At 47.0% G+C, this 230,686-nt stretch carries 231 protein-coding genes, 4 tRNA genes and 1 riboswitch (1 of these 236 only partly in view); of the genes, 91 read left to right on the top strand and 144 right to left on the bottom strand.

The genetic code is table 11. The features are described 5' to 3' along the window. Positions 1 to 21 carry the 3' portion of a hypothetical protein gene (locus OL444_RS19735; RefSeq protein ID WP_264730391.1) on the top strand. The gene continues 183 nt to the left of window position 1, outside the view, so the window shows 21 of its 204 coding nt (coding positions 184-204); its start codon lies beyond the left edge, outside the window; the stop codon is at positions 19 to 21. 55 nt (positions 22 to 76) lie between these two features. On the opposite strand, the gene OL444_RS19730 is transcribed toward OL444_RS19735, so the two are convergent. From OL444_RS19730 to OL444_RS19720, 3 genes are all read right to left on the bottom strand, one after another. Beyond that, positions 77 to 265 carry a hypothetical protein gene (locus OL444_RS19730; RefSeq protein WP_264730392.1) on the bottom strand — a complete coding sequence of 63 codons (189 nt, stop codon included), beginning with the start codon at positions 263 to 265 and terminating at the stop codon, positions 77 to 79. Beyond that, a complete protein-coding gene (locus tag OL444_RS19725; protein WP_264730394.1) occupies positions 262 to 1,431 on the bottom strand; it encodes a PepSY-associated TM helix domain-containing protein in 1,170 nt (389 codons plus the stop codon). The genes OL444_RS19730 and OL444_RS19725 overlap by 4 nt, the downstream gene beginning before the upstream one ends. A 271-nt stretch (positions 1,432 to 1,702) precedes the next feature. After that, on the bottom strand, positions 1,703 to 2,428 hold the full coding sequence (locus OL444_RS19720; RefSeq protein WP_264730396.1) for a hypothetical protein: 726 nt from the start codon (positions 2,426 to 2,428) through the stop codon (positions 1,703 to 1,705). A 1,086-nt stretch (positions 2,429 to 3,514) separates the two neighbouring features. Here OL444_RS19720 and OL444_RS19715 point away from each other — a divergent pair. Further along, positions 3,515 to 5,335 (top strand): M57 family metalloprotease, encoded by a 1,821-nt coding sequence (locus tag OL444_RS19715; RefSeq protein ID WP_264730399.1) that lies wholly within the window; start codon positions 3,515 to 3,517, stop codon positions 5,333 to 5,335. A 67-nt stretch (positions 5,336 to 5,402) separates the two neighbouring features. Here OL444_RS19715 and OL444_RS19710 read toward each other — a convergent pair whose 3' ends face one another. The 16 genes from OL444_RS19710 to OL444_RS19635 all read right to left on the bottom strand — a co-directional run bounded on the left by OL444_RS19710 (position 5,403) and on the right by OL444_RS19635 (position 25,424). After that, a complete protein-coding gene (locus OL444_RS19710) occupies positions 5,403 to 7,091 on the bottom strand; it encodes a peptidase domain-containing ABC transporter (protein ID WP_264730401.1) in 1,689 nt (562 codons plus the stop codon). A gap of 197 nt (positions 7,092 to 7,288) precedes the next feature. After that, complete coding sequence (locus OL444_RS19705; protein WP_264730403.1) at positions 7,289 to 7,603, bottom strand: cysteine peptidase family C39 domain-containing protein; 315 nt, start codon at positions 7,601 to 7,603, stop codon at positions 7,289 to 7,291. A gap of 192 nt (positions 7,604 to 7,795) precedes the next feature. Then, entirely contained in the window at positions 7,796 to 9,076 is a 1,281-nt protein-coding gene (locus OL444_RS19700; RefSeq protein ID WP_264730405.1) for a hypothetical protein, read from the bottom strand. 295 nt (positions 9,077 to 9,371) lie between these two features. Then, positions 9,372 to 9,521: a hypothetical protein gene (locus tag OL444_RS19695; protein ID WP_264730407.1), complete on the bottom strand. Its 150-nt coding sequence runs from the start codon at positions 9,519 to 9,521 to the stop codon at positions 9,372 to 9,374. 269 nt (positions 9,522 to 9,790) lie between these two features. Further along, on the bottom strand, positions 9,791 to 12,181 hold the full coding sequence (locus tag OL444_RS19690; protein ID WP_264730409.1) for a TonB-dependent receptor domain-containing protein: 2,391 nt from the start codon (positions 12,179 to 12,181) through the stop codon (positions 9,791 to 9,793). 102 nt (positions 12,182 to 12,283) lie between these two features. Continuing rightward, positions 12,284 to 12,802, bottom strand: coding sequence for a UpxY family transcription antiterminator (locus OL444_RS19685; RefSeq protein ID WP_264730410.1), 519 nt, complete (start codon positions 12,800 to 12,802; stop codon positions 12,284 to 12,286). 768 nt (positions 12,803 to 13,570) lie between these two features. After that, on the bottom strand, positions 13,571 to 13,789 hold the full coding sequence (locus OL444_RS19680) for a hypothetical protein (protein WP_264730411.1): 219 nt from the start codon (positions 13,787 to 13,789) through the stop codon (positions 13,571 to 13,573). A 144-nt stretch (positions 13,790 to 13,933) separates the two neighbouring features. Further along, positions 13,934 to 14,215: a hypothetical protein gene (locus OL444_RS19675; protein WP_264730412.1), complete on the bottom strand. Its 282-nt coding sequence runs from the start codon at positions 14,213 to 14,215 to the stop codon at positions 13,934 to 13,936. Between the two features lie 36 nt (positions 14,216 to 14,251). Beyond that, a complete protein-coding gene (locus tag OL444_RS19670) occupies positions 14,252 to 14,581 on the bottom strand; it encodes a hypothetical protein (protein WP_264730414.1) in 330 nt (109 codons plus the stop codon). Positions 14,582 to 14,659: 78 nt separating this feature from the next. Continuing rightward, the gene (locus tag OL444_RS19665) at positions 14,660 to 14,875 is read right to left on the bottom strand and encodes a hypothetical protein (protein ID WP_264730415.1); all 216 of its coding nucleotides are present in this window, start codon (positions 14,873 to 14,875) and stop codon (positions 14,660 to 14,662) included. A gap of 51 nt (positions 14,876 to 14,926) precedes the next feature. Continuing rightward, positions 14,927 to 16,411, bottom strand: coding sequence for a M6 family metalloprotease domain-containing protein (locus tag OL444_RS19660; protein WP_264730416.1), 1,485 nt, complete (start codon positions 16,409 to 16,411; stop codon positions 14,927 to 14,929). 347 nt (positions 16,412 to 16,758) lie between these two features. Further along, positions 16,759 to 18,423 (bottom strand): amidohydrolase family protein, encoded by a 1,665-nt coding sequence (locus OL444_RS19655; protein ID WP_264730417.1) that lies wholly within the window; start codon positions 18,421 to 18,423, stop codon positions 16,759 to 16,761. A gap of 10 nt (positions 18,424 to 18,433) precedes the next feature. Further along, positions 18,434 to 21,256, bottom strand: a complete 2,823-nt coding sequence (locus OL444_RS19650; protein WP_264730418.1) for a S8 family serine peptidase — start codon at positions 21,254 to 21,256, stop codon at positions 18,434 to 18,436. Between the two features lie 155 nt (positions 21,257 to 21,411). Continuing rightward, positions 21,412 to 23,007, bottom strand: a complete 1,596-nt coding sequence (locus tag OL444_RS19645; protein ID WP_264730419.1) for an MFS transporter — start codon at positions 23,005 to 23,007, stop codon at positions 21,412 to 21,414. Positions 23,008 to 23,009: 2 nt separating this feature from the next. Further along, complete coding sequence (locus OL444_RS19640; RefSeq protein ID WP_264730420.1) at positions 23,010 to 24,083, bottom strand: HlyD family secretion protein; 1,074 nt, start codon at positions 24,081 to 24,083, stop codon at positions 23,010 to 23,012. A 6-nt stretch (positions 24,084 to 24,089) separates the two neighbouring features. Next, a complete protein-coding gene (locus tag OL444_RS19635) occupies positions 24,090 to 25,424 on the bottom strand; it encodes a TolC family protein (protein ID WP_264730421.1) in 1,335 nt (444 codons plus the stop codon). An 86-nt stretch (positions 25,425 to 25,510) separates the two neighbouring features. Between OL444_RS19635 and OL444_RS19630 the strand changes: the two genes are divergently transcribed. Further along, entirely contained in the window at positions 25,511 to 26,305 is a 795-nt protein-coding gene (locus OL444_RS19630; protein WP_264730423.1) for a helix-turn-helix transcriptional regulator, read from the top strand. 88 nt (positions 26,306 to 26,393) lie between these two features. Further along, positions 26,394 to 27,947: a S10 family peptidase gene (locus OL444_RS19625; protein WP_264730425.1), complete on the top strand. Its 1,554-nt coding sequence runs from the start codon at positions 26,394 to 26,396 to the stop codon at positions 27,945 to 27,947. A 75-nt stretch (positions 27,948 to 28,022) separates the two neighbouring features. Here OL444_RS19625 and OL444_RS19620 read toward each other — a convergent pair whose 3' ends face one another. Beyond that, entirely contained in the window at positions 28,023 to 28,796 is a 774-nt protein-coding gene (locus OL444_RS19620) for a porin family protein (protein ID WP_264730427.1), read from the bottom strand. An 18-nt stretch (positions 28,797 to 28,814) separates the two neighbouring features. After that, on the bottom strand, positions 28,815 to 29,879 hold the full coding sequence (locus OL444_RS19615; protein WP_264730429.1) for a PCMD domain-containing protein: 1,065 nt from the start codon (positions 29,877 to 29,879) through the stop codon (positions 28,815 to 28,817). 96 nt (positions 29,880 to 29,975) lie between these two features. On the opposite strand from OL444_RS19615, the gene OL444_RS19610 reads away from it, so the two are divergent. Continuing rightward, a complete protein-coding gene (locus OL444_RS19610; RefSeq protein WP_264730431.1) occupies positions 29,976 to 30,491 on the top strand; it encodes an FUSC family protein in 516 nt (171 codons plus the stop codon). Between the two features lie 51 nt (positions 30,492 to 30,542). Then, complete coding sequence (locus tag OL444_RS19605) at positions 30,543 to 31,373, top strand: phosphatase PAP2 family protein (RefSeq protein ID WP_264730433.1); 831 nt, start codon at positions 30,543 to 30,545, stop codon at positions 31,371 to 31,373. A gap of 379 nt (positions 31,374 to 31,752) precedes the next feature. Here the strand turns inward: OL444_RS19605 and OL444_RS19600 are convergent, their stop codons facing one another. Beyond that, positions 31,753 to 33,246, bottom strand: a complete 1,494-nt coding sequence (locus OL444_RS19600) for a hypothetical protein (RefSeq protein WP_264730435.1) — start codon at positions 33,244 to 33,246, stop codon at positions 31,753 to 31,755. 595 nt (positions 33,247 to 33,841) lie between these two features. On the opposite strand from OL444_RS19600, the gene OL444_RS19595 reads away from it, so the two are divergent. After that, positions 33,842 to 34,246 (top strand): hypothetical protein, encoded by a 405-nt coding sequence (locus tag OL444_RS19595; protein WP_264730437.1) that lies wholly within the window; start codon positions 33,842 to 33,844, stop codon positions 34,244 to 34,246. A gap of 12 nt (positions 34,247 to 34,258) precedes the next feature. After that, on the top strand, positions 34,259 to 34,777 hold the full coding sequence (locus OL444_RS19590; RefSeq protein ID WP_264730439.1) for a hypothetical protein: 519 nt from the start codon (positions 34,259 to 34,261) through the stop codon (positions 34,775 to 34,777). Positions 34,778 to 34,779: 2 nt separating this feature from the next. On the opposite strand, the gene OL444_RS19585 is transcribed toward OL444_RS19590, so the two are convergent. From OL444_RS19585 to OL444_RS19575, 3 genes are read right to left on the bottom strand one after another with little or no spacing between them, the layout of a single operon-like run. Next, a complete protein-coding gene (locus OL444_RS19585; RefSeq protein WP_264730441.1) occupies positions 34,780 to 35,448 on the bottom strand; it encodes a phosphatase PAP2 family protein in 669 nt (222 codons plus the stop codon). Positions 35,449 to 35,452: 4 nt separating this feature from the next. After that, positions 35,453 to 35,899 (bottom strand): DinB family protein, encoded by a 447-nt coding sequence (locus tag OL444_RS19580; protein WP_264730443.1) that lies wholly within the window; start codon positions 35,897 to 35,899, stop codon positions 35,453 to 35,455. A gap of 27 nt (positions 35,900 to 35,926) precedes the next feature. Then, positions 35,927 to 36,379: a MarR family winged helix-turn-helix transcriptional regulator gene (locus OL444_RS19575; RefSeq protein WP_264730445.1), complete on the bottom strand. Its 453-nt coding sequence runs from the start codon at positions 36,377 to 36,379 to the stop codon at positions 35,927 to 35,929. Between the two features lie 141 nt (positions 36,380 to 36,520). On the opposite strand from OL444_RS19575, the gene OL444_RS19570 reads away from it, so the two are divergent. Together OL444_RS19570 and pncB are read left to right on the top strand one after the other, a co-directional pair. After that, the gene (locus tag OL444_RS19570; RefSeq protein WP_264730447.1) at positions 36,521 to 37,351 is read left to right on the top strand and encodes an ion transporter; all 831 of its coding nucleotides are present in this window, start codon (positions 36,521 to 36,523) and stop codon (positions 37,349 to 37,351) included. A gap of 66 nt (positions 37,352 to 37,417) precedes the next feature. Beyond that, complete coding sequence (gene pncB, locus OL444_RS19565) at positions 37,418 to 38,584, top strand: nicotinate phosphoribosyltransferase (RefSeq protein WP_264730449.1); 1,167 nt, start codon at positions 37,418 to 37,420, stop codon at positions 38,582 to 38,584. Positions 38,585 to 38,638: 54 nt separating this feature from the next. Here pncB and ypfJ read toward each other — a convergent pair whose 3' ends face one another. Next, positions 38,639 to 39,505 carry a KPN_02809 family neutral zinc metallopeptidase gene (gene ypfJ, locus OL444_RS19560; RefSeq protein ID WP_264730451.1) on the bottom strand — a complete coding sequence of 289 codons (867 nt, stop codon included), beginning with the start codon at positions 39,503 to 39,505 and terminating at the stop codon, positions 38,639 to 38,641. 157 nt (positions 39,506 to 39,662) lie between these two features. Here ypfJ and OL444_RS19555 point away from each other — a divergent pair, with 157 nt between their 5' ends. Genes OL444_RS19555 through OL444_RS19540 form a run of 4 tightly spaced genes read left to right on the top strand, consistent with a single transcriptional unit; the run spans position 39,663 to position 44,406 of the window. Then, positions 39,663 to 40,673 carry an NADP-dependent oxidoreductase gene (locus OL444_RS19555; protein WP_264730453.1) on the top strand — a complete coding sequence of 337 codons (1,011 nt, stop codon included), beginning with the start codon at positions 39,663 to 39,665 and terminating at the stop codon, positions 40,671 to 40,673. 8 nt (positions 40,674 to 40,681) lie between these two features. Continuing rightward, positions 40,682 to 41,509, top strand: a complete 828-nt coding sequence (gene fdhD, locus OL444_RS19550) for a formate dehydrogenase accessory sulfurtransferase FdhD (RefSeq protein ID WP_264730455.1) — start codon at positions 40,682 to 40,684, stop codon at positions 41,507 to 41,509. 47 nt (positions 41,510 to 41,556) lie between these two features. Further along, positions 41,557 to 43,851, top strand: a complete 2,295-nt coding sequence (locus OL444_RS19545) for an FdhF/YdeP family oxidoreductase (RefSeq protein WP_264730457.1) — start codon at positions 41,557 to 41,559, stop codon at positions 43,849 to 43,851. Between the two features lie 3 nt (positions 43,852 to 43,854). Beyond that, positions 43,855 to 44,406, top strand: coding sequence for a putative glycolipid-binding domain-containing protein (locus OL444_RS19540; protein ID WP_264730459.1), 552 nt, complete (start codon positions 43,855 to 43,857; stop codon positions 44,404 to 44,406). A 78-nt stretch (positions 44,407 to 44,484) separates the two neighbouring features. Here OL444_RS19540 and OL444_RS19535 read toward each other — a convergent pair whose 3' ends face one another. Beyond that, positions 44,485 to 45,552 carry an NAD(P)H-dependent flavin oxidoreductase gene (locus OL444_RS19535; protein ID WP_264730461.1) on the bottom strand — a complete coding sequence of 356 codons (1,068 nt, stop codon included), beginning with the start codon at positions 45,550 to 45,552 and terminating at the stop codon, positions 44,485 to 44,487. A gap of 45 nt (positions 45,553 to 45,597) precedes the next feature. Then, positions 45,598 to 47,454 (bottom strand): BamA/TamA family outer membrane protein, encoded by a 1,857-nt coding sequence (locus OL444_RS19530; protein WP_264730463.1) that lies wholly within the window; start codon positions 47,452 to 47,454, stop codon positions 45,598 to 45,600. A gap of 218 nt (positions 47,455 to 47,672) precedes the next feature. Here OL444_RS19530 and OL444_RS19525 point away from each other — a divergent pair, with 218 nt between their 5' ends. Continuing rightward, positions 47,673 to 47,834 (top strand): DUF1328 domain-containing protein, encoded by a 162-nt coding sequence (locus OL444_RS19525; RefSeq protein WP_264730466.1) that lies wholly within the window; start codon positions 47,673 to 47,675, stop codon positions 47,832 to 47,834. 187 nt (positions 47,835 to 48,021) lie between these two features. Here the strand turns inward: OL444_RS19525 and OL444_RS19520 are convergent, their stop codons facing one another. Then, a complete protein-coding gene (locus tag OL444_RS19520; RefSeq protein ID WP_264730469.1) occupies positions 48,022 to 48,780 on the bottom strand; it encodes a DUF695 domain-containing protein in 759 nt (252 codons plus the stop codon). Between the two features lie 350 nt (positions 48,781 to 49,130). Between OL444_RS19520 and OL444_RS19515 the strand changes: the two genes are divergently transcribed. After that, positions 49,131 to 51,614 carry a TonB-dependent receptor gene (locus tag OL444_RS19515; protein WP_264730471.1) on the top strand — a complete coding sequence of 828 codons (2,484 nt, stop codon included), beginning with the start codon at positions 49,131 to 49,133 and terminating at the stop codon, positions 51,612 to 51,614. A gap of 42 nt (positions 51,615 to 51,656) precedes the next feature. After that, a complete protein-coding gene (locus tag OL444_RS19510) occupies positions 51,657 to 52,130 on the top strand; it encodes an acyl-CoA thioesterase (protein WP_264730473.1) in 474 nt (157 codons plus the stop codon). A gap of 102 nt (positions 52,131 to 52,232) precedes the next feature. On the opposite strand, the gene OL444_RS19505 is transcribed toward OL444_RS19510, so the two are convergent. From OL444_RS19505 to OL444_RS19495, 3 genes are all read right to left on the bottom strand, one after another. Next, a complete protein-coding gene (locus tag OL444_RS19505; RefSeq protein ID WP_264730475.1) occupies positions 52,233 to 53,924 on the bottom strand; it encodes an ABC transporter ATP-binding protein in 1,692 nt (563 codons plus the stop codon). Positions 53,925 to 54,177: 253 nt separating this feature from the next. Further along, positions 54,178 to 54,405: a hypothetical protein gene (locus OL444_RS19500; protein WP_264730476.1), complete on the bottom strand. Its 228-nt coding sequence runs from the start codon at positions 54,403 to 54,405 to the stop codon at positions 54,178 to 54,180. Between the two features lie 84 nt (positions 54,406 to 54,489). After that, entirely contained in the window at positions 54,490 to 54,678 is a 189-nt protein-coding gene (locus tag OL444_RS19495; protein ID WP_264730477.1) for a hypothetical protein, read from the bottom strand. Positions 54,679 to 54,781: 103 nt separating this feature from the next. On the opposite strand from OL444_RS19495, the gene OL444_RS19490 reads away from it, so the two are divergent. From OL444_RS19490 to nfi, 3 genes are read left to right on the top strand one after another with little or no spacing between them, the layout of a single operon-like run. Continuing rightward, entirely contained in the window at positions 54,782 to 55,447 is a 666-nt protein-coding gene (locus OL444_RS19490; RefSeq protein WP_264730479.1) for an MgtC/SapB family protein, read from the top strand. A gap of 3 nt (positions 55,448 to 55,450) precedes the next feature. Continuing rightward, positions 55,451 to 56,650, top strand: coding sequence for a DUF763 domain-containing protein (locus tag OL444_RS19485; protein ID WP_264730480.1), 1,200 nt, complete (start codon positions 55,451 to 55,453; stop codon positions 56,648 to 56,650). Positions 56,651 to 56,671: 21 nt separating this feature from the next. Beyond that, positions 56,672 to 57,367, top strand: coding sequence for a deoxyribonuclease V (gene nfi / locus OL444_RS19480; RefSeq protein WP_264730483.1), 696 nt, complete (start codon positions 56,672 to 56,674; stop codon positions 57,365 to 57,367). Here the strand turns inward: nfi and OL444_RS19475 are convergent. The 5 genes from OL444_RS19475 to OL444_RS19455 form a co-directional block, all read right to left on the bottom strand. Then, positions 57,364 to 58,992: a hypothetical protein gene (locus tag OL444_RS19475; protein WP_264730484.1), complete on the bottom strand. Its 1,629-nt coding sequence runs from the start codon at positions 58,990 to 58,992 to the stop codon at positions 57,364 to 57,366. The genes nfi and OL444_RS19475 overlap by 4 nt on opposite strands. 53 nt (positions 58,993 to 59,045) lie before the next feature. Continuing rightward, positions 59,046 to 60,230, bottom strand: a complete 1,185-nt coding sequence (locus OL444_RS19470) for an efflux RND transporter periplasmic adaptor subunit (RefSeq protein ID WP_264730486.1) — start codon at positions 60,228 to 60,230, stop codon at positions 59,046 to 59,048. Between the two features lie 10 nt (positions 60,231 to 60,240). After that, positions 60,241 to 61,470, bottom strand: coding sequence for a TolC family protein (locus OL444_RS19465; RefSeq protein WP_264730488.1), 1,230 nt, complete (start codon positions 61,468 to 61,470; stop codon positions 60,241 to 60,243). Beyond that, entirely contained in the window at positions 61,467 to 64,598 is a 3,132-nt protein-coding gene (locus OL444_RS19460; protein ID WP_264730490.1) for an efflux RND transporter permease subunit, read from the bottom strand. Before OL444_RS19460 ends, OL444_RS19465 begins: the two co-directional genes overlap by 4 nt. A gap of 99 nt (positions 64,599 to 64,697) precedes the next feature. Beyond that, the gene (locus OL444_RS19455; protein WP_264730492.1) at positions 64,698 to 65,012 is read right to left on the bottom strand and encodes a DUF6660 family protein; all 315 of its coding nucleotides are present in this window, start codon (positions 65,010 to 65,012) and stop codon (positions 64,698 to 64,700) included. Between the two features lie 101 nt (positions 65,013 to 65,113). On the opposite strand from OL444_RS19455, the gene OL444_RS19450 reads away from it, so the two are divergent. From OL444_RS19450 to OL444_RS19435, 4 genes are all read left to right on the top strand, one after another. Further along, a complete protein-coding gene (locus OL444_RS19450; RefSeq protein WP_264730493.1) occupies positions 65,114 to 65,809 on the top strand; it encodes a LytR/AlgR family response regulator transcription factor in 696 nt (231 codons plus the stop codon). Between the two features lie 129 nt (positions 65,810 to 65,938). Further along, on the top strand, positions 65,939 to 66,148 hold the full coding sequence (locus tag OL444_RS19445; RefSeq protein WP_264730495.1) for a hypothetical protein: 210 nt from the start codon (positions 65,939 to 65,941) through the stop codon (positions 66,146 to 66,148). 108 nt (positions 66,149 to 66,256) lie between these two features. Next, on the top strand, positions 66,257 to 68,458 hold the full coding sequence (locus tag OL444_RS19440) for a response regulator (RefSeq protein ID WP_264730496.1): 2,202 nt from the start codon (positions 66,257 to 66,259) through the stop codon (positions 68,456 to 68,458). A 168-nt stretch (positions 68,459 to 68,626) separates the two neighbouring features. After that, positions 68,627 to 68,818 carry a hypothetical protein gene (locus tag OL444_RS19435; protein WP_264730497.1) on the top strand — a complete coding sequence of 64 codons (192 nt, stop codon included), beginning with the start codon at positions 68,627 to 68,629 and terminating at the stop codon, positions 68,816 to 68,818. 495 nt (positions 68,819 to 69,313) lie between these two features. Here the strand turns inward: OL444_RS19435 and OL444_RS19430 are convergent, their stop codons facing one another. Beyond that, positions 69,314 to 70,567, bottom strand: coding sequence for a tetratricopeptide repeat protein (locus OL444_RS19430; RefSeq protein ID WP_264730499.1), 1,254 nt, complete (start codon positions 70,565 to 70,567; stop codon positions 69,314 to 69,316). 156 nt (positions 70,568 to 70,723) lie between these two features. After that, positions 70,724 to 73,333 carry a DNA gyrase subunit A gene (gene gyrA, locus OL444_RS19425; RefSeq protein WP_264730501.1) on the bottom strand — a complete coding sequence of 870 codons (2,610 nt, stop codon included), beginning with the start codon at positions 73,331 to 73,333 and terminating at the stop codon, positions 70,724 to 70,726. A gap of 425 nt (positions 73,334 to 73,758) precedes the next feature. On the opposite strand from gyrA, the gene OL444_RS19420 reads away from it, so the two are divergent. Then, positions 73,759 to 75,084 (top strand): saccharopine dehydrogenase C-terminal domain-containing protein, encoded by a 1,326-nt coding sequence (locus OL444_RS19420; RefSeq protein WP_264730502.1) that lies wholly within the window; start codon positions 73,759 to 73,761, stop codon positions 75,082 to 75,084. 90 nt (positions 75,085 to 75,174) lie between these two features. Here the strand turns inward: OL444_RS19420 and OL444_RS19415 are convergent, their stop codons facing one another. The 6 genes from OL444_RS19415 to pdhA form a co-directional block, all read right to left on the bottom strand. Next, complete coding sequence (locus OL444_RS19415) at positions 75,175 to 75,858, bottom strand: SIR2 family NAD-dependent protein deacylase (protein ID WP_264730503.1); 684 nt, start codon at positions 75,856 to 75,858, stop codon at positions 75,175 to 75,177. 134 nt (positions 75,859 to 75,992) lie between these two features. Continuing rightward, positions 75,993 to 76,403: an EVE domain-containing protein gene (locus OL444_RS19410; protein ID WP_264730504.1), complete on the bottom strand. Its 411-nt coding sequence runs from the start codon at positions 76,401 to 76,403 to the stop codon at positions 75,993 to 75,995. A gap of 91 nt (positions 76,404 to 76,494) precedes the next feature. Continuing rightward, positions 76,495 to 77,214: a (Fe-S)-binding protein gene (locus tag OL444_RS19405; protein WP_264730505.1), complete on the bottom strand. Its 720-nt coding sequence runs from the start codon at positions 77,212 to 77,214 to the stop codon at positions 76,495 to 76,497. Positions 77,215 to 77,327: 113 nt separating this feature from the next. Beyond that, positions 77,328 to 77,828, bottom strand: coding sequence for a 6,7-dimethyl-8-ribityllumazine synthase (gene ribH, locus OL444_RS19400; protein WP_264730506.1), 501 nt, complete (start codon positions 77,826 to 77,828; stop codon positions 77,328 to 77,330). Between the two features lie 93 nt (positions 77,829 to 77,921). After that, complete coding sequence (locus OL444_RS19395) at positions 77,922 to 78,620, bottom strand: tetratricopeptide repeat protein (RefSeq protein WP_264730508.1); 699 nt, start codon at positions 78,618 to 78,620, stop codon at positions 77,922 to 77,924. Positions 78,621 to 78,751: 131 nt separating this feature from the next. After that, positions 78,752 to 79,744, bottom strand: a complete 993-nt coding sequence (pdhA, locus tag OL444_RS19390) for a pyruvate dehydrogenase (acetyl-transferring) E1 component subunit alpha (RefSeq protein ID WP_264730509.1) — start codon at positions 79,742 to 79,744, stop codon at positions 78,752 to 78,754. A 228-nt stretch (positions 79,745 to 79,972) separates the two neighbouring features. Here pdhA and recF point away from each other — a divergent pair, with 228 nt between their 5' ends. Next, the gene (recF, locus tag OL444_RS19385; protein ID WP_264730511.1) at positions 79,973 to 81,052 is read left to right on the top strand and encodes a DNA replication/repair protein RecF; all 1,080 of its coding nucleotides are present in this window, start codon (positions 79,973 to 79,975) and stop codon (positions 81,050 to 81,052) included. 72 nt (positions 81,053 to 81,124) lie between these two features. Further along, positions 81,125 to 81,412 (top strand): DciA family protein, encoded by a 288-nt coding sequence (locus OL444_RS19380; protein WP_264730513.1) that lies wholly within the window; start codon positions 81,125 to 81,127, stop codon positions 81,410 to 81,412. A gap of 4 nt (positions 81,413 to 81,416) precedes the next feature. Here the strand turns inward: OL444_RS19380 and OL444_RS19375 are convergent, their stop codons facing one another. From OL444_RS19375 to OL444_RS19345, 7 genes are all read right to left on the bottom strand, one after another. Continuing rightward, complete coding sequence (locus tag OL444_RS19375) at positions 81,417 to 81,932, bottom strand: DUF4252 domain-containing protein (RefSeq protein ID WP_264730516.1); 516 nt, start codon at positions 81,930 to 81,932, stop codon at positions 81,417 to 81,419. Between the two features lie 36 nt (positions 81,933 to 81,968). Next, a complete protein-coding gene (locus tag OL444_RS19370) occupies positions 81,969 to 82,490 on the bottom strand; it encodes a DUF4252 domain-containing protein (RefSeq protein WP_264730518.1) in 522 nt (173 codons plus the stop codon). A 39-nt stretch (positions 82,491 to 82,529) separates the two neighbouring features. Beyond that, complete coding sequence (locus tag OL444_RS19365; protein ID WP_264730519.1) at positions 82,530 to 83,000, bottom strand: PG0215 family putative anti-sigma factor; 471 nt, start codon at positions 82,998 to 83,000, stop codon at positions 82,530 to 82,532. Continuing rightward, a complete protein-coding gene (locus tag OL444_RS19360) occupies positions 82,990 to 83,505 on the bottom strand; it encodes a GFO_1088 family ECF-type sigma factor (protein WP_264730521.1) in 516 nt (171 codons plus the stop codon). Before OL444_RS19360 ends, OL444_RS19365 begins: the two co-directional genes overlap by 11 nt. A gap of 101 nt (positions 83,506 to 83,606) precedes the next feature. After that, positions 83,607 to 84,662: an ABC transporter permease gene (locus tag OL444_RS19355; RefSeq protein WP_264730522.1), complete on the bottom strand. Its 1,056-nt coding sequence runs from the start codon at positions 84,660 to 84,662 to the stop codon at positions 83,607 to 83,609. 39 nt (positions 84,663 to 84,701) lie between these two features. Further along, a complete protein-coding gene (locus tag OL444_RS19350; protein ID WP_264730523.1) occupies positions 84,702 to 85,784 on the bottom strand; it encodes a BT_3928 family protein in 1,083 nt (360 codons plus the stop codon). A 49-nt stretch (positions 85,785 to 85,833) separates the two neighbouring features. Further along, positions 85,834 to 86,373 carry a DUF1599 domain-containing protein gene (locus OL444_RS19345; RefSeq protein WP_264730525.1) on the bottom strand — a complete coding sequence of 180 codons (540 nt, stop codon included), beginning with the start codon at positions 86,371 to 86,373 and terminating at the stop codon, positions 85,834 to 85,836. A 150-nt stretch (positions 86,374 to 86,523) separates the two neighbouring features. On the opposite strand from OL444_RS19345, the gene folP reads away from it, so the two are divergent. Genes folP through OL444_RS19330 form a run of 3 tightly spaced genes read left to right on the top strand, consistent with a single transcriptional unit; the run spans position 86,524 to position 88,642 of the window. Next, positions 86,524 to 87,387, top strand: coding sequence for a dihydropteroate synthase (gene folP, locus OL444_RS19340; protein WP_264730527.1), 864 nt, complete (start codon positions 86,524 to 86,526; stop codon positions 87,385 to 87,387). 20 nt (positions 87,388 to 87,407) lie between these two features. Continuing rightward, complete coding sequence (locus OL444_RS19335; protein WP_264730529.1) at positions 87,408 to 88,220, top strand: diadenylate cyclase; 813 nt, start codon at positions 87,408 to 87,410, stop codon at positions 88,218 to 88,220. Positions 88,221 to 88,243: 23 nt separating this feature from the next. After that, complete coding sequence (locus OL444_RS19330) at positions 88,244 to 88,642, top strand: thiol-disulfide oxidoreductase DCC family protein (RefSeq protein WP_264730530.1); 399 nt, start codon at positions 88,244 to 88,246, stop codon at positions 88,640 to 88,642. A gap of 495 nt (positions 88,643 to 89,137) precedes the next feature. Here OL444_RS19330 and OL444_RS19325 read toward each other — a convergent pair whose 3' ends face one another. After that, the gene (locus OL444_RS19325) at positions 89,138 to 90,016 is read right to left on the bottom strand and encodes an FKBP-type peptidyl-prolyl cis-trans isomerase (protein ID WP_264730531.1); all 879 of its coding nucleotides are present in this window, start codon (positions 90,014 to 90,016) and stop codon (positions 89,138 to 89,140) included. A gap of 31 nt (positions 90,017 to 90,047) precedes the next feature. After that, positions 90,048 to 91,052, bottom strand: coding sequence for a DHH family phosphoesterase (locus tag OL444_RS19320; protein ID WP_264730533.1), 1,005 nt, complete (start codon positions 91,050 to 91,052; stop codon positions 90,048 to 90,050). 165 nt (positions 91,053 to 91,217) lie between these two features. On the opposite strand from OL444_RS19320, the gene OL444_RS19315 reads away from it, so the two are divergent. Further along, on the top strand, positions 91,218 to 91,634 hold the full coding sequence (locus OL444_RS19315; protein WP_264730534.1) for a nucleoside-diphosphate kinase: 417 nt from the start codon (positions 91,218 to 91,220) through the stop codon (positions 91,632 to 91,634). A 335-nt stretch (positions 91,635 to 91,969) separates the two neighbouring features. On the opposite strand, the gene OL444_RS19310 is transcribed toward OL444_RS19315, so the two are convergent. Next, the gene (locus OL444_RS19310; protein WP_264730536.1) at positions 91,970 to 95,434 is read right to left on the bottom strand and encodes a pyruvate carboxylase; all 3,465 of its coding nucleotides are present in this window, start codon (positions 95,432 to 95,434) and stop codon (positions 91,970 to 91,972) included. Positions 95,435 to 95,485: 51 nt separating this feature from the next. Between OL444_RS19310 and xerD the strand changes: the two genes are divergently transcribed. Then, on the top strand, positions 95,486 to 96,385 hold the full coding sequence (gene xerD / locus OL444_RS19305) for a site-specific tyrosine recombinase XerD (protein WP_264730538.1): 900 nt from the start codon (positions 95,486 to 95,488) through the stop codon (positions 96,383 to 96,385). A 60-nt stretch (positions 96,386 to 96,445) separates the two neighbouring features. Here xerD and OL444_RS19300 read toward each other — a convergent pair whose 3' ends face one another. Further along, positions 96,446 to 97,357, bottom strand: a complete 912-nt coding sequence (locus OL444_RS19300) for a hypothetical protein (protein ID WP_264730540.1) — start codon at positions 97,355 to 97,357, stop codon at positions 96,446 to 96,448. A 424-nt stretch (positions 97,358 to 97,781) separates the two neighbouring features. Between OL444_RS19300 and OL444_RS19295 the strand changes: the two genes are divergently transcribed. From OL444_RS19295 to OL444_RS19275, 5 genes are all read left to right on the top strand, one after another. Continuing rightward, positions 97,782 to 98,198, top strand: a complete 417-nt coding sequence (locus OL444_RS19295) for a hypothetical protein (RefSeq protein WP_264730542.1) — start codon at positions 97,782 to 97,784, stop codon at positions 98,196 to 98,198. A 199-nt stretch (positions 98,199 to 98,397) separates the two neighbouring features. Further along, positions 98,398 to 98,898 (top strand): hypothetical protein, encoded by a 501-nt coding sequence (locus OL444_RS19290; RefSeq protein WP_264730544.1) that lies wholly within the window; start codon positions 98,398 to 98,400, stop codon positions 98,896 to 98,898. Then, positions 98,885 to 99,694, top strand: a complete 810-nt coding sequence (locus tag OL444_RS19285; protein ID WP_264730546.1) for a sensor histidine kinase — start codon at positions 98,885 to 98,887, stop codon at positions 99,692 to 99,694. The genes OL444_RS19290 and OL444_RS19285 overlap by 14 nt, the downstream gene beginning before the upstream one ends. A gap of 121 nt (positions 99,695 to 99,815) precedes the next feature. Further along, positions 99,816 to 100,472, top strand: coding sequence for a response regulator transcription factor (locus OL444_RS19280; protein WP_264730548.1), 657 nt, complete (start codon positions 99,816 to 99,818; stop codon positions 100,470 to 100,472). A gap of 123 nt (positions 100,473 to 100,595) precedes the next feature. Beyond that, positions 100,596 to 101,444: a DUF2911 domain-containing protein gene (locus tag OL444_RS19275; RefSeq protein ID WP_264730550.1), complete on the top strand. Its 849-nt coding sequence runs from the start codon at positions 100,596 to 100,598 to the stop codon at positions 101,442 to 101,444. Between the two features lie 61 nt (positions 101,445 to 101,505). Here OL444_RS19275 and OL444_RS19270 read toward each other — a convergent pair whose 3' ends face one another. From OL444_RS19270 to OL444_RS19225, 10 genes are all read right to left on the bottom strand, one after another. Beyond that, entirely contained in the window at positions 101,506 to 103,209 is a 1,704-nt protein-coding gene (locus tag OL444_RS19270; RefSeq protein ID WP_264730552.1) for a sodium:solute symporter family protein, read from the bottom strand. Continuing rightward, positions 103,206 to 103,337: a hypothetical protein gene (locus OL444_RS19265; RefSeq protein WP_264730554.1), complete on the bottom strand. Its 132-nt coding sequence runs from the start codon at positions 103,335 to 103,337 to the stop codon at positions 103,206 to 103,208. Before OL444_RS19265 ends, OL444_RS19270 begins: the two co-directional genes overlap by 4 nt. An 87-nt stretch (positions 103,338 to 103,424) precedes the next feature. Beyond that, positions 103,425 to 103,601: a hypothetical protein gene (locus OL444_RS19260; protein WP_264730556.1), complete on the bottom strand. Its 177-nt coding sequence runs from the start codon at positions 103,599 to 103,601 to the stop codon at positions 103,425 to 103,427. 9 nt (positions 103,602 to 103,610) lie between these two features. Then, positions 103,611 to 106,094, bottom strand: coding sequence for a PIG-L family deacetylase (locus OL444_RS19255; protein ID WP_264730557.1), 2,484 nt, complete (start codon positions 106,092 to 106,094; stop codon positions 103,611 to 103,613). Between the two features lie 228 nt (positions 106,095 to 106,322). Continuing rightward, positions 106,323 to 107,768, bottom strand: a complete 1,446-nt coding sequence (locus tag OL444_RS19250) for a RagB/SusD family nutrient uptake outer membrane protein (RefSeq protein ID WP_264730559.1) — start codon at positions 107,766 to 107,768, stop codon at positions 106,323 to 106,325. Between the two features lie 7 nt (positions 107,769 to 107,775). Then, positions 107,776 to 111,009: a SusC/RagA family TonB-linked outer membrane protein gene (locus OL444_RS19245; RefSeq protein WP_264730561.1), complete on the bottom strand. Its 3,234-nt coding sequence runs from the start codon at positions 111,007 to 111,009 to the stop codon at positions 107,776 to 107,778. 191 nt (positions 111,010 to 111,200) lie between these two features. Next, entirely contained in the window at positions 111,201 to 112,271 is a 1,071-nt protein-coding gene (locus tag OL444_RS19240; protein ID WP_264730563.1) for a FecR family protein, read from the bottom strand. A gap of 79 nt (positions 112,272 to 112,350) precedes the next feature. Next, positions 112,351 to 112,917, bottom strand: coding sequence for an RNA polymerase sigma factor (locus tag OL444_RS19235; protein ID WP_264730565.1), 567 nt, complete (start codon positions 112,915 to 112,917; stop codon positions 112,351 to 112,353). A gap of 95 nt (positions 112,918 to 113,012) precedes the next feature. Continuing rightward, positions 113,013 to 113,342 carry a DMT family protein gene (locus tag OL444_RS19230; protein ID WP_264730567.1) on the bottom strand — a complete coding sequence of 110 codons (330 nt, stop codon included), beginning with the start codon at positions 113,340 to 113,342 and terminating at the stop codon, positions 113,013 to 113,015. 151 nt (positions 113,343 to 113,493) lie between these two features. Continuing rightward, entirely contained in the window at positions 113,494 to 114,078 is a 585-nt protein-coding gene (locus tag OL444_RS19225; protein ID WP_264730569.1) for a peptidase associated/transthyretin-like domain-containing protein, read from the bottom strand. 290 nt (positions 114,079 to 114,368) lie between these two features. On the opposite strand from OL444_RS19225, the gene OL444_RS19220 reads away from it, so the two are divergent. The 3 genes from OL444_RS19220 to OL444_RS19210 all read left to right on the top strand — a co-directional run bounded on the left by OL444_RS19220 (position 114,369) and on the right by OL444_RS19210 (position 119,387). Continuing rightward, positions 114,369 to 114,917: an RNA polymerase sigma-70 factor gene (locus OL444_RS19220; RefSeq protein WP_264730571.1), complete on the top strand. Its 549-nt coding sequence runs from the start codon at positions 114,369 to 114,371 to the stop codon at positions 114,915 to 114,917. Between the two features lie 71 nt (positions 114,918 to 114,988). Next, the gene (locus OL444_RS19215; RefSeq protein ID WP_264730573.1) at positions 114,989 to 115,975 is read left to right on the top strand and encodes a FecR family protein; all 987 of its coding nucleotides are present in this window, start codon (positions 114,989 to 114,991) and stop codon (positions 115,973 to 115,975) included. 73 nt (positions 115,976 to 116,048) lie between these two features. After that, positions 116,049 to 119,387, top strand: coding sequence for a SusC/RagA family TonB-linked outer membrane protein (locus tag OL444_RS19210; protein ID WP_264730574.1), 3,339 nt, complete (start codon positions 116,049 to 116,051; stop codon positions 119,385 to 119,387). Positions 119,388 to 119,811: 424 nt separating this feature from the next. On the opposite strand, the gene OL444_RS19205 is transcribed toward OL444_RS19210, so the two are convergent. Both OL444_RS19205 and pyrR read right to left on the bottom strand, forming a co-directional pair. Then, on the bottom strand, positions 119,812 to 120,744 hold the full coding sequence (locus tag OL444_RS19205) for an aspartate carbamoyltransferase catalytic subunit (RefSeq protein ID WP_264730575.1): 933 nt from the start codon (positions 120,742 to 120,744) through the stop codon (positions 119,812 to 119,814). 50 nt (positions 120,745 to 120,794) lie between these two features. Continuing rightward, a complete protein-coding gene (gene pyrR, locus OL444_RS19200; RefSeq protein ID WP_264730576.1) occupies positions 120,795 to 121,325 on the bottom strand; it encodes a bifunctional pyr operon transcriptional regulator/uracil phosphoribosyltransferase PyrR in 531 nt (176 codons plus the stop codon). 149 nt (positions 121,326 to 121,474) lie between these two features. Between pyrR and OL444_RS19195 the strand changes: the two genes are divergently transcribed. After that, positions 121,475 to 122,098: an outer membrane beta-barrel protein gene (locus tag OL444_RS19195; RefSeq protein ID WP_264730577.1), complete on the top strand. Its 624-nt coding sequence runs from the start codon at positions 121,475 to 121,477 to the stop codon at positions 122,096 to 122,098. Between the two features lie 113 nt (positions 122,099 to 122,211). After that, positions 122,212 to 122,730, top strand: coding sequence for a peroxiredoxin (locus OL444_RS19190; protein WP_264730578.1), 519 nt, complete (start codon positions 122,212 to 122,214; stop codon positions 122,728 to 122,730). A gap of 96 nt (positions 122,731 to 122,826) precedes the next feature. Here the strand turns inward: OL444_RS19190 and OL444_RS19185 are convergent, their stop codons facing one another. The 3 genes from OL444_RS19185 to prfB all read right to left on the bottom strand — a co-directional run bounded on the left by OL444_RS19185 (position 122,827) and on the right by prfB (position 126,159). Beyond that, the gene (locus OL444_RS19185) at positions 122,827 to 123,198 is read right to left on the bottom strand and encodes a hypothetical protein (RefSeq protein WP_264730579.1); all 372 of its coding nucleotides are present in this window, start codon (positions 123,196 to 123,198) and stop codon (positions 122,827 to 122,829) included. Between the two features lie 120 nt (positions 123,199 to 123,318). Next, a complete protein-coding gene (gene pruA / locus OL444_RS19180; RefSeq protein ID WP_264730580.1) occupies positions 123,319 to 124,950 on the bottom strand; it encodes an L-glutamate gamma-semialdehyde dehydrogenase in 1,632 nt (543 codons plus the stop codon). 113 nt (positions 124,951 to 125,063) lie between these two features. Further along, positions 125,064 to 126,159, bottom strand: a protein-coding gene (gene prfB, locus OL444_RS19175) for a peptide chain release factor 2 (RefSeq protein WP_264730581.1) whose coding sequence is annotated in 2 segments (ribosomal slippage) — positions 125,064 to 126,098 and positions 126,100 to 126,159 — 1,095 coding nt in all. Because the reading frame shifts where the segments join, the coding sequence is not laid out codon by codon here. A 151-nt stretch (positions 126,160 to 126,310) separates the two neighbouring features. On the opposite strand from prfB, the gene OL444_RS19170 reads away from it, so the two are divergent. From OL444_RS19170 to OL444_RS19155, 5 genes are all read left to right on the top strand, one after another. Then, positions 126,311 to 127,117: a TspO-related membrane protein gene (locus tag OL444_RS19170; protein ID WP_264730582.1), complete on the top strand. Its 807-nt coding sequence runs from the start codon at positions 126,311 to 126,313 to the stop codon at positions 127,115 to 127,117. Between the two features lie 42 nt (positions 127,118 to 127,159). Then, a complete protein-coding gene (pgi, locus tag OL444_RS19165; RefSeq protein ID WP_264730583.1) occupies positions 127,160 to 128,812 on the top strand; it encodes a glucose-6-phosphate isomerase in 1,653 nt (550 codons plus the stop codon). Positions 128,813 to 129,309: 497 nt separating this feature from the next. Then, a complete protein-coding gene (locus tag OL444_RS32000) occupies positions 129,310 to 129,480 on the top strand; it encodes a class I lanthipeptide (RefSeq protein WP_371878120.1) in 171 nt (56 codons plus the stop codon). A 120-nt stretch (positions 129,481 to 129,600) separates the two neighbouring features. Next, the gene (locus tag OL444_RS19160; RefSeq protein WP_264730584.1) at positions 129,601 to 129,780 is read left to right on the top strand and encodes a class I lanthipeptide; all 180 of its coding nucleotides are present in this window, start codon (positions 129,601 to 129,603) and stop codon (positions 129,778 to 129,780) included. Between the two features lie 136 nt (positions 129,781 to 129,916). Then, on the top strand, positions 129,917 to 130,099 hold the full coding sequence (locus tag OL444_RS19155; protein WP_264730585.1) for a class I lanthipeptide: 183 nt from the start codon (positions 129,917 to 129,919) through the stop codon (positions 130,097 to 130,099). 65 nt (positions 130,100 to 130,164) lie between these two features. On the opposite strand, the gene OL444_RS19150 is transcribed toward OL444_RS19155, so the two are convergent. The 29 genes from OL444_RS19150 to OL444_RS19015 form a co-directional block, all read right to left on the bottom strand. After that, the gene (locus OL444_RS19150) at positions 130,165 to 131,517 is read right to left on the bottom strand and encodes an HlyD family secretion protein (protein ID WP_264730586.1); all 1,353 of its coding nucleotides are present in this window, start codon (positions 131,515 to 131,517) and stop codon (positions 130,165 to 130,167) included. Between the two features lie 6 nt (positions 131,518 to 131,523). After that, on the bottom strand, positions 131,524 to 133,719 hold the full coding sequence (locus OL444_RS19145; protein ID WP_264730587.1) for a peptidase domain-containing ABC transporter: 2,196 nt from the start codon (positions 133,717 to 133,719) through the stop codon (positions 131,524 to 131,526). Further along, positions 133,719 to 136,865 (bottom strand): lantibiotic dehydratase, encoded by a 3,147-nt coding sequence (locus OL444_RS19140; RefSeq protein WP_264730588.1) that lies wholly within the window; start codon positions 136,863 to 136,865, stop codon positions 133,719 to 133,721. The genes OL444_RS19145 and OL444_RS19140 overlap by 1 nt, the downstream gene beginning before the upstream one ends. Before the next feature lie 105 nt (positions 136,866 to 136,970). Beyond that, entirely contained in the window at positions 136,971 to 138,173 is a 1,203-nt protein-coding gene (locus OL444_RS19135) for a lanthionine synthetase LanC family protein (RefSeq protein ID WP_264730590.1), read from the bottom strand. 189 nt (positions 138,174 to 138,362) lie between these two features. Then, positions 138,363 to 138,557, bottom strand: coding sequence for a class I lanthipeptide (locus tag OL444_RS19130; protein ID WP_264730591.1), 195 nt, complete (start codon positions 138,555 to 138,557; stop codon positions 138,363 to 138,365). 70 nt (positions 138,558 to 138,627) lie between these two features. Continuing rightward, the gene (locus OL444_RS19125; protein ID WP_264730592.1) at positions 138,628 to 138,750 is read right to left on the bottom strand and encodes a class I lanthipeptide; all 123 of its coding nucleotides are present in this window, start codon (positions 138,748 to 138,750) and stop codon (positions 138,628 to 138,630) included. A 177-nt stretch (positions 138,751 to 138,927) separates the two neighbouring features. Next, on the bottom strand, positions 138,928 to 139,110 hold the full coding sequence (locus OL444_RS19120; RefSeq protein WP_264730593.1) for a class I lanthipeptide: 183 nt from the start codon (positions 139,108 to 139,110) through the stop codon (positions 138,928 to 138,930). A gap of 244 nt (positions 139,111 to 139,354) precedes the next feature. Beyond that, positions 139,355 to 139,564: a class I lanthipeptide gene (locus OL444_RS19115; protein WP_264730594.1), complete on the bottom strand. Its 210-nt coding sequence runs from the start codon at positions 139,562 to 139,564 to the stop codon at positions 139,355 to 139,357. 84 nt (positions 139,565 to 139,648) lie between these two features. Further along, positions 139,649 to 139,864, bottom strand: coding sequence for a class I lanthipeptide (locus OL444_RS19110; RefSeq protein WP_264730595.1), 216 nt, complete (start codon positions 139,862 to 139,864; stop codon positions 139,649 to 139,651). A 123-nt stretch (positions 139,865 to 139,987) separates the two neighbouring features. After that, on the bottom strand, positions 139,988 to 140,185 hold the full coding sequence (locus OL444_RS19105; protein ID WP_264730596.1) for a hypothetical protein: 198 nt from the start codon (positions 140,183 to 140,185) through the stop codon (positions 139,988 to 139,990). Positions 140,186 to 140,271: 86 nt separating this feature from the next. After that, positions 140,272 to 140,466: a class I lanthipeptide gene (locus OL444_RS19100; protein WP_264730597.1), complete on the bottom strand. Its 195-nt coding sequence runs from the start codon at positions 140,464 to 140,466 to the stop codon at positions 140,272 to 140,274. 234 nt (positions 140,467 to 140,700) lie between these two features. Further along, positions 140,701 to 140,919: a class I lanthipeptide gene (locus tag OL444_RS19095; RefSeq protein ID WP_264730598.1), complete on the bottom strand. Its 219-nt coding sequence runs from the start codon at positions 140,917 to 140,919 to the stop codon at positions 140,701 to 140,703. A gap of 218 nt (positions 140,920 to 141,137) precedes the next feature. Next, the gene (locus tag OL444_RS19090; protein WP_264730599.1) at positions 141,138 to 141,344 is read right to left on the bottom strand and encodes a class I lanthipeptide; all 207 of its coding nucleotides are present in this window, start codon (positions 141,342 to 141,344) and stop codon (positions 141,138 to 141,140) included. A 233-nt stretch (positions 141,345 to 141,577) separates the two neighbouring features. After that, positions 141,578 to 141,787 (bottom strand): class I lanthipeptide, encoded by a 210-nt coding sequence (locus tag OL444_RS19085; RefSeq protein ID WP_264730600.1) that lies wholly within the window; start codon positions 141,785 to 141,787, stop codon positions 141,578 to 141,580. A 218-nt stretch (positions 141,788 to 142,005) separates the two neighbouring features. Then, on the bottom strand, positions 142,006 to 142,197 hold the full coding sequence (locus tag OL444_RS19080; RefSeq protein ID WP_264730601.1) for a class I lanthipeptide: 192 nt from the start codon (positions 142,195 to 142,197) through the stop codon (positions 142,006 to 142,008). Between the two features lie 107 nt (positions 142,198 to 142,304). After that, the gene (locus OL444_RS19075; protein ID WP_264730603.1) at positions 142,305 to 142,502 is read right to left on the bottom strand and encodes a class I lanthipeptide; all 198 of its coding nucleotides are present in this window, start codon (positions 142,500 to 142,502) and stop codon (positions 142,305 to 142,307) included. A gap of 91 nt (positions 142,503 to 142,593) precedes the next feature. Continuing rightward, on the bottom strand, positions 142,594 to 142,797 hold the full coding sequence (locus tag OL444_RS19070) for a class I lanthipeptide (RefSeq protein ID WP_264730604.1): 204 nt from the start codon (positions 142,795 to 142,797) through the stop codon (positions 142,594 to 142,596). Positions 142,798 to 142,828: 31 nt separating this feature from the next. Continuing rightward, on the bottom strand, positions 142,829 to 143,038 hold the full coding sequence (locus OL444_RS19065; RefSeq protein ID WP_264730606.1) for a class I lanthipeptide: 210 nt from the start codon (positions 143,036 to 143,038) through the stop codon (positions 142,829 to 142,831). 20 nt (positions 143,039 to 143,058) lie between these two features. Continuing rightward, positions 143,059 to 143,268 carry a class I lanthipeptide gene (locus OL444_RS19060; protein WP_264730608.1) on the bottom strand — a complete coding sequence of 70 codons (210 nt, stop codon included), beginning with the start codon at positions 143,266 to 143,268 and terminating at the stop codon, positions 143,059 to 143,061. 858 nt (positions 143,269 to 144,126) lie between these two features. After that, the gene (locus tag OL444_RS31995; protein WP_371878121.1) at positions 144,127 to 144,336 is read right to left on the bottom strand and encodes a class I lanthipeptide; all 210 of its coding nucleotides are present in this window, start codon (positions 144,334 to 144,336) and stop codon (positions 144,127 to 144,129) included. 173 nt (positions 144,337 to 144,509) lie between these two features. Continuing rightward, positions 144,510 to 144,683, bottom strand: a complete 174-nt coding sequence (locus OL444_RS19055) for a class I lanthipeptide (protein ID WP_264730610.1) — start codon at positions 144,681 to 144,683, stop codon at positions 144,510 to 144,512. Between the two features lie 9 nt (positions 144,684 to 144,692). Next, complete coding sequence (locus tag OL444_RS19050; protein ID WP_264730611.1) at positions 144,693 to 144,956, bottom strand: class I lanthipeptide; 264 nt, start codon at positions 144,954 to 144,956, stop codon at positions 144,693 to 144,695. A gap of 39 nt (positions 144,957 to 144,995) precedes the next feature. Then, entirely contained in the window at positions 144,996 to 145,226 is a 231-nt protein-coding gene (locus OL444_RS19045) for a class I lanthipeptide (RefSeq protein WP_264730612.1), read from the bottom strand. 47 nt (positions 145,227 to 145,273) lie between these two features. Continuing rightward, complete coding sequence (locus OL444_RS19040; RefSeq protein ID WP_264730614.1) at positions 145,274 to 145,465, bottom strand: class I lanthipeptide; 192 nt, start codon at positions 145,463 to 145,465, stop codon at positions 145,274 to 145,276. 25 nt (positions 145,466 to 145,490) lie between these two features. After that, positions 145,491 to 145,751 carry a class I lanthipeptide gene (locus OL444_RS19035; protein ID WP_264730615.1) on the bottom strand — a complete coding sequence of 87 codons (261 nt, stop codon included), beginning with the start codon at positions 145,749 to 145,751 and terminating at the stop codon, positions 145,491 to 145,493. A 27-nt stretch (positions 145,752 to 145,778) separates the two neighbouring features. After that, positions 145,779 to 146,030: a class I lanthipeptide gene (locus tag OL444_RS19030; RefSeq protein ID WP_264730617.1), complete on the bottom strand. Its 252-nt coding sequence runs from the start codon at positions 146,028 to 146,030 to the stop codon at positions 145,779 to 145,781. Positions 146,031 to 146,101: 71 nt separating this feature from the next. After that, on the bottom strand, positions 146,102 to 146,338 hold the full coding sequence (locus OL444_RS19025) for a class I lanthipeptide (protein ID WP_264730619.1): 237 nt from the start codon (positions 146,336 to 146,338) through the stop codon (positions 146,102 to 146,104). Positions 146,339 to 146,408: 70 nt separating this feature from the next. After that, positions 146,409 to 146,645, bottom strand: coding sequence for a class I lanthipeptide (locus OL444_RS19020; RefSeq protein WP_264730621.1), 237 nt, complete (start codon positions 146,643 to 146,645; stop codon positions 146,409 to 146,411). 48 nt (positions 146,646 to 146,693) lie between these two features. After that, positions 146,694 to 146,897: a class I lanthipeptide gene (locus tag OL444_RS19015; RefSeq protein WP_264730622.1), complete on the bottom strand. Its 204-nt coding sequence runs from the start codon at positions 146,895 to 146,897 to the stop codon at positions 146,694 to 146,696. A gap of 492 nt (positions 146,898 to 147,389) precedes the next feature. Between OL444_RS19015 and OL444_RS19010 the strand changes: the two genes are divergently transcribed. Together OL444_RS19010 and OL444_RS19005 are read left to right on the top strand one after the other, a co-directional pair. Next, positions 147,390 to 148,181: a LytR/AlgR family response regulator transcription factor gene (locus tag OL444_RS19010; protein WP_264730623.1), complete on the top strand. Its 792-nt coding sequence runs from the start codon at positions 147,390 to 147,392 to the stop codon at positions 148,179 to 148,181. Further along, the gene (locus OL444_RS19005) at positions 148,174 to 151,143 is read left to right on the top strand and encodes a sensor histidine kinase (protein WP_264730624.1); all 2,970 of its coding nucleotides are present in this window, start codon (positions 148,174 to 148,176) and stop codon (positions 151,141 to 151,143) included. The genes OL444_RS19010 and OL444_RS19005 overlap by 8 nt, the downstream gene beginning before the upstream one ends. Before the next feature lie 89 nt (positions 151,144 to 151,232). On the opposite strand, the gene OL444_RS19000 is transcribed toward OL444_RS19005, so the two are convergent. The 5 genes from OL444_RS19000 to OL444_RS18980 all read right to left on the bottom strand — a co-directional run bounded on the left by OL444_RS19000 (position 151,233) and on the right by OL444_RS18980 (position 156,742). Beyond that, on the bottom strand, positions 151,233 to 151,661 hold the full coding sequence (locus OL444_RS19000; protein ID WP_264730626.1) for a DUF3276 family protein: 429 nt from the start codon (positions 151,659 to 151,661) through the stop codon (positions 151,233 to 151,235). Between the two features lie 157 nt (positions 151,662 to 151,818). Beyond that, positions 151,819 to 153,615: an ABC transporter ATP-binding protein gene (locus OL444_RS18995; RefSeq protein WP_264730627.1), complete on the bottom strand. Its 1,797-nt coding sequence runs from the start codon at positions 153,613 to 153,615 to the stop codon at positions 151,819 to 151,821. 72 nt (positions 153,616 to 153,687) lie between these two features. After that, positions 153,688 to 154,257 carry a DcrB-related protein gene (locus OL444_RS18990; RefSeq protein ID WP_264730629.1) on the bottom strand — a complete coding sequence of 190 codons (570 nt, stop codon included), beginning with the start codon at positions 154,255 to 154,257 and terminating at the stop codon, positions 153,688 to 153,690. 62 nt (positions 154,258 to 154,319) lie between these two features. After that, a complete protein-coding gene (locus tag OL444_RS18985; RefSeq protein WP_264730631.1) occupies positions 154,320 to 155,249 on the bottom strand; it encodes a phosphoribosylaminoimidazolesuccinocarboxamide synthase in 930 nt (309 codons plus the stop codon). A gap of 113 nt (positions 155,250 to 155,362) precedes the next feature. Continuing rightward, positions 155,363 to 156,742 (bottom strand): exonuclease domain-containing protein, encoded by a 1,380-nt coding sequence (locus OL444_RS18980; RefSeq protein ID WP_264730633.1) that lies wholly within the window; start codon positions 156,740 to 156,742, stop codon positions 155,363 to 155,365. A 689-nt stretch (positions 156,743 to 157,431) separates the two neighbouring features. Here OL444_RS18980 and OL444_RS18975 point away from each other — a divergent pair. From OL444_RS18975 to OL444_RS18935, 9 genes are all read left to right on the top strand, one after another. Continuing rightward, positions 157,432 to 157,965 carry a YceI family protein gene (locus OL444_RS18975; RefSeq protein WP_264730635.1) on the top strand — a complete coding sequence of 178 codons (534 nt, stop codon included), beginning with the start codon at positions 157,432 to 157,434 and terminating at the stop codon, positions 157,963 to 157,965. A gap of 80 nt (positions 157,966 to 158,045) precedes the next feature. Next, complete coding sequence (locus OL444_RS18970; protein WP_264730637.1) at positions 158,046 to 158,978, top strand: ring-cleaving dioxygenase; 933 nt, start codon at positions 158,046 to 158,048, stop codon at positions 158,976 to 158,978. A 1-nt stretch (position 158,979) separates the two neighbouring features. After that, positions 158,980 to 159,606 (top strand): alpha/beta hydrolase, encoded by a 627-nt coding sequence (locus tag OL444_RS18965; RefSeq protein ID WP_264730639.1) that lies wholly within the window; start codon positions 158,980 to 158,982, stop codon positions 159,604 to 159,606. Between the two features lie 20 nt (positions 159,607 to 159,626). Continuing rightward, positions 159,627 to 160,028, top strand: coding sequence for an OsmC family protein (locus OL444_RS18960; protein WP_264730641.1), 402 nt, complete (start codon positions 159,627 to 159,629; stop codon positions 160,026 to 160,028). A gap of 1 nt (position 160,029) precedes the next feature. Next, on the top strand, positions 160,030 to 160,473 hold the full coding sequence (locus OL444_RS18955; protein ID WP_264730643.1) for a (4Fe-4S)-binding protein: 444 nt from the start codon (positions 160,030 to 160,032) through the stop codon (positions 160,471 to 160,473). 10 nt (positions 160,474 to 160,483) lie between these two features. Beyond that, positions 160,484 to 160,759, top strand: a complete 276-nt coding sequence (locus tag OL444_RS18950; protein WP_264730645.1) for a GNAT family N-acetyltransferase — start codon at positions 160,484 to 160,486, stop codon at positions 160,757 to 160,759. Between the two features lie 109 nt (positions 160,760 to 160,868). Beyond that, on the top strand, positions 160,869 to 161,432 hold the full coding sequence (locus tag OL444_RS18945) for a YeeE/YedE family protein (protein ID WP_264730647.1): 564 nt from the start codon (positions 160,869 to 160,871) through the stop codon (positions 161,430 to 161,432). A gap of 1 nt (position 161,433) precedes the next feature. Continuing rightward, entirely contained in the window at positions 161,434 to 161,844 is a 411-nt protein-coding gene (locus OL444_RS18940) for a DUF6691 family protein (protein ID WP_264730648.1), read from the top strand. Positions 161,845 to 161,906: 62 nt separating this feature from the next. Continuing rightward, complete coding sequence (locus OL444_RS18935; protein WP_264730650.1) at positions 161,907 to 162,317, top strand: DUF6691 family protein; 411 nt, start codon at positions 161,907 to 161,909, stop codon at positions 162,315 to 162,317. A 372-nt stretch (positions 162,318 to 162,689) separates the two neighbouring features. Here the strand turns inward: OL444_RS18935 and OL444_RS18930 are convergent, their stop codons facing one another. From OL444_RS18930 to OL444_RS18910, 5 genes are all read right to left on the bottom strand, one after another. Beyond that, complete coding sequence (locus OL444_RS18930; RefSeq protein ID WP_264730652.1) at positions 162,690 to 163,811, bottom strand: zinc finger domain-containing protein; 1,122 nt, start codon at positions 163,809 to 163,811, stop codon at positions 162,690 to 162,692. Between the two features lie 66 nt (positions 163,812 to 163,877). Beyond that, the gene (locus OL444_RS18925) at positions 163,878 to 164,993 is read right to left on the bottom strand and encodes an SPFH domain-containing protein (protein WP_264730654.1); all 1,116 of its coding nucleotides are present in this window, start codon (positions 164,991 to 164,993) and stop codon (positions 163,878 to 163,880) included. Between the two features lie 39 nt (positions 164,994 to 165,032). Then, on the bottom strand, positions 165,033 to 165,956 hold the full coding sequence (locus tag OL444_RS18920; RefSeq protein WP_264730656.1) for an alpha/beta hydrolase: 924 nt from the start codon (positions 165,954 to 165,956) through the stop codon (positions 165,033 to 165,035). 7 nt (positions 165,957 to 165,963) lie between these two features. Further along, complete coding sequence (locus OL444_RS18915; RefSeq protein WP_264730658.1) at positions 165,964 to 166,719, bottom strand: SGNH/GDSL hydrolase family protein; 756 nt, start codon at positions 166,717 to 166,719, stop codon at positions 165,964 to 165,966. Positions 166,720 to 166,803: 84 nt separating this feature from the next. Then, positions 166,804 to 168,162, bottom strand: coding sequence for an acyl-CoA dehydrogenase family protein (locus tag OL444_RS18910; RefSeq protein WP_264730660.1), 1,359 nt, complete (start codon positions 168,160 to 168,162; stop codon positions 166,804 to 166,806). 416 nt (positions 168,163 to 168,578) lie between these two features. Between OL444_RS18910 and OL444_RS18905 the strand changes: the two genes are divergently transcribed. Genes OL444_RS18905 through OL444_RS18890 form a run of 4 tightly spaced genes read left to right on the top strand, consistent with a single transcriptional unit; the run spans position 168,579 to position 173,843 of the window. Beyond that, positions 168,579 to 169,142 (top strand): RNA polymerase sigma-70 factor, encoded by a 564-nt coding sequence (locus OL444_RS18905; protein ID WP_264730663.1) that lies wholly within the window; start codon positions 168,579 to 168,581, stop codon positions 169,140 to 169,142. A gap of 51 nt (positions 169,143 to 169,193) precedes the next feature. After that, a complete protein-coding gene (locus tag OL444_RS18900) occupies positions 169,194 to 170,183 on the top strand; it encodes a FecR family protein (protein ID WP_264730665.1) in 990 nt (329 codons plus the stop codon). A 55-nt stretch (positions 170,184 to 170,238) separates the two neighbouring features. Beyond that, the gene (locus tag OL444_RS18895; protein ID WP_264730667.1) at positions 170,239 to 172,812 is read left to right on the top strand and encodes a TonB-dependent receptor; all 2,574 of its coding nucleotides are present in this window, start codon (positions 170,239 to 170,241) and stop codon (positions 172,810 to 172,812) included. A gap of 2 nt (positions 172,813 to 172,814) precedes the next feature. After that, positions 172,815 to 173,843 carry a DUF4249 family protein gene (locus OL444_RS18890; RefSeq protein ID WP_264730669.1) on the top strand — a complete coding sequence of 343 codons (1,029 nt, stop codon included), beginning with the start codon at positions 172,815 to 172,817 and terminating at the stop codon, positions 173,841 to 173,843. Positions 173,844 to 173,918: 75 nt separating this feature from the next. On the opposite strand, the gene OL444_RS18885 is transcribed toward OL444_RS18890, so the two are convergent. The 3 genes from OL444_RS18885 to OL444_RS18875 are packed head-to-tail and all read right to left on the bottom strand — an operon-like array spanning position 173,919 to position 176,814. After that, a complete protein-coding gene (locus OL444_RS18885) occupies positions 173,919 to 175,781 on the bottom strand; it encodes a M1 family metallopeptidase (RefSeq protein ID WP_264730671.1) in 1,863 nt (620 codons plus the stop codon). Positions 175,782 to 175,803: 22 nt separating this feature from the next. Further along, a complete protein-coding gene (locus tag OL444_RS18880) occupies positions 175,804 to 176,427 on the bottom strand; it encodes a class I SAM-dependent methyltransferase (protein ID WP_264730672.1) in 624 nt (207 codons plus the stop codon). A 39-nt stretch (positions 176,428 to 176,466) separates the two neighbouring features. Further along, complete coding sequence (locus OL444_RS18875) at positions 176,467 to 176,814, bottom strand: hypothetical protein (protein ID WP_264730674.1); 348 nt, start codon at positions 176,812 to 176,814, stop codon at positions 176,467 to 176,469. A gap of 277 nt (positions 176,815 to 177,091) precedes the next feature. On the opposite strand from OL444_RS18875, the gene OL444_RS18870 reads away from it, so the two are divergent. Then, positions 177,092 to 178,171 (top strand): ParM/StbA family protein, encoded by a 1,080-nt coding sequence (locus tag OL444_RS18870; RefSeq protein WP_264730676.1) that lies wholly within the window; start codon positions 177,092 to 177,094, stop codon positions 178,169 to 178,171. 9 nt (positions 178,172 to 178,180) lie between these two features. Further along, positions 178,181 to 178,663 (top strand): bactofilin family protein, encoded by a 483-nt coding sequence (locus tag OL444_RS18865; protein ID WP_264730677.1) that lies wholly within the window; start codon positions 178,181 to 178,183, stop codon positions 178,661 to 178,663. A gap of 80 nt (positions 178,664 to 178,743) precedes the next feature. Here the strand turns inward: OL444_RS18865 and OL444_RS18860 are convergent, their stop codons facing one another. Then, positions 178,744 to 178,968 (bottom strand): DUF3820 family protein, encoded by a 225-nt coding sequence (locus tag OL444_RS18860; protein ID WP_264730679.1) that lies wholly within the window; start codon positions 178,966 to 178,968, stop codon positions 178,744 to 178,746. Between the two features lie 100 nt (positions 178,969 to 179,068). Between OL444_RS18860 and OL444_RS18855 the strand changes: the two genes are divergently transcribed. Then, complete coding sequence (locus tag OL444_RS18855) at positions 179,069 to 179,503, top strand: nuclear transport factor 2 family protein (protein ID WP_264730681.1); 435 nt, start codon at positions 179,069 to 179,071, stop codon at positions 179,501 to 179,503. Between the two features lie 11 nt (positions 179,504 to 179,514). Here the strand turns inward: OL444_RS18855 and OL444_RS18850 are convergent, their stop codons facing one another. Continuing rightward, on the bottom strand, positions 179,515 to 180,180 hold the full coding sequence (locus OL444_RS18850; RefSeq protein WP_264730683.1) for a hypothetical protein: 666 nt from the start codon (positions 180,178 to 180,180) through the stop codon (positions 179,515 to 179,517). 293 nt (positions 180,181 to 180,473) lie between these two features. Between OL444_RS18850 and OL444_RS18845 the strand changes: the two genes are divergently transcribed. Next, on the top strand, positions 180,474 to 180,956 hold the full coding sequence (locus OL444_RS18845; protein WP_264730685.1) for an SRPBCC family protein: 483 nt from the start codon (positions 180,474 to 180,476) through the stop codon (positions 180,954 to 180,956). Here OL444_RS18845 and OL444_RS18840 read toward each other — a convergent pair. Further along, complete coding sequence (locus OL444_RS18840; RefSeq protein WP_264730687.1) at positions 180,953 to 181,825, bottom strand: class I SAM-dependent methyltransferase; 873 nt, start codon at positions 181,823 to 181,825, stop codon at positions 180,953 to 180,955. The two genes, OL444_RS18845 and OL444_RS18840, sit on opposite strands and share 4 nt — an antisense overlap. Positions 181,826 to 182,101: 276 nt before the next feature. On the opposite strand from OL444_RS18840, the gene OL444_RS18835 reads away from it, so the two are divergent. Next, entirely contained in the window at positions 182,102 to 182,575 is a 474-nt protein-coding gene (locus OL444_RS18835) for an Lrp/AsnC ligand binding domain-containing protein (RefSeq protein WP_264730688.1), read from the top strand. Between the two features lie 74 nt (positions 182,576 to 182,649). On the opposite strand, the gene OL444_RS18830 is transcribed toward OL444_RS18835, so the two are convergent. The 4 genes from OL444_RS18830 to OL444_RS18815 all read right to left on the bottom strand — a co-directional run bounded on the left by OL444_RS18830 (position 182,650) and on the right by OL444_RS18815 (position 185,533). After that, a complete protein-coding gene (locus OL444_RS18830) occupies positions 182,650 to 182,994 on the bottom strand; it encodes an MmcQ/YjbR family DNA-binding protein (protein WP_264730690.1) in 345 nt (114 codons plus the stop codon). Positions 182,995 to 183,027: 33 nt separating this feature from the next. After that, complete coding sequence (locus OL444_RS18825; protein ID WP_264730692.1) at positions 183,028 to 184,197, bottom strand: THUMP domain-containing class I SAM-dependent RNA methyltransferase; 1,170 nt, start codon at positions 184,195 to 184,197, stop codon at positions 183,028 to 183,030. Positions 184,198 to 184,257: 60 nt separating this feature from the next. Further along, a complete protein-coding gene (map, locus tag OL444_RS18820; protein WP_264730693.1) occupies positions 184,258 to 185,022 on the bottom strand; it encodes a type I methionyl aminopeptidase in 765 nt (254 codons plus the stop codon). 79 nt (positions 185,023 to 185,101) lie between these two features. Next, a complete protein-coding gene (locus OL444_RS18815; protein WP_264730696.1) occupies positions 185,102 to 185,533 on the bottom strand; it encodes a preQ(1) synthase in 432 nt (143 codons plus the stop codon). Between the two features lie 128 nt (positions 185,534 to 185,661). Between OL444_RS18815 and OL444_RS18810 the strand changes: the two genes are divergently transcribed. Beyond that, positions 185,662 to 186,195 (top strand): molybdopterin-dependent oxidoreductase, encoded by a 534-nt coding sequence (locus tag OL444_RS18810; RefSeq protein WP_264730698.1) that lies wholly within the window; start codon positions 185,662 to 185,664, stop codon positions 186,193 to 186,195. Positions 186,196 to 186,208: 13 nt separating this feature from the next. Here OL444_RS18810 and OL444_RS18805 read toward each other — a convergent pair whose 3' ends face one another. From OL444_RS18805 to OL444_RS18795, 3 genes are read right to left on the bottom strand one after another with little or no spacing between them, the layout of a single operon-like run. Beyond that, positions 186,209 to 186,748 (bottom strand): RNA 2'-phosphotransferase, encoded by a 540-nt coding sequence (locus tag OL444_RS18805; RefSeq protein ID WP_264730699.1) that lies wholly within the window; start codon positions 186,746 to 186,748, stop codon positions 186,209 to 186,211. A gap of 1 nt (position 186,749) precedes the next feature. Beyond that, positions 186,750 to 187,310: a riboflavin biosynthesis intermediates N-glycosidase gene (gene ybiA, locus OL444_RS18800; protein WP_264730701.1), complete on the bottom strand. Its 561-nt coding sequence runs from the start codon at positions 187,308 to 187,310 to the stop codon at positions 186,750 to 186,752. Continuing rightward, positions 187,297 to 188,148, bottom strand: coding sequence for a TIGR02452 family protein (locus OL444_RS18795; RefSeq protein ID WP_264730703.1), 852 nt, complete (start codon positions 188,146 to 188,148; stop codon positions 187,297 to 187,299). The genes ybiA and OL444_RS18795 overlap by 14 nt, the downstream gene beginning before the upstream one ends. A gap of 229 nt (positions 188,149 to 188,377) precedes the next feature. On the opposite strand from OL444_RS18795, the gene OL444_RS18790 reads away from it, so the two are divergent. From OL444_RS18790 to OL444_RS18780, 3 genes are all read left to right on the top strand, one after another. Next, complete coding sequence (locus OL444_RS18790) at positions 188,378 to 189,913, top strand: M60 family metallopeptidase (RefSeq protein WP_264730704.1); 1,536 nt, start codon at positions 188,378 to 188,380, stop codon at positions 189,911 to 189,913. Positions 189,914 to 190,183: 270 nt separating this feature from the next. Next, entirely contained in the window at positions 190,184 to 190,609 is a 426-nt protein-coding gene (locus OL444_RS18785; RefSeq protein ID WP_264730706.1) for an organic hydroperoxide resistance protein, read from the top strand. A gap of 116 nt (positions 190,610 to 190,725) precedes the next feature. After that, on the top strand, positions 190,726 to 191,151 hold the full coding sequence (locus OL444_RS18780) for a MarR family winged helix-turn-helix transcriptional regulator (protein ID WP_264730708.1): 426 nt from the start codon (positions 190,726 to 190,728) through the stop codon (positions 191,149 to 191,151). Between the two features lie 98 nt (positions 191,152 to 191,249). Here the strand turns inward: OL444_RS18780 and OL444_RS18775 are convergent, their stop codons facing one another. Beyond that, positions 191,250 to 193,427, bottom strand: a complete 2,178-nt coding sequence (locus tag OL444_RS18775) for a S9 family peptidase (RefSeq protein ID WP_264730710.1) — start codon at positions 193,425 to 193,427, stop codon at positions 191,250 to 191,252. A 283-nt stretch (positions 193,428 to 193,710) separates the two neighbouring features. Here OL444_RS18775 and OL444_RS18770 point away from each other — a divergent pair, with 283 nt between their 5' ends. The 3 genes from OL444_RS18770 to OL444_RS18760 all read left to right on the top strand — a co-directional run bounded on the left by OL444_RS18770 (position 193,711) and on the right by OL444_RS18760 (position 195,337). Next, positions 193,711 to 193,968, top strand: coding sequence for a hypothetical protein (locus OL444_RS18770; RefSeq protein ID WP_264730712.1), 258 nt, complete (start codon positions 193,711 to 193,713; stop codon positions 193,966 to 193,968). A gap of 72 nt (positions 193,969 to 194,040) precedes the next feature. Further along, a complete protein-coding gene (locus OL444_RS18765; RefSeq protein ID WP_264730714.1) occupies positions 194,041 to 194,652 on the top strand; it encodes a trimeric intracellular cation channel family protein in 612 nt (203 codons plus the stop codon). 40 nt (positions 194,653 to 194,692) lie between these two features. Continuing rightward, a complete protein-coding gene (locus OL444_RS18760) occupies positions 194,693 to 195,337 on the top strand; it encodes a MarC family protein (RefSeq protein ID WP_264730716.1) in 645 nt (214 codons plus the stop codon). 621 nt (positions 195,338 to 195,958) lie between these two features. Here OL444_RS18760 and OL444_RS18755 read toward each other — a convergent pair. Beyond that, entirely contained in the window at positions 195,959 to 196,777 is an 819-nt protein-coding gene (locus tag OL444_RS18755; RefSeq protein ID WP_264730717.1) for a DUF6630 family protein, read from the bottom strand. Positions 196,778 to 196,856: 79 nt separating this feature from the next. Here OL444_RS18755 and OL444_RS18750 point away from each other — a divergent pair, with 79 nt between their 5' ends. Then, positions 196,857 to 197,813, top strand: a complete 957-nt coding sequence (locus OL444_RS18750) for an aldo/keto reductase (protein ID WP_264730719.1) — start codon at positions 196,857 to 196,859, stop codon at positions 197,811 to 197,813. Positions 197,814 to 197,892: 79 nt separating this feature from the next. Here OL444_RS18750 and OL444_RS18745 read toward each other — a convergent pair whose 3' ends face one another. The 3 genes from OL444_RS18745 to OL444_RS18735 form a co-directional block, all read right to left on the bottom strand. Beyond that, positions 197,893 to 198,912, bottom strand: a complete 1,020-nt coding sequence (locus OL444_RS18745; protein ID WP_264730721.1) for an outer membrane beta-barrel protein — start codon at positions 198,910 to 198,912, stop codon at positions 197,893 to 197,895. A gap of 87 nt (positions 198,913 to 198,999) precedes the next feature. Then, on the bottom strand, positions 199,000 to 200,187 hold the full coding sequence (locus OL444_RS18740; RefSeq protein ID WP_264730723.1) for a BamA/TamA family outer membrane protein: 1,188 nt from the start codon (positions 200,185 to 200,187) through the stop codon (positions 199,000 to 199,002). Between the two features lie 75 nt (positions 200,188 to 200,262). Then, on the bottom strand, positions 200,263 to 200,541 hold the full coding sequence (locus OL444_RS18735; protein WP_264730724.1) for an Rdx family protein: 279 nt from the start codon (positions 200,539 to 200,541) through the stop codon (positions 200,263 to 200,265). A gap of 653 nt (positions 200,542 to 201,194) precedes the next feature. Here OL444_RS18735 and OL444_RS18730 point away from each other — a divergent pair. Continuing rightward, on the top strand, positions 201,195 to 203,063 hold the full coding sequence (locus tag OL444_RS18730) for an ATP-binding protein (protein ID WP_264730725.1): 1,869 nt from the start codon (positions 201,195 to 201,197) through the stop codon (positions 203,061 to 203,063). Here the strand turns inward: OL444_RS18730 and OL444_RS18725 are convergent, their stop codons facing one another. Then, positions 203,064 to 203,528: an Lrp/AsnC family transcriptional regulator gene (locus OL444_RS18725; protein WP_264730727.1), complete on the bottom strand. Its 465-nt coding sequence runs from the start codon at positions 203,526 to 203,528 to the stop codon at positions 203,064 to 203,066. It lies immediately after the preceding gene. A gap of 245 nt (positions 203,529 to 203,773) precedes the next feature. Between OL444_RS18725 and OL444_RS18720 the strand changes: the two genes are divergently transcribed. Beyond that, positions 203,774 to 204,919: a histidine decarboxylase gene (locus OL444_RS18720; RefSeq protein ID WP_264730729.1), complete on the top strand. Its 1,146-nt coding sequence runs from the start codon at positions 203,774 to 203,776 to the stop codon at positions 204,917 to 204,919. A gap of 59 nt (positions 204,920 to 204,978) precedes the next feature. Here OL444_RS18720 and OL444_RS18715 read toward each other — a convergent pair whose 3' ends face one another. The 3 genes from OL444_RS18715 to OL444_RS18705 form a co-directional block, all read right to left on the bottom strand. Further along, complete coding sequence (locus OL444_RS18715; RefSeq protein ID WP_264730731.1) at positions 204,979 to 205,854, bottom strand: mechanosensitive ion channel family protein; 876 nt, start codon at positions 205,852 to 205,854, stop codon at positions 204,979 to 204,981. A 123-nt stretch (positions 205,855 to 205,977) separates the two neighbouring features. Continuing rightward, positions 205,978 to 206,235 (bottom strand): hypothetical protein, encoded by a 258-nt coding sequence (locus OL444_RS18710; protein ID WP_264730733.1) that lies wholly within the window; start codon positions 206,233 to 206,235, stop codon positions 205,978 to 205,980. 99 nt (positions 206,236 to 206,334) lie between these two features. Further along, the gene (locus tag OL444_RS18705) at positions 206,335 to 206,724 is read right to left on the bottom strand and encodes a DUF6496 domain-containing protein (RefSeq protein WP_264730735.1); all 390 of its coding nucleotides are present in this window, start codon (positions 206,722 to 206,724) and stop codon (positions 206,335 to 206,337) included. Positions 206,725 to 207,039: 315 nt separating this feature from the next. Between OL444_RS18705 and OL444_RS18700 the strand changes: the two genes are divergently transcribed. Beyond that, complete coding sequence (locus OL444_RS18700) at positions 207,040 to 207,372, top strand: KGG domain-containing protein (RefSeq protein ID WP_264730737.1); 333 nt, start codon at positions 207,040 to 207,042, stop codon at positions 207,370 to 207,372. A 39-nt stretch (positions 207,373 to 207,411) separates the two neighbouring features. Here the strand turns inward: OL444_RS18700 and OL444_RS18695 are convergent, their stop codons facing one another. After that, a complete protein-coding gene (locus tag OL444_RS18695) occupies positions 207,412 to 207,753 on the bottom strand; it encodes a winged helix-turn-helix transcriptional regulator (RefSeq protein WP_264730739.1) in 342 nt (113 codons plus the stop codon). Positions 207,754 to 207,849: 96 nt separating this feature from the next. Here OL444_RS18695 and OL444_RS18690 point away from each other — a divergent pair, with 96 nt between their 5' ends. From OL444_RS18690 to OL444_RS18670, 5 genes are all read left to right on the top strand, one after another. Then, positions 207,850 to 208,194 carry a DoxX family protein gene (locus tag OL444_RS18690; RefSeq protein WP_264730740.1) on the top strand — a complete coding sequence of 115 codons (345 nt, stop codon included), beginning with the start codon at positions 207,850 to 207,852 and terminating at the stop codon, positions 208,192 to 208,194. 79 nt (positions 208,195 to 208,273) lie between these two features. Then, positions 208,274 to 208,669: a ribosomal maturation YjgA family protein gene (locus tag OL444_RS18685; RefSeq protein WP_264730742.1), complete on the top strand. Its 396-nt coding sequence runs from the start codon at positions 208,274 to 208,276 to the stop codon at positions 208,667 to 208,669. Between the two features lie 526 nt (positions 208,670 to 209,195). Then, positions 209,196 to 211,604, top strand: a complete 2,409-nt coding sequence (locus OL444_RS18680; protein WP_264730744.1) for a TonB-dependent receptor — start codon at positions 209,196 to 209,198, stop codon at positions 211,602 to 211,604. Positions 211,605 to 211,930: 326 nt separating this feature from the next. Continuing rightward, on the top strand, positions 211,931 to 212,431 hold the full coding sequence (locus OL444_RS18675) for a hypothetical protein (protein ID WP_264730746.1): 501 nt from the start codon (positions 211,931 to 211,933) through the stop codon (positions 212,429 to 212,431). 37 nt (positions 212,432 to 212,468) lie between these two features. Beyond that, entirely contained in the window at positions 212,469 to 212,882 is a 414-nt protein-coding gene (locus OL444_RS18670) for a hypothetical protein (RefSeq protein WP_264730748.1), read from the top strand. Between the two features lie 78 nt (positions 212,883 to 212,960). Here the strand turns inward: OL444_RS18670 and OL444_RS18665 are convergent, their stop codons facing one another. The 3 genes from OL444_RS18665 to OL444_RS18655 form a co-directional block, all read right to left on the bottom strand. Continuing rightward, entirely contained in the window at positions 212,961 to 213,275 is a 315-nt protein-coding gene (locus OL444_RS18665) for a hypothetical protein (protein WP_264730750.1), read from the bottom strand. 224 nt (positions 213,276 to 213,499) lie between these two features. Next, on the bottom strand, positions 213,500 to 214,843 hold the full coding sequence (locus OL444_RS18660) for a DUF5074 domain-containing protein (RefSeq protein WP_264730752.1): 1,344 nt from the start codon (positions 214,841 to 214,843) through the stop codon (positions 213,500 to 213,502). A gap of 335 nt (positions 214,844 to 215,178) precedes the next feature. Next, positions 215,179 to 215,403, bottom strand: a riboswitch (cobalamin riboswitch). A 282-nt stretch (positions 215,404 to 215,685) separates the two neighbouring features. After that, complete coding sequence (locus tag OL444_RS18655) at positions 215,686 to 216,042, bottom strand: winged helix-turn-helix transcriptional regulator (protein ID WP_264730754.1); 357 nt, start codon at positions 216,040 to 216,042, stop codon at positions 215,686 to 215,688. A gap of 131 nt (positions 216,043 to 216,173) precedes the next feature. Here OL444_RS18655 and OL444_RS18650 point away from each other — a divergent pair, with 131 nt between their 5' ends. Beyond that, positions 216,174 to 216,542: a DoxX family protein gene (locus OL444_RS18650; protein ID WP_264730756.1), complete on the top strand. Its 369-nt coding sequence runs from the start codon at positions 216,174 to 216,176 to the stop codon at positions 216,540 to 216,542. 228 nt (positions 216,543 to 216,770) lie between these two features. Here OL444_RS18650 and OL444_RS18645 read toward each other — a convergent pair. The 4 genes from OL444_RS18645 to OL444_RS18630 all read right to left on the bottom strand — a co-directional run bounded on the left by OL444_RS18645 (position 216,771) and on the right by OL444_RS18630 (position 218,188). Then, a tRNA-Arg gene (locus OL444_RS18645) sits at positions 216,771 to 216,844 on the bottom strand. A gap of 152 nt (positions 216,845 to 216,996) precedes the next feature. Further along, positions 216,997 to 217,070 (bottom strand) — tRNA-Arg (locus OL444_RS18640). A gap of 144 nt (positions 217,071 to 217,214) precedes the next feature. Further along, positions 217,215 to 217,288: transfer RNA gene (locus OL444_RS18635), tRNA-Arg, on the bottom strand. A gap of 826 nt (positions 217,289 to 218,114) precedes the next feature. Continuing rightward, positions 218,115 to 218,188, bottom strand: a tRNA-Arg gene (locus tag OL444_RS18630). A 125-nt stretch (positions 218,189 to 218,313) separates the two neighbouring features. Between OL444_RS18630 and OL444_RS18625 the strand changes: the two genes are divergently transcribed. Next, complete coding sequence (locus OL444_RS18625) at positions 218,314 to 218,787, top strand: 23S rRNA (pseudouridine(1915)-N(3))-methyltransferase RlmH (protein ID WP_264730758.1); 474 nt, start codon at positions 218,314 to 218,316, stop codon at positions 218,785 to 218,787. A gap of 29 nt (positions 218,788 to 218,816) precedes the next feature. Continuing rightward, the gene (locus tag OL444_RS18620) at positions 218,817 to 219,434 is read left to right on the top strand and encodes a rhomboid family intramembrane serine protease (protein WP_264730761.1); all 618 of its coding nucleotides are present in this window, start codon (positions 218,817 to 218,819) and stop codon (positions 219,432 to 219,434) included. A gap of 355 nt (positions 219,435 to 219,789) precedes the next feature. Here OL444_RS18620 and tilS read toward each other — a convergent pair whose 3' ends face one another. Together tilS and OL444_RS18610 are read right to left on the bottom strand one after the other, a co-directional pair. Further along, positions 219,790 to 221,127, bottom strand: coding sequence for a tRNA lysidine(34) synthetase TilS (gene tilS, locus OL444_RS18615; protein ID WP_264730763.1), 1,338 nt, complete (start codon positions 221,125 to 221,127; stop codon positions 219,790 to 219,792). Positions 221,128 to 221,151: 24 nt separating this feature from the next. Further along, positions 221,152 to 221,463, bottom strand: coding sequence for a tetratricopeptide repeat protein (locus OL444_RS18610; protein ID WP_264730765.1), 312 nt, complete (start codon positions 221,461 to 221,463; stop codon positions 221,152 to 221,154). A 134-nt stretch (positions 221,464 to 221,597) separates the two neighbouring features. Here OL444_RS18610 and OL444_RS18605 point away from each other — a divergent pair, with 134 nt between their 5' ends. The 4 genes from OL444_RS18605 to ispE all read left to right on the top strand — a co-directional run bounded on the left by OL444_RS18605 (position 221,598) and on the right by ispE (position 225,033). Further along, complete coding sequence (locus OL444_RS18605; RefSeq protein WP_264730767.1) at positions 221,598 to 222,338, top strand: electron transfer flavoprotein subunit beta/FixA family protein; 741 nt, start codon at positions 221,598 to 221,600, stop codon at positions 222,336 to 222,338. Positions 222,339 to 222,374: 36 nt separating this feature from the next. Next, complete coding sequence (locus tag OL444_RS18600) at positions 222,375 to 223,346, top strand: electron transfer flavoprotein subunit alpha/FixB family protein (RefSeq protein ID WP_264730768.1); 972 nt, start codon at positions 222,375 to 222,377, stop codon at positions 223,344 to 223,346. A 196-nt stretch (positions 223,347 to 223,542) separates the two neighbouring features. Next, positions 223,543 to 224,142, top strand: a complete 600-nt coding sequence (locus OL444_RS18595; protein WP_264730769.1) for a bifunctional nuclease family protein — start codon at positions 223,543 to 223,545, stop codon at positions 224,140 to 224,142. A gap of 81 nt (positions 224,143 to 224,223) precedes the next feature. Beyond that, complete coding sequence (ispE, locus tag OL444_RS18590; protein ID WP_264730771.1) at positions 224,224 to 225,033, top strand: 4-(cytidine 5'-diphospho)-2-C-methyl-D-erythritol kinase; 810 nt, start codon at positions 224,224 to 224,226, stop codon at positions 225,031 to 225,033. 3 nt (positions 225,034 to 225,036) lie between these two features. On the opposite strand, the gene rplT is transcribed toward ispE, so the two are convergent. Both rplT and rpmI read right to left on the bottom strand, forming a co-directional pair. Next, on the bottom strand, positions 225,037 to 225,381 hold the full coding sequence (gene rplT / locus OL444_RS18585) for a 50S ribosomal protein L20 (RefSeq protein ID WP_078673350.1): 345 nt from the start codon (positions 225,379 to 225,381) through the stop codon (positions 225,037 to 225,039). A 49-nt stretch (positions 225,382 to 225,430) separates the two neighbouring features. Next, on the bottom strand, positions 225,431 to 225,628 hold the full coding sequence (gene rpmI / locus OL444_RS18580; protein WP_264730782.1) for a 50S ribosomal protein L35: 198 nt from the start codon (positions 225,626 to 225,628) through the stop codon (positions 225,431 to 225,433). Between the two features lie 430 nt (positions 225,629 to 226,058). On the opposite strand from rpmI, the gene OL444_RS18575 reads away from it, so the two are divergent. After that, on the top strand, positions 226,059 to 230,686 hold a 4,628-nt coding region (locus OL444_RS18575; protein ID WP_264752032.1), incomplete at its 3' end, for a DUF8696 domain-containing protein.

Below are 230,686 nucleotides of genomic sequence, written 5' to 3'. Positions count from 1 at the left end.
TACGCCTGTAGCTCCCGTTAATGCTTTTTGTATTTATAGCAAACAAGGACGTCATGTCCTTGTTTGCTATAAATGATTATTTTTTGGCGGGTGTTTCCTTTTTAAACAAATACCAACCCAATACCACCAACGGCACACATAACGCTGCCCACGACAACCAATGCCATATACCCGTTCCCGTTAGTGCGGCAATCAATCCGAAAAGAATCAGTACGCCCAGTAATAACGGCATGCCCCACAGGGTTAAAAAATCAGGTGCTTTCATATTTCCGTTTCTTTTATACTTGCCTGTAACAATGCTTCGCTTTGAATCCGGTCGATCCGGGCGGCGGTAGCTTTTCGCCGGGCCAGCCATAGATACAGCCCTGAAATCAGTATAACAATAGTGGCCACATCAAAGAGCGCCCAGATGATTTTCAATGGTATACCCCCATAATCCCCGAAATGCAGCGGCTGAGAAATAAACAGCGCATTCACATACCATGGCATGGATCGCGTATCTGTCAGCTTACCGGTTTGCGCATCCACCAATACAGGCTTAATCAGTTTAGATGTTAAGGGTGTAGCGCCCCGCATAAACACCGCATAATGATGCTTACTGGAAAACATCGTACCTGGAAAGGCAACCACCGAAGGTTTCATATCCGGCGCCACAGCAGTTGCCACTTGCACCGCCTCCTGGAGTGAACTCAGTTTTCCAGTGATGGCGGGCTTATTTTCATAGGGCGCTGCCATCTCTTTCAGCTGACCAGATTGCCATAAAAACACCACTACATCCGACAAGGTATTAATGACCCCTGTAAATCCTACCACCAATGTCCAGGACAGTACTACGATTCCCAGCAGGTTATGCATGTCGAGCCATTTGAGGCGGGTAGATTTATCCCGGCGAATCATGCCGAAATTAAACCGGCGCATGATGGGCCCATATAACATCACACCGGAAACGATGGCCACCAGGAAACACATCCCCATCAATCCCAGAAACAATTTGCCCAGGATACCTGCGAACATGTCCACGTGTAATTTCAGCATCACGTACATAAAACCTTCCTGTAGCTCCGGCTCATGCAATAATTGGGCGGTCCGCTCATCCAGCACCACGAGGTTACTGACTTCCGGCGCCGACTGCAACGAGTCTGCCATACTCAGTATGACCTGGTTGGGTGTTTCCTCATTCCAGAAAACATATCGAATCACTTCATTGGGACGTTGCTGCTGCCCTTGTTCCACTATTTTATCCAGACTAATCTTTGGGGTACCTGCCGGCATTTCCGGTGCGGCGGGCATCTTCCCTTCCCATTCCGCAATTTCTTCGTGGAAAATCAATGGCAGCCCCGTCAGGCACAACATTAATAAAAAGACGGTACATACCAGGCTGGTCCACTTATGTATCAGGAACCAACGTTTTACATTCTTTACGTTTGACATATATACATTTTGCTAAATCAGGAAACCACCGCTACGTGGATGAGTTACGGATCGTACGATTTATACTACAAAACTGTGCAGGTATTTGCCTGGCTGTTTACGCAATAGGGAATAATATTTATGAGAAACGGAATTTTTCGGGAAGGAGCTGCTCCCCTGCCACTTTCTATGGCCTGCAGGCATAAAAAATCCGGGAGGCGGATGCCCCCCGGCTGCTATAATAGGTCTACGGGATAGGATAGGTTACAGTGTGTCAGACTCAGATAGTTATTTATTTTCTGATAATGGCATAATCAAAATACAGGGCCTGTACATCGCTGCTAACCTCTCTTAACAATAAGGCAAAGCTGCTGGTACCCAAATCCCGTACGCTCCAGATCACATCATTATCATTGTTCCAGTTAGGACCGGCACTGCGCAATGAACCAGCTACCAGATATGGGCTGAAAATGTACTGTCCCAGGTTGACTGTGTAATAACCATCAGATCCACCCTGATCGCCGATCCAGAAAGATCCGCTTATGGCCACGGTGGTATCTTTGGTAGGTGGCGTTGCCTGACCGATAACAGACAGCTGTGATTGCAGGCTGGTACTGAAAGAGGACAGGTTGTTGTTCAGGTTAATCAGATCCTGTTTCAGGTTGGCTGCCTGGTCCAGTCTTACCAGTTCAGAAAAAGGCGTACCACCTGCACCAAATCTTGCATAACGGTTGTTATACACGGTACGTACTTTTACTTCGTCAAATACTTCGGTGCCATTTCCTTCCACCACCAGGTAACTGTTTTGTTTGGGTCCACCGGCAAAAGGCAACAGTTCTCCGTTATGGAGGATCCAGCCGTCTGTTACAGATGTACCATTGTCGATTACACCGGAAATAATTACCTTATCGCCGCTTACTCTTGCCAGATCAGCGATTGCACTACGATAAGAAGCCTGCAGGAAAGCATATGCTTCCTGTGTCAAAGGGAGTCCACCAGGATTAGTTTTGATACTCATGTTAATGAAATTTTAGATTGGTTATTGTTTTCGATTTAAAACAGATATTATCGATAATAACAGATTCGTTATCCGGCGACGGTGTACCAGCCAAGCCATAGTTTCCCCGACCGGGCATCTTTCCCGGAAAAATTATAGGGAATACATAGGTTTATACAGCCTTTTATGACGGCATGCCGACAGACAATATCATTATAACGTAAATGGTTAAACGGTATATGTACGTATAGTCAGTTACGTTACTGGTAAAGTCATGGAGATCAAACCAGCATACCATATGCAGCCAAAGGTCTCCTTGAAGAAACATGGGTATTCCATTCGCCTTGAGGCATTTATATAAATGTGTTCTACTTTATTATGATGTGGCCACGCTGCTCCATTTGCAATGGCCTGCTGAGCGTTGTAGAAAATTACTCAGTATGTCAGCAATGATCTCCCCTGCGCGTAAATACAGGGTACTGTTTCCGGAAACAGGCTTGCTGTCGGGTTAACGGGGTTTTCTACTTATTTTTTCAGTTAAAGTTTCATGGTTAAGATTACGTACAACAATCTGTTATTCAGTAGGCTCCAGGTCGGGTTTACAAAGCTTAGTTCCGCATATTGTAAAGGATGCAAAGATGTTGTTTCGGTTCTCATAATCGATCAATATATCAGCATGCCTTATACACCAAACAACCTTTATATATCTGTTATATCAATGCTCATTATAAAATTATAAAAGGCTACTGCTTTTGAACGGCGTATAAAATTTCTCTCCTAAAAATGTGATTTCCGTGACACCCCTGCCCTATTTTATGCCAAAATACTTTTCCGTCCTTATCTGACTTTAAGCGATAGCAAAATCACGTGATACTAACATCTTCTAATCAGTACTTTATACCGCCTCTTTCCCGATCTACTTTATGCATGCTATACCAGTGCATTTTCAGTGCTTAGATTGTAAAGCCGCTCCTGTATTTGGGGTTAGCCGGCTTTTATTAACATGTATCGCCTATGCCAACAATGTTTCCCGGTATTTCGCCCCCATGGCTTTATGATGCGCTCTCCTTTTTATTATCACATTTTACTTACCTCCAAAATCTGATTATGAAATTTCAGTTAAAGCACCTATTTCCTTGTTTATGCTGCTGTAGCCTGTTACTACTGTCCTGTAAAAAGGAAAACACACCTGCTGCCACCAGCCACTCAACAGATCTCCTGCAACAGATCAAGGCTGCAGGCTTTAGTACCAACGGCATTATCAAAACAGCAGAAGGCTATATTGTGGAAGGAGATATACTCCTCACTGAAAAAGACCTACAGACAAAACCGGTATCTCCGAATCTCCTGATTGCTAAAACAGAACAATACCGGACCAACAACCTGATTGCTATTTCCGGCAGCCGGGAAATCACTATTTCTGTATCAGGCTTACCGGCAGCCTATATTACGGCAGCCGATGCCGCTATTGCACGGTATAACGCGCTGCAACTCCGGCTTACCTTCCGGCGCGTCGCCTCCGGTAGTAATGTAGATATTCAGAATGCCAGTCTGCCAGCCGGTGTACTGGGCGTATCTGCCGGCTTCCCGGATGCCCAGGGAAACCCACCCAGTCCGATAAAACTCAATGCCGGTTACATAGGCAGTAGTCCGTCTATCGGGTTTCTCACCACGCTCATTGCGCATGAAATAGGACATACGATTGGATTCCGGCATACGGACTACTTCAACAGAAATTATAGTTGCGGATTCTCTAATCCAAGCAATGAAGGAGATGCTGGTGTAGGCGCCATTAATATTCCGGGCACACCTACGGCAGAAGATCCTAACAGCTGGATGCTGGCCTGTACCAGTACCCAGACTGACCGGCCTTTTAATGCCAATGACCAGATTGCACTGAAAAGCCTCTATGGTCCCTTACCCATTGTAGGTATTGGTGGATATGATGTATTATCTGATGCCGATCTTTCTTTTGCCTTTGACTACAACAGCACTGGTAAAGAAGATCACCTCGTATTATACCGCGCCGGCTCTGGTGTACTGTTTGTAGTAAAAAATACGAATGGCAATTTTACGCCGGCGTTTCAAACCTTCCAGGGACTTGCCGGATACAATCTCCTGTCTCCCTTAGACCGGGTAATTCCTTTTGACTATAATAGCAGCGGTAAAAAAGATCACCTCGTCATTTACCGCCCCGGCTCCGGCGTACTGTTTATCCTGAAAAATACGAACGGGAATTTTACACAGGTATTTCAAACTTTTCAGGGACTGGGTGACTATAACCTGCTTTCCCAAAATGATAAGGTATTTGCCTTTGATTACAACAGCACCGGTAAAGCAGACCACCTGGCTATCTACCGCCCCGGTTCACAAGTCTTGTTTATCCTGAAAAATACCAACGGAAATTTCACTCAGGTATTTCAAACCTTTCAGGGGCTGGGTGGCTATGACTTGCTTTCCTCCAAAGACCTGGCCTTCCCGTTTGATTACAACAGCAACGGCAAAGAAGATCACCTGGTAATTTACCGCCCCGGTGAAGGTGTGCTGTACGTCCTGAGAAATACGAATGGAAATTTCTCACCGGTCTTCCAAACCCATCAGGGATTGGGAGGTTATAACCTGCTTTCTGATAAAGACCGCATAGAAACCTTCGACTTTACCGGCAATGGCAAGAAAGATCACCTGGCCATTTACCGCCCCGGTGACGGCATCATCTACTTTATCAGCAATACGAATGGCAGCTTCAGTAATGTCTGGAGCTCCCATCAGGGAATTGGTGGCTACAACCTGGCCTCTCCCAAGGATAAAGTATTTGCCTTTGACTATACCAGCAGCGGAAAATCTGACCACCTGGCCTTGTACAGACCTGGCGACGGGGTATTTTATATTCTGAGCAACAGCAACGGTGCGTTTAACAGGATTTATTAATCATTACCTGTTCTGCATAAAAAAAGAGCCGCTGTGGAGCGGCTCTTTTTTTATGCAGAACGTCAGGCTATACACCCAACTCCAGCTGATTTTTAATGAGGTTAAAATATTCTCCTTTATGCTGTACCAGTTGCTGGTGATATCCTTGTTCTACTACCCGACCATTTTTCAGGACAATCACCTGGTCGGCATTTTTCACGGTAGACAGCCTGTGGGCGATGATCACCACGGTTTTGCCCTGAAAGAATCCCGTGAGGTTATCGTGGATGACTCTTTCATTTTCAGCATCCAATGCACTGGTAGCTTCATCTAAAAATACGTAGTCCGGATTTTTGTATACGGCTCTTGCAATGAGGATCCTTTGCTTTTGTCCGCCGGAGATATTATTACCTGCCGCACCTATTTTGGTTTTTTCTTTTAGTGGTAAAGACTGTATAAACTCTTTTACATTCGCCATCCGGACAGCATTCGCAAAGCGTTGTGCATCCGGCTTTTCATCAGCGGTGACAATGTTTCGTTCTATGGTATCGGAATAAATGAAACCATCCTGCATCACCACACCGCAATGATCCCGGAGGCTGGCAGATTCAATATCCTGCAGATTACAATGGTTGATATGGATATTTCCTTTTACCGGCGCATAGAACTTCAGCAATAATTTCAGCAGGGTTGTTTTTCCACTGCCGCTGGCGCCTACAATGGCGGTTACTTTCCCTTCCGGTATAAAGAGGTTAATATCTTTCAAGACCAAAGGCGATGCGGCACTACCATAACGGAAGCTGAGATCAGACAGGTAAATGCCTCTCTCTTCTTCCGGCAATACTGCTTCATAGGTATGTTCCATACCTATCTGATCCGGCTGCCACTCTTCCGGATGCTGTTCCACTTCCGCCAGTCTTTCCAGGCTCAGTTTAGCATCCTGCAGGGAGCGGAAAAAGGTAATCAGCTGGCTCACCGGCGCATTCATCTGACCAATGATAAACGATACACTCAGCAATTCTCCCAGTGTCATGGCTCCTTTTACCGTATAAATTGCGGCGAGAAAAGTAGCCAGTACATTTTTCAGGTGGTTGAGCATATCAAACACCGAGGATTGCAACTGATCCTGTTTCAATATCCGCATATTGATCTGAAAGAGTTTCTCCTGCAGTTGCTCCCATCTTCTGCGTTTAAAGTTTTCGAAGCCATTCAGTTTCATTTCCGTGACCCCGCTGAGCATTTCAAGTACGGCCTCCTGGTTCTCGCTGCGGCGTTGAAACCGATAGTAGTTCAGGATTCTCCGTTTTCTTAAAAAATAGTAGGACCAGCCCACCGACATCATCGTTAGCAGCACATATACCAACAAGATGGTGAAATCGTAATAACACAGTACCACCAGAAAGGCGGAGAAAGTAAGGATGGAAAAAACGGTGAGGAGACTTTGGGAAGTGAGGAACGATTCTATTCTTTCGTGATCCTGGATACGCTGATTAAAATCTCCCATCATTTTGGTTTCAAAAAACCTGACCGGTAATTGCAACACTTTTTTCAGGTAATCTGAAATGATGGTAATATTTATTCTGGCGCCCACCCGCAATGTGAGCCAGTTACGAATGATGCCAATGACCACAGTACCCAGGAATAGCCCCAGCTGTGCCAGCAGTAACAGACTGATAAGCGACAGATTTTTAGCTGAGACGCCTTTATCTATCAGATTTTTCGTCAGAAAGGGTAACCCCAGCGAGATACAGCTGCCCATCAGCAACAACAGGAACATGACGAACAGCTGTTTACGATAAGGATGCAGGTATCTCGTCAGGTAACGGGTTGTCAGTTTAAATTCCGCTGGCGGATACTGTTGGTAGAATGCATCCAGCGGTTCCAGAATCAGTGCAATGCCGCCGTCATCACCGGCAATCCACGATTTTTTAAAATCTTCTTCATTCAGGGAGATAAGACCATAGCCCGGATCTGCTATCTTATATATTTTTCGACCCGACGAGGCTTTTTTTTTATTTCATACAAAACCACAAAATGGTTCTGATTCCAGTGCAGAATACATGGTAATGGCATACCGGCGAAATCTTCCACCGGCATTTTAACAGAAAGTGCTTCCAGCCCTATCTTTTGCGCAGCTTCGCTGATCCCGCTCAAGGTTACCCCCTCACGTGTCAGGAAAGAATGATCCCTTAAATACTGCAGTGAATACTTTTTACCATACGCGCCGGCTACCATCGCTAAACAGGCCGGGCCACAGTCCATCTGGTCGTGTTGGGGAATAAAATTCATGCGGCTCTTAATTGACTATGCTTATTCCATTGCGGTTATACATCAGGTTCAACAAGTATCATATGATAAGGAAGGGTGGCATCTGATCCGGTAACACTGTATAGCAGGTACCCTGCGCATCATATTTGAAATGATGATACAATATACGGGAAAATCTGTCCACGTCCCTCCTGTTTGCTGTAAATTTAAATATCAATTGGCCTTCCTGATACCATGTCTTTCATGAATCAGTCCCAGGATATATAATCCGATCTGCGCGTCCCAATCTTCCGGTAGTATTGTCAGCAATTCACTGACGGTTTTAGGTTCTCCTTCATTCAGCACATCTACCAGCTGTTTGATATTTTCAAAGTTGTTTAACTCCAGTTTTACCCCTCTCACATATACATGCAGTTTTTCTTTGTCCAGGGATTCTTTATACAATATTTTGAAGGGTTGCTCCAGTTCAATGACATCTTCCGGCTCAAAAGCTATCTTCTCTTTTTTTCCGAAGGCACTGGTCCGGTAGCCACCATTGCTATGGATAGAATATCTTACGTCCCTGTATGCTTCACGCAGCAGGTCAATATAATTCAGTTTTGCCAGTTCGTCCGGAATTGTGAGTATACTCAGGCTATCGTCCAGCCCACTGGTATCGTCCAGGTCATTACGGTCGGGGGTTAATACGACTTCCGACTTTTGTACGAACTGGGTATGGATGGCATCTTCCAGTTTCTTAATCAGTTTTTCCTTGGTGTGGTTGTATTGCCAGAAAGTAATAGCCAGTGAGAGGCCGGTTTGTTTACCGATATGATATTCACCTTCCGGCATAAAATACATATCTCCTTCTTCAAAGGAAAACTCTTCAGAATAAGGTATCAATAAATCCAGGTCTTCCCGTTTCCATTTGTTGTCGCGCAGCAACGCCGGGAATTCTTTCGGTCCCCAGGTATACATTGTTTTACCGCCGGGTCCGAGGTGGAAGTGGATTACATTTTGTCCGGTGGGATCCTGATGAATACCCAGCGGGGTTTTGTCATAATTTCCTACGAATAACGTGAAGTTTACGCCGTCTCTGGGAAATCCTATTTTCTCAAATAACGGAGCCACCTTTAAAGCGATACTCTGGGACAGGGATAAATTGAATTTTTCTCCCAGATTGATGATCATACCGAATTTCTTTTCCCCATAAAGGCGGGTGACCCAGTCCTCCAGTGTTTCTCCTTCCAGAGGTGGTGTATCGTATACCTTCTTCATGTCATGGAAATCCAACTGCTTTCCTTCAATAAAAACCCTGTAACCAAATCTGTTCGTTCTTAATGCAGCCAGTTCCCGGATGATCTGAAGAATATATTCCCTGAAGAGGGCCGTTTCTTCTCTCGAGATGCAATCTTTTAATACGGTAGTACGGGTCTGGTTAGCTGTTGCTTCAAGAAAGTGGTCCCACCACCTGGCACTAAAAGGTTTTAGTGTAGTACTAGTCAATGTTTCCATACAGGATCATGTTTACATTTTTAACAATGGAAAAGAAAGGGGCTGACTAAAAATATCAGCCCCTTGATATTATAACCGATGGACATATCAGTGAACTATCAAGGCATAGGTATCCCATACGAACAGCATGTATAGCCGTTCCGATCAGTGGTCACCCCGCGGGCCTGAACCCGCAGGCTGTGCAACAATAATCATGTAAGGGAATGTATTTGCATTAACAGCACCGCTGTATATGATGCAACCGGATATCACAAACGAATCATCATCCTACCTGGTGTGATTCGTGGTGTGACTCTCATCCAACGTGGTGAGATTCGTGGTGAGATTCGTGGTGCTCAGGCTCTACAGCGATAGCGGTACCACCAACTACTTGATTTTCTTCCAATGGGGTCAGAACTTTTACGCCCAGGAAATCTGTTGCTTTCTGGATGGATTCTTGTTTCATCTTAATTGATTTTGAGTTAATAAAATAAGTACACTTTTTTTACGGCATCAGTGTTTATCCTGTTTTGTATTTTTTCTTTGGGTTACAATTCCCGCATTCTTGCGCAAGAAATATCCTGTATCGTTCCCGGAGGAACCATTCAAGTACCTATCAATAAATATGTCGGATACTGCCGGGTAAAGGATTTCCCGTTGTGCAGCCCCATGATTCAGCCCGGGTTAGTGAGCTGGGTTCCTTTCTTCTTTATTAGTCCATACAGCACTGATGGGTTACTGGGCCCTTTTCTTCTCTTCTTCATTACCAAACTTCCGGTTCTTCACGGCTATTTTCTTATTACCCAGTTTATACGTCACCGTTATTCTTACCTGTCGGTTATCAAAGTAGCTATAGTAACGTTGTTCCACATTTCCGGTATAGGTAGTAGCCGTACGTTCATCTGTTCTGAGTACATCCTGGGCAATGAGCGCCAGCAGCAGGTTGTTTTTCAGCAACTGGTATTTTAGCGCCAGGTCCAGGCTGGCCCGGCCTTTATTGGTGTACAACAGATCATTTCGCGGACTTCTGTACCAAAAGTTTACGGATCCTTTCAACGTTCCGTTACTATTCAGCAGAAAAGTGTTGGCGGTTGAAAACATACACCCCCACGTGGTTGTATTATCCAGTTTCACGGCTTTCGTAAACCGGGAAGCAGCATAGAAGACATCCACCCTGTGATCATTTTCCCACCACCGTACTCCCGGGATGCTGAATGCTTCTGAAAGACCGGCTGAATTATAGGTAAAGTAATTCAGCTGGGTAAAGTATTGCATTTGGGTTTTGTCATCTACAAAAGGTACTTCTCCAAATCCATTTGTTTCATTGAGGAAGAATAAGGTAGTGTACAGATATTCTTTAAATGCGTGTTTTATTTCGATGTTGTTGGCGTATTGTGGCGCCAGCGCCGGGTTTCCCTCCGAATAGTTATACGGGCTGGAATAAAACCGGAACGGATTCAGGCTGGCATATCCGGGCCGTTCGATCCGGCGGCCATAGCTCGCTGAAAAGGAATGGACCTTATTCGGCGTATATGCCAGGTAGAAAGTCGGAAACAATTGCAGATAATTGTTTGTGTTCACCTGGTTATAGGTCACAGAAACACCTTCTATCCGGGTATTCTCCATCCGCAATCCTGCCTGTGCTTCCCATATCCGGCTAAATTTCCGGTTACCTGAAATATAGAGGGCTTCTGTCTGCTCTTTATAGTTAAATACGTTACTTTTCCCAGGGTCCAGTATGGATACGCCAGTAGTAGTATTGTAAAAACTCAGGTCGTTGTGGCTTTCGATCCGGGACAGCTTTCCCCCGTATGACAGCTTTATCCATTTCAACGGCATGTCTATATCTGCTCTCGCTGCATAGTTCTTGATATCCTGTTGGCCTGTGTTGTTGGTGGATACAAAGCTACCTTCTATCGGTTTCCCGTTGGGCCAGGTGTTTTGCGTACTGAAAGTTCTGTCCACATTATTGTTATAACCAAAGTAGTCTACGTTTAACAACAGTTTACTACCGGTACGTGACAGGACAATATCCGAATGCCAGTTCAAAGAAGCAGCATTGATCACCCGTTTACTCGCTGCGGCCGTATTGATCAATGAGTCGGTTTTTCCGGTATGCCGATTGGTGAGTATCCCTTCATCTTCTTCGGTGACACCTGGTCTGCTAAAGCTGCCCAGGTACTGTGCGCCCATAGACCAGCGTTTCGTCAGCTGATAGTCGATACCGGCATTGATGCCCGTAGCACGGGTGAATACGGTCTTATGAAAGTCGGTATTCCAGGACTGATCCGGATAATTGATCCGGTCTTTTTCTGTTCTGTCCCGGTTCCCTTCTTTGTAATCTATATTCGCGGTAAAGGACAATTTATTTTTCTGGTAGCTGAAACTGCCGGCGCCTCCGCCTGTTCCGTAGGTAGCCTGGGTATAGGTACCTGTGAGGGCTGCATTCCAACTGTTTACAGCTGCCTTTTTGAGTTTGATGTTTACCAGACCGCTGTTACCCTGCGCATCATATCTGGCAGGCGGATTACTGATGACTTCAATACTTTGTATATTATCACTTTTGATGGTAGCGAGAAAATTACTCAGCTCTTCTCCGGACAACTGAATGATACGGTCGTTGATCATTACTTTTACCCGTCCTTTTCCGACCATCGATATCTGGTCATTTTGGACCTGTATGCCAGGTGTTATTTTCAGGGCGTCGAGGGCATCTCCTCCGGAAGCTGCTACCGCATTTTCCACATTAAACACCAGCCGGTCAATCTTCCTTTCAATGATCGGTTTGGCGCCTGCCACCACTACTTCCTTCAGCTGCTTTGCTTTATAGGGCAATCTTATCGTGATAACCGTATCTGCTGTTAGCTGAACAGATAATTGCTGCGGATCACAGTCATACCGATGAAACGTCAGCTGGTAGAGCGCTGCTGGCAAGCCGGTTGTTTTAAAGTGCCCGGCACTGTCAGATAATAAGGTAGCTATTATTGCGGCGTCTTTTTTAATCACAATATTCACAAACTCCAGGGATTTCCCTTTGTCATCTGCTATCTTACCAGTCACGATATACTGACCTTTTACGGGTAGCACAAACGAAAATAACAACAGGGTCCATATGACGGATTTCATGGGCAATACAATTCTGATGTAATGGGTATTAAGGGTCGTACCCGATGGCTGTATATGCAAATAAATATAAAATGATGATATCAGCCAATTGTTTGTCCTATCTCAGGCAATAATTACCGTATCACAGGATACTTCCACCGATACCGTACGGTGCAGGGCCTGAATCTGCAACGTCAACCTGCTGGTTCCTTTATATTTCTCCAGTATTCCTTCCACACCAGCCAAAGGACCTTCGATAATTTTTACCGGTGTTCCCGGATGATGACGAAAAGTTTCCACTGTCACTTCGTAGCCCATCACCATTTTAAGGGAATTGACCAGGCTTTCCTTCACCGTCACTGCTTCCCCATCAAATGTTACGAAACTCACCAGCTCCCGGAATCGCAGCAATTCACTCAACCGGCTTAAAGTGGTATAAATAAAGATATAATTCGGGAAGAGCGGAACGGACATCACTTTCTTTCTGTCGCTCCAGACTCTTACTACTTTATGTAATGGTAAAAAGCAAGTCACGTCCATTGCTTGTAGTTTTTCAGCAGCTTTATGTTCTGCTTTCGGGAAAGTATAGGCAATAAACCACCTCATTTCAGTATTGCGGGAATGTCTTTCCTTTATATGCATAAGCTCATACTTGTAATTAAAGATTCACGATCAGGCATAAAATCTCCTGTAGCTAAGCGTATTGCTCAGACATAATGGCTTCGCCAACGTAAGTCCCATTTGCCTACGGTAATTAAATTCACGGATTTGAGCGGATACGACAGAGAAAGGTCATGAGATTTCCAGAAGCTGAGTATATGTGCTCAGATACAAAGGCTTCGCCCACGTAAATCCCATTTTAACGTTTGTCCTTAAAAAATTCAATAAAATAAATGGTGTAAGAATCCTCATCCATCTGACTCCAAACAGGCCGGTCAAAGGTGGTTATTAATATGTAAGGAGAACAATCACTAAAAGTATTTCATTCGTAAATAGCTCCAATTGCTGGTGGGTTTCTATTAATCCAAAAAGCTATCTAAAATATTTACTGTCAGCATTGTGTATTATAGCGTTCAGATTTCATAGATAAAGCTGTGTCAGTTATTTATTTGTACGTTGCTCAACTATACTATGAACGGGTGTAACCAGGAATAAGAATTTTATTTGTTAACAAAACTATTGTAGATACGGGTAACTTCGATTAATAAACTCTTCGATATGACGATAATGAATAAACCGTTATCGTGTTTACGAAAATAGAAAAAAATAATTATAAACCAAAAAAATTAATCGCGCTAGATTATTTAACACTAATGTGTGACAACACGGAAATAACAAGTCTTATAACTGGTGTTATCTCCGTGTTGCACTTTATAGATACTTCCCCATCAAAACGTATATACGTCCGGGTTACCCCAACCGGTATTGCATCAGGATCAGGATATCTGCTGTTTCTTCGGGCGACAATCCGTGCTGGTTATTTTCCCCGAATTGCCATTTTATTTTCTTCACCGGATTGTAATTATCAGTAACGGGAACGGTTGTACGTTTTATAGCGGTACCAAACAGCGCTACCCGTTCTCCCGCTGCATACCGGAAAAGTGCTGGCAGCGGTATCCAGTATGCCAAACAGTATTACCCTTTCACAGGGGCAGCTGGAAAAAATTTGAAGAGAATGCTTTGTAACGATATAACGATTCCACATACTGTAAAAAGTAACAGCCAATCGCCATTGCTTTTTTCACAGCATGTGGAATGCGTTTATACTACCTTTCAATCAGCTGGCTGAATATCACTCAGCTGATATTGCTGGGTAAAAGGATCTCCCATAAAAGCTACCAACGCACGGATGGTAGCTCCCTGCTGAATCCCTTCCGGCAAGTGAAAGGTAAAACCTTGTATTTGCCGGCCCTTTGCAAAGAAGGTATTTTCTTTTGCACCTGCATCAGCGGCCAGTATTTCTCCTGAAACAAAATACTTTCCAGGGGTGGCGGTATCTTCCCGGAGTTCCTTCAGGAGCAGGGTGCAGATCCAGGAAACAGGCGCTGACATCATAGCGGGTGTTGTTGGTGAGGAAATATACTTTTCGGTTTATGCTTTTGGTTCCTGTGAGGGTGCCGGCACGGCGTCAGCACCTTTACCGGCGCCGGCAGCAGCTTCCTTCGGCGCGGGTGCTTCCGCTGCTGCGGCAGCATCTCCGGGCTGTTGGGAAGGTGCAGGCGGTGCACTATCTGCCAGTGAAGCAGACGCGGATCTTTCATCCGGAGCAGGTGCCTGGTTACCGGCAGCCGCAGCACTGTTGCTGCCAAACTGTTCTTCCGGAGCGGGTCCGAGGCCTCCTCCTGCACCGGCGGCCTGCTGTTGGTTACCGGCAGCCTGTTGCTGTTGCGCATCACTGGTATAAATATTTATGATAGCCATTGACGTAAGTTTTAGGATGTGAGCAGCAGCAGATGCGGGTGGCTGAAACAAATACGGCATCTGCTGCCAGGTAATCAATTATAAATAAAGCACGGTGATTTCGTTGCTGGCGTTTAAAGTACCACTCACCACAATACCGCTGGTTCTGGCAGCTACCAGTAAAACAAACATATTTGTACTACCATCTGTTGACAATGGCTGTACTTTTCTCCATCCGATTGTATTAATATAAGCCCAAACATTCTGTGAGTGAGGGGTAGCATATACCTGCAGAATTTTCTGTGTGAAGTTCATGATCTGAGATTTTAGGAGTTAAACAATTCACCAATAAAAGAGGAAGGGATGTTAGTAATACAGGGTAAATATCTTACCACTGTCTGCTTCAACGGTTACTGCACTACCGGCGATTCTTGCCTGGCAAAGTGCATCAAACATACTCGTAACGCCATTCGTAGACAATTCATTGATTTTACGCCAGCCGGTAGCTTCCAGGTATACCCATGCATTCATACTGTGCGGGGTAGCGTATACCTGTACGGCTTTTTTAGTAATCCAGCCCAGGGCCGCTGCTCCGCCCACATTCACTTTGGCGGTGATATTATCGCCCGAACGGGTAATGGCCGTTACAGACACTTTGGAGTCGCTGCCGCTATAAGCTTTACTGTTAGGCGTACTGGATACCGTAAACTGGTTATTGCTGGCTGTTGGGAACGGATCATTGGCATCACCGCTGTTGGCATTGGTATTCAGTTGCCGCAGCCCGTCTGCCTGTTCCACATCTACCAGGTAGTGATTTTCATCTGTGTTACCGGTTTTGTTTTCATCGATGTGCTCAATGATAAGCCCATCTCCCGGCAGATTGACATCAAAGCCGTTTTTCCGGCGATTGGAGAGCAGGAAATACTCTTTGCTGTCAACAGCACCCACCGGTAGTTTGAAGATGTCTTTAAAGTCCTTATACGGGCGAACCGTAATGGTTTGTTCTGAATTAAAGATCACGGTAGGATTTACCCATCCGGCTTTTACTTTACACCAGGCAGTAGGATGCGCGGGTTTGTTACCACCGCCGTTCCAGCTACCACCTGCCATCAGGTCCCAGTTACCGGTACCACGGGAAGAATAATCGGTATCATACAGGTCTGGTAATCCCAGCAGCAGATGTCCCAGTTCATGGGCCATCACGCCTACCCGGCCGTCTTCCGGCGCCATAAAATACCGGTCTATTTTTACACCGTCTACGGTTTTGGTGGTAATGTTCCATTTGTGTGACCAGATGTCGTTTACATTACCTGTTTGTTCTCCGCCGGAACCGGCGCAGATGATAATCACGGCCTCCACAAAGCCATCACCGTCATTGTCATAGGAAGAAAAATTCACAAACGGATTGGCCAGGTCAATGACATCCTCTGCGAGTTTCTGCGCATTTTTAGGATAGGCATTGAAACCAAAGTTGCCATCTGTGTAATAGGATTTTGGCTTGGGAGCGCGGAACCAACCTGCGGTAGGGCCACCAGAACCTGCTACCTGACCGGTAACATCCAGCTGGCCATAAGAGGCTTCCTTGTAAAAATCGCGCATACTTCCGGTAGCGTAGCTACCTACTGAAAACAGCAGGTCGTTGTAGTGTGCCTGGCCCGTTGCTGCTGCTTTGTCTGAAAAATCAACCAGCAATACAATAGCCTTCCGGTTGCCTACAATAGGCGCCGCTTCCGCAGCATCGCCTACAAATTCGTGGGCTCTCGTTTTCCGGGGGCGGGAGGAAATCAGGGTGAATGTCCGCAGGTCCATAATATCGATATCATCGATACCAGTCAGATTTGCTTCACGCAAAATAGCCTGTTTGGTGCGAACAATCTTTTCCTCCAATTCCGGCGATGGTGGCATAACGCACAGACCGCCGCAACAAGACGAATGATTAGTCATGGTGCTTCTTTTGGGGATTAATTAATAAATAGACAATAAATAGCTCTGCAGATTTTTTTACGTCATTTGGGGAACTACTCGACAATACAGAAAACGAAAATTACAGTCCAGGGATCTTAATTTGAGGTTGCTATTAGTATACAAACATTCCTATGCGATATAAAAATATCACAAACGCTTTTAAACAAAAAAATTATTTATGCAATAAAAAAGTTACATTAATTATTGCGCGTGACAACACCGGTGAAACCTCCTTACCGCCAGTTACTCAGAAAACGTGCTGTGAAAGAAACGCCATTCCCATATAAAAACTGATCTGTCACCTGTTCCAGATAAGCATTATCCAGTGTACCATCTGCATGATAACGCAACGCACGCTGCTGCGGCTGTTCAGTGAGGTACTTGTCGGCCACCGGCAGATACCGGAGCAACCCATCCCGCAGGCCTTCAACGCGATTGATATTATCCAGCCGGTTGATGGGATTGATCAGTCCATCGAAGTCGGAACCAATACAGATATGCTGCCAGGGTGAGGTATCAGGCAGCCAGGTCAGACTGGCATACCCCACGCGTACCGCATATACGATATGCATGCAGAGCAACATGATATGCCGCTCTGCCCGGGATGGGGCAATATCTTTCTGCCCCAGACCTTCCGGTCCCGGCAACTGCCCGTCGCGGAATAGTTTCTCCCACTCTTCCCGCGCTACATATTCTCCGTCGAAATATTGTCCGCGGTTGCTGTCGATTATTTTTTCTGCCCCCAGGATACGCTGATCCAGACTGATACCAATCATACCTTTGCTTTCCAGAATAGTCGTGATTTCTTCTTCAAACAGGTTAATGCTCCACGGATTGCTGAACAACCCACTGTTGATTAAATCGTCCGTACGTCCGATCTTTTTGTTCTCCGGTTCCACCACACATACTGTGGTCCCGTTTTCTGTACCTACAGCTGAACGGAATTTTTTCTGCTGCAGATAGTTTTGTATACTGCTGAAAGTAAAACCGGTATGGGAAGAAATGATCGGCAATCTCTCTACAGCCGGATCTTCATTGATCAGCTGTTCGCGGAAACGATAATAATGCAAACGGGTATACACACTCATGTGCTTTACATCTATCAGCACCGGCCGTGTGGGATGTGTCAGTGCCTGGCGGATTACTTTCTTGCCCAGTTCTGTCAACCCCAATCCCGCTTTCGGCATAAAGTCCTCACTGCTGAAAGCTATCTGTGCCTGCTTGTTCAACCCCTGTGCAAAACCGCCCAGCGGCTGTTCGGGAATATAACTCAGGTGACACAGATTCATACAGAGGAAATCCACATCTGTACGTTCCTGCAATTGCAACAGGTTCAACTCCGGCGTACGCGACATAGCCGTACCACGCACGGGTACATCCGATAAATTATGGCCGCCTTCAATGGAAAACACGAGGTATCTTTTGGTATTTTCGTTCAGCAGCAGCTGCGCTATCTCCGCACTGGTCTTATCTTTCCAGGCAGGATCCTGCCGGCCCGTATAATGGATATGAAAGGGAGCTGCCGTTAATACCGGCTGCTGATCCAGGTAAAACTGCAGCTGTGTTTTAAACTCCGTAAAATAGTCTGTCAGTCCATCACGGGTACGTTCAAACAGCGCGGTATCCAGCGGCAGGATACCGGAGAAATCAATACCCAGTAAGTGCAACACCCTTCTTGCAAAGGCGTGTTCGAGGCTGATAATGGACGTAACACCCAGAAACAGCTGGCTGTCTTTCACCTGTGCCGGCGAAGACTGGCTGTCGAACGGGCCGCCTAAAATATCATTCAGTAATTTAGCCACCCCGCCGGTACGGAATTCGGTGGTCACATCTTTGTTCAGGGTGATGTAGTGTTTGAACAACAGATGAAAATGGAAATCAAAGATCTTGTTAGCCATAGGGATTCAGTTATTTAGCTGCGCGCTCAACAATAGATTGAAGGGTATTAAATCTTTCCAGGATAGCTGGCAAATCGGTTGCAGGTACAGATTCATAGGGACTACCCGTGGTATGGAAAATGGCTTGCTCCAGCACCTGCGAAGCGGCCGACAACTCCTGTGCCGCCAGCGGCAGCGACTCCTGACCACCGCGATGTACGCCGAAAATGCAGCTGTGCAGTTTGTTCCAATAGGTTTTTATCAGCTCCCCATAACCTTGTACGGCATCCAGGAAAGGGCTGTCCGACCAGCCGTCGTAACTGTTTTTTAATGCATCGGCGGCAAGAGGTGGCGTATCCAGCAAGGCGGCAACATCCAGCATGCCGCTGCCAAAACCTTTACGAGGCAGCTGATTGTCACGTCTGGCAGCAGTCTGCAAGGCCGTACGAAAAGCTTCTACCCTTCTCCAACCCGCATAGGCCGGCGCTTTCAGGACGTCCTGGTATTTTGCCAGCCAATAGGCTGCCGCAGCAGCAATATGTGGAGTGGCATAGCTGGTCCCGTCGCCATACGCGAAACCTTCGGGATGCAAAGCACCTTCCTGCCAGATAGGTACATAAACATCCTGTCCGGGAGCGGTGATGTCTACCATGGTACCACGGGAAGAACCGGACCAGTCTCTATCCAAAGGATTGGAGGCCGCAACGGCAATGGTACCCGGATATACAGCCGGTGCTACTACCGCCTGTACACTGTTGCCCGCAGCACAACACCAGATAATACCGCTTTCATAGGCTCTTCTGGCCAGTTGGGCTGTTGTGATGGTGGGTGGTAGTCCCATACTCATGGTAATCACATCAAACCCCTGTGCAATAGCAGTATCCAATGCGGCAGCCAGTTGTTGCTGCCGGTTGATGATAACCACTGTTTCGGCTATACGAAATGGTACCAGCCGGCTACCGGATGGGGTCAGCAATCCGCAGTTGCCATTACCGGCAGCAGGAGAATATACATTGCCAATCAGCAGGCTGCCGGTACGTGTGCCATGACCCGGTTGTTTGCCAATAGCAACGGTACGCGGATCCAGCGCATCGGTAGATTGATTGAGAAAATTGTAATCCTGATCGGTATCAAATCCATTCAGTACTTTAGAATGGTTGGTATATCCTGTGTCAAACTGCACTACCTGTATCCCTTTGTCTTTGGGAGATACCAGCGTAGTATCCGTTAATATTTTATCGAAGCCGGTGGCATACCAGTTCCATTTGCGGAATTGTTCGGGCTGACCTGCGGTTACATACGGACTTTTATTTTTCTGCGTATAGGTTTCGAGGAATGCGTCTTCATTAGGCTTCCCGTATCCGTCGTCAAAAAGAAAACCTGACTCCGTAGCAGTACCCGGGGCAGACGTCCTGATAAAAGAAGTGTCGGCATTCAGGTATAAAGGCACATCCGCTTCTGCATAATAAATACCCGGAATGCGGGCCAGTTCGCTGGCTGCTTCATGCGGATTTCCGCTGACGGCTACCGCAAAGGAAAACAGCTCTTCCCGCCCGGGCCGGGCACTTGCCGGCAACAGCAGGGCTATCTGTACCCGCGGCGGATAACGCACCGACAGGATTTTTTCTATCGCCTGTATATTCTCCGGTGTATATAACAGGGCAATGATAAAGGACGTGATATTACCGGCATTCGCGGCTGATATACGCTGGTCCATGTTGGTTTCTTTTGCGGGTGATGGAATACCTGGTAATGCCGGCACCGCAGGTGTTGCCTTACCTGTTACCAGGTTATCGATAACAGTTTGTACTTCTTTTTGGTCCGGCATGGCTTGTTGTAGTATCGGGGCTACTTCCCGGGTTTGCTGCAGCAGATCGTTGCGGCATTTTTCCATGGCTGGCGGCAACGTGGCTTCTTTCACGGCATTGATGATCACACTGATCTTAATGCCTTCATTGCCGATCCAGTCTATCTGTTCGTCGGGTGTATCTGCAGTAGCCAGCTGGCCGTCTTTGGTCAGCACCCTGTTCTGGTCATCGGTGCGGGACAATCCGGAATGATGCAAGGCAATCAGGCTGCAGGTGCCTAACGCAAACACCGGTGCGCCGGAAGATCCCGGCAACGTATCCGTTTCATACACCAACCGCGTACCTGTTTCGGAAAAGAATTTCGTATCCTTCAATACTACTTTCTTCGGCAAACCATTGGGATGCTGCACAATGATGCAGGATTCTCCTTTGATGATCTTGCCCATATTGCCATCCATGCGAATCGGTGGAAACTGGGACAACGCTTCTCCGGAAGTACCGGTAACGGTTACACCGATCAGGGTAAAATCCAGGCCGGTATTGAGGGTTTGCTTACTGACCTTTAAGCTGGATGTCAGGAAAAACTTAGCAGCATCCAGGCGGAATACCGCTGATTTTTTCAGCAACCGGGTCGTACAATCCAACTCATAGTTAAACTCGGCTACCATGTCTATTGCATCTGCAGCCGATTCTATAACATGATGGTTGGTTAGCAGGATATCCGGTGTAACGAGAAATCCGGTTCCTACAGGGGCGCCGCATTTCAGCAACCGGCATACGCCGCAGCTCAGCTCTGCCAGCTTGTCCAGGATGTATTTATCGTGAAAATCAACGGTACCGGTTATTCGCTCCAGGGCCTGCGCCAGCACGGGCGTATTTTCCCGGGCAATACGGCAATGGACACGTTCCTCGTCATCTTCCAGTTGTATGAGGGGAATTTTTTCCTGCTGATAGGCGTTCAGTTTTTTGTTGGCTGTTTCAAACTGTTCCTGGCGCCCGCCAAAACGATTGGCAACTTCTGCTATAACCTGCCAGTGAGTGATCATAGGTCATATCTTTAGGGGGTTCAACTAAACAAATATTCGGGTCAACATAGGCAATATGAATATAACAAAATTCCGGTAGATTTCCATAAAAAAATACGGACTACAGGCGGCAAGTTTACCTGTAATCCGTATAGTCATCACTATGAAAAAAACTGCTAAAAAGTAGCAGCAGCCGGTTGTTTCGTCTTTACATTGATAATGGTCCGGTTAATAAACGGCGCCATGATAATCAACAGCATGATGAAGAGAATCAGAATGGCCATCATCTCATAATAATCCATCGCAAATTTTAAAAATGCCTGTTTCTGCATGGTTTTATCCAACAGTGCGGTAGCTGCCCGGGAAGCTTCTACCGGCAACATACCTCGTCCCTGCAAGGCCGTCTGGTAGGTATGCAACCGCTCTCCTACGCCATTATCCGCACGTGATACACGGTCGCTCAGCCGCATGCTGTGGGTATGTCCGAAAAACAGGGAAAAGAAATTAATCAGGGCCGTACTTAATCCGAAGAAGGTATACCGGATAAATACGCCTACCGCGGAAGCGGATTGTCCCATCTCTTCCGGTACAGAAGAAATGATAAACAGGATGATGGGCGTCATCAGCATACCGGCGCCTAAACCTTGTATCATCAAGGGTACAATGAAGGTAGACATATCCGCTTCTGCCGCGAATAAAAAATACATCACACTGTGAAATATCAGCAGCAGAAAGAATCCGGCCAGCCAGATAAATTGCAAAGGTCTTCTTTTGATGACCAGCCTGGCGGCAAACACCACCCCAATGATAATACCCACCAGATTGTATATCAGCAGCTCGTACATATGAATGGGATCCATACCCAGCACGGTAGAGAAATAACTGGTCGTTACATTAAAGGCGCCCCGGATGATATACAAACATCCCAGCAGCAGTAAACCAAACAGCACGGCTTTATACCGGAATACCTGCAGGTGTATCAGCGGCCGCTTACGGCTGAATTGCCGGAGGGCAAAACAACCTGCCAGCAGTATGGCAGCCACGAGGCTCCATACAATGCGGTTGTCTTGCAGCCAGTAGTACTGCTGGCCGTAAATCAGCACGTAGCCCAGCAATACCAGCATCACGCTATACAGGATGAAGCTGGCCCAGTCCAGCTGATACAAGGGTGTTTTTTTGGTCAGATGCACTTTGTTCATCAGGAGCAACAACAGGATGGCCCCTGGTACAAACGTATAAATGATCATCTTGTACAACATGTTGTATTCGTAGTTGTCTACCAACGGCGCTGTTACCAGCGAGGTTAATGAGGCAGAACAGAGGATCATGGCATACAGTACCGCATAGCCGGTTTCACGCGCATGTTCTGATTTCAGCCGGCCAAACAACAAAGTCAGACAAATACTGGTAACGCCGCAGTTGACCATCCCCTGCAGGAAGCGGCAGAAAAATAATACCGGCAGTTCCCGGGTATGATAACACCAATAGGAAATCAATACCTGTAGCACCAGGCAGATCAGAAAATATTCCTTCGTGGCGATGCGGCTGAAGAAGCGTCTTTCCAGCGGTGTAAAAGCCGCCAGGGATGCATAATAAAGCAGCATGGAGAACTGTATATCAGCAGGTTCAGCTCCATAGAATCCGGTAGCGGCATTTACATTGGCAGTAGACAATGCAAACAACATCACAGTAGGCAGCAACACCAGCAAAATGGTGAGGCGGATCAGCCACTCCGGAATCCATGATCTGAAAATTTGTTTCGGATGACTCATGATCAGGGACGTGCTTTAGCAACAGAAACATTCACACTCATACCGGCAGACAAAGGCTTCAGCGCGGTGGCCGATCCGTCGAGGCGTATACGTACCGGAATACGCTGTGCGATTTTTACAAAGTTACCGGTGGCATTATCCGGTGGCAGCAAGGAAAACCGGCTGCCGGTGGCGCCGGACAGGGATTCAATTTTACCGGTAAATACCTGACCGGGGAAAGCATCTACTTCAATAGACGCGGTTTCTCCTACATACATGTGCCGGATCTGTGTTTCCTTAAAGTTGGCCACTACCCATTTACCCGCTTCCCAGTCTACAATATAGGCCAGTACCTGACCTGCCTGTACCAGCTGTTTCGGCTGAATGGTGCGGCGGCCCATCTTACCGTCGTAAGGCGCCGTGATAATGGTATAGGAAACGTTGAGATCATTTTTGGTGACCACTGCCGCTCTTCTTTTGATTTCTGCATCCAGTGATTGTTGCTGTACGCGCGCATCATTGATTTTCGCCAGGGAGGCATCGTAGGCGCCCAATGCGGTATTGTAATCAGAACGGGCTACTTCCAGCGCCGCTTCCACCCGCTCCAGTTGTTGTTTGGTAGCGGATTCCACGTCGTACAGTTTTTTGTAGCGGTCGTATTCCTGTTCCTGGTTTTTCAGCCTGGCACGGGCAGCCGCAATCTGTGCCGCATATACTTTGGCCTGTTGCCCGGAAGTGTTGACATTACTTTCCAGTACGGTAATCTGTGCTTTGGCATTCAGCAACGCCGCTTCCGCTTCGTCCTGTTGTGCTGCATACTCACTGTTATCAATGATCACCAGGGTATCTCCTTTTTTTACCTCCTGGTTTTCTTCATAGCGGATCTCTTCCACATAACCGGTCACCTTGGCGACTACCGGATTAATGTATTCATCTATCTGTGCATCATTGGTTGCTTCGTTCTTCCATTGATAAAGCAACGTGCGGATTCCCCAGATGGCAAGCCCTACGACTACAATAGAAGCTACTATCGTAGTGATCCTGGAGATGAGTCTGTCGGTTTTGTTGGTGGTCGTATTGGTATTCGTGCTTTTCATATAATATTAAAGGTTGCCTGTTGCTTTCAGTAATTCGTAGTATTGTAATTGTGCGGTTACCTGTGCTGTGGTAAGATCAAATTTTGATTGTAACAGCTGGGTTTCTGCATCCAGCAGATCTGTTAACAAAGACAGCTGATTGAAATAAGTGTTATTCACGATGCGGAAGTTTTCTTTCGCCTGTGCAATATTATCCTGCGCCACCTGTATGCGGGTCAGCGCTTCGGTATAACGTACATAGGCCGCTTTTACTTCCTGTCGTACCCGGTCCTGCGTATCGGCATGTTCCATTTCCTGCCATTCCAGCCCGATCTTCGCTTCTTCTTTTTTATGCCTGTTCTGATAAAAGGCGGAAATGGGGATGCCGGCTTTTACGCCTACCTGCCCCAATCCGTAGGGAGCAATGGCATAGGGATAAAACTGGATCTGCGGATAACTATAACCGTATTCCGCAAACAAACCTATTTTAGGCAGTACGTTGGACTTTACATCTTTAAGCCGTAAAGCACTCAGCTGGGTTTCCTTTTCGGATATTTTGAAAGCAAAGGAATGTTCATAGGCATCTGCCAGGTAATCTTCGTAGGCACGTACCCGTATGTTTTTCAGCGCCAGTGTATCCATGGTTACCAGATTCTCCGTACTATCCGGCTGACCAATCATGATGTTGAGGCGCTGGTTCGCAATAACCAGGCTGTTACGGATTTCCAGCAGCGTCATTTTTTGTTTGGACAATTTCAGTTCGGCGCGCAGCAGATCACTTTTCAGGACAACGCCGTTTTTGTTTAACTGCCGGATTTCTTCCAGCTCTTTTTCTCTTTCGTGGATATCCTGTAACAATACCACTTCGTATATACTATACCGGTAGATATCCAGGTAATGCGCGGCAGCCTTGTATTTGATTTCCGTAACAGAAAGATTCTTCTGTTCTCTGGCCAGTTCGCTTTCTGTCTGCCGTACAACGATTTCACGCGATGTTTTACCACCGTTGTATACATTCAGATAAGCATCGCCACTTACTTTGTAGAGCGTATGCACCACCGGAAACTGGGTGGGAGCATGGAACAGGCCTTCTTCATACATGGCCAGATTGGATACACGCGCATATACGCCGTCGAATTTTATCTCCGGTAAGCGTTCGTCTTTTGCTGCTTTTGTTTTTTCCTCCATACGCTGTATGTGCAGGTATTGCAGCTGCAGCTGTTTGTTGTAGGATTCTGCCTTTTTCCATGCTGCTGTGAGGGTGAGGGTACTTTGCTCAGGATGCTGACTCTTGGCCGTTTTTGTGTTTAATAGCGTCAATAGCGTCAGGCCGGCGAGCCATTTACTGGTAATTGTAGACATGTTGTTTGTGATGAAGTTGCAAAGTTCCACACAGGCCGGTTAATTTTTTTTCTATAAATTGCCATAAATTTGTTAGATCCGGCCAAATGAAGGAAAATAAACCAGAACTGATACTGGCGGATGTGGATGCGAACCCGGACTCCGCCTATATATGGCATTGGAAAACGGAACACCACTTCCCGTTCCATACCCATCAAAAGGGGCAACTGACCTACGTAGAAGGGGGCGCAGCCTTTCTGTATACCCGGGATAAAACCTACTTCCTGCCGGCACGGCATTATATGTGGGTACCTGCAGGCGTAGAGCATTATTTTCAGCACCGCTACCCGGCCAATTTTGTGCGTACCATCTACTTTTTCATGGATGAAGATGATCAGAACGATCCTTTCTATACCCAGACGGGCATTTACCCGGTAGGCAACCTCCTGCTGGAGATGATTCTGTATACAGAAAAATGGGATGGCGGCCATGTGTACCCCGGCTCCAAAGGTTATCGCTTTGTAAAGGCCATTAAGAACATCCTGCCGGACATCAGCTCCGTGCCGCTACCCATTACCCTGCCTACGACAGAAAATCCCCGTATGCAGCCTGTATTGCGATATATACAGGAGAATCTGTCGGAGCCGCTGACCCTGGAAAGCGTGGGGCATGCCTTCAACTACAGTGAACGCACCCTCACCCGCCTGTTCCGGGCTACCATGGATATTTCCTTTTTCCAGTACCTGAAACTGGCCCGCATGATAAAAGCCATGGGCTATCTGCTGGAAACGGAAAAGACCATCAGTGAAATAGCGTGGGACACAGGCTACAACAGCGTTTCGGCTTTCAGCAACACTTTTTATAAACTGGTCGGAAAACGGCCCACCGATTTCCAGCCCTGATAAAGTATTCTTGTAAACCGTTTATCCTAATTGATTTGAAATTATCAGCCTTTTGCTTAATCTTTAAATTCAATCAAGATCTATTTACATGAAAGCATTTTATTCGCGCCTGACCTTTTCCTGGTTGCTGGCAGGCGTTATTGGGTTACAACAACTACCTGTGCAGGCACAATCGAAAAGCACTAAACCACCCATCGCTCCCCTGCCCGAAAAAACCGGCGTTTTATCTGTTACACTGAATCCGGACACTACTGTTACCAGTTCCCATGAAGTAACGGTGAAAGGACAACGCATTCCGTACAAAGCCATTGCCGGCACCCAACCTGTATGGGATGCAGAAGGCAAAGCTATTGCCGGCCTTTTTTACACGTATTATGAAAGAACCGACGTCAAAGACCGCAGCACCCGGCCACTCGTTATTTCATTCAACGGCGGCCCCGGCACGCCTTCTGTATGGATGCAGATTGCCTATACCGGGCCAAGGCTCCTGAACATCGATGATGAAGGTTATCCGGTACAACCTTATGGCATCCGCGAAAATCCACAATCGATTCTCGACATTGCCGATATTCTCTATGTAGATCCGGCCAATACCGGCTTCTCCAGACTCACCGGCAAAGACGTACCCCGGGAGAAATTTTTTGGGGTAAATGCGGATGTGAAATACCTCGCAGAATGGATCAACACCTTCGTGACCCGTCATAACCGGTGGGCATCTCCCAAATACCTGATTGGCGAAAGCTACGGCACTACCCGTGTTTCCGGACTCGCCCTGGAATTGCAAAATGCCCAATGGATGTACCTGAACGGGGTGATTCTCGTTTCGCCGACTGAGCTGGGGATTAAACGCAACGGCCCCGTATCTGCCGCCCTGCGCCTGCCCTATTTCACGGCTACGGCCTGGTACCACAAGGCACTGCCACCAGCCCTGCAGCAAAAAGACCTGAACGACATATTACCGGAGGTAGAAAACTTTACTATACAGGAATTGATCCCGGCTATCAGTATGGGCGGATTCCTGGATGAGCAGAAACGGAAAAGTATTGCCGCAAAAATGGCGTACTATTCGGGGCTGTCTGAAAAAGTTATCCAGCAACATAACCTGACTGTGTCTACCGGATTTTTCTGGAAAGAATTGCTGCGCGACAAAGGTTATACTGTTGGCCGCCTGGATTCCCGTTACCGCGGTATCGACAAGGAAGATGCCGGCGACTATCCGGATTACAATGCCGAACTCACTTCCTGGCTGCATGCCTTTACACCCGCTATCAACATCTATCTGCGCGAAGAGTTGCAGTTCCGTACGGATCTGAAATACCTGATGTTTGGCCCGGTACATCCGTGGAATAATGAAAATGACCATACCGGGGAGAACCTTCGGGATGCGATGGCCTCCAATCCTTATCTGCATGTGATGATCCAGTCCGGCTACTACGACGGCGCCTGCGATTATTTCAATGCCAAATACAGTATGTGGCAGCTGGACCCCGGCGGCAGGTTGAAAGACCGGCTTTCCTGGCGCGGCTACCGCAGCGGACATATGATGTATCTGCGTAAAGATGATCTGACTACCGGCAACGATGACATCCGCGCCTTTATCCGGGCTTCTGTTCCTAAAGCAGGACAACCCGCCAAATATTAATATCAATAAACAAAAGAGCCGGTAAAGCGCTTTCACACGCTTTTACCGGCTCTTTCTATAAAGCAGTATATACTACTATATCTTATACGCGACACCCAGCGTCAGGTAAATATTGTACATCGGGAAATCCATCCCTTTGAAATCACTGTTAAATACCGGACGTAAACCCCAGGCGAGGTTGCCATTCACACTCAGGTTGCGGCCTACGCGATACGCAGCACCACCCTGTAAACCACAATCAAAGGTGCGCATCTCTTTGCCAAAATCAAACGTCGCTTTGTCAACGTTAATCTTTGCACCGGTAGATCCACCTTCCCGGATATAACCATTGGTTACATCACCATAGAAATTGGAGCTGAACAACCAGGCTACATAGCCACCCAGGTTGAAGCGCCAGTTGTCATTCGGCGTAAATACCGCACTCACGGGGAAAGACACGTAAGCATTACGTACCGTGGTTTTGTTTTCACCGGTAAAATCGCCGGCAAAACTACCACCATCATTCATCGTAATAATAGTAGGGAAATATTGTACATTATCTTTCACCCCCATTCCTTTGTAATCCAGCTTTACACCAACGGCAGCACCCCATTTGCTGGTAGCGCGGTAAGACAGTTCATAACCCAGGGAAGGGCAGAATTCCGGCCAGTAGCTATTGATTTTACGGATGGTATTCGGTAAGCTAACCGGCGCTGTCGCACCAAAGTTAAAACCTGCCAGTATACGATGTTCCAGTACCGGTTTAAATGCCTCTTTTTTCGTTTGCGCCTGACCGTTATTGTCCTGTGCAAATAACTGTGTGGTAGTAAAAACCATACCCAGCAACAGTCCTTTCGTTTTTATATTCATCTGATTAATGCTGATCTTTTATTCGTGAATAATTTCCAGGTTGTCTACTAACAACCGGCTGTCGGGTGCGCCCAGGTAATGATCTCCTTCTTTGCTGGAAGATAATACAATCGCCATCATCATCGGTTCATTGCGGGAAGCCGTGCGTCTGAAAGTAAAAGGAACTTCGAAGCGGGTCCAGTCTGCTTTAGCCGTACCATCTTGCAGGATTGCTGTTGCGATAACTCTGTCGGAAGTGAGGATATTCGTCGCATCCAGTCTGTCTTTACCGGAATAAAGTACCGCATACATAGAACACTGATCCAGCTTACCTGCTACCGGTTTACCATCCTTGTCCTGGAATACCGGACCGGGTTGATATTTATAGTAACCGGTAAAGGTGGTCGGTATTTCTTTATAAGGCTGGCCGAACTGTGTAGCCTTCAGCGGATTTTCCAGCGCAGCGAACAAATCAAAATTGCCCAGGAACAAAGAACCGGCAAACAAATGAATGTCCATGCTGGCAGAAAAGTCATTGCCCGCGCGTGTTCTCAACTCAGCAGATGTTTTACCAAAGTAGGCATCTGTACTGGGGATCAACGGAAAATCTGCTTTATTCGTCACACCGGTCAGTCTTACACCCAGGTTACCGGAAGACCAGATTTCCGAGCCATCGGCTTCAATAGGGTGAAAGAAGCCATAGTTCTGGCTTTCCTTCCAGTTTTCGAAATCAAATTTCCAGCTGTCGATGTTTACTACCTGTACCGTATAAACTTTGGTATTGGCGCCGCTGGCAGAAGTAACGGTATAGGTACGTTTACCGGTAACATCAAATTTCAGCGAATCTCCGGAGGCCGGCGTAACACGCGCACCTGCAGATACAGTTATCTCCGGCTTAATTCCTTTTTTAAAGGCTTCATCTGTCAGATACAGCCTGATACTACCTCCAGATTGCTCAATAAATACATTTGCAGTCAGCGATTCCTTGTCCACGCTAAACGTCTCAATGTCTGCCTCCGGGTTTTGAGGCGCATCTTTGATGCAGCTTTGCAATAAGCCTATAGTAGCCACAGCAAAGCATAGTTGTCTTACATTCATTCTCATGTCAGTTAGTTAATCGCCGCAAAGGTAAGAAAGATGCATCTGGAATTGGTAATATTAAATTAATATTGAAATCGTGAAAATGCATAACATTGTAAAATGATAGATCAACAACGTACAAAACGACTGCTGATATATGCTGCCAAATGTGTTTCCGGCGTACTGGCAGTAATGGGACTTTCCTGGTTACTCAACTATCAGGATGTAATATGGGTACTGATTTCCGTCATGCTGGTGCTGTCGCCGGATGGTTCGGATGCCGTAACGTTGGCGGTTACACGTATTAAAGCCAATGCTGTGGGCGCCGCCTCCGGATTTTTATTGTTGCTGATTCATCCGAACATGATCTTTATGATGTGTATTGCGGTGATGATTACCGTGGTACTCTGTAATATATTATATCTCGAACCAGCTACCCGCACAGCGCTGGCAGCGACGATTATTGTCATGACCCACGAAGCCGGCGAACACCTGTGGGACACAGCCGTGGCAAGAGTGCTTTCAGTATTGGCAGGTTGTTTGCTGGGTTTGCTGATCACGTTTATTTTCCACAACAAGTATGCGCGTCAGACGGCAGAAATCATCCTGCCTAAGCCGGATAAAGGTGGAGAATAAAACCCCGTATATAATTGTTTATTTCACCTCAAAATACAGTACCTACGACGGATGATAAGAAAGATATATGCCGCAGGCCTGACCCTATTGCTGCTGACAGGCGTTTATAACCTGAAAGCACAAACGAAAAACCCATTGGCAGATACAATCCCCCTGACCATTGTACCCGCAAAGCCAGCAACTTCCCGATATACATTCGGGCAACCCGCTCCTTTCCGCAGCACCATTGCCGGCTGGGCAGTACCCACTGCTATGATCGGCTATGGATTCCTGGCCCTGCACACGCCCGCTCTTCGCGAGTTGAATGAAACTACCCGCGATAACTGGAAAATAAAAGACGAGCGACATAAAATAAAAATAGACGACTATATTCAATACACCCCTTTCGCTGCTGTGTATCTGCTGAATGCCGTGGGTATTCATGGCAAACACAATCTGCGCGACCGGACCATGATCCTGGGCATTTCTGCCCTTATTACAGCCGGTACCATACAGGGGCTTAAAAGAATCACCGACGAAGAAAGACCTGATGGCACCAACCGGATGTCTTTCCCGTCCGGACATACTGCCACCGCTTTTGCTGCCGCAGAATATCTGCGTCAGGAATACAGAGACGTATCGCCCTGGTATGGCATAGGTGGTTATGCCGTGGCAACTGCCACCGGCGCCTTACGCATCTACAACAACCGCCACTGGCTGAGCGACGTGGTAGCTGGCGCCGGCATTGGCATACTCAGTACCAAAGCCGCCTACTGGATGTATCCATGGGTACAGCGCAAGCTGTTTAAACCGAACAGTCACGCTGCTACTACCCTGCTGATGCCGTATTACAATGCGGAGTTCCGCAGTGCGGGCCTTAGTCTGGTTATTTACCCCCGTTAAAAAGACCTCCCCTGATGATCAACCGCCACAATCGGGCACAGTTCATCATCAGGGGAGCATCTCCCGGATACCGGAAGAAGAAAAAAACTATTTAATCGTTGTTTTATTTGCGCTGATCGATTTTAGGGATCATCGTGCGGGATAATTTTCCACCTTTATATCCGAAAAGCAGGTAACACTATACCTGCACCGGCTATACGCCGTTTATGCATGGCGCTTTTTACCTTATTTTATATAGGCCTGGTTTTGTCCTTTAATGTGTCATACTTTCTTTTCATGTCCTGTAAAAGATAGTGGCCGCGCTTACTGCGGCCACGCTGTTTTTTGCCCATGCATGCATGGAACAGGTCAAACCGCTTGCCCTGCCCCATTTCCCGCTTTAATTTCCTTCAAATATCTTTTCATGCTTGTCGAGGAATGCCAGTAGCATACCACCAACAGCCAGACATACAATCATGGGAAACACCTGGTACCGGAATACGATCGGAGAAGCCAGGATGCTGAAGCCCATATTTACCAGCCACAGGAACCCACTTGCCAGCAGCAGCAGATTGAAGGAACGTTCCGCTTTCTGCCAGCCTTTTTTCACGACGAAATACACCAGGGCGCCGGCAAAAACTACATTCAGGATCAGGAATAAAGTGGGGAAAAAGAAAAGCAACCTACCCTGAAAAGTAGGACTCACAGCCGCTTTCACTTCGTTACTTTTATATTCAAACCATTCTTTCGCCGGACTCCATACTTCACTGCTGTTCATATTATATACTTCCAGCTTTTCCAGTGGAGGTAAGATATATACCCGGGCATTCTGCAGAATAAAATACCGGAAGTAGCTAACCGGATGAGATTTGATCAGCCAGGTGCCATAGGCAGCAAATACGGGTGCTACACTCCCCCATTGCCGCAGCCCATCTTCTATTTTATGGGCCTGGGCATTTTGTACGAGATAGCTTTTCAGGGGAGCACTGGGATATTTGATATAAAAGGCCCCATCCACCGGCGTCACTTTTTTATATTCTTCCGGTGCTGTCTCAAAATATTGCCTGACCTGCCGGTCAAAGGCCTCACAGCCTGGCGGGATGGCGGTAGCATCTACGGTGATATATGGATACATATACAAGGCATTATTAGCCAGTTGCCAGCCGCTGAAAACAGAGAACTGCCGGGCGCCGGTATGTTTGTAATTCTGCTGGCTGGTAAAATTGATAAAGAGATAAATCAGGCATACCGGCAATCCGATACCTGCCAGCTTCGCCCATACCGGGTAACGCGACAACAACAATATAGCGGCGGTCACCAACGGATAATACATGGCATTATAACGAACCGTAAAGGCGATAGCCAGCAATACACCATGCGTCAGCAGCCGGAACAAGGCAGGTCGGTTCAGCATCCAGAGCAACTGGGTAAACCAAAGCAGGCTTAATGCCAGGAAAACCGGGTCGCTGGTGATATAGTTACTGAGATATAACATCAGGGGGTTAAAGAACAGGAATATATACAGCGTATACAACACCGGTTTGGCCGGCCGGTAAAAATAGAGCAGCGTAAAAAAGAAATACAGCCCCGTCAACACGATGAAAAAATATTGACTGGCTACAACAGCGGTATCTGACCGGGTGAAAAGGTGAAAGCCCTGTAATACACGGGCATATCCTACCGGCCATATATTCACACTCATATCATAGCTCGCCGATTCGATGTAATTATAGGAATCCGAAAAATAATCCGCAAAGGGATATATCCATTTAAAGAGCATCAATTGTACAATGGCGCCCGCAATAGCTCCCAGCAATAAGTTACGGTGAAGGGCATGCTGGCGGATGAAAGCAGGGAACGACAAGTCGGTAGTGGAATACGGCGATGCAGACATAGGTAGCTTTTTGACTATATACAAGATAAGGCTATTGGGTGCACCCACTGCCGCAGTCGACAACAACGGGTGCACGGGCAGGAAATACAGGCCTTCCGCCACCTCATGCAGCGCAGCCTGCAGTTAACCAACAATTTTCATTTCCCCCGGGCAACACACTTCCCCGGCCGTTGTGCCATACAACACAAGGAGGGGCCGTACGTGTTGGTACAGCATCTATGCTTACATACAGTATGATAGCATTTTTGGGGGAACTCGACTGTTATAGCAGTATAAAGGGATAAGGTTGATGCTGCAGGGCCCTACATCATTGAATGTATTGATATTCAATATGATTATGTCTGTAAGGCTCGGTACGGGGAGTAATAAACCAAAGACAGCAAAGATTATAAACACCTCTTTTTTCGTGATGCAAAGTTGTGGCTTTCTGTTGGTATATTTTGTGATTCAATTGTTAATAAGGAAAATAGGATTACCGTCGTGATAAATATGATTTGCTAAACACTTTCCGTATTCAATTCCACAATCTTTAACATCCGGTTCACAGTTCAAAGAAATGAGGAGCTTATTTTAGGATGATCAAAATGATACGTAGATGTACATCACCCTCTGGATAACTTTATATGTTTTGTTCCTCCTGGGTATTTCTTCTATCGGGCTGATAACAGTAAGAAAAAATGGTGCCCGCGACCCGGCGTTTGATGGCTCACTAAAAGATCTCAGAATTATTGCTGGCCGTAAAAACCCAAAAGACCCACAGGAAAAATTGGAATACCTCTGTAACAAAGGCTTTTACCCCATCAAAGCAGTCATACAACAGAAAAAGCATTGGGGTAATCAGGCCTGGTACAACTATATGCATTTCCGTATTATCAACCCCGGAGAAAGTATTCCCCTTGGCTATTCCTGTACGAAAGTAGTCGGCAGTATGGAACTAAGGGTCACCCACCTGATCATATCTGCCACCTACATCGCTGCCCCTGTTTATAATAATGCCTGAAAGCACCTGTCTATGTATATTCCATTTATTCTTTTCTTCGTATTTCTTTTTTGGTATGGTATGTTCCGTTTTCGCAGCTTCCGCAAAGGTGCCTCCGGAAAACGTCATCATCCGCCGGCAAATGGAGAAGATGCCAGTGGCGTAGCTAAAATTACAGGTGTAGCCAACAGCGTTTTCAGTGTATCCAAATACCTGCGCTGTATCCGCAACACATCGCCAGAGCGCTTTATCACGGTAGCCGTAGATCAGGTCATTACCACCAGTATGGGCACTTCGCATAAATCGCGGCTCTTCGAACACCTCGCGCCCGGTGAAGAACGCCGGTTAGGCCATGCTGATCATGTACGGGAAGGGAAACACCGGATTTATATTGGCTATGAAATACTATGGGCACAATACAGCGCTACACCAGCCTGGTATACCCGTCAAACCAACGACACCACTTCGGCGGCTGCCATCTACAGCGACATGATGAAACATCATCAGTCATTGCTGCAGGAGATGGAAGACACGCAGGATGAACTGTGGTAATGTCAGGACAGCTGCCCCGTGGTACCTGCCGCATACCCCTTACCCTGTATAAACGCCAGCCACAACATGCTCAGCGCAATACCTTCTGTAGCACCGGCTATCACATCTTCAAAAAAATGCTGACTCATATACATACGGGAATAAGCTACCAGTATCGCCAGCAGCAGATACAATATCGGTAAATACCTGTTTTTACTATAGTACGCCAATACGGTAGCTGCGGTAAAAGCACATACGCTGTGCCCCGAAGGGAAGCTCCGGAAATTATCCAATACTTCTACCCCCGGTACAAAATAAATATCATGCAACCGCTCCACGAAATAACGGCGCGGCCGCGGAAAGGCTACCAGAAATTTCAGGGCGAAGTTTACCAGCGCCGTAAAACAATAGGCAGTAGCCAATACAAATGCCTGCCGCCGGTTAAAAAAAGCCAGCAATACCACCAGTATTACAGCAGCTCCTGTACTCCCAAGATGTGTAATATAGGGAAACAGCACATCTCCTGCGTTGGTATGTAAACGGTTGATATAAAAATAAATCTCTTCCCGGCTATACAAAAAACGCAACGGCAACAAAACAGCCAGTAAGACAATAAATGGCCATACAAAATACCGGAGTTGCCGGTATACCTGTATCCATCGTTGAGAAAAAGCAGCCCGTTTCGGTTTCATCCGGTTATGATTGGGTAAGACGACGATGATAATTGATCTGCCCCAAATGATAATTCAGGTGTGTACTCAGGTGTACCAGGAAATGACCTACCGTCAGATCGCCGGACAACACTTTCTCCGGATAGGGTTTTTCCATTTCTTCCGGGGTAAGTCCTACTATAACGGTGAGTAATATACGCCGGGTGGTACCGATCTGTGTCAGCATATCCTGCCGGGGTACATTTTTGGCGCTGAACTCCAGCTCCCGGTTACGTACATAATCTGTTTTTCCCAATACGGCTCCTACGAAATGCTGCAGGTTACCACACAGATGCAGGCATAAATTGCCGGCTGAATTATGAATACCAGCCGGTACCCGCCAGATGGCGGCTTCTGTTTCATACGCGGCTATTTCTTCTTCCAGGCGGCTCATGTCCCGCTCAAATAAGTTGATCAATATACTGCTTAACATGTACTAAAGATAAGGAACAGTTCCTGATCATCTCTTTACATTCTGATGAATTTTTTCCAGGATGGACTGTGCCAGCAGAATATCCTGCCGGGAAATGCCCTGTTCCGCCAATTCCATGACAGCTAACGCCAACGGGTATACTTTTTCTTTCAGGGCACGGCCGGTGCTGGTAAGCCACACCCGCTTGCTTCTGCCATCCAGGTCGTCCGGGCGGCGGTGTACCAGTGCCCTTTTCTCCAGGTTATCCAATAATTTTGTGAGGCTGGCCTTATCTTTGTCAGTCTTGTCTGCCAGCTCCTGTTGCCGGCAGCCATCCTGCTCTCCCCACAGGCAGCGCAGGATAAAATACATGTCGGGCGTAATGTCGATGTTTGCTTCCATAAAAACGCTCAGTAACCGCAGGCGGTAAGCGGTATGCGCTTTCATGACGGCTCTGCTGATATGCGTGTGCAGCCGGTTGGTAATATCAGGTTTTTGCATAGTATGGTTAAATATTAAACGCAGATTCACAGCCTGATCAGGCACCCACCTGTTGAACAGGCAACTATTTTCCGGGCAACTGATCAGACTGTAAACATAAATGAGCAACGATTTGTTTAAATGTAAGATAACCGAGCAGGGATGAATAATCAATCACACAGGCAACTCAGCCCGTTCCAACAGAAATGGCACAATATCATATTTGAAGCAGATACGCCCGCAGGAAAGGCTTTCGACATTATACTGCTCATCGCTATCATCATCAGCGTGCTGGTAGTCATGCTGGAAAGTGTAGCCTCCCTCCAGGCGAAACTGGAAGCATGGTTTACCCTGCTGGAGTGGATATTCACCATCCTGTTCACGATTGAGTATCTGTTCCGTATCTGGTGCAGCTATCGACCCAAGGCCTATATCTGGAGTTTTTACGGGCTGATAGATCTCTTATGTATTTTGCCTACCTATGCAGAAGTCTTTTTTGGCGGCGCCCATTTTCTGCTTACCATCCGTATTTTGCGCCTGATGCGGATTTTCAGGATTTTCAAACTGGTACCTTTTCTGAACGAAAGCCGGCAGTTGTCTTTGGCCCTGCAGCAAAGTAAAAGGAAGATCATGGTATTCCTGTTTTTTATCGGGTTGCTCACCATGGTACTGGGCGCCATCATGTATGTCATTGAATGCAACCACAACTCTGGCTTTACCAGCATTCCGGTTAGTGTATACTGGGCCGTGGTAACCCTTACCACAGTGGGTTATGGCGACATTGCGCCGGTAACGCCCATCGGACAGGCTTTTTCCGCCGTGATTATGATCATGGGTTACGCCATTATTGCCGTGCCTACCGGCATTGTTACTGTGGAAATGAGCCGCATCCGTCACCGTGATGAAGTAGACCAACGGGTATGCCCGCATTGTATGCGGGAAGGACACGAAACCGATGCGGTCTATTGCAAATTCTGTGGCAGTAAACTATAACCAACACTATTTTTTATCCATACGGAGCACCCGCACAGGTGATTTCTTTCCGCTAAATAATCAGTAATGATATTAACGTCTATTCTTGACAATGACTTTTACAAATTTACCATGCAGCATTGTGTGGTTAAATTATTCCCGAAGGCGCGTGCCCGTTATACATTTATCAACCGCGGCCAGCATGCCTTTCCGCCCGGATTCGCCACTGCACTGCAACAAGCTGTAAACGACCTGCAACACCTGCAACTCACGACGGAAGAAAAGGATTTCCTGGCTGTCACCTGTCCTTACCTGGACCCCACCTACCTGGATTTCCTGCAAGGCTACCGTTATAACCCGGCAGAAGTACAGATCTCCCAACAGGGCGACCAGCTGGAAGTACATGTGAGCGGCTATTGGTACCGGACCATTTTGTGGGAAGTCCCGCTGATGTCGCTCATCTGTGAACTATATTACCAGCTCACTGGCCAGGAACGCGTACCGGATGAGGAAGTGGTGCGTATCACCCGGGAAAAGATCGAAAAATACCGCGAACTGCAGATCACGATTGCCGACTTTGGCAGCAGGCGCCGGCATTCCATCGCTGTACACCGGCTGGTCGTAAAAGCTTTACAGGAGTATGGCGCCGGATGTTTTATCGGCACCAGCAATGTACACCTGGCCATGAGCCAGGGCGTGAAGCCCGTAGGTACCCATGCGCATGAATGGTTTATGTTTCATGGCGCCAAATATGGTTTCAAGATGGCTAATATGCTGGGCCTGGAACATTGGGTACAGGTATACCGGGGCGATCTGGGAATTGCCTTATCAGATACCTATACTACGCCTGTATTCTTTGAACAGTTCGATAAAAAATTCGCCAAGCTGTTCGACGGTGTACGCCACGACAGCGGGGATCCGATTCTCTTTGCCGATCGTACCATTGCACACTACAAAGGCAAAGGCATTGATCCGCTCAGCAAAACCATCATCTTTTCCGACGGTCTTGATTACGAAAAGGTAGCTGCCATTGCAGCTTACTGCCGCGGCAAGATCGGGATGTCGTTTGGTATTGGTACCAACTTCACCAATGATGTGGGGTTAAAAGCGTTGAATATTGTGGTGAAGATGTATGAAGCCCTTCCGGAAGATGCGCCCAGGTGGACGCCTGTAGTGAAGTTATCGGATATCAGCGGAAAATATACCGGTGATGAAAAAATGATTGCACTCGCCAAAGAGATCCTCGATATTTAAGCGACCCTGCTGCTGTACCTTGTCAGATACAGCAGCAGGATCCCTCCTATTATTTTAACGGCCGCCTAAACCAATACCTGTATCGCCCTGGCGGAAATCGCCCGTCTCATAGCCTTTTTTAAACCAGAACATTCGCTGTTCGGAAGTACCATGTGTAAAGGCATCCGGTACTACACGGCCGGTGCCGGCTTCCTGCAGCTTATCATCGCCTACCGCGCTGGCAGCATTCAGGCCGGACTGGATATCGCCGGGCACAATTATGTTACGCGTTTTTTCTGCGTGATTGGCCCACAATCCGGCGAGGAAGTCAGCCTGCAGCTCCAGCTTTACCGACAGTTTGTTGTATTCCGTCTCACTCAGACGGCCCCGCATGGATTGTACCTTTCTGCTGATCCCCAGCAGATTTTGTACGTGGTGGCCTACTTCATGCGCAATCACATACGCCCGGGCAAATTCTCCTTTTACACCGAAACGCTGTTCCAGCTCATTAAAGAAAGATACATCGAGGTATACCCGCGCATCTGCCGGGCAATAAAAAGGTCCCATGGCAGATTCCGCGGCGCCGCAACCGGAGGTGGTGGCATCCGTAAACAATACCATTTTGGGTTTTTCGTAATTCAGCTGTAGCCGTTCAAACTCCTGTTTCCATACATCTTCCGTACTCGCAAGAATTTTGGAAGAAAAAATTTCGATGGCGGATGCATTTTCTTTGGTCACCTGTGATACGGATTCTTCACCGCCACCGGGGCCCTGTACCTGTTGTACGGCCTGCATTACCTGTTGCGGGTCCTGCTTAAAGAGCAATGCCAGCACAATGATAATGACGCCACCGATACCGCCGCCAATACCAATTTTACGCATACCGCCGCCGCCAGAGCGGCGTTCTACGTTGTCGCTCATTCTTTCGTCATCCAAACGCATAGTAGAGATAGAATTTAGTAGTTAGTTACTTACCCGAAATTACATTTTTACGCGATATTACTGCACATTTAGCCAGTTAAACTTATTATTAAACAATAGATACGCCGGACCGGTTATTTTATTCGTTAAATTAGTTCTTTATAAATAATCATTCGTTATGAAGGTAAAACAGATCTTGTTCGTTTCCCGCCCCAAGGGCCTGCCAACCATGGAGAATTTCACGACCACCGAAACAACACTGCCGGAAATCGCTGCTGGCGAAGTATTACTTAAACCTGTTTATTTTTCAGTTGATCCGTATATGCGTGGCCGTATGAATGATGAGAAGTCCTACATTCCCCCCTTTCAGACCGGCCAGCCTATGGAAGGTGCTGGGGTGGCGGAAGTGGTGGAAAGTAAGGACCCGGACTACAAAGCCGGCGATCTGGTGATGCCTGGCAGTACCCGTCCTTTTCTGCCCTGGGCTACCGGTGTCATCTTTTCCGGGAAAGACCTCCGGAAACTGGATACCAGCATTCCTGCCAGCTATTACCTGGGCATATTGGGCATCACCGGCCTTACCGCCTACTTTGGCCTGATGGATATCGGCAAACCCAAACCGGGGGAGACAGTCGTTGTTTCCGGCGCAGCCGGTGCGGTTGGCCTGGTGGTGGGCCAGCTGGCCAAACTACAGGGATGCCGCGTCGTAGGTATCGCCGGCGGTCCCGAAAAAGTGAAAATGCTGACGGATACTTTCAACTTTGATGTGGCCATCGATTATAAAAACAATCATAAACTGGCTACTTCCATTGCTTCGGCCTGCCCCAATGGCGTAGATATTTATTTCGACAATGTGGGTGGTGAGATCTCAGATGCTGTCATAAAACACCTGAACTTCTTTGCCCGGGTACCTTTATGTGGCCAGATCGCTTTATATAATAGTACCGAAGAGCCGGTAGGACCACGGATACAACCTTATCTGCTCACGCGCAGCATTCTGATGCAGGGATTCACCATGGTCAATTACACGGCACGGCTGGGTGAAGGCATACAATATATTGCTCCCCTCGTGAAAGCCGGCAAGCTGAAATCCCAGGAAACCGTGGTAGAAGGATTTGACCATTTACCCACCGCTTTACTGGGATTATTTTCCGGTAAAAATAATGGGAAGATGGTGGTGAAAGTGTAAATTTGATTATGCTACATTCCGTTGTCCATACCCATATTAAAAAGGTGGCTGCTGCCGGTATTACTGATACCAGCGATATACTGGCAACAGAAGAACCACTGGAAATAAGGCTGGTATATGGTCCGCAATCGGATCGCCGGCAGCAAGGCATTTCCGTGACCATGCGTACACCTGGTCATGATGAAGAGCTGGCTGCCGGCTTTCTTTTTACAGAAGGGGTACTGACTTCCGGCCAGGCCATACAGGATGTTATATGCACCAGCAGCGAAGATGGCGCCATAGCAACGGTGCATCTCCATGAACACATACAACCCCGGCTGGAAAAGGTAGAACGCAACTTCCAGGCGACGGCCGCCTGCGGCGTATGTGGAAAATCATCGCTGGCTGCTATTCATACAGCCGTTACCGTTAGTCAGCAAAATAATTTCACCATTCCGGCTACCACTTTGTACCAACTCCCCGACCTGCTACGCAGGGAGCAGGCGGTATTTGCAGGTACCGGCGGGCTGCATGCAGCAGCCCTCTTCGATAGCACCGGCAAACTACTGCTGCTGCGGGAAGATATCGGCCGCCATAACGCCGTGGATAAAGTCATCGGCGCCCGGCTGGCTACCGATCAGCTGCCCATCGATCACTACTTGTTATTATTGAGCGGACGCGCAGGTTTTGAATTGATACAGAAAGCAGCCATGGCAGGCATTCCGGCCATCGCTGCCATCGGTGCCCCTTCCAGCATGGCCGTAAAAATGGCCGAAGCCTGGAACATCACCCTGGTAGGCTTTCTGCGGGAACAACGTTTCAATATTTATTCGGTGCCCGACAGGATCATCCTGTAATCACCGCACCTTTCTTGCTATACATACGGTTATCTAAATGTATTCATATGGACAGTGCAGAAAATCCTGTAAAATTCACAGGCATTAAGCTCAGCCAGCCTAAAACAGTAGCCGCCGGCATCCCCGCAGTGATATCCAGTATGCGGCACATACTGGAAGAAATGAATGCCTTCCGTGGCATGAAAGCATTGCTGGAACTGAACCAGAAAGATGGATTCGACTGCCCCGGCTGCGCCTGGCCCGACCCCGATGATGAAAGGTCCGGCATTGCAGAATACTGTGAAAACGGGGCCAAAGCGGTAGCAGAAGAAGCCACTACCAAAAAAGTGACGCCGGAATTTTTTGCACAGCACAGCATTGAAGCACTTGGTCAGCTCACCGATTACGAGATCGGTAAAAAAGGCAGGATTGCCCACCCGATGTACCTGGCTCCCGGCGCGACCCATTATGCTCCTATCTCCTGGGAAGATGCCTTTCAGCGCATCGCCGCCCACCTGAAAAAATTAGCTTCTCCCAACGAAGCCGTCTTTTATACTTCCGGCAGAACCAGCAATGAAGCCGCTTTCCTCTATCAATTACTGGTAAGGGAATATGGTACCAACAACCTGCCGGATTGTTCCAATATGTGCCACGAGTCCAGCGGCGTAGCCTTGGGTGAATCCCTGGGCATCGGCAAAGGGTCGGTTACCCTGGAAGATATGTACGCCGCGGAAGTGATCATCATCCTCGGGCAGAACCCCGGCACCAATCACCCCCGTATGCTGTCTGCCCTGCAGAAAGCAAAAATGAACGGCGCCACCATCATTGCAGTAAACCCCTTGCCGGAAACCGGATTGCTGAACTTCCTCAATCCGCAAACCGTCAAAGGCGTCCTGAATATCAAAACACCCCTGACCGATATTTTCCTGCAGGTAAAGATCAATGGCGACATGGCCCTCTTAAAAGCCATCGCCCTCCTCCTGCTGGCAGCAGAAGATGAAAACCCCGGCCATGTTTTTGACCAGGACTTTATCCGGGATCAGACGGCCGGCTACACAGCCTATATCCAGCACCTGCGGGAACAACACCTGGAAGAACTGGTGGCCGACAGCGGCGTGCCCCTGGAAAACATACAGGCTGCCGCACAGGCCCTGTTGCATAAAAATAAAATTATTACCTGCTGGGCAATGGGGCTTACCCAACATAGAAATGCCGTAGCTACTATTCAGGAAGTGGTAAACCTCCTGCTCCTGAAAGGCAGCATCGGCAAACCCGGTGCGGGTACCTGTCCGGTACGTGGCCATAGCAATGTACAGGGCGATCGTACCATGGGTATCTACGAACAACCTTCCGTGGCCTTTCTGAACAGGCTGCAGGCATTATACGGTTTTACGCCGCCGCAGGAACATGGTTATGATGTGGTACATGCGATCCATGCCATGCATCGGGGCGATGCAAAAGTATTTATTGCGATGGGTGGTAACTTCCTCTCTGCTACCCCCGATACGCTGTATACTGCCGCCGCCCTGCGTAATTGCGACCTCACCGTTCATGTTTCTACTAAATTAAACCGGAGCCATGTCGTACATGGTAAAGAAGCCATTATACTTCCCTGCCTGGGCCGCAGTGATAAAGATATACAACAGGGCATCGCGCAGTTTGTTACCTGCGAAAATTCCATGGGCGTTATTCAGATGTCTAAAGGCAACCTGACACCGGTTTCTGATGACCTGAAAAGCGAACCCGCCATCATTTGCGGGCTGGCAACTGCCCTCATGGGTGCTGCTTCCGCCGTGCCCTGGCAACATTACGCACAACACTATGATCATATCCGCAATGATATTGAGAAGGTGATTCCCGGTTTCGACAACTACAACCAGCGGGTACGCCACCCCGGCGGATTTTACCTGCCGAACTGTACACGGGAAGGCCGGTTCGACACGCCCACCGGCAAAGCACATTTCAGTGTGGCGCCGGTAATACGTACACCGCTGGCCAACGATGAATATATGATGATGACCATCCGCAGTCACGACCAGTTTAATACAACCATCTATGGGCTGGATGATCGTTACCGTGGCGTATACCATGAACGCAGGGTCATCTTCATGAATCCCGCAGACATTGCTGCTGCCGGCTTTCAGCCCGGTGACGTGGTAGACCTGTATAACAACTACGACCATACGGAGCGCGTAGCGTATGGGTTTATTATCGTATCTTTCCGCATTCCGGAAAAATGTACAGCTACTTATTTTCCGGAAACAAATGTGCTGGTACCTGTTAACAGTGTGGCTGAGAAAAGCAATACGCCGACTTCAAAACTGGTGATCATCAAAATAAAATCATCTCAAATAAAACAATAGTACATGCAACCTATTATCTGGCAGGCTACCCGTTGGCCTGCTATTGAATACTGTACGTTAAAGGAGCAGGGGCATCATCATGTAGCTACCGGACGTATTACCGGCGTATCAGATCAGGAACCTTTCGCAATTCTGTATGAAGTGGAAATAACCAATGACTGGCGGGTATCTTCTTTTCATATCAGAAAAGAAGGACTGACTACAGGAGAATTAAAACTGACCAGCGACCTGCATGGGCATTGGTTCGATAAAGACGGGAACCATATCGGCGCCTTCGACGATTGTATCGATATCGATATCTCCCTCTCCCCTTTCACCAATACCTTACCTGTAAAAAGGCTGCATTTTGATACCGGAGAAAAAAAGATATTAAACATGCTGTACATTAAACTCCCGGAATTTGAATTGCAGAAAGTACAGCAACATTATACCAAACTGGATAACCACACCTACCGGTATGAAAATGTAACGACCGATTTCAAGGCAGACATTCCTTTTGATGAACAAGGCATCGTGCTGGACTATCCGGGTATTTTCACCCGTATTCATTACTGATCTTTATTATAACACCTCCGCCTGTACGAAAACAGGATGACCGGTTGCTGTACAGGCGGACGTATTGAAAATATAGTATCATCCTCCCAGCAGCGCAGCTGCCTCTTCCAGCATCTCCTGAAATATTACTGCCGCCGGCAACGCTTTGGCTTTACCCGCCGCCTGACCGGCCCACATGGCTATAAATGCCGGATTATCCTGCTCCTTCGCAATCCGCCGCACCGGCTGTGTTAAAGCATCCTGGATGGGATACGGATTGATCGCCAGCGCTGCAATGTCTACTTCATTGATCAGGGTATTAGGTACCCCTCTTGCCCAGCGGCCGGACATGGCACGCGTTAAACGTGTAGTCGTATCCGTTATTCCGGCCAAAGCCCTTTTATGTGCCGGTGTAGCAGCGCTTTCATCCGAACGCAGGTACACACTGCCGCTTTGCATACCGGCAGCGCCCAACATACGGGCAGCTGCAATACCGCGGCCATCCATGATGCCGCCGGCAGCAATTACCGGAACGCCTACACGATCTACGACCTGCGGCACTAATGCCAGCGTACCTGTCTGTGGCAATGTATCTGTCAGGAAAGAACCCCGGTGTCCGCCGGCCTCTATTCCCTGTACGACTATTACATTTACACCGGCAGCTTCCAGCGCTACCGCTTCGGCCACACTGGTAGCGGTCCCCGTCAGCAGGATCTGATGTGATTGCAGCAACGCTATCGCAGCCGCATCTGGTATACCGAAGGTAAAACTCACCTGCTGTACCCCTTCTTCCAGCAGTACCGGCAACTGATCCCGGTAACTATAAAACTGTAATTCGTTCAGGGCAACCGGGCTGGCCATGATCTGATGCGCCCCGTACAGGAACTGCAGGAATGCCTGCATCTGGTCAAAAGCAACAGGATCCTTATCTGATGGCAACTCATAAGTAAACAGGTTCACTGCAAAAGGCGCCTTTGTTAACGCTTTCACTTCCCGGATGAGGGAAGCTACTTTCGCAGGCGGCAACCCACCCACAGGCAGGGAGCCCAAACCGCCACTATTACTAATAGCCGCTACCATGGCGGGAGTGGTAATACCCAACATTGGCGCCTGTACCAAAGGATAGCGGATGCCTAACATACGTGTCAATTCATTCTGCCATTGCATAGTCCTCTATTTAGCTAATAAATTTACGGTATCGCTGATGAAATATCAACGGAAGTTTAAGAAGCCAGGCGCTCTCAGCGCAGACACGTCAAAGCGGAAATCCACGATGGTAGTGATTTCCAGGATAGCCTGCTTCATAGGATCCGGTGCATTGGGATAATAGTAGCCGGATACTTTAATCGTATTCAGGGAGAGGTTTTCATTACGTATCCGGAAACCGCCACCCAATCCGAGATACACGGGATTCTTCAACAGGTCGTCTTTCTCTGCCGTGATCATAGAGCCTTGTACGGAGGCGAAGAAGTTAAATTTAAATCCAAGGAATTTAAGCGGACTATAATACACCGTTTCTCCGCTGACATTCAGCCGCTGATAGCCATTCAGCCTGGTGTTCCGGAATCCCCAGATACCATATTCCATATTAATGTTCAGCGGCTTATAGAAAAACGGATTGGGATTATTCAGGTAGTCGATGGAAAAGAATTGCCGGAAACGGGACTTCCGGAAATTCAGCAACCGGCTGTAATACTCCAGCCGTGCGTGCATCACAGCATCTTCCGCCGACTTAGCCAGCCAGAAGCTGCTAATGCCTATGGTGGTATTAAAAAGTCCCATGCGCCGGGTAGTCCAGTATTTCTGCGCCTCAAAGCCGGTATACATCCGACGCCGGTCTTTCCAGCTTTCCCAGCCACTGGTGATATTGAGGTTATATCCCAGCGGGATATCCTCTGTTCGGCCAAACCCAAAAAAGTAGTGGGCTTTAAAATAGTCGAGCCGGTAGGCTTGTAATTGCAGCAGGTAATAGCGGTGGTTATTATATACCGGATCATCGGCAAACCGGGTCTGTTCGGGCCTGCGCTGGAACGACAGGTTATAGTGCCGGGCCAGCAGGGCGAAATTGGGCCGGCTGCCAATCGTACCTTTATGATTGTAGTTATTGATAAAATTGTATCCTACCCAGCCATCCAATACCGTATAGTTGTACTCCCGGAAAAGGCTGTCTTCTTCCTGAGGTGCAGCTCCTCTGATATTGATAGACCAGCTTTTGGAATAGGCAAACCCACCTACCCATTTGGCCGCATTGCGGTACAGGGGTCTGTTCAGGCTCACGTAAATCGTACCCTCGTATACGTTGGTATCCAGGGGTTGGTAGTTATTGAGTGTGGTATAGCCTACATTCACATCTATAAAAGTACCGGCCAGATTGTATTTGGTATACCGGGCTTCCGAATTCCAGGTAGGACTATAGTCAGACCGCCACTGGAGGCCTACTTTCACGCCCTGGCCGGCGCCGAATAAATTGTTGTTGGAAACGCCCGCACGGATATCCTTTGCACTGAACTGCGATAAGTCTGCACCATATTCAAATACATCTTTGGTCACTACCTCTACATCTATGGAATCTGTTGCCGGATCGGCATTACGTACATAGATACGGGCATCCTGAATAAAAGGGCGGTTACGCAGGTAACGTTCATTGTCCGCCATTTCAAAAGGGTCCAGCCGCTGGTCTTCCCGGAAAAACAGGGTTTGCCGGATCACCCAGGCCCGGGAGTCGTAATGCAACCGGTTAGCCAGGTGAATTAATTTCATGCTGGTGGTGAAAGTGGTATCATTAATATTGCGGGGACCAAACACCTTTACCTTCCGATAGTAGATATTCCTGATCACTTTGCCCGCAAAAGGGGTAAAATATGCCTCACTTTTAGTGATAATGCTATCGTTGTCGATGTCGGGAGTGGTGACATCCTGCTTCGTTATCCGCTTAATAAGGGTTTGCCGGTATTCTTTATGCCGGATAGAATCCCGGTATTCTCCTATTTTTTTGAAGATGCTATTATTTTTATGCGGAACCGTATCGCGGGAAAGCGAAGACTGTTGGCCTTCTCCGAAGGCAAACACACTGCAATGCAGGAAAGTTATCCAGCAAATAACAGTTATAGCAGTTAATATTTTGATGTATCTACTCAATCTAAGCAGCAGGCAACAATTATATTAAAAAAAAACCGAACCACCATTAATCCAATTATTGTGCAGAAGGAACGATAATTGTAAGATTTCCTGCAAACAGATCAGATAAAGTATTAAAATCTTTTCGTTCACCATAAAACCGTCAAGTTATGTTACGTTGGGCTTTAATATTTTTTATCATTGCTATCATTGCAGCCGTATTCGGGTTTGGTGGTATTGCGGCAGGCGCAGTGTCTATAGCAAAAATTCTCTTCTTTATTTTTCTGGTACTCTTTGTCGTTTCCCTGCTTGCAGGACTGCTGAGGAAATAAATACCAGGTATAATTATTACAGCCTTACCGGAAATAAGCTGGTAACGGCAGCTGTAAAATGAATGAGCGAAGATAAAAGCAGCGATGCGTGATCCTGCTTTTGTCTTCGCTCATGAATAATATAAAAAATAAAAAAAACGCTGCTATACTCCTGCACTATTTAGCCGTTACCGTTATACCCGGCCGGTTACTTCATAATGCTGGTTTCCCAACCGTCATACTCCGCATTCAGTTGCTGGGCCAGTTCCCACAGACTCATCACCACACTGTCGATGGTAGCCTCGTTGGCATTATCAGAACGGGCAATACATAACCGGAAAGGAAACTCCGGATTATCTACCTGCTGATCATGTACCAGGGTAAAGGCACTATCTTTTACATGTTCCCAGTAAGTCGTTTTATCTTCGGCTGTTCTGAAATGAATCCAATGTTCTATCGGACGCTCTATCTCAGATACATCTCCATGCTGCCGTAACATACGTAATACTTTCCTGTTCTGTATACGTTGAAACTCGTATACATCAGGAAACAGGAAATCGAAATACAATTCCCAGTTATTATCGTCTTTTACACCATAGTCATACCGGTAGTCCGGGAAGTTGATCATTGCATCCGCAATAAATTTATCATGCAATAATGTCGTGCCAGTATAAAAGTAGAAATCACGTACCCCGTTTGAAAAGGTTCTTCCTACGAAATGCGCATCCAGTTTGGTTTGTAGCTGTTCCACCAACCGGTCTTCTATTTCACCCATGATGGCAAACTCATCATTTTGTGGAAATCCGTCTTCACGTGGATTATTCAGATATACTGTTATATATATGGCATTCGGCTTTTCCTTCAGCGGTGCAAATCGTCTCAGATCCAGGTCAAGGCCTATAACTGCCGGACTTTCTTCAATATGACATGTGTAAATATCCCAATCCGGTCTGTAGTCCTTATGCATATAAAAAAATTAAAATAACGCAACAGCTGGCTGTAAAGATACGTAGCTCTATTTAACTATTGAAAAGATAAACTTATTCCGTCCTATTTTTTATCCACAAAATTTAACGTATGATCTGCAGGCCCTGAATACCATTACCAATCAGGCTTAACACTAATTAACAGTTGGGGAAAATGCACCCCTTACATACCAGATCGGCCACCAATCAACATTACAACCAGACACAAAGATGAAACTGACCACTGTAAAGGGTTCCATGCTGCCTTTTATCCCAAAAAACAACGATTCTTCGGGCAATAGAATTATTTTTATGACTTGATATAAATTGTTGGAAGCTAGTAAACGTAAACATGAGAAAAATTGTTTTGTCACTGACAGGATGGATGTTATTATTTCACCTCCCTCTCCTGGCGCAACATCCGCATGAAAAAAATGCAGATGCCACCGGCGCCTTATACGGGAAACTATTGGATGCTCAGACCAATAAGCCAGTGGAATATGCCTCTGTGGCCCTCCTGCGTGCTGATTCATCTGTGCTGACAGGTATGTTGTCTAAACCTAACGGAGATTTTAATTTCGAGCATGTCGCATTAGGTAAGTATCTCCTTAAAATTAATTTTATCGGTTATGAAACCACGTTCAAATCCGTGGCGCTTACACCTGCCAGCAACACCCTGGATGTAGGCAATATCCGGTTAAAAGCAAATGTAAAATCGCTGGCTGCCGTGAATGTGGTAGGCGAAAAACCGGCGTTCACCATGGCCATTGATAAACGCGTATTCAATGTAGATAAAAACCTCGCCAGCATTGGTGGTACTGCTACAGACGTACTGAAACAGGTACCTTCCGTGAGCGTGGATATAGATGGTAATGTAACGGTCCGCAACGGTACCCCTACCATCTTCATTGATGGCCGTCCTTCTACCCTCACCCTCGACCAGATTCCGGCAGACGCCATTGCCAATATTGAAGTAGTCACCAACCCATCTGCCAAGTATGATGCAGAAGGCATGAGTGGTATCCTCAACATTGTGCTCAAGAAAAACAAGAAAGCCGGTATCAACGGATTGATCAACCTGGGAGGCAGCTCACTCGGCAGCGCCAATGCAGGCATTGATTTCAACCTGCGGCAGCAACAGTTTAATTTCTTCCTGAGCTATAATATCCGTAACCGTGTGTCGCCTACAACCGGCCGCCTGTTCCGGAAAAACATGAACAAAGACACCTCTTTCCTGGAGCAATTACAGGAAGGCGATTTTTACCGCAAATTCCAAAATGGCCGTATCGGTTTCGATTGGTTCATCGACAACCGCAACACCCTCACGGTATCCCAGTCGCTGACCGGCGGTAACTTCAACCGGTATAACAATCAGACGTTGCATGAAATGGATGCCCGCCAGCAGCCACTTCGCTATGGTACGGGGGTAGACAATACCAGAAATGGTTTCCGTAATTATACCACCCAGCTGGGCTATAAGCATACTTTTGCCAAAGAAGGAGAAGAACTGACGGCCGACTTTACCTATAACCGCGCCACCGGAGATAACTCTTCTGAATACAGCCTGCAGTACTATAACCTGAACGGAGATCCTATTTACGATCCCAAAAGGCCGGAAGAACGCTATGGCGAAGGTAAAGGGACGACCACTTACCTCACCGGCCAGGTAGATTATGTAAAACCATTTACGCCCACCAGTAAAATAGAAGCCGGACTACGTACCAATAACCGTCGGTTCGACAACTATACCAATACCATGGGTAAACAATACCCGGGCGGTAACTTCCTGCTGGACTCCGCACTCTCCAATAACTATCATTATCAGGAGCAGATCAATGCCGCCTATGTGAGCTACACCGGCGCCAAAAATGATTTCGGCTATCAGGTAGGGTTAAGAGCAGAGCAATCCAATTACAGCGGAGAAACCAGACTGGGCACCAAAGAATCGTACAAAATCAATTATCCGGTGAGCCTGTTCCCCAGCTTATTCCTCTCCCAGAAACTGAAAGGGGATCATGAGCTCCAACTCAACTATAGCCGCCGTATCCGCCGGCCCTGGTTCAGGGATCTGTTGCCGACTATTGAATACAGCGGACAAAGTGCCAGCCGTGGTAATCCGGAACTGAAACCGGAATTCACCAACTCATTTGAGTTGTCGTACCTGAAAGATATCGCGCATAAACACAATATCCTCGTGTCTTTATACTACCGTAATACCAATAATGCCATTACGGATTTTTATGTAGATACTACCCTTAACCTGAACGGACAAACGCAGCGGGTGCTGCTCTCCTATCCGATCAATGCCAATACCCGTAATTCCTATGGCGCAGAAATTACGCTGAGAAGTCAGCTGACCAGCTACTGGGACCTGACCACCAACGTGAACCTGGCGCAGACAAAAATCAACGCATCCGGTAATGGCGACAACTTGTCCAATCAGGGTTTTATCTGGTTCGGTAAAGTCAACAGCAATACCAAACTGCCGTGGAACCTTACCCTGCAGATAGCCGGTGAATATGAGTCCAGGCAAATCCTCCCACAGGGACAACGGGAACCTTCCTGGTCTATTGATGCTGCCATCAAGAAAGACCTGCTGAAAAATAAAGCCTTGTCCATTTCTTTAGGCATCAATGATATTTTCAACAGTGACCGTAACCTGAGCTATACCAATACCGCCTTTTCCGAACAGGAGAATTATCGCAAGCGGCTCACCCGTGAGCTACGGCTCAATGCTACCTGGCGCTTTGGTAAACTGGATACCCATCTCTTCAAACGCAAGAGCAACAAATCCAAGGAAGGTAATATGGAAATGAATAACGGAGAAGGTAATTAATTCGTACTTTACAGCGCATTAGTTTCTCCTTATTATTATTTTATGGACTCGATTTATCATACAATTACTTTACGTTTCCTGGCAGAACCTTCCGATGTAAATTTCGGGGGCAAGGTACATGGTGGCTCTGTAATGAAATGGATAGACCAGGCCGGCTATACCTGTGCTGCCAACTGGAGCGGCCAATATGCCGTTACGGTGTATGTGGGTGGTATTCGTTTTTTCAAACCTATTTCCATCGGCGACCTGGTAGAAATCAACGCCTCTATCATCTACACCGGTAATACCAGCATGCACATCTCCATCGATGTATTTGCGGGTAATCCCCGGCAGCAAAAGAAAGCCAAGACCACTCACTGTGTAATGGTATTTGCAGCGGTAGACGACAATGGCAAAACCGTACCTGTACCGAAGTGGACACCCAGAACTGTCAATGAAACCAACATGGAGTCCTACGCTAAAAAGCTGATGGACCTGCGGAAAGATATTGATGAAGAAATGAAGCCATATATGTAATCCGGTATTTCAACGGGGCATCCCGATACCATAAAGCGCGAAGCGGAAAACAATCCTTTGTTTTCCGCTTCGCGTTTTTATATAATAAGTTAAGTAAGATCATCAGCTGGCAAACTGCATATCACTGAGCATGCGATACAAACCACTGTCCAGGCCTATCAGTTCAGCGTGGGTACCTTCTTCCACAATACGTCCTTTGTCCAGTACAATGATCTTGTCGGCCTTGCGCACCGTAGCCAGGCGATGGGCAATCACAATGGAAGTACGTCCTTCCATCAGCTTGTCCAGCGCATCCTGTACCAGTTTTTCGGATTCAGAATCCAGGGCGGATGTTGCCTCATCGAGGATTAAGATACGTGGGTTTTTCAGTACTGCCCGTGCAATGGCAATACGTTGCCGCTGCCCGCCGGAGAGCTGTATACCCCGTTCTCCCACTACCGTATTCAGACCTAACGGGAACCGTTGTATGAATTCCCACGCATTGGCTTTACGCGCCGCTTCCTCCATTTCTTCCGGGGTAGCATCCGGCTTGCCATAGGCCAGGTTTTCTGCAATGGTGCCACCAAACAGGAATACATCCTGGGGTACCACGGCCATCTGTGTCCGCAGTTCTGATAAGGGAATGGTGCGGTTGTCGCGGCCGTCGAACAGGATTTCTCCGCCTACGCCATCATACAGGCGCAGCAAAAGGGACACGATGGTACTTTTACCGGCGCCGCTGGGGCCTACCAGGGCTACTTTCTGATCGGCATACACCTCAAAGGAAACATCCTGCAGGATCTGCAGATCAGGACGGGAAGGATAATGGAAAGACAGGTTGCGGAAGCTGATCTGTCCGTCCAGCTGGTTTTCCGGAGCAATCGTATGCACCTCGGTAATATCTTCTTCCGGTTCATCCAGTATTTCCAGTAAGTGTTCTGTTGCGCCGATGCTACGCTGTAAGTTGGTATATACTTCTGCCAGCCCCGCTACAGAACCGCCAATAAAAACAGAATAGAGCACAAAGGAAATCAGCGAGGGCGTTGTCATGCCAATGGCCACGCCTCTCCAGATAACTGCTACCAGCGCTCCGAAGATACCCAGGATAATAAAGGAAGAAAAAGCACCGCGGAATTTACCCCCTTTCATACCAATGCGGGCCGCTGCGTTGGTACGCACACGGTAACGGGCAATTTCAAAATATTCGTTGGCAAACGCCTTTACATTCAGGATACCTTGCAGGGTTTCCTCTACCACTGTATTGGAGGCCGCCACTTCCTCCTGTACTTCTTTCGAGAACTCGCGGATGAATTTCCCGAAGAATACCGCGATCACCATCATTATCGGAAAAATGGCCAGCATAAAGGCTGTGAGCTGCCAGGAAGTAATCAACAATATAATAATACCACCTATTACCAGAATTATCTGCCGGATAAATTCGGCCAGTGTGGTGGTAAATGTTTCCTGTAAGAGAGAGATATCTGACGATATGCGACTGCTCAGTTCTCCGACTCTCCGCTCGAGGAAAAATTTCATCGGCAGTTTGATCAGATGGCTGTAGATGGTTTGCCGCAAAGCTGCCAGGGTTTTCTCCGTAACATTCACAAATAAAACAATACGGAAAAAGGAGAAAATGGATTGCCCTACCAGTACTGCTACCAGCAATAATCCGGCGCGATTCATTCCCTGGAAAAGGACATCGTGGTTTTTGGGATCTACCAGATCTCCCAATAACTGCGGAAACGCTAAACCTGCAGAACTGGATACCAGCAGGAACAGCATGCCCAGGGTAAATTCTGCCCAAAAAGGCTTCACGTATTTAAAGAGTCGGAATGTTTTCTTCAGCGCCGCAAGCTTTATCTTTTGTTTTGGTGCCGGGGTGTTGCTTTCGTTTTGCATCAGGATAAAGTTCTTTGTTTGAGGGGAGACGAACAGGCGCCAAATATATTGTAAAATGCTCCAAAATAAAAAAACAGCCTTACCAAATAAGCATACGCATGCCATAAAAGAGAACGGTTGCGTGATAGCGGTTCTCTTTTATAACATGCGTAATACCGGTAATACTCACTTAATTTTTCCGGGAAGAATCTCCTCCGGGCGAGCCGGGTGGCGGTGTTCTGTCTAATGGCACGGTGTCGGGCAAAATGGCCGCCGTATCCACGTTTTCATTGTTAATACCGGCAGAATCAGTAGCTACCGAATTGTTTCTGTCTCCTTCTCCGTTACCACATGCCGTCAGCAACAGGGCTGAAATACCCGCTGCCAGCAGCATGGCGGATAATGTTGATCCTTTCATAATAATACCAGATTAAGGGTGAAGTAATTTGCTTTGAGGTGGTTAACATCTCCTTCTTCCTTCGTACTGGTATTAGCCGACTGTTTATCTGATACTGTCGGTACGGTGTTGGGTACTGTCTGTTTTCAGGGTACTTTCTACCTTAGGCAGTGTAGTCGCTGCGGAGTCAGCCTCTTTGCTCACTTCCTTCGCTCCGTTACAGGCGAATAGCAACAAACTTAAAATACCCGCTACACAGATGACCATACAAAATTTATATACTAGCAGTTTCATAAAACGGTATATAGTTAGTAGTGATAGATGATTATCATTACATGAGAGGAAAGAATTATGCCAACCCTTACATTTGTATCAAATATTTCAATATTTCCCGCACATGAAACATTTAATGCAGATCATACAGGAAGATCAGTTGCTGAAAGTACTGATCGCTTTATTGATGGGCGCTATACTGGGCCTGGAGAGGGAATATAAGCGCAAAGCCGCCGGTATGCGTACCATGACGCTGATTTGTGTGAGCTGTACTGTTTTCACCATCCTGTCTGCTGAAATGGGCTATCCTGCCAGTGCCGATCGTATTGCCTCCAACATCCTTACCGGCGTGGGTTTCATTGGTGCAGGCGTTATATTTAAAGGAGATTATGCCATTGATGGCATCACCACCGCTGCTACCATCTGGGTGGCGGCAGCTATCGGTATGGCGGTGGGCATGAGTCAGTACCTACTGGCAGGCTCCACGCTGGTAGCAGGCATTGTAGTACTTATAGGAATGGAATACCTGGAATTTAGGGTGGCCATCATTAATGATAAAAAACTCTACACTATTTTCTATTATGAAGAAAAATTTCCACAGGACGATCTGGAAACTGTGCTGCAGCAATACAAATTAAAATACAAGCGCATGCTGATCATGCGAAAAGAGGATATCATAGAAGTCAACTATGCGGTACGCGGTCACCGGGATCAGCTCAGACAACTGGACAGCTATTTGCTGCAGAACAAGAACATTTTTGAATATAAAGTACAAACGAATCCGATATAAACCATGCCCTCCCACGCAGATCTGCCTTTACATTACGGCCATGTGCCCCCCTGGCTGGCCAAACGAATGAGCCTACTGGGCGGCGCCATCATAGAAGCGATATTGGTGGATTACGGCAAATCAGCTGTTATACAGCGGCTCAGTGATCCTTGCTGGTTTCAGGCCCTGGGATGTGTGCTGGGCATGGACTGGCACTCTTCCGGCATTACCACCAGCGTCATGGGGGCGTTGAAGAAAGCCCTTAATCCGCGGGCGAAAGAACTGGGTATTTACATCTGTGGCGGAAAAGGCCGCCATAGCAAGCAAACACCCGCAGAGCTGCAGGCCTTCGCCGAAAAGACCGGCCTGCCCGGCGAACAGCTGATCTACAGCAGCAAGCTAACCGCTAAAGTAGACAATACGGCTATCCAGGATGGCTTTCAGCTGTACCTGCATTCTTTTATTGTATCAGACGAAGGAGAATGGGCAGTGGTACAACAAGGCATGAATGACGCCAGCAGTATGGCCCGCCGCTATCACTGGCATTCCGCTGCTTTCCGTTCTTTTACGGAAGCGCCGCATACCTTCATTTATGGCCGCAATCAGGGCCAGATCCTGAATCTGACGGACCTCCTGGCCGGCGATACCAAAGCAGGCATTCTGCAACTGACAAGGGAGAAACCGGCCCACCTGCTGCCGGAGATACGCCACCTGATTATGCCCACGCACCACGAAGTACGGGCAGAAAATGTAAACCTGAAAAGATTGGGTAGTGTACTGGCGCTGGCACATGAAACCCGGCCGGCAGATTTTACTTCCCTGCTGATGCTGGAAGGTCTCGGCCCCAGAACGCTGCAGTCGCTGACACTGGTCAGTGAAGTAATACACGGCACTCCTTCCCGCTTTGAAGACCCTGCGCGCTTTTCGTTTGCTCACGGTGGTAAAGACGGGCATCCTTTTCCGGTACCCGTAAAGATCTACGATGAAACCATCGATACGCTGAAAGACGCCCTGCAGAAAGCTAAAATTGGCCACTCGGATAAACAGGAAGCTATCCGTAAATTATCCGTGCTGGCCCAGCAGATAGAACAAGACTTTGAACCGAACACCAATTTTGAAAAACTCATGGCGCAGGAACGACAACAATCCTGGCAATACGGGGGCAGAACCGTTTTCGGGAAAGCTGCCAAACCGAAAGACGGAGAACAGTTAACGCTCTTTTAAATCACCACCATATCCGCTATTATGATTGACTACGACGTATTAAGCGTACCGGAAGCTACGGCCATACAAAAAAACCTGCAGGACCAGACCATCCTCACTCCTTTTAACGGACCAATCAACTATATCGGCGGCGCTGATATTTCTTTCAATAAATTCAGTACAACGGTCTATGCAGGTATCGTAATACTCCAATATCCTTCCCTGATTCCGGTGGGTTACAGCCTCGTGAAAAAAGAGGTACACTTTCCCTATGTACCTGGTTTTCTGGCGTTCCGGGAAGTGCCGGCCCTGCTGGATGCCTGGCAGCAACTACCCGTCAAGCCCGATATCCTGGTGGTAGACGGGCATGGTATTGCCCATCCGCGACAAATGGGTATTGCCACGCATTTCGGCGTATTAACCAATCAGCCTACCATTGGCAGTGCCAAAAAGAAACTGTACGGACAATTTGAAGAACCCGGGCCTAACCGGGGCGACTATACGCCATTAACCGGCAGGCAAGGAATGTTGCTGGGTCATGTACTGCGCAGCAAGCCCAATGTGAAACCTGTTTTTGTTTCACCGGGGCATCGAACAGGTATGACAGACAGCTTGCAACTGATTATTTCCTGCCTCCGCAAACATCGCCTGCCGGAACCTACGCGGCTGGCTCATAACGCCGTTAATCAGTTCCGGCTGGGTCAACTGCCGGAAGGCTGGACAGCACTGGCTGTCTAAAACTGTATCCAGGCGATATTGGCCTTTTTCTCGGATCCCTGCCGGGAAATGATAACGGTAGCGTATACACGATTATCAGCATTGTAATCTGCGGCGCCCATCATACCCGCATAACCTTTGGTTACTTCCGGCGCACCAAACAGAAACAGTCTTTCCATTTTTCCGGCATAAAAACGATAGCAGACGAAATTGGCATCTGCCGCATACTTCAATGGTTTGCGCGTTTTCTCCTGTCCGCCGCTGTCGAGGTATTGCAGATAATCATTAAACAGTACAAAGGAGGCATCCGGAATACTGATATAGTCGTAGGATAGATAGGTATTGGTATTCAGGGCGGCAATCTTGTTCCGGAAAACCCATTCACTTTTATTGCGACGGTGCTGGAGGAATGGTTCACAGATGCCCATAATTACCTGCGACTTGGAAACCGCCATGGTAGTAATTTCCCGACCATCGTTATCCAGTTCGGCGATACCGGCATCGCCCATATTGGTATGTAGTTTATTGATCTGCGCATTCCCCTGTTTAAAGGAATAGATGTTTTCCAGCAGTAAGGTACTGCTGCCGTCATCTCGCTGCAGGAGACGCTGTGGCACGCCTTTATAGCCATCTTTGTATCCCAGGTTCATGCGCACGTTGCGGGATAATTCCGGGAATGACAGCATGGTATGTTTACGCAGCTTGCCGGTAAAAGGAGATAATATATTCAGGAAGGTGCCACTGCCGCCATCTGACTGCTGCGACGGTACCTGTAATAATAACCGTACCTGTTGCAGCCTGGGCAGCGGGAACAGTTCTCCGGTAACATCACCGTAATTGGCCGTATAGGCGAGTACGTTACTCTCAAAAGATGATGAGTCCGGAGACAGCATAGAAAACACCACCGACGACCAGGGTTCGCTGCCCTTACGCTTTGTATTGAACCCGGCAGTAGCCAGGTATACTTTTTCGCGCCCCTGCACAGCCATGCTGATATAACTGAAATAGTTATACGCCGTATCCTGTAAATACAACCAGCCTTTATTGATCAGGGTATGTTCCGGAGAGAAATGCAGTACCTGGATGCGTTCCCGGATACTATCCGTTCGCTGGATGGCAGCGCCGGAGAAAAACGCCACGGCATAATGATCGCTGTGGCGGTCCTTTTCCACGTAGCAGTCGTGCGAAGCCAGGTTATCCTGCGTATACACGCTGCGGTGACGGATGGAGGGCAAGGCACCCAGTTTGTCTTCCTGTCGCAGCTTGCCGGTTTCCCCGTCCAGGATGAGGCGATACAACACGGGACTATCCTTCACAATCTGCTGCAGAAATACGACCGGCTGGCCTTTGATTTCAAAGATGCCGTCTATTTCCGTGGATTCCAGATCTGCGGCATTCCACAGCTGCGAACGCACAGTATCTGTTGCCGCCAGCTCCCGTTTGGGATTATATACATTGACGGTCAGTCCTTCTTTCCTGGCAAAATGGAGATAGATGGTATTCCCGTTTTTTAGTTGCAACAGTTTATCCCATCCATCTCCCGGTTCAGCGAAAGCAGGTCCCAGTGTTGCCACCGGTACCTGCCCCCAGGCAGTAGCGGCCCATAACAATATTCCACTTAACACCTGCCATTTTAAATATCTCATCTGTTTATCAATTAATAATTTCAAATATATGAAATTATTTAAACCTGATAAACTTAGTGTCCTTCTTCTTCCCCGCTGTTTTTCATCTTGGCCAGCAGGTCATAGGCGCCTTTTACCACAATTTCCTGATCGGGTGTTTTAGCCGGGAAAGTGACTTCGGTGTATCCCTGTTCATTATTGCCTTTCTTCACCTCCAACATGGTAAAATGATACGTACTGTCGTTGGCGTTACCTGGCGCCTTCATGAATACATACGCTTTGTTTTCAAAGTTCACCAAAGCGGCATCCGGTAAAGCGGGTACATTGGCAGCCCCGGTTTCAATCATCGCCTGCAGATAAGTACCCGGCAACAACTGGGTGTCTTCCGCATCCAGGTGGCAATGTACCCTTACGGTACGTTCCGGGCTGATTTCACGTCCTATCAGGTGCACGGTAGCTGTACGCTGCGCCGTTTCATTAGCCAGGGTAAAACGTACCAGCTGCCCTATTTTCAACCGGGGAATATCTTTTTCAAATACGGTCAGTTCCGCGTGCAGATGCTCCGTATTTACAATCCGGAAAAGGATATCCGCCGGATTGACAAACTGTCCCAGGTTGACATTCACCTGTGTCACATACCCGCTGATAGGCGCATACACATTAATGGTACGCTGGATATTCCCTTTCTCCAGCGCCGGCATATTGATATTGAGCAGCGCCAGTTTCTGTTTCATCCCACTCTCCTTTGCCTGCAACGACTGATAGGCAGCTTTGGCCTGTTGCAGCGTTTTCAGCGCATTTACATTTTCCACCGCCAGTTCCTGCTGCCGCTTGTATTCCACGGTTGCATATTCCAGCTGACTTTTGATATCCAGGTAGTCCTGCTGCAACTGAATGTAATCCAGGTTTTCCAATACCGCAATCACCTGCCCTTTTTTAACCGGCATCCCCTGCAGCAAGGTGGTTTGTTTGATAAAACCACCCATGGGCACCGAAATGCTGACCAGCTGCTGTGGCGGCACATCCAGGAAACCATTCACTTTCACCGCACCGCTGATCTGCCGGTTTTCCGGTTTACCATAGGTAATACCGGCGGTTTTAAACTGTGCGGCCGTCAGTTCCACCGTATTGGGGGCTTCTTCATGGTCATGTGTATCTCCTTCTTTTTTGTCGGCGGACTTATTGCCACAGGCCGTAAGAAAAAGGATCGTACTACACGTTATAACGGAGAGGTATATATGTTTTTTAAGTATTTGCATGGTAGACTTTTTAAAGTTGATGAGCCGCCAGATAAGCGATGTATAATTCAGCCTGTTTGGCATCGTTCCTGGTTTTCAGGTATCCCTCCCGCACAGTCAGCGCCTGCTCCAGGTTCAGGAAATACTCCGGATAACCGATATCTCCGCTGGAATAGGATTTGGCTGATTGCTGCAACAACAGGGCAGCATTCGGCAGTGCCGTTGTCTGATAATAATCCAGGCTGTTACGTTGTTTGATGAACTGTTGTACCGCCTGTCCGTATTGACTTTGCAGCGTTATCATGCTGTTGTCGTACTGCAAGGCAGCTGCCTGTTGCTGCTTTTCTTCCGCCCGTACCTTTGCTTTCAAAGGCCCCATCCACAAGGGCAACGCCAGGCCTACCTGAAATCCCTGGAAACGGGTACCAGAAGTAGCGAGCGCACCGGCGGCATTAGCCGGCGTACCTACCAGCGACTGGTTAAAATAACCCACCGTGATATCCGGCAGTATGGAAGCACGGAACAACTGCTTTTGTTTTTCTGCGAGCAGCACCTGTTGCCGTAAATACTGCAGCTGCGGATTCGCCGCCACGGCTGCCGTATCATTCAACGCCGGTATCGTTACCGCCGGTATCCCGGAAGCGGCCAGGCTCACCGGTTCAGTGGTGCCCAGCAATGCCTGCAACCGCGACAGATAAATCTGTTCATCGGCCTCATTCTGGCGCAACAGGTTCCGGATTTCATTCATCCGGCCTTCTGCCGCCGTCTTTTCCAGCATACGGCTCTCTCCTGTTTTGTAACGCAGCGTAGCTGTGCGTACAAAATCACTGAACAGGCTGTCCTGGTGCTGCAGCAATACCCGCAGCTCTTTATAATACAGCAGTTGCACATAGGTTTGTTTTACCTGGTATACCAGGTCATTCTGTGTCACGGCTTTCCACCATACTGCTTTATCTACCTGTACCTGGTTCAGCTGCTTCCGGGCGCCAAATACCGTAGGAAACGGAATGGCCTGGGAAACACTGAAATTATTATCCTGCACATAGCTGTTCGTTTGCCCGTATTGCAGGTTCACATCCGTTTTGGCCAGCTCTCCGCTGGTACGCACCAGCTCTTTATAATATCCCACGGCCACCGAAGCTGATTTCAATCCTTTATTTTGCTGCAATGCCTGCTGCACCGCCCCTTCCATCGTTAATGGCTGCGACTGTGCAAAAGCCGTAAACGGGAACAGCAACCCTATCAAAAAGCGGACATTCATATTTTCTGTTTTTTAAATCCTTTTTCAAAATAGATATACAAACACGGCAACACCAGCAAGGTTAATAAGGTGGAAGTAATCAAACCGCCAATCACCACCGTTGCCAGCGGCCGTTGTACCTCTGCTCCCGCACTGGTGGCCAGCGCCATCGGCAGGAAGCCCAGGGAAGCCACAAAGGCCGTCATCAATACCGGGCGTAAGCGTGTAGCCGTTCCCTTTAGTATGATGGTACCCAGGTCAGTAATCCCTTCTTCCTTGAGCCGGTTAAACTCTCCGATCAGTACGATGCCGTTTAATACGGCCACCCCAAACAAGGCAATAAATCCTACGCCGGCAGAAATACTGAAAGGCATGCCGCGCAGCAACAGCGCAAATACGCCGCCGATAGCCGCCATAGGAATGGCTGTGAAAATTAAGAACGACTGTTTTACAGACCGGAAGGTGAAATACAATAAACCAAAAATGAGCAGTAAGGCAATGGGTACGGCCACGGATAAACGGGCGTTAGCCTCCTGCAGGTTTTCAAACTGGCCGCCATAACGGATAAAATATCCGGCAGGCAGTTTCACTTCTTTCTCAATAGCTGTTTCTATATCTTTTACAATGCTGGCAATATCGCGGCCACGCACGTTGAAACCCACAATAATGCGACGTTTGGCATCTTCCCGCTGCACCTGGTTGGGACCGATGGTCATTTCTACTTTAGCCAGCTGCTGCAGCGGTACCTGGTTGCCGGAAGGCGTTGTGATATACAGGTTCTGTACATCCTCTATCCGTTGCCGGCTGCGTTGGTCCAATCTTACTACCAGGTCGAAACGTTTTTCTCCTTCATATACCAGCCCGGCGCTTTGACCCGCAAAAGCCGTATTAATGGCCTGGTTGATGGTGGCAATGTCCAGTCCGTAGCGGGCAATCTTATCCCGGTCAATAGACACCACGATCTGCGGCAACCCGCCTATCTGCTCTACGTAAAGGTCTTTAGCTCCTTCCGTACGGTTCACGATGGCGCCTATTTTCTGCGCCAGGGAAGCCAGCGTCGTCAGGTCTTCTCCAAAAATCTTGATCCCTACATCCTGCCTTACACCGGATATCAGCTCATTAAAACGCAGTTGTATCGGTTGAGAGAAACCGAAGCTGACACCAGGTATCGCTTCCAGGGCTTCCTGCATTTTATTGGCCAGCTCCTCGCGGTTCTTCGCACTGGTCCATTCTTTTTTGGGTTTCAGCAGAATGGTCAGATCGCAGGCCTCCATCGGCATCGGATCGGTTGGAATTTCTGCCGCACCGATCTTACCCACCACTTCTTTTACCTCCGGAAACTGCTTCAACAGAATATCTGATGCCAGGGTTACCTTATCGATGGTTTCCGTTAAGGAACTACCCGTCAGCAATCTCGTTTCTACCGCAAAATCACCTTCTTCCAGGGTGGGTATAAATTCACCGCCCATACGGCCAAACAAAAACACCGATACCACAAACAACGCTACTGCAATGCTTACTACCAGCGCTTTGGTACGAATCGCTCTTCTTATAACGGGATCGTATATACGATGAAAAAACTGCATGATCCGATCTGCCACAGTTACCTTATGACTGATCTTTTTGCTGAGGAATAAAGCCGATACCATCGGCACATAGGTCAGCGACAGGATAAAGGCACCCAGGATCGCGAACGATACCGTTTGCGCCATGGGCCGGAACATCTTTCCTTCTATACCTACCAGTGCCAGAATCGGCAGGTATACTATGAGGATGATAATTTCTCCGAAAGCGGCCGTACTCCGTATTTTGCTGGCAGAATCATATACTTCGGCATCCATCTCCGACTGCGACAATCGTAGTACACCTTTGCCCTTGTTGCGCCCTGTGAGGTGATGCAGCGTAGCTTCCACAATAATGACGGCGCCGTCTACAATCAGTCCGAAGTCAATCGCTCCAAGGCTCATCAGGTTACCCGATACCCCAAACAGGTTCATCATGGCAATGGCAAACAACATCGCCAGTGGAATCACGGAGGCTACAATCAGCCCGGCACGCAGATTCCCCAGGAACAACACCAGCACAAAGATGACAATCAGCGCCCCTTCAATCAGGTTTTTCTGTACGGTACCAATGGCCCGGCCTACAAACTCACTGCGGTCCAGGAAGGGTTCTATCACCACGCCGGCGGGCAATGTTTTCTGGATCTGGGCCATCCGTATTTTGACAGCCTTCACCACTTCATTGGAATTCTTGCCTTTCAGCATCATCACAATACCACCTACGGCCTCGCCGGTGGCATTACGGGTGAGCGCTCCATACCGGTTGGCATCTCCCAGCTGTACATTACCGATATCACGGATCAGTACCGGCAAGCCTTCCGGTGTATTCTTTACTACTATTTTTTCTATATCTGCCAGGCTGCCTATCAATCCCTCACTACGGATAAAATAGGCATTGGGTTTTTTGTCGATATAAGCGCCCCCGGTGTTCTGGTTATTTTTCTCCAGCACATCAAAGATGGCAGCGATACTTAAATTATAGCTACGCAATTTATCCGGGTCCAGGGTTACCTGGTATTGTTTCAGCAGGCCGCCGAAGCTGTTCACTTCTGCCACGCCGGGTGTACCCAGCAGCTGCCGCCGTACATACCAATCCTGAATAGTACGCAGGTCGCGGGCCGTGTATTTGGATTCATAGCCCTTTTGCGGATGTACTACATATTGGTAGATTTCACCCAGCCCGCTGGATACCGGCGCCATTTCCGGCGATCCGATCCCCGGCGGAATAGCGGTTTTCGCTTCGCCCAGCTTTTCATTGACCTGCTGCCGGGCCCAGTAAATATCCACGTCGTCATGAAATACAATGGTCACCACCGATAAGCCGAAACGGGAAATAGAGCGTACTTCCTTGAGCTCCGGAATCACGGCCATGGTTTGTTCTATGGGAAAAGTAATCAGCCGCTCTACCTCCTGCGCTGCCAGCGAAGGCGATTGGGTAATCACCTGTACCTGGTTATTGGTAATATCCGGCACCGCATCTACGGGTAGCCGCATCAGCGAAAATACGCCCCACGCTACCAGCGCAAGCGTGAGTATCCCCACTATTAGTTTGTTCCTGATAGAAAAAAGAATGATCTTATCCAGCATGATTTGGTTAGTATGAAATAAAAGGATGCACCGGAGCCATACCTGTTTCGGGAAACGAGACAGCGTACACTCACAGCAAAAACATCAATACTTATAACACTAAACCAGGCGGGGAGGTTGCCAGATATTATCTGCCTGGGATGGCAGCGGATTGGCAGGTATAATCGGATAACTGATTAATACCTGATGATGATAAAAATGAACAGTAGATATAGCTTCCGCAGTTACCTGCACATTGCAGCAGCTGCAGATGCATAACGGAGAACAATAATCGGGCTGGCTTTCGTGTTCATGCGGAACATCCAGCCGGGCAATACGGGCGGTGCGCTGTAATACCACTTCCGCCGCATCGTTGCAGGGTATGCAAGACAGGAGGAGGATATAGCAGCTAAATATGTACACCAACCACTTCATGGTAACAAAGGTAAAATTTTATAACATATCCCTCCGAACAAAAACTGCATCCTGGTTGCGCGTGTGGCCGGGATATGATGATTTGTTCCTACATTAGCGCCATGAATTGTCTGATTGTAGATGATAATAAACTCGCCCGGACGGCCATGAAACAACTGGCCAGTCATGTTAATCATCTTCATGTAAGCGGTGAGTGCAGCAGCGCGATGGAAGCCTATAATCTTTTGCAGAAAGAAAAAATAGATGTACTTCTGCTGGATATTGAAATGCCCGGTATGAGCGGATTGGAACTGACCCGGAACCTCGGTAAGAAAAGACCGGTGATCATCTTCACTACCGTAAAAAAAGAATATGCGGTAGAAGCCTTTGAACTCAATGTAGCCGATTACCTGATTAAGCCCGTACACCCTGCCCGTTTTATACAGGCCATTGAAAAAGCCAAAGAGATCTGCGACAGCAATAACCGGGAGTTACAGGTATCCGATACGGAGTTTGTCTTTATCCGGGATACCGGTATCCTGAAACGGATCCGTACCGATGATATTCTCTTTCTGGAAGCAATGGGCGATTATGTAAAACTACATACCAGCCAGAAGTTTCATGCTATCCATACCACACTGAAAGCCCTGGAGGAAAAACTGCCTGCCAGCCGGTTTATGCGTGTACACCGCTCCTACATCGTAGCCATGGATAAAATAGAAACCATCGAAGACGGTACCATCCTTATCCAACAACACGCCATTCCGGTTGCGGATGCCTACCGGACAGCACTGAACAATAAACTGAATCTGCTTTGATCTCAACGACACTTTCTCCTTTTTGACCGATACCTACCGCCTGTTGGGCCATTAATTCCGGACCAGTGTACCTTACACTTGTACCTTTAGGTCGTCAAAACAATTGATCACCATATAAAACATACAATCATGAAAAAGTCAGGAATTATGATGATGGCAGCGGCTTTGTTGTTTCTGAGTGCATCATCCTTTGCACAAACCACCACGCCTCAGGCGCCTGTTAAAAAGGAAGCCGCCGCGCCTAAAGCACCGGCAGCCAACACCAAATCACCTAAAAAACATCACGGTCATCATACCGCAAAACCAGCAGACAAACCAGCTGCTGCCAAAACAAAATAATAACCCGATACGTTGATATTTATGTGATGTAGCTGCCCACCGGCAACTACATCACTAAATATCAATTTTTTTTTATCGTAACTTGACGTAGTGTTTTATTAAGTACGTATGCAGCCTAAAAGAATTAAATACTACCTGTTGGGCCTGTTCATCACAGGTATGATCCTCTTTATTGTGCTGCAGTTTAATTCTGCCAAAAACATCCGCAAACTGATTTCCGGGAATGAACAGCTGCTACAGGAACTCAACGTCAAAAATGAGTTACAGAAGCTGCAAACCAATATGGCCAAAACCGACAGTAAAGTGCGCGGAACGGTCATCTCCCAGGATACCCTGCATATTACCGGCATTGAAGCCGACATTGCCATCATCAAGGCTGATCTGAAAGAGATTAACAAAATCATTAAAAACGATAGTACCGAAAAACTGCTTACCCAGCTGAACTACCTCGTGGACGAAAAAAACACGTTCAACATGCAGGTGCTGGATACCTTCTACAGTAAAGGGAAATGGGCGGCAGAAAGACTGATCAACAACCACCGGGGTAAAAGGCTCGGGGAAGCCATCACCGGCATCCTGCACCAGCTGGATACCACGCGGCAGACAGAGGTCAACAGAACCACCCATCTCATCGACAGCAGCGGACAAAAAGCACAGAGCTGGGGTACCATCCTCGTTTTATTTGCCTGCCTAACCAGCCTGCTGGCTTTCCTTTATATCACCAGTCGTATTCATCAGCAGGAGCAACTGATAGATGCCCTCGATGAGTCGCAGCAACAGGAAAAAAAACTGGCTGCTATCAAGGAACAATTCCTGGCCAACATGAGCCACGAAATCCGCACCCCGATGAATGCCGTATTGGGCTTCACGCATCTGCTACAGGCGCAACCCCTCAATCATAAATCGAAAGAATATGTAGGCGCGATTGAAAATGCCGGTAAAAATCTGCTGGAAATCATCAACGATATCCTCGACATCTCGAAGATAGAATCCGGTATGATGCGTATAGAGCCAACGGCTTTCAGTCTGCGTAGTGTGCTGCATACCCTCGATACGATGTTTCAGCCGAAAGCAGCCGAAAAAAAACTACAGCTCTCCATCCGTATCACAGAACAAACACCGGATATTTTATATGGTGATGTCATGCGGCTGACACAGGTGCTGATCAATCTGATTAGCAACGCCATTAAGTTTACACCGGAAGGTAAGGTAGATGTACAGGTAACCCCAACGTGGCAGGAAAGCAACGCTGTTCGTATATTGTTCACCGTTACAGATACGGGTATCGGTATTGCCTCTTCCAAACTGGCTACCATCTTCGACCGGTTTAATCAGGCAGAACCTTCTACCACCCGTAAATACGGCGGTACTGGTCTGGGTCTTACCATTGCGAAACAACTCGTGGAGTTACAGCATGGTGTGATTACCGCAGAAAGCAAACCCGGTGAAGGTGCTATTTTCAAAGTGGAGCTGCCTTATACACTGGGAGAATCTATTCTGGAAAACGGCGATCCTTTTTATACCGAAAACGGCCAGCTGCCGCTCCATCCGGATGCACGGCTGCTCGTAGCAGAAGATAATATCATGAACCAAAACCTGCTCCGGCATCTGCTGAGCAACTGGCAACTGCAATACAAGGTCGTTAACAATGGTAAAGAAGTGCTGCAGGAGCTGGACAAACAACATTACGACCTCGTACTGATGGATATACAAATGCCTGAAATGGACGGCTATACAGCCGTGCAGGCCATCCGGCAGGAACGGCATTCCAATATCCCTGTTATTGCCATGACCGCACATGCCATGGCCGGAGAACGTGAAAAATGTTTGCACTTCGGGATGAACGAATATATTTCCAAACCTATCCGCGAAGAAGAACTGTATCATATGATTCAGGTGTACACCGGTAAGTTTGCCCCCCGGGAACAACCCCTGCCCCTCTACCAGCTGACAGCCGAAAACGGCTTCCAGCAGCTGATCAGCATGCAGTATCTGCATGAATTATCGAAAGGGGATGAAAGCTTCGAAAAGGCCATGCTCACGCAGTTTGTGGCGCAGCTGCCGGAAGATCTTTCGCTGTTGAAAAAAGCCGTACAAACCGCCAACATTGCCATGATCAGGGCTACCGCCCATAACCTTAAAACAACCGTGTCTTTTATCGGATTGGAAACACATCTCTATCCAGTATTGGATAAGCTGGAAGGCATACCTGAAAATGATTTCCATCAGGAAGCAGCCATAGAACAGTTCAATACGCTGAAACAGTTGTGTTTACAGGCTATTCAGGAAGCGATCCATCTCCTGTTATAATTTCACTGCACACATATGGCAGCTTGTTACCGCCACTTTTCCCCTGTTCAACGACAGTAATTCCTTATTCACCGAAACATCTCTTCACCGCGCCTGCTCCTGCTTTAATTTTACGCTACAATTATCAAACAACACATTATTCACCTAATCATTTAAAAAGACATTATCATGAAAAAAAGCCTGATCGCCGCTGTAGTTGTAATGAGCATTTCTGCTGCTTCTTTTGCACAAGCTCCTGCTGCTAAACCTGCAAAAAAAGAAAAACAAAAAACTGAAACTAAAGCTCCTGCTGCTGATACTACAGCTAAGAAAGCTCCTGCTAAAAAAGCTAAAGGTGCTACTCCTGCTGTTAAAGCATAATTGCAACCATACAACGTTTGAGTTAAAATCCCGTCCGGCCGCAGGTCAGACGGGATTCTATTTTACAGGCATCTTTCGCGCTGCTGTGATGATGCCGGCAACCCTATTTCAAGCCCCTTCCAGCCCCTCTCGCGGCCAGCAGCTACCCATCACTTGCCAGCAACAAAAACAAGTATAACAGGCTATTGATTATTTACTTTTTTAAGGGGAGATATTTGTATTGGGGAGATAAAAACCAGGTACATTTTTACGCAGGATCATCCGTTGTCATGAGGGGATGGAGTGATGCAGGCAAACACCGGATAAGCGCTCCCATAAAGGGTATGGACACGTATTATTTATTTTCCCGGAGATCAATAAATATACATCCGGATGCCCGCAAAGTTTAAGTGTCAGGAAGACAAAAAAATACGCATTGTGCCGGAAAAGTTGCGAAGAGACTTCGCTGCTTTCTATGGCACAATGCGTAACCAGTAATATAAAAACTACTGCTTATTATTTCAGGCTATCCAATTTCTTCTTTACCTCTTCTACTTTAGCGTTGTTGTTTTTGATGGCGTAGATCTTCTGTAAAGCATACAGACAGCTTTCGTAGGTTTGTCTGTCGCCCTGATCCAGGCTGCTGGCTTTAGCAGTGAAGCTGGCATCTGCTTTTTCGAAGAAAGGCAATGCCTGGTTCATCAGACCTTCCACTTTACCTTGCAGTTCTTTTGCTTTGGCAGAAGTTTGTTGTTTGCTGTCCAGTTCATTCAGTTGTTTGTTGAAAACTACTGCGCGGTTGAAGTACAGTGCACCCAGCTGGAAGTTAGCGGTAGCATCAGCAGGATTCAGTTCGATGGCTTTTTTATAGGCACCTTCTGCTTTACCGATCATTTCTTCGTAGTTAGCCGGTTTAGGCGCGTCGTTACCTTTATCATCGCGTGGATTGGCCAGGTTGTCTACACGGATAGCGTAGTCCAGCAAAGCTGCCTGGTCGTTTGGATTTTCCTGCATTTTCTTTTCCAGCATAGACAGTAACTCATTGGTTTTACCGGTTTTGCTGTAGAATGCCATTTCCATATCGCTGAAGCGTTTATCCTTAGGGAATAAAGCTTTACCTTGTTCGATTGTTTTCAGCCAGTTAGCCTGGTCGCCTTTTTCTTCATACAACTGACCCAGGATTACGTATAATGCCGGTTCACCTTTGAACTGCAGATCAGCTGCTTTTTTCATGTAGGTGAAAGCGTCATCTTTTTTACCAGCCTGGCTGGCAGCGTAACCAACGTAGAAAGTCAGTGCAGTATCTGTAGGGATGTTACCACCCAGTTCTTTGGTGTTGTAGAAATCCGCTACTTCAAACGCATGTTTGAAATTTACGAGAGAAGAATCCCATTTCTGTTCATTCAGGTATCCATAACCAGCGTTAGCTACAGTAGCATATACGTTGAATAAAGGCTGAGGCATTTCCAATACTGCTTCCTTCATTTTAGGATCCAGTTCCAGGGCTTTTTTGAAAGCAGCATATGCTTCCATTGCCAGCGCTGCACTTTTTTGTTTAGTACCCATGGCTTCCAGGATCTTACCATCTACGAGCCATGTTCTGCCATCGTTTTTGGTTTTATCATGCTGTAATGCCGCGTCAATGTCTGCCTTTGCTTTTTCCAGGTCTTGTTTCTTCAGGTTCTCATCTGCACTACTAACTTTTGCGCGCTGAGCCATCACCGACACTCCTGTCGTGCAAAATAGAAGAGATACCAATAGTTTTTTCATGTCGAGTTTTTTTTTAGTTGCTGATTATTAAAGAGTATGGTGTACCAATAAAAATAATACAACCAGGAATATAGTTACCACTAATAGCTGGTTGTATTTTTTTATCAGACATACACAACGGATCGTTTATCAGACCCGTTGTGTACAGGTTATTTTCTATGCTTCACTGTCTTCATCCGCGGCGTTGGCATCAGGTGTGGTTTCATCATCGGCAGCAGGGGTATTTTCATCCGTTGCATCTGTGATAGCAGCGGTTCCTTCTGCGCCTTCAGCACCTTCTTCATCGTGGATTACTTCTTCTTCCTGTTCATCCAGGCGGGCTACAGCAGCAATTTCATCGTTGTCGTCCAGACGGATCAGCCGAACACCCTGTGTGGCACGTCCTGCCTCACGGATATCTGCTACCGCCATACGTATGGTGATACCTGACTTACAGGTGATCATCAGATCGTGTTTTTCCGTTACATCCAGGACGGCGATCAGGTTACCGGTTTTCTCGGTGATATTGATCGTTTTCACCCCTTTACCACCTCTGTTGGTGATACGGTATTCTTCGATATTGGTACGTTTACCGTAACCTTTTTCGGAAACTACCAGGATGGTACGGGCCTCGTCTTCCTTGTTTACACAAACCATACCAACCACTTCATCTTTCTCACTATCTACTTCAATACCTCTTACACCAATGGCGCCACGACCGGTATCACGCACGGTTACTTCCGGGAAGCGGATCGCGCGGCCACTTTGGATAGCCATCATGATCTGGCTGTCGCCGGTTGTCAGTTTGGCTTCCAGCAGCTGATCGCCTTCATTGATCGTAATAGCGTTTACACCATTCTGACGCGGGCGGGAGAACTCTTCCACCATCGTTTTCTTGATGATACCTTTCTTGGTACAAAGTACAATATAATGGTTATTGATGAAATCTTTATCACTCAGGTCTTTGATATCGATAATTGCACGGATTTTATCATCCGCCGGCAGTTGTATCATATTCTGGATAGCACGGCCTTTACCGCTCTTCTCTCCATCCGGAATTTCGTATACTTTCAGCCAGTAACAACGGCCTTTTTCTGTAAAGAACAGCATAGTATGGTGCGTAGAGGCAACAAACAGGTGTTCGATATAGTCTTCATCCCTTGTACGGCCACCAATAGCGCCGCGGCCACCGCGTTTCTGCTGACGGTAATCGTAGGCAGAAGTACGTTTGATATAACCCAGGTGAGAAATGGTAATAACCACATCTTCTTCTGCGATGATATCTTCGATTCTCATTTCGCTGGCGAGATACTGGATTTCGGTTTTACGTTCGTCTCCGAATTTCTTTTTCACTTCTTCCAGTTCGTCTTTGATGATCCTCATACGCAGTGCTTCGTCATTCAACACATCTTTCAGGTAAGCAATGAGCTGCATGATTTCATCATATTCTGCGCGGATCTTATCGCGTTCCATACCGGTTAAACGTTGTAAACGCAATTCCAGGATGGCTTTGGATTGTACTTCGGAGAGACCGAATTCGCTCATCAGTCCTTCTTTTGCTACTTCTGGTGTGCTGGCGGCACGGATCAGGGCAATAACCTTATCCAGGTGATCCAGTGCTATCAGATAACCAGCGAGGATGTGGGCCTTTTCTTCCGCTTTACGCAGATCAAAACGGGTTCTTCTTACAATCACTTCGTGACGGAAGTCGATGAACTCGGCGATCATATCTTTCAGGTTCAGGATACGCGGACGGCCTTTTACCAGCGCCACGTTATTGATACCGTAAGAAGTCTGCAGCTCGGAATATTTAAATAACTGGTTGATGATCACATTGGAGATAGCTTCTCTTTTCAGATCAATCACCAGGCGCATACCTTCACGGTCACTTTCGTCCCGTACATCGGAAATACCTTCAATGATTTTATCATTTACCAGCTGTGCAATTTTCTGGTGCAGTACCGCCTTGTTGATCTGGTAAGGCAGTTCATAGATCACCAGTTTTTCACGGCCGTTTTTAGCGGTTTCAGAGTTGATTTTACCACGTACTACTACCCTGCCACGACCAGTTTCAAAGCCTTGTTTTACGCCTTCAAAACCATAGATAACACCTCCGGTTGGAAAGTCGGGGGCTTTTACGTGTTTGATCAGTTCTTCTATGGTAATTTCCCTGTTATCGATATAGGCAATACAACCATCCACCACTTCACTGAGGTTGTGCGGCATGATGTTGGTAGCCATACCTACTGCGATACCGGATGCACCGTTTACCAGCAGATTGGGAATACGTGTAGGCAATACCGTTGGTTCTTCGAGGGTATCATCGAAGTTGTTGGAAAAGTCTACCGTTTCTTTTTCAATGTCTTCCAGCATAGCTTCTGCGATCTTCTGCAGGCGGATCTCCGTGTAACGCATCGCTGCCGGCATATCGCCATCTACCGAACCGAAGTTACCCTGACCGTCTACCATGGGATAACGCATGCTCCAGGGCTGCGCCAGACGTACAATGGTATCATAAATGGAAGCATCCCCGTGCGGGTGATACTTACCCATTACCTCTCCCACGATACGCGCTGATTTCTTGTAGGGTTTGTTACTGTGGTTACCCAGTTCATTCATACCGAATAAAACGCGGCGGTGTACAGGTTTCAAACCATCTCTCACATCGGGCAAGGCACGGCCTACGATCACGGACATAGAGTAATCTATGTAGGCCGTTTTCATTTGCTCCTCGATATTGATCTGGACAATTCTACCTTCCTGCTGATTTTCCGTATGCTCTGTCATTTTTGTGTGTTGATTTACAGTTTTTTCTGCTCAAAACAGATAGGGGCAAATATAGCCATTTCGGGCCTTATTCCGGCCTAAAAATCAATAAATGTGAATAAAAAAGGCCATAGGGATAATCGTTTATATAGCAGGATCGATATATGATTAATATTTTAAATGAAGAACAACCATTTATCTGCTTCCTGCGTTATAATATTATCATCACTATTTTTATTTTATCTGCAATATGTGCGGATTCAATAATATATTAGAAAATAAATATTGGCAAAGTATTTGTTTTTAACACGCTGGAAATCAATGCATGGGAGCAACGGAAAATATATATAGTGTCCGAAGAAATCCAAATGGGGGTGAAATTTCGAACATAAATATCTTAGAAGCTGTTATTTCCCAGAATCTTAACCACTTTTCCAAAGCATACTATGAAGAATATACTGTTGTTTGGCGCCGGAAAGTCGGCCACCAGTCTGATAGATTATCTGCTGGCAAACGCTCCAAGACAAAAGTGGCATATAACGGTGGCAGATCATGATCTGATACTCATTAAATCAAAGATCGGAAAATCGTATTATGCAACACCCGTTGCACTGGACATCAAAGATCAGGCTGCCCGGCAGCAACTATTCACCGAAACAGACCTGGTGATTTCCCTCCTCCCTCCCCATTTACATATTATTGTTGCGAAAGACTGTCTGCAATTCAACAAAAACCTGCTTACCGCCTCCTATATTGATCCGGAAGTGCGTAAACTGCAAGCTGACATTGAAAAAGCCGGCCTGCTCTTTATGTATGAAATGGGGCTCGATCCCGGTATCGACCATATGTCGGCCATGAAACTCATTCATTCCATCGAGAAAAAAGGCGGCCAGATCTTCTCTTTCAAATCCTACTGCGGCGGCCTGATAGCCCCCGACAGCATTGATAATCCCTGGCAGTATAAAGTATCGTGGAATGCCCGCAATATAGTACTGGCAGGTAGTTCGGGCGCTACCTACAGAGAAAAAGGGAAAGTAAAGGAACTGCAGTACGAACAATTATTCGATCATTCCAAAACCATACAGGTGCCTGGCCTGGGCAAACTGGCCTACTATCCCAACCGCGATTCGCTGGGCTATATGGCCGCCTATAAGCTGGAAGATATTGCCACCTTCATGCGGGCTACCCTCCGCTTCCCGGACTTTTGCGAAGGCTGGAATGCCCTGATAAAACTGGGCCTCACCAACGACACCCATAAAATACAAACAGAACAGCTGACCTTCCATCAGTGGGCTACCCAACAGCTGGAGGCCGGTACGGAAAACACCACCGAAGAACAGCTCGCCCTGGCCCTTGGTGTAAGCGTAAAGTCAAAAGTGATCCGGCAGCTGAAATTTCTGGGGTTATTAAGCACAGATGTTATAAATTTAGGAGAGCAAACCAATGCTACCATCCTGCAGTTCCTGGTTGAAAACAAACTGAAGATGGAACCGGCCGATAAAGACATGATTGTCATGATGCATGAAATTGAGTTTGAAAGACGCAACATGGCCACCCGGATGCATAGCTACATGATCACACTGGGAGAAGATAATATACGTACCGCCATGGCCAAAACGGTAGGTCTTCCACTGGGTATTATGGCCAAATTGATACTACAGGATAAAGTTACCCTTACGGGACTGCAAATACCAGTAATGCCGGAAATCTATAACCCGGTATTAAAAGAACTGGAAGAATACGATATCAGATTCGAAGAGAGCTTTGAGTAAGCAGTTGCAAGACATTAGTTTTCCTGTGAAGAACTCGTCGGAGAGAAGGCTTTGTGATACCTCCCTGTTGTAACAGGGAGGTTTTTTTATTTATTTCAACAGCAGCGACAACAATTCAGCTACTCCTTCCGTCGCCGGTTTTTCAATACAATGTAATGTACCTTCCGCCGTGATATCCGGTATTTTCCGGTCAATGATAAACATCGACGCGCCGGGCTTTACATACTGCACCAGATTCGCTGCCGGATATACCTGCAGGGAAGTACCAATCACCACAAACACATCTGCTTTTCTAACTTCTTTCAACGCCGTTTCAATCATGGGCACGGCCTCCCCGAACCACACAATATGCGGCCGCAGTTGTCCGCCGTCTGCAGCCAGATCCCCCATGTTAATATCCTCCTGTATGTCGTAGATAACCCGTTCGTTTTTTACACTGCGCATTTTAAAAATCTCTCCGTGCAAGTGTATCACATGACTGGAGCCCCCGCGTTCATGCAGGTCGTCGATGTTTTGGGTAATGATGCGCACATCATATTGTTCTTCCAGCTTCGCCAGGCCGGTGTGTGCGGCATTGGGTGCTGCAGCTTTCACATCCCTGCGGCGGCTGTTGTAAAAATCCTGCACCAGGCCGGGGTTTCTCTGCCATCCCTGCGGACTGGCCACTTCGTATACATCATATCCTTCCCACAGTCCATCGGAATCCCGGAAGGTACGCAACCCACTTTCTGCACTGATACCGGCGCCGGTGAGCACGACTAATATTGGTTTCATCTGATTAACTTTTTTTGGAGTCTGGTATTGTTATTAAAGTAGTACGCATTATACGGAAGATAACCGGAAGATGATTTTTTTATCTCCCTATATCCCCTGTATAATGCGTAAGTATAAGTTAAAAGCAGGAATAATTATTTCATCTTTCCCATTTCCATAATCACCTCAAATTCTTCGGGTGTTACATTGCACACAGACAAGCGTCCCTGACGGATCAGCGAGAGATTCGCCAACTGTTTTTCTGCTTTCATCTGTGCCAGGGTAACCGGCTGTTTGAAAGGCTTCAAAGGTTTCAGATCCACTACTACCCAGTTAGGATCCGGTGTGGTAGGGTCCTGATAGGCTTCTTTGGCAACGGTGGCCAGGCCTACGATTTCCATGCCTTCATTGCTGTGGTAAAACAGCACCTGGTCGCCTTTCTTCATGCCCCGGAGATTATTGCGCGCCTGGTAGTTGCGTACCCCATCCCAGAAGGTCACTTTATCTTTTACAAACTGTTCCCAGGAATATTTAAATGGTTCGGATTTCACCAGCCAGTAATTCATGTTTGAAATTTTGAGATTTGAAAATCTTTTGTATCCCGGGCAGCGCTGACGCACGGCCATTGCCGGATCAAAAAATTATAGCGGCAGTCACTTACCAGCCACTGGCCAGTACATCTGCGATGTGCATCACTTTAATCTGCGTGCCGTGTTTACGGATATAACCATCCAGGTGCATCAGACAAGAAAGATCTGTAGAGATGAGATAGTCTGCGCCGCTGTTGACAGCATTGGTTACTTTCTGCTCGCCCATTCCCATGGAGATAGGTTCAAACTTAACGGAGAAGGTACCTCCGAAGCCACAACATACTTCGCAGTCATTCATTTCCTTTATTTCCAGTCCCTTTACTTTTTCCAGCAGTTTCCGGGGGCCTGTCTTGATACCGCATTCGCGCAGTGCGCCGCAGGCATCATGATAGGTACCTACGCCATTGAGGGTAGCGCCCAGATCTGTTACATGCAACACATCTGTCAGAAATTCGGTAAACTCGTAAAGGTTTCTTTTGAGTTGTTTCACATCATTATGTGCAGCGGAGTTATCAAACAATTTGCTGTAATAATTGCGCACAAACCCGGTACATGACCCACTGGGAGCAACAATATAATCCAGTGTTTTAAAATCTTTTACAAATTTCGTGGCTACACTGCGACATTCATCCTGATAACCTGCATTGTAGGCTGGTTGTCCGCAACAGGTTTGTTCTGTATTATACATTACATTACATCCCAGCTTCTCCAACACTTTTACCATGTTGAAGGCTGTTTCGGGAAACAACTGGTCTACAAAACACGGTATAAATAACTGTACATTCATCTTAATCGTTTTAGCTCAAAGCACGAAGCTATTGGAGTGGATACCGGCTTTATACTTTACACTAAACACCATTCCCGCTACATCCATAGCTTATAGCTCTATCGGTTCTTCCTTTAGCGACCGGCCAGGCTTCTTTGCAGTGCAATCATTTTAAGGGCTGTAATAGCAGCTTCTTCTCCTTTATGACCGTGTGCACCGCCAAGCCGGTCAAGTGCTTGTTGTTCGTTGTCTACTGTAAGAATACCAAATATAACAGGAACAGGCAGCTCCAGGTTCAATTGCAGGATACCTTCTGTTACGGCTTTACATACATAATCAAAATGCGGGGTTTCTCCGCGGATCACACAACCGAAAGCAATAATAGCGCCAGGCTGTTTTCCGGTGCCTTTGGTGGCTTCCCAGTATTGCTTACAGGCAAATGGTAATTCAAATGCACCGGGTACAATTATTTTATTGGACCTGGTGACTTTATATTGTGCAAGGGCTTTTTCGGAGCCGGCTACCAGTTCGTTGACGATGGTATCATTCCATTCTGTATATACCATAACAACACTGGCATCCTCCAGGTTGAGAATGCCAGCATCATTTAATAAGCTTTTATTGTGCTCAGACATAGTTTCGGATTAAAACATCACCAGTCATCAAGCATTACGAACGCTCATCGCTAACCGTTGAATCATCCGTAATGCTTACTGCCTGATTCGTGATTAATTTTTCACATCTCCCAGTCTCGCCAGGTACTTGTCCATTTCACGGCCTTCGTTGGAGAGAGGGAATTTTTCTTTGATTTCTTTATAGATAACTACCGCATCCTGTGCTTTACCCGCTTTTTCCAGGGCCAGTCCTGCACGGAACAGGTACACGGGAGCAGTCAGTTCGTTATCGTTATAGTGACCGGCTTTTTTGTAAGCTTCAATGCCTTCGTTCACTTTATTCAGTTCCATGTAGGCATCTCCGGACAAACCATACGCGGTTGGTTGCAACAGCAGGTCATCAGAGGAGAAGTCTTTCAGCATATCGATACCTTTCTGGTATTCTCCCAGACGGATGTAACATACACCGGCGCTGTATTTAGCCAGGTTACCAGCTTTGGTACCACCGTATTTGTTTACCACCTGTAAGAATCCATAGTTATTACCATCGCCGTTCAGTGCCAGTTTGAATGAATCTACCGCGAAGTAGTTCTGCGCATGGAAAACCATTTCCTGTGCTTTGTTTTCATTCGGCTGTTTTACAAAACGGTTATAGGCGAAGAAACCACCTACAACAACTACTACTGCCACCAGTGCAATAGTGATAACATTCTTATTCCTGGCGAAAAAGTCTTCTGCTCTGTGCATAGACGTTTCCAGATCAAAATTAGTTGCAGGTTGCGGTGTGGTGGCTTTATCTTTTGTTTCTGCCATTTTAATCAGTAATTGTAGTTGCTTGGTTATTTAATAGGTATCAACAATATACCATTAGCTGTTAGCTTCTGGCAGTTTGTGCAATGATGTATTACAAACCACCAAAAGCTAACAGCTAACGGCTAAACGCTTTAGTCAACAATGAACGGATAGTCTTCCTGAACGTACACGTCTTTCAACAGTTCGTCATCAGAAGGCCATGGAGATTCTTCCGCGAAAGTAACACATTCTTCCACTTCGATCTTCACACGTTCGTTGATGGCTTCAATTTCCTGTTCGGTAGCCCATTTATTTTTCTTGATCACTTTCAATACTTCATTGATCGGATCTTTTTCTTTATACTCTTCCAGTTCTTCCTTGGTACGGTATTTCGCAGGATCACTCATAGAGTGGCCACGATAACGGTAGGTTTTGATTTCCAACAAGGTAGGACCACCTGCCTCGCGGGCACGTTTTACCGCTCTGTCCACGCCGTCGTGTACAGCTTCGCAGCTCATACCGTCGATGGAGTCAGCCGGCATTTCGTACGCGTCTGCCAGTTTATAGATATCCAATACATTGGAGGTACGTTCTACTGAAGTACCCATGGCGTACATGTTGTTTTCGCAAATGAAAATAACCGGCAGTTTCCAGGTCATCGCCATGTTGAAAGTTTCATGCAGCATCCCCTGACGCGCAGCACCGTCTCCGAAGAAACATAATACTACGTTGTCGGTTCCTCTGTACTGCTCAGCCAATGCCAGACCAGCACCGGTTCCTATCTGAGCACCCACAATACCATGTCCTCCGAAGAACCCATGTTCTTTGGAGAAAAAGTGCATACTGCCTCCCTTTCCTTTTGAACAACCCGTCGCTTTACCATACAGTTCCGCCATACAAGCCTTAGCAGAAATACCTTTTGCAATCGCCAACGCGTGGTCGCGATACGCAGTAATGAACTTGTCCTCCGGCTTGGTCGCTGTCATTGCACCTGCAGCAATTGCCTCCTGACCTATGTACAAATGACAAAAGCCACGAATTTTCTGCATACCGTACAATTGGCCTGTCTTTTCTTCAAAGCGGCGCAGCAAAAGCATCAATTCATACCAGTACAGATATGTCTCTTTGGTGAATTTCGTCTTCACGTCTGTTTTAGTTTGCACTCTTTCTAAATTTGTTCGCAAATATAACAGGAAAATCGTAAAATATAAATATGAATTCTAATTCCCATTAAATTATGCAATTTCATCAATTTCAAACAGTTTTGCATTTAATTGCAGTCAATTGCCGGGGAACCGCCGGGGAATACGGTTTTTTAACAGTTATAAATCCGGTTATTTTTGCATATTATTTTTAACGCATAATTTTTTTCTTTGTTGCATCTTAAAAAAATATCGCTCGTTCAGTTTAAAAACTACCGTCAGCAACAATTTCTCTTCGATAAAAGGGTGATTGGCATTACCGGCCGCAACGGCGCCGGTAAAACCAACCTCCTCGACGCCATCTATTACCTTTGTTTTACCCGTAGTTATTTTACCAGCTCCGAAAGTCAGAATACCCAATACCAGACCAATGGCTTCCGGCTCGAAGGCGATATCACCCGCAACGGGCAATCCGAAAAAATTATATGTACCGTCAAAGACGGGAAAAAGGAGATCTCCCTGAATGAAGAAAAATATGACCGCTTCTCCCGGCATATCGGCCAGTTCCCGGCCGTAATGATAGCGCCCGATGATGCCGACATTATCCTGGGTGGCAGCGAAGAACGCCGTAAATGGCTGGATACCCTCCTGTCGCAGCTCTACCCCGACTACCTGGAACACCTCATCACCTATCAGAAAATATTACTGCAACGCAATACGCTGCTGAAAAACATGCCCACCGCCGGCCAGAACCCGGATCATTTGCTGGATGTTTTTGACCTGCAGCTGGTCAGGCACGGTACGCCCGTATTCCAGACCCGGCAACATTTCCTGACAACATTCATTCCGCAGGTACAGCAACTGTATGATTACATTGCCGGCCGGCATGAAGTGGTAAATATCCGGTACCAGTGTACCTTGCAGGAGGCCGACTTTGCAGCCCAGCTGCAGCAGGCACGCTTCAAAGACATGCAGGTACAGCGCACTACTGCGGGCATCCATCGTGACGACCTGCTCTTCCTGCTGGACGATCATCTCATGAAAACCAGCGCCTCCCAGGGCCAGCGCAAAAGCTTTTTATTTGCCCTGAAACTCGCTCAGTTTGAAGTGATCCGCCAGCACAAACAATTCCCTCCCCTGTTACTACTGGACGATATCTTCGAAAAGCTGGATCAGGACCGCGTGAACCGGCTGATTACCCTGGTAACCGGCGATACCTATGGCCAGGTGTTTATTACAGACACCCATGCCGACAGGCTCCTGCAGGCATTTGCAGCTACCAGTGAAACCATCCGCCTCATTGAAGTATAACCGCAGTTACCTTTTGTAAGCGGGTTGTTACTAAAAACTTTTACCATCAGTTTTTTTGAGTAATTTCGCGCCATGCGCCATGGAACTACGAGTATAGGAGATGCACTCCGCGAATTTATGAACAAGAGCAGGATGAAACCCCGCCTAACGGAAGTGCGCATCCAGGAAAACTGGGAAACAATTATGGGTAAAACCATTGCCCGCTACACACAGAGCCTCCAGCTGATCGATAATAAATTGATCATTACAACAACGGTAGCACCACTAAAACAGGAATTGACTTATTCTAAAGACAAGATCATCAAACTGGTGAATGAAATGCTGGGAGAAAGCATTGTAAAAGAAGTGATGATCAGATAGGGAATCAGTTATTTTTGGCAAACTGACGGATCAGGCTATTGATATCCGCTATTTTCAGGCTGGTATGTAAACTCACAATCATAAAATCGTCGGTATCCTGCACCAGCATTACCAGATTACCCAGTTCATCCTCTTTCCCTTTATTCAGGATATGAATCAGACTACCCTTATCTCTTACTTCCATCAAGGGCTCAAAATGCTCCCGCTCTTCCAGATTTTTTCTTAACTCCGCAATCGCTTCACCGGAAATCGTACGGCCATTTCCGTTAGTGATCGTCTGAATCTTCACTTTTCGTACATTGTTCAGTAGATGTTTGACAGCGGCAGCATCCCGGTCTTTTCCGTCGTCGAAAGACATTCCCCAGCGGGCAAAACTCAGCGCCAGCCCCCCTATCGTGATGGATTCGGTTGCTGCGGCCTTGCAATACTGACGGCGGAATTCACGGATACTTTTTTCCTGTGCAGAAACAGCAGTGACAGAGAGCGTAAAACAACAGGCTGCAATAATAAATGTTCTCATGGAAAATACTTTTAAATCAGTGTGACGGGGATATACCTACTTCTTTTTAACATTTTTCAGCTTATCCATTCCCTGGATATTCACTGAGCTGGCAATCTGAGAGATTTCATTGAGATCAATTTCGCCGACCAGGCTCATAGCCAGGAACTCCTTACTGCTACCTACCAGCATAATCAGTTCATTGATACTTCCTTTACTGTTTTCTTTGACCAGAAATTTCAGGTCACTGTCTTTGTCGCGTACGGTCATCAGCTCTTCGAAGTCGCTTGACAAAAAAGCGGCTGCTTCGCGGTACAGGCGGGGACCATCTTTGGTGTCTTCTTTAGCCAGGATGCGCAGGCCCCGTAGTTTCTGAATGATCCTCAGCATACTTTTGGCATCCGGGTCGTTCATGTCGATTTTGGCAAACATGCTGAACATCTTGGGCGTGATACTGACCAGGCTAAAGGTACGGTCGCTTTCGTACTTCTGGAAGAAGCGGTCTATCACGCTCCCCTGCTGGGCAAACAGGTGCATGCTGAAAAAAACCGCGATGAATAATAAAAGGAATCGTTTCATGGTGTCAAGTTTAGATACGTCATATAATAAGCGGTTGTATTAGTCCTTTCCGGTGACGATGTCAGTAGCTTCATTAAAATAAGAGAGTTTCTCCATCTGCGAAGTGCCTTTGTGGAGGTTCTTCGCCAGCAGCTGCAAAGCCTTTTTGGTGGCTGCATAGGCCTGCTGCGGATCTTCCATGCCATCTGCCTTCATGGCGGCCATCACGGCCCGCTCCTGGTACTGCTGCTGTTTTACCGCATAGCCGACGCCGATGCCCACCAACAATACAGCGGCATATTTCATCCAGTGCCGGAACGGCGACAGCGGTACTACTTTGGCCACCGGCTCTTCCCACACTTTCGTGGCTTCTGAATGGAAGTACTGAAACAAAGGCGCCGCTTCCCGGAGGTCGTCCGGCAATTCAGCGTGAGGGCTGCTGAAAAACGTTCGTAACAGCGCCTCTTCCTCCAGGGAGGTTTCCCCTTCCCAATACTTTTCCAGCAATGCGCTGATGCTGCTATATTCCATATACCTGCAGATTTTGTAGTTTCTCCCGCACCGACTTACGGGCCCGATGCAGATTTACTTTTACTTCATTTAAATCAATATCCAATATCTCCGCTATCTCCTGGTAAGAAAATCCGTCCATATCCCGTAGTTGCATGATGGTACGGTATTTCTCCGGTAAATCACGAATGGCCCTGTGTACCTGCTGCATCACATCATTCTGTTCTGCGACTGCATGCGGATTTTTTTGCTGGGTAGCCGGCACTTCGGCTCCCCGTTCCAGATCATCTGCCCGGCGGTATTTCCTGGACTTGATTTTATCCAATGCCAGGTTGCGGGTAATGCGCATACACCAGGCCTCCATATTCTGCAATTCTTTCATCTGCTCCTGCATCCCCCACACTTTCAGCAAAACGTCCTGGGTGATGTCCTGTGCATCTTCCTCATTGCCCAGCAGGCGGAATGCAAAGCGGTAAAGCTTTTGCCTGACGGGAACTACCTGGGAAAGAAACCTATCTAATGACATGCAGAATATCTCATTTTAGCAAGAAGACGACTGACGAAAACAGATGTTACAAAAAATCTCAAAAAAAATTAAAGTTAGCAGGAACAGTACAGGAAAGGAGCTTACTGCAGCTTGATACGGGGATCTACCCAGGCATACAGGAGGTCTGCCAGCAGGTTAACGATCACAAAAATACCTGCCGTGATCAGGATGGCGCCCATAACTACAGGGAAGTCAAATTTATCCAAAGCATCTACGGTTACTTTACCAATGCCTTTCCAGCCGAAAATATACTCTACGAAAAAAGCGCCGGCCAGTAGTTCTGCCAACCATCCGGTAATAGCCGTGATCACGGGGTTGAGTGCATTCCGTAAACCGTGGTGCCAGATGACCCGGCTGGCAGATAATCCTTTGGCATAGGCGGTACGGATGTAATCCTGGTGCAGTACATCCAGCATCGCACTGCGTGTCAGTTGTACAATAATTGCCAGTGGGCGGATACCCAGGGTAATAGCGGGTAATATAATATTACGGAGATTCAATACCCTGCCTTTAAAGGGATCTATATCAAACAAACTGCCGGTCATGTGCAAACCGGTATAATCACTCAACACAAATCCCAGCAGATAAGCGAGTACAATACCGGCGAAAAAGGATGGCGCAGAAATGCCCACCACACTGGCCAGCACCGCGCTCGTATCCATCCAGGTATTTTGTTTCACTGCCGACAACACGCCCAGGCCAATACCTACAATGGTGGCAAACAGCATGGCTGCTACCGCCAGCAGCAAAGTACCCGGCAGGGCTTCTGTCAGGATTTCCCACACAGGCTTCTTACTTTGATAGGACCGGCGCAGGTAAGGCATTTTGAGGACGGCGATCTTATCTCCCGACAGGGGAAACAGGGTAATATAATGCAGGTTGTCTGCGGCTTCTTTTTTCTCATGTACGCCCAACGGCAGCAAATCGTTGAGATAAAACAGGAACTGCATCCCCACCGGCTGGTCGAGATGCAGTTCTTTTCTTACATTTTCCAGCGATGATACATCTGCACGCTGACCCAGGGTAAGCCGGGCAGGATCTCCGGGCAGTACATTGAACAGGAAAAAAACCAATACCACTACTCCCATCAGTACCAATAACCCATACCCTGTTTTACGCAGCAGAAAACGTATCATAGCCTTTATATCTTTGGTGCGCCGTACAACCGGCTTCGTTTATGGTATATCGTTATAATGCCATTTTCCTTTGATCGTACCTTGCTCCAGCAGCAGCAGACAAGGATTGCTTCTACCAGCTGTTTTAATGGCTACACCATCCATCTGTACAAAAGGAAACGTCAACCCTGTTTTTTGGGAAAACGCCGCTACGGCATCTTTTGTAGAAGCGGTCACACCATATATTAATACCTTACCATCTTTCCATTGCTGCTGCAGGGCCTTGATCTTCTCTTCCCAACCGCTGCCGGCTTTGTCGGTATTTAATACGAGGAAAAGATATACCGGTTTTTCTTCCGCCAGGATAGCCTGCGTCTGATTTACCCCATCGAGATCCGTCAGGATAAAATCCTTGATGGCCGGTTCCGCATTCCCTTTCTTCACCAGTTTATCTTTCCGGTCTACGAATGTCCAGGTGCTGTCTGACCAGGGATAGTTATCTGCCGTAAACTCTTTCTTCACGCCATCTTTCTCATAAATAAACATCATCTCATACACGTCTGGTGTAGCGCCCGGCGGCAGTTTCATCTTCTCCGGAATATTATTACCTACTTTATAAGGCAGACAATCAAAGAACGGCAGGTGTTTCAGGGTATACCACTGTATACCGAATGAGACAACCGTTGTCAGCAACATCACGATGCCCACTCCTTTAAACAGGGGCTGGATACGCCGGCGACTATAAAAGATAACCAGGATCATCACCAGCAGGATCACATCTTTCCAGAATGTTTCTACCGCAGTGAGTTTAATACAATCTCCAAAACAACCACATTCCCGGATCGTTCCACTGAATAATGCGTATCCTGTAAGGAAGGTAAAGAAGAGGATCAATAACAATAACAGTCCGGAAAAGATACGCATACGGTATCCTACCAGCACCGCCACTCCGGCAATGATTTCAAATGCATTCATGATCACCGAAAAAGCGAGGGAGTACGGTGAAAGAAAAGTCAGGTGTAATACCTCAAAAAATTCTTCCATTTTGTAGCTCAGTCCCAGCGGATCATTTGCTTTGATCAGACCCGAGAAAATGAACAATACCCCCACGATAATGCGTAACAGGTTCAGGATAAGTTTCATAAAATAGTTTAATGTTTTAGCGATCGGTGAAGATAATGACAATCACCTACTACTCCTCACTGATTTTGATGAGCGCAAATACCGCGTAATTAATAATGTCTACATAATTCGCGTCAATGCCTTCGGAGATCAGTGTTTGCCCCTGATTACGCAGGATCTGTTTGATACGGAGTAATTTAGTAAGAATAAGATCTGTGAATGATTCCTGACTCAGGTCGCGCCATGCTTCGCCGTAATCATGGTTCTTGGCCAGCATCACATCGGTCACCAGTTTAACGGATGCATTATAACGTTCTTCCACTTCGGCCACTGGCATATCCGTGTAGGGATTACCGGTTTTCTCAAGTTGTATCAACCCGATGATACCATAATTTACAATGGCTTTAAACTCCCCTTCAATATTGTCGGCCACTTTCTGGGTACCGATTTCCTGAATATTCCGGATACGTTGCGCTTTGATGAAAATCTGATCCACTACGGCTATCGGGCGTAATACGCGCCAGGAAGTTCCGTAATCCTTTGTCTTTTTAATGAAGATGTCTTTGCAACCGGCAATCGCGGCATTGTACTGAGCTAATGTATCCATCATGTGTTTAAATGTGTGGCTATGGGAAAGGAAGTTCCTTTTTCCATTACTTTTGCAGGGCAAAATAAAGAATTTCAGGTAAAATGGCCGGAACTATGTCAAAATACAGTTGCAGCCGGCTCGTTCCCCTTACTTCTAAACGCATTCAAATATATGAGACCACACCATATCCATCCCCTGCCATCCCCTGCTATTAACTGCCGCGGCCAGTTGTTGTCACTGGCTACACCGGTCGTCATGGGCATTATTAATATTACAGCAGATTCTTTTTTTGAAGGCAGCCGCATGCATGTCCTCCATGAAGTAGTAGCCAAAGCGGGGCAACACCTGGCAGAAGGTGCTGCCATCCTGGACCTCGGCGCGCAAAGTACCCGACCCGGCGCCACTATCGTAGGCCCGGAAGAAGAAATAAGCCGGTTGCTGCCGGCCATTCATGCGATTTTACATCACTACCCGCAGGCGATTATTTCTATTGATACCTGGTATGCCGACGTGGCTGAAAAAGCGATACACGCCGGAGCCGCTATTATTAATGATATCAGTGCCGGAGATCTGGACCCCGCCATGATTCCCACTGCCGGCCGCCTGCAGGTGCCGTATATTGCCATGCATATGCAGGGAAAGCCTGCTACCATGCAAAGCAATCCGCAATACGAAGACGTGGTACAGGAAGTGCTGGACTATCTGGTAAAAAAACTGGCCGCATGCCGCGAAGCCGGTGTGAAAGATTTTATTGCAGACCCGGGATTCGGATTCGGCAAAACCCTGGAACATAATTATGCGCTCATGAAAGACCTCCACCTCTTTTATGACATACTCGGCGTACCGGTGCTGACAGGTATCTCCCGTAAATCTATGTTGTATAAGCTACTGCACATAACGCCGGAAGAGGCGCTGAATGGTACAACGGTACTCAATACCATTGCCTTGCAACAAGGCACCCATATCTTACGGGTACACGACGTAAAAGCCGCAATGGAGGCGATCAGGATTACAGAGAAAGTAAAAGGTAATTAAATCTTGCTATTTTTACATTTATGAAGGAAGTTATAGAATTCTATGGAGTGGCATTTCGTTGGCTGAATGTTATAGACCTGTTGATTGTTGTTTTTTTAATTATCCAATTATACCGTTTGTTAAAGGGCAGCCTGGCCTTTAACATTTTCGTAGGCCTGTTGATGGTATACGCGGCTTATTTTCTGGTAAGGGCGTTGCAGATGCCGATTCTCACGATCATCCTGCAAAACTTTATCAACGTTGGTATTATTGCCATCATCATTATTTTCCAGCCGGAGATCCGGAAATTCCTGCTGGTACTGGGAAAGAAAACACCTTTAAGCAAGGATAGTTTTTTAACCAAACTGTTTCTGCCTGATAAATTCAAAAGTTATAAGGAAGAAGAAAATATTATCAATGAGATCATTGTAGCAGTGAGCCGGATGCAAAGTACCTATACCGGGGCACTTATTATCATCGCCACCACCTATCGGGTGAAATTCGATTCTGCTTCCAGTATTCCCATTGACGGTAACGTGAGTGCCAAACTGATAGAAAGCATTTTCGAGAAACACAGTCCCCTGCATGATGGGGCGCTGATTATTGTAGGGAATAAAATCCTGGCCGCCAAAGTAATCCTGCCGGTTTCTGAGAATCCTAACCTGCCGACCCGTATTGGCCTCCGCCATCGTTCTGCAGTGGGTATCACAGAACACAGTGACAACCTGGCGATTATTGTTTCCGAAGAAAGAGGATCCGTATCCTATGCACAGGATGGTGTACTGGTACAGGATGTATCTTTGGAAGACCTGAAAGTAAAAATGTATGAGGTACTGATCGACGGTTACGCCTGATCATCTATTTATACACCTGGATCATGGAAAACGGGATTATACTATTTGACGGGGTTTGTAATTTCTGTAATGCCAGTATCAATTTTGTGATCCGGCACGACCGGCAGCGTTATTTCCGGTTTGCCCCCCTCCAATCTGATACGGCGGCAGCATTGGCCGGCACCTATCATTTCGATCCAACGGCGATGGCCTCTTTTATATTGATCGAGAACGGGCGGGCCTATACGAAAAGTACGGCCGCCCTCCGGGTAGCCCGGCGGTTACCATGGCCCTGGAAGTTGGGATACGCCGGTATCATCATCCCACCGTTTATCCGGCATGGCCTTTATAGCTGGATTGCGCGCAACCGTTACCGTTGGTTCGGGCGACAGGAATCCTGTATGATGCCTACGCCGGAAGTAAGAAGCCGGTTTCTCACGTAAGGTTATTGTTGTCTGTAAAAAATACGGTTATTCGGGTGTAGGTCATATTTGTTATGGCTTACACCCGAATTTTAATATAACAAATATAGCGGTAGCTTCCTGCCGAACTAAAGCCCGGTTGTTTTATCTACCCGGTGCCCTGCCAGATGGGTAACTTTTATGCAACCAGTTTTATTGGCTACGTGGAAATAAAAAAACGCTTATTTTCGTGTACCATCTCCACACTACATTTTCCTCCAAACACAAGGCTACTGATATTATTTTAACCCAAAAGTCCGATGGCACTCCTTGTGCTAAGGTGGTGCATTCGTTTTACTAAGGTTGTGGTAAGCATTTCCGGTAATATCGTATCATTCATGTACTACTTGGGCCATGTGTGACCCTTTTCATTACCAGACAACTTTATTAAAAGGATCAGGCCCTGCAAAAGATCGGAATCTTTCGCAGGGCCTGAGATAACTATTGTCAGCGGCGATAAGCTGCCGGCTATTTTACTTATTTAGTTGGTATTGGAGCTGCAGCAGGAGCTGGTGCTTCCGCTTTACCGGCTTTAATGTCTACCAGTTCAACGTCGAATACCAGGATAGAGTTACCAGGAATTGCCGGAGGGCTACCCTGTAAACCGTAAGCCAAAGTAGAAGGAATTACCAAAGTAGCTTTGGAACCTTTTTTCAGACCGCTCAAACCAGCATCCCAGCCTTTGATAACGAAACCACGGCCGATAGGGAATTTGATAGGCTCTAAAGGCATACCCGGACGCATAGTAGAATCCTGGCTGGAATCGAATACTTTACCGCTGGTCAGTTTACCAGTGTAGTGTACATAAACGGTATCTCCCGGATTAGGAGTAGCGCCGGTACCTTCCTGATTAACTGCGATGTATACACCTTCTGCGTTAGGAGTAGCTTTGATTTTGTTTTTCTCCAGGTAAGATTTGATTTCTTTTTCGTCTTTACCTTTCTGGGTAGAAGCAGAGAAAGTACCTTCTACAGCGAAAGTAATCTTGATCTTGTCACCTTTTTTACCAAAAGGAGGACGCTCCTGGGCTGGTAAGGAATCCCATGGAATGAAGAAAGTAGCGCTGTCACCTTCGTGGAGCAAAGCAAAACCTTCCATCAGATCGAATTTGCTCGTAGGTTTTGAAATCACAATAGGGATAGGACCACCTACAATTTTACGGGATTCGCCCAGCAGCGAGTCGTTGATACGCTGGGTCACATTCATCAGGGCAGTATCTCCCAGCTTCAGTTGTGCACCGCTGCCGGATTTGTGAACGATATACTCAATACCGCCCGGTGTTTTTTTAACACCTGTACCGCAGCTGGCTATCAGTAAGCCTAAAGCTGCAACTAATAACTGATTTTTTCTTTTCATTTGATTGTATTAGTAGGTTGAAATACTTTAGTTATTGGAGTGCTGTTTCATTTTCTTCCACGGCTTTAATAAACCGGTTCACGGTTTTTTCCAGCGAATCGGTACTTCTGCCACCGGAAGCGTTGAAGTGTCCTCCCCCGTCGAAATACTTGCGGGCGAAGGTGTTTACATCAAAGTCGCCTTTGGAGCGGAACGACAGCTTCACCTCTACATTACGGTCAATGATGAGAGCGGCCATTTTAATTCCCTGTATGGATAACAGGAAGTTAACCAGTCCTTCGGTGTCGCCGGTCTGCAGGTCAAACCGTTTCAGGTCGGAATAGGGAATCGCCAGCATAGCGGTGTTGAATTCATAGAATACTTCCATGCGGTTCAACAGGCTATGGCCCAGAAAACGCAACCGGTTTTCCAGAAAGTTATCATAGATCGCCTGATGTATCACCTCATGACGTAAACCTCTGTCCATCAGGTCGGCTACCATCCGGTGCACACGCGCTGTGGTAGAGGCAAAACGGAAAGAACCGGTGTCGGTAACGGTACCGGCATAAATACACTGGGCAATTTCCAGGTTGATCAACTTTTCATCCCCCAGTTTATAGATGGTTTCGTATACCAGCTGGGCAGTAGAACTGGCACCGGTATCACTTACGCCATAGTCAAAAACCGGCTGGGGCTCCAGGTGGTGATCAATCAGCACACGGGTGCATTGCAGCGGTTCCAGATGCGGGGCCAGGTTCTTTGTGCGGTATAACGCGTTAAAGTCCAGGCAGAACAGCAGTTCAATCCCTTCCAATGCCTGCATCGCCTTATCCGTAGATGATTCGTAATCAATAACGCCATCCGCGCCAGGCATCCATTTCAGAAAATCCGGAAAGTTGGTAGGTGATATTACAGTTACATCGTGTCCTTTCTGTATAAGATAGTGGTACAACGCCAGTGATGATCCCATCGCATCTGCATCCGGCTTCTGATGCATTGTAATAACCACTTTCTTGGGGTTTTCCAGCAAAGGCTTAATTTCCTCGATCGACTTCATTCAAAAACTGTAAAGTTAAGAGTTGATATTCAGTCACAACATCATGATTATGACAGAAAACGAAGTGCGAAGATCTTTATTTGAGGCAGAATTTCAAAATTTTTTACCACTAAAGAAAATGTAATTACTTTTGCGGCCTAATCTGTAATTCGGAATTAAATAAATATGAGCAACAGAACATTTACTATGATCAAGCCCGATGCAGTTGCAAATGGGCATATTGGTGGCATTCTCGACATGATCAATGCTGCAGGTTTCCGTATCGTAGCGATGAAGATGACCCAGTTATCTTCTGCTAAAGCGGGTGAGTTTTATGCCGTGCACAAAGAAAGACCGTTCTATGGCGAACTGGTTGAATTCATGAGCAGCGGTCATATCGTAGCGGCTATCCTGGAAAAGGACAACGCTGTGGAAGACTTCCGTAAACTGATCGGTGCTACCAACCCTGCCAACGCAGAAGAAGGTACCATCCGTAAAAAATATGCAGAATCGATTGGCCGCAACGCGGTACATGGTTCCGACTCTGATGAGAATGCCGCTATCGAAGGCGACTTCTTCTTCAGTGGTCTGGAAAAATTCTAATCAGCGATTACAGATATTACAAAAAAGGGTCCCGCATCAACTGCGGGACCCTTTTTTATGCCTGTTGTTTTTACAAGATATTTTAATCCACACAATCATCTCATTTATAATACCTTAATACCATTTACCTAAAGTCAGACTGCAAACAAACACCTCTCCCGTCCCAACCGGCTCATTTCCACTTCTTTTTCATCGCTTTTTTTCGGTTTTTCAGTTGTCTTTTCTGGTAAAAAAGCGCGTTTTGGGTATCTAAACAGGCAAAAAATACATCATCATAAATAACTGGTTATCATCATATAGTATTATATAGATGCATACCTTACTTCAATAAAGCCCTATTCGTGCCACTCCACCACCACATCATCCTGTTGCACCATCGTTCCCTCTGCTAAAGGCACCGATTTCACTTTCCCATTTCGGGTAGCCGTTACCGTTGTTTCCATCTTCATGGCCTCAATAATAAAGAGGGGGGCATTCGCTAACACCTGATCGCCCGACTTAATCAGTAGCCGGGATAAACGCCCCTGTAAGGGTGCTCCGATTTCAATAGCCGGGTCGCTCACTTTTTTGTTCACCGGCGCCGAACTGGTAACGGAGCGATCCCGGATTTGTACCCGCCGCGCATACCCGTTCAGTTCAAACACGACGGTTCGCATACCGCTGTCATCTGCCGGCAGGATATACTGCAACTTGACAATGATCGTTTTTCCCTGGCCCAGGGTTACCAATATCTCTTCTCCCAGTTTCAGCCCATAAAAGAAAGCCGGTGTTGGAATCGCCTCCACGTTGCCGTATACCTGGGCATGTTCATAATACTCCTCAAACACTTTGGGGAACATGTGATAGCTGAGGTAATCCAGGAACCCGGCCAACGGATACTTTGTCTGGAACGCCGCAAAATCCGCGTCGAAATCCACCGGTGGCAATTGCTCCGCAATTCCGGCCGGCAGCGGTGCTTCTCCTTTCAGTACAATCCGCTGCAGCGCTGGTGGAAATCCACCGTAGGGAACACCCAGTTCGCCCCGGAAGAACCCTTTCACTGATGCCGGGAAAGCCAGGTTACGCTGTTCATCCAGGATATCTGCCGCGGTTAAATTGTTGCTGGTCATAAATAAAGCCATGTCGCCCACTACCTTGGAACTGGGCGTTACCTTTACAATATCGCCAAACAACTGGTTGACCACAGTATAGTTCCGTTTAATCAGCTCCAGTTTATCTCCCAGGCCCAGCGACTCCGCCTGCTGGCGTAAATTGGAATACTGCCCACCCGGAATCTCGTTTTCATATACCTGCGCCGTACCGGCTTTCATGTCGGATTCAAACGGGTAATAGTAGTCCCGTACATCCTCCCAGTAATTACTATAGGCATTCAATGCCGGCAGGTTCATCTCCTTACTTCTGGGATGTCCCTCCAGCACGGCAATGAGGGAGTTGAGATTGGGTTGCGACGTCAGCCCGCTCAAAGCGGCAATCGAACCATCCACGACATTCACCCCCGCTTCAATGGCCTTCATATAGGTAGCCGCCTGCACACCGGCGGTATCATGGGTATGTAATACAATAGGCAGCTGCACCGCTCCGCGTAAAGTGCCGATCAGCAGTTCTGCCGCCTGTGGTTTCAGCAACCCTGCCATGTCTTTCACGGCCAGCATATGTGCGCCGGCATCTTCCAGCCGCTTGGCCAGGTCTACATAATACTGCAGGGTATATTTATTACCGGCAGGCTTCATGACATCCCCGGTATAGCTGATGGCCGCCTGTGCCAGTGCATTGGTATGCTCCCGTACAAAACGGATGCTGGGCGCCATCGCTTCCACCCAGTTCAGGGAGTCGAAGATGCGGAATACATCGATCCCGTTCTCCCAGGATTTCTCGATGAACTTCGCCAGCAGGTTTTCCGGATACGCCGAGTAGCCGACGCCGTTAGATCCCCGGAACAACATCTGCAGCAATACGTTAGGCATCGCCTTCCGCAGTTGCTGCAGCCGGCGCCACGGGCATTCATGTAAAAAGCGCATGGCCACATCAAAGGTAGCGCCACCCCATACCTCCATGGAAAACAGCTGCGGATTATGCCGGATATACCCTTCGGCCACCGCCATCATATCTTTGGTACGTACCCGGGTGGCCAGCAGACTTTGGTGGGCATCCCGGTAAGTTGTATCTGTAAAATATATGGTGTTCTCTTTACGCAACCATTGTGCGAATTCTTCGCGGCCCATTTTCTCCAGCAGGTCTTTGGTGCCTTCCGGAAAGGGCTGCAACCGGTCGAATGCGGGTACCACCGGCACCCGGAAAGACCGGTTCGGGTCTTTTGTCTTTACATCCGGATGTCCGTTGACGGTTACGTCAGCGAGGTACATCAGGGTTTTGGTAGCGCGGTCATGTATCTGCGGAAGGTCAAACAGCTCTGGGTGTTTATCTATAAATCCAACGGTACAGTTGCCGCGCCGGAAAATATCGTGGTTGATCACATTCTCCAGGAAACCGATATTGGTTTTAACGCCCCGGATGCGGAACTCCCGCAGCGTACGGTGCAGCCGGGCGCAGGCGCCGGACAGGGTACGCCCCCAGGCTGTCACCTTCACCAGCATGGAATCAAAGAAAGGGGAAATATTTACCCCGCTGTAAGTACTCCCTTCATCCAGGCGGATACCAAAACCGCCGGCATTGCGGTAGGCAATCACGGTACCGTAGTCCGGTTTGAAGTTGTTCTGCGGGTCTTCTGTGGTAATACGGCATTGAATAGCTACCCCGTTGAGGTGCACATCCTCCTGTCCTTTCAGGAAAATCTCCGGGTCAGCCAACCGGTGCCCGGCGGCGATCAATATCTGCGATCGTACAATATCAATCCCGGTTACTTCTTCCGTTACGGTATGTTCTACCTGAATACGGGGATTCACTTCAATAAAATAGATCCGGTGTTCGCGGTCTACCAGGAATTCTACCGTACCCACGTTGTTAAAGTTTACTTTGCGGGCCAGCAGCAGGGCATAATGATACAACTGCTCCCGGGTTGCTTCCGGCAGGTCGGGCGAAGGGGCTATTTCCACCACCTTCTGGAAACGGCGCTGCACAGAGCAGTCCCGTTCATACAGGTGAATAATATTACCATAGTTGTCGCCCATCAACTGTACTTCAATATGTTTGGGTTCTTCTATGAATTTTTCTATGAAGATGGTATCATCTCCGAAGGCTTTACCTGCTTCGTTGCGGGCTTCCAGGAAGGAGCGTTCCAGGTCTTCTTCGCGATGTACCATACGCATACCTCTTCCACCGCCACCAGCGGCAGCTTTCAGCATAACGGGGAAACCTATACGTTTGGATTCGGCCACCACGGTGGCCACGTCTGTCAGGGGTAAGCGGCTGTCTTCAATGAGGGGAACGCCGGCTTCCCGGGCAATAACTTTTGCAGCTACCTTATCGCCCAGCTGCGCCATGACTTCCGGTGACGGACCTACGAAAATGATTCCTTCTTCCCCGCAACGGCGGGCAAACTGTACATTTTCACTTAAAAAGCCGTAACCGGGATGGATCGCATCAATTTCCTGGGATTTGGCAAGATGGATGATACCTTCTATGTCCAGATATGGTTTCAGGGGGTCGTCATCTTTACCGATCTGATAGGCTTCATCCGCTTTGTAGCGGTGCAGGGAGTACCTGTCTTCGTAGGTAAAAACAGCGACCGTACGAATACGTAATTCGGCTGCTGCGCGCAGCACACGTACCGCAATTTCCCCTCTGTTGGCTACTAATAATTTCCTGATCTTTTTTAACGGTATCAATGGTAGGTCTGACATAAATTGAGGTTGTTTTATTAAAAATAGGGCAAAACTTTTAACTTGCCAGTTATGTGGGAATCATTCCGGAAACTATTTAAAGGTTATTTAAGATTAGAGCGCTCGATGTCGGATCATTCTGTGGAGGCATATGTGCGGGATGTGGAAAAACTGGAACAATACCTGCTCTCGCAGGGAAAAGACAAGTTGCGGCCGCAGGATGTTACACTGGAAGACCTGCAGGGTTGCGTGCAATGGATTGCGAAACTGGGCATGACAGCGACCTCCCAGGCGCGGACGATATCCGGGCTGAAAGCATTTTATAAATTCCTCTTGCTGGAAGATATGGCGAAGGAAGATCCGACCCAGTTGCTGGAAGCTCCCCGCACATTGCGTAAGCTACCGGATGTACTGACTTTTGAGGAAATCGAAAAGATCATTGCCCAGATAAAACTGGATACACCGGAAGGGCATCGTAATAAAGCCATCCTGGAAACGATGTACAGCTGCGGGTTGCGGGTCAGTGAAATCACCAGTCTTCAGATTACCCAGCTCCATTTTGATGTGGGCTTTATCCGGGTGATCGGGAAAGGCAACAAGGAAAGAATGGTACCCATTGGCCGGGATGCCATGCAGCAGATTGATATTTACCGGCGGCATGTTCGTATAGACCTGCCCGTGAAATACGGAGAAGAAGACACGTTGTTTCTGAATCGCCGGGGCGGTGCGCTGAGCAGGGTCATGATTTTCCTCGTCATCAAGGAGCTGACCAAACTGGCGGGCATTGCGAAAAATGTATCTCCCCATACTTTCCGGCATTCCTTTGCCACGCACCTGGTAGAAGGCGGCGCCGACCTGCGGGCCGTACAGGAAATGCTGGGACATGAAAGTATAACGACTACGGAAATCTACACGCACCTGGACCGGGAATACCTGCGGGACACCTTACACCGCTTCCATCCCAGGTTTTAGAGGACATAAAAAAGCAGCTATCCGGGGAATGATAGCTGCTACATCTACCTTTACAGGCTCTCAAACAAAAGGAAAATCTTTCACAATAAGCCGGGCGTTATAACCAAACCTGTACTGATCACGGTGTTTTTTGCGGATTCCCCTAAGCGTGATCATGTCATTAAGCCACAGGTTGGCCCTCTTCACAACGGAGGATTTATATTTAATGTTCAGGCAACTGCAGGGCGGCAGGTCCTGCCGTTCTGGTACAGCAGCATCATGTTCTGTTTCGGACCATAACAATTGTTCATTCCGGTAAACCTTAAAATAAACATCCGGACCTCTGTTCATCTTCCCTGGCCTCATGGGCTCCAGCGTACCTTTGTAGAGGTCGCGCCGGGAAAAGTGGAGGGTATATTTTCCGGATTCATTGGTGATGGTCTGCCCTATCAGTTTGCCTGATATAGCGTTATAGGCTTCTACTTTCAAATGGGATTGTCCTCCCGGTTTCAACGAATGCCGCACAGTTCCGGTGATGACCCAGGCGCCGGCATTGCCACATATTTTACGCCATACATCTGCCGGGATCAGGTAAGCATAGGCCCCTACATATCCGTTGCCATTATTCTTCCAATGCGGCTGCAACAGGCTCAGGTGATAGTTGCGGGATTGTATGTTACCATTTTTGCCAGGCATTTCATCGAGACATAGGTCCAGTTCCAAAGCGGCGGTATCCGTATTATTGTTTTCCCATACCAGACTGAAATTACCTTTATCATCCAGTTTGCCTTCCACGAGTAATCTTTCTGCTTTCATCAGCACCTCCTGTGCAAACAGTGGACGCATATGGTCCGGTGTTACTTTTGTTGTCTTGCGGGTAGCTGCCTGGGGGGAAGTATCCGGCAAATACACCCGGATTCTTGCATTGGCCAATGGTTCAATACAGTCTTCACAAATAAGCGCAGAGATGTTTCCAATTAACAGGTAACTCATAATTTAACTTTTTAAAAGAAAAAAATGGTTAACGAGCTTAAATCAGTAAGCTGCCTTATCAAGACGGCATCCCACCTCTGCATAATACTAGCGCATGAAACAAACATTGGTAGAAAGGCCAAATTGCTTTGCCCTGCAGTGACAGTTTAAATAATTTTCAGCTGATGCCACAAAGTTTAGAAAGTTTCTTCATGTGGACAAGCGTTAGAGAACTGAAAAAAAGGAATGCGTATTTATACGCATTTTTGGGCGGTGCGTACGGAAAACCAAACTTTTTACGTTACTTTAAATCGCCCTGAAAACCGGTAGCATACTGGGTTTCAACCATGGATGCTGTATAGTAGCAGTCTGCTAGTATATATTAAGGGCGATTGTACACGTGAGTTTTTATAATAATTTTACCGCCAAACTAAAACTACCCACTATGAGCAAACATTTGAATGCTGAATCCGGAGATTTTATTTCCCTGGATGAGATGCAATTACTCTGCAAAAACCACGATGAGGACAATGCACGTTCTCACGCCCAGCAAAAGTCGATGAAACAGCCGGTAAGAGCGATCTACTTCGGTAAAGAAAAAGTTATGCAGCTGTTAAGTCATCCTGATTGCATTGGGTTAAGAATTTACTACGGTTTAAAGATTGATACGGACGGTGATGGTATAAAAGAGAAAAAGATGGTGTTGGTAGCGGTAGATGAGCACGGAAATGATATTCTTCCGGCAGCTACACCAGCTGGTGCCGGCAATAACGTGGCCAAGTCAATGTCCCGCGCTGCCATCCTGGATGGTGGGGTACCTTGCCCGGAATTTTGCACTGATCCTACCAAACCCAATAAGTGATAACTATAACTAAACATTTGTGCACATCTATTTTTGGACAATAATTTATGTAATGCTGGGGGTCGAATGTCTTGTTCTGATCCCCTTCATTTTAAATTACCCCGTTTTAAGCAAGGCCGCAAAGGCCATCTTTTATTATGTTATTTCAAGCATACTCTTTCTTTCTATCTCAATTTTTCTGATAAGGATTGGTAATAACATGCTGTTTTTTACCATCATGAACTATCTCCAGTTTCTTATACTCTCCTACTTTTACTGGCTGATTATAAAGAACAAAAAGGTAAAACGCCTGATCCAGGTAATCCCATTCGCGTTGCTTGTTATTGTATTGCTGGACCTCTTTAAACTGGAAGGGTTAAAGTACTTCAACTCCATTTCAATATCTGTAAGAACGTTTATATTGATCATCTACGCCATCCTCTACTTCCTGGAGTTACTCCGCGATGATGAACTGATAAAAAATGCTATATTTATTAACTCCTTACCTACTTTCTGGTTTAATTCCGCCTTATTCACCTATCATTGTTGTTCCTTCCTGTATGCATTAAGCTATAACTTTCTGCAGTCAAATATCATTTCTGAAAAGAAAGAAACAACGATGACCCTACTAGCCCTTAATTATTTTGCCGGTATTATTCAGATAATTCTTTTTTATATTGGCCTCTCAAAAATGAAAAAGAAAAAGTATGAGTATAGTTGATATTATTGTCATTGGTTCTACAGTAATGTTAACACTGGGGATATTGGTTGTTGTATTGGTTATCTTTCAACAAAAGCAGGTTATTCTGCATAAACTGACGTTGCGGGACATCGACCTGAAAATCCAGCGGGAACGGTTACTGGCCGTTCTCCAGGGCCAGGAACAGGAACGCAAACGTATTGCAGAAGACCTGCATGATGAAGTAGGCGCCCAGCTTTCGGTACTGAAACTCAATATCGGCGGGCTACAACCCCTGTTAAAAACCGGCAGTGGCGAAGCAGAAAGATTACGGGAAACAAAAGATTTTGCAGACATTATCATCCAGCAATTGCGGTTCATCTCCCAAAGCCTGCACCCGCAGGCCCTGGAAAACCTGGGACTGGCGCATGCACTGGATTCTTTCTGCAACCTGATGAACAAAAACAAACAGGTAAAAATTTCCTTTAAAACAGCTGACAACGGTCAGCCGGTAGACCGGGAAAAAGCGCTCAACGTATACCGGGTCGTACAGGAATTAATCAATAACATCCTGAAACACGCCCAGGCAACAGCAGTATTAATCACTTATCAGTCAACTCCCACCCTGTTAACGGTGAATATTGAGGATGACGGCAACGGCGCACTGCTGGGTACACTAGGTGAATCCAGGGCCAAAACCGGTAGCCTCGGGCTCAAAAATATAGAGAGCCGGTTGAACATTATTGGCGGAACTATTAACTTTGCCAATAGAACACCACATGGTACCATCGCTACCATCAGTGTAGAAAATTATCAGTCACCCACACAGAATAGTTGATACTTATGTTGTTTTATTACTAAATTGCCATCCGGTTGTGTTATTCCCATTTGTAACGGCATGACTAACAGTAATTTATTCACAATAAAATAGTAAGATTTTCTCTATAAACTGTCCACCTATGGCACACATTAAAGTGGCCATTGCGGATGACCACAAAATCTTCCGCAGTGGAGTGATCAACACACTGGTACCGTACGAAAATATCCGCTTCGTTTTTGAAGCGGATGATGGTCTCCACCTGCTGCAAAGCATGGAGCTCCAGCGGCCGGATGTGATTCTGATGGATCTTAAGATGCCCAATATGGACGGCATTGAGGCGACCATCAAGGTAAAGGAAAAATACCCGGATGTAAAAGTGATCATCCTCACCATGTATGAAGATGACAATTTTATCGTACACCTGGTAGAAAACGGCGCTAACGCCTATTTACTAAAAAATGCAGAACCGGAAGAAATCTATGAAGCGATCTGTACTACTTACGAGAAAGGGTTTTACTTCAACGAAAATGTAAACCTGGCACTCCTTAAAAAAGTACTGCACAAAAACAAACAGCAGTTCAAACCTACACTGAAAAACGAAATACAACTCAATGACCGCGAACAGGAGGTCCTGAAACTGATTTGCAATGAATGTACCACCCAGGAAATTTCTGAGCAGATCTTTTTAAGTCCCCGCACGGTAGAAGGGATCCGGCAAAAACTATTGGAAAAGCTCAACGTAAAAAACAGCGTGGGGCTGGTATTGTATGCTTTCCGGAACGGACTGATTGAGTAGTACTGCAGCACCGCAAACCTGGCTATGAAAAGCAGCATTGATTTTACAAAACAATTCCTGTATTCCATTCCTGTAATTACCTTTGCGGACCATTCCTCTGCCACCAATAAACAATTATCTCATATGAAAACTATCAGAACCTTTGCTGCAACAGCAGGTGCAATGCTGTTGATGTATGCCGGTACTACCCTGGCACAAGGCATTAAACTGCCGGCGCCAAGTCCCGGCCAGACGATTAAACAGGATTTTGCTTTATCCAATGTGGAAGTAAGCTACTCCCGCCCGGTAAAAAAAGGCAGAGTAGTAATGGGCGACCTCGTACCTTATAACAAAGTATGGAGAACCGGCGCCAACAACGCTACCACCATTACTTTCGGAGAAGATGTAACATTCGGCGGTGTAGCCGTGAAAGCCGGTAAATATGGCTTACTCACCATTCCGGGCGCTAAACAATGGACTGTGATACTCACCAGCAGCCTGGATGTAACCAGCCCTGCTGCCTATAAACAGGAGAATGATGTAGCCCGTGTAACTGTAACACCGGTAAGCCTGTCTTCTGCGCAGGAAAGCTTTAGCATTGCCTTCGAAAACGTATCCGGCGATGCCATGACCCTCGCTATCAGCTGGGACAAAACCAAAGTACCGGTAGCTATTAAAGCCGATATCAACGATAAAATCATCGCCAATATCACTACCGCTATGCAGTCTGAAAAGAAACCTTACTTCCAGGCAGCGGTATATTATTTCGAGAACAACCTGGATCTGAAAAAAGCCACTGAATGGATTGACCAGGCAGCTGCACAGAGTCCGGAAGCCTTCTGGGTTATGTACCAGAAAGCCCGCATCCATGCGAAAGCCAAAGATGTGAAAGTAGCAAAAGAAGCTGCGCAGAAGTCTATTGAGCTGGCCCAGGCCGCAAAAAATGATGACTATGTAGCCCTGAACAAAAAGCTGCTGGCCACATTGAAATAATAAAGAAGGGTGTGTATCAAAATATATGATACACACCCTTTTTATATAAAGTTTCCATCGTTTACTCGATAGCAGGTAATGCTTCTTTACGACAGGCCAGCTGGAATATCCAGGCCAGTATCACTACCAGCAGGCAACCAATGGCATTCAGCCACAGGAACGAAACATTCCCTTTCCAATAGATCAGCAATACCATCGCTTCGCCCACAATGGCGGCCCAGAAAGTAGCCGTCCCTCCTACCTTTTTCAGGTAAAACGCTACCATAAAAATGCCCAGGGTTACGCCATAAAACCAGGAGCCCAATACATTTACCACTTCAATCAAACTGCCTAAGCCACTGGCAAACTGCGCTACCACAATACTGAAAACACCCCATATCAGTGTCCATAGCTTGGAGATTTTCAGGTAATGATCCGGAGATGCATGCTCGTTGTACAGACGTTTGTATACGTCTATCACCGTAGTGGATGCCAGTGAATTGAGGGCAGCTGCGATACTCCCCCATGCGGCGAGAAAAATAATCGCAATCAGTAAACCGACCAATCCCCGCGGCAAACTATTCACCACAAAGTGCAGAAAAATATAGTTGGTATCATTGGTATCTGCCACAGGGTCTGCGGTTTTGATCACCTGCAATGCCTGTCCGCGAACGGCGAGCGCCTGATCATCTGTCTGCTGCAACGCCTGCCGGGCAACCGTTGCGCGACTTTCATCTTTCGCCTCCAGGGCAGCTGCCAGCGTTTTCACCTGTTGCTGCTTTACTACACTCAAAGCGTCATAACGGGCTTCCAGCTGTTGCAGTTCCGGACCATGGGCCGTTTTGTGCACCCGCTCCAACTGCGCCTGGTTAAAAAATATCGGCGCCCGGAAGTACAGATAAAAAACAAATACCAACGCGCCGATCAGCAATATCAGAAACTGCATGGGCACCTTTACCAACCCGTTTATCAATAACCCCAGCCGGCTTTCCCGTACAGAACGGGCGGTCAGGTAACGTCCCACCTGCGACTGGTCAGTCCCGAAATAAGAGAGGGCCAGGAAAAAGCCTCCTATCACCCCACTCCAGATATTGTATTTATCTTTCCAGTCGAACTTCGTTACAATTACATTCAGCTTATCCATTTTCCCGGACACCTGCAGCGCTTCGCGGAAACCCACATCAGGTGGTAACAGGTGTACCACACTCCATCCTGCCAGGAACATACCACCGAAAATAATAGCCAGCTGGAAGGTCTGGGTATAGGCCACAGCACGGGTACCACCGGCTACGGTATAGATGATCAGCAATCCGCCCATAATCATATTGGTCCAATACAGATTCCACCCCAGTAAAGAAGAGAGGATAATGGAAGGTGCACAGATACTGATACCGGTAGACAAGCCCCGTTGTATCAGAAAGAGAAAAGAAGTAAGCGTACGGGTTTTCAGGTCGAACCGCTTTTCCAGGAATTCGTACGCGGTATATACTTTCAGCTTATGAAAAATCGGTACAAACGTAATACATAGCACCACCATGGCCAGTGGCAGCCCGAAATAGTATTGCACAAAACGCATCCCGTCCGTATAGGCCTGGCCTGGTGCAGAAATAAAAGTGATGGCACTGGCCTGCGTACCGATGATAGACAACAGTACGATATACCAGGGCATAGATTGGTTACCCAGAAAGTAACTCTCCATATTCTGTTTACCCCGGCTTTTCCAGATACCATACAAAATAATCACAGTGAGCGTACATATCAGTACGATCCAATCTAAAAGACTCATGAAAACGTTTTGGTAAATAAATAGAACAGTACTATCAGTAATACCAGCCAGGCTACTACCAATACATACCAATATCCCCAGGACGGGAACAATGGCGGTTTCTCTTCCTGCAGATTTTTATCTGTCATGAACATCCGGAATTACAGGTCATTATATCATTTGAAGATGCCGGTATGTACGTTGGCACATACCGGCATCCGAAGGTATTACCGTAGTTAGTCACGGGAATTGCTTTTACTCCACAGGCTGCCGGTCAATAGTCCCAGCGCAATGCCGATAATCAATCCTATATGCACTCTTTTGATACTGAAACCAATCAGCAATCCCAATGCGATACATAATATGGCCGCAATTCTCAGCCGGGGACGATTTTCTTCCTGTTTGTTACTCATTTGCTGTTATCACTGTTTTACGGAGATCAGGTTTACAAATAAGCGGTAAGCGCCCGGTACTCCTGCCGGCAGCTGCCGGAAAAAGGAAAGACCCGTATATACATATTTACCTTTTCCGTAAGAAGCGATCAGGGTGGATCCGTCCAGGGAGGATTCTCCTTTATCGTTCATCGTAAACAGTTTTCTGTATGCTTTATCCGCATTCACGGTGTAATATAAGCCACGTTCCTGAACCCACCCGTTAAAATCATCGGCAGTAATCTCATTCGGATAGTGCAATACCGGATCCTGTGCATTGATAAAGCTCACCGGCGCCTTTTCATCGGTTACCCGGTCGCGGGATAGTCCGAAAGGGAAAGGTCCCAGGTCGCGGATCATCAGCGGATTATTGACATTATACTGCACCACGAGGGTACCTCCCTCCTTTACATACTGCAGCAACTGCGGCTGCCAGTACTTCATGCGTTCATTGATATTATAGGTACGCACCCCTGCAATGATGGCATCGTATTGCTGCAGGTTGCCGTTCATGATTTCTTTTTCGCCCAGCTCCGTGACTTCGTAGCCTACCTGCCGTAAGGCCGCAGCTACCAGGTCGCCGGCGCCGGCAATGTAGCCCAGGCGGTTACCATTATGTTTCAGGTTCACGGTTACCAGGCCGGCCTGTGCAGGCGGGAACAAGGTAATAACCGGGATATGGTCATAGCGGATCTGCTGTAAACTTTGCGTATAACCCTTCCCGTTACAGGTAACCATCACCGTAAAGGAATCCACATGATTGGCCGTAGCGGCTTTCAGCGGGCGGATATTGAAGCGCAGTTCCATTTCATCGCCTTTCTGCGCCAGGCTGTAAGGCTGATCATTATCGGTTGCTTCAAAACCGGCGGGTAACTGGAGGCGTACGGTTCCTTTGGTACCATCTGCCAGGGCTTTCAGTTTCACAGGCACCACCTGGGAGCGGGTATCTGTAAAGATATGTACCTGATTCACCAGGTTGGCTACCACCGGCGGTGCGACTACCAATGGTTCATATAATTCTCCTTTTACGGGATCGGTGTATTTATATTGCAGCGGCCGTTGCAGCAGAAAGTCCTGGCCGCCGATGCGCAGCCGGATCTGTGCCTGCAATGCCGGAATATTCTCCGGATGGCCTACCAGCAACGGATCACTGATATGATAGGTACCCAGCGGATGTGCGGCATCCAGCCAGTAAGGCTGTGAAGCCGGTGTAGCGGCAGGCACGGGCAGCGTTTGGGTAAAAGTAGTGAGCTTGTTGGTGGCCAGCAGCTGTTGCGGAGCCATATTTGTTTTACCTGGCAGGTCAGCCTGTAACAGCTCTACCGGTACGTTGCTGCGGTTAATCAGCTGGATGGTAGCGTCCATATTATAACCAGGCACAACAGTCGGCGAAGCGCTATAGGCTTCTGCCCACACGCCGGCACAGGCCAAAATCAGCTGTTCTGTGGCTTTCAGCTTCTCGGTTTTCCAGTAGTCGTCCGGCAATGCCTGCAGTGCTTTGCGGATCTCCAGCAAGGCTGGTACCGAAGCTGCCGGGTTGTCGAGGTCGTAGGCTTTCAGGGTACGGTCTACCAGTTTGCCGATGGCTTCTCCGCCGGCTATCCGTGACCAGGTGGTATTCACCCCGTCCAGCAGTCCTTTTACGGGTGTGGTGCCTTTGATGGTGAGAAAATATTCCAACGCGCTGCCCCTGGAAGCAGGTACACCGAAGCCCTGGCTTTTGTGCTGGGAACGGCTTTCTGCGGCGATCTCCCCATATCCCCTGCCCAACAGCGGATTAAAGGCGCCTACATCTATTCTGAACTGATCGTCGGCGATGGTATTGGCACTGCCGAAGTTATAGGTATTCCATAACAGGCGTTTGGCCTGCCAGGGTTTTACCAGATTTAATTGTTCCGGGTAGCGGGCAGGATCTGCCGCGGCGTCAAACGCTTCGGCAGCCAGCATAGCAGAAGCCGTGTGGTGGCCGTGTCCGGCGCGGCTGTCGGCCGGGAAACGGCAGATAATCACATCCGGCCGGAATTTGCGGATCATATAGACCACATCTCCCAGGATTTTCTTTTTGTCCCAGATGGTAAAGGTTTCTTCCGGATTTTTGGAGAAGCCGAAATCCTGTGCCCGGGTAAAAAACTGTTCTGCCCCATCAATACGACGGGCAGCCAGCAATTCCTGTGTACGGATCAGGCCCAGCAGCTCTGACTGCTCATTACCAACCAGGTTTTGCCCGCCGTCGCCACGGGTCAGCGACAGGTAACCGGTACGATACAGTTTTTCTTTTGCCAGATAGCCCAACAGCCGGGTGTTTTCATCATCCGGATGCGCAGCGAGGTACAAAACGCTGCCAAGTGTGTCTAGTTTTTTCAGTTGTAGTTTAATGTCAGCGGCATTCCAGACAGGAGATGGTTGCGAAAACGCAGGCATCCCTGCAGCCAGCATTAAAAATAAAACCAACGCGGTATAGATTCTTAAAAGCATGCAGTTACGTGAATTTACAGATTGCCAAAAATAATAATTAATTGATGGGAAGGAAGAGAATTGGGTTGAGTGGCGAAGAAAAAGCCGGCAGATGCCGTGCAGACAGGGAGATAAAAAATGTGGAGCAAAAAAAAAGCGGTTGACCGGAAGTCGAAGACTTATAGGTCAACCGCGTCAGCAGGCACACACCAGCTTGCAAAAACCAATTATTAACAAAGGCGGGGCAGATTAATTGTAACCTTCATTTTGCTGGTGGCGTATATTGGGGTTAGCATCCAACTCCCGTTGCGGGATAGGTAAAATAATTTTTGTATTGGGTAACAATATGGACAAGTCCTGATTACCGGCAAGATGTTTTACAAATGCTTGTCCGGTACGTGCCAGGTCGAATAACCGATGACCTTCAAAAGCGAGCTCCCGCCGTCTTTCCAGCAGAATCGCCTTCAGGAGTCGTTTGCCCGTTAACGTTATCGCACCAGATCCCGGGTTGGCCCGGTTCCGGATCACCTGCAGATCTGCCTGGGCACCGGTTTCATTGCCCAGATGGGCCAGCGCCTCGGCTCTTGTCAGGTAAAGTTCCGCCAGCCGTATCACTTTAATGCTTTCGTTAAACGTTGTAATATCTTTATACTTGGTAATGGTATTGGCCGGATTTTCGCCACCACTACCGGCCCGCTTATCTCTTGCGAGAAAACCCAGGCGGATATCTTTCTCCGGATATATTCGCCACAGATCATCTGTCGCCAATACATCTCCATAACCGGCCTGACTAAACAGGTAACTCAGCGCATCCGTGCTCCGGTTGTCTACAGGGGTATTAATAATTTCAAAGATCGTTTCTCCGTTACCGGTTTGTTTAAAGTCATTCACCAGTTTATTGGCCGGCAACAACGTATAGGCGTTCCCGGAGATGACAGCAGACGCATAATTAGCTGCTCCCTGCCAATCTTCCTTATACAGTAATACCCGCGACAGCAAAGCGTTGGCAGCAGCGGCACTCATACGTCCTGAAGCTACTGCACTCCCACCAGCCGCTGTAAATCTGCGGATAGCTGTGGTGAGGTCGCAGATAATCTGATCATAGGTTTGCTTCACCGTACTACGGCCTGGCGCCTGGATCACGTTTACATCAATTGTCGTCACCAATGGTATACCCAGATGCGAAGCATCCGCTGTATAGTGATAAGCCTGTGCAAATATCCGGACGAGATCGAAAAACGCCAGTCCCCTTACGGCATAGGCTTCTGCAATCATCTGTGCGGCAGCAACACTATCCTGTGCCACCGGCAGCAACCCAATGTGCGGACCTTTGCGAATAATCATATTGGCATTGGCGACTACCTTATATAACTGGTTCCAGGTATCGGTCGTATACGCATCATTGGCGGTAACGATATACTGGTCCAGGTTGCGGTAACGGTTACTATTCACAATACTGATAAACCCGTTGTCTGAACGCAGATCCGGCAGCAAAGGCACCGTACGGCCATAATAGTTTTCATCCTGCATCAGGGAATACATACCGTTAACGGCTGCACGAAGTCCGGCGAGGTCAGTAATGGCCCGTTCCGTTTCGGTGCTCTCCCGAGGTTTTATATCCAGAAAATCCTTACTGCAGGCCATTATCAGGCTGGTCAGCAACAAGGTAACGTGGTATCTTTTTTTCTTCCACATAACTGCACTAAAAATTAATATCCAGTCCTGCAAGACAGGTTTTAAAAACAGGTGGCCGCTGATCGTAGTCTCCTGTGATGGGTACTTCCGGGTCCATGGTGAGTCGTTTGTCGCTTACATAGGTCCAAAGATTATTGGCCCTCACATAAATGCGTACGTCCTGGATGTTGGCTTTTTTCAGCCACGCTGCCGGCAGGTGGTAAGCCACCATCAGATCGCGGAGCCGTATAAAACTGCCGTCATACAAAAACCGGGAAGAGCTTTGGTTGCTGAGGCCCGTCTGGGTACCGCCATATACCACTTTAGGTACCATGGTGATATCTCCGGGCTGTTGCCAGCGTTGCGTATACGTTAACCGGGACATTTTATAGGTAGCACCAAATCCGCCGCTGCCATCCGACTCCGTGAATGTTCCCCAGTTATCATATATTTTATTACCCCAGTTGAAGAAGAACTGAAAACTCAGTTCAAAACGCCGGTAATGAAAGTAGTTGGTAATACCACCATATACTTTAGGTAAGGCACTGCCCTGATAAAATCGTTGCGCTTCGCCATACACCTTCGTTGTAGCAGTTTTTGACGCATCTTTATACCAAAGTGCTTCTCCTGTCTGTGCATCTACTCCTGCAAAACCTGTCAGATAAAACTGATAAAAATCTACGCCCTCTTCTCTTTTATAAAGACCGGTGATGGGGTTATCCAGATGCGTGATCCTGTTTTTCAGGGTAGAAATATTCAGATCGGTTCGCCAGGAAAAATTGCGATCCTTTGTTGCCATTACGTTCCGGGAAGAGAGTGCGATTTCCCATCCCCTGTTTTTCATGGCGCCATCGTTTCTGAAAATAGTCGTAATACCATTGGTGGACGATACCGGTACATTTAGTAACAACCGCGAAGTATTGCGGATATAATATTCTACCGTACCCGACAGCCGGTTCCCGAAAAAGGCAAAATCCAATCCGAGGTTAAATGGTTTGTTTTGTTCCCATGTAAGATAGGAATTGGGGTATTGACTAAGCACATACCCCGGTTTTCCTTCATAGTTATTCGCTGGGCTATACAGCGAGAGAGAAGCATAATTCTCAATAGCCTGGTTTCCGTTACTACCAAAGCTGGCTCTTAATTTCAACTCATTTATACCAGGGATGGTTCGTAAAAATTCTTCTTTATAAATATTCCATGCTACCCCGAGTGACCAGAAATTGGCACTCTTTCTTTCACGGCCGAAGCGGGAAGACCCATCCCGGCGTATAGTAGCAGTGAGATAATAGGTTTGTTTGTAATCGTAACTGGTATTCAGTAATATACCGGTGAGCGTATTGGCACTGGCTACGGAAGATACCCGATCCGGTTTGGCGGCATCTCCCAGCTGTTGCAGATCCGGCAGAAAGTTACTGGCTTCCGCCGTATTTCCGGTGTTGGTGGTTTTCTGCGCTTCATATCCTGCAAAAGCATGCAGGCCATGATCTCCGATGGTTTTATTATACCGCAGAATAGTGGTAGATACCCAGTTATTCCACAGGTTATTATTTATCCCGGCGCTGCCGTTGGGATGTAATCCATCTCCAAATCCAGGCGGGTTAAACAGTTCACTGCGGGCATAATTCAGATCCAGGCTGATTTTCGTTTCCAGTGAAAGGGCATCTGAAAATCTGTATTTGGCGCCGGCGCCACCCAATAGTCCGTAAATAGTACCGGTGCGGGAGGTTCCATTTAAAACAGCTACCGGATTAAAGGTATTGTTATAACTGAAATCATAACTGCCATCCGGATTATAAATCCGTAACCATGGTTGCATCCTTACCAGTGAACGTACCGGGTTGGCCAGTAGTCCTACATCCCCTACTGCGTTTGCCTGCTGATAACTGAGCGACAAATTCACGTCAAAGGATAAACGTGCTGTAGCCTGGTTGCTGAGATTCAGGCGGCCGGTGATCCGTTTGTAGTCGACCCCTTTCAGGGCCGCCTTGGAATCGTAGTAGCCGCCGGATACGTAAAACTTTGTTTTATCATTTCCGCCGGCGGCAGACAAACCGGCCTGCGTATAGGAACCATGGCGGGCAAGCGCTTCCACCCAGTCGGTATTCACGGTGGTATCTATTCCGCGGGCCCTGATCTCCTGCTGAAAGCCGGCTTCTCCGGACCCATCGGCCTTATGCGCCCATCCTTCCCGGAGCAATGTCATCATTTCCCGGGTGTTCAGCGGATAGCTGGACCGGGGAATGGTTAACTGGTTAATCCCCTGTTGTAAAGACAGGTTGATTTTTGTTTTACCCGCCTGTCCTTTCCGGGTGGTAATCACCACCACGCCATTGGCTGCGCGGGAGCCATAGATAGAGGCTGCCGCCGCATCCTTTAACACGGAAACAGAAGCGATATCCGCTGTATTGATGCCTGCCAGTGTATTCACATGGTAGTCCGTCAGATCGTCGGTGACCACCGGTACGTCGTCGATGACGTAGAGCGGTGCGCTGCCGGCGTTCATAGAACCGATACCACGGATACGGATACCCGGAGGTGTTCCCGGCTGGCCGGAGCCATTCACCGATTGTACACCGGGTACATTTCCCTGCAGGCTTTCCTGAAAACTGCTGCGGGGGGCTTTATCATAGAGTTGCGTATTTACTATGGAAGCTGATCCTGTCAAAGAACTTCTGGTTTGTGCCCCGTAGGCAACTACAACTACTTCCTGCAGGCCACGGGTATCTTCTTTCATTACAATCTGCCCGTTACCTGTGGCCGGTTGCCGGTATTCTTCATAGCCAACAGCGGTACATACCAATATGGCATGATCGGGAGCATGCAGGCTGAAACTTCCGTCTGCAGCGGATACCGCTCCCGTTTTTGTGCCGGCAACCCGAATGTTTACTCCTGGTATCGGCACGCCACTGCAAGCAGTGATACGGCCGTGTACCTGATGACCGGCAGTAGTGCGGTCATCGGGGATAATGGCAATCAGGCTGGCAGACAACCTTCTGAAAGTAAGACCTGTATTTTTTAGTATCAATCGTAAAGCATCTTCCGGCAGCACATTCTTCACATGTAGCGTCACCCTTTTATCCGCTGGCAGCTGATCATGACGGAATACAAAGCGATAACTGCTTTTTGTTTCCATCAGTTTCAGCACATTAATCAACGGCATTGAATCCGTCTGCAGATTCACCCAGGTTTCGCTCTGACCGTGTACGGTACCGGCTGCACACATGCAGGTAATAAGAATAAATAAGGACGCCAGTTTCATTTCAATACAACTTTTCCTAATGTTTTAGGGGCAAAAGGATTACAAAATGTATGTTTTTCCATACATTTATAGTTGTTAGGTCAATAAAACGACGTCAGGACTACATGCCAATGTGAACCTTATTGCCGTTGGATCTCAACAAAGGGTGAATGTTTGCGGCATTCGCCCTTTTCATTTTTAACAGTTAAATACTACAGGTAGATAAATACATCTTTATCTTCTACCCGATAACGAAATGTTGTTGTAACCTTCAGTGCTTCCAGTACTTCCCGGAAAGATTCGTTTTTAAATGTGCCGGTATAGCGGTAGTTTTTCAGCTTGCGATTCTCCAGATGCACATGGATGCCATACCAGCGTTCTATTTTCAGAATAATATCTTCAAAACTTTCATTCTCGAATACCAGGGAATTATTGCGCCACGCCGCTTCATGTATGCTGCTGTCTTCCGGGTTCACGTGGATCTTTTCCATCCGGAATGCTGCTACCCTGTTCAACTGTTCTGCCTTATCCATTACGCCTTCCCGACCCAGCAACACCAGCTTCTGATCGGGTTTCAGCCGGATCTGCCTGGGCGCGCCATCATTAAAGGTTACTTCCACAGCTCCGCTGACAAGGGCGGTGGCAGCGGTTTTGTCTTCCGGATAGGCCTGCACGTTAAAGGTGGTACCCAGCACTTTTACATCCATTTTGGTGGTATGGATAATAAAGGGTTTGGCTGCATTTTGTGTTACCTCAAAGAACGCTTCTCCCGTAAGGGTTACATCCCGGCTATCGTGCGTGTGCATAGCCGGATTATAGGTAAGCCGGCTGCCGCCGTTGAGCCATACCACCGTACCATCCGGTAAGGAGATGCGGGAACGTGTGCCGTTATTGGCAAACACGTCGGCTCTTTCCGCGTTGATAACAGGTGTCCGTTTATGGAATAGCAGAAATGCTGCAAAACAACTCAATAACAGTGCGGGTACTACTACCGCAGCGATGCGTATACCAGACCATTGTTTTCTCCCGGCAAGAGCGATATCCACTGTAGCTGCAGCCGTGGTGGCTTTTATTTGCTGCAGCTGCTTTTCCAGGGCACGGGTAGTTTTCTCTTCCCAGATATCCGCATCGGCCGGCGGTTGCCAGTTACTCAGCACTGCCGCTTTATACCGTAAGGCCGGATCATGTTGCAACAGGTCGTCCAGTTCGCGCAGCTCCGCCATCGTGGCTTCGCCCGATACTTTTCTCCCCAGCAAGAGCCATATTCTTTCCTGTTGATCCATGTGTATGTTACAAAAGCATGATTGTATATAGAAGGACAAAGAAAAAGTCTTTATCTACTACTCTCTTTGAAAAAAAATTTTATTCTGATTTCAGGAAGGATAGATTGATTACTTCGCTGATTTTTTTCATCGCCTGCGCCATATGTACATCGATGGTATTGACAGAAATATCGAGGATACGGGCCACCTCTTTATATTTCAGGCCATCTTCCCGGATGAGTTTAAAGATGATTTTACGTTTGGGAGGCAGGGCGTTTACAGCGGCTTCTATTTTTCTGATCATTTCTCCGGAAATATAAATCTGTTCCGGCGTCGCATTACCGAGGCTAAACTCCACGGAGAGGTCATCGAGGCTGAAATGTTTATTGCGGGAAGCTTTGGCCAGGTGGTTCAGGGCCATATTTTTAGCCGCTACGTAGAGGTATACTTTGAGGTTATCTATCTGCGGCAGCCGCTCCCTGTGTTTCCACATATGGAAACAAACGTCTGCGGCGATCTCTTCTGCCGTCTCATAATTTTTTACAATAGAGCAGGCAAACTGACTTAAGGGCTTATAAAACAACCGGAACAAGGCTTTATAAGCCTGTTCATCTCCCAAAGAGGCCACCCGTTCAGCCAGCAGCTGTATATTAGCGTCTTCTCTCAATGCATTGGTTTTCGGTTGGATAACAAGCGCTAAAGATAATGAGGATAAATTTTAATTCAATCCTGCCCGATCGCTTTTTTGGTTCAGCGGTAGTATTATTTTTTAAACATAAAATAAACCGCGCCGATCAGAAAAAAGAAAGATATTAAATAGTTCCACCGGAGGGGTTCCTTCAGGAAAAAGATGGCAAAAATACTGAATACGGTGAGGGTAATTACTTCCTGGATGGTTTTGAGCTGAAAGCCGCTGAATCCTTCCTGCGCCCCCAGCCGGTTGGCAGGCACCATAAAACAATATTCAAAGAAAGCAATACCCCAGCTGATCAGAATTACTTTCCAGAGTGCCGTTCCCTGGTGTTTCAGGTGTCCGTACCAGGCAAAAGTCATAAAGGTATTGGAGATGATGAGCAATATCACTGTGCGCATAGCGTCCTGCTTAATAGTCAATAAAAACCTAAATATAATCAGGAACCGGCATAAAAAAAGGGGAGCCGGAAAAGCGGCTCCCCTGATCAAACCAAAATGGGGTTTCCATTGAGGATGATTATTGTTGTTGGTTGCTAGTACAATTTTACGACTACTGTTCCAGTTTGATTTCGCCCAGATCAGTAGCTTTTCCATCTTCTACTTTTACATCTTTAATCACCGCATTTTTAAATGGTGCTTTACCTAAGATGGTGATGGTGTAGGTACCGGATTTAGCAGCAGGGATGGCAAATGAACCCTGTGAAACCGCTGCTTTCAGTTTTTCGGTACCGTTATCGGCTTCGATTTCAGTAGCGCCTTCTGCCGGTGTGATTTTTCCGGTGATAGAACCGCCTTCCACTGCGCGGATGGAGTCTACACTTTGCACAGAATCTACGCTTCTTACCACATTCAGGTGGCTTACTGAATCAGCGCCGCTCAGTGAATCCAGCGCTAACAGCGTGTTCATTCCTTTTCCCTGTAAAGAATCCAGACTAACGAGTGAGTCTACACGTACCAATGAATCTACACTACCCAGTGAGTCAGCATGCATTACGGAGTCGATGCTCTTAAAGTTATTTACTGATGTGGCAATGCTGTCTACAGATTTTACTGTTGTAGCATCTGCACTTTTAAAAGCAGACATTCCTACTACCAATGTAGCTAAAGCGAGTGTTCCTGTGATCGTTCTTTTCATGGCATTCAATTTTTTGTATGGTTTAGATAATAATTTCCAGATCGGCTCCCGTTGTTGTGCATGATTTTTGTTATATGCCCTCATCGTTGGCCGTATACTAAGAATACATCCGACAACTACTTTACCATTAGTGAAGAAAATGTTAAAGTGAAAAAATCACTTTTCCCAAATGATAAAAACAAGGCTACTTACCCGATTACAGGGCATATCAGGGAATTGGAGGGATTCATATTTAGCATTTCATAATTTTAATCATCTATCTTCGCAGCGCGGAAACAAACGATCATAGCATGTTGCAACTGAGTAACGAGGAAATAGTAAAAGGTATCCGGCAAAGGAATAAGTCAGTATTTGAGGCTGTTTTTAAACAGTACGCCCCTACTATGTATAATATAGCGGTGCGTTATGTAAAACAGGAAGAAGATGCCAATGATATGGTACAGGATGTGTTCCTTAATTTATGGAAGAGTGCAGAAAACCTGGATGAACGGGCGCCTATTAATCATTATCTCGCCAGGGCTACCGTCAATACCTGTCTTAACCGTATTAAAAAAGAACAACGCAAAGACGTATATGTAAAAGAACAGGTATTTGTGGCCGGTACAGGCGCTGCAGAAAACAACCATGCCCTGCTCGAACATAAAGAACTGGAAGCACGCTACCGTTCCGCACTGGACAAACTACCCGACCAATGCCGCCGCGTTTTTGAACTGAGCCGGCTCAAAGGCCTCTCTCCCGCTGAAATAGCTGAACAATTAAATATCTCGATTAATACCGTTTACGCCCATTTAACCACTGCATTAAAGAAACTGCGGGTTGTGCTTATTAATAAGCCATAGGCCACCCGAAAATTTTTTTTTAATATCGCTAATGGTAAAGTCCCCGATGGTTGTATTACTAATAAGTAGCCATGAATAATAAAACCGACATAGATATAGATATTGTGATCCGTTATCTGGAAGATCCGGACAATGAGCAGCATAAACAGGCGCTCAACGACTGGATACAAGCCGATACGGGTAACCTGGATATATTCCTGGATATGAAGGCTATGTGGCAGGGCGATGCTCTTCCTACCGCTTCCCCTTACGACATACAGGCCCAATGGGATCAACTGAATGCTGTACTGGATGCAACCCCGGCGACAACGGGAACTGCCCCCCAACAAGGCCGTATAGTGCCCCTGACACGTAAATACTGGTGGGCAGCAGCAGCAGCCGTGGTGGCCATCGCACTCACCTGGACCTGGCTGGGCCCCGGCAGTTACCAAACCTTTGCCACCGCCACTCAGCAAGATAGCCTCCTGCTCCCCGACGGTTCCAAAGTATACCTGAATGCCCACACCAGCATCCGATACGCCCGCCGCTTCGGCCAGACCAACAGAAACATCCGGATCGATAAAGGCGAAGCCTTCTTCGATGTAACCCGCAACGAAACCGTACCCTTTATTGTGAATGCTCCCGAAGTGGAAGTACAGGTACTGGGCACCGCCTTTAATGTGAAAGCGGCCAGCAGTGGGGTAAAAGTATTTGTACAATCCGGAAAGGTCAGCGCAGCCTACAAAGGCACCGAAAAGAAGGTCATTCTCACGCCCGGCGTAGAAGCCTCTCTCCAACACAATGGCACCAACATCGATACACAGCTGCATAAAAAAAGTAATAATATCCTGGCCTGGAAAACCCGGTGCCTCACTTTTGATGACACTCCTTTGGCGGAAGTAGCCACTTCCCTGGCAGATTTTTATGGTGTGGAGATTTCCCTCAGCAATCCGGCATTGTCTGATAAGAAGCTCCTGGCCACCTTCCGGAACATGCCACTGGATGAGGTATTGGATATTATGAGGAAAACCCTTCAAATTAATATCACACATAAAAACAACCTGGTAGAAATTTACTAAAACGCGCCTGACCCTCTTGCATATGCAGCAACTACTGCTACAGGCGCGACACTCAAATACCAGGTTTGGGCGTGTGTCTGTCTTTTTTTTACTGGCTTTCCTGGTATGCACCGGCACTATTGCGGCCGCTCAGACGCCTGATGCCAATACCAAAAGAATTTCGCTCCAATACCAGAACGCCAGCCTCAAAACAGTTATCCGGGAAATAGAGAAACAAACCAAATATACCTTTGCTATTTCGTCTGATGAGCTGGAAACCCGCCATGGCGTTAACATTCATGTACATAATACCTTACTCACCGATATACTCCGGAACCTCTTTCCTCCTGCTAAATACCGTGTAGAAATCAGGGAAGATCAAATCATCGTGATTCCCGGCAACGATGGCAATGCCTTGATTACGCCACCAGGCAACAGGCGCGTAGACAACAACAACCGCTGGCCCGTAACCGGTACCGTCAGTGATGGCATACAGCCCCTCAGCGGCGTATCTATCCGGGAAAAAGGCACCGCCAACGGCGCCGCTACCAACGATGCAGGCCAGTTTAAAGTAGAAGTCATCAATGGCCAGGCTACCCTCCAGGTATCGCTCATCGGCTTTGAAACCCGGGAGATTACTGTTCGTGACCGTAAAAATATTACCGTCATCCTCCAACCGGATCTGAAAAAACTAACGGAGCTGGTGGTACTGGGCTATGGTATTCAGCGACGCGCCAATATCACAGGCGCCATCTCCCAGATAGAAGGGGCCCGCCTGCAAAGCAGGCCCGTTTCCAATGTCATGGCCGCTCTCCAGGGTACTGCCACCGGGTTGGTGGTGACTCGCAGCAACGGACAACCCGGCCGCGAAGGATTTAATATACAGGTACGGGGTGTCACCTCCTCTTCCGGCAGCAATACGCCGGTGATTGTAGATGGCGTGCCCGGCTCACTGGCCGTACTGAATCCGGACGATATTGAATCCGTTTCTATTCTCAAGGATGCTTCGGCTGCCGCCATCTACAGTGCCCGCGGGGCCGGCGGCGTAGTACTCGTGACCACCCGTACCGGCAAACCTGGTAAACTGCAGGTAGATCTCAGCAGCCTGGGAGGATTCGAAACGCCCATCGGGTTACCCAAACGGGTATCTTCCTGGGAAGCCGCCACCATGCAGAATGAAGCGGCTACCAATGCCGGCATGGATGTGCCCTGGTCGCCCTATGAAATTAACCTGATGCAAACCGGGAATCATTACGCTACGGATTTTCAGCGCCCCGGCTACTATAAATATTATTATAACTTCGACCAGTTACCCCTGCTGACTAAAAGCAAAACCGGGGTACAAAACTATAATGTCTCCGTCAAAGGAGGAGATACCCTGAGTCAGTACTCTGCTTCCCTGGGCTATTTCGGGCGCCAAGGCCTGTTTGCCGAAGGACCGGATAAAACACATCGCATCAATGCCCGGGTGAATCTCAACAATCGTTTCAACAAACATTTCAGCCTGGAGACCCGCCTCTCCTATGCCCAGACCAATACCTTCTCCCCGGCCCTGGCCGTGGAAGGGCCACAGGGCTTGCTGGCAGGACTTTACCGCGGGCCGGGGCATGTGCCTATATATGTACCGGGCACCGGGCATTATGCAGCCGGCGGCGCCCCCACCTATGCTATTCTGAAAGAAGGCGGCATGCGGGAAGAGAAAAACAACTACGTAGATGCGGTATTCACCTTGCGGGCAGATAGCCTGCTGAAAGGCCTTACGCTTCGGTTGATCTATAGTCCGCAACGCCATACGCTGCAGGATAATCTGGGCAGGCACTCCATTCCGTTGTGGAACAGCGAAGCACCGGTACAGGGCGTACCTTATCAAAGCATGCTGCAAAAAAGCAAACTGGTGACGGATGGCGGCAACCTGCAACTACTGGCCGATTACGACATCAAAAAGGACAAACACTATATTCATCTGTTGGGTGGCTATACACACGAAACGTACAATACCATACAAAATACCGGCGCCTCCTACCAGGTTACGCGGGAAGAAATAGACCGGACCAGTTTCCTGCAGCCCGCGCAGTATACGCAGGAATTACGTACGACCGGTTCGTTGCTCTCTCTTTTCGGTAAAATCAATTACAACTATGATAACCGCTACCTGTTGGAAGCCAGTCTCATAGGCGCCCGGCTATTACAGCACAGCAGCGCATTTCCTACAACCCGGCAGTGGCAAGGATTTCCTTCTTTTTCTGCCGGATGGCGGTTAAACAATGAGTCCTGGTTCAATAACGCCCTGCCCTTTTTCAATGAATTCAAATTAAGATGGTCCTGGGGCAGACTGGGCAATGTCAATAACTGGCGTACCATTCCCAATGATGAGCGACTGAGTACTTTCACCTTTGGATACAACCGCCCGTTTTCTCCGTTCGTATACAAGAATCCTGTTGCCCAGGCGCAGGGGTGGGAAAAGATTTCCACGTACAACTATGGATGGGACGCCACACTCTTCCGTAGACGCCTGACTATCTCCGCAGATTATTTTATCAAACATAACAGCAACATGCAGATACCGGTGCTCACGGCTTCCGGCGATGGTGCATGGCCCCTGCGGTTCAACACCGGTGAAATGAGAGCCTGGGGTTGGGAAGTGAATGCCGGCTGGCGAAGCAGTCATGGTCCATTTACCTGGTATGTGAATGCCAACCTGTTCCACAGCCAGAACAAAGTAACCCAGCATGATGACGTAACCCCGCAACCCGGCTGGAATCAGGGGGTGGCGGGTTATCCTTATTCTTCCTTGTTTGGATACGTGGCAGATGGTTACTTCGCCAATGATGCCGAAGTGAAAGCCCACGCATTCCAGCAAACCCACACTGGTCCGGGCGATCTGCGTTACCGGGATATCAACGGCGATCATAAAATTGATTTTAATGACCTCGTATATTTAGGTAGCACCGATCCGCAATATGCCTACGGTATAGATGCCGGCTTTGCCTGGAAAGGGTTCGACTTCTCCGTTTTCTTTCAGGGAGTAGGTAACCGGCAGGTGATGCCCGATCCCAGATACAATCTGCCTTTTGCCAGCAGCTGGCAGCAGCCATGGGATATCAATCGCGACTACTGGCGTCCGGACCATCCCGATGCCCTGTTTCCGCGCCTTTACATGAATGACCAGCAGAATACCGTTCCCTCTTCCCACTGGGTAATGAATGGCGCCTACATACGACTGAAAAATCTGCAACTGGGCTATACTTTCCCCGCAGCCTTGCTGAAAAGAATTCCCATCCGGCATATGCGCTGGTATTTCTCCGGGCAGGACCTGTGGGAAACCAACAATATGAAGATTAAATACTATGATCCGGAACAAACAGACGGATATAACGGTAACGTCTATCCGTTTTTCAGGTCGTATACTTTTGGGATCAATGTTGGGTTTTAGCCGATCACCTGCGTACCTGCTGTTTCTGCCGACCGGCTGAACAGCGCCACATCCTGCTGATTTTTTTCAACAGCCTGTTACCTGAAAGGTACAAATACTACATTCTTCTTCAATAGAAAAAATATAACCCTAACGTATATACGCTTTCTGATAAATAATTATCAGGGCAGGATGCCGGATATTTATGTGAAGAAATTGCATAGAGATAACGGTAACGACTATCCGTTTTTATACAGTAATGGAGCAGTGAAATCGTTGGAGGATTATTTCCGGTAGCTGATCATAAGGAAATACAGCACCTATACCCTGTTGGGCTTATATACTTATATACTTACAGGCTTATAGCATCATGCCTACAGGGATCTGCTGTTTTGTTGCATCTCTATCAGGTGATGACAACAAAACAGCGGTCTGTATAAAGCGGCTATTGTTCTGCTTTTTTACCTGCCAGCAGGTACAGTGCAGCCATGCGTACGGCTACGCCGTTTTCTACCTGATCGAGGATAATAGACTGACCGGAGTCGGCCACATCAGAGTTCAGCTCTACCCCACGGTTGATTGGTCCCGGGTGCATGATGATGATTTCCTTTTGCAGGCTGTCCAGCAGCTGCCGGTTTACCCCATAAGCGAGGGAGTATTCCCGGAGGGAAGAGAACAGTGGTGTATTTTGTCTTTCCAGCTGAATGCGCAACACATTGGCTACATCACACCAGGCCAGGGCTTCGCGGATATTGTAGCTGACATTCACCCCCAGCGCTTCGGCCATATATTTCGGAATAAGTGTAGGCGGGCCTACCACGGTTACTTCCGCACCCAGTTTTTTCAGGCAGTAAATATTGGATAATGCTACCCGCGAGTGCATGATATCGCCGCAGATAGCTACCTTTTTGCCTGTTACGGTACCGAGTTTTTCCCGGATGGAAAAGGCGTCCAGCAGTGCCTGTGTGGGATGTTCATTGATACCGTCGCCGGCGTTGAGGATGGGTACATCAATGTGTTTGGCCAGGAAGTGAGGTGCACCACTGGCTGAGTGACGCATGACCACCATATCCACTTTCATGGACAGGATGTTGTTGACCGTATCTATCAGCGTTTCTCCCTTGGATACAGAAGATCCGGATGCAGAAAAATTGAGGGTATCTGCGCCCAGTCGCTTTTCCGCCAGTTCAAATGAAAGACGGGTACGGGTTGAATTCTCAAAAAATACATTGACAATAGTAGTGTCGCGCAGCGTGGGAACTTTCTTTATCGGCCTTTGTAAAACCTCTTTAAACTGGTCGGCTGTTTGAAAAATAAGTTCTATATCCTGGCGCTGCAGATCACGGATTCCGAGTAAGTGTTTTACAGAAAGAGACATTAATGTGCAAATATAAAGGATGAAATCTGAATACTGAAATCGAACTTGTTTTAGTCGATCAGAATTACTTCGTCTTTACCATCCCGTTCTTCCCACAACACCCTTACTTTCTGAGAAATAAAGGCATCAATGGTACGTCCGGTATAGTCAGGCTGAATAGGCAACTGCCGGCTGAAACGGCGGTCTATCAGCGTAAGCAGCTCTACAGATGCCGGCCGGCCGAAGTCGAGCATGGCATCGAGGGCTGAGCGGATAGTACGACCGGTATATAACACATCATCTATCAGCACCACCTTTTTATTTTCAATCGAAAAATCTATGCTGGTTTCATTCGGAACATGCAACGTTTTGCTTTGATTAAAATCGTCGCGGTAAAAAGTGATATCCAGTTTACCATAATCGATATGCGTTCCGGGTAAGAGTTGTAACAGTGTTTTATGGATTCTGCCGGAAAGATAAATCCCCCTTGGCTGTAATCCGATCAACACGGTTTCTTCAAACTGTAAATGATTTTCTATCAACTGATGACAAAGCCTGTCTATCGTAATAGTCATCTGCCTGTCGTTAAGTATGGTTTTCAAAACACAACGTTTTAGGGGCCAAAAATAATGATTAATGCTACAGATAAAAAGTTGAAAATCAGAAAACTGCTAGATAAGCAATTAAATATTTGCATTTCAGGTATGCCGAAACATTAATATATTATTTATATAAACGCCATTCTACATTTATGAAACAACACTTTTTCCGGGTACTCACCCTCGCAAACCTGCTACTGGCAGTACATTCACAGGCACAGGTAAAAAAGAACTATGTCAGCGGCGCTGTCGGTTTTCGCTCTACTAAGGAGAACAAGGAAGGATCCGCCGAATCTAAAGTTTCCTCGTTCAACATTAGTCCCTCCTATGGCCGTTATCTGAATGAAAGGTTTTCTATCGGTCTTGCTGTTGGTTACTACCAGACAAAGTCGTCGGGCGAACCAAATCCTGCTTCCAAAACCACCGGCTGGCAGGTGGCTCCTTTTATTCGTTATGAACAACCACTGTGGAACAGCAAATTTTCCATTTACAATGATGTGCAGCTCCAGGCTTCCTTCAGTAAATCCACCATTGACATTCCCTCTTCCATTTACCCGGGGAAAAGTACCTCCTTCGGGATTTATTACACACCGGGTCTGCTATTTAACGTCACTCCCCGGGTAGCTGTCACTGGCAACCTGGGCAGCCTGTTATACCTGACCCATAGTACTGACAAAATGGGAGATATCAGATACAAAAAAACAGAGACCAGTGGTGGTATCAGTTCCGGCTTTGGGCTGAACAATGTACATTTCGGTTTTCTTTTCCGTTTCTAAAACGGCTCCCCTCCTTGCTGTGCCTACGGCAGGTACAGCAAGGATTTCTCCCCTGATATTCCCCCGGGCTTTATGCTGATCTCTTCGTACTTTAGCAACTGCAAATAAAGTATATGAAAATACTAAAGCTCATTATCGCTATGACCGCCTTTCTTCAACTATGGGGTACCAGTTCCGGCGCCCAGATTAAAACAGGAGATAAAGTCCCATCCTTTACCTTGCAGGATCAGCATGGTAAAAACTTTGATATTAATACGGTTTTAGGGAAACAGCCGCTGGTAATTTATTTCTATCCGAAAGATGAAACCAGCGTATGTACCAAAGAAGCCTGCTCCTTCCGGGATTCCTATCAGGAATTCCAGCAACTGGGTGCGCTGGTCATTGGTATCAGCGCCGACAAGGTAGCTTCCCATAAAAGTTTTGCTACCCATCACAACCTGCCGTTTACCTTACTGAGTGATCCGAAAAATGAAGTGCGTAAACTGTTTGGGGTGCCTAAGACCTTTGTGATCCCGGGTCGGGTTACTTATATTGTAGATAAACAGGGAGTCGTGATACACACCTTCAATTCCCTGCGGGATGGGGAAAAACACGTCACCGAAGCACTGGCGGCGTTACGAAAGATCAAATAATATCCTTACCTGGCTATATCCTGCTGTGATCACTCTCCGCAGGATATAACCATCCGGTAATGCACCCCGGGTGCATGGATATAAAAGCGATGATAACTATAATTTCCGCAGATCACGGAAACCTGTGATTTCTTCTTTCAGGGCAAACAACTGCAGGCCCCATATGAGACTGCTTACCAAGGTATAGGCAATCACTGCCAGCGAAACAGATATCTGCAGGAAAGTACCCTGCTGATTGACTGCCATCACCACCCTTGTCAGCAATACCAAAGCGATAATCAACCCTATCAGTGCCTTGATTCCTTTCTTCTTTGTTTCTTTTTTCAGCAAAGCCTGAAAACCTGCCAACGCCTGTACACTGGCTTCCTGTGCCGGTACCCCGGCAGCCAGCAGCCGTTGTTCCAGATCTGCTACCCTGCGTTGTTTATGGTGCTCACTGAAGTAGGTAGATATAATGTCTGTCTGCATAGGTACTGCGTTGATTTAAGGGCACAAAAGTACTAAATAGCCCTCTTAAATAAAAACCGTTTCAGGAATTACCGGAGTAATACCTGAAACGGTTTGTTTATAATGTCCTTTAGCGGGCGCTTATGCTTCTTTCAGGAACGGATAACGGTAGTCAGTGGCAGGTACAAAGGTTTCTTTGATGCTGCGGGCACTTAACCAGCGGTACAGGTTCAGCATGGAGCCGGCTTTATCGTTGGTACCGGATGCGCGGGCGCCACCGAAAGGTTGCTGACCTACTACGGCACCGGTAGGTTTATCGTTGATGTAGAAGTTACCAGCACTGTTTACCAGTTTTCTGGTAGCCAGTTCCACGGCATAGCGGTCCTGGGCAATGATGGCGCCGGTGAGGGCGTATTCGGAAGTCTTATCTACCGTTACCAGGATGTCGTCGAATTGTTCAGCATCGTAGGTGTAGATCGTTAATACAGGTCCGAATATTTCTTCACACATGGTTACATAATTGGCATCCGTTGTTTCAATAACGGTAGGCTCAATGAAGTAACCTTCTGTTTTATTGTAGTTACCGCCAGCAATGATTTTTGCTTTCGGATCGTTCTTCGCATTATCAATGTAGCTGGCGATTTTATCGAAAGATTTTTCGTCGATCACGGCATTGATAAAGTTGCTGAAATCTTCTGTGGTACCCACTTTCATGGTTTTCAGTTCAGCTGCCAGTTTGGTTTTCACTTCTTCCGCAATATTGCTGGGCAGATAAGCGCGGGAAGCGGCAGAACATTTCTGACCCTGGTATTCGAAAGCACCACGAGCCAGTGCCGTAACGGTAGTGTCTACGTCGGCAGATTTGTGAACGAGCACAAAGTCTTTACCACCGGTTTCACCTACGATACGCGGATAGGATTTGTATTTGCTGATGTTTTCACCGATTGTTTTCCACATGGTCTGGAATACCCCGGTAGAACCGGTAAAGTGGATACCTGCGAAGTGAGGATCTGCAAAACATACCTCTCCGATCACCGGACCACTGGCATATACCAGGTTGATAACACCTGCAGGCAAGCCGGCTTCGATCAGTATTTTCATGATCACATTAGCCGCATATACCTGGGTATTAGCGGGTTTCCATACTACTACGTTACCGCACATGGCAGCAGAAGTAGGCAGGTTACCGGCAATAGCGGTAAAGTTAAATGGTGTCACTGCCAGTACGAAACCTTCCAGCGGACGGTATTCTGTTCTGTTGTGGATACCTGGTGCGCTCACCGGCTGCTGGCGGTAGATTTCACTGAGGAAATGTACATTGTAACGCAGGAAGTCGATCAGTTCGCAAGCGCTGTCTATTTCAGCCTGGAAAGCATTCTTGCTTTGACCCAGCATGGTAGCAGCGTTCAGGTGGTAACGATATTTGGTGGCAATCAGGTCAGCAGCGCGCAGGAAGATACCGGCACGTGTTTCCCAGTCCATGTTAGCCCATTTTTCACGTGCTTCCAACGCAGCTGCGATGGCCGTTTTCACGTGGCTGGCATCTCCCATATGGAAGTGTCCCAGTTTATGTTTGATTTCATGCGGCGGACGCAGGTCTACCGTCTTACCGGTACGTACTTCATTTCCGCCGATATACATAGGTATATCCGCCACTTCTGCTTTAAACGCTGCCAGTTGTTTTTTCAGCGCTGCTCTCTCAGCAGTACCAGGGCCATAGCTTAAAACAGGCTCATTGGCCGGTGCTGCATACTCGAAATATCCTGTATTCATTTAATCAGATTTTTTTGGTGTATTAGTTAATAACTAAACAATTATCCAGTGTTTCCGCTGCAAAAATAAGGGTTGTAAAAACTGTCTGCTAAATGATTATTAGTCGATAGTTATTAATTATTGTCCTCTTCCTTCTGCATCATCAGATACGCCTTGATGAATCCGTTCAGTTCACCATCCATGACAGGTCCTACGTTGCCCACTTCAAAATCGGTCCGGTGATCTTTGATCATTTTGTACGGATGGAATACGTACGACCTGATCTGTGATCCCCATTCGATTTTGCGTTTATTGGCATTGGCGGCATTTTTCAGCTCTTCCCGTTTACGCAGTTCTTCTTCATACAGGCGGGACTTTAACATGGTGAGCGCCTTTTCACGGTTCTCGCCCTGTGTTCTGGCCTGCTGACATTCGATGATGATACCGGAAGGAACGTGTTTCAGACGCACGGCTGTTTCTACCTTGTTTACGTTCTGTCCACCCTTACCACCGGAACGGTAAAACTCCCATTCCAGGTCTGCAGGATTCACAGCTATCTCAATAGTATTATCTACTAACGGATATACATACACGGAGGCGAAAGACGTATGTCTGCGCGCATTGGAATCAAAAGGAGAAATGCGCACCAGGCGGTGTACACCGCTTTCCGCTTTGAGATGCCCATAGGCAAAGTCGCCATCAAATTCCAGTGTAGCGGATTTGATACCGGCTCCTTCCCCATACTGTGTATCAATTTCAGAAACCTTCCAGCCCTGCTTCTCCCCGTACATCCGATACATACGCAGCAGCATTTCCGCCCAATCCTGGCTTTCCGTGCCGCCCGCACCGGAGTTAATGGTTAATACAGCAGGCATTTCATCTTCAGGCTGGTTTAAGGTAGACTTAAACTCCAGGTCATCCAATGCAGAAAGGGCTGCTTCATAAGCTTGTTCCACTTCCTGTTCTGTGGCTTCTCCTTCTTTAAAGAAATCATTGAGTACACCGCTATCTTCAATAGCCGCATTTACCTGATCATAAAGGTCAACCCAATACTTGTTTACCTTAATTTCCTTCAGAATCGAAGTCGCTCTGGCATTATCATCCCAGAATCCGGGTGCCAGGCTTAATTGTTTATCATTTTCTATTTTAGCTATTCGGTCAGGGACGTTAAAGAAAACCTCCCAGGACATATAAACGGTCCCTCATAGCTTTAAGTTGCTCAGCTGTCATAGCTGGCAAATGTATGTAAAAATGTAGAAATCTACTAATGTAAAGCAAATTGACAATTTTTTCCTTACCGGTGCGATCCCCTTCTAGCATAATATTTGCGGCATCCGGCTGCAACCATATGTCCGTAACAGTCAAAAATGTGTTATTTGTTATGATGAAAACCCACGAAACCCTCCATTACAAAAATAAATCTGTCTTTCACACCATTGGCTTTATCATCACGGTTGTCACAAATGCACTCGCTGTTTTTATTCCCATCAACGGTAAAACCACCGGCCAGATAGCCGCAGAATATCCCAGCCTGTTTACACCGGCAGACATTACTTTTTCTATCTGGGGAATTATTTACCTGTTGCTGCTGGCGTTCATTATTTATCAGCTATGGCTGGCCTTCTCCCTGAAACAACCTGCAGTACTCAGTTATCTGATGAACAATATAAAAGACTGGTTCATGGTGACCTCCATCGCCAACGCCGGCTGGTTGTTTGCCTGGCACTATAACCTGATTCCATTGAGTATGGGCATTATGCTGATCCTGTTGTTCGCGCTGTTCCGCATACATCTCAATTTCGGTATTGCCTTGCGGCCGGCTACCCTACCCGAAAAAATATTTATTTATCTTCCATTCAGTATTTACCTGGGCTGGATCAGTATTGCCACACTGGCCAATCTGGCGGCATTACTCAGCTACGCCGGATGGACCGGAGATGTGCCGTCACAGATCAGCCATACCATTGTGATGATTGGCGCAGGCACCCTTCTCAGCATCAGTATGATTTTATTACGCAACAATATCGTGTATGCACTTGTTAGTGTATGGGCTTTCTATGGCATCCTGCTGAAAAGAAGCGCTGCCAACGTGATAGCAGAGAATGCCATTGTTCATGCCTGCATTATTGCCATCGGGATGATTGCCGTCGCAATTTCCTGGCAATTCTACAGAAAACAGAAATCATAAATCTAAAAGATTATTTTTGGCCCGGATTTAATACAATTATTTATGTTTCCGACTACTGATCCTACCGCCACCAAGTCGTGGCAGTTGTTGCAAAAGCATGCCACAGAAATGAAACAGGTACACATGCGTGCCTTATTTATGGAAGATAAAGAACGGTTCGGCACGTTTTCCCTGCAGTTTGAAGATATACTCTTTGACTATTCCAAAAATATTATTACCGCAGATACCCTTAATCTGTTATCAAGCCTGGCGGAAGAATGTGGCGTACCAGCTGCGATAAAAGCCATGTTTGGTGCAGAAAAAATCAATGTAACCGAAAACAGGGCTGTATTACATACCGCGCTGCGTAACACCTCCAATAAGCCGGTGATGCTGGATGGCCGCGATGTCATGCCAGATGTAAAAGCAGTGCTGAACAAGATGGACCATATCTGCCGGCAGATTCATTCCGGTGAATGGAAAGGTTATACGGGAAAGCCTATACGCTATATCGTCAACATTGGTATCGGCGGTTCCGACCTCGGCCCGGTAATGGTAACAGAAGCCCTGAAACCTTACTGGAAACCTAACATACAAACTTATTTCGTTTCCAATGTAGATGGTACCCACATTGCAGAAACATTGAAAAAAGTAACACCGGAAGAAACCCTCTTCCTCATCGCTTCCAAAACCTTTACGACCCAGGAAACCATGACCAATGCCCATACAGCGCGCAATTGGTTCCTGGAACATGCAAAGGATGAAAAAGCGGTAGCGAAACACTTTGTAGCCCTTTCTACCAACGAAAAAGCAGTAACTGCCTTCGGTATTGATCCCAACAACATGTTTGAATTCTGGGACTGGGTAGGCGGCCGTTACTCACTGTGGTCTGCCATTGGTTTATCCATTGCACTCACCATCGGCTACGATAACTTCATCCAGCTGCTGGATGGCGCCCACGCCGTTGACAATCACTTTACGCAAACACCGCTGACAGCCAACATACCCGTTATCATGGCGCTCATTGGCCTGTGGTACGGCAACTTCTTTGGCTCCGCCACAGAAGCCATTCTGCCATACGACCAGTACCTGCATCGCTTTGCCGCCTATTTCCAGCAAGGAAATATGGAAAGCAACGGTAAATCCACCGACCGTAACGGCAACCAGGTAAGCTATGAAACAGGTCCGATTGTATGGGGCGAACCAGGTACCAATGGCCAGCATGCTTTCTATCAGCTGATTCACCAGGGTACCCGCCTGATTCCTTGCGACTTCATCGCGCCGGCCATCAGCCACAATCCTATTGGCGATCATCATGTAAAACTGTTGTCTAACTTCTTCGCACAAACGGAAGCACTGATGAATGGTAAAACAGCGGAAGAAGTACGGGCAGAACTGGAAAAAGCCAATACCCCGGCGGCGGAAATAACAAAAATTCTACCGTCTAAAGTATTCAGCGGCAACCGGCCTACCAACTCCTTCCTCGTGAAAGAGATCACGCCTCGTTCGCTGGGCTCACTGATAGCCCTATACGAACACAAAATATTTGTGCAGGGTGTTATCTGGAATATCTACAGCTTCGATCAATGGGGCGTGGAACTGGGTAAACAGCTCGCCAGCAGAATATTGCCGGAACTAGAGAACAATGATGTGATCACCAATCATGACGCCAGTACCAACGGACTCATTAATGCCTATAAACAGATGCGGCAGTAACCAATACTTCCGCATCAGCAGATAAAATAAGCAGGGTGTTTTTCTGATAGCTATCGGAAAAATATCCTGCTTATTGCTTTAGTTAACGATTTACTAATATGATTTCCCCGCATTCATTTCGCACCGGGCATTATTAACTTAGTACCATTAATAAAAATTGTTTACCCGATTGGCTGCCACGCTGTTCAGCCACCTTTAATTTCCGGCAAGCAACGCCATTGTTCACCTGCAAAACAGCTGCATAACCTGTATTTTACAAACACCACAAAAACCTACGATGCAAAAGCTACCATCAGTATTGAAAAATGGTTGCTACATAAACAAACCATAACGCTATTCAGCCTATTGGAGTCATGAAGACTGATAGCCAGCACAAAACGGAGCAAACCTTTATACGGCGGTACCGTGTACACCTGTAGCTACTGCAAACAGCAGCTGTATTCCATGGTAACCGGTATCCCCCACCGAATAACTTCCAATATATTAAACCACTCACCATGAAAAAGAGAAACCTTACACCCAAAAAGAAATTGGTGTTAAACAGAATTGCTGTAGCCGATTTAACCCACAGTCAACAATTATCCTTACAAGCCGGCGAACAGACTGAAAAAAGTTTCACCATTCTGAGTCCTTTGTGTCCATTCACCTTTGTGACCTGTAAGTGCTAAACTGCTTTAACGATGGATCTTTCCCATTAGCAAAGCATGCATATTACACTACCTGTTATCCGGTTTGCAGGACAGCCATGCCCTTCCGGTTTCCATTATGTAACACCATAAAATTTCATCATGAAAAAGAAAAATCTGACACCGAAAAAGAAACTGACACTGAGCAAAATTACCGTATCCGCTTTAAGCGTGGACCAGCAATCAGCATTGCATGCAGGAGCGCTGAACGAGGCTGCTCTCCCCACCCTCATGATCTGTAGTCCTTTGTGTCCATTCACGTTGGTGACCTGTAAATGCTGAGCTGCTTTAACAGCAGATCTATTCTATCAGCAACAGTATTACACTGCCTGTTATCCGGTCTGTAGCGTGTTAGCTACCGGCCACAGGATAGCCATGCCCTTCCGGCTTCCATTATGTAACACCATAAAATTTAATTATGAAAAAGAAAAGTCTGACACCGACCAAGAAACTGACACTGAGCAAAATTACCGTATCCGCTTTAAGTGCGGGCCAGCAATCACCATTGCCTGCCGGAGAGCTGAACGAAGCTGCTCTCCCCACACTTATGATCTGTAGCCCTTTATGTCCGGCTACCCTGGTTACCTGCAGATGCCAGTAATCACCGGCACGAAGTGGTAACATCCCATGCAGACGGATGTCTGCATGGGATATAATATCAGGGGGTTATCGTCTCCATTTGCCATATACCTTCTCAAACAACCGTTGGAGTACACTCTTATCTTCCGTCAGAATTTCGGCTACACCCACCAGTTGCGGCTGGGCGGGGATTACTTTGCCGGCATTGGTATGGAGGTTATTTTCGAGTTGTATATCTACATTGAATACACTATCCATGGCTACTGCAGAACGCGAAGATACCTTACCTCTCAGCATCCCGTATTCTTCAAAGGGATAAGCGGTTAGTTTGATCAATACCTTCTGACCAGCCTGAATCTTACCGGAACCATTGATACCAATATCGCCACGGGCAATGTATTCCTGCTCCGGTGGCGTTACCATGGCCACCCCTTCTCCGGCCTGTACATACTGGTTTTCTTTCCAGAATTTAAAGAGGGTAACGGTACCTGCCACGGGTGTTTTGATCACATAATTCTGCTCCCATTTGCTGTATTGGCCACCAAAACGTTTGGCAGCATCGCGGATTTTCTGCTGCAGGGTATTCTCCTCACTCTGCTGCTGTATAGCGGTTTCCGTGATGTTTTTCTCGTACTCCGTTTGCTGCAGGTTATTCTGGATCATACTGCTCCTGTTGCTTTCTGTATTGATCTGCTGATCCAGCATTTTCTTCCGGGACTCTTCGTATTCCACCCGGGAGATCACCCGATCCTTCACCAGTGTAGAATCCATCTGGTAGCGGTTATGCTGCAACCGCAGCTGTTCCTTCAGCAGGTTATCTTTATTGCCCAGCTCATGATTCAACTGCCCGTAATAAGCGGATTGTTTCGCCAGGGCCTGTATCTTGGAGGCATAGGCATTATGTCCCAGGAAAAAACGATAGTTCAGAATGGCCTGGTACAATTCCACATAATCGGCCTGCATCTCTCCCAGTTCCCCACCGGCAGGTAATTTGATGTTGGGGATCAGCTGCCGGAGATTGCCGGCAGTATCAATTTGACGGGCTATCAACGCCACATTCTGTGCATCCTCATAGTTAGCACCATTAGACAGGATACACAGTACTTTATTGGCAGGAACCTTGTCGTCACTCTTTACAAACAGCTGCTGGATAGGCAGGCTGCTGCGAGCTACCAGGCGCACGGGTGGATTGACAAAAGAAATCACCACCCTTGCCGGGATTACTTCCGGGTACTTAAAAAAATACGCCCCGATAAATATTCCGAGCAATATAATGCCGATGAGTGTAATACCTCTCCGGATAATCCAGGAGGGCATTTTACCCATGATTTCCTGTACCTCTTCACTACGCATTTCTTCCAGCGTAGGATGTTTGTGCACACCATTGGGAGCAGGTGTACTATTCAATAATTCGGGTGCTATGTTTTCGTTTACCGGCATAATCAATTAACTTCCCAGTTCCAGCTGGTTTTTTACCAACTCATAATAATTTCCTTTTCTGGCCGTCAGTTCTGCGTGCGTACCCGTTTCTACAATGACGCCTTTTTCCAGTACTATAATCTGATCTGCATTTTTTACGGTACTAAGTCTATGCGCAATAACCACCACCGTTCTGCCTTCAAAGAAACGATCCAGGTTTTCCATAATGATCCTTTCATTATTGGCATCCAGGGCGCTGGTAGCTTCATCGAAGAAAAGATACTGCGGATTCTTGTAGACTGCCCGGGCAATCTGCATCCGCTGCTTCTGCCCTGCACTGATACCATTACCGGAGTTACCGATTTTAGTCTGGTAGCCCAGCGGCAACTCTTCAATAAAGTTCCGGATGTTGGCCACATCCGCTGCATGCAGCAATTTATCGTTATCTACCTTTTCATCACTGACAGCAATGTTTTTAGCGATGGTACCGGAAAAAATAAATCCGTCCTGCATCACGCTGCCACACTGGTTTCTCCACCACTTTGGTGAAACCTGGCGGAGGTCTTTATTGCCCACCAATACCTTCCCGTCTGTTGGTTCATAAAACTGTAACAACAGTTTCATCAGGGTAGTTTTACCACTGCCACTGGTACCTACAATAGCCGTCACCTTGCCTTCCGGCACTACCAGGTTCAGGTCTTTCAGTACAAAAGGCGAATGCGGTCCGGCATATTGAAAAGAAACCTGCTGCAACTGAATATCCCCGCCTTTTTTATCCAGGGGAGAAATGGCAATGTGATCGGCAGATTCTTCTTCTTCGCGGTTGTGGATCTCTCCCAGCCTGTCCAGACTGATACGGGCATCCTGTGCCGCCTGTATAAAGCCCAGCAACTGATCCAACGGGCTGTTCATCTGTCCGATGATATAACTAACAGACAACATCATCCCGAGGGTCATGTTACCATTCATTACTTCGCGGGCACTGATAAACGACACCAGGATATTTTTCAGCTGGTTAAAGAATACGGATCCCACCTGTTGGTATTGTCCTAATGCCAGACCTTTTACACTGATTTTATACAAACGGGCCTGTACCTGTTCCCACTCCCATCTTTTAGTGGTTTCACAGTTATTGAGTTTGATTTCCTGCATGCCTGTAATCAGCTCAAAGAGTACATTTTCATTGTCACTCATGCGCTGAAAACGTTTATAGTCCAGCTCTTTCCGGCGACGCAGGAAAAAGAAAATCCAGCCAATGGCGGCAGCGCTGAGGCATACAAACACCAGCAGTATCTTCACACTATAAATGGCCAGTACTACGGCAAATACAAAGAGGTTTACAAATGAAAACAAAGTAGACAGCGTAGTACCCGTCAGGAAGCTTTGGATACGGCTATGATCTCCGATGCGCTGATGAATATCCCCGATCATTTTGGTATCAAAGAACCGGATCGGTAGTTTCATCAGTTTGATCAGGAAGTCGGAAATAATATTGATATTAATCCGGCTGTTCATATGCAACAATATCCAGCTGCGGATCATTTCAATAGCCGTGCTGCCCGCAAATAATACCAGCTGGGAAATCAGTACCAGGTATACAAAACCGAGGTTCTGGTGATTGATTCCATAATCCACCAGGCTTTGGGTGAGAAAAGGCGTTACCAGCGACAGCATGCTCGCAATCAGTACACTCAGGAACAGCTGCAACACGTATTTCCGGTAAGGACGCAGGTAGCTGAAAAGAAAACGGAATCCTTTCTTCTCCTGTTGTTCCTCTTTCTGCTGATAAAAAGCTTCTGTAGGCTCCAGTATCAATACCACGCCCTGTTTGCTGGGTCCTAGCCAGCTGGCCAGAAACGTCTCTTTATCCATCTTCACCAAACCATGCCCGGGATCAGCTACCAGTATCTTTTCATTTTTCTTATGCTGGTTATAATTCTGTGGCGGCAGTACAACAAAGTGATTTTGATTCCAGTGCAGGATGCAGGGTAACGGAATATGTTCATCCAGCTGATCAAAAGTGGTTTTCACGGCATGTGTACGGAAGCCGATTTTTTCAGCGGCTTCGCCGATACCCAGCAGGCTTACGCCTTCGCGGGTAATAAAGGAGGATGCTCTCAGGTATTCCAGGGAATAGCTTCGTCCATAGTGCTTAGCCACCATACGCAGGCAGGTGGGGCCGCAATCCATCGTATCCAGTTGTCTGTAAAAAGGAAATCCCATTATTTTGCTAATTCTACCAGGGCAATTTGTGATAAATAAAATTTCTCCAGGAAATGATACAACACCAGTTCATGCTTGCGTTGTTTGGCTACAAAAATCCTGTTGAGGAACATGTGGATGTAACTCATGATCAGGCTGGATAATTTATAGCCACCTTCCTCTTCCGCACGCATGGCTTCCCGGATAGCCGCAATAGCCTCGCTGGTCATGTCGCTACGTTGCCGGTAAAGGTTGATCACTTCTGCTATTTCATTGGTTTCGTCGTCTTCCGGGTTCATAAAGGAAGCAATCTCTTTCTGGTGCTTTCTGTATTTATCGTTTAACTGTTTATGTAATAATTTTGGTCCGCCGAATTCTTCGGTATATCCTTTCTGCAGGTCCGATAGTACTTGTTTTTTCTGCTGCAGGGGCAGGTTAAAATCATCCAGTAACATATCTACTCCGCGCATAGCGATCTTCCAGCGATACATTTCTCCTTCCGCACCTTCCAGCATACTTAAGATTTCCAGCACTGCGAGACTGTCTGCATAAAAAACCGTTTCACTCATCTCCATGGTGGTAGCTCCGTAGCGTTCAATTTCCCGGTCGTAGGTATCGCACTGTATTTTCTTCACCTGGCCGTTCAGCAGGTATTGATGCAGGTCTTCATACAGGCGGCGCAGGATCACATCATTACCGACGTGATGGGTTTTATTCAGAAATCTCATCCGGATATGGGGTTTCGGGTCTGCATAACGGATAAAGAAAAACTGTTCAAACAAACCTTCTTCCTGCCATGCCGGAATTTTCTCTGCAAAGTAACCGGATAATAATTCTTCTGCTACCGCATAACCACAATATATTTTCACATACATCCATTCACTGCCCGGGGCAAAGCTACGTATGAGCTGCCCGGAAGATACACCTTTTTCCCTGAACGGCGCAGCAGTCTGACGGGTAGTGGTGGGTGTAAAACGGAGTGGTATCAGGATTTCATTGGCATACACCTGTTGCTGTTCATCGCGGATAATACCCTCTTTTTCGTCAAACATAAATTCCTTCAACTGTACTGAACCTGATTTATTGACATAGTCTATCAGGATGCGGATACTATCGGGCAGGGTTAAATCGAGGAACAGTTCATTATCTGCTTCTGCGATGACCACCTTTTCCGGCAGCTGTTGCCGCTTACGGAACTCGTCTATGGCCTCCCGTTGCTTTTCCGGGTTATCTCCTGCTTTCTCTATTTCGGCCTTTCCAAAGCTCCAGGAAGCCCGGCTGAGGACAATATTTTTATATACTACCCGTGGCATACGGCCCCGGTTGCCGAGTACCCCCCAATCCCAGAAAAGACCGCCTTTAGCCCCCTGATGCTGCAGATCGCAGAGGAATTTATAGATGGGCAAGCTGTTGAAGCTATAGTTATGCGCAGAACTCAAACGGGGAATAATCCGCTTGTTCAGGCGTTTGCTGCGCAGGATAATTTCGTTTTGTTTTACTGATACCATGAGGTCAGATATCGGTATCTGGAACTCCGGATCCGTACCGGAAACACCTACATAAGGTATTTCGTAGGCCCGCAGTGCCGGGCGTATCAATACGTTACCTGCCCTGGCTTCCGGGAAGTGTACAATTTCTGCCAGGATAGCATCCGGGTAGGCGGCAGCTTCTTCCTCCAGGATGGTTTTCACTTTTTCTGCGAGGGCGGTATCGCCACTACAGAAGCGTCCCAGGAGGTTCGCCGCAGAAGGGCCTCCCATCGACTGCATCGTAAAGTAAAAGTCGCCTGTGGCGGCAGCTTCCGGCGAAGACGACAGCAGATGTCCGAACAGGTAACAACTTTCTGTGAATTTAATGGTTTTGGCGTCGCCGATTTTTTTCAGGTCTTCATCTGAAATGGTCACAACAGACAGGTTTTCCCGGAGGAACTGTTCATATTTATCGAGCGCCAGTGCCTGTATAGGCGACCAGGTGACCGTAGTGGCCCCCTGTTGTCCGCCGGTAGCTACATCTTCCACGAAAGGCGCATGAAAGGCATTTTCAATACCGGTACCATATCCAATACCTGTTTCGCCGTCGAGTGCCATATTCAGGGGAATCTCCTGCGATTCATATTGTTCACTGAACCGGGTAGCAAAGCTGCTCAGTTCCCCGCCGCCCGAAGCGTATCCATGACACAGGGCCAGCAGATTGTTTAACTGGGTCACAATCGTATCCATCAGCGGCTCGCTGAGGGTACATTTCTCCGCTGTTTTGAACAAGTCTATCTGCAGCAGGTCTTTGGGCAGTGTAAGCGGGAAAGCCGCTTCACAGCGGGCATGTATCTCCGACAAGCGGCTCAGTTCAAAGTCTTGTTTTTCAAACAAGCTTGCCAATCCGATCAGTTCATCCCGCAGCGCCGTTGCTTCGGCAATGGAAGTGAGCCGGTTGATCAGGAACCCCAGGTTATCTTCACCGGTAATTTTCGGTTCTGTTTCGGGAATCAGGATCTGGGCAGCTACCAGCTCTCCGGTGAAAGCAGTGGCTTCTTCCTCGCTGATGGTATCATCTTCTTCCAGGATAAGCCGTACAATAGCGTCCATGGTAAGTCCATCTGCGGTACACCGGATAATCTTTTCAATAAATACCGAATCTGCAATGGAAGTCAGCAGGTACTTACGGCGGTTATTATTGATGATATATTCTGCATAGCGGTATTTATCACCGATTTTATACAGGCTGTTATTGATATAGTATTTGAGTTCGCTGTTGACGGCAGGCAGTTCCCGGATATGGTTACAGATGCGGGTGTAATAGTCCATATCCAACCGCACCTGCTGCCGGGCCTGTTGCTGGTCTTTCAGTACCAGGGCTGTTTCTGCTCCGATTGTGCCCAGGGTACAACCGGCAAACAAACCATAAGGGGTGCTACGGGTACAGGCCCGTACCCAATATTTATATAATGATTTTCTAAGCTTCGCAATCTTTTTCTCATTGAACTCTGCAGGCTCGTTGATAAAACGATCCAGTTCATTGACCAGGTCTTTGGAACCGATGTAAAGGGCATAGGAAAACAAAGGATTCTGTGCAATTAAATCCCGCAAACCTGCCTGTACCACTTCTTTGTATTTACCTATTGGATAAAGCGGCGTTCTTAATAAAAAAAATCCTGTATGTGACAATGCCATGTGATACTACTTTTATGTTGGTAACTGGCTGTATTAAGGGATTTGCAGTAATACAGCGTTCCTGCTATAATGGAGGTAATAAATTTTCTTGTGTTAAAAACTGCGTCAGGAAAGCAGGAGAAATTCATCCCAGGGCAGTGGCTCCTGTTGGTCATGTGACAACAGCGCCAGTCCTACGCCGCAACTGCCATCCAGCAGATCCCAGCAGTATTCCCATTGCTTATCTTTTCCTTGCCAGGCGCGTACACCGTGTACATTGGCCTCTTCTGAAAAAACGAGTTTATCCAAAGTAATGTTATGCCAATGTTCGGCACTGTGATAAAATGCGATATCGTTGGTTTCATACCAGAACTTTCTGTAAAAGGCGGCGATCCCACCCGAGCCGTGACACAGGCAGGTATCTACAATACCCGCTGTTGTATCGGTATCTCTTTTAATGCTGTAATGCATAATATCCAGGGCTTCCTGTTTCCATTTTTCTTCCTGGAAATATTTCCCGCAATACCATAATGCCAGCGCTACGTTGAAGTCGCCATAGCACCAGGAAAGCCGGCTGTAGTCAGATTCCCCGTCGAGGATACCGGGATACAATGCTGTAGTGCCATCTTCTTTCACTTCATTTTTATGGTTCATGATAAACGGAATGCTTTCATAAACCAACTGCCGGCAGGTATCAGTGGCAATACCTGCCTGATGTATTTTCAGCAACAGGATCAACAGCGAACAACTACCATGTGCGAGACTGAAAGAGTCCACTCCTGTATCTGCCTTTACTTCCATCATAAAAAATACCGGCAGGCTCCTGCCCTTTTCTGTCATCACACTGATATCCATCAAACCGGCAACAAACTTTTCAAGATGCGTGCGTACTTCCGGACGGTCGGCGTAGGCAACCAGTAGATTGCATATGCCGGCGCTGCCATGCAGGAAGTCAAAGTTTTTACTATAGATATGGGCTTCGCTGTCGAGGATGGCAGCGGTAATAAAATCGGGGATCAGATAATCCATATCGATATCAACAAACTCGTGTTTGTTCAGGTGGTGCAACAGCCAGAACGGGCCGGTAAGACCGGTACAGTAGGAATAGGCATAATTTTTTTCTGTATCCAGCTCTTCGTAGAGTTTTTCCATGAATGTTGCCGCATGATTTTCGGTGTCGTCCACATATTGCTCATAGTAGAAGAGGTAAAACAAAGCGCCCCAGGGGCCTTTAAACAGGCTGTCGGCATATTCCTGGCCATAACTTTTTTGTTGCAACATGGCCACCATATCTTTGTAGATCGTGGCTTGTATTTCATTTGGCTTCATGAACAGAGATAATTAAAGGGTTCTGAAAATGATCCTGAAACTACCGGGTACCTCCAGGATCATTTTTAGCTACTTATATACAAACGATCATCCGGTATAACCTGACAACAACCGCTTCCTACAAAATAGTTTTACGCAGGTTCAGGGTCTTCCTTAATAAAAGTTACTGATTAATCCTGACAAATACCATTACCATATCTGGCAGCAAAGCTGACCTGGTCTGGGGCTGGTAGCGCGACATTCTGAGATGGCTTTTGTACCGCCGGGGCAAATGGTACCGGTAACACCACCTTTCAACTGATCCTGTTGTTCAGTGCTCAATGCAGCAACAGGTGATTTGTACAGGAATAATTTTTTGCTAAGGATAACTTGTTTCTTTTTCATAAATGGATGCAGATTAAATGAGTAAAAAAATTAGCAGCCAGGTAGTTTTGGATGACGGCTACATAGGTTGTCAGGCAACTGTTTTGGTCAGCCATCCGCCGGCTAAGTGTTGTTGTTCATCCGCATGTAAAGCGGTAATAGTGGTTTGGTCCAGGAACAAATGTTTATCTAACGCGATTTTTTTCTTCTTCATAAACGGTTTGCGGGTTAAAATAAGTTGGGCACATATTTCGCTGCTGCTATTATACGACGTTCGTCACCAATATAATAAATAAACAGCTTATTTTAATCATTTATCTTTTTACTGGTAAAATGCCGTTATATCCTAACACCCCGGTTACCTGTTTATGTGCGTTACGATCGTCATCGGTTAACAGCAAGGTTCGCCAGGACCTCCGGCAGTACAGGCAGTAGGACGCCGGGTACCATCGGTTGTACAGATCATTATGGTTACACCGCCCTGTACGGCCTGTTGTTCTGCTACCTGTAACGCAGCAATAGCTGTTTTGCTCAGGAATAATTTTTTCTCCAATGTAATGACCTTCTTTTTCATATTATATAGATTTTTATAGTGGATAATCATTTCCGGCGAGATACCGGAAAATGTATACGTGGTTATGCATGTTCGCAAGGACGACAAAACGCTTCACTCAGTCGTTTGGTAATACACGTAATACCCGGAGTGGTACACCTGGATTGCCGTGTTACACCCGCTCCTCCCCGCAATAAGCCTTGCTGATGATCATTCAAGGTTACTACAAATGAGGTATTACTGCGGATACTGCAGCGGATACTGTTCAAGGTTCTGTGGGTTCAAAACAAGGCCGGCAAGCTACCTGACCGACAGGCCTGGTCGGACAGGTATTGTTGATGGTACCGCAAAGTGGCGGGCGGGTAGGTCGGTCTACTCCTCCCTCCAGCAACAACTGTTGCTCCTTGTTGAGTGCTGCAATAGTAGATTTGTGCAGGAACAGCTTCCTGTCGAGTTGCATTTTTTTCTTTTTCATAAGTGTTCATTTAAAAAAAAGTTACCCCTGTCTTTTACCTTTCGGCTGCGCCATGGGGCAGCTGTTCAACGCGGTCATACCCCATCAGGGTTCATTGCAGTGAATACACAGATTGCCGCCCGGTCTTTTAGTGGCGCAGGTAGTACCAATCGTGGTACATTCCGCAGAAAAACAACCCACCCCTTTGGTCAGTGGAGGGATTCCTCCCTGCAGTATTAATTGTTGGGCGTTGTTTAATTCCGCAATCCTGACTTTACCCAGGAATAGCTTTTTGTTGAGTGAAATTTGTTTTCTTTTCATACTTGATGATATTATGGATGTAAAAAATACCGTTACCTGGTAACACCGGTGTGCAAGAAATATAGGCCCGGCAGCTACAGCTGCTCCCGTCGATTCATGACCAGGAGCGGTGGTTCAACGTGTTTAGTCCTCCCTGCAAACAACACAGGAGGAAGTCGGCCTTTTCGAAGGACAAAAAGTCTCTACAATCGTAATAGCCAGGGCGCCATTATACGGCGCCTGTCCGCCAGCCAGCGGTAGTTGCTGTATCCCGTTCAATTCCATCATCCTGCTTTTATGCAGGAAAAGTCTTTTGTTGAGGGACATCTGCTTTTTTTTCATGCTTGTTTTTTTGTATGGAATAGTCGTCTTTCTACAGCAATAAAGGAGCAGGTGGTTGTACAAGCAGATAAAGGGATGATCATCGTTTAACATTGCCCGTTACGGCTGGGGCATGGCCCCATCAGGCTTGTATAGTTACAAAGCCAATCCGGCAGGGTGGCGGCAGCGCGGCGTCCGGGGGCGCCTCCTTCCAGCTGCAGTTGCTGGGTTACATTCAAGGCAGCAATCCTGTTTCTGTCCAGGAAAAGTTTTTTACTGAGGGGAATTTTTGTGCGTTTCATACGTGTTTTTATAATTGGGGGTGAAAAATAAGTATCGCTGTTGCCTGCCCTCATCAGGAAAGATATACTGCACAATGCTTCATACCAATGAATCGTTGTGCAGTATATTTTATCTGATCATATAATGGCTACCATCTCTTACCCTGGCATCGCCATCCTGTGAAATGCCTGCCCGTTAGTGTCACCATATCTGTCTTCATCTTCCGGCTATCCCGTTGCAGGATATTATGTAACCTAGAATATGGTACAGTTGCTGGTTCTGCAGGTACCTGCCACCTTACTATGAATACAGATGGTCGCAAAACAGGTCATACTAAAGGACATCCCGCCCGCCTTCTCATTGGGCGCCACAGCTCCTCCTTCCAGCACAAGCTGCTGGTCTGTATTCAATTCTGCTATCCTGTGCTTATCCAGGAAAAGCTTTTTATCGAGGGAAATTTGCTTCTTTTTCATACTTGTTGTTTTTATGTGAAAAAATAAAAAACAGTCGTACGTCAGTAGCCTTTTTATTACGATACGCACAGCACTGAGCGAATCGGTACATAGATATTTTTAGGAGTAGTACCACGGTGTATCATTATTACTGTGCGCTACCATCCGGTGAAGCCCTGTTATTAGTTGCCAAAGCTACTCCTGTCTATATCGTTGTACAGACAGGAACAATGGTTCGTTTATACTGTACAGAGCACTCTGCAAGTAATTCCTATTAATTTGGTCCAGAGGCAGTTTATTTCGCATATGGTGACCTCTGCGGTTACTCTCCCATCGGGCGAAATAGCTCCGCCTTCCAACCGGAGCTGCTGGTCTGCATTCAATGCTGCTATCCTGGTCTTATCCAGGAAAAGCTTTTTGCTGAGGGAAATTTGCTTTCTTTTCATACTTGTTTTTTTTATATGAAAAAATAAAAAACGATGGTATGTCAGCAGCCTTTTCATCACGATGCGCACAGCAGGCAGCGTCTCTCGCCTGAGCGAATCGGTACGCAGGTATTTTTCCGGGTAGTACCTCGGTCTTTCATTATTATAATGGTGGCACCATCCGGTGAAATGGCTTGCAGGTTGCTAAAGCCGCTCCTCTCTATGTCGTTATACAGATAGGAACAATGGTTCGTTTATATTGTACAGATTCTTGGGCAGGAAACCCCTACCAATTTGGTCCAGAAGCAGTTTATTCCGCACCAGGTGACATCCGTGATGGCCACCCTCCCATCGGGCGAAATAGCCCCGCCTTCCAACCGGAGCTGCTGGTCTGCATTCAATGCTGCTATCCTGCTTTTATCCAGGAAAAGCTTTTTGCTGAGAGAAATTTGTTTTCTTTTCATACTTGTTTTTTTTATGTGAAAAAATAAAAAACGATGGTATGTCAGCAACCTTATCATCACGATGCGCATGATAGGCAACGGCGTTAGCCTGAGCGAATCGGTACGCGGGTATTTTTCCGGGTAGTACCTCGGTCTTTCATTATTATAATGGTGGCACCATCCGGTGAAACCTGTGGCAGGTTGCCAAAGCTGCTCCTATCTTTTTCCCTTGTAGCTCACTAATCACACATACGACATATTCTCTGGCCCGGAGGAATTGTAGCGCAGGTTGTTTTCCAGGTAAAGCAACGATGGTCGATGGTTTCCGGCAGGCCGCCTTCCAGGAAACGTTGCTGGGTGTTGCTCAGTGACGCAATGGAGGCTTTGTTGAGGAAAAGTTTTTTGTCCAGTACGATTTCTTTCTTTTTCATAATCGTGACAGGTTTAAAACAGGTGATAAGGGTAACAGTTCCTGCCGGAACAGGCAGGTCTGTTACCCCGGAATAGCGATTTACAAAAATTATTTCAGCAATCTTTGTTATTGCGCCTCACACATACGGCATAATCTTTCGCCCGGACGAACCGTGGCGCAGGTTAAGTCCCGGGTGAAACAGCGAATAGCACCAGATACGTTTACTCCGCCTTCTACAGACAGCTGATGCGTGCTGCTGAGAGATGCAATGGCAGCTTTGCTAAGGAACAATTTTTTGTCCAGTGTGATTTGTTTCTTTTTCATAATCGTGATGGTTTAAAACAGATGATATGGGTAACGGGACTACCGGGCTGGCAGACCTGCTACCCTGAATTACAGGTGACGAATACTATTATTAGTTGCAGAAGCGACAGTCGGGAGATCCCTGCTGAAAAGTAGCACAGGTATCACCACCTCCAAAGCAGGTGATCCCATAAGAGCACATCTCACTGGGACCTGTTCCACCTGCCAGCGCTGTTTGCTGAGACTTACCCAGGTTGGCAATAGTGGCTTTGGATAACAGTAATTTCCTGTCAAGAACAATTTTCTTCTTTTTCATAATGATATTTTTATGCAATAAATAGCTGTATTTACAGCGGACAAATTTCGCAGGGTCTGGTGTGGGATTGTACAGTAGCACAGGTTTGGCCGTAGCCTGCACAGGTTTCCTCACCTGAGATACAAATCACGCCAACGGTTCTACCACCGGCCATGTGTTGTTGTTGACGTTGGTTCAGCTCAATGATGGCTACCTTATCGAGAAACAGTTTTTTGCTGAAAGCAATTTTTTTCTTTTTCATTTTTAAGTGGATTATAGTGTTTAACAATTTATTGTTTCATTTTCACAAAAGCGGCAATGTTGTTCACCGGGCCGTACAGTGGCGCAGGTAGCATCAAAAGTTCCGCCGCAACCCGCATCGAATGTCCAGGGACGGCCACCGTCGAGTGTTAACTGCTGCTGTTGATTCAGTGCAACAACAGTAGCTTTGTTTAAAAATAGTTTCTTGTTCAGTGTGATCTTCTTTTTCATAATTAGCATTTTTTGTAACAGAATAAATAGATCTATTAATAGCACGTGCTTCCGAAATTGATGAACAGGTAGAGATTGCCGGAAAGCAACCCTATCATTTTTCCGCGCTGTCGTTACAGGCACACGGGTATATCATACCGATGGTACAATACAAGCGAACAGCAATACAGGTATTTTATTATTTAGTTGTCAATAGCTTTCCACCAGATAACGCGATCGTTACTATCCGGTACGTTCAGCATTTATGATCAGCATTCCTACCAATACTATAACACATCAATTACCGTATCAGTAGTTATCTACCGGCATTAATGTGATTATTTGCGCAACAGTGGAATGATGTGTTTAAATACTTTTTTTATGTTCAGGGAAAATAATTGCTTTTTCATAACATAGTTGCATCAGGTATAAAAGCTCAACAGATAGTTACGCTCATAGCAGTATGCACAGGTTTAATTATACGGTCAGATTACTGTTACGTGTATCCATACCGGTTATAAAATATGATGAAACGCAGTTCAACATGTTTCAGTATTCAACCCTCTCTTCAATTGGTAAAGCCTAACTGGCCAGGCGGTTAACACTAACGACTGACAACGGGAACCAGGAACGATATTTTCAAATAACGGGTTATTGGTTGAATATATGAACGGGTTGTTCTTTCCTAAAGTTAATCAAATCGATTATTAAAAAAAACTTTTTACAACATAACGCCTCCCTTAAAACCGGTGGGATGTTCCGGGAAAAAGCAATTGTTTCAAAGCAAATACCAGTTAATATTACCCGAGATACCAGCTATGCTGATATAAAGACCGGAATCAACTGCATCATTCCGGTCTTCTCTATGTCTTTACGGTATCAGTTAGAGCACTCCCCTCCCATGGTAATGGGCATCTTGCAACAAGGCAAACATTTCGCAGGCGACTTCATAGAGAACGCCGTCTCAAAGGGCGCACTGATAGCCTGAGGCCCTTCTGCAATGCTTCTTTGCGGGTTACTTTCCAATACTGCTACGGTTTCTCTCTGCAGGAAAAGTTTTCGGTCTAATTGAAGACTTGTCTTTTTCATAAAACGGAATTTTATTCATTACAGGTTAAACGAAGACTTACCTTTAAGTTAAAGGAATCTTACGTAAGCAACGCCACATTATTTCAGCTAGATAAATCTGTACGTTACTGTCCGCAGATTCCTTTATAATAACCCATTGATTTACACACGTTAACTGAAAGTCTATTTCTCCGTTAAACGGTGCAGCACAAACATTCTGCTTTCACCATCGCTCTCGAAAGATTGGTGAACTTCCGGCTGGGCGGATAACCACCTGCAATATGTTCCTGTGCGGATACATTAAGGGTAGTCACGGTTCCCTTGTTCAGGAACAGCTTTTTGTTCAAAGCAATTTTTTTACTTTTCATAGCGTTTTTTTAACAGTTATTACAAACATTGTGATTGGTATACGGACAGCTGTTACCAGCAGACCAGCAATCACAGGTCATGATAATAGTTGGCGGAGGAGGGCATTTACAGGTGTCTTGTTGTAGTGAAAAAGGCCCCATGCAACAAGTACCGGGTACCGTGACGGTTCTGATACCACCAGCTATTTCTATCTGCTGGCTTCCATTCAATGCTACCAAAGTAGCCTTATGCAGGAACAACTTTTTTCCGAGTACAAATTTTTTCTTTTTCATACTATAACTGATTTAATTATCTGTTACTGATGTAAGGCTTTATCTGTCGCCAACCGCAATGCAGATATCGACGCTTTCCTGACAAACAACGATTATACTCGTACACTCGCAGCTGTTAAACCTGGTGATGCCAGGAAAACACCCGTGTGGATGAGAACCCGTTTCGGCCAGGCCGCCCAGAATGTCGAATTGTTTTTCGCCGTTCAGTGAAGCAATCGTTGCTTTATCCAGCATGAGTTTTTTTGAAAAGGATATTTTTTTCTTCTTCATATCATTTCGTTTAAGAATAGTCGGGAATTACAGTACAATAATGGAGATTACGGTTGAGTAGGATCTGCACAGCAAATACAGTGAGGTCCTCCGGGCGATTGTCTGGATAATTTTGTTTTGGGCAGGAGGATGGTGGCAGCCCCACCAGCTACCTGTTGTTGCATCACCTCATTCAGGGATACCACGGTTGCTTTGCTCAGGAACAATTTTTTGTTCAGGTCAACTTTCGTTTTTTTCATGCAATGAAATTTAGGTAATAGCCTGTTACTGAATACATGTTTTATTGCCACTAATTGGTTCAATGCAGATATCTACGCTTTCCCGGCAGACATCCAACGCAGTCGGACACTCACAGCTATTATACTGGGAAATGGGTACCAGCGTAATACATTCGTAAGGGCTGGTCTCTTTCAGGTCCATCCGCTTTCCGCCCAGGATGTAACGCTGCTTTTCTCCATTCAGCGCAGCAATGGTTACTTTATTCAGCAACAGTTTTTTACGACAGGATAATTTTATCTTCTTCATGTAGCCGCGTTTAAGAATAGCCGGTAATTACTGCGCGATGGTAGGCACAATGGTTGGCGTGATGACAGATGGATCAATATCCGCGCAGCAAAGGCAATCCGGTCTTGGGGCTTGTCTGGATAATTTTGTTCTGGGCAGGTTGATGGTTACACCACACGCAAAATCCTGGGTAACCCGGGCGCCACCCGCTACCTGTTGTTGCATGACATCACTCAGGGATGCAACCGTAGCTTTGTTCAGGAATAATTTTTTGTTCAGGTCAAATTTCATTTTTTTCATGAGATAAAAATTTAAGTAATGATATGTGATGGATTAAAGCGCTGATAGCGTTCCAGGCATAGCGCCGGGAATTACTGCGCAATGGTATGAATGACGATGTTATCACGGATTGGATCCACGCAGCAACGACATTGCGGCTTTGGAGCTTGTCTGGACGCCACTGTGCGTGGGTTGATGGTTACGGTACAGGAGGCATCCAGTGTTATGATACCGCCCGCTATCTGTTGCTGCACATCACTACTCAGGGATACAACGGTAGCTTTGTTCAGGAACAATTTTTTGTTCAGGTCAACTTTCATTTTTTTCATGAGATAAAGCTTAAGTAGTGGTATGTGATGGATTAAAGCGCTGATAGCGTTCCAGGCATAGCGCCGGGAATTACTGCGCAATGGTATGAATGATAGTCGTATCAACAACAGGATCAGCGCAGCAAAGGCAATCCGGCCTGGGAGCTTGTCTGGATAACTTTGTTCTGGGATTAATGGTTACCGTACAAAGGACATCCATTGTTCTGACACCGCCTGCCAGCTGTTGTTGCATATCACTACTCAGGGATACAACGGTAGATTTGTTCAGGAACAATTTTTTGTTCAGATCAACTTTCATTTTTTTCATGAGATGAGATTTTAATACAGGAAGAATAACGGACCAATTACAGGATCATCAGGAAGCACAGCACTTGCAATGCTGCAGCGGAGCCTCTGCGGAAAGCACGGTGATCGGCAGATTAACAGTTCTGTCGCATGGCAGCTGAACTGTGGTCCATGCCCCACCGGCAACGGCTCGTTGCTGATTCGCATGCAGTACCAGCACAGTTGCTTTCGATAAAAACAGCTTTCTGCTCAGGATAATTTTTTTCGTTTTCATAAGTATTAATGATTGAGGGTTTAAAAAGACATGCCAGGATCAGGTGTTACAGAACGCGGCTACAGGTATGGACCATGAAAATATATATCCCGTCAAACTTGCTCATTTTTCTACCTGGAAAACCTGTTGGGTGCCGGAGCATATTTATTTGAGCACCCTTACTAAAATTAGGGGCTTGCCCGGTATCCTGTTTTCAAAAGTTCAGGAATGGCTGCAAATTTTTCATTAACGGTTGCCTGCCCGTTGAAAATCCGGCTATTGAAGCTCCCATCAACATTTCCAGTTGTAACCATTCATCCACAGCCGGCCTCCGGCTATCGTTTTATAGGTACCGGCTGCATCGGATTAATGTATTATTCCTTATCTTCCCTATGTATTCCCCGGCTCATAAAATGAGTAGTTATGAAAAAGCAGATGCGCAACCTGTAACCCGGCATTAACCCTGGTGGCAATTGCCATCCGATTGTTTATACCCAAACCGCATTGGTACCTATGTGTCACATACCTGAGAAAAGTATTAACATTATTATCATTGATGATGAAAAAGAAGCATGCAGAAATCTGGGACACCTCTTACAAACCTATACAGATACCGCCATCTGTATAAAAGGATTTGCCTGCAATACGGTGGAAGCAGAAAAGCTGATCCGGCTGCACACACCTGATGCCATTTTCATCGACATTGAAATGCCCGGAGAAAACGCCTTTGCATTTTTACAACGGCTGCAACCCGTGGACTTCGAAATCATTTTTGTGACCGCCTACGATGAGTATGCTGTAAAAGCATTTAAACTGAATGCCATCGATTACCTGTTGAAACCTATTGACATTACGGAGCTGACCAATGCGGTGCAAAAGCTAAAAGAAAAACAACAGCTTAAAAAGCTGGCTGCTGCCGGTTTTCCGGCTACTCCTGTTCCGGACAAACCCCGGTCTAATCAGATCACCCTCCGGAATCATCACCAGATTGAAATCGTTGATTTCCGCCAGGTCATGTACATCGAAGCCAATGGCAACTATTCGCGGATCTATTTTCTGCGGGATCATATAGAGAGAAGTATTATCATGAGCCACTCGATTGCGGAATATGAAGAACTGTTGCCCGCTACCCTGTTTTACCGGATTCATAAATCCTATCTCGTGAACTGTATGTATATCCAGAAAATTCAACGGGCAGCTATCCCCACAGTCACCATTGCCGGAAAATACAAACTGCCGGTGGGCAGACGGCGTTATCCCGGTCTGTTAAGCTATCTGAAGACCAACAATTTTTCCGATGTATAGCTACCTGTATGCCGCTATGCTCCTGCTATGCCTGTGGTTACCCAGCACTGCCGGCAGTACCGCCCAGGAACTCCCGGCAGTGCATTATACCACCGAAAACGGTTTGCCGGCCAACATGGTCTACTGTGTATACCGCGACCACAAAGGCTTTCTTTGGTTTGGTACCGACAAAGGCCTGGTCATGTACAACGGTATCCGGTTTGAAACCCTCACCACCTTTGATGGCGCCCCCGACAATGAGATCCTCGCTATAAGGGAAGACGGATTACACCGCCTGTGGATACATACCTATAAAGGCGGATTGTGTTATTACCAGCACCGCACTTTCCATACAACAGAAAATACACCTTTCCTCCGCGCCATTGATACCGGTACGCCTATTGGTGTCCTCAATGCAGAACCGGACAGCAGTGTTACCATCATCAACCGTGATCAGCTGGAGTTTATCAGTATTAAAGAGCAACGAAGCCGCCGGTATCAACTCGCTGATATCCGCAAAAAAACAAGCGCCGGTTATCTGCTCCATATCCGGAAAATTACACCGGCACTGTTTCAGTTACAGATGACAGACATGGATATTATCATGGATACGGCCGCTCATATCCTGCAGGTAAAGCCATTTTCAGGAGCCAGCAGGGTGAAGCCACTCTTTTCCCAGGACCAGACCTATATGGTCCTGAATAATGCCATTGTAACCCCACAGCAAGCGCTGGTGCATACCATCAGGCCCGGCACCTTTACCGCTGCCGGTATTTCCGCGTGTTACCGTACCGGAAGTGATCTGCTGCTCGCTACTTTTGATCAGGGCCTGTTTATCAACCAGCAGCCGCCCGTATTCACCAACTGCCGCATCAGTGGCATTACCCAGGACATTGCAGGTAACTTCTGGATCACCACCCTGAACAATGGTATTTACTATATCAGCCAGTCGGCAGTACATAATAACGTCAGGCAACCCGGTTACACCGGTCAGATAAAATATGCCGCAGCCGATGCAGGCACGCTCTACTTTACAACAGATAACAATAACCTGTACCGCTACCGGCAGCAGCAACTTAGTTGTATATTTTCCTATACAAAAAACGGTAACGCAGCTACGAAAATGTCTCAGGAGCCAGGCATCACCTTAAAAAGAGGCAGCTACCACAGTTTCTATAATGAAGACCATGTGATCATTGAGAATGTGCATGCCCCCATACTTCGTGTACAGCTCAACAAGATCTCGAAAAGCCCCGACAGAGATATTAAATATGAAGGGACTGGCATTAAATCCGTCATCAACAACAGCGATGGTATTTACCTGCTGCAGTCCGGTGTCCGGATCTTTCGCATTGCCGCCCGCTCCTGGCAGGCATCTCCCGTCACGGTATTTGAAACGCTGCCGGTAAACGGCAATGCACAGCGCATCTATAACATGGCCAGTGACAGCGCCGGTCATATCTGGTTTAACACCAGCGATACCGTTTACAAAATCGTGGGCAACACCAATATACCCCAGCCACAGTTCAAGGGAATATCTTTCAAACGTTTCTATATTTTCGGTAATTGTCTCGTGGGCATTACCCACAATAATAAACTGGTGATTTGCCAGGACCTGGCTGGTAACGGTCACGTATATACGCTGCCGGAACAGAACTGTATATGGAACCGGATATACAAGCTGGATGCCCGCCACCTGCTGCTGAGCACCAATAACCTGTGCCGCCTGCTTACCTTACAACCCGCCCATCCGCAGCAACCTTATGTGCTCACTGCTGTGGAAAATCCTTTTATACCGGCGCAGGCAGCCTATATCTGTGCAGATAGCCTTTCCTGCTACTTTTTTAATGAAGGCAAAATCACGACTATTCCTAAAGCCCGTATTTTCGCACCACCACCACCACCGGATGTTTTTTTCACGCATATCAATGTCAATGGCCGCCTGCTCCCTGTTACAACTGGTCATATCAGTGTTCCATACCGCGATGCGGGCAACATCACGCTCTTCTTTTCTGCGTTGTCTTTCTACAGCCGGCATATCCGCTATGAATACAGCATATCCGGCAACGGCGCACAGCACTGGCAAACGGCCACCAGTGAAGCCATCAATCTGCTCATGCCTGGTTACGGTGAACATGTGGTAAAAATCAGGGCCCGCACCCTTTCGGGCGGCTACTGCCAGCCCGTGCTGCTGTTGCTGACCGTAGAACGTCCCTTCTGGGCACAACCCTGGTTTGTGGTACTATTGCTGGTAGCTGCCCTCGCCTTGTTGCTATTGCTATTGCATGTCATCATGCAATACTTTATGCGCAGACGGGAGCTGGCACATGCAACGGAAATCAGGTTTATGAAATCAGAATACAAAGCGCTCACCGCGCTGATGAATCCGCACTTTGTTTTCAACAGCCTGAATAACATACAGGGGTTGATCAACAATGAAGATAAGCGCCTGGCCAATGAGTATCTGCGGGTATTTGCGGATCTCATCCGCCAGAACATGCATAACATTGCCAAAGGCCTCATTCCTTTACAGAAGGAAATAGACCTTCTGCACAATTATCTCAAACTGGAAAAGCTGCGTTTCGGAGATGCACTTAATTACCTGATAGAAGTGGATACGAAGCTGGATACGCTCTTCATCTCCGTTCCCCCGCTTTTGGTACAGCCGCTGGTAGAAAACGCCATTAAACATGGGCTGCTGCCCAAACAATCGCCCGATAGCCTGGTACATATCCGGATGTATCTGCAGGGAACACTCCTGCACATTGCCGTACAGGATAATGGAGTGGGTATCCATCATGCCCGGCCCAACCCCTCACCATTGCATGAATCATTTGCCCTGGAAAACATCCGGCAGCGGATCGAACAGTTGAAACGGATACATAACATGCACATTGCATTGCGCATTACTGCCATTGAAGATGAAAACGACACCCCACAGGGCACCATCGCCTTGCTGGAAGTAGAGACGGGGAAACTATAAATAATAGACTGCCGGCATATGACAGTAACAGCAGGCACAAAAAAACCCCCGGAAAAATCCGGAGGTTGCGTTTTATCTTAAATTAAAGATTACCATTTATCTACCTCATCAGTGCTATGAGAAGCCTGAGCGGTTACAGACGCCTCTACAGGAACGGTTTCAGTCACTGGTGAAGCTTCTACTTCAGCACCTTCTGTTTCGTCCTGATCTTCCTGCACATAGTCGTGGTTGTAGGCATCAAAATCGAAATCGGGCATCAACTCAGTTTTTACATAGTTGATGGTTTCGGTTAAGGCGTTCAGGAACTTGTTAAAGTCTTCCTTGTACAGGAATACTTTATGCCTGTCATAACCGTTGTCATTAAAACGCTTCTTACTTTCAGTAATAGTAAGAAAATAGTCGTTTCCCCGAGTGGTCTTTACATCAAAGAAGTACGTTCTTCTTTTGCCCGCTTTCAATCGTTTAGAAAAGATGCTATCATTGTTTCTTTCCTGTTGATTGTTGTTTTCGTACGCCACAGTTGATAGATTTAAGTGTTAACGAATCAAATCCTGTTACAATAAGAGACAAATATACTATTGTTTTACAAATATCAAAATATTTTTAAATGATTTTGAAAAATCATAAAAACGGCTTGTAAAACGCTGTAGCAGGGCATATACAAGATCATGATTTTTACTCAGTTACACCTTCATCATCTCCTGATTGTTGTCGCGCATATAATTCAGCATAGTATCCATTCAATGATAATAATTCATCATGCGTGCCCTCTTCTGCAATGCGTCCTTCGTCCATCACAATGATTTTATCGAATGCAAACAGAGAGAAAATACGGTGCGTAATGATAATGGCAGTTTTACTTTTCAGATAGGCATACAGGTTACCAATAATCTCTTTCTCCGTACGGGCATCCACGGCAGAGAGGCAATCATCGAAAATGAGGATATCCGGATTTTTGATCAGCGCCCGGGCAATGGAGATCCTTTGTTTCTGGCCACCACTGAGTGTTACCCCCCGCTCCCCTATTTCGGTTTCGAAACCTTCGCTGAAGCCCAGGATATCTTTTTCTACATAAGCCTGCCGGGCGGCGGTTTGTACGGTTTTCAGGTCTGCTGCCGGATCCCCGAAGCGGATATTGTTGGCAACGGTATCTGAAAAGAGATATACGTCCTGCGGCACATAACTGATCTGACCACGTACATTCGCCAGGTGTAGCTGGCGTATATCATGCCCATCCAGCATCACCTTTCCTTCCTGCGGATCATACATGCGCAGCAACAGCTGCGCCAGTGTGCTTTTCCCGGAACCAGTTCTGCCGATAACGGCTACCTTCTGGCCCGGTTCGATACGCAGGTTGAAATGACGGATCGCAGTAATACCGGTATGCGGATAGGTGAACGAGACGTTTTGCAGCTGCACACCGCCTTTCAGCGCGGCTGTTCGCGCATCGGGCGCATCGGTGATATCCGGCGCTATGCGCAGAAATTCGTTGATGCGCTGCTGTGAGGCTGCCGCCCGTTGTATCATGGAAGCCACCATACCAATGGAAAAGAAAGGAAACATCAGCATATTCACATATATCACAAACTCCGCCAGGTTTCCTACCGTGATGTTACCTTGTATTACCTGCAGCCCGCCAATGAATACCGTCATGATTACACTCAGGCCAATCATCAGCGCCATTACTGGTTGAAACAGGGCGTCTGTTTTGGCAAGACTGATAGAACTGTCTTTATAGGCTTCGCTGGCTGCTTCAAAATGAGCGGCACTGGCATCTTCCTGGATATAGGACTTGATCACCCGGATACCGGAATAGGATTCCTGGGCAATAGACGTAATATTGGATAACTGGGATTGTATGCGTTCACTTTTACGGTGAATGATTTTATTGACATAATAGATAGTCAGCGCCAGGAGCGGCAGCGGCGACAATGTATATAAAGTCAGCAACGGGTTTACCTGTATCATGAGGTATACGATGATGACAATCAGAAACAGCGTGCGGGAGGCATACATAATCGCCGGTCCTACGTACATGCGTACACGTGATACATCTTCGGTAATACGGCTCATCATATCGCCGGTACGATGCATCTTGAAAAAATTCAGGTCCAGTCGCTGATAGTGCCGGTACACCTCATTCTTCAGTTCATATTCGATATGCCGGCTCATAACAATGAGCGTTTGTCTTTGCAGAAAAAGAAAGAAACCACTGAGCAATGCAAAAAGCAGGATGCTGATACCATAAAAAGCCAGTACGCGGGAGAAGTCGGCGCGGAAAGCACCTTTCAGGCCGGTATCGCTCAGCAGGCGGTATTCATCCAGGTTATGTGCCAGCAGATCAAATATCTGCCGGACCATGATCGGCTGGAATACACTGAATACAATGGAAATCGCGGTGAATAATAAGCCCAGGATCAGGCGCCATTTGTTGGCCAGAAAGTATTTATTGAGTGCGGCAAGTTGTTTCAACAGTAGTCAATTTACAAACAAAAATAAGCTATTAATGCTTGTGAAAAGACGACTGTTGAATCAACTGTTTATTTAAGCCTGAAAAGAATGCAGTAATTCTTCCAGTTCTTTGCTGTATTTGTCCAGCGCATCCTTCGGAGTGGTTAACGTGATGGCATAGGCGATATTGTCTTTCACCAGAATGATGATTTCCCCGTTGAGGGTCATCTCTGTTTCATGATGTACAAAACGGTATTTGATCCACCGGGCTTTTTCACCGGCGATGGTACGCTCCCCTTCTTCCTGTTTTTTAAATCCCTGAATCAGGGTCGACATTTCTTTCTCCGTAGTGGCCACGTATTGCTGCAGGGTAAATCCGGCTTGCAGTTGTTGCGTAATGATGTTTACATTGGCCTGAAAGGGATTGCCTTCTTCGGGCGGTGCTACAAAATAGGCATATTGGATGCGGCTGATCACAGTGTCCATCCTCGTCCAGCCGGTCGGCGTTTTTACCGTAAAACGGCCGCTACCCGCGTTCATCCCGGGCGCTTTACCGGCCATCTCCAACAATTCGTCACTGGTATGATCTTTTGTGGTGGGCTTATTCTTACACGCTACAAAGGTTAACATTACCAGCGCTGCTGGTATCAATTTTAATTTCATGGAAAGAGTATCGTAAAAAACTTCCGCTCCGGTTTTCGCCGGAACGGAAGTACTATGAATAATTATAAACTTTGTAAAGCAGCAGCGATTTTTGCTTCTACCTCAGCAGCAGGCACTTCTTCCTTTACGAAAGTGCGACCGGTAATTTTTTCGAACAGTTCAATATAACGTTCGCTTACCTGGTTTACAAATTCATCGGTCATTACTGGAATCTGCTGGCCATCTTTGCCCTGGAAGCCATTTTCCATCAGCCATTCCCGTACAAACTCCTTGCTCAGTTGTTTCTGCTGGATACCCGCTTGCTGGTTTTCTTCGTAACCGGCAGCATAGAAATAACGGGAAGAATCCGGTGTATGGATTTCGTCGATTACATAGATGGTATCACCGATTTTACCAAATTCATATTTGGTATCCACCAGGATCAAACCACGTTCTGCCGCCAGTTCTTTACCACGCTGGAATAAAGCCAGGGTGTATTTTTCCAGCTGCTCGTAATCTTCTTTGCTAACGAGGCCCTGTGCAACGATCTCTTCGCGGGAGATATCTTCATCATGCCCTTCATGCGCTTTTGTAGTAGGCGTAATGATCGGCGTTGGGAAGAAATCATTTTCCTTCATACCATCCGGCATGGTTACACCACACAAAACACGTTCGCCGGTTTTGTAGGTTCTCCAGGCATGACCGGTGAGGTTACCGCGTACCACCATTTCCACAGGGAAAGTGTCGCACTTCAGACCAATAGTGGTGTTAGGCAACGGCGTTGATTTTACCCAGTTAGGCACAATATCTTTAGTAGCTTCCAGCATAATTGCCGCTACCTGATTCAGTACCTGTCCTTTGAAGGGAATAGGACGTGGTAAAACAACATCGAATGCGGAGATACGGTCACTTACAACCATCACCATCAGCTTATCTTCAATCGTGTACACGTCGCGTACTTTTCCTTTGTAAAAAGCAGTCTGACCCGGCAATTTGAAATTTGACTCTAACATGAGTAAAAAATAATTAATATTTAAAGATGTAAATCAAGTTACGAGGTGCAAAAGTAACTATGATTCATATGATTTTTTATGCTTGCCGTAATTTTTTTTGTTTCGGGAGATGATTATGCCTGTGCAGATACCGTTCCGGACAATTGCCGGCCATTACCGGTGTAGGAGCGCAACAACCCGATGATTACTTCATTTTCCGGATATGGGGTCAGGTATTCCCGGAAATTTTCTACCTCCGCTGTGTCGATATGTGCAGGCAGATACCCCATGCCGTAGAAGCGGCCTTTCTCCAGCAGGATACAGCTTTTCTCGCCGGTAGTACGGCCTTTGTCCACGATGGTAACAGACGGCTGTTGCTCCTGTAAAAAAGCGATGGCCGCCTTCATCCGCTCATTGTAGCTTTCCGGTGCTTCCTTTTTTTCGCAGGCCCCGTGGCAGGTGCCTGCCGTAATACCGGCACAGGTACCGGTGCCCTTTTGCAGGAAACATAATTTCGGACACAGGTCAAACTCCCGGATCAGCGCCCGTAATAACCGGTGGCCATCTATCAGCATATTAAAGCTGTGAACGGGAGAAGTATGTTTCCTTTTCTTTTCAATGGCCAGCCGCAGGTAACCTTCCTGGTCGGGAAAGAGGTAAAACCCATACCGGAACTCCACCCGTTTCTGCGCCGAGTTATAGGCCGGCCATAAACGTTTTATCTCTACCGATTCCAGGATACCGGCCATCAGTTCCGTTGCGGTTTCCTGGTAAGAGATCCGGTGTATCGTACGCAGAAAATTCTGCCGCTGCCGGCTGGTGCTATGTCCGGTAAAATGACTATTGACACGCTTTTTCAGGTCCTTTGCCTTCCCTACATATACGACCTTGTCTTTCTCATCATGGAAATAATAAACACCTGGTACATCCGGCAGGTTTTTCACCTGTTCCGGTGGGAGGTTCGGCGGCAGGAACTGTTCTTTGGAACCCGCTTTCAGGGCGCCTGCAATCACCTGCTCCCGGTCGTTGGCCAGCAACCGTTCAAACAATTGTACGGTCGCAGCAGCATCACCGCCTGCCCGGTGCCGGTCATTCACCACAATATTCAGGTACCGGCAGAAGTTACCCAGACTATAAGACCGGAGTCCGGGAAAAATTTTCCGGCCCAGCCGCACGGTGCACAGCTTCTTCGTTTGCAGATCGAAGCCCGATAAACCCAGCTGGTGTTTGAGAAAGGAATAGTCGAAGTTGACATTATGCGCCACAAAGATGCGGTCGCGTAAGAGATCATAGATCATCGGCGCCACCGCTTCAAAAGGCGGGGCATCCGCCACCATACTGTCAGTAATACCAGTGAGGCCCGTAATATAATACGGAATGGGGATCCCCGGGTTGACCAGGGTTTGATAATGGTGCGTAATACCGCTCCCATCATATAAGAAAATGGCGACCTCTGTTATGGCGTTAGCGCTGGCATGACCACCAGTCGTTTCAATATCTACAATTGCGTACATCCTTTACAAAGATACAGGTTGTTGTTACTTATACAAACGGCCGATACCGGATAATATCATTTATATACAGAACGCCCTCCTGGCAAGGGAAAAGACGAACTACTCCGGATATTGCCGGCCCTCACCTGCAGCCCCCGGGAGGATTTCCGGGGCAAAGTCACGGCAGCGCACTTTTGCGGCAGCTACCCATACCTGCCTCTCACGGCAAGATACCCCGCCGGTTATCCGATAGCACGGTGTAACAGATAGCTCCCCCGGCTGCTACAAGGAAACGGGAAGATAATGCCCCTGCTAAAGAACGTGTAGTCCTTACCGCTATCCTGCCGTTGGAAGCTGGAAAGCCGGGCAAAAGAGGAGGCATTACCACCACTCCCTTACCGTATCCCCTGCCGGCATATTTTTCGGGGACTAACAGGACCCGACAATTTTCCGCTTGTTATTTATAGTATTTAAATTAATTTAAACATAATTTGAGCTTGAATACCTTACGGGTAATTTCCTTATCTTTAGTAACACCCATAAATAGTACATCATTTTATCGATTTTATCCATTTTATCCCATATCGCAATAGCTGAGATTTGCATTACAAAAGGTTGAACACAAACATATCCATCTGCCGGAAGATAAGCCAATAGCGTCTTTCCAGGTATGATCCGGTTATTCATTCATTATAAAACCATTATTATTTATGGCAAAGCAACAATGGGTAGGAGATGCTGACCACAGCGAACTCGGATTTAAAATCAGGCACCTGATGATCACCAACATCAGTGGCAAATTCACCGGCTTTACAGTAGACGCTGAAACAGAAGAAGAGAATTTCATGACAGCTGTCACCAAAGTATCTGTGGACGTAGATACCATCACCACCGGTAATACACAAAGAGATGAACACCTGCGCTCTCCCGATTTTTTTGATGTGAACCAATACCGGTACATCACCTTTGTGGCCACAAAATATGAAGATGTAGACCACGACGGTTCCTATACGTTATACGGCGACCTGACCATCCGGGATGTCACCAAAAACATTAAGCTGGATGTGGAATTCGGCGGTGTGGTAAAAGACCCATGGGGCAATACCAAAGCAGGTTTCACCATCAACGCAAAAATTAACCGCAAGGATTTTGGCCTCAACTGGAACGCGGTTACAGAAACCGGCGGCATCATGGTGAGTGAGGAAGTAAAAATACATTGTGAAGTACAACTGATTAAAAAATAAACAAACGCACCGGCCGGCGGCAACGCCGGTAAACACCTGCCTGCACCGGCCGGATGCTCACCAATCAAGGAGCACATATCATGAACAAAATAACCGGTCTGCATCATATCACCGCCATCTCTGGCAATGCAGTAAAAAACTATGACTTCTATACACGGGTAATGGGACTCCGGTTTGTTAAAAAAACCGTCAACTTTGATGATCCCCACACCTATCACCTCTACTATGGAGATGAAACCGGATCACCCGGCACGATCCTGACCTTTTTCCCCTGGGAAGATATTTCCACCGGAAGAAGAGGTACGCATATGGCCACAGAAATCGGTTACTCCATTCCGGAAGGTAGTATCGACTTCTGGTTGAAACGACTGGAAAAAGAAAATGTGATCTACAATAAACCGTCTTCCAAATTCGGGGAAGTATACCTCACGTTCATTGATCCGGACGGCTTGAAAGTAGAACTGACCGTACCGGAACATCCGGATCCGCGCACGCCATGGGTAACCGGCAGCGTGCAGGAAGAACAGGCGACGCGGGGCTTTCACCATGTAACGCTGACCCTGGAAGATATTCAGCCTACCGCTGATCTGCTGGTATCTGTATTCGGGTATACGCTCGAAAAACATCATACCAACCGGTATCGCTTTGCCAGCCCGGCCGGCGAAACAGGTGGCTTTATCGACCTGGTGGAGGCGAAAGGAGAAGCACGCGGACACGTGGCCGGCGGCACCGTACACCACATAGCCCTCCGTGTGCCCGATGAAGCCACACAGCTACATTACCGCGGCATCCTCGAAGAAAGAGGCCTGCATATCACACCACAGCTGGACCGCAAATATTTCCGGTCGGTGTATTTCCGGGAACCCGGCGGCGTACTGTTTGAACTGGCAACAGATGCACCCGGCTTCACAGTAGATGAACCGGTAGCTACCCTGGGTACAAAGCTGATGCTGCCGCCACAATATGAATCCATGCGCGCAGAACTGGAACAACAACTGATTAAACTGGATTAAGATGGATTTCAAACCAATGCAATATATTTACCAGCCGGTAGATAACGCTACCGGCTATACGTTGCTGCTGTTGCACGGCACTGGTGGCGATGAACGCGACCTGTTGCCGCTGGCGCCTCAGCTGGGCGCAGGATTCAATATTCTCAGCCTGCGTGGCAACGTGGAAGAACATGGCATGCCCCGTTTCTTCCGCCGCCTGGGAATGGGTATCTTCGATGAGAAAGATGTACATTTCAGAACACATGAAATGGTACATTTTATCAAAGAACTGGCCGACCGGGAAGAATTCGACAGCAACAAACTGATTGCCGCCGGTTATTCCAACGGCGCCAACATCGCCGGAGCAGTATTAATACTGTATCCCGAACTGCTGGCCGGCGCCGTGCTATTCCGGCCGATGCAGCCGCTCAGCGGCCTCGAAGACAGCTTTGAAACACAACGGCAGCAACCGGTGTTTATCAGCTCAGGCAAACATGATGGCACCGTAGAACCGGCAGCTACCCAGGGTTACATCTCGTTGCTGAAAGCCAACGGATTCAATGTAACCGCGCACGACCTCCCTACCGGACATAATCTTACACAGGAAGATATCGGACTGGCGTCACAATGGATAAAAGCACATTTTTAGTAAATCATCCGCACATCATCATGGATCAGGAAGTAAGTGTAAGCATAGCAGGTACCCCTTATCAGGTATCTATAGATACGCGTGGCCACCGCTGGCTCGCAGATGAACCCGTAACAGCAGGAGGAGAAGATACCGGCCCGCAGCCCGGAGAATTATTGTTAAGCAGCCTGGGGGCCTGTACGGCCATCACCCTGAAAATGTATGCTGCCAGAAAAAAATGGCCACTGGAAGGTGTCAATATTACCCTCCGTTACAACAAGGCCGCCAAACCGGATCCGGATACGACCGTCATTGAAAGCAACATTGAATTAACCGGCGACCTGGATGAAACACAACGGGCAAGGCTGATGGAGATCGCCCTCTCCTGCCCTGTTCATAAAACGCTCACCCATCCCATCAGGATTGATACTAAAGCCTCTTAATATGAAGGATATCACTAAAAAGTACACCAATGAAGAAGTCACCGTTGTGTGGAAGCCTCATGTGTGCGTGCATTCCGAAATATGTTTCCATGGCCTGGCCGCCGTGTTTAATCCCAACCAGCAGCCCTGGATCAATATCCAGGGGGCAGATACGGAACGGATTATTGCCCAGGTGAAACAATGTCCCTCCGGCGCATTGAGTTACTACCTGAACAGCGAGGCCGATACGGCCACCGGTCAGGCGCCGGATATCACAGCGGAAAGTATAGTGGAGCCTTTACCCAACGGGCCGCTCCTGGTTTATGGCAATATTGTGGTAAAAGATGCCGACGGCCACGAAAAGCACAGATCCAAAGTCACTGCTTTCTGCCGCTGCGGCGCCTCTTCCAATAAGCCTTATTGCGACGGTACCCATACTAAAATCAATTTCTCAGATAAATCATAACCTGCATTTTATGGAACAACTGACCATCCGTAACAATACCGACCTGCAACAGTTTGAAACAACCGTGGAAGGACATACCGCATTAATCGCCTATGAATTGTTTCCCGGCGGCATTGCCTATGTACACACCGAAGTGCCCGAAGCACTGGAAGGACGCGGCATTGCCGGACAACTGGCTAAATACGTACTGGAATATGCCCGGGAAAATCATTTGAAGGTAAAACCGCTTTGTCCTTACGTAAACGCCTATATGAAAAGACATCCGGAATACAACGACCTGTTGTAAAAAATACCGGCACACAAATACATCACTGTATAAATAACCATCATCCTTAACCGGCTGGATTAATTCCGGCCATTTTTAATTAACTTGTTCCTCTAAAAAACCAACAACTATGCAAGTACTGACCTATCTCCAGCATCCCTGGCACTGGGCAGTAGCGGGCGTTTTAATCGGATTGACCGTTCCCCTGCTACTCATTCTCGACAACAAAACTTTCGGTATTTCTTCTTCCCTGCGGCATATCTGCGCCGCCTGTATTCCGGCCAACATTTCCTTTTTCAAGTACGATTGGAAAAAGGAATCCTGGAACCTGTTCTTTATTGCCGGCATCCTTATCGGTGGATTTATTGCCAATTCCCTCCTGCACGACAGCGCCAATATTCAGGTAGCTGCAGCTACCCAGGAGCGGCTGGCCACCTATGGTATCCGGGATTACTCCGCCCTCCTGCCCGCAGACATTCACCTGTTCACCCTGAAAGGGCTGGTCTTTTTTGTATTCGGCGGCTTCCTCGTAGGTTTCGGTACCCGTTACGCCGGTGGCTGTACTTCCGGTCATGCCATTATGGGATTATCCAATTTACAGTGGCCATCCCTGGTAGCCACTATCTGCTTTATGGCCGGTGGATTCTTTTCTGCTAACCTGATCGTTCCTTATCTCTTTAAATGGCTTAGCTAATATGAAAAATCTAAAGTACATCATCGCAGGTATCTTCTTTGGTATCATACTCGTCAAATCACAGGTACTCAGCTGGTTCAGGATACAGGAAATGTTTCAATTAACGTCTTTCCATATGTATGGGGTAATTGGTACGGCGGTCATCATCGGTATCATCTCTGTGCAACTGATCAAACGTTTTGATATTAAAACCATCAAAGGCGCACCAATCGTGATTCCTGACAAGACATTTCACAAGGGGAATATTATTGGCGGGCTGATTTTTGGCATCGGCTGGGCGATCACAGGCGCTTGTCCGGGCCCGTTGTTTGCACAGATCGGAGCTGGATTTACCGCCGTGGTGATCACGCTGTTGAGTGCCATTGCCGGCACCTGGGTATACGGCGCATTGAAAAACAAACTACCACACTAAAAGGAAGTTGCCAGAGTTATGCACCGGAATGATTCCTTCTCCCTTTAAATGACGCTATCAACATGAAAAACATAAAATACATCATCGCAGGTATCTTCTTTGGTATCATACTCGTCAAATCACAGGTACTCAGCTGGTTCAGGATACAGGAAATGTTTCAATTAACGTCTTTCCATATGTATGGGGTGATTGGTACAGCGGTTATCATCGGTATCGTCTCTGTACAGCTGATCAAACGTTTTGATATTAAAACCATCAAAGGCGCACCGATCGTGATTCCTGACAAGACCTTTCACAAGGGGAATATTATTGGCGGGCTGATTTTTGGCATCGGCTGGGCGATCACAGGCGCTTGTCCGGGCCCGTTGTTTGCGCAGATCGGGGCAGGATTTACCGCCGTGGTGATCACGCTGCTGAGTGCCATTGCCGGCACCTGGGTATATGGGGCATTCAAAAATAAACTGCCGCATTAAAAAAGGAAAGCTTCAAGGTAGATTCCCTGAAGCTTTTGCTTTTTCTGATCATCACAAAACAACCTAATAATGATTTTCTCATCGCATCTTGCGTTAAAATGCTGTATTGTCACTGTACTTTTTGAGGGAGTGTCTGCGTGACGGCTCTCTTCTTCTCCCTTCACAAAAACAGGACCATAGCCCCTCGCTTATCCTCAAACCCTTTACCCACCTGACATTCCGCATGATCTATCCCCGACAGGTATTCCTGGCGGCTGTAGATTGTTTTCCCCAAAAGTGGGCGAACACGAGGCAATATCGCTAAAAAAGAAGGCCTGCCTGCATTGCCGCTTACGCGACAATACGGGCAGGCGCTTAAAATAAGTGATCAGGTCAGGCCTGGCTCATCAGATAAATCACCGCAAAGCCCAAGATGATGGCCAGTATCAGCCCTACAATCTTCATCCAGCTATACGGCCGGTCGCCGGTTACTTCCCCGGTAGCCGCATTTACTACAAAATGATACAATTTGTTATTGTAGCGATAGGCACTGATCCATACCGGTAGCAGGATATATTTCAACCCCAGGTTATTATACTGCACCTGGTATTCCTCTATCTGTTGTTCATCTCCCCCTATATCATCACAAATGGTATCCCGGATGTCGGGGTCTATCCGCTTTTTCGCGATACCCAATGCCTGCTCCGCATTTGTTTGATACAACTCCGCCCGGAAGCCGCTGAGATAGCGGCCATCATATGCTTTCAGCTGATCCAGGTGCCAGGGCTCCAGTATCTTCGCCATTTTCAGCGGCAAAGAAGGACTGGCAGACACCAATACATCCCGGAAATTATTATTGACGGCACCGGAGGCATCATACCAGGCTGTTTTGCGCACCTGCCGCGTATGATGTTCTGTTTTGCCGTTGACTTCTGTGGTATAGGATTCCGTAACATAATAATACTCTCCCCGTTGTCCCGTATAGGCGGTATGGGTATCCGTATCGTAGCTCCAATGCGGAATATACACGCCTTTCAGCTGCTGGGAAGAACTGTTCTTTACCTTTTTCACCAGGTCAGACGGCGCAAACCAAAGTTTGTCCATCCACTTACGGAAGTACTGTAATGCCGTCTGGTCGTTGATGACAAAGGGCAGCACATAATGCGGTTGCAGAATGGCGGTTGTTTGCGCAGTATCTATCACCAGCGGGGAGGCACAGAACGGACAAGCATCAGCAGTTACATTTGGCAACAAGGTAGTCGCGGCGCCACAGCTGACGCATTTTACTACTACAGCCTGCTGGGTAGGTTCTGTATGTTGTTGCTGTGCCAGTATAAAATCTTCATAATCTACAGGGTGGATAGCCGTAACAGCTGCTTCGTCGGCAATGACATTCATGGTGCCGCAATATTCGCAACGCAGGCTGTTCGTTCCCGGCGCATAATGCAGGATTGCGCCACAGTTCTCACACTTCAGCGAGTTAACCGTTGCACTTGTTTGTTCCTCAAAAGACATAGGAATATTTTAAGCGGTTTATCCGGCGGAACTTTACGGGAAGCCTCCGGATAAACCGCTGTTATGTTAAGGTAATGGTGGGGGTACTGTGGCCAATACAGGTGCTAATTCCGGTACAGCAGCAGCAGCTGTCCAGGCAGCCATCCCGCTTTTCCATACCAGGGTTTGTGCCTGTAAGCTACCGGTAGCAGCGAGTTGCTGCAATTGTGCCATATCAAAAGGGCCGGCCTGCTTGCCTTCTACGGCTACATAGAAGGTAACCGCTGCAGGTAATGGCGGCGGTGTTCCGGCTCCGGCAGCAGCGCCGGGTGTCACCTGTTGCTGCTGAAATACATTACCTACCTGTCCCATCATAGCGGCGCCCATACCAGCACCTAAGCCGGCTGCAGCCAATCCGCCACCGGATGGATTCTCCGCTGCTTTTTCCATAGCATTGGCTGCCTGAAACTGCGCATACGCACCCAGGTTGCCAACAATGCCCATGCTGCTGCGTTTATCCAGGGCTTCTTCCACTTCCGGCGGCAGGGAAATATTTTCAATCAGGAACTTTGTCAGTTCCAGGCCCAGTTCATTAAACTCCGGCTTTATCTTATCGGTAATAACGGTCGATACTTCTTCATAGTTTGCTGCCAGGTCCAGTACCGGGATCTTAGCTTCCGCTACAGCTTCCATACCTCTGGATACCGCCAGGTTACGCAGCTGTTCATTAATCCCTTCCACCGTAAACTCAGGATTGGTAGCTGCCACTTCTTTCAGAAACTGGCCGGCATCCTTTACGCGAAAGGCATAACTACCGAATGCACGGAGCCGCACCGGGCCAAACTCCACATCGCGGAGCATCACCGGATTTTTAGTACCCCATTTCTGGTTGGTAAACTGGCGCATGCTGATAAAAAACACATCCGCCTTAAAAGGACTGTTGAACCCATATTTCCATCCCTGCAAAGTGCTGAGTATAGGCATATTTTGCGTGGTAAGGGTATACATACCGGGCTGGAAGATATCTGCAATTTTACCTTCGTTCATAAAAACAGCCACCTGCGATTCACGCACAGTCAGCTTTGCATTCATCTTTATTTCATTCTGGTAGCGGGGAAACTTCCACACGATCGTATCTGACGAGGGATCCGTCCATTCAATGATATCAATGAACTCATTCCGGAGTTTATCAAAAATTCCCATAGAAACTGTTTTAGGAGACTTCAAAATTATGTAAAAATACTATCTCCGGCGCAACCATTCTGCCAGCAATACCGGCCATGCTTCGGCAGCGGTATTGCCCGGGCGGAGGCCATAGCCGTGGCCGCCGGTAGCATAAAAATGCAATTCCGCCGGTACATTGGCATCACGCAGCGCGCCGGCCATTACCAGGGCGCTGTTGCCATAGGGATCATCGGCAGTAGCAAAGAGAAACATCGGTGGTGTATACCTGTCTGGTTTTAGCTCTGGCGTAAGGCGTCTTTCCGGTGCCCTGTCCAGATACGCCGGATAAATCAGGACCCCGAATGCGGGACGGGCAGAGAGCATATCGGCGCTGTCTATTGGCGTATAGGTATGTACGTTATAGCCGGTAGCTGCTCTTGCGGTCAGACTACCACCAGCTGAAAAGCCCATCATACCTACATTCTCCGGCTGCAGGCCCCATTCGGCAGCACGGCTGCGTACAATACGGATGGCACGTTGTGCATCCTGCAGAGCGCCTTCTCTTTTCTTCGGCACCCGGTATTGCAATACAAAGGCAGTATAACCCAGTTTATTCAGCCAATGGGCAATCTCATAACCTTCCAGATCTACAGCCAGAATATTATAGGCGCCTCCCGGACAAACAATAACGCCAACGCCTGTATTATTTTTTGCCGGAGCCGGAAATACTTCCAGCACCGGATCTGTAATATCCGTCAATCGTTTTACTCCTCCGCTGCTGTCAGCCGTTACAACAGCTGCCTGCTTGGCGTCAACTTCACCGGGAACAGTACCGGGCCACAAATGAATGACCTGTTGCTGCGCCTGAATTTCTGTATTCAATCCTATCATCATGAGAAATATATAAAAGAAAGAAATGACGCATGCCTTGTTTAATAACATGCGTAGTGTGACTGATAACAGTGAATAATCGTCGCGTGTATCTTTTATCCGTTGTCTCATTACCTGGTTATTTTACGCATTGCATCCAGGCTTCTGCCATTAATTGTGCGCCTGCTATAGTTGGATGTACCCCATCTCCTGTCCAGTAAATGCCCGGAGCAGCGGTAATCGCCTTATCAAATACTGCCTGATACGGAATAAAGACAGCATTATGTTTGGTGGCCAGTTCTTTAGCGGCAGCACGATATTCATTGAACAGCGGATACCACTTATCGTCTACCACTTTTACGCCGCTTACTGCAAAAGGCTCGCCAATTATCAATTGTACGTCTGGCAGCTGCTCCCGGGTGCGTGTCAGCAGCTTATCATAGTCGTCCCGATAGGTTTGCAACGTTCCTTTATAATTGCCGGATAAGGTGTGCCAGTAATCATTTACGCCGATCAGGATACTCAGGATATCCGGCTTCAGTGACAGGCAATCTGCTTCCCAACGGTCAGCCAGCTGGAATACTTTATTACCGCTGATCCCTTTATTGTAACATTGCAGGTTCTTATCCGGATGTTTGAGCAACAGCGAAGATGCCGCCAGGAGCGGGTAACCGCCGCCCAGGGCATTGCCATTATTTACAGCAAAATTATCCCGCTTACGCCCTGCATCCGTAATGGAATCTCCCTGAAAAAGAATGACAGCTCCTTTTTTCATGGTTACCTTTTTGGGTTTCTCTGCTTTCACTGCAGCAGATACGATGTCCGGAATACTGAGTACAGCCACGCCTCCCAGTGATAATTGCTTTAAGAAGTTACGACGATTAGATGAATTCATAGTTTTTTTTTGTTGGCATTCTCACCGGCAGACGTTCCTGCCTGCCGGCTGTTCTTTAAATCTATAAAAAAGAATTGTCTTTTCCTATACAAATGCACTCATGCCGGTAATGGCGCGGCCTACGATCAGGGAGTTGATTTCTTTGGTGCCTTCATAGGAATAGATGGCTTCCGCATCTGCCACAAACCGCGCTACATTGTATTCCAGTAAAATACCATTCCCACCCATCACTTCCCGGGCACGGCTAACTACATCCCGGGTGCGCATCGTACAGAATACCTTTGCCAGCGAAGCATGTTCATCTTTCAGGGCGCCGGCATCCTGTAACTCTGAAAGGCGGTATACCATGGTTTGCATAGCCGTGAGATTGGCCAGCATTTCTACCAGGTGCCCCTGTATCAACTGAAAGGCGGCAATAGGTTTTCCGAATTGCTTACGCGAACGGGTGTACGCCAGGGCATTTTCATAGGCCCCCCGGGCGCATCCTACTGCCTCCCAGGCAACACCCGCGCGGGTCATCCGCAGTACACGGGAGGTGTCTTTAAAACCGTTTGCATGCTGCAACCGGTCGGCTTCCGCTACCCGGCAATCCTTCATGGTAATCAGGCCATTCTGTACAATCCGCAGCGCCATCTTATCATGGATTTTCTCTACACTGAGGCCCGGTGTATCTTTTCTCAGCAGAAATCCTTTTACCTGATTGTCGTCGAGGTCGCGGGCCCACATGACAGTAACATCGGCAAAAGTAGCATTCCCGATCCACTTTTTCTGTCCGTTCAATATCCAGGTATCCCCTTCCCGTTTAGCCGTTGCCGTTAGGCCGCCGGCGGCGCCGGAACCTACTTCCGGCTCTGTAAGTCCAAAGGCCCCAATAATTTTTAGCTGTTGCATTCCCGGCAGCCATTCATCTTTCTGGGCCTGAGACCCCAGCATATAGATAGATCCCATGGCAAGGCCACTCTGTACCCCGAAGAAGGTGGCGATGGAAGCATCTACCCGCGCCATTTCCATGGCAATCACCCCTTCCATCAGGTAAGACCGGTTAGGACAGCCATACCCATCGTAAGTCACCCCACATATATTCAGGGCGGCGAATTTCGGAATGATCTCAAAAGGGAATTCGGCTTTCAGCCAGTATTCATTTACAATCGGTTGGATTTCTGTTTCCATGAAAGCCCGTACTTTCAGCTGTAAGGCCCGGTCTTCCGGACTTAATCTCCCGCCCAGGTCATAGAAATCACCATCTATAGGCGGCGATTTTTTCTTGCCCCCCCGGCTTCCCAACATTTTCATCAGCCCATTCAACTGATTTTCATCCAGCTGCGCTACGGTAGTCATCACCTGGGAAAGGTCTATTTTCTCGGATAGCTTTGCCAGCATTTTAAAGTCAATGGTCTTAAACAGCTGATATGCCTGTTTTAATTTTGCGAAGGTTCCGGCCATACACGTGGTTTTATATAAAAATACGAATTAACGGGCAAATGGCTGATCCTTAGGCAGTTCCTTCCGAAAAGTGCCAACAGCGGGAGCATTGGCAGTAGCCGGCAGCATTTTTTTCCGGAACAAATGGTCTTCATCTGCCCAAAGTAAACATTCGTACGATGGATAACAAGTATTTCGCCTGTAGTGGAAAAGAAAGTGGGGCCTGGTCAAAAAAAAAGCGATTGTGTAAAACGGGTTACACAATCGCAGCACTAAAAAAATAAACACAACTAAAAACTAAAAATCTAACAGTGCATCATATAGGCCTGGTTGTTATACATGATAACGCGCAAAAAGGAATATCCCTCTATCGGTCAGAATAAAAAAAAAACCTACTTTAGCAGGATTCATTTCATCTTAAAATTTCATGAAGGTTAATGACAAACACACCTTCTTACCAGGCGTATAAAGCGCTTTTTCATGCGCAGTACAATGATTTATGTAACTACGCCTTTAGCTTTCTGGGAAATGATGCCGCAGCAGAAGATGTCGTGCAGGAAACATTTATTAAACTCTGGCAAAAACACCAGGAACTGATCAGCATACCCAATATACGCTCTTACCTCTTCCGGGCTGTACGTAATAATTCGATTTCCGTTTTACGTAAACAACAGGTGGAAGAAGCCGGCAACAAAGCTTTTGAATGGCTCGCCGATGTAAGCGAAGATCCGGATGAACAGGAACGCGAAAATGCCAAGCCTTATTATGATCAATTAATATATGAAGCAATCGCCAACCTCCCGCCACAGTGCCGGGAAGTGTTTACCTGCTGCCGGCTGCAAGGAATGACCCATCAGCAGGCAGCCACCAAATTAGGACTGTCGGCCAAAACCGTGGAAAATTATATGGGAAGGGCCCTGAAGCTGCTTCGCAAATACCTGCAGCAATACGGGTTACCAGCCGGTATTTTATTTTTGTTAAAATTGTCAATGTCACTATAGAGGGCATCAGCCTTTGGAGGCGTTATAAATACAGAGCACACTACTTGCATCATGGAGCAATTTGACACCTACATACACGAACTGATAGTAAAACAATTGTCAGCGCAATGTACAGAAACGGAAGCCGCAGCCATTCAACAATGGCTTGATACATCAGCTGACAATAAAGTTACCTACCAAAAACTCGTTCAGATATGGCAGGATGCCCCCCGGGGAACCCTTCCTGAAAGACAGTACCATACTGCAGCAGCCTGGGATAAAACCGAGGCAGCCCTGTTCCCCGCTACCACCACCCAAACGGGTAAGGTACGCCGCATGGGCTTCCGGTACGCTGCTGCTGCTGCTATCCTCCTGCTGTTAACAGCAGGCGCCTGGTGGCTGGCCAGCCGGCCTTCCCTGAAACAACAGGAACTGGCTGCCAACGACGGCAAAATCAAAAGCCTCCAACTGGCCGATAAATCCGTGGTAACCCTCCGTCAGGGTGCCCGTATCCGCTATTCAAACGGCTACCATCATGACCAGCGTATTGTAGAACTGGAAGGAGAAGCCTTCTTTGAAGTGGCCAACGATCCCGGTCATCCTTTCCTGGTAAAAACCCCTAATCAGTCTGTGATAGAGGTACTCGGTACTTCTTTCACGGTACAGGCCCGGGAAGACCAAACACTCGTTATTGTGGCTTCCGGAAAGGTAAGATTGGGCGAAGCCAACAATCCTTCCGCTGTAATCCTTACCAGTGGCCAGAAAGGCGTCTGGGATAAAGGCACCGTATCTGCCCGGGACAATGATAACCTGAACTTTATCGCCTGGAAAACAGGCATTTTGCAATTTAATGATCAATCTCTTGTTGTAATTCTGGCACAATTAGCCGATTTTTACGGGAAAGATATCAGGATAAGCGATGATTACCAGGAAACTGCATCGAAGCAAAAAGCAACGGTCACTTTCCAGCATCAGTCCTGTGACGATGTTTTGCATGAATTACAACTATTACTCGGTTTCAATTACAAACAAGAAGGCGACACGATCGTCATCGGTAAGTAGATACTTCTTACATTTTTTACTTTCTTTTTTCCTGCTGCTGTTACCAGTAGCTGTATTGCATGCGCAAAACAACCAGGAAAGCGTATTACAATATATTTACGCCCCCTTCGCCAAAGAAGGCACCATTCTATCTTATATACAGGATATACAACGGAAAACAGGGATCAATATCTCTTACAGCTCCAGTTTTCTGCACCTGAATAAACGGGTAAAACTCAGTGGGAACGAACATACCACCGGCAGTGTACTCAATAGCATCCTGCAGGGCACCGGCATTCAAACCGCTGCCCTCAACGGTAAAATATTCCTGATCCGGGAAAGCTCCCAACAGCAATACTATGTTATCAGTGGATTTGTAAAAGAAATGATCAGCAATGAGCTGATCATCGGCGCGTCCATATATGACCCGGTTACCCGCAAAGGAACTGTCAGCAACGCCTATGGATTTTACAGCCTGCAGGTACCCGACACCTGTGCCGGTGTTATCTTTTCACACATTGGCTACGGACCGGTTTTTCATAAGCTGCCGCCCGCAGATGATGGCCCGCTGGACATCTACATGACGGCACACAACCAGCTGCAAACCGTTGTGGTGAGCGGAGAGAATGATACGCTTACCTCCCAGCCCGGATTCATTAATATGCCCTTGAGCTATCTCACCAACTTCCCGGCACTCCTGGGAGAAAAGGATGTATTAAAATCCCTGCAGCTGTACGCCGGCACCAGCAGTTCACTGGAAAGCAGCAGCAACCTGCTGATCCGCGGTGGTGGCGCCGATCAGAATCTCTACCTCCTCGATGGCGTGCCGTTGTACCACACCGGTCACCTCTTTGGTCTCTTCTCTATCTTCAACGGTGATGCCGTGAAAGATGTATCCTTATATAAAGATGGCTTCCCTGCGCGCTATGGGGGCCGTTTGTCATCGATAGTAGACATCCGTACCAAGGATGGTAATATGAAAGAATGGCATGGCAGCGTTTCCCTCAGTCCTGTATCTGCCAGCGCTACCCTGGAAGGTCCCCTGATCAAAGACAGGAGTTCCGCTTCGCTGTCTATACGCCGCTCCCTCGTTGATCTCCTGTATGGGAAACGTTATCTGGAGGAATACGGACAATATTATATGTATGATATCAACTTTAAACTGAATCATCTTATTGATAAAAAGAACCGGCTATACCTGAGCTTCTATAAAGGTCAGGACAAGATGCTCATCAACAGCACCAACCCTATTGTACCGCTGTTTGATGATTATTCTTTTGCCTGGAGTAACCTGACAGCAGCAGCCAAGTGGACACGGGTAATCAATCCCCGGATATTTACCAGTACCACCGCTACCTATAGTCAGTTTCACAACCTCTTTTCGCAAACATCCGTCATCCCGCTGTCTTTGGTCGATTCCGTATTTGTGAAGGGCAAAGGCGTTTCCCGCATCCGCGACATCGCCATCCGGAATGAAACAGAATATACGATCAGCAACTCACAGCATTTATCTTTGGGCGGAGGGTATACCTATCACAATTTCGCCCCTACGGCCTACCGTACCAATATCAGCCGGGGCGATGCCATACAACGCGAAGCACCCCGCTACTCCATGTCGGAGTTTACCCTGTATGCAGAGGATGAACTGAACCTGCTGAACGACCGGCTTACAGTAAGACCAGGGCTCCATGTAGGTGCGCTGGCACAGCACAATTCTTTTCATATCAGTGCGCAGCCTCGCCTGCTGGTACGTTGGGAACTCCCTAAATCACAATACATACAGGCATCTTTCACCAAGATGACCCAGTTTGTACATCAGCTGACCACCCCGGTGGTGAACCTCCCCACTGACCTGTGGGTGCCCAGTACGGAAAACATAAAACCGGAACACGCCTATTCCTATAGCCTGGCCTACCAAAAACAATGGGACAGAAAATGGCGGTTCAGCAGCAACCTGTATTACAAACAACTGAAAAATCTCGTTACCACCAATACCGTATTAAACATCTTCGACAACTCAGATCAGTGGGAAAAAAAGGTCATTGACGGCAAAGGCTATAACTATGGCAGTGAGCTGATGATTGAAAAATTGCAGGGCAGACTGACCGGCATTTTATCCTATACGCTCTCCTGGTCCTGGCGACAGTTCGATAAATTAAACGGCGGACAGATGTTCCCCTATAAAGAAGACAGGAGACATAATCTTTCGCTTGCCGTTAAATACCGGGTAATGCCCAAATGGCATCTTTCCGCTACCTGGAAATTTTCTTCCGGTGCCCCCTTTACCCTGCCGGTACAGATATTTCCTGACTATGATTGGGGCCGTAATATTTATGGTTATCTGGATGAACGTTATTCGCCGTTCGCCAATCCGGCCAACTATCTGCCTTACAGCCCACGGTTGAATAACTACCGGCTCCGGTCTATCCATCACCTGGACCTGGGCAGTACACTTTACCTGGGCAGTAAGAAACGCTTCCAACATGTTATTACCGCCGGCGTATATAATATCTATAACAGGAATAATCCTTTTATCGTCAGCTTCGATCAGTTTTCTTTCTTTAGAATAGATGAGGTATATCCGTTACAGTTATATCAGTATAGTTTATTCCGTGCGTTGCCATATCTCACTTACACGTTTAAATTTTAGACATGAAGTACCTGCTCCACCTATTATATGTTGCGTTTGGGATCACCCTGCTTACCGCCTGTGAACAACAGCTCACCCTGCCTCCTGGTTATAGTACCCCCCGGACGGTGGTGTACAGTGAACTGGTAGCCGGTGGCAAGGCAGAAGTCAGAATAGGAAAAAGCAAGCCTGTTGTACCGGGCGTAGATAACCAGTTCGAAAAGGTGACCAATGCCACTGTGCAGTTATCTGATAAAAACGGACAGATACTGGAAACCCTGCAATACACACCGGATGATAACAGCACCATGTGTATGTACCAGGGTAAGATAAAACTGGATGCTGCCCGGACCTATAAAATAGAAGCCTTTGTACCAGGCATGAAAGAAGTGAGTGCTACCGCAGCCATTCCTCCTCCTTTCAGAGTAGACCTGAAAGACTCTATCCATACCGTACTTAATGGTCGGCCCGTGTTGCGTTTCCACTTCAATATATATCCATTACCCGGCGTCCGGCAATACCTGGCAATGGAAGCACTGAAACAAACAGCCGTCATGGATACCTTCTTTGTGTACCAGGGCGTTCGTTACAATGTGAAAGATAAACGTGAACTATACGAAGCCGTGAAAGATAACCCGGGTATAAAAGTGACCCGGGATACCACCTTCCTCGATGAATATCTGCGTATCCCCTGCTATACCCAGGATGAAAATGCAGACAACAACCAGGTAGGCGGACTCAATGAAAGTTACAACTGTATTCTCTTTACCCAATTAGGGAAACCACTGAGTACCTATTTTTATATCAACGCCAATGCCCTCACTTCCGGCAATACGGAAACCTTTACGTTACCCGGCCGGGTGCTGGTATGCGTGAAATCTGTATCCAAAGAGTATTACGATTTCCTGCTGACTTATGAAAAAGTAAAACGTAACCCGGGCCTGAACAGCCTGGTGCAGGCGATTCAGCTGAGAGGCAATACTGCCGGCGGATTTGGGATTGTGGGTGGTTGCAACCGGAAAGTATACTATCTGTATTACGACCGGTTATAAAAAACTAAAAAAGACCGGGAAACCATACCTGTAACAGGCCATAGTTTCCCGGTCTTTTTTTATAGCAGGAGATGATTATTTCAACGGCCAGGTATTATTGGCAGTATTCACGTCTGCTACCCAGGTACTACCCAGCTTTACCTGTTTTATTTTTTTGGCAGCAGTAAAAGCGAAGGAACAGGTTTTGTTACCTTTTTCCCAGCAGGCAATACTCTTATGCAGTTGCAGCTTACTGTTATCCTCGAAATACACCGTTACATCTACCGGTACCGGTTTGCTGCCCACCGAAGTAATTTCTATATTGGCTGCTTTCCCTTTTTGTGTAACCTGGGTAATACCCAGATCCGGGTAGCCGTTGTCAAAGAACCAGCTTTTCCAGAACCAGTTCATGTTACGGCCGGCGCCTGTATTCATACAGTTAAAGAAGTCGTAAGGCTGCGGATGTTTTCCATTCCATTGGCGGATATAATGGTGGAGCGCCTGCAGAAACAGGCTGTCGCCCAGCATATCTTTTACATACAGATAGCCCAGCGCCGGTTTGGGATAAGAGTTCGTCATATAGGCATCTGTAAGCTGATTGGAAGGCGTCATAATGGGCAGGTCCTGCCATTTGCCGGCAATGTTGTTATAAGGCGCCATCCCATAATCATCCACAATGCTGCTGTCTATCAGTGGTGAAATAATCCATTCGCCGATAGTGGCCCAACCTTCATCCATCCAGGCATACAGGGTTTCATTGGTGCCCATGTAAAAAGGAAACATGGTATGGAATATTTCATGATCGGTTAATTCAATCGCGGCCTTTTTATCGGTCAGCGGGTTATCATTCACCATCATCGGATATTCCATTTGATCCAGGCCGTCGAACACAGTTTCATGTGAGTATGGAAAAGGCCAGCGGGGAAAATAATGGCTCATTTTGTCTACCGTTGTGCGGGCATAACGGATCACGTCAAAGAAATCAGCATGCTGCGGATTAAAGGCTACATCTACGCGGGTGCGTCTTTTGGTGGTATGGTCTACTTCCACGCTGGTAGCATTCCAGCAATAGTGATTGCTGACGGCAAAGGCAAAATCAGTAACATGGCTGGCTTCAAAGTGCCAGGTGTTATAGGGTTTGTTGCGGGTAATATGCCCTTGCTGCAGATCGGTGGTATCAATGATAGCTACTACGTCGTCGTGCTTTTCAGCAGCGGCTATACGCTGCACATACTTCTCATTATATACGTCTGCGGTATTTTTCAGATCGCCGGTAGCCCATACCTGATAGTTACCAGGAACGGTAATGGCTACACGAAAATCACTGAAGTCGTTGTAGAATTCCTGCACACCGGTATAAGGCACACGGTCCCATCCGTTGATATCATCGTACACCGCTACGCGGGGGAAAAAATAAGCGATGAAATAAGCGCCGCTATCCACGGCACCGGTACGGATGTGGGAGTCGGCATTCAGGATATAGGAGAACTCCAGCTGGAAGGTAGCTGACTGTCCGGGCGCCAGTGCCGGGATACCTACCGGCATATTGGTACCGGAAACATGTGCCGGCAAAGCCTTTGCGGCACCTCCTACCTGCATATTTTTGATGGTCACCCCTTTCGTCAGGTCGCTGCCTGCCACAGACATGCTGCGGATGGTTTCCTGCTGATACAGGTTGGAAAACAGTTTAAAGTTGACATTCCGGAGTGTATCCGGACTGTTGTTTACATACACAATATGTTCTGTGCCGGCTACCTTGTTGGTAACAGGATCAAAAGATACCTGGATGTCATAGGTAGCTTTGTTCTGCCAGTAAGCCTTACCGGGGGCGCCGGTGCTGCTGCGGGTATGCTGGTCATAAGCCTTGCTGATATTCAGCGGCATGTACAGTGGTGTCTGGGCTAATAGCTGTTGAGATCCGGCCAGTAGCAGGAGTAGAATTAAACGGGATCGCTTCATATAAAAAGATAAAGTGCCGGCTCTAACGATAACGGCTAAACGAACAAAATGTAAAATATTGGGACGTATTAAAAGGCGTTGTATGCGTATCTTCTAAACAAGAGATTTTTGTAAACCCTTGCTGCCAGCGGGCAGTGAGCGTATCACAGCTGTAGCGCTGCACGGGTAAACCACTGCATTTTTCCGGCCCCTCCAGGGAGAAAGTACCGGTAATGGCATATCCGCCGGGCCTTACCGCCTGCCGTACTGCAGCCAGGTATTGTTCCTGTTGCGCAGGCGTGGTCATAAAGTGGAATACGGCGCGGTCGTGCCAGAGCAGATAATCCTGCGGTGGTGTAAATGCCAGGATATCGGCAACGATCCATTTTACCCGGGCGGCCTGTGCCCCCAGGCGTTGTTGCGCCTTTTCGAGCGCTTTTGCGGAAATATCCACAACGGTAATATCGGAATAACCAGCCAGCAGCAGGTGATCTGCCAGTTTGCTGTCGCCCCCTCCCATATCCAGGATAGGCGCATCTGCCGGCAGCCGACATGCCCGGATCAGCTCCAGGGATGTTACCGGTATATCCTGCGTCCAGCTCACCTCATGCGGCGCCCGTTGCTGATAGACCTTTTCCCAGTGTGCAGCGCTTTCATTATCTCCCATAACGTACCTGGTTTAGATGAAAGTTTCAAATGTAGGAAATTACCGGATGATATGGGTGGTATCTGCCGGTAAAGGTGGATGAGTGGTATCTGCCGGTACCCGGCTGCTATCGGCAGCGGTAGCCAGGCTATCTGCCACCGGAGGTGTTTTCTTGGGTAAAGGTATGGTGGGCGCGGTATTCCGCCGCTTCGGCGTATATCCCGGTGCGCTCCCCTGCCGTTGCATGGCCTTCATGGTTGTTTTGTCAAACAGGTACTGAGGCCGCTTCTCCGGCCGCAAGCCCTTCTCGAACTGTGACTCCGCGCCCATGGCAGGCGCATGATAGATCCGGTTGGAACTAAAACAGGCCTGCAACAAAAGCAGGCTAAGCAACCCGTAACATTTCATGCAACCGTCAGATAAAAGGTGAGTATAGATATGGGGAGTGCGGACTATGCTAAAACGGCAAAGCCTATGTTTTATTATCCCTGTTACCGGGCAGTTGCCGGTTATTATATAATGATTTTTGTAATTTAATCAGTCTGTATTAATTTTAGCTGAAATCCGCTGGTTGTCACTCCCCTGTTTTGAATATTGTATATTTTTAACTGTATTTTTAGTTCTCAATGGAATCCCTTAATCAGGGCCCAGATGTTATCACAATCGTTATTATCAACAAAGCACTATGAAAGTATCTACAACGATCTTCCCCAGCGTTTTTGAAACGGCATTCGGGAACACCGAAAACTCCAGTAAGGATCTGCTTAATGGATTAAAAGTAAAAAAAGATGATACCTGGTACCTGGTTGGCAATCTCGCCAAAAGAGGTGGTATCAATCCCGGCAGAGTAACCAATGCCTCTCCCCAGGAAGAAGATTACGAGATCCTGTTTAAAGCTGCTTTGCTCAATACCGTTGATAAAGTAGAGCAACCGATCTCCCTGACCGTAGGCTTCCCCTTTTCTACCTATAACGTCTATAAAACAGCAGCAGAACAGTTTCTGAGCAAAAGACATTTCCTCATCGATTACGATACCCAGACTTACAATAACAAAGGCGCATTTAAAAAAGCCATGCTGGATATTGAAAGATATGAGGTGATCCCTGAAATTGTAGGTGGTATCATCGGGCTAAAGAAAACTATTAACGAACCTCAGCTCGATAACTTCATTGCCATCAGCTTTGGTTTTGGTACCATTGAAGGAGGCATGGCTACCGGCGATGGCCTCATTCACCGCACCTGTTTCAGCTCTCATGGCATCCGCTATGCTATCAATAACCTGACGAGAGAACTGAACCAGAAACACTACCTGGAAATGAAAAATGAACACCAGGTAGACGATGCCTTTATGAAAGGTTCTATCTTCACCAACCGTAAACGGATCGATCTGCGTGACATGCGTAAAGGCGTGTTGACCCAGTATTATAAAGAGGTAGTATCTCCGCTGATGAGAAATTATTTCACTGACCTCGATTTTGAAAACTGTGAAAAAATATACCTCATGGGTGGCGGCGCCCACTACCGCGAGCTGACAGATGCCTTTGCAGAAGAGTTCCGGGATTTTATTCCGGTAGAAGTAGCACCAGAGCCGGAAAAGCTCATGAGTGTAGGCTACTTGTATAACTCGCTCCGTATTTCCGATAATAAACCACAAAGAAGCGTAGGCCTGGATCTGGGTAACTCCAGCTCCATCATTTCTACCTTTGAAAACGAAACTATACATACACCCAGCTTTGTACCGACACCCAATCCTGTAACCCCTTAATCTGTTTGTGTGATAAATGTCAGTCAGTTTTTCCGGAATATCATTGCTCCAGGGGCGTTCCGCATCCCGAAAGAAGTATCCGTAAGCGGTAGTATTGATGCCACTATTTCGGGGCGTATAGACGGCAACGTGAGAGGGGATGTAAAAACAACAGGCAAACTGGTGATCAGTGAAAATGCCAGTATTCGTGGCCATGTATATGCGACCGACCTGGTCGTATACGGCAAGGTATATGGCGATGTACACATTACCAATAAAGCACACATCAGTACCAAAGCCTACGTAAAAGGGGATGTAAATGCGATTGTGCTGGAAATTGAGGAAGGTGCTGTCATAGAAGGTGCTATCCGGAAAAATGTACAGCCGGCAGGCAGATCCGATCATCATCCGGGAGAAACTGCCTCAGCAACGGATCCCCTTCATGCAACCGCTACAGTAGCCGCTACGCCGCCACCTCCACCAGAGGAAGAACAGGCGACGAGCTGGTTTTAGCAGCGCGTATAAGATAACGCATTGCCGGTATGATCATCGCGGATATCCTCCGCTATCCTTCCGGCAATGCGTTTACTGTTTTATCGTTTCAGGGGTGTCAGTAATCCCGTCAATCCATTCATTTTAATGACCAGCATGGTTTCCAGGAGCATCCCCAGCTTCCCCTGCGGAAATCCTTTACGCTGGAACCATTCCAGATAGTTCACCGGCAGGTCGCACAGCAATACATCCTTGTATTTTCCAAAAGGCATCTTCATCACCACCAGCTGCTGTAATATTTCCGGATTAGGCTGCATCATCTCCATAAAACTGATTTAATTGATAAGCCGGCAAAATTAAAGTATTAGATTATTAATTTGTTTCTTCTTCTTCTTTGTAACTTAGAGACGCTCAAAAATGACCAGTATGAGAAACTACTTATGCCTGCTTTCGATGTTAGTGTTTGCCGGATGTGTACAGCCAGGCGGAAAAATCAGTCTCGCCAATGCCAATGTGCATGTGGTAAAGGAATTGTATGAGGCCTTTAACGCACACGACTGGACGAAAGCAGCCGATTGTTATGCGGATACGGCCATCTTCCTGGCGCCGGGCGGTAGTACAGATACCCTGTTGCAAACGCGGCAACAAACCATCGCAGGTTATCAGGCCCTGCAAAAAACATTTCCGGATATCCGGCATGAAGTAAAGGAGGTCTACGGCGAAAGGAATCATATCATTGTAGAATTCATTGCCGAGGCTACCGGCAGCGATGGCAGCAAGTGGCAACGCCCCATGTGCAGCGTATTCACTGTGAAAGAAGGGAAAATCAAATGCGATCATACCTACTCCGGCAACCATTGACAACAACCGGCTTATTTCCGCAGCAGGCCTGCCTGCTGCAAGGCATATACCACATTGCTGGCATACGCGCCGGCAAATGATTCCAGGCTGTTGGGGTTATAGGTTTCCGATTGTCCGGACCATACCAGTTTACCATCTTCTGTCAGGTCATACAAGTTACTTTCCAGGAAATAGGTTTTATCTGTTGTGTAATATCCGGGAGAATACACCGCGCCGCGCATATAGCCGTAATACCCCCAGAAACTGCCATACCAGCCATAAGCCGGATAGGGTGCATACAATACACTTCCGGGCACATAACGCGTGTCTGAGGCCTTATCTACGAGCGATACGGTTAATACAGCCCGATAGCCGGCAGTCAGTATTTTTTGCCGGGCAGCCACCTTTGCAGCATCATCCTTCGGATCGAAATCCGGCGGAAAAAGATCCAGACTTTTTCCGGCTACAATTCCCTTCTTCTTCAACGCATTTTCCAACCTGGTTTCTACGGTGCTTTTAGCGCCAATATTGGAAGACAGGGCCACCACCAGTATTTCATGATAACCTGTGGCGGCAGCATCCGGTGATTTCCAGGTACCCGTCATGTGTACGGAAGTACCGCAACCAGCGATCAGGCACCCCAGCAAAGTGGCCACCAACCATTTGCCATAGGAAAAACGGAACATCATTGTTTGCATACATGCTGTTTTTAGTCAGAACTCCCCTCCTGCCCGGGACGGCAAAAGGTATTGTATCAACAACGGGCGGAAGAAAAAGTTTAGCGTATATCCTTTCCCGTTAGTACTGCCGGCCTGTTATATGCATGCGCTATACCCGCGGTCAATACGCCGGTTATATCCGGCGCCCGGAACCCGGCCTACCGGTTCCGGCGGCATCAATCACGGGGATAATATCGTATATTAGCAATACGGAAACGCTCCGCAAAGCCCGCCGAACAAACACATCCACGATCAGGACTAAAACTTATGTCATGGAAACAATTTATCATCAGGTTTGGATTCAGGCTACACCCGACAAAGTATATGCTGCCATTACACAACCCGATGGCCTGGCCAAATGGTGGGAACCGCCCTTACAGGCCCGGCCGGAAGAAGGTTTTATATGTACGTTTGATGCGGGATTACACGGGACGCATCAAATGAAGATCACCGACCTGCGTCCGTTGTTACGGGTAGAATGGGAATGCTTACCCGAGATCGCAGATCCCCGTAGTCCGCTGACCGAATGGGAAGGTACTTATATCAGTTTTGAACAACACTCCGAAAAAGGAGTCGTCATCCTTGATTTCCGGCATAGCGGCTGGATGGCACAAACCCCTCACTTCGGGTTGTGCAGCTTTCATTGGGCACGCCACCTGGGTATACTGAAACATTACTGTGAAACCGGAGAATCGTTAATGGACCCGGAAGCCGAAGCGCAACTTAGAAACGCGGTATTACTCAACAAACGCTAGTCTTCTTTTCTGACAGCCATCGCTACGCGATAAAACTCATATCCTTTTTCTGTCCGCTCCGGCAGGTAACGCTCGCGGTAGGCATTGGCGCCGAGATCTTCTTCCAGTGAAAAACCGAAAGGTGAGAGATAACTGCGCAGCAGTTCCGGTCTGATACCGAATGTCCATTTCTCTTCCAGCTCAGATACATCCTGCAGCAATTGCGAGGCCCCGTAAAAAGCAGCGGGATTTTCCAGCACGGCCTGTTCCACATAGGTAAAGATCACGGCCGAACCGGCCGGAAAACGTTGCAGAAAGGTAAAGGTCTGATCCACTGCTTCCTGCTCCAGGTAGTTCGTCACGCCTTCCCAGATGATAGTGGTACGCAGTGAATAATCAAAATGATGCATCAGCCCCAGTTCTTCCAGGCTTTGCTGATTAAAATCGATCTGGTAATAGCGGATACGTGGCGGAATTTTATACTGAGCGAGACGCGCCAGCTTATAGCGGGCCGTATTGGGATGATCTATTTCTATCACCGGAATATCGTGCAGGAAAGGCAGCCGGAGGGCCCGGGTATCAAAGCCGGCGCCCAGTATCATCACCTGCTGTACGCCCTGCTGAATACTTTGTTGCAACAGGTCATCGATGTAACGGGTACGGGCAATGCCGGACGACATGGCGCCTGGTATTCTTTTGCGTATAATACTTTCTGCCACAGCCCTTAATCCAGGAATACGACAAAGCCAGATGCCGGCTTTCAGACCATTGTCCAGAAAGGAATAGGCAAAACGATCTGTAAAAAGTCTTTTATTTTGAGGACGGGTTGTTTCCATAGCCCTGAATAGGGCCATGTATTGGGCCGTTCGGCTGGTAGCAGTAGATTTCATTGATAAAATGGGAATAATTACTCCCTTAAATTAATCAAAAAAAACGGAATATGGCCACCAGTCTTCCCGCCAGCCCGACTGGCATAACAAGATCATTTGGTTATCACGGTGATACATAAACGATTTACGGCAGTCATCCATCAGTAAAGGCCAATGGCTGATAGGGACGGCATCACCGGAACAGGGCTGTCGAAAAATTCTTCCTAAAGAGATATTTTTACGATTATTGCAAAAAAATACATATTTTTAGAAAATATTCTAAATCGCACTGCGAAAATGAGCCACTCGTTAAATATTGACAAATTAGATTTGCAGATTATTTCAGAAATGTCAACCGATGCAGGTATCTCCTATGCTGAATTAGGGAAAAAATTATTTGTATCCGGCGGCACCATTCATGTACGTATTAAGAAACTGCATGAAATGGGCGTTATCAAAGGCACCCGGCTGCAGGTAAATTTACGGGCCATCGGCTATGATGTACTGGCATTTATTGGTATTTATCTGGAAAAAAGCTCGCTGTACGAAAATGTAGCCAAACAGTTATTGAAAATACCCCAGATTGTAAGGTTAAACTACACCACAGGCGCCTATAGCATGTTTGCAGAAATCATTTGCCGCGACAGCGGTGAACTGCGCAAGATCCTCCAGGACGACCTGCAGCATATCAAAGGTATCGAACGCACTGAAACCATTATCTCCCTGGAAGAAAGTTTCTCCCGTCCCATTAACGTCAGCGAAATCGTATAGCCGGCACCGTAAGCCGTCTGATAACATGGCCTGCACCGGGTATGACAACTGCCATTTCCTGTGCAAGCCATGTTTTACTGCTCATCATATGCTTTCAGCATGGTTTTCGTGGCTTGTATCCGCCATGCTTTTATCAACAGTTCCTCCAGGTCTTTATCCCGCACCTTATGCAGGCGGATCAGCATCATCGCATAGTTGCGGTAATGTTCTGTAATGAAAAAAACCGCTGGTTGTTTAGTCATCCAGGTATCGCGGTCATCGGTATGGATGGCCAGGGTCTCCCCGTCTTCCTTCATACGTGCAATCAGCTTCTTTTTCGCATAAAAAGCAGTTGTACCAAAACAAATACCCTCCCGCACACCGGGCAAAGGCTGCAAGATAGCGCGGATCTTATCTGTAAAGTGAAGTGTGTCCAGCATATATATGACATGCAGCATTACCAGGTGTAATGCTTAGTTAGTTCTTTTAGTGCCGGCATACAGTTCGTATTCCAGCAACCGGCAATCGATCGTACTGTTAAAAAACTCGATCCTGCGTTTGGCCTTTAATCCTATCTTCTTGGCCAGGTCCAGATTACCGGTAAAAATATAGCCGTAATAGCCACCGCATTTTTGCTTCAGGAAATCGCCCATCCGACCGTAGGTCTCTTCCAGTGCTTCGATTTCACCCAGGCGTAAACCGTATTCAGGATTCATATATACCACCCCGGCGCCGTTTTCCGGGATAGGTGTATCGGCAAAGTCACATACCTTAAATTCAATCAGGTCTGCCACGCCGGCGGCTTTCGCATTCTTGCGCGCATTCACAATGGCGGCCTCACTCAGATCGGTAGCAAGGATGTGCAGTCCGGGTACTTCCCTGATCTGGTTTTCCAGGATACCTCTTTCTTCCAGGTATACGTTTTCATCATACCCCTGCAGGTGCATAAAGGCATAGTTGTCGCGGAACAATCCGGGGCGGCTGTTGGTGGCAATCAATGCGGCTTCAATGGCTACCGTACCCGATCCGCACATGGGATTTACAAAAGGTGCGGTACGGTTCCACTGCGTAGCCAGAATCGTGGATGCCGCCAGGGCTTCCAGCATGGGCGCACGACCCGGAATCTTACGATATCCGTGACGGGCCAGGGAATCCCCGGAAGTATCTACAAATATTTCGGCGGTAGTATTTTTCCAGAAAAGGTTGATGACAGCGCCGGTCAGCTCTGCACCGGTAGAAGGCCTGCGGCCTGTTTGCTGCCGTAAACGGTCTACAATGGCATCTTTTACCCGGAGGTTGGCAAACATGCTGTTGTTGATGGTTTCATTCTGCACGTTGCTCGTAATCGAAAAGTACCCATCATCCGGCAGAATTGTTTCCCAGGGATAATTACACAGCTGGCTGTATATTTCATCGCCATCGGCGGCTTCAAATTGTTTCAGGCTATAGAGTACCTGACTGCCGCAACGCAGGTTCAGATTAAGACGGATACATTCGTTCAGGGTAGCCTGCAGGCGTACGCCTGTGACAAAGGTTTCCGTTATGGTAAATCCCAGGTCCCTTACTTCCTGTTCCAGAAAAGGTGTTAAACGCTTATTACAGGTGATCGTAACCGATCCCTTCGTAGTGTATGAAAAAGACATAATGAGCGCAAATTACCAATCTTTGCGCTAACAACCTGATTACAACCGGGAAAGCTGGCTTTAGTTCCAGATTTCGTTGGCGGCCGTGAGGATCACAGGTGCATGATCCGTTACAATAATGGTATGTTCATGCTGGGCTACGTACCCGCCGTTGTTACCGATCAGCGTCCAGCCATCACGGGCCTGGTTGGCAAAAGAGGAGGCGGTAGAGATAAACGTTTCAATGGCCACCACGGCATTCTTTTTAAAACGGGTTCTGTTGAAACGCACATAACAGTTCAGGATATCATCCGGGGCTTCATGCAAACTTCTGCCTACGCCATGACCTGCCAGATTACGGATAACCTTGTAACCGGTCTTCTTCGCTTCTGTTTCAATCAACTTCCCTACATCTGCTACCTTTACACCGGTTTTAATGTAATGAATAGCCTTGTGCAGGATTTCTCTGGAAGCATTTACCAACGGCAGGTGCTGATGCACATCTTCTCCCAATACAAAAGAACCACCGTTATCAGACCAGAAACCATCCAGTTCTGCAGATACATCAATATTCACCAGATCTCCTTCCTGTAATATCTTTTTTTCTGAAGGAATCCCATGTGCAATTTCATTATTCACACTGATACACGTCCAGCCGGGAAAGCCATAGGTAAGACGGGGAGCGGATTTCGCTCCCAGCTTATTCAGGATATCTCCGCCAAATTCATCTACTTCCCGGGCAGTCATACCTGGTTTGGCATAATGCCGCATCTCTTTCAGGGTGATGGCTACTGCCTCACTCACCTTCTTCATTCCCTCTAATTCTGCTTCTGAAGTTATCGACATAATTATTTTTTTTAAAAATACGGATTTTTCATGATCCGGTTATCCGGGAAAAATCCGGTTCAGCATATCGGGGTTATTCTTACATAAGAATCCCCCATTCGTCATCTCTCTCCGGATAATCGCGGAAACGTTCTGTGCCTCCCCTGTCTTTCCAGTCAGAATCGATCACCAGTTTGGAACTGATACCTCCTCTGGGATTACAGATCAATGTAATCCTTAACCGGTCTGCATCATAGACTTCCATCATATGATCGTAGATGATGTTGATCAGGCGCTCATAGGATACAATGATATCCCGCAGATGATATACATAGTGTTTCAGCGACTTTAATTCAATGATTTTATTTTTAGGATAAAACGTGATGTAAAGCTTTGCAAAGTCCGGTTGTTCCTGTACGCCCAGAAAAGTAAATTCCGGCACCTTGATCTTCATTTCATATTTTTCCCGGGAAGGATTCGGCAATCCTTTCAGGATTGTTTTATCAATGTGATGGTATAGTTTCTTAGACATGTTAAGGGGATATAATGGTATGCCTGCAAAAGTAGTATATCTCCTGTACAAATACATTTATCTTTCCTGAAAACAGCATAGATAGCAGTATTAAAAACAATAGCTTTATACGACTAATGTTCCCCTTTATGAAAACTTATGTATTTATCCTGTGTATTTTCTTTGTACACGCCGCCCGGGCAGGCACCCGCACTTTACAAACAGATACCGCCGGCTACTACAGTAGCACCGTGCATATCAAAGGACGGGTTGCCCATCCTCTCACGATTGACAGCAGTAATATACACCGGTTTCCTTCCCGCGAAGGACGTCGGTTACAAATCACCGGATCCGATGGTACGGTACGAAAAACCTACCATCATTACCGGGGTATTGCGTTGAAAACACTGCTGGATAGTGCCGGCATCCTGATGGACCCACCCAAAGAAAAAGGAAAGTACTACATCGTAGTGAAAGCTATAGATGGCTATACAGCCCTGTTTACCTGGAATGAAATTTTCAACAATCCCACCGGCGATCGGGTATGGCTGTTATATGAAGCAAACGGCCAGCCTATCCGGCAAGATGGCCGTTTTGTATTGGTATGCCCGGTAGATAAGATCACGGGAGCACGTCATGTAAAATGGGTACAAACCATTGAAGTAAGCCGGCTATCTTCCTGACAGCCCTGGCTTACTACTGAATATACTGTGGGGGTACGGCATCTGTTAACCAGACATTGTTGGCAGACAGGAAAAACGTATAGCCGTCGCGGTGCATATCACCACTCCTGACAGACAGGACGACCGGCGCACCCCGGCGCCCACCTACCTGCTCTGCAGTGTGCCGGTCTGCAGTCAGGTGTACATGCTGCCGGTTCATTTTCTGCAAGCCACTGTTACGGATAGCCCCCACGAAACGCCCTACGGTACCATGGTACAAAAACTCCGGCGGCGCCGTTACCGGCAGATCGGTTTCGATGTTGAGAGAATGCCCCTGATTGGCCCGTATCCTGGTTTTATCTTCATTAAACTCAAACCGTTGTTTATCGTTGCTACGTACCACTTCTTCCAGTTCGGCAAAAGAAAAACGTTTTCCATGCGCATGGCATTGCCGGAGCAAGGTGGCTACATCGGCCCAGCCATGGGTATCCAGTTGCAGCCGGATGGTGTCCGGACTATGCCGGAGTATCAGGCTTAAAAATTTGCTGATTGATTTTATCTGATTGTCGTTCATGTTATTTCAATTGATCCCTGACGATCATCAGCGCATAACCCAGTAGGTTTTCGCCACGCCATTTCAGGGGATTTTCTACCTGCTCGTTGCTGGCAGCCATGCCAATTCCCCAGATACGATCCATTGGGCTGGCTTCTACCAATACGCGGTCGCCGGTATCGAGTAAAAATGTTTTAAATGCCGGGTGCTGTGAAAACTTATGAATGTTGCCCGCTACTACGATTTCAAATTTATGGGCATCCCATATCACGGGGTCAAAGTTTTTCACTTGCCGGCCTAATTTTTTGGCTGCTGCCGGTGAAGGCGCCGTCAGTATTTGCTGCTCCGTTTCCGGATCCTTAAACAACCGGGCTTTGCCAGCCATCATCCAGTGTTCTGCTGTTGGATAGCGGATGCCATCCACCACTGTGGGGGCGTGCATCCACTGACTGAAACAGCTCTTCGTAACCGTGCCATCCGGAGATAGCTGGTGGCCCCAGAAAAAGAGATATTTTATTTTTTCCTTGGCCTGAAATTTTTCTATCAGCCAGGAGTTACTATAGATCGATTTATTGGAGTGCATGTTTAAAAATGTTTAAAGTGTCTTGCTTCTCTGTTGTATCGTATACCGCAAATACTATTTGCGAGAATGCTTGTTTAAATAAATCATTTTCCCGGAGATGATGCGCAAACCAGGATGCCACATCAGCTTTATCATTGCGGAATACGCCGCATCCCCAGGCGCCCAGAATGAGAGTGGTTTGTCCCTGTGCGATAGCCACAGACAACAGTTTCTCCATCCTGCCCAGCATAACGGCTGCAATATCTTTTTCCCGCTGCGGTTCATTGTTCTTCACCACGCCTGCATTAACCGCTGGTGCAGTGATAACAGATACCTGATACGGTTCTTCCAGCAATTCGTCTTGGTCATTACGAAACACCGGTACCAGGGGAGAGTAGATCATATGATCCGTGTACAGACAGGAATGATACTGCCGGTTGATTTGATACATCTCCCACTTACTATCCAGACTGGCATACAGTCCACTGGCTCTTGCCAGACTTTCTTCCTGTGCCTGCGCGCCTCCCAGGAAGCCACCACCGGGATTCTTGGCAGAGGCGAAGTTGAGGCAGCAAACCTGTTGTACCCCTTCTTCCACTATCAGGCGATAGGCCGCGGCAAAAGTACTTTCACCGGTAACGGTGATGCGGGTAGTCTGCGCAGGTGCTGTCTGTAATAACAGGTCCCGCTGCCGGTATACCTGTTCAAAGTCTTCCGGTTTATAATGTATGGTGTTAGCCACGGTATGTTGCAACGCCTGGCTGATATCTATCTGTCGGGATTTACGGTTGTAATAATGACCCATCGCCATTATACCCAGGGTTTCCTGTGCGATGGCCACCCGTTTGTTTCTATTCATTGCTGTTGTTTTGATCATCAGTTGTTACGGCATTTGCTGGCGAGGGTAAACAAGGCCGGTTGGTGATGAAAGGATTTAAAATTTGTTCACGTCAATATGACGCAAAGTAAAGCATTTTTTAATTACCCACATAATTTTTCATCAGAAAGTCATAAAAAAACCGTTCATCCTTTCCCGTTATCATTATAGAACAGAACACTTATCTTACCGTGTCACCTAACCACGAACAATGAAAAAAAGTTATGTACTCCCCGTCATGCTATTGATGGCGGCTACCGGCGCTTATGCACAGGATGCCTATAAACAGGTACGGCCGGAAAAAGTAATCATCAGTCCAGCGCAACCACTATCTGTAAAAGAAGACAGCTTACGTAAACTCATCCTGCAATGGAGTGAAAAGCAGTTAAGCAACAAGCAGCCCAAACAGGTACTGCCCCATCCGGCTGCAGCTATTTTCCCGGGTGCCGTAAAACCTGGTGCAGTGGCGGTCACCCGCACCATTGCGCTGCAACATCAACCTGTCAGCGATACATTACAGCGTATTTTATCGCGCATGGAATATGGCTCCCCACTCGAAGACAACCTGTATAGCACCGGCCTGTATGCCGCACCCGGCGCGGCGATCACCGTACAGCTACCTACGGGGCTGCTGCATAAATCCATCCGGGTACAGATCGGCTGTCATACCGACAATCTGGGCGAATGGGTAGCCGCCACTGAAAACTGGCGCCGCATGCCCCGCATCGTCCGGAAAGACGAACTAACAAATACCAAAACCACTATTGCTTCGCCTTTCGGCGGCCTGGTTTACATCTGCGCCAGCCCCACCGGCACGGCGTGGCAGGGCGATATTACCATCAGTGGCGCTGTACCCGCACCGTTGTTTGAAGCAGGAAAAACCAGCCTCGTGGAATGGCAGGAACAGCTCCGGCAAAACAAGGCACCCTGGGGCGAACTGGCTACCAACAATATTATTCTGACACTCCCGGACTCTATTCTGCAACGGGTACACCAGCCGGACTCCATTCTCCATTTATGGAACCTGATTGCCGGCGGAGAAATGGAACTGGCCCAGTTACCACAGCCAGCCTATCGCCCGCAACGTCTTGTTATCGACGAACACCTGGGTGGTGGTTACATGCATAGTGGTTATCCGATCATGATCCATCACGCACCCTCTGTTGGTATGGTATCCGCAGATATCATAGCCGATCCGGCCAAACTGCTGATTCCTTCTGCAGGAGGCGCTAACTGGGGCTTCTTTCATGAAATCGGGCATAACATGCAAAACCTCGACTGGGTATTTGGCGGCACTACGGAGGTGAGCTGTAATTTCTTCTCCCTCTATATGTTCGACCGGTTCCTGGGCAGCCGGGAAGGTGCACATACCGGCATCAGTGCGCATGATACCCGGCAACTCATGGAGAAATATTTTAAGGCAGGCGCCAACTACGACACGTGGCAAAATGACCCCTTCCTCGGTCTGATCCTGTTCCGGCAATTACAGGAAGGTTTTGGCTGGGAAAGTTTCAAAACCTTTTTCCGCAAATGCCAGGAGCTGGCTATCCGGGACCCGGAAGGCAACTACGCCAAAACAGATGAACAGAAAAGAGATCTGTGGGCCAAAACCTTTTCCACGATCACCGGCCGCAACCTCGCTCCTTTCTTTGAAACCTGGGGTATTCCCATCAGTACTGCCGTAAAGCAGGAACTCGCCCCCTTACCCGGCTGGATGCCGTATAACTTTCCGTTATCCACCCGATAACTAACACCGATCCTCTTCCGAAGCACTGCCACGCAGTCTCCGGAAGAGGCTTCTCCCTCCTTCGCACCTGTTTTAGCAACTGTAATGATGTATCAGCCTACCTACGCACCTTTACCTTAAAGAAGGCGGCGGGCCTTGTTATGCTGCAAGCCGCTGCTACCAGAATACCCCTACCCATACCGGCCAGCTGATCAACAACGTTTATTTCAAAAATAAATTTGGAATTAAATTGTGTGCAATTTAATTTTACAAAACCTTAAATAATATATTATGACGAACATAGCAACATTATACACTGCCCGGGCAACAGCTACCGGTGGCAGAAACGGACAGGTAAAAACCGATGACGGCGTATTGAACCTGGAAGTACGCATGCCTAAAGCCTTAGGCGGCAGTAGTGATACCTATACCAATCCGGAACAATTATTTGCAGCTGGTTATGCAGCCTGCTTTGATAGTGCCCTGAATCTGGTCATCCGCACCCAGCAAATAAAAACAGGCACCACAGCCGTTACTGCGGAGGTGAGTCTGGGAAAAACACCGGAAGGCGGTTTTGGACTGGCCGTGAAACTGGAAGTCAGCATACCGGATATCGATCGCCAACAGGCCCTGGAGCTGGTGGAAAAAGCACATCAGGTATGTCCGTACTCGAATGCAACCCGCGGCAATATTCCAGTGGAACTGACGGTATTATAATGACCTCTTTCCGCAGCCGGTGTATTATTTCTACCCAATGCCCGGCTGCGTATACCATAGCAACAGAAATTTTACTGGAAACATTAGCTTAATTTCGCGTTGTTAAAATCTTTACATTGAAACAACTAAAGCTATCGAATCAACTTTGCTTTCCTGTTTATGCGCTCTCCCGGCTGGTTACGGCTCACTATCAGCCACTGTTGGGTGAATTGGATCTTACCTACCCGCAATACCTGGTGATGCTATCCTTATGGGAACACCAGGCATTATCCGTAAAAGCACTGGGACAACTACTGATGCTGGACTCGGGCACCCTCACCCCACTGCTGAAAAGGCTGGAAGCGAAGAAACTAATCAAACGTGTTCGCAGCAAGGAAGACGAGAGGATTGTAAACATTTATCTGACGGAGCAAGGAGCACAGCTAAAACAAGCTGCCGCTGACATACCACAGCATATGCAGCGTAGTCTGGAACTTACCAATGACGAAGTAAAGGGCATCAAAAACCTGATCGCACCTATTCTGAAACGTCATCTTGATTAATTGATGTAACCATACTCCAAAGAAATTGTCCCTTAGCTATTAGTTGCCAGGAGCAGCTAATAACTAAGGGACAACCCTGTTATACTTTATCTTGTATACTATCTTCCTCCGGGTGCGCAATGCGTCTGGAGATAATTCGTATATAAGGTAGATAAATGTTCGTAGGTACCTTCGCCCTCTGAAATACCGTGTGTCCGGTTGGGATAAGCCATAAACTGGAATTGCTTGTTGTATTTGATCAGTTCATTCAACAACATTTCCGCATTCTGATAATGCACGTTATCATCACCGGTACCATGGATATATAACAGATTACCCTGCAGGTTACCCGCATAGGTAATGGGAGACCCTTTTACAAAGTCTTCCCGGTTTTCTTCCGGCAGCCCCATATAACGTTCCTGGTAGATATTATCATAAGTAAGCTGGTTACCTACGGCTGCAATGGCAATACCGGTTTTATAGATTTCCGGATACTGGAACATCAGGTTCAGTGTCATGGAACCACCTCCACTCCATCCCCATACTGCCGTACGGGCAGGATCTATAAAGCTGTATTTTTTCATCAGCGCTTTTGCACCCATCGCCTGATCACGGGCATTCAGTACACCTACTTTCCGGTACACAGATTTACGCCAGTTCCGGCCTCTCGGCAGCGGCGTACCACGGTTATCCATAGATACGTATACATAGCCATCCTGTGCCATGTCGCCTTTGTACAGGAAGTTGCGACCCGCCATCACCATGTCAAGTGTTGTCGCAGAACCAGGCTCGCCATACACATAAAATACAATCGGATATTTTTTGGCCGGATCAAAGTTTGCCGGCTTACGCATCCAACCATTGAGGGAGATACCGTCTTCCGTTGTTACTTCAAAATATTCTACCCGGTCTTTATTGGCCGCTGATTTTTTCAGGGCTGCCTTTACTTCACCGGTGCTGCTTACATGTGCCGGCAGCTGCAGGTTTTCCGACACAGGGTAGGTAGCTGCGTTGGAGAACTCATGTACCGCCCACGCGCCATAAGGAGAAATCTTATAGTCATGTGTACCGGCTTCATCTGCCGGGGTAATACGTTCAGCCTTACCACCACTCAGCGGTACCCGGTACAGGTATTGCTGGGTAGGATTCTGCGGTGATGCCAGAAAATAGATCACGTTATTGGCTTCATCAATCTTGGCGATGCTGATCACATCATAGTTGCCAGGTGTCAGCAGGGTAGCTTTACCATCAAGGGTAATATTATACAGATGACGCCATCCATCCTGTTCGCTCACCCAGATGAAGGATTTACCATTGCGGATAAAATCCCAGCCGGCAATGTTGTCATCATCCCAACGGGACTTTACATCAATCCAGGCACTGTCACTTTCTTCATATAACGTACGGGCCTTACCGTTAGCGGCATCACAGATCATTACTTTGCTATGGTTCTGTTTACGGTTCAGCTGCTGAATGATCAGTTCATTTTTTCCGGGGATCCATTCCATACGGGGAATATAATGTTGTTGCTGATCTCCGGGAACCTGCAACCAGGTTGTTTTAGCAGACTGTATATCTGCCACGCCTACACGACAGGCAGAAGGGCGCTCCCCTGCCACTGGATATTCTACCGGTACATTGAAGGAATAGATAGAGTCCGTGTTATTGATCATCAGGAAGTCCCTGATTTTGGTAGCATCAATCTGCCAGTAGGCGATGCTGTTCCCATCAGGGCTCCAGCGGAATCCATCGCGGCAGCCAAATTCTTCTTCATAGGCCCAATCGAAGGTACCATTGATGAAACGGCGGGTACCATCCGTGGTAAGCGCTTTGATGGCGCCTGTTTCCAGGTCTTCCACATAAATATTATGTTCGCTTACATAAGCGGCTTTACGGCCATCCGGCGATAATTTAGCAAACATCAGGGAGGCTTCGGGTTTACCTTTTCCCAGCTGTTTCAGTTTACCGCTGGCTACATCCAGCACCCAGTAATCGCCCCGGGTTTCATAACGCCATACCTTTCTGGTATTGGTATATAACAATACTTTCTTTTCATCTGCTGAAAAATAAAAGTCTTTTATTTTCAATGGCCGTGTAGCACCATCGGGGGTATAGCGGGCGGCCGGTATCTTTACCTCTGCCTGTTTTCCGGACAACGGATAGGCGGTAATCCCTTCCGGTACTGCTTTTAATACGGATTGGCCATCCCGGCTCCATCTGATACCTTTGCCGGGTTGCGCCTGCAATGTGAGGCAGCTGCAGGCCACCCATACCATTAATAGCGTAATTTTCTTCATTGGTTTAGTATATCCTGCAATGGTAGCTAAAAAATCAAAAGAAAAAAACCCTCCCGGGGAGAATGGCAGCGAGATAGGGTGAACGGTTCGCCAGCAGCGCCGAAAGCCCCTTTATTTTCCGGCATGAAATGTGGATAAAAAATATAAAATGAAAAAGAGGGAATCTGTTCTTTTTTTCTAATTTTATGCGATAAATAACATTTATTTAATGAGAATCAGCTGGTTAGCTTATACCTTCCAGCCCTATTTTTTTAAAAATTATCCTGCAGAAAAGCCATTTGTTATGATAGAAATCACCTTATCCTACAAAAACCGTGAGTTTATTCATTTTGAAGATACTTATTTAGCCCAGCTGGCCGAACGTACCAAAAAACTGTTGTATGCATTACTGGAAGACATCTATGATCTGGTAGCCCAGGAAGCAGGCCGGTTCCGGATCCACCTCGATCATCATCCCAAAATAGAACTGGAAGGATTCAGCCACGCACTGCGTAATCAGATAGAGCGTACCCTCCGTGGTGAAGATGCCTATGAAGATTAAGCATTTTACATAAATTTTTTGTAGCTGAAATATAAAGTATCCTTATCTTAGCCCGCAAATAAGAGAAGGGCAATGCAACTCACCTTTATACAGGTATTGGAATTACTCGGCATATTTGCATTTGCCATTTCGGGAGCAACCGCAGCAATCAATAAATCATACGATGTTATCGGGTTACTGGCCCTGGCCTTTATTACGTCCGTGGGCGGAGGTACTATACGCGACCTGCTGACCGGTGCTACTCCGGTAGCCTGGATAACAGATGAACGCAGTAATATCGCCATTATTATCGCTGCTATCATTACAGCACTCTTTTTTTCCTACGTAAAAAAACTGAACCGTTGGCTGAACACCTTTGATGCCATAGGCCTGGGGTTGTTTACCATTACCGGTATCAACAAAGGAGTAGCCGGCGGGTTTCCCATGCCTGTGTGCCTGTTACTGGGTGTTATTACCGGTACTTTTGGCGGCCTTTTAAGAGATGTTATCACCGGCGAACACCCCATTCTGTTTACCCGGGAGATATATGCCGTTGCCTCGATTGCCGGTGGCGTTCTTTACCTGATTGGCATACACACCAATATCCCCCGTGATATCATTCTAAGTGTAACCGTTGCCGTTATAGTAACGATCCGGTTACTGAGTCTGCGCTATAACTGGCAATTCCCCAGATTAAAGGCCTGATGATATTTTTTCCCTAAATAAAATTTGCTATATTGCTTATATGATGGCATTATTCGATAACTACATTGCATTCGCTACCACAGTGTTCATGGGTTTACTCGCGATTGTAAATCCTATTTCTGCTATCCCTGTTTTTATGGAGCTCACCTCCAACATGGATAAGAAAGCCAAGCGGAATATTGCCACCAAATCAGTGCTGATAGCCTTTTGTATCATCCTCGTTTTCAGCGTAGCCGGCAAACTGATCTTCCATGTATTTGGTATCACGCTGGCCGCACTGCGCGTTACCGGCGGTATCCTCGTATTTTTAATCGGATATGAAATGGTGCGCGGCAAACAGGATAAAGTAGAATCTGCCAAACTGGGCGACCAGCCTGTAAAAGCCGATCAGGGTATCAGCGTAGCGATCACGCCCCTTGCGATGCCGCTGCTGGCAGGCCCCGGCACGATTACCACTTCCATGAGTTACGCGGCCGCCAAAGACCTTACACACCTCGCCATTGTAATGTGCATGTATGGCGCTATCTGTTATATCACCTACCTCCTTTTCATTGCCGGAGAACGCATCGTAAAAGTGATCGGACCTAATGTAATGATGGTCATCACTAAAATGATGGGACTCATCCTGGCCGTTATCGGCGTACAAATGCTGGCTCTCGGCATCCGGGAATTGTTCAATTTCTAAAAAACTTTTTTTTTCAAACAATTTGAAATTGTTCCGTGTTATATTTTCAGTACGAACAGATTGACCATCTATTTGAACTGATCACAGCCGGCGTTATACATTCGTAAACCAAAAAAACACATACATCACACACACATCTGCTTTTGACCCGCTATGTCACCATTGGTAGGTGGACCGGATTAGCCAATCAGCTTAACTATATCATACCTGTCAATAACCAGCCGCATTAAAAAATGCGCTGCGGGTAGCTATTGCCAAACAGAAAGATTTTTTAGTTGAACAACAGGTAAAAATCCGTTATTGATTACTAGGTGGATGTTATTTGTTCTCTTTTTTTAATAAGAACAGAGGGAATCAATATAGACGGAACAGTTAGCAGAAAAGCCGTCCCGATTCTTCGGGACGGCTGTTTAATATCAATACGTCATTTGTACGCTTATTCAGCTGATCAGCTGTTTTAAATATCGTACTATCCGGCACGAACACGTATGAAAGCCCGCACTGAGGGTGCGCAATTTTTGCAGACACTTCACTGATAACATTATCTCATGACACGCATAACAGCAAATGATAGCATCGGAGATGCCCTCCGGATCGGGCAGTATATGTACTTTTAATAGCCTAGAAGAAACAAACCAGACAGAGTTCTTCCAGCTTCCATAAAGCATTGGCCAGCCGGAAATCCTGCATCTGTAAACAGGTAAAAGTCTGGTATTCGTCTAACACAATACCTATCGCTACTATTTTCAGCTCGCGTGCATCCAGTTGCTCATTGACAAAATCCAGGACAGCTTTTGCATAATCATCGGCAGCGAGGAAGGTGGCTATATCTTCCGGTGCAGGCGCCTCCAGTACAACTCCTGCACGCTGCAGTGGCGCCAGTGCATTCAGTGCATCGATACCGCCTGTTGCAAATTCCTGCCATTCAAAAGCAGCCAGGTTATCCGTTGCTTCCAATGCCTGTTGCAGTTCCTCCCAGATGGTAATAACATTGGGCGCAATAATTTCCGGCAAGTGGCTGATCTGGATTTCTGCCTCCTCTTCATCAAATATATCCAGGTACAACTGTACCAGCGGATCACGGGCATTGCTGAGCCCCTGTAGTTTTTCGAGTAAACGCAGCTCCTGCATCAGGGCTTCCCAGCGCATGACCAGTTCTTCTTCATCTTCCTCATTCATATCATCCGGAATCAATACCGCTTTGTCGTGCAGTTTGTAATTATCTAACCGGTTTTTTTTGATCTGCAGTACAGGGGTTGCGAAAGAAAGTTCGTAAGAGGCACAGTTGAGAAAGGCGGTTCCGATTAATACTTTATCGGGAAAAATTTCATGTACAACGCTTTCTTTGGTGTCTATATGCGAGTATCCGCCCGCTTTACCATATGTGTTGGTTAACCAGATAAAATCTGCTTGTGAAATTTCAGGCACGTGCTTTTCCATAAATAAAAGGATGAATTACAAAAGTAGTTAAATTAGAGCTGAGATGTTATCCGATTCTAGCTATAATAAACGAACTAATATGGAAAAACGGAAACTGGGAAGATCCGCACTGCTGGTAGCTCCCCTCGCCTTTGGCGGGAATGTTTTTGGCTGGTCGGCCAATGAAGCCACTTCTTTTACACTGCTGGATGAATTCGTTGCAGCGGGTTTTAATCTGATAGATACGGCAGATGTTTACTCCCGTTGGGTACCTGGCAATCAGGGCGGAGAGTCTGAAACCATTATCGGAAAATGGCTGCAACAACGTGGTAACCGCGACCAGGTTATTATTGCCACTAAAGTAGGTTCCAATATGGTACAGGGAGGCGATAAAAATGTAACCGCTCCTTATATTATGAAGGCCGTAGAAGACTCTTTAAAGCGGTTGCAGACTGATTACATTGATTTGTATCAAACCCATTATGATGATGAGCAAACACCGGTGGAAGAAACCCTGGAAGCGTATGCTGCTCTGGTGAAAGCCGGTAAGGTACGCGTGATTGGCGCCTCCAATATGAGTGCAGCACGCCTACAGGCAAGCTTACAGGCCAGTGAGCAAAACGGGTATCCCCGTTACGAAACCCTCCAGCCGGAATATAATCTTTATGACCGGGCCAGATATGAAAAAACGTTTGCACCACTCTGCGAACAATATGAACTGGGCGTGATCAATTATTACTCGCTGGCCAGTGGTTTCCTCACAGGTAAATACCGCTCCGCGGAAGACATCAGTAAAAGCAGTGCACGGGGAGAAACGGTACTGAAATACCTGAATGAACGCGGGCTCCGTATACTGGCCGCATTGGATCAGGTAGCCGCGCAGTATAAAAGCACACCGGCAGCTGTATCCCTGGCATGGCTGCTCACGCGGCCAGCAGTAGCAGCGCCTATTGCCAGTGCTACCAGTACCACACAATTACAACAACTGATCCAGGGTGTCACCCTGCAGCTGGATACCGCTGCAGTCGCATTACTGGACGACGCCAGCCGGTACTAAAAAACGGATTACACAGGTAGTGATGGATATATTATATCTGTCACGTCCTGTGTAATCCGTCATTATTCCGCAGACCGGACTACAGCCGGAATTTTATGCCGGCATTAAGCCCCAGTCCTCCAACATTGATATAGGATTTCAAATCGTTGGACGGTTCATTATTATTTTTATATAACGTTTGGGCTCCTTTCTTTCCTACTTCCGTATTGGAACCTTTATCCAGTGTAGTCACATACTTCGTGTTTTTCTCCGCCACACTCAGGTTGTCCAGATTGCGGCCCGGCAATGCCTGAATAGTAGCGCCGGTGGCGCCATTAACCAGGGTATTGGTTTCTGTATACGCCGTGATTTCCTTCTCCTTACTACGCACCGGCACATTGCGGTACTCTGCTTCTACAAACACGCCAAAGCGGGGAGAAACCGTGAAGGCAACACCCAATGCACCCTGCACACCGATGGTAGGATTAGGTTTGATTTGTTCTTTCCTGGAAATGTTTGTGAGTACCATCGCACCCGGAGGCACCGGCAAACCAGCCGGAGGAGCAGATAACTGCGTAGCTTCCGTTTCAATGGTCAGGTGGCCCCATAAAGGTACCACTACACCAATACGCACATATGGATTTACTTTTTCATATCCCGGACTTACTACCAGGCTGGGTGCAAAATCTATGGCATTCACATGCCCGTTGGATTCGACACTTCCCAGCACTTTCCCTGAACCTGCTACTGTAGCCAGACTACGTGTCATCAGGTTCTTTCTGCTGCTGAAATAGTTGAAGGTTCCTTCCACTGCCAGGTATTTGTTAATGTTGTAACCAAAAGTTAAACCTCCTCTGACACCTTCGCCATAGGAACCCGTGAGGATCTTACGGCTCAGTGTATCCAGCGGCCGGCCGGGGGTAAACTCTGTACGCAGGTCCTGGGGCGGATATGGGCCTACATTGGGGTACTGACCGGGGAAAACACTAAAGAAATAACCACCGGCAACTTTAAGATAGAATTTCGAATGGGGAGCAACGCCGGATTTGTCCTGGGCATGAACAGATCCCGTAATAGCCAGTGCTAATGTAGCTGCCGAGAGCAGGTGTGGAATTTTCATAAACAGTGATTTTGGTGAGTTGAATCAATTGGAAGTTACCAAATTGTTATCACATAACAAGCACCAAAACCACTGCTTAAAATATCATTAAAATGCTTCCGCCAGCGAAAGATAAAGTCCTTTTTGCCGGGATTCACCGAAACGCTTCTCTCCTACGGCATAGTCTATACGAATAGTCAGTTTCGCATTTTCATCATAGAAGTAACGTACGCCAAGACCGTAGCTGGGTTTGAATCCGCTGAAACGGAAGTCGTGATTACTGAACACCGATCCGGTACCGGCAAAAGCAGCCAGTGCGAATTTTGGTTTTATATCTACGAACCAGATATGGATATGCATTTTAGGATCTATGAGATACCGGTATTCAGTTTGTACCGCCAGGTAATTCTGATTGCGATAGCGACCTGTATAATAACCCCGCATAATATTATCATTCCCCATTTCCGGCAGCAGATAGAAAGGCAGGTTATCTCCCTGCAGACTATTAAAGATGCCATTAAATCCCAGGGTGCTTTTGGGAGATAATGCCAGGAAATGTGAGCCCTGTGCCTCCAGCTTGAAGAGCGGCCTGGTACTGAGAAAACCCGGGGCATAGGCCGCATTCAGTTTCAGCCACCAGCCATGCCGGGTGTAGTTCTGATTATCGCGGTTATCGAAGATACCGGTCAGTCCCAGGAAAGTAACATGACCGCCAGCCTTGTCTGTCAGCGGCATGGTGTTGTAAATACCTTTATCATCTTTACTGCTGTAGGTATCGTGCTGATACAGGATGGAAGCGCCGACGTAAAAATGACCGCCAACACGCCGCTCTCCTTCCAGTTGCACTTTATAGCGCACATTATTCAACAGGGAACGACTGTCGTGATGGGTCGTATCGCCAATGCCATAAAAGTAAATCGGAAAATTATGATACCGGAGATTGCTTTTGAAGTGCCAGGTATTAGCCCGCGTCCAGATATCTGTTTTCAGATCTATCTTGAATTGCCGTTCTGTAGTGATAGCAGGTATCAGATTGATGGTAGAATTGCGGGTACGGGCATCGGGATTTTTATTATCTGTATAAAAAGAATACAGCATTGCTGCTCCGATCTCCAGCCCCTTTTCAGGAGAGTATCCTAAAACGGGCAGGGGGAAAAAACTCCGCTTGCGCAACGGTAAACTATCGTGTATGCTTTCCGGTGAGATGCCGGCTTTTACAATACTGTCCTGCTGCGCCTTTACGCCTGTTACTGTTACACTGATAAACGCCGTTACAAAAAGGATCTTACTTATCATAGGCTGCAAATGTAAATGAAAAAGGTATTACAGCTAATGAATTATCCCGCAGACCATTCGTTAATTTTTATGGTTTCAGGTACGGTCGGAATGTCCCAGGTTTTTGCCGGGATTTACCTGGTCGCGTACCAACTGTTTCAGTGCTTTTATTTCCGGGAAATGGCCTTGCTCCTTGCGGTCGAACAGGATGGTTTCTTCCAGGTAGATAATATAGGTACCTGCTACTTCAGCAGGACGCAACGTAACGCCGCCCAGGTCGTCGGCAAAGGTGGTCAGCAGTTCCTGCGCCATGTAGGCAGCACGCAGCAACCAGCCGCATTTTGGACAATAGGCAATGGTGATGACTGGTTTCATACATTTTCTTTTTTATATATCGGATGACTACAAATATAAACCCGGATGAAGATATGATCAATGTTTGTATGCTGATAGCGATGCACTACTGTTATAACGCTGCCGGCAGTACGAAAAAACAGGGATCAGGCTATCCTGTAAATCGGGCCATAAAATGAACCCGCCGGATGAACGGATACAGGGGCGGTAACCGCGCCGCCAGACAGCTAGATAAGTTCAGACATTATCCGGACAAACTTCTTCCTTCGCTCCTTCCGGGGTATCAGGAAGCCAAAGATAAAGCCCCGCGCGGCATCCCTACAAGATAAAAACTTACCTGGCATCACAGCGATTATCATAAATTGACCGTTCTAACACAAAAATCACACGGTATCCCGCATAAATTATATCAACATCTTTTGAATCATCCCACATTATTTTTAATTTTAACCTATATTTCCGGTGGACCGCCCCAGAACCGCTCCACTTTGTCACAGCCAACATTATATTATACTTATACTATGCTGCCGGCCATACCTTTGAGTAAATGCTTTTTAATCCCTCTTTGTCTTTTTTTACTATCCCCTGCAGTCCGTGCGCAGCAATCCTCAGCCGACAGCCTACAAGCTTCTCTGAAACTACATACCACCGCGGATACAGCGCGTATCAACCTGTTGAATCAGGCAGGCAGACTACTTTTTACGAAAGACGCTGCCCTGGCAGCCAAATTTGGCAATGAAGCCCTGCTACTAAGCGACAGCCTGCACTATACCAATGGTAAAGTATGGGCCACCCGTAATCTGGCACTGGTAGAAAATACCAAAGGGAATCTCGACCAGCAGATGCAGCTGACCATCACCGCCCTGAAAATGGCAGAAAAGCAGGGCGACCTCACCATGCTCAGTGTCCTGAATAATGACGTCGGCAATATTTTCACGGAGCAGAACAGCCCCCGGGATGCCCTGGTATACCTTAAAAGATCTTTACATATCAAGCAACAGCTACGGCAGCAAAAAGAAATCGCCAAAAGCCTGAACAATATCGGCTCCGCCTATATTGCGCTGAAGATGCCGGATTCCGCGATGTATTTTCTGGAGAAAGCCGAGAAAATCAAACTCTCCCACCATGATTTGCGGGGATTGGCCTATACCTATGAAAACATGGGTATCATTGCCATGATGCTGCGTCAATATACCGAAGCACTCCGTTACCATCAGCTGTCTGCCACCTATTATAAGTCTACCGATAATTTACCCGGCCTCACCAAAGCCAGTCTGAACCTGGCCGAGGTACAAACCCTGCTGGGCGATCTGCGAAGTGCGGAAAAGAACCTGGCAGCAGCCCGGGAAATCAATCAGAAGCTGGGTAATGTGAAAAACGAAATGACGTATTATAAAGTACGTTACCGGCTGGATTCTGCCCGGAAAGACTATGCCGCAGCGCTGTTGAATTATAAACAATTCAGTGAGCGTAACATTGATTTTTTTAATGTAGAGAAAAGAAGACAGATCAACCGTTCACAGGAAAAATATGAATCCCAGAAAAAGCAACGGGAAAATGTGTTGCTGAAAAAAGAACAACAAATGCATCTCGCCACTATTCAGCAGCAACGGGTACTGGTTTTGTCTGCTGCGGCCTTATTTCTGGCCCTCCTGATGATTACCGTGATGGTATACCGCCTCTATAAGCGACAACAGGAACTCTATCTGGAGATAAACAATAAAAACCGGGAAGTGTCGATGCAAAACCGGATTATCCTGGAACAAAACGCTACCCTGGAAAATCTGAACCAGGTAAAAGATAAAATCTTCTCGGTCATCTCCCATGACCTCCGCTCTCCCCTGGCCATCCTGGAAGGGCTGTTGTTCCTCTTAAAGGATGATAAGATAGATCCCCAGCAGTTTCGTTATTATACAGATGAATTATGGCGGGATGTAAAAAATACCGCGTACATGATGGATAATATGCTGCAGTGGGCCAGCAACCAGATGAAAGGCATCGGGGTAAAAGCCGATGATTTTGATGTGACGCTGCTGCTCAACCAGGAATTTGAATTGCTGCAAACCCTCGCCCGTCAGAAAGACGTAAAGCTGGAACATCACCTCAATACCTCTATGATGGTATATGCAGATCCGGACATGATTCGCCTGGTATTGCGCAACCTGATCAACAATGCGATTAAATTCACGCCCGGCGGCGGAGAAGTGATCATCACCGCCCGTATCGACAAAGACCTGGCGGAGATCACCGTCCGCGATAATGGGAATGGTATTCCTACCGAAAACCAGCACCGGATTTTCTCTAACATCTACTACTCTACTACCGGTACCCAGAATGAAAAAGGCTGCGGATTAGGCCTGCACCTGTCCAAAGATTTCGTAGAACGCAACAAAGGACGTATCTGGTTTCACAGTACCCCCGGCAGTGGCAGCAGCTTCTATTTTACCCTGCCGTTGTCTGATGACCAGGATGCCAGTACCCGGGGTTATACCGTGGTATTACAAGACCATCCCGTTAGCGGGGTCAGTGTATTGCGCAATTGATTATACCAGGCCATAAGCCGTGGTATGCTTGATTTCCGTCATTACAAATGAACTGTGTACCTGCGCAATGTTCTCTATAGCCGCCAGCTTATTCGTCAGAAAATGCTGATAGCTACGCATGTCGTCTACCACTACTTTCAGCAGGTAGTCGTAAGTGCCTGCCACGTGGTAGCACTCCATTACTTCTTCCATTTTGGCGATGGCAGCTTCAAACTTTTTCAGCAACGGCTGCGAATGCAGTTGCAGGGACACATTGCAGAAAGCCACCAGGGTCTTGCCAATCATCTCCCCATGTAACAAGGTCACATAATCCTTAATGATGCCCAGCTTTTCTATCTTTTTCAGGCGTTCGTAGGTAGGGGTAACGGAAAGCCCTATACGATGCGCGATTTCTTTTGTATTTAAACGGGCATTCGTTTGTAATACCTGCAAAATGCGGCGGTCTGTTTTATCCAGTGTATCCATAACAGTTAGTTTTTTCTGCCGGAAGGCATCCGGCAGCCTCAAAACAGCTTAATCTATCTGCATTATCAATAAAATTAGTATATATTTTCTGAATAAATACCCTCACCAGATAAATTCACTTGTTAATACCTAGCTTCGCAGCATAAGAAACCTGTAATTCACCATTTTTGTGGAGATAATGCGCTGTGCCGTACCTGAAACGCAGCCGGATGGCCGCTATCTTCCGCGAAAATCAATTGCCGATTATGACCACGTATCATTTACCTGCCACTGAAGCCGCGCAGCTGGACAGCCTTTTGGAACAGGTACAAACCTGTACCAACAACTTTCTGGGTTATCCTGTATCCAAAGATTTCGATTACTCCCCCCTGCTCCCGTTTCTCAGTTACCCGCTTAATAACCTCGGCGATCCTTTTGTCACCTCTACCTATGCCGTAGGGTCCAGGGAAATGGAAAAATACGTGGTGGAGTTCTTTGCGAAGCTGTTTCGCGCCCCTTCGGACGACTGGTGGGGGTATGTTACCAACGGCGGATCAGAAGGTAACCTGTACGGCCTTTACCTGGCCCGGGAGCTTTATCCTAAAGGCATGGTTTATTATTCGGAGGCGACCCATTACAGCGTACAGAAAAACCTGCACCTGCTGGATATGCCCAGTATCGTCATCCGTACGCGGGAAAACGGGGAAATTGACTACGAAGATCTCCAGAATACCATCCGGATGAACCGGCATATGCCGGTAATTATCCTGGCCAATATTGGTACTACCATGACCGAAGCCCGGGATGATGTAGGCAGAATTAAAGGTATCCTGAAAGAGCTGGCCATCCGCCATCATTACATCCATTGTGACGGCGCATTATCCGGTAGCTACAGCGCATTCATTGAACCCCGGCCTGCTTTCGACTTTGCTGACGGCGCCGACAGCATGGCCATCAGCGGGCATAAATTTATCGGCTCCCCTATCCCCTGCGGCGTAGTGGTAGCTAAAAGATCCAATCGCGACAGGATCGCCCGATCCGTCGCCTATATCGGTAGTATGGATACCACCATCACCGGTTCAAGAAACGGCCATAGTCCGTTGTTTTTATGGTATGCACTGAAAAGCCTGGGCCTTGCAGGATTAAAGGAAAGGGCCCGGCACAGCCTATCCGTAGCTGCCTATGCTGTAGAACGTTTCCACGAAATCGGCATTCAGGCCTGGCGTAATCCCCATTCCATTACGGTGGTGTTTCCCGATCCTGCGGGAAACATCCGCCGGAAGTGGCAGCTGGCTTCTGAAAACGGCTGGTCGCATATTATTTGTATGCCCAACGTAACAACTGCCCAGATAGATATGCTGGTGGCGGAAATAGCAGCCACCTTCACCAGTACGGCAGTACCGGTGCTTTAAACAATCCCGCATTTGCAGGCAGCAGCTACGTTGTTGCTACCTGCAAATGCGTACTGCCATTACCCTTCTGCGATACTGATAATTTCTGTATTCAATGCCCGGCGGATCAGCCGTTCTGTTTCTTTATTGGAAACCGGCATCAGCAACTGCACTTTAAACTGTACAAAATCCTTTTTTATTTCCAGTGTTTTGAGCGAGAAACTCTCGGGGTTATAATGCCGTTCATATTCGCTGATCGATTGCTGCAACCGATGTTCCAGCAATTCCGGCGTATAGGGGTGTTTATGATCCAGTTCAAATTCTATCGTCAGTTTTTTAATATTCTGTTTCGATTGGTTTAATACAATGGAAGTAAACACCACCGAGTTGGGGATGATGACAATATCATCATCTTCATTCTGCAATACCACATTAATAAGGGTAATGTCCAACACCTTTCCCTTATACTCTCCGATACGTACATGATCGCCCAGCGACAACTGATCCGAAAACATAATGATCAGCCCATTGATCATATTGGTAATATAATCCTTGGACAACAAGGCGATGGCCGCCGCCACGATGGTGATACTGGTCACAAACTTCAACAGATCGATCCCAAAAAACAGCATCAGTGCCAGGATGATAAAAATAGTATTCAGTACAGAAGTGATACGGTTAATCCCCAGTACGAAATTGTCCCGCTCCAGCGGCTTACTGCGGTGATGCCGGGTATACCACGACAATACCACCAGCCATCCCAATGATATCAGGAGATTGGCGCCCAGGAAAAAAGACAGGGCGTTGGTGATCTTAAAGAGCCAGGTTAATTTATTATAGCCAGCAGGATGATCGAGGTTAAAATAAACAATGCCTGCATAAGCAATCAGTTTCACTAAAAAGATAATGCGTTCCCGCCGGTTAGTGTATTTGTAAGTTTTGTCTGTTACCATCATAACTTTTCACGCGCGCTTTAACGCGAAGGTACAAAGGGGAATTGGTTTGTTGCGTTAAAAAAGATATAATACCCGTGAGTTGCAACGGGTTACCATCATTGAAGTGGTCATTCACCGCCCTTTCTACTCGTCCATTTTATTCAGGATTTCCTGCCAGATAATGCGCGCAATCTGCTCTGTTTCCACAATACGGATACGTTTTTCTACAGTATCGGTATGATCGGCAGTAAAGGTTGGGTATTGGGGTTGAAAATCTTCCAGTACATAGGCGCGGATGTCAGGAACTACTTCGTAGACCGTTTCAAAGGTTCCGGGGTTTACCGTGATGATCAAGCCATAGGGCTGGCCTTTTATGATGACCGTAACACTATGTTTTTCCATAGTTAAATTGCCGCAAGGGATATGCCACATAAAAAGGCCGGCACCTTTCTATAACCGGCCTTCTGTGTATATACAGTATGGACAAAACAACAAGACGGCTTATGCCATTGCATGTTTACGCGCAGGCGTCTTTTTTCTGCCGGCGGCCCGCCTATGGTTAGTGTTTCTGGTGGCCGCTTTTGTATGGGTGGTCGTTTTTGCAGTTACTGTTTTCCGGGGCCCCGCTTTTTTTGCAGCGGCTATTATTGGCGTGGCTTTTTTTGCAGCGGCTTTTTTGGGAGTCGCTTTTTTGGGAGCCGCTTTTTTTGCTGCCGCCTTTTTACGGGGAACTTTAGCACCTTCCTTTCGCGCCTCCGACAGCCCAATAGCAATGGCTTGTTTACGACTGGTTACTTTCTTATTACTACGGCCACTTTTCAATTTACCTTCCTTCATTTCATGCATACTTTTTTCCACCTTATCCTGGGCTTTTTTAGAATACTTTGCCATTTCCTCAGATTTTAAGGGTGAGTAAAAGAATATGAACAGGTGAATGCGAACAAAATATACGCCAGTCCTCATTTTCAGACGATGTATACGCGCAGGCAGGTGAAGTGGGGAACCAACATCGACACTGTGTTAAAAATTCTATGCATTGGGGAAGCAAATACCCCATTTCTCTATTGAAAGGCAGCCAGGATCCTTATTCCTAAAGCAAATCCTGCCATGGCATGCATCTTGTTTTCCTGTTAGAGACTATTCATGTGGCAATCTTTATCTAATCTATTCGAAACAAACTCTCGATCACTATTAAAATTCAGGATTATGGAGGACATCAGGTATCAACAACTTGCACCAAGTGCTGACAATCTCGACAAAAACCAGGAAGAAAAGCCTAAACACAGTAAACGTGGGTTTGCTTCCATGGACCCTGAACAACAACGGGCGATTTCCAGAGAAGGCGGCAGGGCGGCACATAAACAAGGTGTTGCACACAAGTTCACCTCAGAGGAAGCACGGGCCGCCGGTAAAAAAGGTGGTGAGGCAGTCAGCAAAAACCGCGAACACATGGCGGCAATAGGACGCAAAGGCGGTACAAACCGTGGTAAAAAGAAAAATGCGAACACTAACAACGAAGAAAATACTTCTCAGCAATAACCCGGCAAAGCCGGGTTTTTGCTTTTATTACCTTTTCGTTCAGCTTTTTCCGATAAACCGGGTCCGATGACCATCTCCCCACAGCTTCAACGCTACTAACACCGGTTCCAGGCTATGACCATAGCTACTGATGCGATATGTCCGGAGTGTACTCACCGGGTGGGTTTCGTGTGTAATTAAGGCATGCTGCTCCAGTTCCAGCAATTCCCTCGACAGCATACGGGGCGTAATGTGTTTGATATCCCGCTGCAATTCATTAAATCGCTTATCTCCTTCACATAGTGCCACGAGGATAGGCACCCGCCATTTTCCGCTTAACACGGCCAATGCATCTGTAACAGGCCGGATATGATCCAGGCATAATTTATCTTTTTCCATCATCTCTACTATACTGTATGATACCGGTATACAACATGATAGTGGTGATACCAGCTCACTATCGGTCCTGTAAATTTGCAGTATAAATTTTTAATGCCCATGACATTCCCGAAAATTACCCACTACTTTTTTATGGCTATCCTGACCGTGCTTTTCTGCTGGACCGGTATTGTGAAACTACAGGATAACCCGGTACACTGGGCTGTATTTGAACAGGCCGGATATTCCCGGCTGTTTTTTCACCTGATCGGCGCAGTAGAAATAGGACTTGCGCTGGCCATCTGGTGGCCGTTCCTGCAGAAAACAGCCTGGTTACTCATGGGCGCCATTATGCTGGGCGCCATCGGTACACACATTAAAAGCCATGATGCAGCCTGGCATTACATAGTGCCGGTAGTCGTATTGCTGATCCTCCTGGGAATAGGGCGGTATAAACACAACTGAGGCCTGTACAACTGTTTTTTATAGTATAATTGTTAATAATACAGGAACAGCCTATCTTGCCGGCATTTTATTCTATCAAATGACACCTGCGAAAAAACGCCTGCTTTACTTTATTCTTGTATTATGCAATATCCCGTTAGGCCTGGCTACCAGATGGTCGCCCCAATACTTCCCTGAAATTGTGCAGGTATATGGTGGCGATGTATTTTCTGCTACCTGTATTTTCTTTGGTATCCGCTTTTTGTATCCTGCCAAACCACTGCGATGCATAGCCCTGATCAACTATATTGTGTGTATCGCCATTGAACTGCAACAATTATACAGGGCTCCCTGGATTGTACACCTGCGGGATAAAACCCCTGTTGGCATTTTATTGGGCCATGGATTTCTTTGGAGTGACTGCATATGTTATGCAGTGGGAACGCTGATTGCATGGGCTATTGGCTGGACAATAGAACGCGCATACAAAAAATAACAGCAGCCAATATAATTGATACGGGTAGGGATGCCCGTTAGTGAGCAACAATTCGTTTCTTACTTACTGCAGAAAAATTGTCGTGTTTTTTTCCTGCCCTGTAAGGCAGGTATTGATTCCCTCTCCAAAACCACCACAACTGCCGGCATCCCTAAAGCCCGATAATTAATGACCGGTACCAGCAACGATTTTAAAGGCATGATAATTTGTAAGACAGCCACAAACCACGTATCTCCCCGATAACTATCCCCTTGTTGGTGATAAAACAAACGCCTGCCCTGCTGCAGCTATCTTTCATTTGAGCGGATTGTTTATTCAAGATATCATTATTTCCTCCCTGCTAAATCTTCGGAATTAAATTTCCCGAACCGGAAAAAAATTCTACTTTTTCACTGTATCCGTGCAATGGAAGCGTTTCGCTAAACATAACAGACCATACGACCGGTTTCAAATTGTGAAATAACCAATTCACCACCACCCCTTCACATTTTGCTGGTATTGCCTTAACTTATATTATTACGACAGTATGTCTTTCAGACTTTTCGGGTTGTTACTCATTCCCTTTTTTTGCCCTGTTGCTGCAGCTGCTCAATACACCTTGCAGGGAATAGTGGTCGACAGCAACCATCATTTACTCCGGGATATTCCTCTCCTGCTGACAGCGGAAAACAAATCGGTTCCCCATCATACGATTACCAACAAATCCGGCCGGTTCACCTTTACACTTTCCGCACGCGGTAACTATCTGTTGCAAACAACCAGTCAGCACTACCTGGCAGATAGTGTATGGTACTCCTTCTCTAAAGATACATTCGTTACCATTACCTTACAGCCGGCGGTTAAAACATTGAAAGAAGTGGCTGTAACAGCCACCCAACCGGTTTTTGAAAAGAAGATCGACCGCTTTGTTTTTCATGTACAAAACACCAGCCTTGTAGCTGGCAACAATACCTGGGATGTCCTTAAACAAACACCGCTGGTGAACGCGCAGGAATCAGGCTCGTTGTCTATTCTGGGCCTGGCTGGTGTGGCGGTTTATATCAATCACCGCAGAAGTATGTTGAGTGGTAAAGACCTCCAGCAATACCTGAGTAGTCTGCCGGCAGATAATATCCAACACATTGAAGTGATCACAGTTCCTTCCAGCAAATATGAAGCAGGTAACCCGGGCGGCATTATCCATATTGTCTTGCGGAAAAATGAAACGGAAGGTCTTAATGGGAGTATTAACCTCGCCAATGAACAGGCTACCTATAATTCTCAATATGCCAACGGAGGCCTTAATTATCGCGGCAAAAAATATGGCCAGCAGCTGTTTGTCAATGGCGGCTCCCGGAGAGGTTTTTACCACAGCGATAACGATATTGTCTATACCGGCAAACAACAGGAATTCATCTATAATCAGACCGTCAAAAAGCCGGAAAATAATATAGGCATTTCCACGGTTGCAGATTATTTACTGAACAGCCATTCTCTCATCGGCGCTGCAGCAGATTTCAGGACCAGCTATGCTAAAGATGCTAACAGCGGCTACAACACCATCCGTACATTCGATGATACAGACAGCGGTATAGCTGAATACTACAATGAAAATCCGGAAACCAAACGTACCCGTTTTCTTTCCCTCAATTTGAACTATCAGTATACCAATAAAAAAAATCAGGAAGAATTAGGCATCAGCACAGACTATTTTCACTATAACAATGACCAGGCAGCAACGTTCCTGTCGTACGAAAAAAAACGGCCCGGCACTGTACATAACGGCAATCGCACCAGTACCTCCCAGCGTATCCGCAACTATGCCGTGAGAGCAGATTACAGCCGGCTAATTGCGGGTAACATCAAACTGGAAACCGGACTTCGTTTTTCCCGTACACAAACGGATAATGAACTCCTGGCAGATCATTACACTACTGGTACCTGGACGTTTAACGCGGGCAGGTCCAATGTATTCCGCTACGAGGAAAATATCGGCGCTGCCTATATTTCCGTATATAAAAAACTGAATAGCCAGCTGGAAGTAAAAGCAGGTGGCAGACTGGAACAAACTTATCTGAAAACAATACAACTAACCTCCGGCCAAAACAACGATCGGCAGTATCTCAACTTCTTTCCTACCGCCTATATCAATTACACGATTAACTCCCGGCATAGTTTATCGTTGGCTGTTAAAAGCGATATCAGGCGGCCGTCTTATTCGCAGCTCAACCCCTTTGTGTATTACATCAGCGATAAATACCTGGTAAAAGGCAATCCGGAACTACGGCCATCCAACAGCCTCATTGCCGAGTTGTCCTATACATTGCACAAAGACTATATATTCCTCGCGAGGTATACCAAAAGCAATCACCTGTTTGAACAGGTAGCCGTTGTTATTCCACCCGACACCACCCTGCTGGATCGCTTTAACTACGGCAACTCAACTACCTGGGGATTGACCAGTGTTATCAGCAAAACCCTGATCAAAGATAAATGGAGAGGCAGTATCAGCAATACCGTTTCGCTGGTGCAACAATTTGTAGATGTACCCCAGGCACAAATGAATACAAGCAACTTTCAGTACACCTGCAATATATCCCAACAGTTTACCAATATCTTTAACACTACAATTGATGCGTCGGTAAATGGCCGCTATTACAGTAAAACAGTATCTGCCAATACAGACATTTCAGGTACCGGAGAGGTAGGCATTGGCTTTTCGAAGAAAATACCCGCCTGCAATATGCAATTGTCTTTTTACGCAGGTGATATTTTCAATACCCTCCGGCTCAATCATTTTTACACCTACAATACGTTTTCCGTTTCGGATATGACCGCCTTCAGTGATACCCGGTATTTCAGGATTTCCGTCAATAAAAAATTAGGCAGTACTAAAATTAAAACCGTGAGAAAGAAGGATACCAGTAACAGCGACGAAGCCAACAGAGCGAGATAGGTCCGATTGGCAACGTAACAAAAAAAACAATTAACCCGGGTGCCGGAAAAAAGAGCACTGATAGCACAAGGTACCCACGCGGCGCTGATACTAAGTAAAAAGCGGTACTTCTATCTGATACGCAACCAGCTGAAACCGGGCAGCTGATACCCACTGATAACACGGCTGTGAAGCCGATGGCAAGTACTTTATCCGGAATGATTTAACGGGACCTGCTCCGGGTGACTATCGGGTAAAATTGTTATATTTATCCGCGTTTGCAGGCCCCCAAAGTGATGACCAGCGGGGTTGCAGGCAAACGCACCGTATAATGAAACCGTTTTGTCATGAAGGAAAAAACAGCCCTGGTACAATTAATCAACAGCCTCACCTGCTATCACATTGATGCAGCAACTGCTACGGAGATAGCCGATATTTGCCTGACGGCCAAACAAGACCCGGAAGCCTATTTCCGGGAAACAGATGAAGACATGTTATGGTTGCTGGAAGTAGATCCGCAGGGACTCACCGCTTTTATACTCACAGCCGAACTGTATGATTACTTTGCCGTATCCGATAAGATGGATGAATTCCATGAACAGGTACAGGAAATTTTTGAAGACAACGACCTGCCGGATTATCCGTACAACCAGCAACTGCCGGATCTCACGGCTTATTTCAACTGGCTGAACGGCGAGTTGGCAGCCAATGATATTCAGGTGGCGCCCATCTATTTCGGAGATAGTTATGGCGACGACATACAGGTAATTTTTGTACCGGCCAATGATATCACCACTATACTGGACCTCTGTGCATCACTGCAGATAAAAGCCTCCAGGTGTGCCTGATACCGGCCATACTCATTATATCAATCGTATACATTGCATGATAACAGCATCAGACATCAGAATAGGTAATTACGTGTCTTATTTTGATCGTAATATGGAGGAAACCGCCTTCCTTGTAGAAGGTATATTCGAAGAATTTATTTATAATTCCGGATTGCCGCTCAGTAAAATTCCCTGCGCCAAAGCCAATCCGGTAGTACTGGATGTATACCTGTTGTCCAGGTTCGGATTCATCCGGGGCGAAGCGGAGTATGGAGAAGATGTAAAGGTTTATTCGCTTAAATACAACCGGCTGAACAGTGTGCATATCCGCTATGAAAACAACGTTTTCCAGCCTTTTACAGACGCACCTACCGGGTTGGTGCCCTATGGCCTTCCGATCGTACACGTGCACCAGCTGCAGAATCTTTTTCACGCCCTTACCCGGGATGAACTGACTTTATTCGAATAGCAGGCTACGATAAAGCCGGTACGGGCAGCCCTTCAGCAGGTCGTTCCCTGTACCGGCTTTATATAAACAACGAGGCAACTACAGTCTTCCGGCTACTACAAAAGCCAGGAAAAGTACCCCGATCAGTATTAAGCCGATGAAAGCCACCCAGGATACCTTCGGATGTGGCAATGATTGCAGTGCAGGCAATATTTCTGCATTCACCTCATACAGCTTATCATCCGTTTTGCGAACGCACCATATTTTGCCAATGGGGAAAAGTGGAATCCAGTAAATATGTACATACGTTTGTCTGACTTCAAATTTTACAAAGTCAGGGATATCGTTGGCGATACCGATATCTGCCAGCTGAAAGGATTTCATGCAGAAACTTCTGCGGCCATAAATAATCATAGTATAGGTTTTAGGGGATTAAAATCATTACAGGGATCCAATATATAATTTTTAAACCACATATTACATTTCCCCTCCTGATGGCCGGCAAACATAACAGCTATGAATACACGAATGATGCTGGTCGGGCCCATACGCCTGGTATGGCGCTAGACATAAAAAAAGAGCCGGTAATAGTACCGGCTCTCATCAATGGTTTATAACAAACAATGCGGGGAAATGAATCAATGAAAGACCGGGAGGGCAGGAAAGTAATAACCTGTATATTGAACTGTTTGTTTCAGGGCACCAGTATTGGCATTATATATCAGCCATCTGTTATTGTTGCTGTTCCCCCATTCTGCGCCGAGCGTAGGAACCACCAGTTCCTGTTTCGCATCATTATACCGTACTGCAGATCCATAGAAATAGTGGCCGGCAGGCAGGGTAATAAAGGGAGCTGACAGCGAAGACGGTGTACCGGGAATATAACGATACACGGTAGTGCCGCCATATTCGAGCATACCACCAATACCGGGGGCTTCTTTCCGGGCAGCGATGTATACCACATTGCCTGCTTTGCCGGCTGTAATAGAACCGGATCTCCAGGAGAGATATGCCCAGGCATTCGTTACTTTAAAGGGCAGTTTGGTTTCGGTAATCTGCAACGTCACCGGATCAATCCTCACCAATGCCGAATCGCCGGCAGCCCATACTGCACCATCATTGGTGCGGGCAAAGCCAATCGTACCTTTCGCATGTTTTTTTACAATGCTATAGTTACTGGCCTGCAGTATTACAATACCATCATCTTTCGTAAGGGTAAAAATGTAGTTGCCGGATAACAGCATATCACCGGCGGAACTGTTGATACCAGCCACTTTGGCGCCAATAGCAGGAGCACTGAGGCTAACGCGGTAAATCCCATCGGCAGCACTCAGCAAGCCACGGGTACTATCTATACCCAGAAAGGCATGCCCTTCATCCTGCGGCAGGGTGGCTATGCGGCCGGTTTCTTTCATGGTATAGGCATCCGTGACCACCATAGGTCCACCTACTTTTACGACCATATACATTTTGCCTTTAAAGATGGTGGCAAACTGCAGGGTGGCTGTAGTAGGCCCCAGGTTCTTCAGCGGATTTTCCAGCTTATACACTCCCTGGGTAACCTTATTACTGTCGTAGCTGTAATAGGCCATGTCGCCGTTGTTGGTGGCATATTGCCCTTCGTGCAGCATGAAAAATCCATTCTCATACTTACCGGTAACCTTTACCTGGTATACAACAGAATCAACACCATTCCGTTGATCACCTGAGGTAAATACAATGCGGTAATCTCCGCGTTCTTTGGCGGCAAAGCGGTAAGCAGCATCATGACCGGCTGCCTCGCCGTTGACCGTCCAGTTAAAATTTTTTCCGGGTGGATAACCGGGAGCCGGCTGCAGCAGGCGGCTATCCCCTACTGCCATATTATACCGGAGTGTGGCAGTCTCACTGACTGGTGATGAGGGAGGGACTTCATTTTTACGGCAGGATACTACCGTCAGTAAAAAAAGGGCGCTCATCCATGATAGTACATGTCTTTTCATTTTCTCTTTTTTAAAAGATGAGTATGTGGGAGGTTAAGGGTACTTATATGTCATCATCATCTGTTGCATTATAGTTACAGCCAAATAGGTAAAACTGTTACTGTCCGCTCATAGGGTTTTAAATTACATGATACAAAGGCAACAAACGTTCATCCTGTTTTCAACATACAAAACAGCTATACAGCATACCAGCTACTGTATGAACGTGGAAATTTATAATACTAAAACGTGCACAGGATTAGCCTGTGATCTGTCATCCGCAGCCATAAATGATAAAACGAGAAAAGAAAGCCATAGTCTGGCTTGCATTCCTTGCCTTTCACCCGAAAGCGCTGAATGATTAATGGCAGCTGGCAGGTCTTCTGGCTTTCCTGCTTTTCCGGAGGGGCCTTCCCGTTATGCCGCAGCACAACAGTGGCGAGGAGAATAATTCCGAAAAAACGACAACTGCCATGGCAGTTGTGCAGGATTACAGCTACGGGGATAGCTCCGGTTTCACACCGGATTCCCTTTTAATATACCGGCACTACACCGGTATAACCAATTGCGGTCACAAACGTACGGTAAGTATATGTAATCACCAAACAGGAAACAGGAAATAAACACTGCAGGGAGCAAGATAGCAACAGTTATTTTCAGGGGGCAGGATAGCATCGCCTTCAAAAGATACATACCTACTGTCTGCTTATACAAACATACGCGCTATCGGCTATACCTACCTGTAACCTACGTCCGTAAAGGGTTAGGGCTACTTATTCTCAACAATTAATTACCACTTGCCGGTTTCGTTAGTACAAATGCTGCTACGAAAAAAAAGCGGACAGGTAGTCTGCAGTAGCCATTCATCCGGCTTTAGGACTGCGCTCCCGCATATGTTCATTGGCCCATGCTGCGAGGTTATATAAATGAGGCAGGAGGCTCTCTCCTTTCGCCGTCAGGGAATAATCAACTCTTGGCGGAATCTCCGGATACATTTGCCGGGCAATCAGTCCGTCTTCCAGCAGGTGTTTCAAAGTAGCCGTCAGCATTTTCTGCGAAATATCGCCAATGGCTTCCTGCACCTGGTGATAGCGCATCGGATGATTGGTTTGTCCTAAAGTAAGTACGATCATCATCGCCCATTTATTCCCGATACGATCAAAGACATCCCTTACCGGACAAAAGTCTATACTCTCTTCATTTTTCAAAAAAACTTTCATAGTAGTTGATTGATTTTCATCATTACATACCTATAGGTACGTAACGCACCTTGCCGTGCCATATTGTTTGATATTCAATGTGTTAATACATTTGATACCCTAAAGTTATTATATAAATTATTAACAAATTTATGATGAAACGGACTTATCGCATTACGACCATTATTTTTCTTGTCATCCTGTTTTTAACGGCTATTACTGATCTGATGAGAATGGATTTTGTACTGACCACGGTACGGCATCTGGGTTATCCGGATTTTCTGCCGCTGTTGATTGGTACCGGAAAATGTATCGGTATTATTCTTTTAAGTCTTCCCCGTTATACACCGTGGAAGGAATGGGGTTATGCAGGCTTTACTGTTTTATTTCTCAGCGCAGCAGCCTCACATGCCTTTGCGGGGGATGCTTTGGGCCATATCCTGCCGCCATTGATATTTGAAACGTTGTTACTCGTTTCTTATTTCAGCATGCGTAAAGTAGTGCATAATGCTACCGCATAATGTTTACGTATCCTTCTTCTTTGCTGCCCTGGTAAAGGAGAAGGATCAGCTTTATCGTCAGTGTTGATTTTTGCCGGCAGGAGGTTATAAAGATGCGTGCGGGAGTTCAGATGAGGCTTGTTTGTTTTGTATGGATTAACTAATGGAATGGAGTGGTGGATCATATAGGCAATGCGACAGGCACCAATGAAAAAAGGTTCCAGCAGATGCTGAAACCTTTTCTTTTTGTGACCTCGTCTGGATTCAAACCAGAAACCTTCTGATCCGTAGTCAGATGCTCTATTCAGTTGAGCTACGAAGCCATTTTGTTTTTTCTCTTTCGAGATGGCAAATGTAGAAGTTTTTACGATTCTAACAAATTATTTTTCAACTTTTTATATTTGACAACTTTTTTGCAAATATAAATTTGGTGATAAAAAATGCTGCAATAATATGCAGCATTTTTTTCTTTTTGTGACCTCGTCTGGATTCAAACCAGAAACCTTCTGATCCGTAGTCAGATGCTCTATTCAGTTGAGCTACGAAGCCGTTTTTCTCTTTCGAGATGGCAAGTGTAGAATATTTTTCAATTCTAACAAATTATTTTTCAATTTTTTATATTTGATGACTTTTTCACAAATATAAATTTGGTGATAAAAAATGCTGCAATAGTATGCAGCATTTTTTATTTTGTGACCTCGTCTGGATTCAAACCAGAAACCTTCTGATCCGTAGTCAGATGCTCTATTCAGTTGAGCTACGAAGCCGTTTCCCCTTTTGGGATCGCAAATGTAGGATTACTTTTTATTCTGACAAATTTTTTTTGAAATATTTTTCAAACAGGACTATCGTAAACGTATATACGCTAATCATACAATCCAATAAAACCCTTTACTGACAAAGGTTACATCAATATAAAAAATCTCGAAAAAAAATAATTATCAGCCCGAAAATCATCACTTCTCTCATCTGCTACGCTCCTATTGTTTTCCTTCTACGTATATACATACCGCCTGATAGGTGCTGCCGGTGGATGCTCCAGCTGATTTCTTCAGCTGTAATCATTCAAAAAGAGATAACTATTTTCGCAGGATGTCTGCCCACAATCATTCCTGGCTGGCAACCGGCTGATTTTTTTATCTCCCGGTATTTTCCAGAAAGCAGTCTCCTGTCCTCTCCGCCGGCATTTACAGCAGCAGTTTCCTTTCATATATAGCGACTTTCGCGTCTCTTCCCCACGAATACACGCTATGGCCGTTGCCGGATATACCTGGATGCCTACACGATGCACCCCCCTTTTCAATAACGGCAACACACCTGGCTGCTATCCTCCAAACCATCTGTGGCATCAACTCCGGGACGCTTTTCGCTGGCTGAATAGCGCTGGTACAACCAGTAAGCAACACCAGTAACAGATGCATGGAAAAGGATACTTATGACCAGATTTGTTGCGTGGATACAGGGAGATTTTATTCCGCAGGTCTAACAGTTGGGTACTGTCAGACGGCCATCACATGGACTATTGCCTCATAGCTGGTGGTATATCCAGCAACAAAAAAGGAAAGACCGTTGACCGATCTTTCCTTTTCTTTGTGACCCCGTCTGGATTCAAACCAGAAACCTTCTGATCCGTAGTCAGATGCTCTATTCAATTGAGCTACGGAGCCGTTTTGTTGTGATTGGATTGCAAAGGTATACGTTTTTTTCAAAATACCAAATTCTTCTTCAAAAATTTCTGCAATATTCTGATTTACACTTACTTTTACAGTAATAGCCTAATATTATATACGAAGTGAAAATTCAACTCTGGAGCATCGGAAAGGAACATGATCCCTACATCAGGGACGGGATAGCTGTATTTCAAAAACGACTACAGCATTATGTGGATTTTGAAATAAAGCTGATTCCTACTGTGAAACAGGCCGCCAGTTTATCGGTACCGGAGCTGAAAAAACAGGAAGCCAAAATTATCCTGGACCTGTTGCAGCCGACCGATTTTTTACTGGCGCTGGATGAAAAGGGTAAAATGATGACGACTGTACAGTTTGCAGATTTCCTGCAACAGCGGAATAATGCCGGTACCCGGCAGCTGATTATCCTGATAGGCGGCGCTTTTGGCATCGATGCCTCCGTATTGCAACGGGCCCAGTTACAAATGTCGCTTTCCCCGCTTACATTTCCGCATCAGCTGGTACGGCTCATTTTTACCGAGCAACTATATCGTGCCTATACCGTATTAAACAGAGAGAAATATCACCACCAATAGTTACATTTATAGTCTAATTACCTGAGTTTATGTCTATCAGTCTTATTATTATTATCATTACCTGTCTGGTTTCCTATACTGCACTTAATAACTATGACCAGCTGGACAAGATGAGCATGCAGCCTTACATGGTAAAGGAGTACAAACAATACTACCGGTTTATTACCTCCGGTTTTATCCATGCAGATTACCAGCATCTTATTTTCAATATGCTTACCTTATATTTCTTCGGTAGTTTTATTGAAAGCGTTTTTGCCCAGCTATTCCAGAATAAGCTGGTGTATGTGATCTATTATATTCTGGGGATTATCATATCGGATATTCCTTCCTACATCAAACACCGCAACAACCAGTATTATTCTTCTGTAGGAGCATCCGGTGCTATTTCTGCGATTGTGTTTACTGCGATCCTCGTCAATCCCTGGGCGCCGATTTATTTATTCTTTGCCATTAAAATACCGGCCGTAGTATATGGGGTATTGTTCCTGGCACTCTCCGCTTATATGTCTAAAAAAGGCGGCGGTAACGTCAACCACGATGCGCATCTGTGGGGTGCGTTGTTTGGGCTGGTGTTTCCGTTGGTATTCCATCCGGAACTGGGCAGCTTCTTCATCAATCAGATATTGCACCGGCAGATGTATATGTAATGCCACATAAAAAACCTCCGCTTTCCATTTTACATCAACGGAAAGCGGAGGTTTTTTTATGCGGTATCGTTTGCGGTTTAAGGTATAGCTGTAAATGAGATCTTCAGGGGAACAGCTACCTGCAACAGGTATGCATACCGGTAACCAAATCTTGCAAATGCCCTGCGGGCAGATGCCTGACTGATCTCCCACACAGGTATCTCCCTAAATAAATATATAACGTTTATGCATATACGATTATAGTTCTGCTGAAACAATTAATGGAAAGCAGCCGATATTATTTCTTTTAAAAACAATTGCCCGAAGCGGTAGATCCCCTACCCTTCGGGCAAATGCAGACGGCCGTTGCGGCCATTTATTTATCCAGCTCCAGGCTGATCACCTGGCGGGTTTTCTCTGTAATTTTAAAACGATCGTCTATCCGCATACCAACTACCCACACAATACGTTTCGCTGACTCCAGCACCCACACATTTTCTTTCTGCGGTAAAGATAATTTCTGGTCTATCAGGAAGCGGCTGAGTTTCTTCTTTTTGGGTAATCCCAACGGATAAAAGTAATCGCCTTGTTTCCATTTCCGGAGGATTAAGGGAAAGCTGATCTGTGCGGCATCCAGCCAGGCAATGGCCGGAGAAGCAGGGATGTTGCCCGGCTGATGCTCCAGCGCTTTTATGCGCAACTGACCGGCAGGAAAGGTAATATGTCCGGATGGCGTGTCGATCACCACAAGTGGTGCAACTGCAGTTACCAGTGGTGTGATCAGTATCCAGGCACGGTTGCGGATAATGCGGTGGGTACTGGTTTCTACCAGTTTCCCGGACTCACTGTCGAGCAGCTGCAATACCTGTTTCACCTGTGCCGGAGAACAGTTAAACTGCCGGAACAGTTCCCAGGCAATGGTTTGCAGCGGTACACTTTTTTGCAGTTTCAAAACAGGCACCATCCAGGTATTATCTTTTTGAAACAATAATCGTTTCCGGTGTTTCTCCATCGCCTGCTGATACAATATTTCAGCCTCCCGGATACGGTCTATGGTACCTGCCATATTTTTCACCGCACCAGGATAAGCTTCCGTCAGTGGCGGGATAATATGATGCCGGAAAAAATTACGTGTATACTTGTCCGTTATATTGGAACTATCTTCCACATGGGAGATATTATGCATCGCTGCATAGGCTATCAGCGTATCTTTCAGCGTAAACAGCAGCGGTCTTACAATACGTTCCTGTTTGGGCAGGATGCCATGCAGACCGGCAATGCCGGTACCTTTGGCAAAATTCATCAGAGCTGTTTCCACGCTGTCCTGCATATGATGTGCGGTGGCCACAACGGCATATCCGCCGGTGGCCCGGATTTCCTCCAGCCATTTGTACCGCAGCTCACGGGCAGCCACCTGAATGGTCATATGCTGTGAGGCGGCGTAGGCGGCTGTATCAAACTGTATTACGTGCAGGGGCAGGTCCAGTGCGGCTGCCAGCTCCCGTACAAAATTTTCATCTCTTACTGATTCTGCCGCGCGCAATTGAAAATTACAGTGAGCAATACCGGCGTTGTAGCCGGCGGCTTTAAAAAGATGGGCCATCACCACAGAGTCGAGACCACCACTTACCGCCAGCAGTACCTTTTGGGTGGGGTCGAACAGCTGTTGCTGTCCGATATAGTTGGAAAAATGTGTCAATAAATATTGCGGCATCCGTAATTTGTTGGATTTATAATATCAATATACGAGGTCCTCGTAGGCAGATTGCAGTTCGTTATAAGCGTGTCGTTCGTTGCCGGCTTTGGCCATTTCCATCCCTTTTTCGTAGGTGCGGATAGCGGCTTCTTTATCGCCGGCTCTTTCCAGCAGTTTACCCAACTGGTAGTATGAACCTACGTATCCTGGTTCATGAGCCAGCAATTCTTCCAACAGCTGCCGGGCGGTGGCATCGTCGTTGAGTTTCATATACTCCAGTGCCAGCGCGTGTTTGAGGAAACTATCCTGGGGGGTTTTCTCCAGGAAGGCTTTTATTTGTGCAATTCTATCCATGCCTTTATCATTATTTTTATATATAATATGTCTAGGAAAATGCTGATTAAAATCATCTGATCTCCTGGCGGTTGGCGTACAATATTTAGATATATTTGCTATTACCGCATTTTTAAACCAAACAGTTTAAGGCCATGAAGATTTTAGTTTGTATCAGTAAAACTCCGGACACGACTGCAAAAATAGCTTTCACGGACAATAACACGAAATTCAATGAGGCTGGTGTACAGTTTATTATTAACCCGTATGATGAATGGTATGCACTGGTAAGAGCGCTGGAAATAAAAGAAACCCTCGGCGCAGACGTACATCTCATCACTGTTGGCGGTGCAGATTGTGACCCTGTAATTCGCAAAGCATTGGCCCTTGGCGGCGACGAAGCATTCCGCGTTAATGCAGATAGTGCAGATAGCTACTATATAGCTTCACAGATAGCTGCCCACGCTAAAGAAAAACAATACGATATTATTTTTACCGGTAAAGAAACCATCGATTATAACGGTTCCGGCATAGGCGGTATGGTGGCGGAACTGCTGGATCTCCCCTATGTTTCTATTGCAGCAAAATTTGACCTGAATGGTACCACTGCTACTATCAACCGGGAAATTGAAGGCGGTGAGGAAATCTGCGAAGTATCCCTGCCGGTAGTAGTGTCCTGTCAGAAAGGAATGGCAGAAGCACGTATCCCTAACATGCGCGGTATTATGGCTGCCAGAACCAAACCCCTGGCTGTTGTAGAACCTGTAGCTGCCGATACCCTGACCAGTGTGGTAAGCTTTGAGTTGCCTCCTGCCAAGGCCGGTGTAAAGCTCATCGATGCAGACAACGTAGCAGAACTGGTGAAATTGCTGCATGAAGAAGCGAAAGTCATCTAAGGGTACTCTATTCTCCAACACTTATTAACGTCATCAATGTCTATATTAATATTCGCCGATCAGGCACAGGGAAAAATCAAGAAAGCCGCACTGGAAGCTATTCAATACGGCGCTAAAACAGCTGCACAGACGGGCACTACTGCCACTGCACTGGTATTGGGTCCGGTAGACGCAGCAGAACTGACTGCACTGGGTAACTACGGTGTACAGAAAGTATTGCACGTAGCCGATGCCCGTTTACATGAAGTAGAGACGATCGTGTTTACAAAAATAATTGCTGCCGCTGCAGAAAAAGAAGGCGCCAAAGTAATTGTATTCCCGCACAACTTCGACGGGAAAGCAATTGCACCCCGCCTCGCAGCACGCCTGAAAGCAGGTCTGGTAGCAGGTGCGATCTCCTATCCGGATACCTCCAATGGATTTGTAGTGAAGAAAAGTGTGTTCTCCGGAAAAGCATTTGCCAACGTCAACATTACTTCTGATATAAAGATCATATCACTCATTCCTAATACATTCCCCCTGACACCAGGCAGCGAAACAGCTACTGTAGAGGCGTTCAGCCCAGCTATCAGCGATGGTGACTTCAAGGTAAAAGTGATAAAAACAGAAACTGTGAGCGGTGATATTCCGTTAACGGAAGCAGAGATTGTTGTGAGTGGTGGCCGCGGCCTGAAAGGCCCTGAAAACTGGGGTATCCTGGAAGACCTGGCCAAGGCGCTGGGTGCAGCTACTGCGAGTTCCCGTCCGGTAGCAGATGCCGGCTGGCGTCCGCATCATGAACACGTAGGTCAGACAGGGCTTACCGTAAGACCTAACCTGTATGTAGCCATCGGTATTTCAGGCGCGATTCAGCACCTCGCTGGTGTAAACGGCAGTAAGGTAATTGTGGTGATCAATAAAGATCCGGAAGCACCGTTCTTCAAGGCAGCCGACTACGGTATTGTAGGCGATGCATTTGAAATAGTGCCGAAGCTTACTGAAGCCGTGAAACAATTTAAACAGGCATAATTAATTAGCAGATCAGGCAACCCCTGGTGCCGTGAATAATACAGCGATCTTTTTATCGGACCCGCTATTCACAGCGCAGGCTTTTGTCTGATCTGCCCTTATATTAGCCATTTATCATGATAGATTTTTTTTAGATAAGGAATATTTTTCTAACTTCACGGTCTTACAAAATAATCAGCGACAACGCAAGACAGATATGAGAAAAATAGAACTGGAAATAGTTGCTTTATCGCACAGCATTACGCAGACTCATTCATATGCCGTGGTACTGGGGGAAGTAAATGGTTTACGCCGTTTGCCTATTGTGATTGGTGGCTTTGAAGCGCAGGCGATCGCCGTGGCCCTTGAAAAAATGCAGCCCAGCCGTCCTCTTACGCATGACTTGATGAAGAACTTCATGAACGCATTTAACGTTGAATTACATGAAGTGGTAATCAGCAACCTCCAGGAAGGTATTTTTTACTCCAAGCTTATCTGTTCCAGTAACGACGAAACCATAGAGATCGATTCCCGCACATCTGATGCCCTCGCACTGGCTGTACGTTTTGGATGTCCTATCTATACTTTCGAGAATATCCTCAACAGTGCTGGCATATTACTGGACGATCCTGCAGGCAAAAAAAGCAACAAACCTGTCACCCCTACCATCTCCGAACATGAAAAAGGAGCGGAAGACGACCTGAAAGCCATGAATGTAGAAGAACTGACCCAGTTATTGCAAGAGGTATTGGAACAGGAAGATTACATCCGTGCCATCGCTATCCGCGATGAAATCAACAGCCGAAAAAGCAAGTAATTTATTTTTATACAGCTAATTGCAGCCGGTAGCCCTCATCATGCTACCGCTGTTATTTTATCGTGCAATGCCTTTACAGCAATGATCGTTTTTCCCAACTGTAAAATAAACCTGGGCCTCTATATCACCGCCAGACGGGCCGACGGTTTTCATGACCTGGAAACTGTATTTTATCCGCTACCGGTGCAAGACGCCCTGGAAGTGATTACACCCGGTACCCTGCAATTTACCAGCAGCGGCATTCCTATTCCGGGCGACCAGGACAGCAATCTTTGTCTCCGGGCCTTTCATCTCCTGCAGCAGGACTTCCCTGCCCTGCAACCGGTGAATATTCATCTCCATAAACATATTCCTATTGGTGCGGGATTAGGTGGCGGTTCCGCCGATGCTGCGTTTATGCTGCGGTTGCTGGATCACAAATTCCAACTGGGACTGTCAGAAGAACAGCTGACGGCATATGCGGCACACCTGGGTAGCGACTGTCCCTTTTTCATCCCCAATAAGCCTTGTTTTGCCACCGGGCGGGGGGAAATACTGGAACCTATTGCGTTGGATCTCTCCGGCTACTCATTTCAACTGATATACCCGGCCATTCATGTGAATACCGGCTGGGCGTTTAAACAGTTAACACCCCGCGTGCCGGCCCATTCCCTGCGGGAAATGATCCAGCTGCCGGTAAGCGACTGGAAAGAGGTAATCAGCAATGATTTTGAAGGGCCTGTATTCCAGGCGCACCCGGTATTAGCGACCATTAAAGCACAGTTATATGCGGCGGGGGCACGCTATGCCGCAATGAGTGGAAGCGGCTCCGCAGTGGTGGGTATATTCCCTAAAAATAAAATAGCTGACATCCTGTGGGATGCCAGCTACCGGGTATTTACTATTAAGTAAGTCTTACTTTACAGAAGCTACCAACGCTTTGAATGTTTCTGGTTCATTCATAGCCAGATCAGCCAGAACTTTTCTGTTCAGGTCGATGTTTTTACCAGCTAATTTGTTCATAAACACAGAATAGGTCAACCCTTCTGCTCTTACTGCAGCGTTGATACGGGCGATCCACAGCTGACGGTAGTTTCTTTTCTTTAATTTACGACCAACATAGCTGTAAGTGAGTCCTTTCTCGAGAACGTTCTTCGCTACTGTGTAAACATTTTTTCTTTTACCGTAGAAGCCTTTGGCTTGCTTTAAGATCCTTTTTCTCCGGGCTCTTGAAGCTACGGCGTTAACTGAACGAGGCATTTACTTTGTTTTTTCTCAGGTTATAAAATTCGATTTGTTTTGACAGCTCCTAGCGGAGTCCCAGCATTCTCTTAACCAGGTTAAGATTTGCTTCGTGAACCAGCGTACTACCTCTTAAGCTACGTTTTCTTTTCGTAGATTTTTTGGTCAGTAAGTGACTTTTGAAGGCCATGAACCGCTTAATCTGTCCGTTCCCGCTCACCTTGAAAGTTTTCTTGGCCCGGGAATGTGTCTTTACTTTGGGCATCTTACATCAAATTTGGTCTGCAAAGGTATGAAAATATTTGAATAAAATTCGCTGCTGTACAAATAATTAGGGTTTATTGTAAATGTGGATAACTTGTTTGATACTTTTTTCTCCTTCTTTAAGCCGCTGACAATCAATTTGCGCCAACAATTCCATCGGCTTATCTAGCACATCCATTATATTAGGATTATTAATACTTTTTTTATTTATGTATATTATTTATAATTTTAATCTTTGAATAGTTATATATTTTAACCATACTATGCATAAAACGCTGGTGCCTATGAAAACACTTTACTCTTTTTCGCCACCCTGTTGGCTGACAACGACCTGTCCCTTTAATCGAAGTAAAAAGTTGGAAAACCAAAACGCCTGAGGTAATTCATCCTTACCTGGCGCTAATGTTTTTTTCACTTAACTGTTTACACCTATGAAACGATTCTTAACCATCCTCCTATACCTGCTACTGGGGTTTGTGCTGTTAATCCATCAAAAAGCACAGGCACAGGAGCAAAAGGTATTCATCAATGCTCCCGACACCATTTGTGCGGGCAGCTTTGCGACCCTGAACGGTATGCTATGGGACCCGGATACCTTTCGGGTAGACTCGATGAGCTGGAGTGTAGATCGACCTACGTCCAGCTACACCTTGCTTACACCCACCGGCGGAAAGCTGGGAAAAATGATCCCATCCTCCACCTATCCTACCGTCACCGGTATTACCATCAAATTAAAAGATGTAGGTGTATACACGTTTTCGGTAACCGTATACGGAAAGCGGAACTGGTATCCCGGCGACTATGGTAGTTGGACCGTGACCCGAAAAGTAGTCGTAAAAGATTGTACGATTCAAAGCTGTCAGGGTAAAACCAGCAACGTTTCCAACTTTAAAGAAGACTTCGGACGACTGCGGGTTGGCGGAGGCCGGAAAACAAGTGCCTACATGCTACCTCCCCCTACCGGTTATCAATATGCCGGTAGCGGAACACCCGGCGATGACTACTACGCCGTTTATTACAACAGCAACCTGAAATCCGACTGGGTAACCTCAGGCGACAGAACCCAGAACGGTAATCTCAAGGGAGATACCCTGGGCGGTATGCTGGTGGTTAACTCCTCTTTTGCGAAGAAAACATTCTATTCCAGAAGAGTTGACAACCTTTGCCCTGGTTCTGTATATAACTTTAGTGCTTACTTTTTAAATATTAATAGTGAAGAAACCTTTAACAGTATCTGCGCCCGAAAAGAGAGTGATGGCGCACCATACGGATACCGCTACGCCGGTGTAACCTTTATTGTAAAAGACTTAAGTGGAAAAGAATTAAACCGCTTTAAGACCTTCGACGTTTCCATGAACCTCGGCGCCCCGATGTGGCAACGTTATGGTGGCAGCTTTAAAACAGGGGGCGGTATCACCAGCGTAATCGTGGAAATTCAAAACGATAACCTGGGAGGTTGCGGTAACGATATCGCCATCGATGATATTGAGTTTACCTATTGTGATCCGAATATTTATTCCTTTATTGATGGTGTAATAGATCCTCCCCTCCGGGAAGATTCTCTTTGCGCCGGCTCTCCGGTAGATATGACCTCGGTATATACACCCGGCGATTATTTTACCCATCCGACTTTTCAGTGGGAAATCAGTTATGACAACATTAACTGGAAACCGCTGACCGATTCCATCAACCGTACCGGTACAAAGGATTCTATCCTGCATCTGGGCCCGGGCGTACTGAAAGGACACCCTACCCTACCCACGGTAATCTGGTTCCGGGTAAAAATTACAGAAAAAGGGAACCTCGCTTCCTGCGCGGCCCCTTCTGAACCGACCAAGATAACGGTGCTACCCAAACCTAAGGTAACCGTTTCGTCTGCCAGGGTCTGTAAGGGGGAACCCGTAACACTTTCTGCATCGGGCGGCTATACAAAATATGAATGGCTCGTCACGCCCGTCGTCATTGGGCCTACGTATCATACTACACCCGATAGTACGAGCACGTATAAGGCCATTGGTATTGCCAATTATGGTAACGATAAAACCTGTACCGACACCGGACAGGCTACCGTCGTTGTAGATACGCTGCCGCATGTAAAAATTACCGGCGGACCAGCGACAGTATGTATAGGCGATCGCGTTGATCTGCACATACAACCTTCCAATGCACCATTTAATATTACCTGGAAACCTGTTGGTACCGGCACGCCCGGTAAAATTGATTTTGTGGACTTCCCCGCAAAAGTAGATACCAACAGATATTATGTAACCGTGAAAAACGGCGTCTGCGAAGTAGCAGACAGCTTTAAAGTAAGAGCTTACGCCGTACCGGTTCCTAAAGTTGTAGCGCCTCCTGCACAATGCGGTAAAGATGAATTTACACTGACCGCTACCCTGCAGCCTGGTGAAAGCGGCGAATGGTCACTGGTAACTGCGAATCCTGCGATTACAGTAGCTCCGCTTTCCGCCATCAACAATGCAGCAGCACCATCTACCCTGACGACCATCGTGAAAGGTGTACCTCCCGGCACACCTGTGCAACTCAAGTGGACGGTGACCAATCTCGGTAATACAGCTTGTACCAGAGATACCACAGTGACGCTGAATAATTATGCTGCCATTACCGGCCATGAAATTGAAGCGGATCAGGTACTCTGTACAGGTGAAAAACCAGCCCTGCTGACAGGCAAAGGAACCATTTCCGGCGGATCAGGTACTTATACCTACCAATGGCAAAGCAGTACAGATGGGGTGAACTTCACCAATATTCCATCTGCTACCGGTCCTACCTACCAGCCGCCGGTTCCGCCGAACAATGCAACGGGGGTATTCTACCGCCGTCTGGTAAATGCGGCACCTTGCTCCGGTGTTGCCAGCAACGTGGTAAACATCCGCTTCAACCAGTTAGTGTTAACCGGAAAAGGTCCTGCTGATATTAATATGGAGTGTGTAGCCGGTACAGATTATACCACCCTGTTTGGCACACCTGTATTTGCAGGATATAATGTAACGGTGAAACAACTGCCGGATGCGATTACTAACCCGAACGCCTGTACGCAGGTATTCAAACGCTCCTGGATTGCGACTGATGGTTGTGCGAAAACCATGACCATTACCCAAACCATCACCGTTACTGATACCAAAGCACCGGTATTCACTTATAAACCGGCTGCGGATACTGCGGTTGACTGCGACAAAACATTCCTGCCGGACGCTATTACGCCAATTGCAGTGGATGATTGCTCTGCTGTTAAAGTGACTTATACAGTTTCACCAAAAACCATTGGCGCCTGCGCAGGTAATTATAATTATATTATTACCTGGACTGCTAAAGATGCCTGTGGCAACACCGCTACTACGCAACAGAAAGTTACCGTATCTGATAAAACAGCGCCGGTGTTTGTACTGAAACCAGCTGCAGATACCACGGTGAATTGTGATAAGGTGCCTGCTCCCGCTGATGTGAAATACACCGTGAGCGATAACTGTACGGCGGTTGGAAAAATAAAAATCACCTACAGCGAATCACCGAAAGTGAATACGCCTGGCTGTACAAACGGCTACACCTTCACCCGCACCTGGATTGCGGAAGATGAATGCGGTAATAAAACTACCCTCACCCAGAAAGTGACTGTGGTAGATAATGAGGCGCCTAAGTTTGTACTGACACCTGCCGCGGATACCACCGTAGATTGTAATAAAGTACCAGCACCTGCTGATGTGAAATACACGGTAACAGACAACTGTTCTACTGTAGGCAACATCAAGGTGACTTACTCCGAATCTGCCAAAGTACCAACCGCCGGTTGCGCCAACGCCTACTCCTTCACCCGTACCTGGGTGGCAGAAGATGGTTGTGGCAATAAATCTACCATCACCCAGAAAGTGACCGTAGTAGATAATGAAGCACCGAAGTTTGTACTGATTCCTGCCGCGGATACCACCGTAGATTGTAATAAAGTACCAGCGCCTGCTGATGTGAAATACTCTGTGACAGACAACTGTACCACTGTAGGGAACATCAAGGTGACTTACTCCGAATCTGCCAAAGTACCGACTGCCGGTTGCGCCAACGCCTACTCCTTCATCCGTACCTGGGTGGCAGAAGATGGTTGCGGCAATAAAACTACCATCAACCAGAAAGTGAACGTGGTAGATAATGAAGCTCCTAAGTTTGTACTGACACCGGCTGCGGATACCACCGTAGATTGTAATAAAGTACCTGCTCCGGCGGATGTGAAATACTCTGTGACAGACAACTGTACCACTGTAGGGAACATCAAGGTGACTTACTCCGAATCTGCCAAAGTACCAACCGCTGGTTGTGCCAACGCCTACTCCTTTATCCGTACCTGGGTAGCAGAAGATGGTTGCGGCAATAAAACATCCATCAGCCAGAAAGTGACGGTAGTAGATAATGAAGCGCCTAAGTTTGTATTGACACCGGCTGCGGATACCACCGTAGATTGTAACAAAGTACCTGCTCCTGCTGATGTGAAATACACTGTGACAGACAACTGTACCACTGTAGGGAACATCAAGGTGACTTACTCCGAATCTGCCAAAGTACCTACTGCCGGTTGTGCCAATGCCTACTCCTTCATCCGTACCTGGGTAGCAGAAGATGGTTGTGGCAATAAAACTACCATCAACCAGAAAGTGACCGTGGTAGATAATGAAGCACCTAAGTTTGTACTGACACCGGCTGCGGATACCACCGTAGATTGTAACAAAGTACCTGCTCCTGCTGATGTGAAATACGCTGTGACAGACAACTGTACCACTGTAGGTAACATCAAGGTGACTTACTCTGAATCTGCCAAAGTACCTACTGCCGGTTGCGCCAACGCCTACTCCTTCATCCGTACCTGGGTGGCAGAAGATGGTTGCGGCAATAAAACTACCATCACCCAGAAAGTGACGGTAGTAGATAATGAAGCACCGAAGTTTGTACTGACACCGGCTGCGGATACCACCGTAGATTGTAATAAAGTGCCAGCACCTGCTGATGTGAAATACACAGTGACAGACAACTGTACCACTGTAGGTAACATCAAGGT

The sequence above is a fragment of the Chitinophaga nivalis genome, assembly GCF_025989125.1.
Classification (GTDB): domain Bacteria; phylum Bacteroidota; class Bacteroidia; order Chitinophagales; family Chitinophagaceae; genus Chitinophaga; species Chitinophaga nivalis.
Note: the sequence above shows the minus strand (reverse complement) of the source record. Positions and strands in the feature narration are given on the sequence as shown.

What these genes read in the sequence shown, in the direction of transcription:
- OL444_RS19730 (WP_264730392.1), bottom strand. Translation starts at nt 265, where the DNA reads ATGAAAGCACCTGATTTTTTAACCCTGTGGGGCATGCCGTTATTACTG.
- OL444_RS19725 (WP_264730394.1), bottom strand. Translation starts at nt 1,431, where the DNA reads ATGTCAAACGTAAAGAATGTAAAACGTTGGTTCCTGATACATAAGTGG.
- OL444_RS19720 (WP_264730396.1), bottom strand. Translation starts at nt 2,428, where the DNA reads ATGAGTATCAAAACTAATCCTGGTGGACTCCCTTTGACACAGGAAGCA.
- OL444_RS19715 (WP_264730399.1), top strand. Translation starts at nt 3,515, where the DNA reads ATGAAATTTCAGTTAAAGCACCTATTTCCTTGTTTATGCTGCTGTAGC.
- OL444_RS19710 (WP_264730401.1), bottom strand. Translation starts at nt 7,091, where the DNA reads ATGTTCCTGTTGTTGCTGATGGGCAGCTGTATCTCGCTGGGGTTACCC.
- OL444_RS19705 (WP_264730403.1), bottom strand. Translation starts at nt 7,603, where the DNA reads ATGAATTTTATTCCCCAACACGACCAGATGGACTGTGGCCCGGCCTGT.
- OL444_RS19700 (WP_264730405.1), bottom strand. Translation starts at nt 9,076, where the DNA reads ATGGAAACATTGACTAGTACTACACTAAAACCTTTTAGTGCCAGGTGG.
- OL444_RS19695 (WP_264730407.1), bottom strand. Translation starts at nt 9,521, where the DNA reads ATGAAACAAGAATCCATCCAGAAAGCAACAGATTTCCTGGGCGTAAAA.
- OL444_RS19690 (WP_264730409.1), bottom strand. Translation starts at nt 12,181, where the DNA reads ATGAAATCCGTCATATGGACCCTGTTGTTATTTTCGTTTGTGCTACCC.
- OL444_RS19685 (WP_264730410.1), bottom strand. Translation starts at nt 12,802, where the DNA reads ATGCATATAAAGGAAAGACATTCCCGCAATACTGAAATGAGGTGGTTT.
- OL444_RS19675 (WP_264730412.1), bottom strand. Translation starts at nt 14,215, where the DNA reads ATGATGTCAGCGCCTGTTTCCTGGATCTGCACCCTGCTCCTGAAGGAA.
- OL444_RS19670 (WP_264730414.1), bottom strand. Translation starts at nt 14,581, where the DNA reads ATGGCTATCATAAATATTTATACCAGTGATGCGCAACAGCAACAGGCT.
- OL444_RS19665 (WP_264730415.1), bottom strand. Translation starts at nt 14,875, where the DNA reads ATGAACTTCACACAGAAAATTCTGCAGGTATATGCTACCCCTCACTCA.
- OL444_RS19655 (WP_264730417.1), bottom strand. Translation starts at nt 18,423, where the DNA reads ATGGCTAACAAGATCTTTGATTTCCATTTTCATCTGTTGTTCAAACAC.
- OL444_RS19650 (WP_264730418.1), bottom strand. Translation starts at nt 21,256, where the DNA reads ATGATCACTCACTGGCAGGTTATAGCAGAAGTTGCCAATCGTTTTGGC.
- OL444_RS19645 (WP_264730419.1), bottom strand. Translation starts at nt 23,007, where the DNA reads ATGAGTCATCCGAAACAAATTTTCAGATCATGGATTCCGGAGTGGCTG.
- OL444_RS19640 (WP_264730420.1), bottom strand. Translation starts at nt 24,083, where the DNA reads ATGAAAAGCACGAATACCAATACGACCACCAACAAAACCGACAGACTC.
- OL444_RS19635 (WP_264730421.1), bottom strand. Translation starts at nt 25,424, where the DNA reads ATGTCTACAATTACCAGTAAATGGCTCGCCGGCCTGACGCTATTGACG.
- OL444_RS19630 (WP_264730423.1), top strand. Translation starts at nt 25,511, where the DNA reads ATGAAGGAAAATAAACCAGAACTGATACTGGCGGATGTGGATGCGAAC.
- OL444_RS19625 (WP_264730425.1), top strand. Translation starts at nt 26,394, where the DNA reads ATGAAAGCATTTTATTCGCGCCTGACCTTTTCCTGGTTGCTGGCAGGC.
- OL444_RS19620 (WP_264730427.1), bottom strand. Translation starts at nt 28,796, where the DNA reads ATGAATATAAAAACGAAAGGACTGTTGCTGGGTATGGTTTTTACTACC.
- OL444_RS19615 (WP_264730429.1), bottom strand. Translation starts at nt 29,879, where the DNA reads ATGAGAATGAATGTAAGACAACTATGCTTTGCTGTGGCTACTATAGGC.
- OL444_RS19610 (WP_264730431.1), top strand. Translation starts at nt 29,976, where the DNA reads ATGATAGATCAACAACGTACAAAACGACTGCTGATATATGCTGCCAAA.
- OL444_RS19605 (WP_264730433.1), top strand. Translation starts at nt 30,543, where the DNA reads ATGATAAGAAAGATATATGCCGCAGGCCTGACCCTATTGCTGCTGACA.
- OL444_RS19600 (WP_264730435.1), bottom strand. Translation starts at nt 33,246, where the DNA reads ATGTCTGCATCGCCGTATTCCACTACCGACTTGTCGTTCCCTGCTTTC.
- OL444_RS19595 (WP_264730437.1), top strand. Translation starts at nt 33,842, where the DNA reads ATGTACATCACCCTCTGGATAACTTTATATGTTTTGTTCCTCCTGGGT.
- OL444_RS19590 (WP_264730439.1), top strand. Translation starts at nt 34,259, where the DNA reads ATGTATATTCCATTTATTCTTTTCTTCGTATTTCTTTTTTGGTATGGT.
- OL444_RS19585 (WP_264730441.1), bottom strand. Translation starts at nt 35,448, where the DNA reads ATGAAACCGAAACGGGCTGCTTTTTCTCAACGATGGATACAGGTATAC.
- OL444_RS19580 (WP_264730443.1), bottom strand. Translation starts at nt 35,899, where the DNA reads ATGTTAAGCAGTATATTGATCAACTTATTTGAGCGGGACATGAGCCGC.
- OL444_RS19575 (WP_264730445.1), bottom strand. Translation starts at nt 36,379, where the DNA reads ATGCAAAAACCTGATATTACCAACCGGCTGCACACGCATATCAGCAGA.
- OL444_RS19570 (WP_264730447.1), top strand. Translation starts at nt 36,521, where the DNA reads ATGAATAATCAATCACACAGGCAACTCAGCCCGTTCCAACAGAAATGG.
- pncB (WP_264730449.1), top strand. Translation starts at nt 37,418, where the DNA reads ATGATATTAACGTCTATTCTTGACAATGACTTTTACAAATTTACCATG.
- ypfJ (WP_264730451.1), bottom strand. Translation starts at nt 39,505, where the DNA reads ATGCGTTTGGATGACGAAAGAATGAGCGACAACGTAGAACGCCGCTCT.
- OL444_RS19555 (WP_264730453.1), top strand. Translation starts at nt 39,663, where the DNA reads ATGAAGGTAAAACAGATCTTGTTCGTTTCCCGCCCCAAGGGCCTGCCA.
- fdhD (WP_264730455.1), top strand. Translation starts at nt 40,682, where the DNA reads ATGCTACATTCCGTTGTCCATACCCATATTAAAAAGGTGGCTGCTGCC.
- OL444_RS19545 (WP_264730457.1), top strand. Translation starts at nt 41,557, where the DNA reads ATGGACAGTGCAGAAAATCCTGTAAAATTCACAGGCATTAAGCTCAGC.
- OL444_RS19540 (WP_264730459.1), top strand. Translation starts at nt 43,855, where the DNA reads ATGCAACCTATTATCTGGCAGGCTACCCGTTGGCCTGCTATTGAATAC.
- OL444_RS19535 (WP_264730461.1), bottom strand. Translation starts at nt 45,552, where the DNA reads ATGCAATGGCAGAATGAATTGACACGTATGTTAGGCATCCGCTATCCT.
- OL444_RS19525 (WP_264730466.1), top strand. Translation starts at nt 47,673, where the DNA reads ATGTTACGTTGGGCTTTAATATTTTTTATCATTGCTATCATTGCAGCC.
- OL444_RS19520 (WP_264730469.1), bottom strand. Translation starts at nt 48,780, where the DNA reads ATGCATAAGGACTACAGACCGGATTGGGATATTTACACATGTCATATT.
- OL444_RS19515 (WP_264730471.1), top strand. Translation starts at nt 49,131, where the DNA reads ATGAGAAAAATTGTTTTGTCACTGACAGGATGGATGTTATTATTTCAC.
- OL444_RS19510 (WP_264730473.1), top strand. Translation starts at nt 51,657, where the DNA reads ATGGACTCGATTTATCATACAATTACTTTACGTTTCCTGGCAGAACCT.
- OL444_RS19500 (WP_264730476.1), bottom strand. Translation starts at nt 54,405, where the DNA reads ATGAAAGGATCAACATTATCCGCCATGCTGCTGGCAGCGGGTATTTCA.
- OL444_RS19495 (WP_264730477.1), bottom strand. Translation starts at nt 54,678, where the DNA reads ATGAAACTGCTAGTATATAAATTTTGTATGGTCATCTGTGTAGCGGGT.
- OL444_RS19490 (WP_264730479.1), top strand. Translation starts at nt 54,782, where the DNA reads ATGAAACATTTAATGCAGATCATACAGGAAGATCAGTTGCTGAAAGTA.
- OL444_RS19485 (WP_264730480.1), top strand. Translation starts at nt 55,451, where the DNA reads ATGCCCTCCCACGCAGATCTGCCTTTACATTACGGCCATGTGCCCCCC.
- nfi (WP_264730483.1), top strand. Translation starts at nt 56,672, where the DNA reads ATGATTGACTACGACGTATTAAGCGTACCGGAAGCTACGGCCATACAA.
- OL444_RS19475 (WP_264730484.1), bottom strand. Translation starts at nt 58,992, where the DNA reads ATGAGATATTTAAAATGGCAGGTGTTAAGTGGAATATTGTTATGGGCC.
- OL444_RS19470 (WP_264730486.1), bottom strand. Translation starts at nt 60,230, where the DNA reads ATGCAAATACTTAAAAAACATATATACCTCTCCGTTATAACGTGTAGT.
- OL444_RS19465 (WP_264730488.1), bottom strand. Translation starts at nt 61,470, where the DNA reads ATGAATGTCCGCTTTTTGATAGGGTTGCTGTTCCCGTTTACGGCTTTT.
- OL444_RS19460 (WP_264730490.1), bottom strand. Translation starts at nt 64,598, where the DNA reads ATGCTGGATAAGATCATTCTTTTTTCTATCAGGAACAAACTAATAGTG.
- OL444_RS19455 (WP_264730492.1), bottom strand. Translation starts at nt 65,012, where the DNA reads ATGAAGTGGTTGGTGTACATATTTAGCTGCTATATCCTCCTCCTGTCT.
- OL444_RS19450 (WP_264730493.1), top strand. Translation starts at nt 65,114, where the DNA reads ATGAATTGTCTGATTGTAGATGATAATAAACTCGCCCGGACGGCCATG.
- OL444_RS19445 (WP_264730495.1), top strand. Translation starts at nt 65,939, where the DNA reads ATGAAAAAGTCAGGAATTATGATGATGGCAGCGGCTTTGTTGTTTCTG.
- OL444_RS19440 (WP_264730496.1), top strand. Translation starts at nt 66,257, where the DNA reads ATGCAGCCTAAAAGAATTAAATACTACCTGTTGGGCCTGTTCATCACA.
- OL444_RS19435 (WP_264730497.1), top strand. Translation starts at nt 68,627, where the DNA reads ATGAAAAAAAGCCTGATCGCCGCTGTAGTTGTAATGAGCATTTCTGCT.
- OL444_RS19430 (WP_264730499.1), bottom strand. Translation starts at nt 70,567, where the DNA reads ATGAAAAAACTATTGGTATCTCTTCTATTTTGCACGACAGGAGTGTCG.
- gyrA (WP_264730501.1), bottom strand. Translation starts at nt 73,333, where the DNA reads ATGACAGAGCATACGGAAAATCAGCAGGAAGGTAGAATTGTCCAGATC.
- OL444_RS19420 (WP_264730502.1), top strand. Translation starts at nt 73,759, where the DNA reads ATGAAGAATATACTGTTGTTTGGCGCCGGAAAGTCGGCCACCAGTCTG.
- OL444_RS19415 (WP_264730503.1), bottom strand. Translation starts at nt 75,858, where the DNA reads ATGAAACCAATATTAGTCGTGCTCACCGGCGCCGGTATCAGTGCAGAA.
- OL444_RS19410 (WP_264730504.1), bottom strand. Translation starts at nt 76,403, where the DNA reads ATGAATTACTGGCTGGTGAAATCCGAACCATTTAAATATTCCTGGGAA.
- OL444_RS19405 (WP_264730505.1), bottom strand. Translation starts at nt 77,214, where the DNA reads ATGAATGTACAGTTATTTATACCGTGTTTTGTAGACCAGTTGTTTCCC.
- ribH (WP_264730506.1), bottom strand. Translation starts at nt 77,828, where the DNA reads ATGTCTGAGCACAATAAAAGCTTATTAAATGATGCTGGCATTCTCAAC.
- OL444_RS19395 (WP_264730508.1), bottom strand. Translation starts at nt 78,620, where the DNA reads ATGGCAGAAACAAAAGATAAAGCCACCACACCGCAACCTGCAACTAAT.
- OL444_RS19380 (WP_264730513.1), top strand. Translation starts at nt 81,125, where the DNA reads ATGCGCCATGGAACTACGAGTATAGGAGATGCACTCCGCGAATTTATG.
- OL444_RS19375 (WP_264730516.1), bottom strand. Translation starts at nt 81,932, where the DNA reads ATGAGAACATTTATTATTGCAGCCTGTTGTTTTACGCTCTCTGTCACT.
- OL444_RS19370 (WP_264730518.1), bottom strand. Translation starts at nt 82,490, where the DNA reads ATGAAACGATTCCTTTTATTATTCATCGCGGTTTTTTTCAGCATGCAC.
- OL444_RS19365 (WP_264730519.1), bottom strand. Translation starts at nt 83,000, where the DNA reads ATGGAATATAGCAGCATCAGCGCATTGCTGGAAAAGTATTGGGAAGGG.
- OL444_RS19360 (WP_264730521.1), bottom strand. Translation starts at nt 83,505, where the DNA reads ATGTCATTAGATAGGTTTCTTTCCCAGGTAGTTCCCGTCAGGCAAAAG.
- OL444_RS19355 (WP_264730522.1), bottom strand. Translation starts at nt 84,662, where the DNA reads ATGATACGTTTTCTGCTGCGTAAAACAGGGTATGGGTTATTGGTACTG.
- OL444_RS19350 (WP_264730523.1), bottom strand. Translation starts at nt 85,784, where the DNA reads ATGAAACTTATCCTGAACCTGTTACGCATTATCGTGGGGGTATTGTTC.
- OL444_RS19345 (WP_264730525.1), bottom strand. Translation starts at nt 86,373, where the DNA reads ATGATGGATACATTAGCTCAGTACAATGCCGCGATTGCCGGTTGCAAA.
- folP (WP_264730527.1), top strand. Translation starts at nt 86,524, where the DNA reads ATGAGACCACACCATATCCATCCCCTGCCATCCCCTGCTATTAACTGC.
- OL444_RS19335 (WP_264730529.1), top strand. Translation starts at nt 87,408, where the DNA reads ATGAAGGAAGTTATAGAATTCTATGGAGTGGCATTTCGTTGGCTGAAT.
- OL444_RS19330 (WP_264730530.1), top strand. Translation starts at nt 88,244, where the DNA reads ATGGAAAACGGGATTATACTATTTGACGGGGTTTGTAATTTCTGTAAT.
- OL444_RS19325 (WP_264730531.1), bottom strand. Translation starts at nt 90,016, where the DNA reads ATGAAAAGAAAAAATCAGTTATTAGTTGCAGCTTTAGGCTTACTGATA.
- OL444_RS19320 (WP_264730533.1), bottom strand. Translation starts at nt 91,052, where the DNA reads ATGAAGTCGATCGAGGAAATTAAGCCTTTGCTGGAAAACCCCAAGAAA.
- OL444_RS19315 (WP_264730534.1), top strand. Translation starts at nt 91,218, where the DNA reads ATGAGCAACAGAACATTTACTATGATCAAGCCCGATGCAGTTGCAAAT.
- OL444_RS19310 (WP_264730536.1), bottom strand. Translation starts at nt 95,434, where the DNA reads ATGTCAGACCTACCATTGATACCGTTAAAAAAGATCAGGAAATTATTA.
- xerD (WP_264730538.1), top strand. Translation starts at nt 95,486, where the DNA reads ATGTGGGAATCATTCCGGAAACTATTTAAAGGTTATTTAAGATTAGAG.
- OL444_RS19300 (WP_264730540.1), bottom strand. Translation starts at nt 97,357, where the DNA reads ATGAGTTACCTGTTAATTGGAAACATCTCTGCGCTTATTTGTGAAGAC.
- OL444_RS19295 (WP_264730542.1), top strand. Translation starts at nt 97,782, where the DNA reads ATGAGCAAACATTTGAATGCTGAATCCGGAGATTTTATTTCCCTGGAT.
- OL444_RS19290 (WP_264730544.1), top strand. Translation starts at nt 98,398, where the DNA reads ATGCTGTTTTTTACCATCATGAACTATCTCCAGTTTCTTATACTCTCC.
- OL444_RS19285 (WP_264730546.1), top strand. Translation starts at nt 98,885, where the DNA reads ATGAGTATAGTTGATATTATTGTCATTGGTTCTACAGTAATGTTAACA.
- OL444_RS19280 (WP_264730548.1), top strand. Translation starts at nt 99,816, where the DNA reads ATGGCACACATTAAAGTGGCCATTGCGGATGACCACAAAATCTTCCGC.
- OL444_RS19275 (WP_264730550.1), top strand. Translation starts at nt 100,596, where the DNA reads ATGAAAACTATCAGAACCTTTGCTGCAACAGCAGGTGCAATGCTGTTG.
- OL444_RS19270 (WP_264730552.1), bottom strand. Translation starts at nt 103,209, where the DNA reads ATGAGTCTTTTAGATTGGATCGTACTGATATGTACGCTCACTGTGATT.
- OL444_RS19265 (WP_264730554.1), bottom strand. Translation starts at nt 103,337, where the DNA reads ATGACAGATAAAAATCTGCAGGAAGAGAAACCGCCATTGTTCCCGTCC.
- OL444_RS19260 (WP_264730556.1), bottom strand. Translation starts at nt 103,601, where the DNA reads ATGAGTAACAAACAGGAAGAAAATCGTCCCCGGCTGAGAATTGCGGCC.
- OL444_RS19255 (WP_264730557.1), bottom strand. Translation starts at nt 106,094, where the DNA reads ATGCTTTTAAGAATCTATACCGCGTTGGTTTTATTTTTAATGCTGGCT.
- OL444_RS19250 (WP_264730559.1), bottom strand. Translation starts at nt 107,768, where the DNA reads ATGTGGAAGAAAAAAAGATACCACGTTACCTTGTTGCTGACCAGCCTG.
- OL444_RS19245 (WP_264730561.1), bottom strand. Translation starts at nt 111,009, where the DNA reads ATGAAACTGGCGTCCTTATTTATTCTTATTACCTGCATGTGTGCAGCC.
- OL444_RS19240 (WP_264730563.1), bottom strand. Translation starts at nt 112,271, where the DNA reads ATGGATCAACAGGAAAGAATATGGCTCTTGCTGGGGAGAAAAGTATCG.
- OL444_RS19230 (WP_264730567.1), bottom strand. Translation starts at nt 113,342, where the DNA reads ATGCGCACAGTGATATTGCTCATCATCTCCAATACCTTTATGACTTTT.
- OL444_RS19225 (WP_264730569.1), bottom strand. Translation starts at nt 114,078, where the DNA reads ATGAAAAGAACGATCACAGGAACACTCGCTTTAGCTACATTGGTAGTA.
- OL444_RS19220 (WP_264730571.1), top strand. Translation starts at nt 114,369, where the DNA reads ATGTTGCAACTGAGTAACGAGGAAATAGTAAAAGGTATCCGGCAAAGG.
- OL444_RS19215 (WP_264730573.1), top strand. Translation starts at nt 114,989, where the DNA reads ATGAATAATAAAACCGACATAGATATAGATATTGTGATCCGTTATCTG.
- OL444_RS19205 (WP_264730575.1), bottom strand. Translation starts at nt 120,744, where the DNA reads ATGTCTCTTTCTGTAAAACACTTACTCGGAATCCGTGATCTGCAGCGC.
- OL444_RS19195 (WP_264730577.1), top strand. Translation starts at nt 121,475, where the DNA reads ATGAAACAACACTTTTTCCGGGTACTCACCCTCGCAAACCTGCTACTG.
- OL444_RS19190 (WP_264730578.1), top strand. Translation starts at nt 122,212, where the DNA reads ATGAAAATACTAAAGCTCATTATCGCTATGACCGCCTTTCTTCAACTA.
- OL444_RS19185 (WP_264730579.1), bottom strand. Translation starts at nt 123,198, where the DNA reads ATGCAGACAGACATTATATCTACCTACTTCAGTGAGCACCATAAACAA.
- pruA (WP_264730580.1), bottom strand. Translation starts at nt 124,950, where the DNA reads ATGAATACAGGATATTTCGAGTATGCAGCACCGGCCAATGAGCCTGTT.
- OL444_RS19170 (WP_264730582.1), top strand. Translation starts at nt 126,311, where the DNA reads ATGATGAAAACCCACGAAACCCTCCATTACAAAAATAAATCTGTCTTT.
- pgi (WP_264730583.1), top strand. Translation starts at nt 127,160, where the DNA reads ATGTTTCCGACTACTGATCCTACCGCCACCAAGTCGTGGCAGTTGTTG.
- OL444_RS32000 (WP_371878120.1), top strand. Translation starts at nt 129,310, where the DNA reads ATGAAAAAGAGAAACCTTACACCCAAAAAGAAATTGGTGTTAAACAGA.
- OL444_RS19160 (WP_264730584.1), top strand. Translation starts at nt 129,601, where the DNA reads ATGAAAAAGAAAAATCTGACACCGAAAAAGAAACTGACACTGAGCAAA.
- OL444_RS19155 (WP_264730585.1), top strand. Translation starts at nt 129,917, where the DNA reads ATGAAAAAGAAAAGTCTGACACCGACCAAGAAACTGACACTGAGCAAA.
- OL444_RS19150 (WP_264730586.1), bottom strand. Translation starts at nt 131,517, where the DNA reads ATGCCGGTAAACGAAAACATAGCACCCGAATTATTGAATAGTACACCT.
- OL444_RS19145 (WP_264730587.1), bottom strand. Translation starts at nt 133,719, where the DNA reads ATGGGATTTCCTTTTTACAGACAACTGGATACGATGGATTGCGGCCCC.
- OL444_RS19140 (WP_264730588.1), bottom strand. Translation starts at nt 136,865, where the DNA reads ATGGCATTGTCACATACAGGATTTTTTTTATTAAGAACGCCGCTTTAT.
- OL444_RS19135 (WP_264730590.1), bottom strand. Translation starts at nt 138,173, where the DNA reads ATGAAGCCAAATGAAATACAAGCCACGATCTACAAAGATATGGTGGCC.
- OL444_RS19130 (WP_264730591.1), bottom strand. Translation starts at nt 138,557, where the DNA reads ATGAAAAAGAAACAAGTTATCCTTAGCAAAAAATTATTCCTGTACAAA.
- OL444_RS19125 (WP_264730592.1), bottom strand. Translation starts at nt 138,750, where the DNA reads ATGAAGAAGAAAAAAATCGCGTTAGATAAACATTTGTTCCTGGACCAA.
- OL444_RS19120 (WP_264730593.1), bottom strand. Translation starts at nt 139,110, where the DNA reads ATGAAAAAGAAGGTCATTACATTGGAGAAAAAATTATTCCTGAGCAAA.
- OL444_RS19115 (WP_264730594.1), bottom strand. Translation starts at nt 139,564, where the DNA reads ATGAAAAAGAAAAAAATGCAACTCGACAGGAAGCTGTTCCTGCACAAA.
- OL444_RS19110 (WP_264730595.1), bottom strand. Translation starts at nt 139,864, where the DNA reads ATGAAAAGAAAACAAATTTCACTCAACAAAAAGCTATTCCTGGGTAAA.
- OL444_RS19105 (WP_264730596.1), bottom strand. Translation starts at nt 140,185, where the DNA reads ATGAAAAAAAAGCAGATGTCCCTCAACAAAAGACTTTTCCTGCATAAA.
- OL444_RS19100 (WP_264730597.1), bottom strand. Translation starts at nt 140,466, where the DNA reads ATGAAACGCACAAAAATTCCCCTCAGTAAAAAACTTTTCCTGGACAGA.
- OL444_RS19095 (WP_264730598.1), bottom strand. Translation starts at nt 140,919, where the DNA reads ATGAAAAAGAAGCAAATTTCCCTCGATAAAAAGCTTTTCCTGGATAAG.
- OL444_RS19090 (WP_264730599.1), bottom strand. Translation starts at nt 141,344, where the DNA reads ATGAAAAGAAAGCAAATTTCCCTCAGCAAAAAGCTTTTCCTGGATAAG.
- OL444_RS19085 (WP_264730600.1), bottom strand. Translation starts at nt 141,787, where the DNA reads ATGAAAAGAAAACAAATTTCTCTCAGCAAAAAGCTTTTCCTGGATAAA.
- OL444_RS19080 (WP_264730601.1), bottom strand. Translation starts at nt 142,197, where the DNA reads ATGAAAAAGAAAGAAATCGTACTGGACAAAAAACTTTTCCTCAACAAA.
- OL444_RS19075 (WP_264730603.1), bottom strand. Translation starts at nt 142,502, where the DNA reads ATGAAAAAGAAACAAATCACACTGGACAAAAAATTGTTCCTTAGCAAA.
- OL444_RS19070 (WP_264730604.1), bottom strand. Translation starts at nt 142,797, where the DNA reads ATGAAAAAGAAGAAAATTGTTCTTGACAGGAAATTACTGTTATCCAAA.
- OL444_RS19065 (WP_264730606.1), bottom strand. Translation starts at nt 143,038, where the DNA reads ATGAAAAAGAAAAAAATTGCTTTCAGCAAAAAACTGTTTCTCGATAAG.
- OL444_RS19060 (WP_264730608.1), bottom strand. Translation starts at nt 143,268, where the DNA reads ATGAAAAAGAAGATCACACTGAACAAGAAACTATTTTTAAACAAAGCT.
- OL444_RS31995 (WP_371878121.1), bottom strand. Translation starts at nt 144,336, where the DNA reads ATGAAAAAGACAAGTCTTCAATTAGACCGAAAACTTTTCCTGCAGAGA.
- OL444_RS19055 (WP_264730610.1), bottom strand. Translation starts at nt 144,683, where the DNA reads ATGAAAAGTAAAAAAATTGCTTTGAACAAAAAGCTGTTCCTGAACAAG.
- OL444_RS19050 (WP_264730611.1), bottom strand. Translation starts at nt 144,956, where the DNA reads ATGAAAAAGAAAAAATTTGTACTCGGAAAAAAGTTGTTCCTGCATAAG.
- OL444_RS19045 (WP_264730612.1), bottom strand. Translation starts at nt 145,226, where the DNA reads ATGAAGAAGAAAAAAATATCCTTTTCAAAAAAACTCATGCTGGATAAA.
- OL444_RS19040 (WP_264730614.1), bottom strand. Translation starts at nt 145,465, where the DNA reads ATGAAAAAAACGAAAGTTGACCTGAACAAAAAATTGTTCCTGAGCAAA.
- OL444_RS19035 (WP_264730615.1), bottom strand. Translation starts at nt 145,751, where the DNA reads ATGAAGAAGATAAAATTATCCTGTCGTAAAAAACTGTTGCTGAATAAA.
- OL444_RS19030 (WP_264730617.1), bottom strand. Translation starts at nt 146,030, where the DNA reads ATGAAAAAAATGAAATTTGACCTGAACAAAAAATTATTCCTGAACAAA.
- OL444_RS19025 (WP_264730619.1), bottom strand. Translation starts at nt 146,338, where the DNA reads ATGAAAAAAATGAAAGTTGACCTGAACAAAAAATTGTTCCTGAACAAA.
- OL444_RS19020 (WP_264730621.1), bottom strand. Translation starts at nt 146,645, where the DNA reads ATGAAAAAAATGAAAGTTGATCTGAACAAAAAATTGTTCCTGAACAAA.
- OL444_RS19015 (WP_264730622.1), bottom strand. Translation starts at nt 146,897, where the DNA reads ATGAAAACGAAAAAAATTATCCTGAGCAGAAAGCTGTTTTTATCGAAA.
- OL444_RS19010 (WP_264730623.1), top strand. Translation starts at nt 147,390, where the DNA reads ATGTGTCACATACCTGAGAAAAGTATTAACATTATTATCATTGATGAT.
- OL444_RS19005 (WP_264730624.1), top strand. Translation starts at nt 148,174, where the DNA reads ATGTATAGCTACCTGTATGCCGCTATGCTCCTGCTATGCCTGTGGTTA.
- OL444_RS18990 (WP_264730629.1), bottom strand. Translation starts at nt 154,257, where the DNA reads ATGAAATTAAAATTGATACCAGCAGCGCTGGTAATGTTAACCTTTGTA.
- OL444_RS18985 (WP_264730631.1), bottom strand. Translation starts at nt 155,249, where the DNA reads ATGTTAGAGTCAAATTTCAAATTGCCGGGTCAGACTGCTTTTTACAAA.
- OL444_RS18980 (WP_264730633.1), bottom strand. Translation starts at nt 156,742, where the DNA reads ATGTACGCAATTGTAGATATTGAAACGACTGGTGGTCATGCCAGCGCT.
- OL444_RS18975 (WP_264730635.1), top strand. Translation starts at nt 157,432, where the DNA reads ATGGCAAAGCAACAATGGGTAGGAGATGCTGACCACAGCGAACTCGGA.
- OL444_RS18970 (WP_264730637.1), top strand. Translation starts at nt 158,046, where the DNA reads ATGAACAAAATAACCGGTCTGCATCATATCACCGCCATCTCTGGCAAT.
- OL444_RS18965 (WP_264730639.1), top strand. Translation starts at nt 158,980, where the DNA reads ATGGATTTCAAACCAATGCAATATATTTACCAGCCGGTAGATAACGCT.
- OL444_RS18960 (WP_264730641.1), top strand. Translation starts at nt 159,627, where the DNA reads ATGGATCAGGAAGTAAGTGTAAGCATAGCAGGTACCCCTTATCAGGTA.
- OL444_RS18955 (WP_264730643.1), top strand. Translation starts at nt 160,030, where the DNA reads ATGAAGGATATCACTAAAAAGTACACCAATGAAGAAGTCACCGTTGTG.
- OL444_RS18950 (WP_264730645.1), top strand. Translation starts at nt 160,484, where the DNA reads ATGGAACAACTGACCATCCGTAACAATACCGACCTGCAACAGTTTGAA.
- OL444_RS18945 (WP_264730647.1), top strand. Translation starts at nt 160,869, where the DNA reads ATGCAAGTACTGACCTATCTCCAGCATCCCTGGCACTGGGCAGTAGCG.
- OL444_RS18940 (WP_264730648.1), top strand. Translation starts at nt 161,434, where the DNA reads ATGAAAAATCTAAAGTACATCATCGCAGGTATCTTCTTTGGTATCATA.
- OL444_RS18935 (WP_264730650.1), top strand. Translation starts at nt 161,907, where the DNA reads ATGAAAAACATAAAATACATCATCGCAGGTATCTTCTTTGGTATCATA.
- OL444_RS18930 (WP_264730652.1), bottom strand. Translation starts at nt 163,811, where the DNA reads ATGTCTTTTGAGGAACAAACAAGTGCAACGGTTAACTCGCTGAAGTGT.
- OL444_RS18925 (WP_264730654.1), bottom strand. Translation starts at nt 164,993, where the DNA reads ATGGGAATTTTTGATAAACTCCGGAATGAGTTCATTGATATCATTGAA.
- OL444_RS18920 (WP_264730656.1), bottom strand. Translation starts at nt 165,956, where the DNA reads ATGAGACAACGGATAAAAGATACACGCGACGATTATTCACTGTTATCA.
- OL444_RS18915 (WP_264730658.1), bottom strand. Translation starts at nt 166,719, where the DNA reads ATGAATTCATCTAATCGTCGTAACTTCTTAAAGCAATTATCACTGGGA.
- OL444_RS18910 (WP_264730660.1), bottom strand. Translation starts at nt 168,162, where the DNA reads ATGGCCGGAACCTTCGCAAAATTAAAACAGGCATATCAGCTGTTTAAG.
- OL444_RS18905 (WP_264730663.1), top strand. Translation starts at nt 168,579, where the DNA reads ATGACAAACACACCTTCTTACCAGGCGTATAAAGCGCTTTTTCATGCG.
- OL444_RS18900 (WP_264730665.1), top strand. Translation starts at nt 169,194, where the DNA reads ATGGAGCAATTTGACACCTACATACACGAACTGATAGTAAAACAATTG.
- OL444_RS18890 (WP_264730669.1), top strand. Translation starts at nt 172,815, where the DNA reads ATGAAGTACCTGCTCCACCTATTATATGTTGCGTTTGGGATCACCCTG.
- OL444_RS18885 (WP_264730671.1), bottom strand. Translation starts at nt 175,781, where the DNA reads ATGAAGCGATCCCGTTTAATTCTACTCCTGCTACTGGCCGGATCTCAA.
- OL444_RS18880 (WP_264730672.1), bottom strand. Translation starts at nt 176,427, where the DNA reads ATGGGAGATAATGAAAGCGCTGCACACTGGGAAAAGGTCTATCAGCAA.
- OL444_RS18875 (WP_264730674.1), bottom strand. Translation starts at nt 176,814, where the DNA reads ATGAAATGTTACGGGTTGCTTAGCCTGCTTTTGTTGCAGGCCTGTTTT.
- OL444_RS18870 (WP_264730676.1), top strand. Translation starts at nt 177,092, where the DNA reads ATGAAAGTATCTACAACGATCTTCCCCAGCGTTTTTGAAACGGCATTC.
- OL444_RS18860 (WP_264730679.1), bottom strand. Translation starts at nt 178,968, where the DNA reads ATGGAGATGATGCAGCCTAATCCGGAAATATTACAGCAGCTGGTGGTG.
- OL444_RS18855 (WP_264730681.1), top strand. Translation starts at nt 179,069, where the DNA reads ATGAGAAACTACTTATGCCTGCTTTCGATGTTAGTGTTTGCCGGATGT.
- OL444_RS18850 (WP_264730683.1), bottom strand. Translation starts at nt 180,180, where the DNA reads ATGCAAACAATGATGTTCCGTTTTTCCTATGGCAAATGGTTGGTGGCC.
- OL444_RS18845 (WP_264730685.1), top strand. Translation starts at nt 180,474, where the DNA reads ATGGAAACAATTTATCATCAGGTTTGGATTCAGGCTACACCCGACAAA.
- OL444_RS18840 (WP_264730687.1), bottom strand. Translation starts at nt 181,825, where the DNA reads ATGAAATCTACTGCTACCAGCCGAACGGCCCAATACATGGCCCTATTC.
- OL444_RS18835 (WP_264730688.1), top strand. Translation starts at nt 182,102, where the DNA reads ATGAGCCACTCGTTAAATATTGACAAATTAGATTTGCAGATTATTTCA.
- OL444_RS18830 (WP_264730690.1), bottom strand. Translation starts at nt 182,994, where the DNA reads ATGCTGGACACACTTCACTTTACAGATAAGATCCGCGCTATCTTGCAG.
- OL444_RS18825 (WP_264730692.1), bottom strand. Translation starts at nt 184,197, where the DNA reads ATGTCTTTTTCATACACTACGAAGGGATCGGTTACGATCACCTGTAAT.
- map (WP_264730693.1), bottom strand. Translation starts at nt 185,022, where the DNA reads ATGTCGATAACTTCAGAAGCAGAATTAGAGGGAATGAAGAAGGTGAGT.
- OL444_RS18815 (WP_264730696.1), bottom strand. Translation starts at nt 185,533, where the DNA reads ATGTCTAAGAAACTATACCATCACATTGATAAAACAATCCTGAAAGGA.
- OL444_RS18810 (WP_264730698.1), top strand. Translation starts at nt 185,662, where the DNA reads ATGAAAACTTATGTATTTATCCTGTGTATTTTCTTTGTACACGCCGCC.
- OL444_RS18805 (WP_264730699.1), bottom strand. Translation starts at nt 186,748, where the DNA reads ATGAACGACAATCAGATAAAATCAATCAGCAAATTTTTAAGCCTGATA.
- ybiA (WP_264730701.1), bottom strand. Translation starts at nt 187,310, where the DNA reads ATGCACTCCAATAAATCGATCTATAGTAACTCCTGGCTGATAGAAAAA.
- OL444_RS18795 (WP_264730703.1), bottom strand. Translation starts at nt 188,148, where the DNA reads ATGAATAGAAACAAACGGGTGGCCATCGCACAGGAAACCCTGGGTATA.
- OL444_RS18790 (WP_264730704.1), top strand. Translation starts at nt 188,378, where the DNA reads ATGAAAAAAAGTTATGTACTCCCCGTCATGCTATTGATGGCGGCTACC.
- OL444_RS18785 (WP_264730706.1), top strand. Translation starts at nt 190,184, where the DNA reads ATGACGAACATAGCAACATTATACACTGCCCGGGCAACAGCTACCGGT.
- OL444_RS18775 (WP_264730710.1), bottom strand. Translation starts at nt 193,427, where the DNA reads ATGAAGAAAATTACGCTATTAATGGTATGGGTGGCCTGCAGCTGCCTC.
- OL444_RS18770 (WP_264730712.1), top strand. Translation starts at nt 193,711, where the DNA reads ATGATAGAAATCACCTTATCCTACAAAAACCGTGAGTTTATTCATTTT.
- OL444_RS18765 (WP_264730714.1), top strand. Translation starts at nt 194,041, where the DNA reads ATGCAACTCACCTTTATACAGGTATTGGAATTACTCGGCATATTTGCA.
- OL444_RS18760 (WP_264730716.1), top strand. Translation starts at nt 194,693, where the DNA reads ATGATGGCATTATTCGATAACTACATTGCATTCGCTACCACAGTGTTC.
- OL444_RS18755 (WP_264730717.1), bottom strand. Translation starts at nt 196,777, where the DNA reads ATGGAAAAGCACGTGCCTGAAATTTCACAAGCAGATTTTATCTGGTTA.
- OL444_RS18750 (WP_264730719.1), top strand. Translation starts at nt 196,857, where the DNA reads ATGGAAAAACGGAAACTGGGAAGATCCGCACTGCTGGTAGCTCCCCTC.
- OL444_RS18745 (WP_264730721.1), bottom strand. Translation starts at nt 198,912, where the DNA reads ATGAAAATTCCACACCTGCTCTCGGCAGCTACATTAGCACTGGCTATT.
- OL444_RS18740 (WP_264730723.1), bottom strand. Translation starts at nt 200,187, where the DNA reads ATGATAAGTAAGATCCTTTTTGTAACGGCGTTTATCAGTGTAACAGTA.
- OL444_RS18735 (WP_264730724.1), bottom strand. Translation starts at nt 200,541, where the DNA reads ATGAAACCAGTCATCACCATTGCCTATTGTCCAAAATGCGGCTGGTTG.
- OL444_RS18725 (WP_264730727.1), bottom strand. Translation starts at nt 203,528, where the DNA reads ATGGATACACTGGATAAAACAGACCGCCGCATTTTGCAGGTATTACAA.
- OL444_RS18720 (WP_264730729.1), top strand. Translation starts at nt 203,774, where the DNA reads ATGACCACGTATCATTTACCTGCCACTGAAGCCGCGCAGCTGGACAGC.
- OL444_RS18715 (WP_264730731.1), bottom strand. Translation starts at nt 205,854, where the DNA reads ATGATGGTAACAGACAAAACTTACAAATACACTAACCGGCGGGAACGC.
- OL444_RS18710 (WP_264730733.1), bottom strand. Translation starts at nt 206,235, where the DNA reads ATGGAAAAACATAGTGTTACGGTCATCATAAAAGGCCAGCCCTATGGC.
- OL444_RS18705 (WP_264730735.1), bottom strand. Translation starts at nt 206,724, where the DNA reads ATGGCAAAGTATTCTAAAAAAGCCCAGGATAAGGTGGAAAAAAGTATG.
- OL444_RS18700 (WP_264730737.1), top strand. Translation starts at nt 207,040, where the DNA reads ATGGAGGACATCAGGTATCAACAACTTGCACCAAGTGCTGACAATCTC.
- OL444_RS18695 (WP_264730739.1), bottom strand. Translation starts at nt 207,753, where the DNA reads ATGATGGAAAAAGATAAATTATGCCTGGATCATATCCGGCCTGTTACA.
- OL444_RS18690 (WP_264730740.1), top strand. Translation starts at nt 207,850, where the DNA reads ATGACATTCCCGAAAATTACCCACTACTTTTTTATGGCTATCCTGACC.
- OL444_RS18685 (WP_264730742.1), top strand. Translation starts at nt 208,274, where the DNA reads ATGACACCTGCGAAAAAACGCCTGCTTTACTTTATTCTTGTATTATGC.
- OL444_RS18680 (WP_264730744.1), top strand. Translation starts at nt 209,196, where the DNA reads ATGTCTTTCAGACTTTTCGGGTTGTTACTCATTCCCTTTTTTTGCCCT.
- OL444_RS18675 (WP_264730746.1), top strand. Translation starts at nt 211,931, where the DNA reads ATGAAGGAAAAAACAGCCCTGGTACAATTAATCAACAGCCTCACCTGC.
- OL444_RS18670 (WP_264730748.1), top strand. Translation starts at nt 212,469, where the DNA reads ATGATAACAGCATCAGACATCAGAATAGGTAATTACGTGTCTTATTTT.
- OL444_RS18665 (WP_264730750.1), bottom strand. Translation starts at nt 213,275, where the DNA reads ATGATTATTTATGGCCGCAGAAGTTTCTGCATGAAATCCTTTCAGCTG.
- OL444_RS18660 (WP_264730752.1), bottom strand. Translation starts at nt 214,843, where the DNA reads ATGAAAAGACATGTACTATCATGGATGAGCGCCCTTTTTTTACTGACG.
- OL444_RS18655 (WP_264730754.1), bottom strand. Translation starts at nt 216,042, where the DNA reads ATGAAAGTTTTTTTGAAAAATGAAGAGAGTATAGACTTTTGTCCGGTA.
- OL444_RS18650 (WP_264730756.1), top strand. Translation starts at nt 216,174, where the DNA reads ATGATGAAACGGACTTATCGCATTACGACCATTATTTTTCTTGTCATC.
- OL444_RS18620 (WP_264730761.1), top strand. Translation starts at nt 218,817, where the DNA reads ATGTCTATCAGTCTTATTATTATTATCATTACCTGTCTGGTTTCCTAT.
- tilS (WP_264730763.1), bottom strand. Translation starts at nt 221,127, where the DNA reads ATGCCGCAATATTTATTGACACATTTTTCCAACTATATCGGACAGCAA.
- OL444_RS18610 (WP_264730765.1), bottom strand. Translation starts at nt 221,463, where the DNA reads ATGGATAGAATTGCACAAATAAAAGCCTTCCTGGAGAAAACCCCCCAG.
- OL444_RS18605 (WP_264730767.1), top strand. Translation starts at nt 221,598, where the DNA reads ATGAAGATTTTAGTTTGTATCAGTAAAACTCCGGACACGACTGCAAAA.
- OL444_RS18600 (WP_264730768.1), top strand. Translation starts at nt 222,375, where the DNA reads ATGTCTATATTAATATTCGCCGATCAGGCACAGGGAAAAATCAAGAAA.
- OL444_RS18595 (WP_264730769.1), top strand. Translation starts at nt 223,543, where the DNA reads ATGAGAAAAATAGAACTGGAAATAGTTGCTTTATCGCACAGCATTACG.
- ispE (WP_264730771.1), top strand. Translation starts at nt 224,224, where the DNA reads ATGATCGTTTTTCCCAACTGTAAAATAAACCTGGGCCTCTATATCACC.
- rplT (WP_078673350.1), bottom strand. Translation starts at nt 225,381, where the DNA reads ATGCCTCGTTCAGTTAACGCCGTAGCTTCAAGAGCCCGGAGAAAAAGG.
- rpmI (WP_264730782.1), bottom strand. Translation starts at nt 225,628, where the DNA reads ATGCCCAAAGTAAAGACACATTCCCGGGCCAAGAAAACTTTCAAGGTG.